Consider the following 211,317-nt stretch of genomic DNA (forward strand, 5'->3'; position numbering starts at 1 on the left):
CTTCGGCAAAGTAAAGCCCTAAACCCATGGCATCCGGGATAGTCAGAATATCGGAAAACAAAATGGCCGCATCCAGTGCATAACGACGCAGGGGCTGCAAAGTGACCTCGCAGGCCAATTGTGGATTTTTACACAAACTTAAAAAATCACCCGCTTGCTGACGAACCTTTCGGTATTCAGGGAGATAACGTCCCGCCTGGCGCATTAACCACACGGGTGTCCGCGGAACAGCCTCACGTTTTAGAGCGCGTAAAAACAGGGATTGGCGGCGATCAGTCATGGTATTCTCAGTGCGATAAAAAAGTCATCTTATCATTTTATCCTTTTTCAGACATAGAATCTGCCAAAAGGAGCAAGCAATGATTTCAAATTTGAGTAAAAAAAGCTGAATTAATCAACCATTAAGATAACAACAGGAATGCCTTCATGGTCAGACTGGAGGGTATGGGCTTTTGCGAAACACGCTAACACGGCCCGTATTTAAGGATATCTTAATTTTTATCAGGTACGCTATAAAAAATTGTAACCCCTGGGGTGATTGATGGAAACCAATGAGCATAAATCCGCAGGGAACCAAATTCGCATACAAACGTTTGGAAATCCCTATCTTCAAGGCAGTAAGAATTTGTCGCCTGATGAAAAGCAAGTCCTTAAAGTGCAGATGATGCGCAAGGTGGATGGCATTCCCATGCCCCTCGATTTGCAATTAAGTGCCGGTGATATTGTGGCTTTGGCCGGTGATTATTACACCAAAGCCGGCTGGGGTTTGCAGTTAAAAATCCCGCAGGGAACTGATAATCGTGAAGTGATTACCGATTCGGTTTCAAATCAGGAATACCAGGCTTTTCGCAGAGCCTATGAGAATTTAGCCTCTCCCGACGTAAAAAAATCGACTGTGGATCGCATTTATGCCATTGAAAACAGCTTTCTTCCCAGTGTTTTGCAACAGGCTGTCTATGCCCTGGTCATACCCGAGTATGGCAACAAATTAGTAAATAACGAAGCGCATTTCTCCCCCTGGTCTCTTAGAGCCTACATCGTCGGCCACCGCTCTGCTTTGCGCATGGCGAAGCTGGCCTACCAATGCCGGCAATTAGCGGAGGGACAGATTACTGAAGAGCAACTTCACAGCAAATTAGCAGAAAATATTCGTAAGATACGCGAAAATAAAAGCAAATACGGGTTTGCAGGAAAATCAGATCATGACATGATTGTGGAGCTGGGTCAGCGTTACCACGCCATGGCCGTGGCGCGCGATCTCTTTGCCATGCATTTTTATTCCGATCACTTTGCCGCAGGTCATTTAAGCCGCATGGGCCGGCTGCGTACGCTGTTACCCGAGCGATTTAAACTATTATCGCTGGGCAGCATCCTGGTCAATAACATGCACAACGAAGACAATGCAGACAGCATTACCGCCACCAACCCGTTTACGCCAGTGATTGAAGGGAAGGATAAAGGGAGCGAGGAACCGTTTGCCATGCTGCACGAAGACAATAAAGTGTATGGCGATGGGACCTATTTTGAGCGCAGTAACGATGCCAACAGTAACATGCTGGTTAATGGCATGGATAACTCCCTGGGTGACATTGCCAGGCTGCTTCACGACGGTACAATGCGGGAGCAGAACAATTATGGCGGCTTAACCTTTTTACCGGAAATTGATTCAAGCAAGCCGCAACCCCAACCGTTATTCATCGCGAAAGGGGATGACATTTATTACCGGAAAAATCCCTGGATCATCAAGCAATTAAACCCCGCTGATTATGAAAAAACAATCAATGATCCCGAATCTCAGGATGATTATGGCAAATTAACTGCCTTCCAAGCCTTCCTTTTGGTTTTAAAGCTTCGCGTGGGCGGGCTAATCTATTCCACCCAAACCATTGCAGCCAAGACAGAAGCCCCGAAACCCGCTATCGATGAGGCACCCCAACACGAGTCCCAGGCAGCGGAAAAAGAAAAACCGAAACCCCCTGCTCGCGCCAATAAAGTATCCTGGCAGAAGCGCGCCGAGGGTGAGCTAAACACTCTGCTTGCTGCCCAGAGCTTTTTTAGATGCAAAGACAAGCAGCAGGACGTGTCGGAAGATGCTCTGGTCTCGACGCTGACCAATTAGTGCAGCATCTTTTTAACCCGTTAATGTTATCTCTTCTTTTGGCTCCTTTTGTGGAGCCGCTCCATAGCCGATGTGCATGGTGATAAAGCGCAAACGCCGCATCAACGACCCTTCTTCATTGAAAAGGGGGTGTTTTCTTGCCTCCGTTTCAAGCGTCATCATGACCTCATGAATACTCTCCCCCTTAACCAGGGCATCAACCGCCTGTTTAACCAGAGGATGGTGATGGCGTTGGGTATGAGCTGTAAAAAACCGTACCAATGCAGGGTAAGTCGAATCCATTTTACTGTAATCAATCAGCATCTTGAGCGCATTTTGTTTGGGCGTTGATTCCTGTAACGGCCAAAGGTGGGTGTAATCGCCTTTAAAGGTCAGTTTAATTTTCGCAACCCCCATCTCAAGCAGGAGTTGCCTTGTTGCGGAAGTAAATCCAAAAAGGCGAGGATTTTGTAAGTACCGGTATAACTTTTGCTCACCCAATCGCAGGTAGTCGGACTCCTGTTTTTCCAAAAAAGCCTGTATTTCGTCGGTTTCAACGCCGGCCATTTTGGCGAGAACCATGTAGATGGCAATAAAAGTATCCGCCGCGTCTCGCGTAAGGAGTGATTTTTTGCCATCGATTACCTCCCGCGTCGAAGGGCAACAGATTTCATCGTACTTGCGACTACCCATTAATTCTTTGTAATTCTTGCACTTTTTAAAGGTGCTCACTTGCTGACCATGCAGGTTTTCAGCACAGGAGGTGATGGGAATAAAATCAGACAGCGATTCCTGGGTAAAACAGGCGGCGAATTTATCAAAATAAGCCTGCTCTTTCGTGGAAAAAGACTCGCGAATGGTACCCAATAAAGTCTTGTTTTTTAATTGTGGGTCGATCTCACGATAAAAGTTCCATTTTTCCTCAAACGATTTGCAAAGCGTCCAAATGGCCTGGTAATCTAATTTTGCCTGAACTAACGAGGCCAAAAAAAGCTTGTATCGATGTTCAGGTGCGGTCAATTCTGTTTGCCGACTCAACGATAACGCAATACCACTAGGGTCTCTCGCATAATTTTGAACATAATCCAGGTGTTGTTGCTGGTAGTCCAGCATGCTTTTTAAGGATCGAGCCGACATGATTCTAACCCAATCCTTGCCCACATAATGAACGATTACAGGATCATCGGGAATTTCAAATGTGTCAACCGCGTCGATCAGGCGGCTGATCCTATCCCTGATTTTTTCAGCCCATTGAGGTTCTGATAAATCAACGGTTTTAAAATAAGTAAGCTTCGTCATGCTGCTCTCCCTGCGTCACAGAATCGGCAATTTTAATCCAAACTGACCCAACAATCCACACTCGCAACACCTTGCTGCCACCTTGCCTGACTGCTATGCTAGTTCATTTAAGGATACGGCATGGACAGTCTGCAAATTAAGGGCTTAAGCATTGCAACCCGCATTGGCATCCATGAGTGGGAACAACGCATCGCTCAGCGTTTACTGATTGATATCCACATTCCTGCTGATTTCAGCGATTGCCAGGACGATATTAATCAAACCATTGACTACGATAAATTATGCCAGCGGGTCACACGTCATGTGGAGTCGCACTCGTTTAAACTCATCGAAACCGTCGCCGACTCCGTGGCTAACCTGCTGAAATCGGAGTTTCCTATCCAACAGGTGACTGTCAGTGTCAGCAAACCCCATGCAGTCAAAAATGCCGCCGATATCCTTGTTAATGTAAGCCGGTAAAGGCAAACTGGTTTTGATTTTCAACGATCGGATCCTGATTTTTTCCCACAGGCAAACGATCGGTATCCAAATCAACGCCCGGATCATTTAAATGAGCTCCGGGTTTAAACGGTAAACTCGATTGACACTGGCGATACGAACAGGGACCAAAATCCCCCTGGTCCATGTCCTTCGGTGCGGCATCCGATTGTTGCAGCTTGAAGCGGTAGGCATTGCCCAGAATCAACAAGGTCTGAAGTATCATCAAGGCAACACCGACAGCCGGGTTGAGGGTAATGCCCAACGCCACTAAAAGACCGCCGGTTAAAACCACTGCCACCATGTTATAGGCCAAGCTGAAACCCAGGTTTTGCTTGATGTTACTGACCGCCTGACGGGCAATCGCCAAACCATGGGCAATGGGAAGCAATGCACCTTTCTGGATGATGGCACCGGCATTCTGAAAGGCCATTTGATGGCCCGAGCGTGACTGCACCGCAAAACCCATGTCACTGCAAGCCAGCGGCAAACCGTCATTCCCGCCATCCCCGACCATAGCGACCTTGTATTTTTTCTTTTTCAGGGATTCAATAAAAGCCGCTTTTTCCTCCCCGCCCACGCAACCGGCTTGAATATTCTGTTCAGGGATACCCAGGCGCTCCGCATAACGACGTGCCGTCTCAAAAGATGCACCGGTATTAATAAAAAGGGTCTTGCCGGCTGCCTTTAAGGTATCGATGGTTAGCTTGGCATCGGAGCGCAGGGGATCGGTAAGTACAAAATACCCCAATACTTTTTTTCTGGTGGCTAAAAACACCAGGCTGTCGCCTGCCTGCAATGGAATCTGCTGCAACAAATCCGGCGCGAATTTAACCCCTTCCTGCTCCATCAATTCCTGATTGCCAATCAGGTATTCGGTGCCATTGATTTCCCCCTTGAGCCCGGCATGGTAAGAATCATCCACCGGTTTATCAAGTTGATGCTTCATCTTTTCACCGTATTTTTCCTGGGCGTCATCAAAGATTGCTCTGGCAAACGCATGGGGGGAGTCCCTTTCCAATGCCGCAGAAAGTGAATACAGGTCAGCCGTGGTGATTTCGTCATCCAGCAGCCCGGTGCGGGTCACCTTTGGCTCTCCCAAAGTCAAGGTGCCATTTAAATCAAGGACTACCGCATCAATTGCTGCGGCTGCCTGCAAGGCTTTTCCGCTTTTAAACTGCACGCCATGATCCGCGGCTTTGCGATTGCCTATCATCAGCGCCAAAGGGACAACCAACCCCAACGTACAGGGGCAAGCCGATACAAGCACAGTCACTGCACATTGAATGGCAAGCGCTGGCGGAAAGAAGCAGGCGATGATTAACCCCGACAAAAGGGCGAGACCAATCACCGCGGGAATAAAATACTGCAAAATGTTGGTCGCCATCTCCTCAATGGGCGCCTTTTCCATATAAGCCTTGGCAATTCGCTCATCCAGACAAGCCAGGTAAGACTGTTTTTTGACGGCTTTCACCTGCAAAACCAAAGGCGACGCATGCAAGGGAAGGCGCATGCCCGATAACAAATGCTCGCCTTTTCTCAGGCGGCGCGGCACGATCGCACCGCTGATGATGTTGTCATCAATCCAGTTGTCATCCGAGAGACAAAGACCATCTAATGGAATGATTTCACCCGGTTGAATCACCAGGATGTCATCCACCGCAACCTGTGCCAAGTCGACGCTCTCTTCCTTGCTTTCTTTTAAAACACGGACGCGTTGGGGTAAATCCGATTGATAGGTGCGATCAAGGCCTAATTTGTCTTTGATGGATTCTTCAATAGCAAGGCCAATGTGACGAAAGCCGAAAATCAGCAATCCGGCTTCAAACATCATGGGCAGCCAGGGTACAAAAAAAGAGGCAATGGATACCCCTATGATGGTTAACGTACTGATAGCAAAGAGAGTATCCATGGTTAAGGTGCGGGCTTTCACCAATTTCATCACGGCCTGATAATAGGAGGATGCGCCAAGAATCAGGGTCAACACCACGGAGGTAACCCCTAAAGCAATCATCACCGCCAGGGGTAGTCCGCCAGTCACCATGCAGGCAATCATTAAGGCGATGCCGCAAACAGTGCCTATGACACCCCATAACCAGTGCCACTTCAGCAGACGTTTGTAGAGGGGTAAGGGAGGCACCACCCCTTCTTCGTCTTCACAAACCGGGTCGGACGGGCCCGGTTTCGACAGAATGTCTTGCGGGTTCTTTTCGATAACGGGGGATTGTGGATCAGGATGATGCTCTACGGTGATGTCGGTGATGTCATAAACCTCGAGCAAGGCAATTAACTCCTTTCGAGTCGTGCTGTCATCCTGCTCCTGCAATACGCTTACAAATCCTCGTTTTTTTCCTAGATCCACTCCCCAGGAAAGTAATTTTAAGCGCGCTTTCTCGCCCTCCAATAATCCCTCTACCGAATTAACACAAGCGCCGCAGGTAATGCCAGGCAACGAAAAATGGTAGGTTACAGTCATGTTAACCCCGGAATGTTGTTATTTTTATTTTTAATCCAGACGTTGGGTGGCCTAGACGTTGAATTTGCGAATGATTCCCTTAATGCGTTCCGTGCGCGCTACATCGGTCTGGGCTTTTTCAGCTTCTGAACGGGAATGAAAAGGACCGATAATCACCCTAAACCAATTGGTTCTATTTTGTACAACAGTGGTAATGGAAACATCAAAGCCTTTCAATACCAATAATGCTTTGAGGCGTTCGGCATCCTGACGTCGATTGAATGCCGCCACCTGCACCAGATAGGATTCATGAGTCTGCGCCATTGGCGCGGCAGGTTTGGCATCCAGTACGGGTTTGCTTTCCACCACAGCCACGGCAGGCTGGCCTGCATGTACCGCGGCCTGACCTACGGATTGACCGGCAGCCGTCTGGGTCGGCGGTGTTCCCGGAGTGGGCATGGGTTTGGGTTGGGCAGAAGCGGTTGTGTTGGAGTGATTAATGACCGGGGCACTGTTGTCCCTGGATAGCAAGGTATAAAATTCAAATTTGGGTTTGGGCCGCTCGTCGTGTTTAACCACTGCTGGCGCTGGGGCAGCCGTCTTTTCCTGTTCTGCAAGGACGTTTTTGTTGATCCAGTTGGATAAACTGGTCACGTCGAACACCGTAGCCGCCAGATAACCGCTTAAAAAAGAGGCAATAATCCACAGGAATTGACGGGGAGCACTGCTTTTGTGTCTCGAATTAGTTCCTTTTCTACCATAATCCCTTGCCATCACATGCTCTCAGGGCTTGAGACACCCAACAAATGTAAACCATTACGCAACACCTGACGGACCGCCTTTAATAAACAAAGCCGTGCAGCGCGTTGCACCTCGTCTTCGCATAATAATTGCACCGCATTGTAATAACTGTGCAGGTTATTGGCAAGTTCACGCAGGTAGTAGGCCACCTGATGCGGCTCACAACTGCCGGCAGCGGCCTTGATGACCTCCGGGTAGCGGCCTATCATTGTCATCAACGCCTGCTCATGGGTTTCTTTCAGGACATTGACATGGCTTAAGCCCATGGCTTCATCCCAGCTTAAACCACGTTCGCGCAACTGCCGTAATACGCTGCTGATGCGGGCGTGCGCGTATTGAATGTAATACACCGGGTTGTCGCTGGATTGCGATTTGGCCAAATCCAGATCAAAATCCATGTGTTGTTCCGGTTTGCGCATGACATAGAAAAAGCGCGCCGCGTCATTGCCGACTTCATCACGCAATTCACGCAGGGTAACAAAGGAACCGCTGCGGGTCGACATCTGCACCCGTTCGCCACCGCGATAAAGGATGGCAAACTGTACCAGCAGGACATTTAAGGCATCTTCATCATGGCCTAAGGCATTCACGGCGGCGCGGACACGGGTCACGTAGCCGTGATGATCCGCACCAAAAATATCAATGACGCGATCGAAACCACGATCGTACTTATTCCAATGGTAAGCGACGTCGGAGGCAAAATAGGTGGTTTGACCATTGGCCCGGATGAGTACCCTGTCCTTTTCATCACCAAAAGCTGTGGCTTTAAACCACAAAGCCCCATCCTGCAGGTAAGTATGACCACCCGCTTTCAGCGCCTCAATGCCCTTATTGATTGCGCCGTCATCGAGCAGGGATTGCTCGGAGAACCAGCAGTCAAAACGCACTCCGAATTCAGCCAGATCACTTTTAATGTCGCACAACACCGAATTCAAGGCCAATTGATGGAAATGCTTAAACCCCTCAACACCGATTAATTCCCGTGCGCGGTCAATGATGGCATCAATGTAACTTTCTTTGTCGCCGCCCTCGGGCTCATCCGGGGGGAGGCCCTGGCTCACCTGAGACCACGCCTGGCGATAGGTCATGCCATAGTCACCGAGCGCCTGCTCGGCAATTTCATTGACATACTCCCCGCGGTAACCATTCGCAGGAAAAACGATGCTTTCGCCGGCAAGACTTAAATAGCGCAACCAGACGCTGACCGCAAGAATATTCATCTGGCGCCCCGCGTCATTAACATAGTATTCGCGGCTGACGTCATATCCGGCGACAGTCAGCAGGTTCGCCAGCGTGGCGCCAAATGCCGCACCACGGCCATGGCCCACATGCAAAGGTCCGGTGGGATTGGCTGACACGAATTCAATCAGCACTTTTTTACCCTGCCCCAAATCGCTGGAACCGTACGCTTCACCCTGCTTGAGAATCTCAGCAATCACCTGCGATAAGGTGTCGCTTTTCAGGAAGAAATTGATAAAGCCCGGGCCTGCAATTTCAACCCGCTCAAGGGCAGGCGCTTTCGGCAGGTGAGCAATAATTAATTCGGCCAGTTGCCGGGGTGATTGGCGGCAAGGTTTCGCCAGCATCATTGCCAGATTGGTCGCAAAATCACCATGATCAGCGTCTTTGGTGCGCTCAATCCTGATTTCCACATTCAACTCAGCTGGAATAACCGCTGCGGTTTTTAATGTTGCGATGGCCGATGCCAGCCAATTTTCCACGGTCTCTTTCATTGCGCTCAATTCTTTCGTCAAAAAGCAGCTATTATGCGCTTTTTCCTAACAGTTGCAAAGCCCAATCAACAGAAACACTGGGGGCACAACTGTACCAAATGTGGTAGGATAGCAAGTCGGAATTTGGAGAAAACAGCATGGTTAAAACCACAAGCCATGAATACCATCACATGGGTATTCCCACCACCCTCCCTCGCCCCGGGGAACGGTACAGCGAGCGTTTCAAAATGTACACAAGCGGCGGTGAAGACAGCGAATACCGTATCCAATACCATCGCTTTGAACCGGGTTGCCCCCTTCATCCTCTCATTCAGACAAAGCCCCATGTGGCGTTTAAAGTCCCTGATTTAAACGAGGCGATTAAAGGACGATGCGTGATTCTTAAACCCTATGAACCCATTCCCGGATTTAAAGTGGCCATGATCGACGAATGCGGCGCTCCCATTGAATTCATTGAAACCACATTAAGCGAAGAGCAAATCTGGTATGGGGATCACAGCCAGGCTTTTATTTATGCCCGCGAAAACACCTAATCTACTGAAATACCACCACCCGGTGGTCTGACTGCCGCGGCTCCTGAAACGGTTTTTCCTGCTCATCGATTGCGATGATGACGCCATCCATTTCAGTAAGCAATGCTTCTTTATTGCGTCGCTTTTCCCCAGTGATTAATTTTTCAGACTCTTCCTGCGCTTTGGCACTGAAGAAACCGATGGCCGCTGCAGCCGCACCCAACTCGACCCCTGCCGCAAGCCCCATGCCCCCGATCATCAGGCCTTCCGCCAGAGTCATGCCGGCAATCGCGGCAGGTATGGCGCCAAATCCGCCGCCCCACCACGTGAGCGCGGCACCCAGAGCAAAGCCTATCACCAGTCCAAGCAGGGCACCAATGCAAGCCGCGATGCACACGCGCAGGCCGATACTCAGGCGCTTAGCCGATAAATCCTCATCCAGCTGACCGGCAAACTGACTGATTTCCTCACGCGACAGTCTTGGTTTTAAATGAAGGCAACGGGCTAAGTCGGTAAAGTGATTGAGCACGATGGGAAAAGCCGTTGCCGCGGGGTTAGCGGGTGGATGGGCAAATAACTCGCCTTCTATCTTCTCATGCAGTGCTAAAAAGCGCTCAATAACCGAAGGGTTCACTTCGCCGTCACGCCTCAATTGCTGAATGGCTTCAGCCAATTGTGATAACTGCCTGTACGGCTCGGGACTGGAATAATGACGCGTAAGCCATTGTTTTTTAAACAGCTCATGGCTCAGTCTTTCCCGCTCCAGCCAGACAACCCGGCGATACAGACTCTGCATGGCCGCAGGGAAATACTCAATCAATTGGGTTATTTCGTCATCGCCGCCATCAGGAAAATAGAAAGACCAATCGGTAGCCATCGCACGCGCGCTTTTGTTATTGCCCTTGGCGTGTTGGCGATAATCCGCTTGAATGGCCGCAAGCTCAGCCGGATAGTCGTCCTTTAATTGCTTAAGACATTCCCTTATCTGCAAAGCGGACAAGCGTTTCGTTCGCAACTCAAGGATAGCCGGGTGAAGGGAAAAATCATTATCGGCCACATGAGGATACTCTATCAACAGGCGTTTGACATCAGGATAGAGGGTTAACACCTCTTCTTCGGAATCCAGTTTGTTATGGATGTCCTCCTGACATCGCTGGATATAGGTAGCCAGACGCTCGCTGTGAAGAATGGCGTGAAGGGATTTTGCTCTTGGCCCGCGGGTTTGTTGTAATGTTTTAAAATCATTGGCCAATTGACGTCTGGCCTTTAAGTGCTCACTCGCGAATGATGCGCGCTCGCTTTGTGCCGCCGTCTGAGCATTCACGTTCAGGTGGTAAATCGCGAGGGCAGATTGCGTCAGTTTTAAAGTGGTCAGCGGGTAGGGCACAAGCATGGGAATTGCTTCTTGAAAGAGTTCGCCATGCCGCTCATTGCCCTTCCCTGCGGTATTTCTGCTCACTGAAAACGGGGTGGGTAGTTTATCGGGGCCTGAAATGACGTAGGTGCCGGGAACAAAACGCGCTTGCAAAGGGACACTGGCTTTCTGGAGCTCAGACCAGAGCTCCAGCACCATACGTTCATAGGTCAGGTTAGTGAACGCTTTATCCTGGTTCGGCAAGCTCAAGACAATTTCCTTACCACGCTGAAGCCCTTCCAGCGTGCGGCCTTGGGGCCCCTCATCATACGGTTCCCGGGGTTTTTCCTCAAACACAAAGAGCTGAGCGTCAACACGGTATTTTTTAGTCATTCGTTTAAGAATGGCCGAAATCACTTCCCGTTTGTCGCAATCACTACCGGGGGTTAACGCCATGGGATCCATCGCGACGTTTAATTGCCAACCTTCCGTTTTTTGGGTCTCATCCATGAGCATACTGAGTGAGATGTAAGGCATGGGTTGTCTTTAAAAAAAAAATGATTTTAGCGTGGCTTTATTAAGGATTTATTAAGAATTGAATTTTTCCTTGCGCGGCAAAATGCGCCCACAAACAAGGATTTCGGAGCACTCGCTCTAGCCCGGGCAATCAACAGTGATTGACATTTTCTCCTGAACATTATCCTATTATTCAATACTTCTGGTGTTTGCCCATCGACGTAAGGAATGCTCATGGCTTTGAAACGAACATTATCACTGACTCTGGTTTCTTTTTATGGTTTGGGAACCATTCTTGGCGCGGGGATTTATGCGCTAATCGGCGAAGTGGCCAAAGAAGCAGGAAATTTTACGCCAGTTTCATTCATTATCGCCTCCATTCTCGCATTGTTCACTGCATTCTCTTACGCGGAGTTAAGCGCCCGTTTTCCCCACAGCGCCGGATCGGCCCTCTATGTGCGGCAGGCGTTTAAGAAAGCCTGGTTATCCGGTTTGGTCGGATGGCTGGTAGTATTAACCGGCGTCACGTCTGCCGCCACCATCGCCCTGGGATTCGCCAGTTATTTTGTTTTGTTGCTGCCGGCTCCTCCCCTCCTCAGTGTCACCGTGCTTGTGCTGCTACTGGGGGCACTGACCCTGTGGGGCATTCGCGAGTCTGCCACGGTGATCATGGTCATGACCCTGATTGAAATCGGCGGCTTGCTATTGATTATTTTTTATGGCCGCCATGCCTTTGCAGCATTGGGAAACAGCCATTGGACATGGCCATCCTCCATGCAGGGCATTCTTATCGGCGCATTCATTGCTTTTTATGCCTACATTGGCTTTGAAGACATGGTCAATACCTCGGAGGAAACCATTAACCCTGAAAAAACTCTGCCCGCCGGTATTTTTATTGCCTTGGGTGGGGCAATGCTTCTCTACCTGCTGGTGGCAACCGTGGTCATTATCACCTTACCCACCCAGCTTCTGACGCAAAGCCACATGCCGCTTATCGACATCATCACCTACCAGGGTCACTCTCCACTGCTTTTTACCCTCATCGCACTCATCGCCATCATGAATGGCATTCTTGTACAAATCATCATGGCATCACGACTTATTTATGGTATGGCCAAACAGGATAATGCACCGGCTGTTTTCGCACAGGTGTATGAAAAAACGCACACGCCCGTGTATGCGACGGTTCTAGTGGTGGCAATGATTCTGTTGTTTGCCTATGCCTTGCCCATTGCGACCCTCGCTAAATTAACCAGCACCATTATCCTGTGCGTCTTCATGCTGGTCCATGCCTCCCTGATTAGAATTAAGCTCGGCAACCGGCAAAAACCGTCTTCTTTTTCCGTGCCCATAGGGATACCCATCGTGGCTATTCTGTTAACCTTGGGTTTTCTTGGCATGCAGCTATGGATAGCCCATTAACCCTGGAAATACCAAGGCTTAAGAAGGTCTGAAAAAAATTAATTATTTTATCAGACTACATTTAATTTTTGCTTAATGTTCAGTCTTTATAATGAACCAAACGAGTAAATTTTGGATGTAAGATGACCAGTTCATTTAAAAGAAAAATTCAAACACTACTTGCCACCGTATTATTCCCTACCACTCACAAGGATTGGTACAAAGAGAAAGGGTATGGTAAAGGCAAGTTGAGTGCGTTTGCGGATTTTCTTGATAGCCAAAGCCTCAATCCCAAGGCCCCTTATCATGACGTATTTCAGGGTTTGGCGGTTCAAAGACAATGGGTTGATTGTGTCGATTACAGAAAAAATCCCTGCAAGCTCGACTCCATTCGCCTTGCACCAGAAAAGCCGAAGGTAAAATCCGGTGAGGGACAGCACATTGTCAATTTTTTCGGCCGCCTGGAATATTACGAGTGTAATTTTAGAGACATGGCCCTGCAGGCTCACGCCACAGGGGCCACCATCCATGCCTTTAATCCCCCCGGAATGAATTCAAGTACAGGCCATGTGCTGGAGTTCAACGATTTGGTTAATGCCGGCATCGCCCAGGTCAATGCTCTTTTAAAAGAAGGGATTCATCCAGACAAGATTATTCTGCAGGGTAACTGCATGGGTGCGGCCGTCGCAGAAGAAGTGAATGCTCATTTCGAAAAACACCTGCACATCCAGTTGCGACGAATTAACAGCAACTCCTTTAAATCGATGAGCGCGCTCGTTACTTACCTTTATCCTCCATTATCCCTGCTTAAGGATACCGTTAAGAAATTACTGGAATACACCGGCTGGCAAACCAAACCGGGTAAATTATTTCTTGCCACCAGTCCCTATAAAGTCTACATGAGCCGCGTGAACGATCAGACCATTCGGCTCAAGGCTAGAATGGGTACCAAGGTTCATAAACTCGCGAAGCAGCAGGAAGAAAGTGCCAATTCTGAGTATGGTGATTATGAACCGCACCGCCAATGGCTTGATAAGCACGCCATCATGGCCCTGGATACCGAAAAATTCGGCAATGATGAGCATGTCAATCCGCATGAACTGGATTTATATAAATTAAAATCAGTCGTAGCATCAGACAATGTGACGGCTTATGATTTTGTTAATCGCTACATTGAATCGTCAAATCACTACATTGAAAGCCATCCGCAAACGGTGGATGACAGCCAGTTAAAAACCGGAGCGCCCTATTTGCACGAAGCGCCTACCGCCGTATTTCCGGAGCATGGGGAACTTCAACAAACAATTATCGACGCTTTAAATGAATTTTTAGCGGTAGCCACGTTGCCTGAATACCGCCAGCTTTCAAGAGAACTGTAAAGAAAGGATTGAAGCCATCACTCAACCGCATTGAGGTTTGGCGACTCCGATTTACTTCCCCCTCTTCAAGGGGGAAGACACCTTAAAATACCATTAGGCCAGTTTCGCGTAGGCTTTCTGGATATATCCATCCTGTGACAGCATGACGGCCAAAGGCCTTGTGGTTTCAAAATGAGCAAAGATAATCATCATCATCACGGTAATGGGCACAGAAAGAAACATGCCCAGGATGCCCCAGATGGCGCCCCAGAGCGCTAAGGCAAAGAGGATAACCAAAGGACTTAAGTTCAGCGATTTACTTAAGAAGCGGGGTTCAACAAGATTACCGATAATGAATTGAATGGTGACTATCCCTGACGTAATGATCACAAACGGCACCCAGCTGTCGAACTGGATGAGGGCTAAGAGCGCGGGAAAGGCCGTCGCAATGATAGCGCCAATATTGGGAATGAAATTAAGGAAAAAAATAAGCAGTGCCCAGAATTCGGCAAAATCAAGCCCTACCAGCTTCATAATAATCCAACTGGCAACCGCGGTGATAATACTGAGCAGGGTTTTTAATCCCAAATACGTTTGGGTGTCTTTGACAATGTGCGAGATAATGTTATTCACCAGTTCGCGATGATTATTCTGCGACAGAATGGCAGCCAGTTTTTGATTGAAATAATGTTGTTCGACAAATAAAAACGCGACATAGAGGGCAATCAGCACCGCTGAACCCATCAGGGTACTGAAAACACCGTAAACATTCACCAAAAAACCCTGCACACTGATCCCTTTAATGAAGGCATCCAGATTGACCATCATTTTGACATTGAACTGCTGATCAATTCGTCTAAAGATATTCTGCAGGTTGTCCTGGTAGCGCGACGAGGCTTCAATCACATCGTTGACATTATTGGTAATGATGTCAACGAGGATCTTACCGAGCAGCAGCACCACCAGAATGGATAAAATCCGGCTTAGCCAGCCCGGGCAACGGCCGCGCCAGAGTCGTGCATTCTGAATAAAATTATTGACGGTGTTAAGCAGGTGCCAGATAAAAATGGCAATCACCAGGGGAATAAGGAGACTGCGCCCGACAATAAGCAGGTAGCCGACAATCCAGACTGAGACAAGTATGGCAGCAAAAGTAATTGCACGGTTCATTGCTTGGGTTCCTCACCGAAAGAGCTACACTCCCCGGGTACATTCCTGTTATGATTTGTCCTTATTATGACGAATCAACCCTTGCTCTCACAATCCTGTCAAACCTTAGCCGGCATAGGACCTGCCCTGGCCGCCAAACTGGCGCGCTGCGGTATTCATACCGTCGCGGATTTGCTTTTCCATCTGCCTTTTCGTTATCAGGACAGAACGCGTATTACGCCAATCCAGGATGTGCGCTTAAATGATTACTGTGTCATAGCCGGGCGAGTTTGTAAAACAGAAATCAAATACGGCAAAAAGATGATGCTGTATTGTTATGTTGAAGACAAGACCGGCCTGTTGCGTCTGCGTTTTTTTCACTTTAATAAACAACAGATAAAAGCCCTGAATGAAAGCCCATGGCTGCGCGCCTTTGGTGAGATCCGCCTGGTTGGCACTCAACATGAAATGATTCACCCGGAGTACCAGTTGCTTAAAAGCGAGGATGACTTTACGGTAGAAGAACATTTAACACCCATTTATCCCGCCACCCAGGGCTTAAGTCAATCGCGTCTGCGTCAATTGGCCGAGACGGCATTGCTGGCCTGTGAGGACGAATTAAAAGCACTGGAATGGATGTCGGATGACGAGTTGGCGCGCTATCAGCTTCCCTCGTTTGATAAGGCCATGCCCTTGCTGCATCGCCCGCCGCCGGATATTTCCATTGAAACCCTGCAGGACGGTTCCCACCCTGCCCTGAAGCGGCTGATTTTTGATGAACTCCTGGCGCAACGCGTCAGCATGCAGTTTGCGAGACTTCATCGCAGTACTCTGACTGCTCCGGTCATTGCCCCGCGAGAAGGCCGAGTGCCACAGTTTCTCAACACCTTACCGTTTACCCTTACTCAGGCGCAATGGCGGGTCGTAGACGACATTCAAAGCGATTTAAGCCAGCCGCGCCCCATGCTTCGTCTGGTTCAGGGTGATGTCGGCTCGGGTAAGACCGTCGTTGCCGCTTTAGCAGCGCTTGCCGCGATTGACGCGGGCTATCAGGTGGCTTTTATGGCACCAACGGAGCTTTTAAGTGAGCAGCATGCCAATACTCTGCGTACCTGGTTTGCCCCCCTGGGTATTGCCTGCGTGCAGTTAACCGGAAGCATGAAAAGCAGCCAGCGCCGTGAGGCCTTAGCCCAATTGGCGCAACATCAATGCGGTGTTGTCATTGGCACTCACGCGCTTTTTCAGGAGGAGGTGGCGTTTGCCCGCCTGGGCCTGGTAATTATTGATGAACAGCATCGCTTCGGGGTGGAACAACGCTTGTTATTGCAGCAAAAAGGACAGCAGCAAAACCTCATCCCGCATCAACTGTTAATGACGGCCACGCCCATCCCAAGAACATTGGCCATGACCCAGTTCGCCCACCTTGATTTATCGGTCATTGATGAACTGCCCCCGGGTCGTACGCCAGTCACAACAGCCGTCATTAGTCAGGATAAACGTGCGGCTGTGATTGCACGGCTGGCGTCGGCGATTGCCGAAGGCCGTCAGGCGTACTGGGTATGCACCCTGATTGAAGAATCGGAAAAATTGCAATGCATGGCCGCCACGGAAACAGCAGCGGTTTTGCAGGCGCAATTACCCGACGTGCGCGTCGGCCTGGTCCATGGCCGCATGAAACCGGTTGAAAAAGAAGCAACCATGGCGGCATTTAAACAGGGCGAGCTTGACTTGCTGGTTGCCACCACCGTCATTGAAGTGGGTGTTGATGTTCCAAATGCCAGTTTGATGATCATAGAAAATGCAGAACGCCTGGGGTTGTCGCAACTGCATCAACTCCGCGGCCGTGTCGGACGCGGCAGTGCCCAATCGCATTGCCTGCTGCTTTATCAATCACCGCTTTCATCAACGGGCTCGGAACGTTTACGGATTATGCGGGCATCGACAGATGGCTTTCTCATCGCGGAAAAAGATCTGGAACTGCGCGGCGGCGGTGAGATATTGGGGGCTCGCCAAGCCGGTTATCAGGTGTTTAAACTGGCTAATCTCAGCCGCGATAAAACGCTGTTGCCCATGATTGCTGAGGCGGCTAAAGAACTCGTTACTCACTCCCCCCAAACAGCACGAACCGTGGCTCGCCGCTGGTTGGGGGAGTTTGAACAGTTTTTGCAGGGTTAAGGTTTCCTCAGGGTGTAAAGCGTCCTACTTCAACTGGCTCTTCCGCAATGTAGGGCGGATGCGTCCTTTTAGGTGTTTTTTCCTTGCCATAAATACGTTTCAAGTTGCGGTTATCGTTTTTCTCACCATCCATACTGACCTTGTAGGCCGGCATTTCATAAATATGCAAGGTACAACTGATGCCTGCTCCCAGTGCTTTTCGGCGTTTCAGTTGATGGACAAAACCATCGTTTAATTGATCGTGATTGGTATGGAAGCGAAAGCGATCACTGCGCCCCGTCAGCGAGGCGGTTTCCTCACCGCTCGGCTGGTAATATTTTTCAGACACCGCCTCGCTGAGTACCGTCACCGTGCCCCGATAAAGGTGATCATGAATGGTGGTTTTCTGGCGCGGAGCAAGCGCAAACAGCCAGATGGAGAAAGGATTATCAGCGTCTGGATGATCGTACAGCATGTACCGGCCAATGCCACGTGCATCCAGCACGTCGGGATTAGCAGGCGTATAAATGGAATGATCAAGGTTCAATTTTCCTTCCTGCAACAGCCGGGGAATGAGTTCAGCAACGGCCTCATAAGTCACCGTATCAAGGGTTTTGATTGCCTCATTAAGGGCATCGACGTTCAGTTGATGAATCAAGTCAATATCCGATTTCATGTCTCTCCTTGGTATTGATTAACAGGCGTTGGCCTGAATGACGAAATCATACCCTAATTCCACCTTGCAAAAAATTTTAAAAAAATGCGAGTCAAGACTGTTTTTTCATTTTTTCTTTGTTTAATATAATTGATGCTATGCCCCACCCAAATACAATCCCTGTGGATAACTCTACTGCCCTTTTTTACAACGTTCCAGGTTACTCGTTGACTATTTCCTCCATGATTCATTCTGGGCAAGGTTTTCTCGCCTTTTCTGACTTAAGGCAGGCTTTGTTTTTATCCACAAAATCTGTGGATAATCCTGTGCACAGGATGTCGAAGACCTTGATAATCAAATACGTTAGGCGACTGCCCAGGATATTATCAGTTGGAATTGCCGTAGGCAGCACAAGGAAAAATGATGCTCAATCATGATCGTTACTGGCAGGCTAAACGGGTAACCTTGATTGGCGCCTTAATCAATGCCCTTCTTGGCATCATCAAATTGATTGGCGGCGCCCTGTTTCACTCGCATGCATTAGTCGCGGACGGCATTCATTCCCTGTCCGATTTAATCACCGACATGATGGTGCTTTTCGCCTCCAAATACGGCAGTCTTGGGGCCGATACGACCCATCCCTATGGTCATCAACGCATTGAGACAGCGGCAACACTCTTATTAGCCCTGCTCCTGGTTCTTGCTGGCGCAGGGATTGCCTGGGACGCGGTCAATGAACTGATGCATCCTGATAAAGCCATCCCTGGAAAAATTGCCTTGATTATTGCGCTGTTCTCCATTTTCGCCAATGAATTACTTTTTCACTACACCCGTCATGTTGGCAAATTGATTGACTCACCGCTAATTATCGCCAATGCCTGGCATCATCGTTCCGATGCAGCCTCCTCCGTTGTCGTCGCACTGGGCTTGGTCGGCAGTCTGGGCGGATTAACCTACCTCGACGCCGTCGCAGCGATTATCGTCGGCCTTATGATCATTAAAATGGGCATGGCCTATGGCTGGAACAGCGTCAAGGAACTGGTGGACACCGCCGTCGATGCGGAAATGCTGGCTAAAATTGAAAAAAACATTCAGCACGTCAACGGAGTTAAAAAAATTCACCAGTTGCGCAGCCGCCTGATGGGGGGTGACATATTCATTGACGTGCATGTCCTGGTTGACCCCTTTATTTCCGTATCCGAAGGCCATTACATCGCCCAACACGTGCATCATGCTCTGATGAAGCAATTGACTCGCGTGAAGGATGTCACTGTACACATTGATCCCGAGGACGATGAAATCTCCTGCCCCTCCCTGCACCTGCGTAATCGCCGGCAATTGGAAAAAGAAATCCTTAACCCCTGGCAACGGGCGTATCCGGGCATTAAAGACTGGACGCTTCATTATCTGGACGGCCGTCTGATTATTGACTTGATGGTGGATAAAACCAACCTCGATCAAGCCACTCTGTCAGACACCCTGCGGGCCGCGTTGGCCAACCATCCTGAAATAAAAGAAATAAGAGTATTGCTCTATCACGAGGTCATTGCCTATGAATCGGCCTGAAATTGTTATTCTTGACGCAAAACCGTTAATGAACGACGGATTAAATTTTGATCAGCTCCTTCCGCTCGGCAATCTGACTGTGTATGACAAAACAGCAGAGGATGAGATTGTTGAACGCGCCCGGGATGCGACGATGATCGTCACCAACAAAGTCAAACTGAATGACTGGCATTTTGAACGCTTGCCACGCCTGCGTTACATCGGTGAAACCGCAACCGGAGTCGACAACATTGATGTGGTGGCCGCCAAAGAACGCGGCATTGTCGTCACCAATGTCCCCGATTACAGCACCGACAGTGTCGCTCAGCATGTTATGGCGTTACTGCTGGCTTACACGAATGGCGTCGAACGCCACGCCCATTCGGTGGCCCAGGGGGAATGGCAACAACACCCGTATTTTGCCTACTGGCTTAAACCGGTTACTGAACTGGCAGGAATGACACTGGGGACGCTCGGTTATGGCAAGGTGGCGCAACGTCTTGCGACCGTGGCACAGGCGTTTGGTATGCGCGTCATTGCCCACAAGCCCACCCCCTTTCAGGATGAGACAGTTCGTTGGGTGGACTTTGACACGCTGCTTCAGCAAAGCGATGTGTTAAGCCTGCATTGTCCCTTGACAGTGAACACACGGCATGTCATTAACCGCGAAACCTTGCTTAAGATGAAAGCAGGCAGCCTGCTTATCAATACCGGCCGCGGCGGCTTAATCGATGAACAGGCTCTGGCGTTTGCCTTAAAGCAGAATCATTTGGCGGCGGCCTGTCTGGATGTGTTAACTCAGGAGCCACCGGAAATGAACAATCCGCTGACGGCACTTCGCAATTGCCTGATTACGCCCCACATCGCCTGGGCGAGTCTTGCGGCAAGAAAACGCTTGCTAAATACTGTCTGTGAAAATATTATTCATTTCCTTAATCAAAAACCCGTCAATACGGTTTAAGTCCAGTAGAGGAATGGTATTACAATGGATGCAGGCACAACGTTAAAGCTGTTTTTTGCTCTGATAATCTTTGTCGTGATTCTGCTGGCCGGCTGGCTTCCTTTCAAACGGAAAAGTCAGGAAGATCACATTGATTTTCCCATTGGCGAAACCCTGGCTACCGGTATTTTCCTGGGAGCCGCGCTAATGCACATGCTGCCGGAAGCCAATTTACTGTTCCATACCATGGGTTTTGATTACCCCTTCGCTTACATCATTGCCGGCCTTGTGTTTCTGTTTTTCCTATGGTTTGAACATTTAGGTAAAGAATTGTATCAACACCATCACAGCAATCACCCCGCGTTTGCCATTCTGGCCTGGGCCATGTTATCCATTCATTCCCTCATGCTGGGTGCTGCCTTAGGATTAAATCACAACAATTCATTTGTGATTATGCTGTTTTTGGCTATCATTACCCATAAATGGGCCGAGAGTTTCGCCATTGCCATGCAATTGAATAAAAGCTCGCTGACATTTAACAAAAGTCTATTGTTCTTTTTAAGTTTCAGCCTGATGACACCGGTGGGTATTTTTTTTGGCTGGTACTTTGGCCATGGGGTTGAAACCAACTCCCTGATTGACCCCATCCTCATTGCCGCCTCGGCCGGCACGTTTCTCTATCTGGGTACCCTGCATGGCCTTGAAAAATGCGTGATGGTGGAGCGATGCTGCAATTTACGCGATTTTAGCTTCGTCATTATTGGGTTTTTACTCATGGCTTCGGTGGCTGCCTATGTCTGAATTTCTGACACAACAACCTTTAATCCTGGCATCGTCTTCAATGTCCCGGCAACAATTGCTTCAATCGCTTGGATTGCAATTTTCTGTTATTCCATCGCATTGCGACGAAGAGCAAATCAAAAAGCTGTCCCCGCAGGCATCCCATAAGGAACTGGCAGCGACGCTTGCCGCCAGCAAAGCCCTCCTGGTGAGCGAAGATCATCCGGAACATTTTGTCATTGGCGCCGATCAGCTTTGCGTCCTCAAGGACAAACCGTTTGACAAGCCGGGGAATCATGAGACGGCTGTCACGCAGTTGCGGCGGTTAAGAGGCAAAACACACCAACAAATTTCCGCCTGTTGCCTTGCCAAAGAAGGGCAAATTCTCTGGGCCGCTCAGGATGTTGCCTTTTTAACCATGCGCAACCTAAGCGATCGTACCATCGAAGCGTACCTGCGTGCAGACCAACCCTATCAAAGCTGCGGAGCCTATCATTACGAAAGTCTGGGTAAATGGTTATTCAGTGAAGTCAGAGGCAGCGACAGCACCATCCTGGGTTTGCCTGTACAGGCTTTGATTGAGGCCTTGCTGAAGCACCACATCATTACTTTCTAGGCTTTACGCGCCAATCGGTACACTTCTTGCAGTCTGAAGCTATACTTCTACAATCACAGACGTTGGGAGCGGCTCAATGGCGCGAAAGCATAGCAAAAAAAATCACTCACCCCATCATAAACGTGCGCTTTGCCTGATTAACCAACCTGAAAAAACCACAGGCAGCAAGCAGACTTATGAACGAATCGCCTGTGTATTTCAGGGCGGCGGCGCATTAGGCGCTTATCAAGTCGGCGCCTTCCGAGCAATTCATGAGCGAGGTTACTGCCCCAATTTCCTTGCCGGTGTTTCCATTGGCGCCATTAACAGTGCCATCATTGCCGGAAATGCCAAAGAACAGCAGGTGGACAAATTAATGGAATTCTGGGAAACCATCGTGCCCCAGTTATGGTTTGACGGTCTGGTCAATTTTCAGGATGTGGAATACATCCACCACATGTACAATCAAATGGGTGCCTGGCATTCCGTTTTCCATGGACTGGAAGGATTTTTTACACCCCGCTTGTTTCCACCCCATTTTCTCTCCAAAGACACCCCCGACTATCTCAGCTACTACGACACGAGCCCGTTGCAGGCCACCCTGGAGAAGATCATTGATTTTGATCGCATCAATGATAAAAAAGTAACCCTCTGTCTTGGCGCGGTCAACATTACGTCGGGTGAAATGGAATTTTTCAACAACCAGAAGATGGAAATCACGCCTGCGCACGTTATGGCCAGCGGCGCCCTGCCGCCGGGTTTTCCTGCCATTAAAATTGGCGAGGATTATTTTTGGGACGGCGGTATTTATGCCAACACCCCGTTAGTGACTGTCCTTGATGCGCTGCCTGAACAGGATACTCTCTGCTTTGTGGTGGATTGTTTCAGTCTCAAGGGGCGTTTGCCGCAAGCCATGGATCAACTGGAAGAACGGCAAAAAGACATTCGTTATGCCAGCCACTCCCGGCGCTTAACCAACGTGTACACCAGCCGGCAGAATTTACAGGCGGCCATTGAATACCTGGGCCGTAAACTGCCCGAATCGGTCAAACAGGATCCCGAAGTGAAAAAAATTTTGGATTTGGGGCACAGCAAACGTTTCAGCGTGGTTCATATCATTTACAGCGGTACCCCTTATTCGCACTCGTTTAAGGATTATAATTTCTCACGCGCGGCCATCGATTTTCGTTTAAAAACCGGTTATCACAATGCCATTGATGTTCTGAATAATCCAGAATGGGAAAATAAATCGAACAAAACCTTGGCCTGTTCGATCTATGGGGTAACAGCCGACTATTTCGATCAGCATTAACCGGATCTGCGTTAGCGATTACAACTGCGCCAGGACTTCCTGCAGGTGTTTCACGGCAATGACTTCCATGGACAGGGGTTGTTTTGGCGCGTTAGCCAATGGAATGATGGCGCGCTTAAACCCATGCTTCGCCGCCTCACGCAGGCGTTCCTGCCCGCTTTGCACCGGCCTAATCTCACCCGCTAACCCCACTTCGCCGAAAACAATGGTTTCCCGGTCAACCGCTTTGTTGCGTAAACTGGAAACCACGGCCGCTAGTAAGGCCAAATCACTGCCGGTTTCGGTGACCTTTACCCCGCCGACGACATTAATAAACACATCCTGATCAAAAGTCGCCACGCCACCATGACGGTGCAGCACCGCCAGCAGAATGGCCAGGCGGTTGTGTTCCAGGCCGGCAGTGATGCGTTTAGCCTGTTGGCCATGTGCCTCATCCACCAGTGCCTGAACCTCCACCAGCATGGGACGCGACCCCTCCCAGGTAACCATGACCGCACTGCCCGGTGTTGTTTCCGGTTGGCGGGATAAGAAAATGGCCGAGGGATTGGCCACTTCTTTTAATCCGCGATCAGTCATGGCAAAAATACCCAGCTCATTGACAGCGCCAAAACGGTTTTTAATGGCGCGGATCACACGGAAACGGCTGTCGCTCTGCCCCTCAAAATAAAGCACAGTATCAACCATGTGCTCCAGAACCCGAGGCCCTGCCAATGCCCCCTCTTTTGTCACATGCCCAACCAGAAAAACAGCGGTATTGGTCATTTTGGCAAAACGCACCAGTTGCGCTGCTGATTCGCGCACCTGACTTACCCCCCCGGGTGCGGAAGTAATGGAATCAGTAAAGATGGTCTGCACGGAATCCACCACCAGAATGCGGGGCATTTCCTTTCTCGCATGATCAATGATGGTTTCCACCTGGGTTTCAGCCAGAAGACGTAAACCGGCCAGAGGCAATTGCAAACGCCGTGCCCGCATGGCGACCTGCTGCAGCGATTCTTCCCCGGTCACATAAAGGACATTGTGTTCCTGTGACAAATTGGCCAGCGTCTGAATAAGCAGAGTGGATTTGCCAATGCCCGGATCGCCGCCGATTAACACCACTGAACCATCCACCAGTCCGCCGCCCAAGACCCGATTCAATTCGGATAAACCGCAATCCATACGCACTTCGGTATGCATCACCACCTCCTCCACGGCCGTGACGGCGGAACGCTGATTAGCATAATGACCCAGTCTGCTGGTGCGTCCCCCTGAGGCGACGCTTTCTTCCGTTACCCCGTTCCAGACACCGCACTGGGTGCATTGCCCAGCCCATTGCGAGAACACCGCCCCACAGTGATTGCATACAAATCGGGTTTTTGTTTTCATTGTTTTTAAAGAAACCTGAACGTGTTAAATTTTTTGTATTCTTTCTCAAGTGGTGTAAATTAGCAAATCAGGTCATCGGGAAAATAACCATGAGTAAGACACATTTTGAATGGGCTGTCGTTGGCGCCGGGCCTGCCGGCATTGCCGCAGTCGGCAAATTGCTGGATCACGGCATTCGACCCGCCAGTATTTTATGGTTGGATCCCCAGTTTAACGTGGGTGATCTTGGTCAACTGTGGTGCAATGTGTCCAGCAATACCAGCGTTAAGCGATTCATTGATTTTTTAAACGATGCCGCCTCTTTTCGCTACAATGATGCACCGGACTTCCGCTTGAATCAATTGCCTCCGGAGTCGACCTGTACCCTGAAACACATTGTTGAACCGCTGCAATGGATTAGCGATCACCTGCGTCGCGATGTACATAGCGTCAAAGCCACTGTTCATGCCATGGCCTTAACCCGACGAACCTGGTCGCTGGACAGCGGCAAGGACACCTTTAAAGCAAACAATGTGATTCTCGCCACGGGCGCTGTACCCTCGAGTCTTAATCATGCGGGCGTCGATGTCATGCCCTTTGAGACAGCCATTGATAAACCCAAGCTCGCCAACACGGTTAACAGAGAACACACTTACGGCGTTTTCGGCTCATCGCACTCAGCCATTATTATCGTGCGCCATCTGGTGGAACTGGGTGTTAAAAAAATCATTAACTTTTACCGCTCCCCCTGCCGTTATGCCGTGGAAATGGGTGACTGGATTCTTTTTGATAACACCGGTCTTAAAGGTGATACAGCGGCCTGGGCCCGAGAAAACATTGACGGCACCCTGCCTGCCAACCTAGTCCGCTACAACACCAGCGAACCCAACATTGCCCGCTACCTGCCCGAATGCAATCAGGTGATTTATGCCGTGGGCTTTTCACGGCGAAAAAATTTAGTTATCGGCGATTACGAGCAAGCGCCCTACAATCCCCATGTTGGCATTATTGGTCCCGGCCTGTTCGGCTTAGGCATCGCCTTTCCTGAGCACAAGGCGGATCCGTACGGCAGCGTGGAATCGCAGGTTGGCTTATGGAAATTCATGGTGTACTTAAACAAGGTGTTGCCAGCCTGGTTTAAGTATCCGGCCTAATCGCAGCGCTTTACAGCTCACGCACCCTGTTATAAAAAAAGTATCTTCTACCTGCTTCAGGAAACGGGGGTTGTGAGTCCGGTGATTCTCACAGAATCCGTTGAAACTTTAAACTAAAAAGCTATACTCCCTCTTTTGCCTAAGAGGTTTGCCATGACCCAACCCGTTCAGTTTGAACAATCAATCAGCGAGCTGGAAACCATCGTCCAGCAGCTTGAGAAAGGCGACTTGTCCCTGGAAGACTCGCTTAAGCAATTTGAAAAAGGCATTGCTTTGGCTCGTCAATGCCAGGAAGTATTGACTCAAGCTGAGCAGAAAATTGAAATGCTGACCAGCCACCATTTAATTTCTGTCGATGATGCCGCTAATGAGCAATAAAATCATAGAACGCCACACCCATCGGCATGATGACTACTTAAAACAGTTACTGGCTGACTATGACATCGCGGCGCCGCGCCTGAAAGAGGCCATGACCTATGCTCTGTTTCCCGGCGGAAAACGTTTACGGCCGGTGTTGGTTTATCTTATTGGTCAATTGCTGAAAATCGACCTCGCCTGCCTGGACATCCTGGCGGCCGCGGTGGAGTTGACGCATGCTTACTCGCTGATACATGATGATTTACCGGCCATGGATGATGATGACATGCGTCGCGGAAAACCAAGTTGCCACAAAGCCTTTGACGAAGCAACCGCGATTCTGGCCGGCGATGGCCTGCAGGGCATGGCGGTTGAAATTCTTTTGAATAAACTGCCGGCTTACCTGCCCGCCACGCAAGTGATTGCCGTAGCGAATGCCCTGACAAAAGCCAGTGGCGTCTCGGGCATGGTCAGCGGCCAATGCCTTGACCTAAGCGAGTTAAGCCAGCCCGGGATCGATGAGCAACGTCTGCGTTTTATCCATTCGCTCAAAACCGGGCAACTGATTCTTGCCTGCGCCACCATGCCGCTTGCCGCTGCAAGGGACGTCAAGCCAGACGCGGCTCAAGCCATTCGTGAGTTCGCAGCCCATCTGGGTCTGGTTTTTCAAATGCAGGATGATTACCTGGATCAGTATGCGGAAAAAACCCATGGCAAGGGGCGGGCTTCCGATTTGGAAAACGAGAAAATGACGTTCGCGGCTCTACACAGCAAAACCGAGTTGCAGTCATTGATTAAACACCATTATTCCTTAGCCTTCGCCTCCCTTGAACCATTTGGTGACAAGGCGTCTGAATTAAGGCAGCTGACCGAATCACTTGAGCAACGCCGGTAACCGGGTTCTATACCCAGACATCCTGATAACAGGTATACTCTTTTCTTTGCTCGAATAAGGAACTTTCATGCTGCATCAACCCGGGGTCACGTTCTCTGCTGCTGACAATGCTCAGCAGGATGGCCGATTGCGGCAGGCACAATTAAAAATGCTCGAGATGCTAAAAGTCGTCGATGCCATTTGCAGGCAGCATGAACTGGATTACTGGCTGGAAGGGGGAACGCTGCTGGGTGCGGTGCGCCATCAGGGCTTTATTCCCTGGGATGACGACATGGACATTTCCATGCCCCGCGCAAGCTATGAAAAATTCCTGCGCCTGGCTCCCAGCCTGCTTCCTGAGCACCTGTGGCTGCAAACCGCACAGACAGACCCGGGTTATTATAATCTTGCCGTTCCGTTAAAGATTCGCGATAAAGACAGCCGTTTCATTGAATGGCATGAACGAGGGAATGAACCCTACCAGCAAGGGATATTCATCGATGTGTTTGTTTATGATCGCATGCCCGCCAATCCGGTTAAACGAAAACTCTACAAATGGCTTGCCAAAAAAACAGTGCGCCTAAGCCGCCATAAATACTGTTCCCTGCCGCTGGGAGGGCATGCACGCCTTTATGAACTGCTCGGTCAGTTTATTCCCAAACACTGGCTTGATTCGCTGCTTCAGGGGATTATCCGCCGCGCCAATGCCAGCAAAAGCCCTTATTCAGGCTATGGCTTTGATTGCGTGAACAGCAATTTGCTGCCGTTAACGGCCATCTACCCCTTAAAACGGGCACGCTTTGAATCTGCCGAATTCAACATTATTAATCAGGCGGAAGCCATACTCACTCAACTCTACGGCGACTACCTGACGCTGCCGCCAATACATGAACAAATAATGAAGCATTGTCGGGAACTGATTCCCTGCCTTCAACGCCAAAAAGACGTAATGGAGTAATAAGAATGAATATTAAACTGGTGATTTTTGATTTGGATGGCGTGCTGGTTGATTCCCGCGAGCATCACTTTGTCGCCTTAAATCGCGCTTTGGCTGAAGTGGATGAGCGTTATGTCATCAGTAAAAAAGATCACCTGCAGTTGTTTGACGGCTTAAGCACGCAGCGCAAACTGGAATTATTGAGCGAGCAACGCGGGCTTGATGTCAGCTTTCATCAATCCATCTGGCATAAAAAACAAGCCCTCACGTTTCAGGTCATTGATGAAATGCTTGCACCTGATCCGCAAATCACGGCCTTGTTCCAACGGCTTAAAGCGGATGGCTTAAAAATTTATGTCTGCTCCAATTCCATTCGTGAAACCATCAAACTGGTCCTGCTGAAAATGGGACTTATGCAATACGTGGATTATTTCATTTCCAATCAGGATGTCTTGTCCGCCAAGCCGCATCCGGAAATGTATTGGCTTGCGATGATGAAGGAAAAAGTACTGCCCAAGGAAACCCTGATTGTTGAAGATTCCTACGTGGGTCGTACTGCCGCGCTGTCATCTGGCGCTAACCTTTGTGCGGTGAAAAGCCCGGCGGAAGTGTGCATCAGCAAAATTTATCAGGACATGCAACGCCGTGTGCAATCGGCCAAATGGCATGATGACAGCCTGAATGTGGTCATCCCCATGTCCGGTGCCGGTAGCCGTTTCGTCAATGCCGGCTTTACTTTTCCAAAGCCGCTTATCAGCATTGGCGATAAACCGATGATCCAGTTGGCAGTCGAAAATCTCAATGTTCAGGCCAATTTTATCTTTATTGTCAGGCGCGATCATTATGAGACTTACCACCTGGAGTCATTGCTTAAAATCATTGCGCCTGGCTGTCGCATCCTTATCACCGACGGCATTACTGAGGGGGCCTGCTGCAGTACCCTGCTGGCTGCCGATTACATTAACAATGACGCGCCATTGTTGATTGCCAATTCGGATCAGTACGTGGAATGGGAAAGCGGCGCCTTCTTCCATGCCATGAACGCACCGCATGTCGATGGTGGTATACTCACGTTTGAAAGCACCCACCCGAAGTGGAGCTATATCCGAGTGGATGAATTGGGCAATGTTACCCAACTGCGGGAAAAGGAAGTCATTTCCAATCAGGCCACGGTCGGCATTTATTATTGGACCCGCGGCAAAGACTATGTTCGCCATGCCCGCCAGATGATCGCAAAGAACATCCGCGTCAATAATGAATTTTATGTGGCGCCGGTATATAACGAAGGCATCGCGGAAGGCATGAAATTTAAAGCCTATGCAGTGGACGCCATGTGGGGATTGGGAACGCCGGAAGATTTACAACACTTCCTGCTTCATCATCCCGGTATCGGCAAGGATGCCCGTTCCATTTCACCATTGCCTGCCCCGGCGGCAATACCTGTTTAGAGAAGAGTATGACGTTTATCCATTCCGCCAAACTAATCAGCCTCGCCTATTCGCTGGGGCTTTTCGTTTTTGGTTATTTCCTGGCAAAAAAGGTGAGCCATTTTGTTGCCATCCCTATTGCTCAACGCTTTTCGCGCCATCATGCGCAACTGGTCCGTCGCGCCACGTTTTACATTATTTTTATCATGTTCTTTGTCACTGGCCTGCAGCATCTTGGCTTCAATCTAAGCGTACTGCTGGGTGCAGCCGGTGTTTTCACGGTGGCCGTGAGTTTTGCATCGCAAACCGCCGCATCCAATTTAATCAGTGGTATTTTTCTACTCTTTGAAAGACCCTTTAAAGTCGGCGATACCATTGAAGTGAAAACCATTCGCGGGACTGTGGAATCCATTGATCTGCTTTCATCCAAATTACGCACCTCTGATAATACACTGGTTCGTATTCCTAACGAATCGATGATGAAATCGGAAATCTTTAACTTAAGTTATTTTTTAACCCGTCGTATCGACGTGCTGTTGGGTGTAAGCTATCAGTGCAACATTGAGCAGGTCAAACAGCTGCTTAAAGGGGTGGCTGAAGAAGCCTGCGATAATGTGCTGAAGGAGCCTGAACCCACCGTCATTATTGACCAGTTTGCCGATTACGCCGTGCAGTTAAAATTGATGGTCTGGGCTAAAAATGGCGATTTGCAAACCATTAAAAACAGCCTGCAGGAAAAAATCAAACGGGTTTTTGATGAGCATGGCATTGAAATGCCTGTGCAACAGGTTACCATCCATCAGGTTGAAGTCGAAAAGGAGTAAGCACATGACGGCAGCCCTGCTAGCTACTGGCGATGAAATTGTCATCGGGGATACGCTCAACACCAATGGCCAGCAAATTGCTCACGCCCTGCATGCCGACGGCTTGGCCCTTGGGCTGCACATGACCTGCGGCGATGATGAAACGCAGATTTATCAATCCTTAAGTTACCTCGCCAGTCAACACGATATTATCTTAATAACGGGCGGCCTAGGCCCCACGTCGGATGATCGTACCCGTTACGCCCTTGCCCGCCTCATGGGAGTCGGTTTGGAAAAATTCCCTGAGGCGCTGGAACACATTCAGACACGGTTGCGCCACAGTGCGTTAAGTTTAAGCCCTGGCAATCAGCAACAGGCTCTTTTTCCTCCAGGGGCTACCTTGCTCCCTAACCCCAATGGCACGGCCATGGGCTGCTATTGTTATTGGCAAAACAAATTACTGGTTCTGCTTCCTGGCCCGCCCCGGGAATGCCTGCCCATGTTCAATCAGCATGTGCTGCCTCTTTTGCAAGCCGCAACGCACACCGATAAAACCCTGTTAAAATGGCGTGTCTTTGGTGTCGCAGAGAGTCAAATCGCCCAACAGATTGATGAGGCTGTGCAGGCACTTGATTGTGAAACCGGCTACCGCCTCGAAACCCCTTATGTGGAGTGCAAAGTCCGATGCCACGAATCACTGGTTGCAAAGGTTAGGGAAATCATAGAACCCATTGTCGCACCGCACACCATTGCCACCACCGAGAAAAAAGCCTCCGAAGCCTTGCGGGATCTTATCATCGCCAAGAACGTATGCCTTTCCATTCAGGATGATGCCACGGGTGGGGTTTTACAACGCGTGTTGCAGCAGCCTGAGAATTACCCGTTGCTGACATTCAACCAGACTCCGCAACCACTGCATTTTCACCTCACCGGTTTAGAGGCATACTGGCACCAGCAGGATACGAGTACCACAGAAGTGAGAATCGCCTACACGTCAGCAAAAAAACAGGGACAGGAATGCCGGGAATTGCCCTATCGCAGCCCGTTAGTCGTCCACATCGCCGCAGAGTGGTTGAGTTTCCGCCTCTTTCATCTCATCAATGAGTTGCATGAGGTCATAACATAGCTGTTTGGTGCCGTCGCCTTTAATGGCTGAGACAGTATACACCTTGCCCTTCCAGTTCAGGCCGTTAACCACGTGGTCGATGGCCTGCTGCCTTGCCTCATCATCAGGCAGTATGTCCATTTTATTTAAAACCAGCCAACGGGGTTTATGCACCAGCTCCGGATCATATTCTTCCAACTCATTGATAATCGCTTTAGCAGAAAGGACTGGATCACTGCCATCCAGCGGTGCAATATCCACCACATGGAGCAAAATGCAAGTGCGTGACAAATGCTTTAGGAAGCGATGGCCAAGACCTGCCCCTTCCGCTGCACCCTCAATCAGACCTGGGATATCCGCCATGACAAAACTTTTGTGGGAAGAAACATCCACTACGCCCAAGCCTGGATGCAGGGTGGTAAACGGATAATCTGCCACCTTGGGCTTGGCACTGGATACAGCGCGAATCAGGGTGGATTTGCCAGCATTGGGCAGCCCCAAAAGGCCTACATCGGCCAGAACGCGTAACTCCAGTCGTAAATGACGCGCTTCACCCGGAGTGCCCTGGGTCGTTTGCCTTGGCGCACGATTCACACTGCTTTTAAAGCGGGTATTCCCCAAGCCATGGAAACCGCCCTGGGCTATCAACAAGCGATCGCCCGTCTGTTTAATATCCCCGATTAATTCCTGCGTATCAATGTCAAAGACCATGGTGCCGACCGGAACCTTAATGATTAAATCATCCCCTTTCTTACCGGTACAGTTACCTCCCATACCCGGTTGACCATTTTGAGCTTTGTAGTGACGTTGATAGCGAAAATCCACCAGGGTATTTAAATCAGAGGTTGCTTCAAGAAACACACTGCCGCCGTCACCGCCGTCACCGCCGTCAGGACCACCTTTGGGAACGAATTTTTCGCGCCTGAAGCTTAAGCAACCATGGCCGCCATTTCCTGCTTCTACTTTAATGATTGCTTCGTCGACAAATTTCATGGTGACATCATCTCTTAAACGAAAAAAGCCCCTTAGAGCGGGGCTTAAAACACGACTTCAGTAGTCAGACCAATCGGTTGGTCTGGAGTACGGAGCTGTGCAGGATTAATTTTCTACCGCAACGATTTTAACAAATTTGCGGTTTTTGGCGCCACGAATAATGAATTCAACACGTCCGCCAACCAGAGCGTACAGGGTATGGTCACGACCACAACCTACGCCTTCACCGGCATGGAAACGGGTACCGCGTTGACGTACCAGGATTTCACCCGCATTGACGAGCTGTCCACCATAACGCTTGACACCAAGGTACTTAGGATTCGAGTCGCGGCCGTTACGTGTACTACCGCCTGCTTTTTTATGAGCCATTAGTTTCCCCTCTTACTTGCTAATCGCAGTAATTTTGACCTGCGTATAATATTGTCGATGACCCATTTGTTTCATGTGGTGCTTACGACGACGAAACTTGATAATCTTTACTTTCTTGTGGCGACCGTGATCGAGCACTTCCGCTTTAACAACGGCCTTTTTCACCAGTGGCGCGCCATAAGTAAACTTATCGCCGTCTGCGAGCATCAACACGTCAGCAAAGCTTATCTCGCTACCTACATCACCAGGCAGCATTTCCAGTTTAAGAATGTCACCCTCTTTGACGCGGTATTGCTTACCGCCGGTCTTGATTACCGCATACATAACTATATCTCCACTGGCCTCTTTGGCTTTCACAAGTTCAACAAAGTTGCATATTCTATGAAATTAACGCGGCGACTTCAAGTTGATTTTAAATTATTGTATACTACGCCGCCCCATCCTGTATTTTCAGGATTTACCCTGGTCGCGGGTTAAACGGGGAATTTACTTTAATTTGGAGTTTTATATGTCATCTATCGTTCTGGAAGCACAAGCAAGAGTCGACATGGGGAAAGGTGCGAGCCGCCGCCTGCGTCGACTGGAAAACAAAGTGCCGGGTATTCTGTATGGCGGCGATAAAAAGCCTCAAGCCATTCATTTATTGCACAATAAAGTCGTCAAAGCCCTGGAAAGCGAAAGCATTTATTCCAGCGTGTTTGATCTGGTTGTCGATGGCAAGGTCGAGCATGTCATTTTAAAAGACCTGCAACGCCACCCCTACAAGCCTGTTATCCTGCACATGGACCTGCAGCGCGTTTCTGCAAAAGACGTACTGGTTAAAAACGTTCCCATCCACTTCATTCATGAAGACACCTGCAAAGGCGTAAAAGCCGGCGGGATCATCAACCACAGCATGACTCAGCTTGAAATCCGCTGCAAAGTGAAAGATCTGCCTGAATTCATCGAAGTGGACATGACCGACGTCGGTCTGGATGATGTTGTGCATCTGGCCGACTTAAAGCTTCCCAAAGGGGTTCAGCTCACGGTTGATTTAAAAGACGGCAGCCATAACCTGCCTGTTGTCAGCGTTCATGCCCCCAGAGGCAGCGCGACTGAAGAAACCTCTGCCACTGAAGGCGAGGAAGGCGCGGAATAATCCGCGCGATGCTTTTTCCGGAGGCCCTTGCCTCCGGAGACTTGAATGACTTTTGCGACACGTTTGACAATCTCAACGCATGGCCGTTGATGCGGTTTGCAGACATGACTGTTTATCACTCTCTTAAAGACTTCCATGACCATAAAATTAATTATTGGTTTGCGTAATCCAGGCTCCGCCTATGAATACACCCGGCACAATGCCGGTGCCTGGTTTGTCGATGCGCTGGCTCATCGCCACAATGCGTCGTTTAAGTCAGAAAAAAAACTTCATTGCGAACTGGCACAGGTGGATATCGGTGAACATCCCTGTAAGCTGGCCTTGCCTTTGACATTTATGAATCACAGCGGTATGCCTGCGCGTGAAATCAGCCAGTTTTACCGCATTGCCCCTCAGGAAATTCTGGTGGTGCATGATGAGTTGGACTTGCCTGCGGGGCGCAGCAAGTTAAAAACCGGCGGAGGGCCAGGAGGCCATAATGGCTTGCGCGACATGATTGCTCAGCTTGGCAGCGGTGATTTTCACCGGTTGCGAATTGGCATCGGGCATCCCGGCCATAAGGACATGGTTCTTAACTACGTACTGGGTAAACCAAGTCCCAAGGACAGGCAATTAATTTTTGATGCCATTGAACAGGCAGTGGCCGTCATTCCTGCTATTATGAAGGGCCATTTTGGCGCCGCCATGAATTTATTACACCGCTAGCAATGCTGTTTTTTTTGAATTTGACAGGTTAGGAGTTGTCCCATGGGATTTAAATGTGGAATTGTTGGTTTACCAAACGTCGGCAAATCAACCTTGTTTAATGCGTTAACCAAAGCGGGCATCGAAGCAGCCAATTACCCCTTCTGCACCATTGAACCGAATGTGGGTATCGTCACCGTTCCTGATCCCCGCCTTGACGCCTTAAGCGACATTGTTAAACCGCAGCAAACACTCCCTGCCACCATGCAGTTTGTTGATATCGCCGGGCTGGTCAAAGGGGCTTCCAGCGGTGAAGGCTTAGGCAACCAGTTTTTAGCCAACATCCGCGAAACCGATGCCATTGCCCATGTCGTACGCTGCTTTGAAAACACGGATGTGGTGCATGTGGAAGGCCGCGTCGACCCTTTAAGCGACATCGAAGTCATTAATACCGAGCTGGCGTTGGCCGACATGGATACCGTCGACAAGGCATTGATTAAAGTGTTGAAGAACAGTAAAAGCGGCAATAAGGAAGCCCTGTTTGAAAAGCAGGTCCTCGAAAAAGCCAAAGCGCAACTGGATGCCGGTTTACCGGTAAGAACCTTGTCGCTGACCGAAGAAGAATGGCCAATCCTGCGCCGGTTTTTCCTGCTCACCGCCAAACCGGTACTCTACATTGCCAACGTCAATGACGACGGCTATGAAAACAATCCCCTGCTGGACAAAGTCAAACAACTGGCTGCCGATGAAAAAGCCAGCGTCGTTGCCCTGTGCGCGGCCACGGAAGCCGAACTGGTGGAGCTGGACGACGCGGATCGTGAGGAATTCATGGCGGATTTGGGCCTAAACGAGCCGGGACTCCATCGCGTCATTCGTGCCGGCTATGATTTACTGGGCCTGCAAACCTACTTCACCGCCGGCGTGAAGGAAGTCCGGGCCTGGACTATTCGTAAAGGCGCCACGGCTCCTCAGGCGGCAGGCGTGATTCACACCGACTTTGAGAAAGGCTTTATCCGTGCGGAAGTCATTGCCTATGACGCCTTCATTGCCCATCGCGGCGAACAGGGCGCGAAAGAGGCAGGGAAACTGCGATTGGAAGGCAAGGATTACATTGTTGCTGACGGCGACGTCATGCATTTTCGTTTTAATGTATAAACCGTAAACCCCTGGTTTCAGGGGTTAATAGCCATAGGATGTCACGTCGCAGTCGTGTTGCAACTCCAGTGTGGTCTTGAGTGACAACCCCTTGTCGATGTACAAAAAAGCATGAGCGAAATCATGCAGCTCCATTTCAAAGGTGCAATGATCCGTGGTGCTGATCTTAAACTCGACAGCACCGGTTTCTGAATTTTCCCATTCCCGGGACGCCCGCCCCCCGGCTGCAACTAATTTAAAAAACCACGAGCGATTTTCAGGGTAGGGATTTCTTAAAATAACAAATTTTCGATGACTTAACTCGCTTTGGCGTAGACCAATAACAGCATAGGTATGCTCGATGATAATTCCGGAAGGCGGATGGGCTGAAGGACTGGCTACTACGGGGCTCTCCTCGTCGAAAGCCTGCTTTAATTCATCATACAGTCTCAACTCATCCTGACTGTAGCCCATTTTACAGGGTAAGATGCACCAGTCCACCAGCCAGTTCTTTACGGCGCTGATGGCTTCGACTGGCGGATTGTCCGATCGTTGTTTTTCTTTTTCAATAAAATCAATCAGCGTTTCGTGATAAAGAATACTCTCTTTTGCAAGCAACTGCCGCCATTTATCCTGATTCCTGGCCACCCACGCCCACCAAGCCTTAAGGAGGGCTTTATCGTGGTGAAAGACCTGCTTGACCACATTGCCGACGCTGGTTTGGGCATCATACGGGCGCAACAGAAACATCAGAGTATAAATGTCGCAGCCAGAGCATCCCTCTATCGAACACTGATACAATTCGGCAAGCGGCTTTCGCGACTGAACGCTGGTCGCTATCGCCATCCCCTTATCGCCAAGAAGCGCTCTAAACACCTGGCGGCTATCCCCCTGGCTTAATACCTTGTAATTCCCGCCGTTAAAGGCCACGTAGGCTTTTTCCCAAAACCTGACCCAGGCTGGCCCACTGCTTAACACCCCCGTAGCCTGGGGTAACGATTTTTCAATCACCACCCATTCCGGTTTTTCATATCGAAAAAAGAGCACATGGATACGCCCATCCCTCTCAACCATTCGCTGCCGTATCCACTCCTCGCCATGAGGCAGCGTCAGAATCGCATTCAAAACCGACAGAAAATAACAATCGCCGGTGCGTCCTCCTTGCGCGACATCAGACAGCTTTAATTTTTCAGGATAGAGCGCGTCCACGTAGGGGGTATGGGAAAGGGAAAAAGTAGATTCGCTAACCGGATTATTAACAGGGCACGCCTGACCGTACAGTGTACTGCCAACAGGCATTGTTTGCTCCGATATTGACCATTCATCCAGTATAAAAGGTTTTCAATCGGTTTTACAACCAATCAAACACACGTTGCTTTCGATAATTCGGGCATGCAACTCGCTAATAACCAGTTCCCCTTCCAGCTGGGCGTTAATCATCTCTGTGGACGTAATGTAGCTCAGTCCAACAGCCAGGCCACGATTATTATTGTTCTTTGCCAGTTGGTTCACAAACAGCTTAATGCGATCGACCAAGATAGTACAGCCTTCGTCATCCGCCATGGGCAGAAAGAAGAGCATCGTCCCTTCAACCCGCGAGGACAGATCGCTTTCGCGAAATATTTTTCTTAAATTGGTGAACAATTCGCCCAACAGCTTTTCAGTATTCACCACCCCCTGTTCCTCGAGCAATTGATCAGCGTTGGTAATCTGCATGGTCATGACGCTGAAATACAAAGACGGGTAACGTTCAGCCAGCTTCGCCTGCCAGGCTACAATGGCCATGAAAGCCGCGTAATCGATGACCTTAAAGAAATGATTGAAATTACGGTAAATGCCCTTCTCAATGCCGCGTATCAGGTACTCTCCGCGCCGGGTGAGGGTGTATTCATGCAGACGGCGGGAAGCCAGTTCACGGCTTGATGAGGTGCGATGGCAAACGAGACACACCAGATTGACCTCCGGTTCGGCAAAATAGTGACCGCAATCATTGCACAATTTGTCTTCAAGCGGTTTGTCGTAATCGACACCCAGGGTGCGCAGACGGGTGTTGCAACGGCTGCAGACTAAGCGCTCCTGCCTTAAAAATTCAGGTACAGGTCCTATTTTTCCGCAGGTATAACAATGCACAAATTTCTGCGGCTTGATATTAATGGAATGACAGCTTGGGCAGGTATGCTTGATATTGAGCAAGCCTGAATCGCAGGCATTGCAGGTCTGAATTTCATCAAGTAATGCACCCGGTGCCAGCAGATCCGGCATCACCAGATCCTGCAAAAAGCGCCAGGCATCAAAATCCGCGCCTTTGTTAAATAACAACGTCAACAGGGGGTAATCAAAGATATGCGTCGATTGATAATTAACATACCCTTTAAGCTTAAAATCCGGGCGAGAAAACAAATACACCAGCAAAATGATCTCCTCGCTTTCCGTGTCAAGATTGGCTTCAGTGATGAGAGACAGACGCTGGTATATGCCTTCCGCCTTCTGAATCACCTGCTCATCAAAGGGGCCATCGAAGAGTTCGCTGATTTCCTGCCCGGGGATGCCATTATAAAAAATGGGTAAAAAGCGATAGGGCGGCATGGCGCGCAGCTGTGCCAGTTCGGGTAAAAAGGGTTGTCCCGCGGATTTGGAAATCACGATGGCATAGACGTCCTGTTTTGGTAGTTCGTGAATGGAATCAACGCGTTTAAAGTCAACCGGAAGAGAGAAATCAGGGATGTTCTGGCCAATGACCCAAATGGTTTTTTGTGGTTTCATTAACGAAATACTCCAAACATCGGAAGGTGTGTCGTTACATCAAGTGTAGACCAATTGGGCAAATTGTGTGATTTATAATCTATACTTGATTAAAATGCCGCAATCATGCGTACGTAAAAAGGAAAGGCATGGGGTTATTCGATCTATTGCATACCTGGTTGAAAAAGGATGTTGATGGACTTATCAATCATCGCAGACAATTCCGCCTAATCCGCACTGTCGAGATAGAACTCATTATCCTGGGGTCGCTGATTATTTACGTTTACGCCGTCTGCGAACTCTGGATGATTGTGATTTTAATCAGCATCATTGATGTCATTGGTTTTCTTAACCTTTGGCTTTTGTACCGTACCCAGAATATTTTGCTTTGCGGACACATTTTGACCGCCAACGTGCTGGTGGCTTCAGCACTGGCCAATTACCTCATTGGCGGCGTGGGGAGCTCCTATCTCATCTGGCTTAATATTGTCCCTATTCTGGCTGCCATTACGTTAAGCTGGTCGGGACTGGTGATTTATTCTACCCTGACGCTTTCGGTGGTGGTCTTCTTTTTCTTTGTCGAGCCCGCCCCTCTTTACCTGGTTCCGGCTAACGAAGTCTTTGTTTTAAATTCAATTAATTACCTTTTTTCCCTGCTTATCGTCATCACCATATTATTCAACATGCTTAAGGAAAATGCCTATTACGAACAACTCCTGTATGAAAAAAACTTCATGTTGCAGGCCGACAAGGAAAAATTCCATTACCTTGCCCGTTATGACACCCTGACTAATCTGCCCAACCGATCCTACTTTCAGTCGACGTTGCAAAATTACATTGAAACCATGCCTACACATCACTATTTAACGGTTTTTTTCATGGATTTGGATGGGTTTAAAGGGGTCAATGATCATAATGGCCATGAGACAGGCGATGCGCTACTGCTTCAAGCCGCCAAACGCCTGCAAACCTGTTTCCGTGAAAACGATTTCATTGCCCGTCTGGGGGGTGACGAATTCATCGCCATCGTCATCCATCACATGGAAGATAAAACGCCAAAAGCCATTGCCCAGAGGATTTTACAGGAGTTTAGCACCCCCTTTCAGATCAACACCCAGGATGTGCGATGCACCATCAGCATTGGTCTTGCAACCTACCCGGTGGATTCCCATAATTCAGATCAATTAGTCGCCCGAGCTGACGCGGCCATGTATGAGGCAAAGAAAGCAGGCGGCAATGCCTTTCGTATCACCCACCCCATAAAAAAATCGGCCTGTAAAGACGCATAAGCCCTGTCCATTCTCCGTTCCGATATTTTTATTAGCAGTGAATGGCCCATTTACCTTGACAATGATCCTGACGCGCCTTAGCATTCTCGCAGCACATGCTTGAGGACACAGAATGACGGTAAACCGTTTACGAGCCCTGGTTAATGACGATTTTAATGCGGTCAATGATCTGATTATTGATAAAATCCAATCCCAGATTGGGTTAATCGATGATTTGTCGACCCATATTGTTCAAAGTGGTGGCAAACGTTTACGTCCTCTGCTGGTATTATTAGCCAGCCATGCCTGCGGTTATGAGGGTCGTGAGCACATCACCCTGGCAGCCATGATTGAATTTTTCCATACGGCAACCCTTTTGCATGACGATGTGGTGGATGAATCGACCCTTCGGCGCGGACGGGAAACAGCCAATGAGATCTGGGGCAGTAAAGCCAGTATACTGGTCGGTGATTATCTGTTTACCCAATCCGTGCAACTCATGGTGAGTGTCAACAGTTGGCCGGTTATCCGGCTTTTAGCCGACACGTCGCACAAAATCAGCTGCGGAGAAGTCAAACAACTGGTTAACCGTCACAATGCCGCCATTTCCATTGAGGATTACCTCGATGTGATTCGCGGCAAAACCGCCCTGCTGTTCGCAGCCGCCGCAGCCATTGGCGCGCTGTTGAGCGGTGCCGGTGATACCATTGAAAAAAGTCTGTACGCCTATGGTCTTCATCTGGGCAATGCCTTCCAGCTCATTGATGACGCGCTGGATTACTGCTCAGACGCCAACACCATTGGCAAGAACATTGGCGATGATTTGGCGGATGGCAAAGCCACCATGCCATTGATTCACGCTTTAAAACAAGGAACGCCAGCGCAAAAGCAGCTCATCGAAAAGAGCCTGCGCGAAGGCAACCTCAGTAATCTCGACGGCATTCTGGAGGCCATTAGAGCCACCAAAGCCATCGAATACACCCAGCAATACGCCGCGCAGGAAATCGATCAGGCACTGAGTGCCCTGCATATTCTGCCCCATTCAATTTATAAAGAGGCTTTAACGGATTTGGCGCTGTTTGCCATTCAACGTCAACATTAATCGGAGTGTAGCTCAGACTGGTAGAGCACTGCCTTCGGGAGGCAGGGGTCGCAGGTTCAATTCCTGTCACTCCGACCATATAAATCAATGGGTTACGAAAATGACCAAGGGGGCGTATTCTGCCTCCAAATGCGACAATCATTATTTTACAGGCATAAAAGCCTTTGCCTTTCCTATAGACATAAATATTCAAACTCCAGGGCTAACTCCATTATGCGCTGTAATACAACAGTATAATGGTATATGAAGCATTACAAAATTATCTAAGGAATGATGCATATATTTGATGTGCTATAGCTATCATTTTACTTTATAAAAGAGAACGGTGTTCCTCCAGGAATAAAACAGTTTTTGTTAACCCTTGGTTAGATAAAATATCTAAATACTCAGTAATGTTTTTTGGAGGATTCTTAAGGCGCATCCTCGTTGTCTTTATGGCTAAACAAAATTTACCAAGATCCAAATTAGTAAGGTGCATTAAAAACCATCTGGATGTTGGGTTTCAATCGCATATTTATCTAATTCTTTCGATGGAAAGTCTTTAATGTTAAAAGTAACAATTACGTCACAGCTAGATACAATTGCAGCAGCTAAAATATGTTTATCATTTGAATCGGGAAGCTGTAGTCCTCCCTCAATGTCCTCATAATTTTCAACAAGACAATCTAAAACTGAACTATCCATTAAATTTTTTATTTTTTCCAATTGCTCTCTGGAGATATCCGAACGATTCTTTAAAACATTTCTAATCCATTCCTCATGAATTCGATTAGACCACTTTGCTCTATATAATCTGGTTGTTGCCAACTGGATTAAAATATCACGCAGAGGGGCAGGATAAAGGACATTTGCATCATACAAAACAGTAAAATGCCCCATTCATCAATATCCCATATTCAATGATTGCGTTTGATCCACCAGTTCTTGAAGGGTTTTTTCACGCTCTCTTGATGATTTATCCATAAATGCCATCACATCACTTGCAAGAACTCGACGACGAGTGCCAACTTTCTCAAAAGGAATTTTGCCTTCTTCTAATAATTTAACAAAGTAAGGACGTGAAACGTTTAACATATCAGCAGCTTCTTGAGTAGTTAAATGGGTATGGGAGGGTATTAAAGTAAGTGAATTTCCCTGTGCCATCTCACTAAGGATTGCAAACACTAATTTAACGGCTGAAGGTGGTAATTCGACCTGTAAACCATTTAAATTTAATATTGCATTTTTTTTGGAAATTCTACTCATATCTTTAATTTGCTGAAAAGATTTTTTAGCTATTCCCCTGTCTTGTCTGCTGGGTGGCTTAATTTCCATTGCGCAATTATTCATTTTCAGTACCCTGTTAATGTCTTACTTTGAGTATAACACTGTATTCGAATTTTGCGAAATTAACGAAAAGAACGAAAAAATTGTGGAATGTAGTCTATCGATAAACTGTTGTGCGCTCTATTTTTAAGCTATTGAATAATAGATTTTTAATAAATTATTTATTGGAGCCCATTAAATATTTTCAGAGGCAGGGGTCGCAGGTTCAATTCCGGTCACTCCGACCATTCAAGAGGGTTTGGGTTATTGATACCCACCCCCTTATTCCTATTCTGTCCTTTTTACTCAAAAGAACTTTTGTATCGTATTGCCGATGAGCAAATCAATCTCACTTTGTTCTTGCTTACCCTCATGAACGGGGCCAACACCAAGACAGCGCAAGGCATCTTTGAACAGCAAGGACGGGTTTTTGATGAGAATCTGCTGCTGCTCTTCTATTTTGTCCAGCGAAGCAAGGATGCTTTTTATGCCCTCCTCCAACGGTTTGAAATGAGTACCAATGGTAGGGTTGGCATTCAGTAACTGGAGAATATTATTGGCAGCCTGCCTCATGTCAGCCGCACTGACATCTGGTCGCAGCAACACCTCGAGATCGTTGTTTAACGGCTCCACCCGTTTTTTATCTGCATCGGCGGTTAGGCCGGCAAGCCATAACCGCTTACCCGCTCTATTTTTATCGAGTTTTTTCTGCTCACTCGCAATAATGGCTTTCACATCCGTTAATTGATGAACAACGCTTAAATCGGCAACGACGGCGCTGTAGTCCTGGAGAAGGGCATTGATGGTGTCAAACCCCTTTTTCTGATAATCGGTCGGGTTAGTTTCATAGAGTTTTTTAAGCAGTTTAATCGTCATTTCTAAAAACTCATCCTGTCGTTTAAGATCCAGAATGGGGTTTCTTTCCACGTCTTCTATTGCCGCCATCAATTGCCCCAGCACGTTTTTTTGCTGCGGGGTATAGGCCCGCGAATACAAATAGGAAGCAAAAAAACCATAAGGTTCGTGCAATTCCCTGGCCAGGTAGTCTTTAAGCGCATTTTTAATGTCATGAAGACGCGTGGAATGAGTCAACTGCGTGCTTTGTGAATGGATGCACATGACATAAATGTGCGTGGTTTTATTCTCAGAATCCACCTCAATATCAACCGGGATCATGGCAATGTCATCGGGCATTCTCGATAAAAATTCCGCCTCATTGGGGTGGGCGGACACATTGGCAATCGCATAAAAGTCAGACAGCTGCTCCGGATTTTGAACATGCAAAACGATGCCCTTATCGGTGGCAAAAACCTTCGCGCTGTTTAACTCCGATGACATGCTTACATTCTTCTTGCAGACAATATCGGCAATATTAATTTCCATCAGCTTATCAGGAGGTAAGGAAGCCAATTCCCCACGGGCATGCAATTCCTTCACTCGTAAAAATTTGGTAATAAAATTTGGCAATCCAAAACTTTGCCCACGGTACAATACGTTCGGTGTTTTATGAACTTCAAATTGTCGTTTCATCAACCCGGCTTTGTGGATAGCCATATTCATTAAAAAGGCTATTTTCTTTTCGTCATCTGTCGTACTTCGTGGATTATTATAACCGGAGACAATGGCATTTAATTTCATGTAGAAGGGGCTTTCAACGGAATACATTCTCAGCAGCACGTCTTCAAAATTGGGCTCCTTACCCTGTTTGGTGAGCTCTTTTTTACACCCCTTGTACAATTCACACAGAGAAATTGTCTCGCCGCCATATTCCATTTCAAAATCGGCCTTGTTAAGGATTTCTTCGATGGCCACGAGAAAATGATCATCCAGCTTCTGAACCACGACGGTCAGATGCCCGCGCCGGGTCATGTTTTCAATTGAATCAATGGGGATGTCGGCGAGAAGCGATTTCTTCCGGGTCGGTTGACTCATGACAAGGACCAGTTTTTCAACGGTTTGCTTAACGGCGAGTTCTTCTGCAGCAAATTGTTGGGGGGGCAAAGTGTATTGGGTGGCAATTAAGGTTTCTAACTCTTGGCGTATAGCATTTTTGGAAGCAGACATCATGGCCCCAGCCACCCAAATGGCAGCAATAAAAAATCAATGTGATCAAATTATAACATAACCGCATCATTGCATTCCCAAATTAACTATTTATTTACTATTCGATTAATTATTTTACGAAGTTAAACGGTCGCCAGTCATGTGCCTGATGGTTCTTCCCTAATGGTTTTTGAATTTCAGTGAGAAACTTTTGTGACAAGATCTACCCGTATAAACCCCCTTTCGCCCTGGTCATCTAATAGACTGTATAAAAAATACCATGAGCATTATAAAAGAGGTTTTACTAAGGGTTAGCCAACAAAATAGAGACTAACAAAGGATTGCGATGGACAAGACCATCCCTAGTCTATAAAGGATGTTCCAGCCGAGCGAACGCACTCTGCCACCCGTAAAAGCGCGGGATGCCACCCATTTTATTGGATAGAACAACCCATGGCAGCGTTTTTCGATGCTTCCTCATTCCATACATGAGACGGCTTAAAGACAGTATTGGCGAGCAGCGGCGATTTAGTGTCTGAAGTGGACGGTTTGGTATTCAGCGGTGAAGGATTGGAAGCATACGATGCGGCAGACGCCATGATACCGCCGTCAATCAAGAAAGGGGCACTCGTCACATAGGATGATTCGTCAGAGGCGAGAAACACCGCCATCTGCGCTACTTCCTCTGCTTTTCCCATTCGCTTCAGGGGGATAGACTGGCTGTATTCGGTTATGCGTTGTTGACGATGCTCGTCATGACCGAATTCCAAATCCCACATGTCCGTTAAAATGGCGGCCGGCACAATTTCATTGCAACGGATTTTGTAGCCCTTTTTTGCACAGTGCAGAGCCAGGGTTTTAGTGAAATTATCGCTGGCCCCTTTGCTGGCGCCATAGGCAATATTGGAAGGAACCCCGACCCGGCCAGAACGTGAGCCAAGATTAATAATCGAGGCATTGTCGCTTTGTTTAAGCAAAGGAAGCATGGCCTTGCACCCTAAAAACAAGCCATCCAGGTTCACCGCAAGCACTGCGTGCCAGTCTTTGAGCGAAATGCTTTCGATGTCTTGCGGGGTTTTACTGCCAGGCGCTGTATCGATGCCGGCATTATTCACCAGAATGTCAAGCGTCTGATAGTGCTTTTCAATGTAAGCATGGGCCTGGTGCCAATCGTCTTCCTGGGTGACGTCAAGGCAGAGGTAGTCTGCAGCGCCAATGGCTTTTGCTTTCTCAAGGCCCTGTTCCCGTGGGAGTCTACCGGTGATAATCACCTGAGCGCCCTCCCTGCAGAACGCTTCTGCGATGGCGAAGCCAATGGATTTGGTCGCGCCGGTCACTAAGGCCGTTTTACCCTGTAATCGTCCCATGATTTATGTGTTTCCTATCCCTGGCACAGCATCAGGCTGCGGCCTTTTGGTTAATTCAGACTAATCAGCGACACATCGCCCATGTAAGGCTTTAAAGCGTCTGGAATGCGGATATTACCGTCTTTGTCCTGGTAATTTTCCATAATGGCAACCAGTGTACGCCCTACGGCAAGACCTGAACCATTGAGTGTATGAACCCATTGAGTTTCCTGAGTCTCAGGATGGCGATAGCGTGCTTTCATGCGGCGCGCCTGAAAAGAGGTCATGTTCGAACAGGATGAAATTTCGCGGTAGGTGTTTTGACTCGGCAACCAGACCTCCAAATCATAAGTTTTGGCGGAACCCGCACCCATATCCCCTGTACACAATGCCATGACGCGATAAGGCAGGCGCAGACGTTGCAGAATGGTTTCGGCATGGCGCGTCAGTGTTTCCAGGGCTTCAAACGAATGCTCCGGCTGGGTTATCCAGACCAGTTCCACTTTCTCAAACTGGTGCTGGCGTATCATCCCCTTGGTGTCCTTGCCATAAGATCCTGCTTCGCTGCGAAAACAGGGCGAGTGGCAAACATGACGCAAAGGCAGGGCTTCATGAGCAATGATGGTATCCCGGACTGTGTTGGTTACCGGAATCTCGGCCGTGGAGGTGAGGTAGTAATTGTCGTCGCCCCTTAATTTAAATAAATCATTTTCAAATTTCGGCAATTGGCCGGTTCCAAGCAAACTGTCGGCATTGACAATATAGGGAACGTAAATTTCTTCGTAGCCATGCTCAAGGGTATGGATATCAAGCATGAACTGAATTAAGGCACGATGCAGTTTGGCAATCTGGTTTTTCATAACAACAAAACGGCTGCCCGTTATTTTAACCGCGAGGGCAAAATCCATTTGCCCCAAAGCTTCACCCAATTCATCATGGGATTTCACGGCAAAATCAAACACGGGGATCTCACCCCAGCGGCGGATTTCCACATTCCCGGTCTCATCCTCACCAACGGGGACGGAGTCGTGCGGCAAGTTAGGCAAGGATAAGGCAATGTGTTCAATCTGCTTGAGAAGGGTTTCCAGTTCCTGTTTTTTTTGTTCCAGTTCCCGGCTTAACTCATTGACTTCGGCACGCATGGCATCAATATTTTCCCCACGTGCGACCGCCGCGCCAATCTCCTTTGAACGCGTGTTGCGCTCGTTCTGCAATGACTGGGTTGCCACCTGCAGGGCTTTGCGCTGCTCTTCCAGTTGCCTGTAAGCCCGGGCATCGAATTTGAAACCGCGTCTCGCCAGTTGTTCAGCCACGGCAAACGCATCGTCACGTAACAGTTGGGGATCTAACATAATTTTTTTCCATTACCTGTTGTCTAGCTCACACCCATTTCCGCAGTCCAGGACAAAATGCGATTGCCTTCCAGCAGCGTGCTGAAATGGTTAAGAATTTCATCGGCTTTTGCCGGCTCTTCCACAAACTCAATCACTATAGGCAGATCGAAATGAATGTCCAGCAATCTTGCTTCACGCATCTTGCCTGAACTGCCAAAACCCTTCACGCCGCGAAACATGGTCGCACCCATGACTTTTTGATCATGAAGGTAATCATAAATCTGCTTAAGATGAGGTGAATCTTCACTTAAATAAAACCGCACGACTTTGACTTGCATCAGACCATCCCTCCTATCCATCGACCGACCAGTATCCCTACAAAGGCCATCCCCAGAGCGCAGACATTATTCAGCGCTATGTTGAGCAAGGCGGCCACGTGTTCCCCCCCTTCGTACAATACCCAGGTTTCCCAGGAATAGCTCGAGAAGGTAGTGAAGCCGCCTAAGAAACCAACCACCAGAAACAAACGCCAGTAATCGGTCACTGCAAAGCGCTCCAGAAGCAGGATCATGATAAATCCAGCCAGAAACGATCCAAGCCAGTTAACGAACCAGGTTCCTACCGGGTAATGGCTGCCAAACAGTTTTGCCATCAGTGCCGCAGAGCCAAAGCGGGAAACAGCGCCCAGGGCCCCGCCGCAAGCCACAGTTCCAATTGCAGCCCACATAATTCTTTCCTTATCTAACAATGCCTCGGGTGGATTGATTCAACGCATCAATCATGGGAATGACTTCCGGGCAATCCAGTTGCATCATTTCCAGTTCGGCGACGGCCTGCTGCACCGTCAGTCCCTTACGAAAAATTATTTTATAGGCACGGCGTAAATGATCAATAGCCGAAGATGAAAAGCCTCGACGCCTTAACCCCACGGTATTGATGCCGCAGGCAGAAGTGGTATGGCCCGCAATCATGACGTAAGGCAACACGTCTTTGGTCACATACGTGGCCCTGGCTATAAAAGCATACGCACCAATCAAACAGAATTGATGAACAGCTGCATAAGGGCCGATAATCGCGTAATCATTAACAATCACGTGCCCTGAAAGCGCCGCATGATTTACCATGATGGTGTGATTGCCTACCATGCAATCATGACCGATGTGCGAATACGCCATCAGAAAATTATGATTGCCGATGCGGGTTACCCCACCGCCTTTTACCGTGCCGCGGCTTATCATGCAGTATTCACGGATAACATTGTTATCGCCAATCTCAAGACGAGTCGCCTCCCCTTGATAAGTGACATCCTGAGGTTCGTCGCCAACTGAAGCGAATTGAAAAATTTTATTGTTCTTTCCTATCCGGGTTGGGCCCTCAATCACGACATAAGGTCCGATCCAGGTTCCTTCACCAATTTCTACGTCAGCACCAATCACGCTGCCAGGCCCTATCGATACCCCTTCTGCGATTTTAGCGGAGGGGTGAATCATTGCGCGTTCATCTATCACTTTTTAATTTCCTTCGATGCACTCATTAAATCGGCGGAGCAGGCCAATGTGTCGCCAACAAAGGCTTCGCCATGCATACGCCAAAAATCACGTTTTTGCCCTACTAATTTCACTTCAAGCCGAAGCTGATCACCTGGTGTTACAACATGCTTGAATTTCGCATTGTCTATTCCGGCGAAATAATACAGAAACTCATGCCCCTCTTTGGGAGTTCTTGACAGGTTGGATAAAATGGCGCTGGCTTGAGCCAAAGCCTCCAGCATCAATACGCCAGGCATGATCGGATTACCAGGAAAATGCCCCGTAAAAAACGGTTCATTAATGGTGACATTCTTTGTCGCAACCAGGTAATCCAGTGTTTTGTAGTCCAGCACCCTGTCCACCAGAATAAATGGATACCGGTGAGGCAAAAGCTCCAGAATTCTTATAATGTCAATTGGTTCATTCATGCATCATCTCACTCAATTCTATTCCTAACGACGAACACTGATTAAGCTTAATCAATGATCGCAGGATTCCTTTTTTATCCAACTCAACTCATGGAGTCGTCCTGCCCCTTTTTTTCCAATTTCGCCAATCGCGCCACGTAGTCGTCCAGGCGTCGAAAACGAGCCGCATTGCGTCGCCAGCGATGATGTTCGCTGACCAAGGTGCCCGAAGAATACACGCCGGCCTTTTGCAGGCTTTTGCTGACGGTGGACATTCCGGTAATTACCACGTCGTTGGCAAGATGAACATTTGCCGCAATACAGCTGGCCCCGCCAATCACACAATGACCGCCTATGCGTACAAAAGCCCCAATAACCGCACAGCCGGCAATGGCTGTGTGAGCGCCAATAGTAACATCATGCGCAATATGTACCAAATTATCGATACACACATTTTCACCAATGCAGGTGTCACTCAAGGAGCCGCGGGCAATGACTGTATTGGCGCCGATCAGAACTCGATCGCCAATGACTGTGCCACCGAGCGCATGGCTTGTGTGCCAATAGCCTTTATCCTTGAGATTATTAAAGGGGCTAGCGCCAATCACCACACCGCTACCGACACTCGTTTGCGCACCGATTACCGTTCCGGCTCCGATGACTGCACCGGGTTCAATGACTGTCTGCGCCCCGATAAACACATCGTTTTCGATTACACAATGGGCACCCACACAAACACCGGGTGCTATCACCACACGCTCGCCGATCACGGCATGCTCACCGATATAAAGATGCTCCGGCAACTCCGCGGTGGGCGAAATAATAGCAGATTGATGGATGCCTTGTCTTGGAATTGTATTAATTTTAAACAGATTGGCAATTAAATGGATAGATTCCCAGGGGTTAGGCACTGAAATGCAACTGAAAGGAAAGTTTCTAACCTGCTGTGGGGCGAGAAGCACTGCCCCCGCTCGGGTTGTTGATAATAAATCCGACTGAGCGGCATTGTCGAAGCAGGCAATTTGATTTTTTTGAGCCCTCAGTAATGAAGAAACCCCTTGAATCAGCAGTGCTGCATCACCGTGCAGATTGCCGCTCAAGAGGTCAGCCAATTCCCTGAGGGTATATGCTGTAGCCACGAAATCAATCGATGTTTTTCATGACACTGGCAGTAATATCCAACTTATTGTCGCTGAAAGGTGCAGCATCTTTCTGAAGAATCAGATCGTATTTTTCAGTTTCAGCCACTTTGGTAATGGCTTTACGGATTTTGCCGTACAACTCTTCCATGGCTTCATTATGAGCTGTGCTCAATTCCTGCTGGTATTGCTGGCCTTGACGTTCGAAATTTTGTTGCGCAGCAACAATCTTTTTCTCAAGCTCTTTCTTTTGAGCCTGGCTCATCACGGTGCTTTCACGCTTGAATTTTTCCATGTCCTTTTTAAGGCTTTCTTCCATGGCCACTAATTTGTCACGGCGAGGTTTGAATTCCTTTTCCAGTTTTTGCTGGATCGCTTTCATTTGAGATGAGGTCTGCATGATTTTCTGCAAATCAACCACACCAATTTTTGACCAATCGGCAAAGGCATTAGCAGCACCCAAGCTGAAAACCAACGCCATTAAAAACCCGCTAACACACTTCATGATTTATCTCCTGGTTGAAAGGCTATGATGCTAGCATAATTCAAAGGCGGTTGCGACAATTGTGCAACGCAAATGGCAAGAATTATCGGGGATTTATCTCCGTCTTGCCATCAACCCCTCAAAGAGGCCAGCATTCGGTTTTTAGAAACCGGAGGACAATGTAAACTGGAAGACCTGTTCATCATCACCCGGTTGTTTATTCAAGGGTTTCGCCACACTGAAGGCCAGAGGGCCAAACGGTGAGCGCCATTCCAGTGAAACACCCGCCGAATAACGCAGAGGACCGGCATCGGAGCCTGCCAGGTTTGCAGGGGTTCCACGGACAAACACGTTACCCGCATCGACAAACACGGAAGTACGCACATTGTCCCGGCTTAACGGGTACGGGAAAATCAAGGCAGCGGTACCGTTGACCAGGAAGTTGGCACCAATGGCATTTCCGGTGTTGTCCTGAGGGCCGAGTGAGTAACTGCTGTAACCTCGCACCTGCCCAGGCTGCGCGATACCCCCGGCATAATAGTTTTCAAAGAAGGGCAAGCCTTGATTATCGAACTGGTTACCGTAGCCCACATTGCCCAGCACTGAGAAAATAAATCCTTTAAACAGCGGCTGGTACAAGTGTGCCATGTAACTGGTTTTATAATAAGACAGTGACGAGGACGTTGCCGGTAAAGCCACCATCGCCGTCGCCTGTTGGTTCATTCCGCTGGTTGGGAATGGCAGCTGATCGTAGCTGTTTCTGTTCCACCCTGCCGATAAACGGATTTCCTGAAAATGACGCCCATGGATGTCGACGAAATTCTGAATCTGCTGGACGAAACCAACGGATTTAATGTTGAGGTCCTGATAACCATAACCAAACTGCAGGCTGCTTTTCTCGCTGAGCAGCACGTTGTAATTAATATCCCCGCCCCAACGATCGGAAGAGTAGGCGCTGACATCGAGTTTTTGCGGATCAACCACCTGATAATACAGATTAAAGCCGCGACCTATACCGGTTTTGGTATAAAAAGGATTGTAATAATTAAGCGAATAATCCTGCCCCCAGTAGCTCGCATTAAAACCAATACCCATGGAGCGGCCAGTCCCCATGAAGTTATGCTGATTAAAGGCTGTATTGAACGTGGGTCCGTTGGTACCATAACCGATTGAGGCTGTGGCTTCGGCTGAAGGGGCTTCCTCAACGTTAACATCCAGATCAACCTGATTATTGGCACCCGGTACAGGGGTCGTCTTGACGTTGATGTCTTTTAAATACCCTAATAAACGCAACTGGCGTTCGGATTCCTTAATGTTATGCAGCGAGAGCAGCGATCCTTCATCCTGACGAATGACATTGCGTAACACATAATCCGCCGTCTTGGTATTGCCATGGAAATTAATGCGGCGCACATACACATGCCGACCGGGTTCGACCACAAAGGTGATGAACACGGTTTTGTTTTCTTCATCCAGACGCGGCTCGGCATTGATGGCCGGGAAGCCGTATCCCACATCCCCTAAAGCAAGACCAATCGCGGAAATGCTTTCAGTCACTTTCTTACGGGAAAATACATCGCCTTTTTTAACCTGAATCAATGAATCGATTTTTTCTTTTGGCAATACGGTTTTACCCATCACCGCATAGCCCGCAAAGCGGTACTGCGGCCCTTCTTCAATGTGGATATTGATGAAGACATCTTTTTTATCCGGCGACAACATCACCTGCGAGGACACCACATTAAATTTCAAATACCCACGATCCAGGTAAAAGGAGCGCAGGGACTCAAGCGAAGCATCCATTGCGGTTTTCGAATACTGATCTTTTTTAGTGAAATAGGTAAAGATACCGCTGGTGGACAGCGACAATTCCGGCATGAGTTCATTGCTTGAAAAATCATGGTTGCCGATGAATTTAATCTCTTTAATTCGCGCCACACGGCCTTCAGAGACATTAATGGTGATAGCCACCCGGTTTTCGGTAAGTGCTGTAACCCTGGTATCAATGCGGGCGTTGTATTTCCCGCGGGCGTTATAGGCCTGCTTCAGCTCCTTTTCAAGGCGCTCAAGGGCAGAACGCTGGAAAACGCGGCCTTTGGCCAGTCCCATTTGTTTCAGTAATTCTTTTAGTTTGTCGGAAGGGATTTCCTTGTTGCCGGTCAGGGTTATGGAGCCAATGGTGGCGCGTTCAATGACGTTGACAACTAACGTGTTTCCCTGGCGCTCAAGCGAAACCGACTGAAAAAAGCCGGTATCATAGAGGGCGCGGATAATTTGTCCGGTGCTTGCAGCGCTGACTTCTTCGCCCACCTGCACAGGTAAATAATTAAGCACTGTTCCCACACTGACGCGCTGAAGGCCGGTGACTTTGATGTCGCGAACGATAAACCCATTCGCGGCGTTAACGGCTGCCGTCCAGGTGAGAAGGGATGAACAGCATACACCCAGGAAAATTTTTTTACTGACTTTATTCATTATTATTTTACGTCCAGCACTACAACTAAAACGAATGCCGGTTTCAAACCGGCGGGAATAATTCAAATTTGCAATCCTTTTATAGGAACTGACAAGCGCTGTCAAGAAAACAATGGATCAAGTTAAATCCTGTTTCTGTTCCTTTCCTGAAACACGAAAAACCCGCTGACGGAAGAGTAAGCCAGAATCAAGGGTTTATCTCCGTTAACTGGTTAATCGCGAAATATCATTGGTTAATGCCAGAACCGTCAACGCGATGAGGAAAGCCAATCCGACATACAATCCCGCGGCTCTTATCCCTTCAGACAATGGGCGGCGGATAATAATTTCGATGAAATAATACAGCAGATGGCCGCCATCCAACATAGGAATCGGTAATAAATTCAGTACACCAAGACTGATGCTGACCAAGGCCAGGAAAGACAAATAATAGGCAATACCGCTACGCGCCGATTCACCCGCGCCCTGGGCAATTCCAACAGGGCCACTGATGGTTTTTAAAGCCAGCTTGCCTGTAGCAAATCGGCCAATCAGGGAAAACGTCGTCGCCGTTAAATCCACCGTCTGACGCAAGGCCGTACCCAGCGCCACAATCGGACCTTCCCGCTGCACGCGTAGCCATTCTTTCGGCCAATCCACTTTCTTCGAACGAACACCGATGTAGCCTTCCTGACTGCCATTGACGTCTTTACTGCCCGTACGAAGTGCCACGGTGGCACTTTTGCCGTCACGAAGAATACCAAGCATCAGTACCCGATCCGGGCTTTTTTTCACAATCTCCACCAGATCAAGCCAATCGGACAGCGGCTTGCCGTCGACGGTTTGGATGGTGTCGTTTAAGGTCAGGCCTGCTTTTTCGGCTGGCGAATCCTCCATCACCTCACCCACAATCGGCGGAATGGTGGGGATAAACGGGGTAATCCCCAGGCTGGCCAGCGGATCCGGCTTTTGTGGATCGAGTTGCCATTCGCTCAAAGGGAGGAATACTGTCTTAAGTTCGCCGCCAGCCATGGGTTTCACGATCATGGACACGGTTTCATCGCTGCCTACCAGAGGCAGGAGCAGGTACTGAAAATCACGCCAGCTTCGCACAGGTTCGTCATTCAACTGAATGATTTCCTGTTGGGCACTGAGTCCCGCCTTGTGGGCGAGGCTACCTGGTTTGACAGCTTCGATCATGGGCGCCAGTGAATAAATACCAATCACCAGAACCAGCCACAGGGCGAGAAAAGCAAAAATCAGATTAAACAGGGGGCCGGCGGCGACAATGGCAATCCTTGCCCAGACTGATTTATTATTAAAGGCGAGGTGACGCTCTTCTGCCGGCACCTCCCCTTCGCCTTCATCCAGCATCTTGACGTAACCGCCCAAAGGCAGCAGAGACCAGGCGTACTCTGTCCCTCGCCTGTCATGCCAGCGAAACAGCACCTTGCCGAAACCAAACGAGAAACGAAGCACCTTAACGCCGCATAAACGGGCCACTATAAAATGCCCGAACTCATGCACTGTCACTAAAAGCAACAGCGCTAAAATAAAAAAAACTAATGTATAAGCCATTTGAGAGTCCCCGAAACCAGGTATTCAAGACCAAAATAAAAGGCAGGAGCCGCAGCGATAAGACTATCCAGACGATCGAGCACCCCGCCATGGCCCGGGATTAAGTGCCCCGTGTCTTTAACATGCTGGCGTCGTTTCAGGATGCTGATAAACAAATCGCCTAAAAGCGCGATAAAAAACACCAGGACATTAATGAGAACCCACATTAATGGCGCATGGGGTTGAAAATACCAATAACCTGAAACAGCAACCACGGAGGCCAACGCAGCGCCCCCGGCCAAGCCCTCCAGGGTTTTTCCGGGACTGACCACCGGAATAAGCTTGTGTTTTCCCCACTGTTTTCCTGCAAGATAGGCGCCGATGTCGGCAGCCCATACAAAAAACAATAGATAAAAAATCAGTTCTTTGCCACCCTCAAGCTCATAAATACTCAGTAGACTTTGACCAAAAAGAGGCAACAAGGCAAAACAGAGGCCGGTAACCACCGGTCGATTTCCCCAGACACGTTGCGATGCAGGAAACAACAGCACAGCAAAAATCATTAAAAACCAAAGGGTTAATCCAGCGATAAGCCAATACCCGATAACCAGGTGAATTAATAAGGCACAAACCAATAGCCCTGCAAGGATGACTAGCCTGACCGGTAGATGCACGACCGGAACAAGGGACAACCACTCCAGACCACAGGCCATGACCAGCAGGAAAACCGCTGCAGCAAACACCCAGAAGTTGGAATAATAAATAGCGGCCAATACGGCGGGAACTAAAATCAGGGTGGTTACTAATCGCTGCTTAAACATACTCTTTCTCGCTTACCTGTTGTGACGTTTTTCCATAACGGCGCTCACGCTGTTTAAAACTGAGCAAGGCCTCTTCAAATTCCACCGCCGTAAAATCAGGCCAAAGGGTGTCAATGAAATACAATTCCGTATAGGCTAACTGCCACAGAAAGAAGTTGCTGATCCGCCGCTCCCCGCTGGTGCGGATAAAAAGATCAGGTTCAGGTAAATCATGGGTACATAACTGCTGATTGAGCGTGGTTTCATTGATTTCATCCAGGCGAAGCTTGCCGGTACTGACCTGTTCAGCCATTCGTTTAGCCGCCTCGGTTATCTCCCATTTGCCGCCGTAATTCAAGACCAGATTTAAAATCAGACCCTGGTTGTCTTTGGTTAAGTGTTCAGCAATCTCCATTTCAGCACAAATCGCCGGCGGCAGGCCTTGCCGGTTGCCGGTAAACCGCAGGCAAATGGCTTTCTGGTGTAACTCCTGGACTTCATGCCGAAGCGTGGTCAGGAAGAGCTGCATTAAAAACGCCACCTCGCTTTCGGGACGCGACCAGTTTTCACTGCTGAAGGCAAACAGACTCAAAACAGGGATTTGATGCTCCAGGCAGGATCGGATGACTGTTTTAACTGTGGCAATTCCTGCCTTATGACCTTCAAAACGAAGCATGCCACGACTTTCAGCCCAACGCCCATTACCGTCCATCACAATGGCGATATGTTGCGGTAATTTACTCTTCAAACCATTTCTTCCTACGACTTCGATTGAGGCAATAGTCTAACCGCTTTGAACAAAAATTTTAAGTACTGTCTGAAGGAAGTCGCATTGACCCGCCACTGCGCCATGAACTAAGGTAAAGCATTATTCCAACACATAACGGAAACCATGACTCCATTGCATTGCGACACCGCCATCATTGGCGCCGGTGCAGCCGGTTTAAGTCTTGCCGCAGGCTTAAGCCAGTTGGGCCTGAATGTTATTCTCATTGAAAAAGGCCTCATGGGTGGCGATTGCCTGAATTATGGCTGCGTCCCCTCCAAAGCCTTAATCGCCTGCGCCAAAAATTACTGGCAGGCGCGCCATAGCCAATCGCTGGGGCTTCTTCATTTTTCAAGTCCGCGTGAACAACTGGACTTTCACCAGGTGATGCAGCATGTCCGTGATACCATTGACACCTTGGCCGTGCATGATTCCGTGGAACGTTTTGAATCCCTGGGCGTTAAAGTCATTCAGGCTCAGGCCCGCTTTATTGATAAAAAAACAATTCAGGCGGGAGATTACGTGATTAAAGCGAGACACATCGTCATTGCCACCGGCTCCTCCCCTGCCATACCGCCCATACCCGGCCTTGATGAGGTCCCTTATTTAACCAACGAAACCCTGTTTAAGCTGACAGACCTTCCCAGGCATTTGCTGGTCATTGGCGGCGGCCCCATTGGCTGCGAACTGGCGCAGGCTTTTGCCATGCTGGGCAGCCGCGTCTCTCTGCTGGAAAGTCAAGTCATTTTAAACCGCGATGACGCCGAATGTGCAGCCATTGTCCGTCAGTCCATGGAGAAGACCGGTGTGCACCTGTATGAGGGCGTTGCGATTCACCGAATTACCCATGATGCTGCCGGCATCCGCATCATCGCACAACATCATCAGAAAAGCCTGGCGCTTGACGGCAGTCATCTTCTGGTTGCAGCCGGCAGAATAACGCCGGTGGATGAATTGAATCTTGACACGGCGGGGATTCGCTGCGATGGCCGGCACATTGCTGTTAATAACAGGCTTCGAACCACTAACCGGCGTGTTTTTGCCATCGGCGATGCCGCTGGTCGACTGCAGTTTACCCATGTCGCCAATGATCATGCGGGGTTGGTACTCAAGCAAATTGCTTTTAAATTGCCTGTCCGCCTGCAGGAAAAAGCCATCCCCTGGGCCACCTACACCTACCCTGAACTTGCCCATGTCGGCTTAAGCGAACAGGACGCCCTGCAACGCCCCGACCATTACCGCATCCTTAAACTGGATTTTAAAGCCAATGATCGCGCCAACACCGACGCTAAAAGCCAGGGCCTTCTTAAAGTCATTGTTACAAAAAAGGGAACGGTATCGGGAGTCAGTCTGTGCGCAGAGGACGCCGGTGAACTGATTTTTCCCTGGATTCTGGCTGTACGGGAACAACGTTCCCTGCGCCTGTTTACCGACACGATCATCCCTTATCCCACCCGCAATGAGCTCAGCAAGCGTCTGGCGGGTCAATTTTATGCGCCCAAACTTTTCTCACCCTGGGTTAAAAAAATGGTCCGATTGCTGTCCTGGTTTTAGTGGGTGATTCTTTTCACAGCGCCGGGAGAGGGGCGAATTCTTTCTTAAGGTAACAGTCTCGTCAATCGGCCGGGTAAATGTAATAATAGCGCTTGCAGTCTAAATCCAAACACTTGCTTTACGGAGCCATAATGCAACCTAGGAAACCACTCGTCCTGATGATTCTTGACGGCTGGGGCTATCAGAAAAACAATGCCCACAATGCTATCGCTGCAGCCAATACGCCGCAATGGGACGAATGGTGGCATACCCGTCCGCATGTTTTGCTTGAGGCTTCCGGGCATGAGGTCGGACTTCCTGGCCAGCAAATGGGCAATTCCGAAGTAGGGCATATGCACATTGGCGCTGGACGGGTCATTTATCAGGATTTCACCCGCATCAACGAAGCCATTGCCAGCGGGGAATTTGCCAGCAACCCCCTTTTTATTGACGTCATTAACGACATGAAAGCACAAAACAAAGCGCTGCATGTCATGGGATTGTTATCGCCCGGCGGTGTGCACAGCCATGAGCAGCATCTGTTTGCCTTCCTGCGCCTCTGTCAGGAGCACCAGTTCAATCAGGTTTACCTGCATCTGTTTTTAGATGGCCGCGACACGCCCCCGCAAAGCGCGCTGCAAAGCCTGGCTGCCTTAAATGCTGCGCTTGAGCAGGCACCGGTCGCCACCATCGCCTCTCTCTGCGGCCGTTATTTTGCCATGGACAGGGACAAACGCTGGGAACGCGTAGCCCCCGTGTACCGCATGCTTACAGAAGCGAAAAGCAGTTACCGTTTCGCCACCGCTGAAAAAGCCATCCAGAACTTTTATGATGAAAACAAAACCGACGAATTCATACCGCCCACCGTCATTGGTGAAGGCTCTGCCATCAAATCGGGCGACTCCATTTTCTTTTTTAATTTTCGGGCTGACCGGGCCCGGCAATTGACGCAAGCGTTTATTGATGAGGACTTTGAGGGTTTTATTCGTCAGGAACAGCCGGTTTTAACTCATTTTGTCACCATGACCCGTTACGCCAAGCATTTTTTAACGGAGACGGCCTTCCCTCCCCTCAGTTTGCGTAACACCCTTGGGGAAGTGTTATCCCGTCAGGGTTTGACTCAGCTTCGCATTGCCGAAACAGAAAAATACGCCCATGTGACGTTCTTTTTTAATGGCGGTAATGAGCAGATCTTCGCCAACGAGGATCGCATTCTCATTCCCTCCCCGCCTGTCGCCACGTACGATTTGGTGCCGGAGATGAGCGCACCGGAATTAACACGCACTCTCATCGATGCCATTAAAAGCGAGGCCTACGATGTCATCATCTGTAATTATGCCAATGCCGACATGGTCGGTCATACCGGCGACTTCCAGGCCACCGTCCGCGCCATTGAATGCCTGGATCAATGCATGCAGAATGTGTGGCAGATTCTTGCCGAAGTGGGCGGCGCCCTGTTAATCACTGCCGATCATGGCAACGCGGAATGCATGTTTGACAAGACAACCAACCAGGCTCACACGGCGCATACCAGCGAGCCCGTGCCCTTTTTATACGTGGGCGCGGATTGGCATTTTAAACAAAACAAAGGCAGTCTGATTGATGTGGCGCCCACAGTTCTGGCCCTGCTGGGCATTGACAAACCGGCCGACATGACAGGCTCAGCACTTTTGGTGGAAGACGATGTCAATTCGCATTAATTCAACAGGTGGTCGCCTTGCCATTGCCTTACTGGCGTTATTGCCTGTTTTCTCAAGCACGGCGGAAAACGCGCGCGTGACTCAAACCAAATCCCGGCTCAAGCAGCTGGATAATCAAATCAATAAGCTTAAACAAACCTTAGCCACCGCCCACGACAAACGCGGCACATTAACCCGGGAACTGGAAGGCACCGAAAAACAAATCGGCGAAAACGTCAGGCACCTTCGCAGCATTCAGAATAACATGGCCAGTAAACAACAGCGCATCCATGCCTTGCAGACGCATGTGAATGAATTGAATAAACAGTTGGCCGTCCAACAGCAACTTCTGGCTCAACATGTTCGCACACGATACAAAATGGGAGAATATCAGCCCCTTAAATGGCTTTTAAATCAGGATGACCCCTATACCGTCAGCCGCTTGCTGACCTTTTATCAGTACCTGGTCCATTCGCGCCAGGCCATGATTGATGAAATCGCTTCCACCAAGAAAAACCTGACCATCAATCAGGATAATTTAAAAACCGAACTGGCTGAACAGGAATCACTTCAACATAAACTGCATGCGCATCAGCAACAACTTGAGCAGAACAAACGCTATCATACGGAAGTAATCCGCACCATCAACCACGACATTCAAAGCAAACAACACACACTCACCGAATACCAGCGCAACAAGGACAATCTCTCACGCCTATTGAAAACCCTCGCCACGGAAAGCATTGCCCGCCCCAAACAACCCTTTACTGTTATGCGGCATAAATTGCCGAGGCCAGTACAGGTTGCCCGCAATGCGGTGCAACGTCTCAATCAGGGGGTGACATTTTTTGCCGGCGAAGGGACCCCGGTTCATGCCGTTTATCCCGGCAAAATTGTTTTCAGCGACTGGCTGAACGGCTATGGCCTGCTCATGATCATTGACCATGGCCAGGGCTTTATGACCCTTTACGCGCATAACCAATCCCTGTTTAAACACAAGGGTACATACGTCATGCAGGGAGAGACCATTGCTGCCGTTGGCCACAGCGGCGGACTAAAGCAAAACGGACTATACTTCGAGGTAAGGCAACGTGGTAAAGCTGTTCCTCCGCTTGATTGGCTCTCATAACTTGCCCTCTGGCATCTATATTGCTTGCTTCATACAAAGCGGGAAGAGGTGGGCGCCCGCCGCGCCTCACAACTGTCCAAGGAGAATACAATGCGTGGCAACCTGTTATCTGGTGCATTACTTACATTAGTCACAACAGCTTTTCTGCCTTTACCCGGATTCGCCGCAACGGAGGAGGAACCGAACAAGCGAATTCCACTGGAAGATGTGCAACGTTTTTCCAACGCCATTGGCCAAATCAAAAAATATTATGTGAAGCCGGTGGATGACAAGGAATTATTTGATAATGCCATCCGCGGAATGTTAAGCGGGCTTGATCCCCATTCCACCTACCTGGATGAAGACTCCTTCAAAGAATTACAGACATCAACCAGCGGCGAATTTGGCGGTCTTGGAATTGAAGTCACCATGGAAGACGGCATTGTCAAAGTGGTTACACCCCTGGTGGACACCCCGGCATTTAAAGCCGGCATCAAGGCAGGGGATTACATCATTAAACTGGGCGCCAAATCCGTGCAGGGTATCACCCTTCAGGATGCAGTGAACATGATGCGCGGTAAGGAAGGAACAACCATTGATTTGACCATTCTGCGTAAAGGTGTGAACAAACCGCTTACTTTCTCGTTGATTCGCGAAAAAATTCTCATCAAGAGTGTTAAAAGTAAATTGCTGGATGACAGCTATGGCTATGTGCGCTTAACCCAATTCCAGGCCATGACCGCTCAGGACATGGAAAAAGCCATTGCCCAGTTAAAGCAGCAATCCGGCGGTAAACTCAAAGGCTTGATTCTTGACCTGCGCAACAACCCCGGTGGTTTACTGGATTCAGCGATCCAGGTCTCCGATGCCTTCATTGATAATGACAAGAAAGGCAGCGAAGAAATGATCGTCTACACGCAAGGCAGACTGCCCGGCTCCAAGTTCACGGCCCTCGCCAATCCCGGCGATATTTTGCAGAATGCACCGCTGATCGTGCTCATCAATAATGGCTCGGCCTCTGCTTCAGAAATTGTGGCCGGTGCGTTGAAGGATAACAAGCGCGCGATCATTGTCGGCACACGAAGCTTTGGTAAGGGATCGGTGCAAACAGTGTTGCCTCTGGACGAAAAACGGGCCATTAAATTAACCACCGCCCTTTATTACACACCATCCGGGGTGTCTATCCAGGCGAAAGGCATTACGCCCGACATTATTATTGAAGAAATTGCTGTGCCCAAATCCGGTAAAACCAAGGATTTAACCAGCTTCAGCGAAGCGGAACTGAACGGGCATCTGCTGAATCAAAATAATAATTCCAGTGAAAAAGTTGATAATTCCCACAAGGATGATCAAACCCTGTTGTATGAAGATTATCAACTGTACGCGGCTTTAACGATTCTTAAAGGGTTGGCTGTCGCTAAAAATTAATTCTTAAAACGGGTCCACTCGTCGAACTGCGGCAGCTCTTATCAAGAGCATGCACCGCGGGACGATGAGGAAACCGGATCACATCAAAGCTCCACCTTCAGGTTTTGTTGTTCTTCTTCCTTGAAATCAGCCTGACATTGCGTATCAACATGCCGACAAACAATCAAATCAATACGTCTTGACAGTGACCCTTTGGGGTTAACCAGTTCAATGCTCTTTAACCTATCAATTAACGAATCCATGTCCTTAATCGCTCCCTTGTCAATGTCTTCAACAACCTGATTGATTTCAGCCGTATGATGCCGCGCCCAATGAAAAGTAAACGCTCGACCAAGCCCTGAATTGCTCTTGGTGTAATCGTTGAGCAGATTTCTGGCGGCAACCAAAGTATCGTCCTTATCCAGTTCATAATAAGAGGTTGGATAGCTTTGAGGAATTAACTGATTAAGATGCTGGTGTTCCTGTGCAATCGTCTGTTTTTCCTGGGCCAGGAATGCGTAGCGTTGATAAAGGCGATGAAAAGCTTTCGGATTAAGGTCAAACTGTTTTTCCAGCTCTTCCCGGGTTACCTTTGAAGAAGATGGCAACACCTTGCACATCTCATCAACAGCCTGCTTTTTTTCATCAGCAATCGCTGATATTAAGGAGGTTAAAACCGATCTTGCCTGAGCAGGCTGACGCTTCAACATTTCCCCGGCGTTTGTAAAAATGGACTGTCCTGGCGTTCCTATAGCGGCAAAAGGCTCATGGAAAAGGGAGGCATTGTCTGGATCTCTCATTAATTTGATAAGGCCTTCAATCTCCGCCACAAGATCATCATCATCCTTAATCACCATTAGTCTTTTCAAGTCAGTGACTACCGACACATAGGTTTTATCCTCTTTAAAAGGGGCATTCAAATCCTTATCGGCCTCGACCAATCCTTCTGCATAATGTTGTCGTTGATAGCACAGACGTTTTGCGCTGCATCCGGCTTTTAATGGGGTAATGTCCTGTTTCTTTAAATCCTTGGCACTAAAGCTCACCCCTTCCAATGGATCAAGAAATTCGTTGGGATTGTAGGTATTTGAATTTAAAAGTCCATGCCGGCCTTTGTAAGGTTTAAAGCTACTGTAAGAGAATGGGGTTAATGTGCCATCCTCGACCAGGATCTCTTTTTCTCCTGGGCCAGGAGAGACATAAGCCAACTCCACACCTGCTTTATCCAATGCCTGCCAGATGTCCAGCATCAGTTTTTTTAAATAATCCTGATTGGGATACCCACTGTCAGAGTAATATTGAGGTCGCTTTGCAACCTTTGAATACTCCATATAAACGCAGATTTCTTTACCCCGTTGATCCCGGTCGCCTCCTCGGATGGTTGGGTCCCATGTTTCAAGTCTGCTATTGTCATCAGGAATGAATATTTTGCATTCTGGATGGTAATTCGTGTTAAACTGCTGAAGTGCACCCAACGCCTGAGCGGCCTTGATTGCATTCTCACGGCCAGGCTTGATGGCCACACGAAACTGCCAAAAAGGCTGAGCGCCTTTATCGTCATCATAATCATCGGCTACATTCCCTGGTACATCAAACCAATTATTACGCGTGTTGTTAATTTGCTGTGCTGATTCTTTTGGAAAAGGCATGATAAAAACCCTGGCTACCTAGACAACAAAATTATAACATAAAGATCTATTTTTTATCAATTAAGCCCCTGATTCTCTCCCCCTCCTGCCCTCACGTACGAACTGTTGTAAACTACCCTTAACATCACGCCACAGGAAAACCATGGGCAATTTCATTCAGGGCATGCTGTATTTCATTGCGGGCTTCAGACGGCTATCGACCCCGGGTTTGCGGCGCTTTGTTATCCTGCCGATTCTGTTTAACATCCTCTTGTTTGCCGGCTTGTTTTATCTTCTTTATCATTATCTTCTTCCCTATGCCGACTACTACCTGGACAAACTGCCTTCCTGGTTGAGCTTTTTAAGCACTGTGTTTTTTATTCTGGTGGTGGTGAGCTTTTTTTTGCTGTTTTTGATGCTGTTTACCGCCCTTTGCAACCTGATTGCAGCCCCTTTTAATGGCTTATTAGCCGAAAAAGCACAGACGCATTTTCTCCAAAGCGAACTCCCTTCTCAGCCTTTTATGGTTATGGCCTGGCGCAGCATCAAACGGCAGGGGCAGTTTCTACGTTATTTCCTGCCCCGCTTTCTGTTAACCGTGGCGCTTTTCTTCGTGCCTTTTATCCAGCCTGTTTATCCGTTCATCTGGTTTACCTTCAATGCGTGGATGCTCAGCATGCAGTATCAGGATTTTGTCATGGATAATAATCTGTTCACCTTTAATGCCATGAGGCAGCGTTTACAGCACAATCGCATGAAATCACTGGGCTTTGGTTTGATGATCAATGTCTTTAATTTCATTCCCTTGTTAAATGTAGTGACCATGCCCTCGGCAGTGATAGGCGGAGTGTTACTGTATGGTGAAGAACAGGCGGATATGCACAAACGCATCAATAAAAAACCCGCCTGAAGCGGGTTTTAGAGGGTTATTTACTCTTTGGTTTCGAATCGTGCTCCTCCGATTCCTCCGTCAGGGAAGGAGAACCTGATCGCCCCCTGTCAGCAAAGAAAGGCGGAGTTGATTTTGAACGATAAAGCCCCTTGGGATTCTCAGACGATTCCATCGTACCCGGCTCTGACCCCACGGATACTAAAGGCGCGCCATCGGCCCAGGCACCGGTGGTAATTCTTGACTCCTGAGATTCCGAGGATTGCAGGGCCACCGATTCAGTCTCCTCTTCCTCCAGTTTACTCAGGTTTACAACGGCATAATTTAAAAACACTTCGTCGTTTTGAGCATTTTGGTAACCCAGTGACTCCTTGCCCACCAGACGAGTGAATTGGCATTGATTTTCATCGAGACCCAAGGCGGCGGCGATTAAAGAACGGGCACGTGCCTCAAGCCCTTCCTTATTTTGAATGGTTGCCTCGATAGTGCCTTCCTTTCCTTCAAGCGCAAATCGCACGATTAATTTCATTTAAGCCTCGTTGACGGGTAAATTCTGCAATTATACCATTAGATTAAATTTTATTCAATAAGACTATTTTTAGAAACAAAGCATACCCCTTTTCAAATCACGATGTTAATAAATTACACAATAAAACGGCTGAGTTAATATTTAAGTAAGGTTTTTATGCTATTTTGTAACTAGATCATATTAAATCAGTTGGTCAAACCATGTTTTTTAATACGCCTGATACGGAAACCCGCACCAAACTTTTATTGTCACGCATCGTGCAATTACAACAAGCGATTGCTCAAGGTAAAATATCGCCCGAGGAACTGGCAAAAATCGCCCGGCTATCCCCAGCGGAACTGGAAGAAAAAACACGCGATTTAAAAAATCTGGATTTATCCAACCCCCTCGATAGTGCCATTAAAAAATTATTTGATATTTTAAAGAAAGCCAAGCCGGGCGACGTAAACGCTGACCCCAAGCTGATTGAGGGTTTAAAACGCTTTGACGCCGAACATGCCGATTATTTACCCTTAACCCCCCTGGCTGTCGATAATGATCAAACACTCGCCACTCATCTGTCGGATTTCGCTATTTTTTATGACGTGTTTATCCAATACACGCAAAGCAACAAAATACCCGGCGACCTGGGGGACACGTACAACCTGACCCTGGATACGCTGGCAGCGAGAACAGGGTGGCTTCAATGGAAAAGCGAACGCCCGTTCCGCATGAACTTCAACCCCGAACGCGCCGGTTACCCCGGTCTTTTTGAAAAATTCCTTTCCGGCAATATAAGAGCGGATGAATGGTTGACGGATGTTGACATTCAGCGTCAGTTAAAGATTTTAGGTATTCTCAATTGCCACATCATCCCGTTCACCGAAGATGACCTCGGTTTGGCATTTCATTTTGCCAGGGAACAACATCAACATGATGAGCCACCAGCACCTTACACCATTCCTTTAATTGTTAATCTGGCAGAAGATGGTCACGCCCGAATTAGTTCGCGCGGAAACCATTGGGTCCGTATCCTTGTTGAGGTCGATCCAACCGACAAGCCTGTAAAAATCAAGGTGAAATACACGGATGAACTGCAACTGCATGAGGCGTCCAAGAAAAAAATTGCCGCGACTTTGAAAAATGCTTTGAAATACCATAACCAGATTGGCAGCTACACCAGCAAAGACGCGATTAAATTTTATACCGCCTTCCCTGAATGCACAGACCCTGAAATTACCGTGACCGGCACCGAGGAGCAACGTGACGGATTTACCTGTGGTTACCGCGCATTACGAGGAATCATTCAGGATCTCATCGATGCAGGCGTCATTAAAAACGAGGGCATCTATCAGCAATTCACCGAGTGCAAGGATGCCTCAAGCCTCCGTGACCTCGTCTACCGCTCCTTATTGGGTGAGCAGGTCATCAGCCAGGAAATGAGAACCGCGCTTAAGTCAATGGTTCCGGAAAGTGATTTTGAGGCACAGGATACGGATAAATTCAGGGTTAAACCGATCATCGTGGAAGGCCAGTTGCTGAAGTTTGCCCAGAATCGGGGCAGACATCCAGGCCCCAAAACAAAATTTGACAGCAAACAGCTTGAAGCCTTGGTGGCCTTGAATGCAGAGAAAGCCAAACTCAAGGATTTGCCCGCCATAAAAGCCATTACCGACGCCAAGGGTAGCCTGACACTGAATTTGGAAGAGATCCTGACTGATCAGGAGAATGAGGCGCTAGTCCTTGAGGTTCTTTTTGAAACCATTGGCCATAACTCAGCGCTTAAACAAGTGACATTGACCGGTTCTGCGAAGCTTAATCAGCAGTTTATAAGGGACAATATCGATAACTTAACGCTTGGCATCGAACTCGTTGCCGTGGAGCCCGTTTTAAGGGATTACTTAACGCTGGTGAACACTCGCAATGCTTTATTGGCGCATTTTAACGTAAAGCCTGACGCACAAAAACTCCCCTGGGATGCCTTGTTTGAAGCGATGTTATTTCAAACGCCTGATAAACCAACCCAGGGGCGATATGAATGGTTTGTGGGCTCGCTGTCTTCAGCGGATAAAAACGCCCTTCAACTCGGAACACCCGGCTTTGTGAAATTGCTGGACTACATCGCCAATAACCAAAGCCGTTTTGAAGACGGGGCTTTCGATTACCACACATTCAGCATGCGCGATGCCCAGGCCCTAGGCTATGTGATTACCGATCTGGGCATGCTCACGGCGTTACGCGATCATTTGCAATCCCCCACGCCGTTTCTCCCGTTCAGGCAATTCAGTTTCGCCATCACCGATCTAAGCCATATTGACCAGAACGCGTTGGTTAATGTCCTGAACGATATCCTCAGGCACATGCCGCCTGAAGGCATTCAACGACTGGAAATCGTCAGCTCCTCACTCGCGCCATTGAAACCAGAAACGGTTCAAGCCCTAATTGATTTAATCAGCGCAGGCCCTTATGCGACCGTTATTAGCTTTTCTGCACCGGACAAAGCATCATCAAAAATCGCAGACCAACTGGCAATCCTTGAAAATACCGGCTTGAAGAATCAGAAAAGGGGGGCCTCTTCCCGGGAGCATGAAAAACCAGCTGCTCGAGCAAGCGCACCCACCGTCACCTTAGGCAAAATCGGCAAGGCCATTTTTCAGGCTGATTTAGGCTCACTGTCAACTGAAATTCAGGTGCAACAACAGCAGCAACAACAGGTGCAACAACAGGTGCAAACGTCCCTGGATGACAACAATCTGCCAGAAGAAGACGAGTTGGAGGACGAATTATTCACTCTCTATACCGGGACTGACGAATTACTGACCCGTGGCTCCATTGGCAAGCTGGGGGAGTTCATTAAAGCCCGCCATCCCCATCTTAGTCCCGAACAGTGTTGGGACATGATTACCGGCGAAGAAGCAGCACTGTTTAAATACGGCATCAAAAAAATCAGTGTTTCTGCCGCCAAAATGCTGATTGATCATTTACAGGATGTGCAGTACGGCCTACACCCTGATAATCTGCCGCGCGGATTTGAACTGCAAAGCGACGCAGACGGCAACGTTGTGCTCGCCTATTCCGCCTTTGATGCCGCAATCAATCCCAATGAATCGCCATTAACCATTCAGTTTTCAAAGCCGCTTTTGTCGGTTGACTGGGCGGGGAATGCCTTGCAATTCATCAACCAGGAACAGGCCAAAAATTTATACGATGCGGTCATTGCCAAACTGAAAGCGCCGCGTCCGTCGCTTGAAAACTGCATCAGCCACTTTTTCTATCTTAAAGAGGACACGGTTAAGCTGTCACCCCAACAGCGTATGAGCATTTTGCAGGCTTTCATTGCCGCAGAGGACCCTGAGGCCTCCGGTAAGATGCACGCGCTCATGCAAGGCGTGTTTGGCAACACGCTGACTGAAAAAAACATCAAAGCACTCAGTGAAGTCTTTTTTGACAAGGGCGCTCCCGGCCTTCTTCAGTTACTGAGCACCCTTCAGGATCTCAAAGCCATCAAGGGCGATGCCTTTTTTGCCAGTTTCAAAGCCTGCTTTATTGATTCATCGCAAAATCTCAATGAGTTGCTTCAGGAAAACAATTTAGCCGCCATCCAGAAATTAATGGCCTTTTCCACAGCCCAGGCCACCTGGTGGCTGGCGTTAACGGAGCAGCATACCAGCAACATTGGTTATTCTCCCGACCCTAAACAGGCAGAAGAAGACGGGTTTACCCATGTGAAACAGGAACGCCATCCCGGCACCCGCTGGGCCAATCTGGCGGAACTGGCTGAGGGATTTTCCTACTTCTGCGGCCAGCTGGAAGAGGTGAGCCCCGGCCTGCATTTAACTGAATACTGCCCGTTCATGACCGGCGTAGCCGACATGCGCGTCGCACTGGATCGGTTGCTGTCAGTGATTCTCACCAATGCCCACGATATCAATGAGCAGTTTTATGACGCATTACCCGGTTTATCCCTGAGTGGCCTCGGTCCTTTTTATGCCTCACGCTACGAAGGATATAAACTGGTCACTCCGTCCATGGCGCTGAACCTGGGCAGTTTCACCGGGGAAGCGAAACTGGATGTCCGGTTTTCAGAAAAAGGCTTTGTTTATCGCTGTGATAAAGTCAACATTGGCGCCAATTTGGCCGATGGGGCCGTGGCGGATGACAGCGCTAAACAACTGGCCATTTTTTTGCGTTACATCGCAACGTTTAACCATCGTGCAGGGGTTAGACGGTATCGCGAAGCCTTTGAGCTGATTGATGATAATATTCAAAACAATAATTATTTCACCGGCAAAGAATCGCTCTTATTGCTCATCGCCGTGTTTGGAACCGGTAAACGCGGCAAACATTTTCAAAAAGGCGATATCGAGGCCCTGGTGAACTGGATAAACCAGTACAAAGACACCTCCAAAGATGAAAACCAACTCCAGTTGATGAACATTCGCGTGATGGTCAATGCCTGGCGTGGGATGCGCATGTCTCCGATACGGCCCACCCTGGCGGAGATCGTGACCATTTCCAAACAAGCCCAAAAGATGAAGCAACCGGCCCAGGTCATCAGCATGATCCAGGAATTGGTTGCAGCGTATGATGAGGATGCGCAGGATTACATTGAAACACTGACCCTTCTCTGCCAAAACCCGCACGCGATAGAACTCTCGATTTTTCAAGAGGTCATGCGCGAACTGGAAGGCCTTAACAACAAGGAGTTGAAAAAAATTGCCGATGCGAAGGCTCAGGTTCTCACCGATCACCGCAGGCTGCGCGTAAGCGCAACCCGACTGATCGCTGTCTGTACCAATGAAGGCCTTGATGAAAAAAACGCCGAGAAAAAAATCAGGGATCTTTATGAGGCGGTTACTCAATGCCTGAACACACACGGCGAGCAGACAACCCATGACCTGTTGGAACTGCTGGGTCATATTGATGTGAAATCAAAGGCGCTGCCGAGCCTCGATCAACTCATTGCCATTGTCAGGGATGTCGCGGCGAAAGAAAAACCGGAATACAGCACGCTTGAACAAACCGTCAAGGCGGCTTTGCCCAAAGACTGCACCATACAATTGGAGCAAGTCCTCGCCGCACCCGTGGAAAGCGGCGGCAATTTACAAACAATCATCGCCAAATACATGAGTGAGATCATCAAGGAACTGGCAAGTTTTAAGGGACCTATCGAGAATGAACTGGGTGACGATTTCTTTAAAATACTGGCCTCTCCGGAAGGCCCTCACGCTTTAATCAAAGGCCTTAAAAAAATTGGTCAATTTTCAGGTTTTCTAGGCGATGTCGTCAAAGGAAAAATCACCGGCGTGATGACCAATGTCTACAATACCGTCATCGATGACGGCATAGCCAATGTTGGTATTAGAGACGAGGCCACACGCGCGCGCCTCGCTAAAATCGTCAATAACAAAATGAGTCATCCCATTAGAAAAGCGGAATTTCACGCCTTTGTCGGGCTTTACGCCGACGAATTGGATAGCTTAGATAACCTGCTCGGCGATTTTAAGCGCATTCAGACCACATGGCCTTCCGACTTAACAGCCGTCATTGCCGCCTTCGATGACAGCCCGTCGCTGAAAGGATACCCGCTTACTTCTCTTGCCAAAATGACGCGTGCGCTGGTAGAGGGTTTTAACCCCAATAATCCCTTCCCAACCCGCTTACTTCGTGAATTCCTTGCGTTTAATGATCCCTCCGAGGAGACATTAAACGCCATAACTACCCTCATTGACACGGTATTCGATCCTGACAAGCACCAGACATGGAGTGATGAGGAGAAACGGGCCCTCTGTGAGCTGGGGCTTGCCTATTGCCATCGACAACCAGGTAACATCCTCAATGATTTGAAGACAATCCTTGAACTTCGCGGCAGCAACAGTGAGTTATTTGTCCAGAAGCTGCATCTTTTCATGGCTAACCAGGATAAAGTCCAACAGGACATCATCAAAAACATTAAACTGGTTGAAGGTTTGAACAATCCGGATTTGACACAAACCGTTTTCTCCTTTTTTACCGGCAACCGTGCCGCTGACTTCTCCGCCTTTATCGGGGCCTTTGAAGAGAAAGCCAAGGAGGAAGCCAAAGAGGAAGCCAAAGAGGAAGCCAAAAAGGTGCCCGATCAGGCTAAAATAGCCCTGATCATGACCATTGCCTTGCGGGCTGCCCAAAAAGAGCAGGGCGAACTGGATTCGAAGTATGATCAGAAACTGCTTGTGGATACGGTAAACCAACTGAAAAAGGCCAATCCGGAAACCCTGAAACAGCTGGGCGCTCTTTACAGCACACCCACGTACCCGAGGCTCTCGGAATTGGCCCAGATTACCTTATCTGCATCGCCGGATATGAACGAGCTTAAGAGAAAATATGACCTGGATCCGTTTGGTAAGCGCGACGATAAAAAAACGCTGGATGAGCACTTTGATGCCAGTGAACTAATCAATTACCTCAACAATCTCAAGGACATGAACTATAGCCGTACAATGCTGCTTAGCCAGCGTCAACAGCTGCAGAAGTGGTTTTTGTACATCAACGGCATTGGCAAAGACTTCGGTATCCCAATCATTGAAAACGGCAAACCCTCCGATACGCTTAAAGCCGTCAAGGACATGTCTCATCAAGAGATCCATGACCTTCTGGATTATTATAAACATCGGTTAAGCGAAGGCAGCGGGGCAACAGAGGAACAGCGCCTTAAGGCCAGACTGGAAGTCATCGCCTTGCTGCGTGAGGTGATGTATCGCGCCACAGGCAACATGCCAAGACCAACCCAAATCATGTATCTGCTGCTTTCCATGCAGACCGATGGCAATCTGGTGGGGGAAATTAAAACCGGTGAAGGGAAGTCAATGACTGCCGCCTTATCGGCTGCGCTTGCGAACCTTGAAGGCAAAACCGTTGACATCTGTACAGCGAATAGCTTCCTGGCTTCTGAAGGATTGGAAGAAAACCACGCATTCTTTGACTACCTGGGCATGCCAGTAAAACTCATCACCGCAAAATCCGGTTTTGATGATTACCAACCCAATGCCATCCATTACTCCAGCATGTCGGATGTGGCGCTCTACCGCTCCAAAATGCAACTGGAAGGTAAAACGTTCCCCGACAACTGTGCGTTGATTGCCGATGAAGTGGATTTTTCAACCCTGGATGACAGCACCCGTTATCGTTATGCGACAACGCTTGATGCCAGCACTGATCCGTATAAAAGCCCCTACACCTGGATTTATGAAGCATTAATAAATTTCACCGACGCACAGACCATACCCAGAAGCGATGCCGATCTTCAAGCACTGGCCAAAGCCTGGCTCAGAAATTCGGCGAAATCCAAAGAAGAAAAGCAGCAGCTGAAAAAACTCGAAGAACAACCTGAACTTTACCAGAAACGCTTGGAAGGCTGGTTGATTGCCGCTGGAAAAACCAGACACTTAATCGATCAGGAAGAAACCAAATTCAGAGTCGTGACCCTGGCGCATCCGAAGTTTGGTCAGGTCTCCAAAGCCTGTATTCTGACCGGCGGACGGCCTAATATTGATGCCGAATTCAGTAATGGCATCCAGCAGTTTTTGCATGTTCGCCTGCGCCAAAAATACCGTGACGCCATAGACGATGGCACCAAGCCCGGTTTTCTGGTTGAGCCTGAAAAAACCTACGTGACCTCGTTAAACAGCCGATTGTTAATGAGTACCTATCAACGAATCCTCGGCATGACAGGAACGGCGGGGTCGAAGAACGAAATCATCGAACAATACGCCAAATACGGCTTTCGCTTTGCCGGGATTCCGAAATTTACCACATCCAACCTGCGGTATTTAAATCCACTGCTCACCCAGGCTAAATACCTTGATGATCCAGAGGCGGAAGAACGGGAGCACATTCAACTCATCGTCAAAGACGTTTTGAGGTATATTCGCAGCCAGCCCGATGGGTTATGCGGTCCTGTATTAATACAGTGTCCTGATAAAACCCAGGGCGAAAAAATTTATCAGGCGCTGCATGCCGCCATTGAAGCCACTCCTGAAAAATACAAACATAAACTAAACCCTGATTTCCTGCAGCGTTTTTACAGCAGTGAAAAGCCCACGCCCAAGGAACGGAACGACGAAGAAAAGCAATTTAAAGATAAAGCAGGGCTGGATGGCGTCATTACCATTTCGTCGGTTTTTGATCGCGGCACAGACATTAAACCGACTCACGCCAATGGCCTTTATGCCATTCAAACCAGTGCCGATACCGCTCCTCATTCCAGCGAAGATTTAGAGCGGGCTTTACAGCAAAAATCCGGCCGGCCAGCGCGTAAAGGGCAACCGGGGTTTACGCGCATGATTCTTCGCCGCAGCGAATTTAAGGAAGCGTATGCCGATGCGCCCAAAAAACTTCGCAACCTTAAGGCAACAATCCAGGAAGTGGAAAAGGCCATTGCTCTGTTAAACAATATACGCAATAAACCGCGTTCAGAGGACCGTGATTTGCGGGAATCGTTTGATGGCATTAAGGATCTCATCTATCAGGAGTTTTTTCAGTTCATCACTCAGATTCATGCCACCGATGCCTCGAAAGCCAGCAAAAAGGCGATTATCAACCAATTGCTGGGGCAGTGGAATCTACTCCTTGGCAACATTGATAACTATTGGGAAGAATTGGAGCATAACCCGGCTCTGCAAGGGAAAAATACCGCGAAAATTACCCGTCTTGCTGAATTTGCTGCAAGAGAATGGAATGAGTATGCGCAACAAGACGGCATGCTGAGAGCCCATTTGCTCAAATGGGCAACACACAACAAAATTACCATTGACCTCCCCGAAGAAAGGACGCTGGATGACATCGGCTTGATCGATCAGATTACCGTCCGACATGCGCCTCTGGGTACGCATTACGTGAAGCGAACCCAGCTTCACGGTCAATTGTTCCCTGTTGCACCCGCAGCGGTTTACGCCGATATGATGGACATAGAGGCCGACTCGACAACAGAATTGAAGACTGTGGCTGAGGACGCCAGAAGTCAGGCAATCACTGCCGTGATTCGGCGACAATTGGAATGGCTCAGTACCCCGGCCTATCAACAGCAGTTAGCCGGCAAATTCACGCTCGACGCGGCTGCTCCGTTAAAGGATCAAGTTCAAACAATCATGGCGGCCATGCTTTATCTCCGTTATAAAGCTTATCGTTCAGGTAACTCGGTGGGCTATGCCAGATTCAGCAACGCCTGCGAAGACTTTATCAATCAAATGATCTGGAGCAGGTCAGACCAGTATATTGAAGCCGTGGCCAAGGCTCAGCAGGAACATTTTGTCATTTTGACCGCCCATCGCGGCGAGCATGAAAAGCAGAAAACATTGTATCTGCCCGTGATAATGGCAGAAAACCTCCGGCTCCTACCCGAATCCACGGGCAAATGGAAAAAAGACTCCTTCGCGCACTGGTGGGCCAAGTCTCCTTCCAATATGCGTGGTCAAGCCATTGAATGGCTGACCTCTTACCGTGATCATTGGTGGAAACGCAGCTGGGTTAGCGGCGATCGCAAAGACATTGTCACAAAGCTTCTGCTCGATTTAAATAACGACACGTTAAGCGCTGCCGAGATTTTACAGGCTATTCACCAAGCAAAATCACAATTGCTCAGCGATGACATAAAGCAGAAACGCCATTTAGGCAGCGGTTCAAACGGGCGTTTGTATAACTATTTAAATGAGCTTGAAGTCAGGATTCACGCCGCCATGCCGCCTGAAGAGATTGACGCCAATAGAAAAACCGAGTTTGATGCCGTAGCGGATGTGCTGGCAGCGTATGTTGATAATGAGCGACTCCCTGCCCAAAGCAAAGAAAAGGTTAAAAAATTATCAGAATTTTTAACCGCTTACCGCGCAGTGAATCCGTCCAATAAAAAGAACAGTCTCATCATTTATAAACAGCTTCTTGATTTATTTGAGTACATTGCGTCTCTCCCTGGGGAGGATAAGGATTTACAGGCCTTGCAGGAGTATTGCCGCTATGCAAGAAATCGACTGGTTTATTATTTTTACCAGGGAGAAGAATCCAGCACATTGAACAGGCCGCGTTCAATTGAGGTATACCAGGCGTTAACATACGCCGGAACCGCCTTTTTCCATAATCAGACGGGCAATGAGAAACCGCCGGTACTTCAGCTGCCTCCAAAGCAATTTAAGTACACGAATCAGACGATTGAGTTTGTTTCAAAGGATCCCCAGGTGATCAATCAAGGGATGCATTACCCGTTTTTCACCCAGGTAAACCAGGCGTCAACTTACAGGGAATTAATGGCCTACCTTGAACGATTTATCGTGGAAAAATCATTGCAGGACACCCGCATTCAATTTAAAAAAATAGAGCTTGGTGATTGCGCGCTTTTTAATCCTGGATTTACACTGACAGTTCATGCGCTGATTGATGACAAGCCAGTCGAGGTCGAATTTAATCTGGATATGAAATCGGGCGCCATGTACGCCCCCATGGAGTCACTTTATGAACTGGATGAATCCCTGGATCACGATAAGGAATTAAAGGAACTGACTGAACAAACAGAAGCCATCAAGTCTCGTTGGGCGCAACAGAAGTCGGAAGGGGTGGTGCTGCTTACTGAAATCAGAGAAGCGCTGGATAAGCTTAATCCCTCCGTGAAAGAGCAGGTCGAAGAAGACTACAAAGTGGCTCGCGCTGAAGCGAATTTGCAGAGTGAAGAGCGACCCGACCCGAATACATATTTTGGCGAGCGATTAAAGGAAATTAAAAAACAAGAGCACTTTTCACCGAATAAATTACCACACAAGTCTTGATTATTGTACAATTTTTAAATTTTGGAGTCCTACATGGAAAATGGAATAATTACAAAAAAACGGCTGACGCTGGAGACGTTCATGAAAAATGTGGATGTCACACGCGAACAGGCGATTGATCAATCCATTCTCATCAGGAAGGCAATTGCCCATTCAGAAAAACAAAAAAAAGAATACCCTGGCAAAAAGGAAGCGATTGAAAACCAATTGAAAAAATATGATGAGCTGCTTAAACAGCTGTTGACTGTCATCGACGAAATCAATGCGCACTCTCCTGACTATCAACACTCCATGATACTCCTTGAAGAAGCTGAACGTGGGAATCCTCAAGCGCCTACGGTACGATGACTGTGATCAGCCTGTGAAATCAGGCCGGTTGGTTGAATTATTTACTGATGATTTTTTTAATCGAAGCCGGGATTATGTCAACAAAATAAGTAAAATCACGTTGCCGCCAGGGAAGGCAGCCTCTCCAACCGCATTTCTATAAAACTGCCATCTGGTGATGAGTACTACAGACAGGCGCATAGCCATTCTGTCCTCCATATGAGATAATTACCTTTTGACCCTTTTTAGCCTTGCCTATGTTGTCTTTACGCCATGCCCTATTGTCTTTTCTGGTTTATCAATCATCCTGCTTCGCTCATGTCAATCAGTATGTTGATGCAATCAAGCACGATCCCAATTCGCTTTATGCCTTTTTCAAAGCAATGCCCAAAGGCGGCGAACTGCATTACCACCTCGCTGGCGGCGCTTATCCTGAAGCGATGTTGGCTGTGGCTGCTAAACACGACTATTGTCTTGATACCGCGACCTTTGCCATCAGCAAAACTACGGAGGCCTGCCGCGGTATTCCTGCCAGGGAATTAAGCCAGCATCCGGAAATCTATGCCAACACAGTACGCGCCTGGTCGATGAAAGATTTTATTCCAGGTGCTGAGTCCGGCCATGATCATTTTTTTGCCTCCTTCATGAAATTTATCCCACTGGTGGCCAATCACGATGCCGAGTTATTGAGTGAAGTAATGTTGCGGGCTGCCGATCAGCATGAACACTACATGGAAATAATGATTCTACCCGACAATGGGGCATCCATCGCGTTCGCCGATCCGTCGTTTACCTTAACCGAGATGGCAGCGATGAAAACGAAGCTTCTCGCTAACCCGGGATTTAGGGGCACCATCACTAAAACAGTCAACAAATCCGATCATCTGCTTAACGAGGCGCAATCCTTCCTTAACTGCGGGCAGAAGCCTGAACAGCCGGTTTGCGGTTTAACCGTCCGGTTTCAATATTATGTGTTAAGAGAACAAAGCCTGGATAAAGTATTTGCCCAGGCGCTGCATGGGTTTGAGGCCGCATCGCGTTCCAAATCACTGGTTGCTGTTAATCTGGTGCAACCGGAAGACGGTTATTTGTCGTTAAGGAATTACCGTGGACAAATGAAAATTTTTGAATTTCTGCACAAGAACTACCCCGAAGTACCCATTGCCCTCCATGCCGGTGAATTGTCGCCACAAGACGTTGTCCCGGCCGATACCCGTTTTCACATTCGTGACGCCATGTTAGTCGGCAATGCCAGGCGCATCGGCCATGGAGTCGACATCGCCCATGAAGAAAATCCTGACGAAATCATGCGCCTTTTAAAGGAAAGGAACATGGCCGTGGAAATTAATTTAATCAGTAATAAAGCCATTCTTGCGATTGAAGGTAAACAACACCCGCTTAATTACTACTTAAAGCACCAGGTGCCTGTCGTCCTTTCCACTGACGATGAAGGCATTTTACGCACGGATTTAACCGCCCAGTACGTTGAAGCCGTATTACACCATCAACTGGATTATGCAACGCTTAAACAGATTAACCGCAATGCCCTGACCTTCAGTTTCCTACCCGGAGAAAGTTTATGGAATCCGAGTCAGCCCGGAGTCAGCGTGCCGCAATGCAAGGATTTAAACAGCGCGACGTGCCTGAACTTCATTCAAGGCAGTCAGAAGGCCCAATTGCAGCGTCAACTGGAATTGCAACTGGCGGCATTTGAAAAGCGGTATGATCAGTAGGAATCAGTAGAAAATGGGGATTGGGCAATCCAAAGGAAGCCCAATCCTTAGCCTGTCAGGCCGAAAAAGGATCTTCAAAAACAATCGTGGAATCACGCTCCGGCCCAGTCGACAACATGGCAACGGGGATACCCAGTAATAATTCAATGCGTCTCATGTAAGCAATGGCATTGGCTGGTAATTGCTCAATGGAGGTGGCGTCCGCAGTCGATTCCTGCCAGCCTGGAAATTCTTCATAGACGGGCTCTAAGCCTGCAAAATCATCCGCGGACTGCGGAGGACGGGTCAACAGTTTGCCTTCACAATCACGATAAGCTACCGCAATTTTTAAGACATCAAGGCCATCAAGCACATCCAGTTTGGTTAGGCATAACCCGGAGATACTGTTCAGTTCGATGGAACGGCGCAGCAAAACCGCATCGAACCAACCGCAGCGGCGAGGACGGCCGGTGACCGCACCAAACTCATTGCCGCGCGAAGCCAACTGTTTGCCCACCTCATCATGCAGTTCCGTCGGGAATGGGCCGCCCCCGACACGGGTGGTGTAGGCTTTGGTGATCCCCAGAACATAATCCAGGTAACGGGGGCCAAAACCAGCGCCGTTTACCACGCTGCCTACGCAGGTATTGGACGAGGTCACGAAAGGATAGGTACCGTGATCAATATCCAGATAAACCCCTTGCGCGCCCTCAAACAAAATAGAGTCACCCTGCTCACGGTGTTCATGCAGGCGGGTGGTGACGTCACAGACCATGTCTTTTAATTCGCGAGCCCAACGCGCCGCCTCATCCAGCAACGGCTGCAGCGCGACTTCCGGTTGGTTATAATAATTTTTCAACACAAAATTATGGTATTGCAGCAATTCCTTCAATTTGGCTTCAAACCGTTGCGGATGAAACAAATCACTGACTTTAATGGCACGGCGGGCTATCTTGTCTTCATAGGCCGGACCAATACCGCGGCCTGTCGTACCGATGGCGGTGCTCCCCTTGTGCGTTTCACGCGCTTTATCCAGAGCAATATGACAAGGCAGGATGAGGGGGCAGGCCTGACTGATGTGCAGACGTGTTCTGACATCAATGCCCTTGCCTTCCAGCTCTTTAATCTCGGTTAGCAACGCGTCGGGGGCTAACACGACGCCATTAGCAATGTAACATTGCACATGGGGACGCAGCATGCCTGAGGGAATGAGACGCAAGACCGTTTTTTCACCTTTAATTTTTAGGGTATGACCCGCATTGTGGCCGCCCTGGTAGCGGACGACAACATTCACATCATGAGTCAACAGGTCAACGATCTTCCCTTTTCCTTCATCACCCCATTGCGTTCCTACTACTACAACATTCTTACCCATAATAGACTCTTACTCTGCAAATTGATGAACAACAGTGAGAAGCGTGACTCCCACCAACATGCTAATAAACCCGGCAATACGCAACACGACATCCTCTTTCTCGACAATTTTGCATAATAACTGCTTCCACCGCCCCGGTGAGGCAAACGGCATTATACCTTCAAGTACAAACATCAAGGCCAATGCGGAGAGAAAACTGACGATCACAACCACCGACTCCAATAAAAAAGGGTTAAGCATGCTTAACCCGATTTCAGCAAAATTTAATATTATATCAGTTTTTCTTAAATTCTCCATTCCCTTTTAGCATAGGATGTTTAAAGTAAGTAAAAAAGGAACTGCTTTGATCAAGAATAAGCAGATCGCGTTTGGTATTGAAACTGTTCTCATACGCTTTCAAGCTGCGGTAAAAGGCAAAAAAATCGCTGTTTTGCTGGAACGCTTTCGCGTAGATGCCGGCTGCCTCTGCCTGACCCTTCGCCCGGATTTCCTGGCCCTCACTTTGGGCTGTAGCCAGTAATACGGTGACTTGCGCATCCGCGTTGGCTTTAATGGCCTCGGCTGCCGCATTACCATCCGCACGGTGACGATTGGCTATTTTCTGCATGTCGGCCCGCATGGACTGATACACCGAATTGCTGGTGGTGGGTGGCAGTTCGATGCCTTTAATTCTCACGTCAACCACGACGACCCCTAACTGGGAAGCCTGTTGCTGTGCTTTGGTGCGCAATACCTCCATGACATCATCCCGGCTGCCCGAAACAACATCGGCAATAAAGCGCTTGCCAAATTCCGCACGGATAAAGGTATTGAGCTGCTGCTCAAGCAGGGTTTCGGCCTTGAATTCATTGCCGCCGGTGGCCTTGTAATAGCGCGCCAGATTGTCAATGCGCCATTTGACAAAATAATCGACAATAACGTCTTTCTTTTCCTTTGTCACAATCCGGGACGATTTAATATCGAGCGTCTGCAAACGGGTATCAAAAATCCGCACACTTTCAATGAAAGGTGTTTTCACATGCAAGCCCGGTCCCAATACTTTGACCTGACCGCTTTTCCCTTCTTCAACCAACCGCCCCAACCGCAGCAACAGGCCGTGCTCGCCCTGAGTAATGGTAAATACGCTGGTGAGAAACAGGATGAGTACAAAAAAGCCTAAAATTCCTAATATCGTTTTCATTGCATTCATTATTCGTTTCTCCCCTGGCGATAAAGCTGGCGTTTGGTCTGACGGCCGGCAACCAGGCTGTCTTCCTCATTATCGCCTGCATTGGCAGCCATGGATTTGCCTTTTACGGGGATAGACTGAGGCACTATACTGGTGGCCAGTTTATCCAACGGCAGATACAACAGATTGCCTGCCTTGCTATCCACAATCACTTTGGTGCTGCGACTTAAAACACGCTGCATGGTTTCGAAGTACATGCGCTCCGACGTCACAATCGGTGCCTGGGTATATTGCGGCAGCAGCGCTAAAAACTCAGCGACGTCACCCTTGGCTCGCAATACCGCCTGCTCTGCGTCTGCCTTTGCCTCCGCAAGAATCCGCTTGGCATTTCCTTCTGCAATGGGTACCACACGTGCCTGATAGGCTAAGGCCTGTCCCTGGAAGCGTTTCTCATCTTCCCTGGCCTTAATCGCATCATCAAACGCATCCTGCACGCTTTCCGGCGCACGGGCAGGCTGAGGCGATACGTTGACAATCACAATCCCCGTGTTGTATTTCTTCAGGGTTTTAACCAGCACGTCCTGCACATCCGTACCCCAGGCCTCTCGTCCTTCGGTAATGATCTGATTCAAGGTTGTCTTACCCACCACCTGACGCAGGGCGCTTGACGTGGTTTGCTGCAGGCTTTCCTCAGGGTCAGCCACATTAAACAGGTAATCTTCCAGATCGCCAATACGGTATTGCACGACCAGTGAGACCGACACCAGGTTTTCATCCTTAGTCAGCATCTGGGCGGAATAGGAATAGTGTGCGATCCTTTCCACGTTATGGACAATTTTGGTGGAGATAATGCGCGGTATCCAGTGCGGTCCCGGCCCCACGGTTTCGACGTATTTACCGAAGCGAAGAATAACGGCCTGTTCTGCGGGATCGACAATAAAAATGCCTGACAAAGCCCAGAGAATAAACAGAATAAGCGCCACCATGCCAGCCAGAAGACCACCATTGCCCTGTTTCGGCGCCGCCCCGCCCCCTTCCTGGCCAGAGCCGCCAAACAATGCTTTTTTAAGGCGCTCCTGAAAACGCTTCAATGCCTCATCCAGGTCAGGGGGCTGGTCTTTTCCACCCCATGGATCCTTGCCTTTTTCCGGCTCATTCCACCCCATTGGTTACTCTCCGCCTTGCATAAAAATAGAATTCTAGGGTTTATAGACTATGAAGGCAAGCAATGTAATGGGAATGCAAAGATTAAGTTGCTTTATGGAATCAATCACCCGGCGATAAGCGGTCGTTTCTGAAGGGGTCGTTTTGATTACAATGATTGCGCCATGCCGCGGATCTTCGCGGCATGGCATGCAGGGTTTTCTGACTAAACAGTCAACGCATCATGTTGTAAATGAACCGTGTTGACCTCACTGTCCATCTGTTTAATGATGAGGGCGGTACGGCTATTGGGATTGGCGTACGCGTAGTCGCACAATTGCTGCCAGGACGTCACCTCACCTTGGGAAATTTTGGTCAACATGCCACTCCAGCGATTAAAAAAAGTCGCGTTTTTAATGTTTTTTAAATAGAGCTGGACGAACTCGGCAAATCGCTTCTCGTCTGCCTGCAATTGAATTTCCGCATTTACAGGAATATCCTGAGCCAGGCTTTCGACCTGTCCTGCCAAATCATCATAGCCGCCCGTTAAATTTTTAACCGAACGTCCCAGGGAATGGGTATCGTAAATAACGCGATGCAAGGCATGATTCTTGTTATGAATGGTGCGCAAAATCGAAGGCTTCAATTCCGGATTTTTTCCAGCATAATCTAAAATGTCATTCAGTAATTGGCGTCGGTGTGTATGCAACAACTGGCAGTATGTTTCCGTGCGCGGCATGTCGGCCCCGCGGCACAACAACATGGCAATACCACGAATCGCCTCATGTGTTTTTTTATTTTTTGCCAGAGAATCGCATAATAAATCGATTGGCCTTAATCTCATTGTGTCTTCGTAATTCAGTTGTAAAGGCTTATTGGCGACCTCCAGAGCCGCTTCCAGAGCACTGACGTTGACTTCCCGGGCAGCGATGGAAAGAACCGGTCTTTTGCGACTGCCAAAGGGATTGTCCACGTTGGCGCCGGCACGAAGCAATTCCTTGACGCCTTCGCCAAAATCCCGAAAAGCCGCGAGATGAAGCGGCTGCATCTCGCGCGCCGTCGCTTCATCCAACTGAATGTTATCTGCCTGGTCAATTAAGGGTTTGTAGGTCAGAACCCTGCGTATGCAGTCAATCGAGCCTGTTTCAATGGCCCTTGACAGAATGGTTCGCCCGTCTCTGTCTCTGCCATTAATAAAATGCGAATGCGAATCAGGTTGCTGCTCCTCATTGTCAACCCATATCTCCATTTCTTTTTCGTTGTGCGGCGCTTTAAGGTTTTTTTGCAGTTTGCCCTGCGCTTCGAGGAGCACAGGCAGCAAATCCAGTTTTTTTTCTTTAAGAACCAGGTGGACCGGTTGGTTTAACAGGGTATTCGCTCCGTGTTCCAGGAGAAATTGCACGTGCCCCGTTAAATCATTGCTTTCATGATCATGCTGCTGGATGACATAACTCAGAAAATCAACCATTTTCCCATGATGCCAGAATGTCTTCTGTAAAAGAGCCTCGTCTTCGCCCAGTTGCTCTTCAATGTATCGAGTGAATGCACTGAAACCCTGTGCCAGCGCATTGTCCAAAGCTGAAAAATCCATACCACATCCTTATAAAAGTCCAAAGGGATGGGCCTCATCCACGGATGGAAGATTAAATCCCTTTAGAATCTTGTCACATGACGTTGCTACTAACCTTGACCGTCAAAAGCAACTCCGCGGGCAGAAAGTATAACTTCCTGCCATAGTGTTAACCATTTTTAATTTGCTTGGCAATATCCTGATTAAAATTTTCAACCAGCAAGGTTAAAAGACGCACAGCCTGATGGTAATCGCGCTTGTCAAACACACCGGCATGCTGATGAGCATAGCGGACAGGTATACCAATATTAATCGCCGGAACCCCTTTTCCGGACATCTGTAATTTTGAACCGTCCTCCCCATAACCCATTTCCACTTCCAATTGCACTGGAATATGGTTTTTTGCAGCAATGTCCCTCACCCAGTTGACCAGCGCCTGATTGGGAATCATCGAGCGATCATAGACAAAAACCGAGGGACCCTTGCCAAGAAAAATGGTGTTTTTTCTTTCAGCGATTAATGAGGGGTAATCATCTGCAATGCCGACCTCCACATTAATCACGACATCCGGTTTGGCTGCCTGATAGACGGTTGAGGCACCGCGCATGCCCACCTCTTCCTGCACAGTGGCGGCAGCAAACAATTGGTATGCCGGCTTGCTGTTTTTGACGGTTTGCAGCACTTCACTGATGGCTGCAAGGCCGATGCGATCATCCAGGGCCTTGGCCAGAAAGCGGGTGTCACTCAGCGCTGTGAATTCACTGACGGGAGTAACTGCCAGGCCGGGACGGATACCCAGGCGTTTCACTGCATCCTCTTTATTTTCAGCCCCTACATCCAGAAACAGGAATGAAATGTCCGGCGAACCGAGCATTTTTTTGTCCCCGAGCAGATGCGGGGAATCCATACCGGAATAACCGGTAATGGGGTGCCTGTCGCCTGCAATATGCCAGCGCTGAGCATAAATGACGGCAGTCGCAATGCCGCCTACCGGGACTATTTTTACAAAACCATCGTCCGTGATCGACTCGACCATGAAGCCGGTTTCATCCATGTGCGCCATTAACAACAACCGGGGGGCCGATGGGCTGGTCGTATGGCCAATGAGATTGCCCATGCCGTCGATTTCGAGCTGAGGCAAGGCCGTGCTCCATTGCGTCTTCAGCAGTTCGCGGATGGGCTTTTCATAGCCGGAGACGGCGGGGGTATTGGTTAGTTTGGCCAGTAAAGGCAGCGGTGTAGCGGCATGAAGCGCCATACCTGACACCAGCAACAGACCTGACAGGCCGGATTTTAACAGTCCCTTGTTCACGGGTATTCTCCTTATTTTTTTAGATAAATTAAGTCCCAGACACCATGGCCGAGCCGTTGTCCGCGTTGTTCAAACTTGGTTAGCGGGCGTGTCTCAGGTCGAGGCGAGAAGCCCCCCTCTGCCTGTTGATTTACCAGTTTCGGTTCGTTATCAAGAACCGCCAGCATGTGATCAGCATAATCCTGCCAGTCGGTGGCGCAATGCAAAAAGCCGCCTTTTTTCAGCTTGGCGGCTAACAGACTAACGAACGCCGGCTGAATCAAACGGCGTTTTTGATGCCTTTTTTTAGGCCACGGATCAGGAAAAAAGATCTGGATTCCGGACAGGGAGGCCTCCGCAATCCGTGTTTTAAAGATTTCGACGGCATCCAGAGCCACAAGGCGAACGTTGGATACCCCCTGCTCATGCAAATCTGCCGCAAGGCTGCCGAGACCGGCACGATGCACTTCAATGCCTACAAAATTAATTTCCGGATGGCGAAGCGCCATGGTCAACAAGGAAGCCCCCATGCCGAAACCAATTTCAACCACCGTCTCAGCCTCGCGGTTGAAAAGAGTCTGCCAATCCCACATGTCACCGTCAAGGGGTAATTCGTAGGCAGGCAGCCATTGCTCAAGCCCCTGTTGTTGACGGTTACTGGTGCGTCCTGCCCGAAGAACGAAACTTTTGATGGTTCTTTTCATTTATATAGCCGCATCAATGACAATGGCGGCGATTATACCTCTAACTTGCCAATTTGCGATCTCTCCTTAAAATGTCCGTTTAATTTTGGCTGAAATTAATAGAAATCTTGCAAGAAGCTTCATTTTTTGGTATAAAACCGCTCTTGTATTTCGCACACGGTAATTTTAAATGAATGCCAGGAATTAATGGCTTACCCTGTTAATTCTGCTGCACCGAATTTTGGAGTAACAACATGTCTAGAGTATGTCAGGTCACTGGCAAGCGGCCGACCACGGGCAACAATGTGTCGCATGCTAACAATAAAACCAAAAGACGCTTTCTGCCCAACATTCAGGAACACCGCTTCTGGGTTGAAGGCGAAAACCGCTTCGTAACATTAAAGGTAAGCACCAAAGGTATCCGTATCATTGACAAACTGGGTATCCGTGCGGTTCTGGACAAATTACGCGCCCAAGGCGAGAAAGTGTAAGAGGATTAAATCATGGCCGCTGTGACCATCAAAATTAAATTAAAATCGACTGAGAGCAGTCATTACTACACCACAACCAAAAATCCCCGTAACCACCCTGAAAAGCTGGAGTTACGAAAATACGATCCCCTATTGCGCAAGTACGCCCTCTATAAAGAAACCAAAGTCAAATAAGTCAGTGGCCTCTATGAGGCCTTTTTTTTGCGCTGTAAAGGACCAGACGATTTGCAATGGAGCATGCCTTACCCGCATCCGATTCGACCTCTGCCCGCTGAATCGATGGGTTACCCGATGCCCGTTCAGATTAATGACTTAAGTCTTAAGCCGAGTGGATACCCGACGCTGAAACATTACTGCGACTTACCCCTTAAATCAATGTCCCACACGTCCACAACGCGACCATTGTCGACAAGGTAAAATTGATCAAACAGATTAATGGTTGGATCGCAATGCGGTATAACCAGTTCAAGCATTTCACCATTAGCAGGTAAGGGTGTGTTGCCGAGTGCGGTAATTTTTCCGTGTTCATCGCCAAACCCTCCCCAATCGTATTCCAATCCTTCATGGCTTATTATTTTAGGCTTGTGGTGAGCATTCGCATAAATGGCTTTGGTGCCTGCATCGACTGTTACGTGCTCCATGCGGTTGCAGCTGATCACCGTCGTCAACAGAGTCATTGCCGGTTGAAAAACAGGGGTAGGTGCATTACCCTGCGACTCAATCAGGCTGTATTCGACATCCATCACCGCATAAGAACCCGGCTGAATTTCAGTAATTTCGGTGGCCTCCACATCGATATCGTAAGTTCCTGTGCCTGAACCCGTTAAAATGCGGCAGGGTAAATCCTGGCTTCTGAATGCCTTTCGAATGTCACTGGCCTTTTGCATCACCTGCAGGGATTTGCTTTTACGCTCCTCGTAGGATGAAATGTGCTGCAAATGCCCGGCGTAACATTGAATGCCCACCAGATTTAGCCAGGGGTATTTGCTGAGTTTCAATGCAAAATTAACAGCGTAATCCGGCCTTACACCCGTTCTGCCTAGCCCTGAATCGACATCAACCAGCACATTGATGGGAGTGTTAATCCCCTCGCCTGCTGCGTTTAAATCAGCCAAATTCTGCTCATTATCGACCACCACCAGAATATCCGGGTCTTTTTGCAGGCAAGCCACCAGGCGTGCAATTTTAGCCGCGGTAACAACAGGCGAGGTGATTAAAATATTCTTAAGTCCATGATTAATCAACATTTCCGCCTCAGACACTTTCGCCACGCTCAAACCAATGGCACCATACTCGACCTGCAATTCAGCCAGGCGGGAACACTTATGCGTTTTAACATGAGGGCGTACCTGGATGGCGTGGCGTAGCGCATGTTGCTTCATTTCCTCAAGATTTTGAAGCAGCGTGCTTTTTTCAATAACGAGACATGGGGTGTCCAATTCCTGTTTTAACATGAGTGCTTGTCCTGAATAACAAATCAAAAAGAATAACAGGAATACAGCCGAGGTGCATGCCCTCGCAGTAAACTGAATTATAAGTCCGGCTCTTGAATACGATGCCTGGAAGGCTCCGTGTCGGGAGAATGCCAGGGATCCCTTTCAGGGAGCGTATCGGGATGGGGTTGTTGCGGTTTTTTTGGTTTTTTATCGTTTGGTCTCTGAGCGGGGTATTCTTCCGAGGCCGGTGGATCTTCGATTTCAGGCTTTATCACATCCGGACTCATGGGAGATAATTCATGGACGTGGTTTTTTGAATGGTTTGACATGGTAACCTCCTTGTGTCCCTAGCGAATAAAAACATAAATAAGAATAAAAAAAGCGGGATTTTTTGCCTAAAATCCCGCGCAATACAATCTATTTTTCATCATTTCCTCGGGAATTTTTACCTCCTTTTCTCCCGGCTTCGCTTAGGCTTTCATGGCCTCTTGTTTCAGCTGCTTTTTTATGATCGGCGGCTTGACCGCCTTTACGACCTGCTTCACTTAGGCTGTCGTGACCTCTTGTTTCAGCTGCCTTTTTTCCGCCTTCACTTGTTCCAGTCATAGCAATCTCCTTTTTATAGTTAGAATTGAATGTAAATTTCAATTAAAAATTAAATAAACACTCCTATTTATTTTTAAGAAAATAAATTAAAAATGTCAAAGCAAAAACTATATTATTTTTTATTAAAAATTACACTATTAATTTGAAAAATTTTCTATTATGAATTAGAATAAAAAAAACAAGGGACGCGCAATTTAAGATCACCTGCTTTAAAAAAGGACATTAATCAATGCCTTGCGCCAAACCAGCCTCAATTTACTCTGCTCCCCTACTGGATAATCCTTCTGAATCAGTTAAACTTATACTAAAAGCGATGTTACAAAGAGGATTTGCATGAAACCATCGTTGCAGCTCAGTATTTCGCAACAGTTAACCCTTACGCCCCAGCTTCAACAGGCAATCCGTTTGCTTCAATTGTCTACGGTTGACTTGCAGCAGGAAATCCAGCAAATCGTAGAATCAAACCCCATGCTTGAAGCCACGCCACATGAGGAAAAGGACGAACCGAATCCTGAACAAAACAAACCTCAGGATGAATTCATGGATTTCCAATGGTCGCAGCTTTATTCAAACACCAATAAACGGGCAAGCTTCGACGAGCCTGATTTCAATTATGACAATTTGTACTGCACAACAACCAATCTGCAGGATCACCTGCGCTGGCAGCTTGACTTAACCCCCATGAGCGACGTGGACAGGGTTATTGCCACAGCCATTATCGACGCAGTCGATGATGACGGTTTCCTCACTGTTCCGGTTGATGAGCTTCATGCCAGCCTCAACAGTGAGCATTGCCCTATCGAAATTGAGGAAATAATTGCAGTCAAACACCGCATACAACAATTTGATCCTGTCGGCTGCGCTGCCAATAGCCTCGCTGAGACACTGCTGGTTCAGCTTCAGCAATTGGAAGAAGAGGAAGAGGTGGCCTTGGCCAAACGCATCCTGCGCAATGACATTGAATTATTGGGCCAACATAATTATCGGCAATTGATGAAGAATTACCAGGTGAACGAATCAACCCTGGATAAGGTTCTTCAGATTATCCAAAGCTTAAACCCCAAACCCGGCAGCCTCATTAATCAGGCCACAACCGAATACATTATTCCAGACATCACCGTCAAAAAAATCGACGGCGTCTGGCAGGCCTTTTTAAATAACAACACACTGCCCCGCTTAAGCATCAATAACCATTATGCTGCCTTAATTCAGCGTGCTGACAACAGCGCTGACAACCAGTTTTTGAAAAACAATCTCCAGGAAGCCCGCTGGTTCTTAAAAAGCGTCCAAAGCCGTCAGGAAACGCTGCTGAAAGTAGCCAGTTGCATCGTCAAATACCAGCAGGATTTTCTCGAGCTCGGCGATGAAGCGATGAAACCGCTTATTTTAAATGACGTGGCTCAGGCCCTGGACATGCACGAATCAACGATTTCAAGGGTCACTACCCAAAAATTCATGCACACCCCCCGCGGGGTTTTTGAATTAAAATATTTCTTTTCAAGCCATGTAGCCACGGCCAATGGCGGTGAATGCTCGTCCACTGCCATCCGCGCAGTCATTAAAAAACTCATTGCCGCGGAAAACCGGAAAAAACCATTGAGCGACAGTAAAATTGCCCAATTAATAGGCGAGCAAGGCATTCACGTGGCACGCCGTACTGTGGCAAAATACCGGGAGGCTATGGGTATTGCTCCCTCAAACGAGCGCAAAACCATCCGTAGTTAAGTGTTAATCAATTGAAGGAGAATGTTATGCAAATCAACTTCACAGGCCACCATGTTGAAGTGACGCCTGCCTTGAGGGCTTTTACGCAGGATAAATTTGATAAACTGGAGCGTCATTTTGATAAAATCACCGCCATTAATGTGATTTTTGATGTAGAAAAACTCCGTCAAATTGCTGAGGCCTCCGTCCTGATTGCCAAAGGCAAGCTGCATGCCCGGGCAGAATCCGAAGACATGTATACTGCCATCGATGAATTGGTCGATAAACTCGACAGGCAATTAATTGATCACAAGGAGAGAATTCGCGATCATCGCGAGTAATCCAGCCTGCAAGCCATGCCAGGCGCATGGCTTGTTCCTGTCCTCACGTTCTTCCTGCTTCCCATTATTTAACCGGTATAATTCACCGGTTGCATTGTCAACCATGGCCCAAAAGAGGTAAAATAGTGCAACTTTTACCCATAACCAGCATTTATGCAGCTTTTTCAATTGCTTAATGAACACCGTATCCTGATCGATGGTTGTTCACACAGTAAAACAGCAGTACTGACTAAAATCAGTCAGTTATTCAGTGACGACTTTCCTCAATTGAATGCCAATGATTTATTTGAAGCTTACTGGCATCGCGAGAGTCTGGGCAGCACCACCCTCGGCCATGGTCTTTTGATTCCCCATGTTCGATTCTCCGCCATCGATGCTCCAGCCGCCTGCTTTATCCGCCTGCAACGCCCGGTGGATTTCGGGGCCGAAGACAAACAGCCAGTGGATCTGGTAATTGGCCTGCTCGGGCCTGAACATCACCCGGAAAAGCATTTAAAAGTGCTTTCAGCGATCGTGAAGCAGGTCAGTTGCGAGGCATTTCGCGACCAATGCCGCAGTGCCTCTTCATGGGACGAACTGGTCCAGGTACTGAAACAATTACCTGCCAGAAGTTAATTTTAGAGATTATGCGCCGGGACATTGAGACAAACCCGTGTGCATGTTACATTGATGGCGCTATGATTAAAACAACCGTGACTATCATCAATAAGTTGGGCCTTCACGCCAGAGCCTCTGCAAAATTCGTGTCTACGGCATCGAAATTTCAGAGCCACATTGACGTAACCAAAGGTTCTCAAACCATCAACGGCAAAAGCATTATGGGTGTCATGATGCTTGCCGCCAGTAAAGGCACAGAGCTTACCCTGCAAATGGAAGGCCCCGACGAAGAGCAGATGCAACAGGCTCTGGTGGAATTGATTAATAACCGTTTTGGCGAGCCTGAATAATTCTAATCCCCGCGCTGACGAATGCGGTAAAGAGTGACTACGGTTTTTAGCGGTCCTGACAAGGCATACAGAACAAACCCGGTAAATAAAACCACTGACGGATTGGCCGCAATCGCCACAAATAAAATGATCATTAATAAAAGGTAAAGAAAAGGAACCTTGCCTTTAAAATCCACCTCTTTAAAACTGTAATAACGAATATTACTGACCATCAGCACCGCGGTGGACACGGCAATCAATGCGGTGACAATGGCAATGAACAGATTGTGTAGCTGATTCTGGTAGCAAAACCAGGTCAACGACGAGACGATGGCTGCGGCTGGCGGGCAGGCTAACCCCTGGAAATAACGCTTGTCTGCAACCCCAACCTGGGTATTAAAACGGGCTAAGCGCAAGGCCACAGCGGCAGTGTAAAGAAACGCCACCAGCCAGCCTATTTTGCCGAGGGCATGCAGACTGAAACTGTAAAGAAGCAGCGAAGGGGCTACGCCAAACGTAACCATGTCCGACAAACTGTCGTATTGCGCGCCAAATTCGCTTTGCGTATTGGTCAGTCGGGCAATGCGGCCATCAAGGCCATCGGCCAGCATCCCGATAAAAATAGCAATAACAGCAGGCTCATAGTGTGCCTTTAAGGACGCAACGATGGAATAAAAGGCGGCAAACAGACTTGCGGTAGTAAACAAATTGGGCAACAAATAAATGCCAGAATGACTTTCTTTCTGCTTCACAACGCGAACTCTCACCAAGTAAAAACCCTACCATGCTAGCATAACACAAGGCCTCAGAGCTATGGCTTCGTTGTTTGTTATTGATGATGCTATACTAGGCATACTGTTCTTTAATTGCCTGAGACATGACTGACAAATCCACCGATAAAAAAATCGTTATCGAAGGAATAACCGACCAGGGGAAGCCTTTCAGACCCAGCGACTGGGCAGAACGTATGAGCGGTGCGATGGCCAGCTTCAAAAACAGCCGCATCCAGTATTCCCCACTGCTGCAACCCAGCGTCAATACCGACGGCTATAAATGCGTGCTTCTTGATCCCAAGCTCAAAGACAGCAGTCCCCAGATCTACCATGCGATTTTGGAATTTGCCCGCGAGAATAACCTTAAAATCTGTAATGAAGAAGAAACCGACCGCTAATAGCCCTGCGATGCTTTAAAGCTCAAGGTGACATTAATCATTTTCTCAAGCAATGTGTTGGCTGTGGCCAGCGTCATCTGGAAATTCATCGCCAGAATACCCGCAAACAGGAAAGCCAGCCCCTTGGGCCCATGCTGTACACCCGGTTCACTGGCACTGACTAACAGGGTACAGCCGCGAATGAACCAGATAAGCCCTGCCGTCTGGATAACCAGCGTCATGGAACTGGTGATGTCATACGGATTGTATTTGGCATAACTGAAGCTGCCGCCCATACCAAACGTGGTGTTGGATAAGGTTTGAACCGCAGACGGCAAAAACAGTAACGCCGCACCGCCTAAAAAATACGCGAGAGGAATAAACATCTTTTCATGGCTGCCGCCACTGGCGCGCGCATCACCAATGCGGCGAAGTTTGGCAATGGCCACGAAAAAAAAAGAGATGCCGATAAGATACGCCAACCCGGATATTAAATGCTGGACTGGAAAAAGTGAGCGGCTGACATTGCCGATCATTACGATTAAATCATTCTGATCCATAGGTTAATTATATACCTAAATAATTAAGGGACACTTGCAATGCGTAATTTTTCCCCTATATTAGTGTCTTTCTTATTGAACGATTGAACACCATGCAAGTGAATACCTTTCCGGTTACATTGGAAGAAGCGTTTATGATTTCCCCCAATGTAAAGCATTTTATTTTCCGCGCCAATCTGTCCCCCGCATTTAATTATCTAGCTGGACAATTTATAACCATACACTTTGAGCATGAAGGAAAAATGCTGAAGCGAAGCTACAGTATCGCCAATGTTCCCACGCAAAACAACCGTATCGAATTTGCCGCCGGTTATGTCGAGGGCGGTCCAGGCACCCAGCTTCTCTTTAACTTAGCCCCCGGCGATACGATTAATATCAACGGCCCCTTTGGCCGCCTCATCCTGAAAGAGGATACCCCCAAACGCCTCATTTTGGCAGCCACCAGTACCGGGATTACCCCTTACCGGGCCATGATTGATGAGTTGAAACACCGCCTGCGCAAACAGCCTGAATTAAAAATTGTCATTCTGCAAGGGGTCCAGCGGCGAGAGGATCTGTTGTATACCGATGAGTTCCTCATGCTGGCTCAGGAATTTCCCCAGGTGACATTCAGGGCTCATTTAAGCCGGGAAAGCCAGGAAAACCTCCTGCCTCATGAATATAAAGGGTATATACAGCGTGCTTTCCCTGAGTTAAATCTCAACCCCGAGAACGATGTGGTGTACCTGTGCGGAAATCCTGGCATGATCGACGATGCCTTCAATGACCTCAAGGAAAGAGGGTTCGCCATGCAACAAATTATTCGTGAGAAATACATTTCCCGCTAAAATCACGATCAAAGTAATCCATGCTGCTCGCATAAAAGCAGCAATGACAATAAAATAAAACCGTTTTAATGACGAGGAGAGAGGCTACAATGTTTTACGATGAATTATCCGCCATCATGGACCATCTTCTTCAGGATGGAAAAGGTATTTTAGCCGCTGACGAAAGCAATGGCACCATAGGCAAACGCTTTGAAAGCATCGGCGTTGAAAACACGGAAGACAACCGCCGTGATTACCGTCTGTTACTGGCCAATACCGCAGGCCTTGAGCAGTACATCAATGGCGTTATCCTTTTTGAGGAAACCTTCCAGCATAAAGACCAGCATGGTACCCCCATCGCCCAACTGTTTGCCAACAACGGCATTATACCCGGCATTAAGGTGGATAAAGGCCTGGTTGATTTAGCCAATACCGACAATGAAAAAATTACCCAGGGTTTAGACGGCCTGAAAGACCGCCTGGTTTATTACAAAGAACTGGGTGCAAAATTCGCCAAATGGCGCAATGTGTACTCCATCAGCGAATACACGCCCAGCCTAACGGCCATTAAAGCTGGCGCAGAAGTATTGGCTCGTTATGCCGCCGTTTGCCAGTCTGTCGGCATTGTGCCAATTGTTGAACCGGAATTGTTGATGGATGGCAACCACGACATTGACCACTGTGCGGAAGCTTATGAAATGGTGCTGCATGAGCTGTTCCATTCCCTGTTCGTTCATCAGGTGGATCTGGAGCAGATCGTATTAAAGCCCAGCATGGTCACCTCTGGGAAAGAAGCAGTCCCCTTCAGTTCGCCGGAAGAAGTCGCGGATTACACCATCAATGTGTTTCGCAGTAACGTTCCCGCGGCTGTTCCCACCATCAATTTCCTTTCTGGCGGCCAGACACCGCAACAGGCCACGGTTAACTTAAATGCCATTAACAGTACCGGTTACCAACCCTGGACCTTGAGTTTCTCTTATGGCCGTGCGCTGCAGGAAGATTGCCTTAAAATCTGGGGTGGCAGGGCAGAGAATGTCGAAGCGGCCCAGGCAGCACTGCTGAAACGCGCTCGTTTAAACAGCGCAGCCTGTTTCGGTGAATACCGCCCTGACATGGAATAAGAAAACGTGTCGGGCCTTTGGGCCCGACTTCCTGACAACTTCGCTTAAATAATCTCAAACCGAGCAAACAAGGGCACATGATCCGAGAGCATGCGCCAGGGCTTTCCCTGCAAACACTGCACCTCTCTCACTTCCATACCGCGAAAATAAATTCTGTCGATACACAACGCCGGCTTTATCGCCGGAAATGAACGGGCATGCCGCCCTTCCGTACGATAAAAGGCTTCATGAATACCTAATTCTTCGGCCAACGGTTTGGATAAATGCCGGCGCCAGTCATTAAAATCACCCGCCATCAGCAAAGGTTCATTTTCCGGAATCACATCAGCAATCCGTTGCATTAAGGCTTCGCATTGTGACGCCCGCTCGGCTTTAAATAAGCCAAGGTGTACACAGAGCAAATGCACCGTTTTAAACGGTACGCCCTCAAGCTGGATTTGCCCATGTAGAATGCTGCGTGAGGCGCGGTTCATCGTGGACAAATTGATGTTTTCAAAAGCAGTAAAGGGGTATTTGCTGATAATGGCATTGCCATGATGGCCGGACTGATAAACCGCATTTTTGGCATAGAGGTAGTGCGGCCAGATTTTCTCGGCCATGTATTCAAACTGGGGTGCCTCCGGCCATTCATTAATGCGCTTTTCGCGGCGCCGATGCAGGCCCTGAACTTCCTGAAGAAAAACAAAATCCGGATTAAGCTCCGCTAAAGCGTCACGCATTTCGGGTAACAAAAAGCGCAGACGGCCCACACCAAATCCTTTATGGATATTGTAGGTTATAATGGACAGAGTCGATTTTGTCTCCTGCATCGAAATACCTCCAGAGCATCTACTTAGAGCATATCACCAAAAAAACACCTTGTATGCCCAAATAACACTCACTCTTTCTGATTTGCCTTAGCGTGTTGATTTGTTTAATTTTAATATAAATCTTGCGGTTACACGAATAACCATGATGAACTAGGGGTTTGAACCTTGCTACCCTGACGCCTATGAAAGCAACCCATGGCAAAATCAAGATTCCGGGCTTCACCCTTGCCTACAAACAATGGGGAAACCCCGACAGTCCAGCCATTCTGGCACTGCACGGCTGGCTGGATAATGCCGGCAGTTTTAATCTGCTGGCTCCAATCCTGGCCCGCGATTTTCGTTTAATCGCCGTTGATTTACCCGGTCATGGCTTGTCGTCGCATTTACCCCCGGGGTGCCATTATCATTTTTTTGATGGCATTTTTACTCTGGTCAATCTAATCCATGCCCTTCATCTCGATACCGTTCATTTGCTCGGTCACTCCATGGGCGCTTGCCTTGCAAGCCTTGTGGCCGGAGTAATACCCGAGCGGATTCTATCCATGGCCCTGATTGAAGCGATTGGCCCTTTTTCCAGTCCAGAAGCCCGTTGCTGTGAGCAATTGGCCCATTACGCCCATCACTTAGGCAGCAGTAACAAACAGGAACGGCCCTATCCTTCATTAGAAGCTGCCGCTCATGCACGGGCAAAACGCGGCTATTTATCCCTGGAACATGCGGCCATTCTTTGTGAACGCGGTGTGCGCAAACAGAACAATTCTTATTATTGGCGGCATGATCGGCGCCTGATTGCACCCACTCCCCTGCGTCTGACCGAAGGGCAGATTCTTTCCTGTCTTAAAAAAATAACGGCCAGGAGCTGTCTTATTTTGGCTGAACAAGGATTTAATTTTGACGAGAAGGATATTGAGGGACGTGTTAAAGCGGTCACTGCACTTGAAGTCATCCGTATGGGTGGAGGGCATCATTTGCACATGGAAAAACCAGATACTGTCGGACAGTATCTGGTTGAGTTTTTCACAACAGCTTAACCCTTAGGATGGGTGTTCAGCAAGCAGGAGTCGGTATGGATAGCGACATCAGCCAATGATTTCTTGACATCATCGATGGAATAGCCAAGATCGATGGCTGCATTCAATACACCGCAACCGCCTTCTTCAAAATTGACATACGGTGTCCAGTAATCCATGTTAGCTTTCACCATAACATCAAAGGCTTTACGGGCATCCCAGCCAGGCATGTTGGCCAGCAGGTAATACAGGTGGTTGTATACACCGCTGGAGTAATGCACGTCCAGACCGCTGCGGTATTCATCCGCTGTGTCGATGGACATTCCGTCACGGCTTGGCTTGTCCATGTAACGAAGAGCATCCCAACCGCTGTCTTCTTTCATGATTTCAGGACCAATCTGCCAGCTGTTGTGGCCGGTGGAATAGTATTCTGCTGCCTGGGCTGCCATGTCGGAGAAGGCTTCGTTCATACCACCGGATTGACCGTAGTATTCCAGATCAGAATGTTGTTCGGTGAAACCGTGGCTGATTTCATGACCGCCAACGCCTAAGGAGACCAAAGGATACATCATGGACTCGCCGTCACCGAAGGTCATTTGCTTGCCATCCCAGTAAGCGTTTTCGTAGCCCGTTCCGTAGTGGACTCGCATGACAAGCTGCATGGGGGTGCCGTCTTTTTTCACCAAGGCTTCAACACCATACCAATCATGGTACATGTGCTTAATGACATAACCGGCGTAAAGCGCATCGTTGGTGGGGGAGTAAGCGCCATTGTCGCGATCGTAGCCATCGGCCTTGTAACCGGTCCAGAACGTATCCTGAGCGCCATCGCCTGTACAGCTGAAACGCATGGGCTTGTTATTGGAATAATACTGATGGTCCATGTCCACGACTTTGACATCGGTGTTTTCCATGTAACACATTTCAACATCCGCATCACGGGTCAGCTCAAGGTAAGGGTAGCTGCCTGCGCCAAATTCGTACTCACCGATTTTATGGTTGCCGCCGAAACCCCTTCCTTTGGCCGCAGTACGGATAGTCTTGACGTCGTTCCACTGAACAAACGGTTTGAAGGTTTTGGCATCCACGATGGCCGTTGGACGCTCGGGGATTTTGTCGTCATGTCGAACGAAAACGCTGACTTTGTAGGCCCAGTGCGCGTTGTGTTGATCGTCAATATACACCATGGGGATGACTTGCTGTTCGCTGACGTCTTTACCCTGGTAGGCTTCAACAAAGTGCTGCAGCGCCGTTTGCCCGCCACTGACGAAATCAGCCGCCGGTTGGCCCAACTCGCTTTGCAGGTTAGTGTAAACCACACCATTCATGTTGACATCCGCCTGGCTGGCGAGCAAGCCTTTGGCCGTTTTGCCGCTGTGCAGGATGGCATAACCACCATGCACCATGAACCCGGCGTAGTGCTGTTGCATTCGGATATGAGAAACATGATTTCTGTCAGTGTGCTCTTTTAAGAATTGCAGGGAATCCTTAGAAACCGCTGAAGCTTGTTTTGCGCCGGGCAGAGCCAGGTGAAATTGTTGTTGCAAGCTTTTCAGTGAGGTTTGATTAAGATTGACAGCTTGAGAAGCCTGGACTGAGGCACTCATAATGAGCGCAGCCGCAAGCGGTGTTAAGTATAATTTATGCATTAATCATAACTCCTTTAAGATTAATAAATATGAGGCAATCGTGTTGCAGCATGCGCCCATGTCGATCATCCCGCCGCACAACGAACATCCCCTGTTGTCCGGCATGGTCCTTTTAAAATTTAATATTCGCTTTTCGAGCAGCCTGTTTTTTTGCATTCGAGTATTACTAAAAATTCGACATTAAACCTTAATTGGTATCGGTCAAGCTAACATAAATTTTTTATTTTTAAAATCTTCAATTTTTAATCACGTATTTCCTACTTACTCCCGTCTGAACGCTCGACCACACCACAACACGGCACTTTTTTATGCTAACAGTAAACACTTTTTTCATGTTTTTTTGTAGTCACGGCCTGGATTGTGCTACCATGCCGCCACCAGAGAGGAAACTGGACTGAGGCCAAAATTGAGAAATGAGCACGATTACACACGATATTGAGTCAGCCGTTACACGTCTTCGTCAGGGCGACATTGTGGCGATTCCAACCGAAACCGTTTACGGGCTGGCAGGCAGTGCTGAAAATGAACAGGCCATACGCCGCATATTTGCCTTGAAAAACCGCCCGCTCAATCATCCGCTGATCATGCATGTGGCAGAGCATTGGGACTTGTCAACCTGGGTTACCTCTCTGCCTGACTATGCCAAAAAACTGATTGACCATTTCTGGCCCGGCCCCTTGACACTGGTGCTGCCCAGTCATCCGGACAATGTTCACCCGCTGGTCAATGGCGGCCAAACCACGCTCGCCATCCGCTGCCCCAGACACCCGGTTATTCAGGAGGTATTAACACGGCTCGGTGAACCCTTAGTCGCCCCCTCCGCCAACCCATTCGGCAAAATAAGCCCCACAACCGCAGGGCATGTGCAGCAAAGTTTCCCCCATGCCCCATTACTCATTTTAGACGGCGGCCGCTGCGCGGTCGGGATTGAATCCACCATCGTGGCAGCCACTGATCCGCAAGGTTACCAGATTTTACGCCACGGCATGGTGGATGAAGCCATGCTGGCGGCCCTGCTGCCCGGACAGGAATTGAAAGAACAGAGCACGCTGCGTGCTCCGGGACGGCTTGAACACCATTATCAACCGCAGAAACCATTGTATTGCTTTGAGGATTCGAACGCCCTGGAAACATTCCTGAAAGGGTATAAGGGTCAGGTGTATGTCCTTTCATTTCAGAAAAACACCCGCTTTGCAGGGGAAATCGGTTATCAGCTGCCTGCCGATCCGGCGGTTCTGGCCTATGAACTGTATTTCCAGTTGCGTCAAGCCGATGAAGCGCGCGAACCCCTTCTCGCCATGGAACTTCCACCGCACACGCCGGCCTGGCAGGGGGTGCGCGAACGGGCTCTCAAAGCGGGAAGAAAGCACGCCCTTTAAGGGTGTTGTTGAAGCTCCATTAAGGTATCCGCCGGCGTGACCCTGTCACCTTTGGCACACCACACCGCCGCCACCGTGCCGGCAAACGGCGCCTGAATTTCGGTTTCCATTTTCATGGCTTCCAGCACAAACAAGGCTTGACCGGCTTTTACCCTGTCGCCTACAGCCACCTGAATACTGACAATCGTGCCTGGCATCGCCACTTTGATGTCACCAGGCCCGTTTGACTTTTTAATGGTGGCCGGCTCCCTTTTTTCCTTGTCGTCGTGTTGAATGATCACTTCTTCCGGTACGCCGTCGACCCAGAGAAAGCAGGATTGCTGCCCGCGTGTCGGAGTACCGTAACCGGCCACTTTCACATGGTAGTTTTCGCCATGGAGAATGAGGTCAAATTCAGACAATTCATTGCTTTGAGAGGCATCAGAACCAAGCAGGGGTTCCGGCGTCAATGCATTCTCCTGCCTCTCCATAAGGAATTGGCGGCCAATTTCCGGAAACATGGCAAAAGATAAAACATCTTCTTCACACAGGGCCAACTCGCCAATTTCCCTGCGCAATCGGGCTAATTCATTGGGGATTAAATCCGCCGGGCGCACATCAATGATTTCTGTTTGGCCAATGGCCTTTTTTAATACGCGGGGATTAATTTTACCGGGGGCAGCCCCGTACTTGCCCTGGCAATACAACTTCACTTCATTGGTGATGGTCTTGTACCGTTCACCGGTCAACACATTCATGACCGCCTGGGTGCCAACGATCTGGGAGGTCGGCGTCACCAGCGGCGGGTAACCCAGATCTTTTCGCACCCGTGGGATTTCCTGATGGACTTCGGCCACCTTGTCCAATGCCTGTTGTTCTTTCAACTGGCTGTAAAGGTTGGAAATCATTCCACCCGGCACCTGATAAAGCTGGACCCGGGGATCAATATCACGCGCTTCACTTTCAAATTGCTGGTATTTTTTGCGAACATCGTGGAAATAGTCGCCAATTTCCAATAATAAATTTAAATCAAGGCCAGTATCAAATTCTGTTCCAGCCAAAGCGGCGACCAGAGGTTCTGCGGCAGGATGCGAGGCTCCCCCGGAAAATGAAGAAATTGCCGTATCAATGTGCTGACAACCGGCTAAAACGGCCTGATAATGACAGATCGCGGCTAATCCGGAGGTGGCGTGAGTGTGCAGGTGCACAGGCAGCCCGGTCGCCTCAGCCAGGGCGGTGAATAATTCGACGGTGGCGCCCGGCGTTAATAACCCGGCCATGTCCTTGATGGCCAGGCTATCACAGCCCAAATCGGCCAGCGCCTTGCCCATGTCCACAAAATTGGCCAGGGTATGCACCGGACTCGTGGTATAACAAATGGCCCCCTGCGCATGCCTTTTATGTCTTTTGACACAGGCGATGGGGACACGGAGATTGCGGACATCATTCAAGGCATCGAAAACACGGAAAACGTCCACGCCATTATTGGCTGCAAGGCCAATAAAAGCCTCTACCACGTCATCGGCATAATGGCGATAGCCCAACAGATTCTGGCCTCGCAGCAGCATGGACAGACGGGTATTGGGTAAGGCCTCGCGCAGCAGGCGCAGACGCTGCCAGGGATCTTCTTTTAAAAACCGCAGACAGGCATCAAACGTCGCGCCGCCCCAGACTTCCATCGCCCAAAAGCCGACCTCATCCATTTTTCTGCAAACAGGCAGCATGTCGTCGGTACGCAGGCGCGTGGCAATTAAACACTGATGAGCGTCACGTAATGTCACATCGGTAATATGGGTGGTGGCCATACAACAGTCCCTCGTTAATTACATCACTTTATCAACCATAGCATAGAGAAAACCGGGACAGAAGTTTGGCCAGGAAATTCACCGCGTTATCTGTTCATGCACTAAAAAAATGGAAGAGAACATGCCGACATCGTGCCGATATCATCTTAAATATAGACATTATTGCAAAGATCAGGCAGAATCGCTGATCTTTTTATCCATCCGGGTGTGTATGAAAAAAATTCTTGTGCTGCACGGACCCAATTTGAATCGTCTCGGTTCACGCGAGCCCTCCATCTATGGCGTGGCTACCTTGTCTGAACTGGATGAGTCATTGGAAAACCAGGCGCAGGCAGCCAATATTCATTTAACCTGCAGGCAAACCAATGCGGAAGGTCAGTTTATCGACCTCATTCACAAAGCCGCCGAAGATGGAATTGATTACCTGATTGTCAATGCGGCAGCCTTTACCCACACAAGCATTGCCATTCGCGATGCCTTGAGTTCCGTGCCTATCCCATTCATAGAAGTGCACATCAGCAATATCTATGCGAGGGAATCGTTCCGACACCATTCCTATCTGTCGGACATTGCCCGGGGTGTCATCAGCGGGCTGGGGACAAAGGGGTATAATCTGGCGCTTGAAGCAATCATTGAAGAATGGTCTTAATTAATTAGAGAGTTATCCATGGATATCCGTAAAATCAAAAAATTAATTGAATTACTCGACGAAACCGGTATTTCAGAAATTGAGATTAAAGAAGGCGAAGAATCCGTTCGCTTAAGCCGCCACAGCCATGTGGTCGAAGCCGCTCAACCGGTGCGTTACGCACCGCAGTCAGCCCCTGTGCAGGCTCCTGCCGCGACGGCAGCGCCACAGGCTCAGGCACCAGCGGAATCGGAATCTGCCACAGTGAACGGCCACAAGGTTCGTTCGCCCATGGTCGGTACCCTGTACACCTCCCCTTCACCCGATGCCCAGCCTTTTGTCAAAGTGGGCCAAAAAGTCAAAGCCGGTGATACCCTGTGCATCATTGAAGCCATGAAAATGTTTAATGAAATTGAAGCGGACAAGGCGGGTACCATTGCAGCGATTCTCGCCGGCAACGGCGACCCGATTGAATACGATCAACCCCTGTTTGTTATTGAATAAGGGGTGAGTCATGCTCAGTAAAATTGTAATCGCCAACCGCGGCGAAATTGCGCTTCGTATTCTGCGGGCCTGTAAGGAATTGGGGATTCAGACTGTGGCCGTGCATTCCGATGTCGACAAGGATTTACTGCACGTGCGCCTGGCCGACGAGACCGTTTGCATCGGTCCTGCCAGTTCGCAGAAAAGCTATCTGAATATTCCAGCCATTATTTCCGCAGCGGAAATCACCGATGCCGTCGCCATTCATCCCGGCTATGGTTTTCTTTCTGAAAATGCCGATTTTGCCGACATTGTTGAGCAAAGCGGCTTTCGCTTCATCGGCCCGCGCGGCGATACCATCCGCTTGATGGGCGATAAAGTATCCGCCATTGCCGCCATGAAAAAAGCCGGGGTTCCCTGCGTTCCCGGTTCTGATGGCCCGCTGGGGGATAATGATGACTATAATCTGGAGTTGGGTCGTAAAATTGGCTATCCGGTTATCATTAAAGCGGCCGGAGGGGGAGGCGGCCGGGGCATGCGTGTGGTTCACAGCGAATCCAATCTGTTGAACGCCATTGCCTTAACTCGCAGTGAAGCGAAGGCGGCCTTTAATAACCCCGTGGTTTACATGGAAAAATTCCTTGAAAACCCACGCCATGTTGAATTTCAGGTGCTGGGCGACGGCAAAGGCAACGCCGTTTATCTGGGTGAACGCGACTGCTCCATGCAACGACGCCACCAAAAAGTCGTGGAAGAAGCGCCAGCGCCCGGCATTACGCCGGAATTACGCCACGAAATCGGCGAATGCGTGGTCAAGGCCTGCCGTGATCTGGAATACCGCGGCGCGGGCACCTTTGAATTTTTATACCAGGACGGTTGTTTCTATTTCATCGAAATGAACACCCGTATTCAGGTTGAACATCCGGTAACGGAAATGATCACCGGCATTGATTTGATTAAAGAACAGATCAAAATAGCCAGCGATCTGCCTTTTACGCTGAAGCAGGAAGACATCCAGTTGCGCGGCCATGCCGTGGAATGCCGTATTAATGCAGAAGATCCTAAAAACTTCATGCCCAGTCCCGGCACCATCCGCCTGCTGCATCAACCCGGAGGCCCAGGCATTCGCTTTGACTCGCATCTTTACAGCAGTTACACCGTGCCGCCCAATTACGACTCCATGATTGGTAAATTAATCAGTTACGGTGAAACGCGGGAAGTGGCCTTTGCCAGAATGCGCAATGCTCTGGATGAAATCATCATCGAAGGCATCAAGACCAACATTGAGTTGCACCAGCGTATCATGCGCGACAAAGCCTTTATCGAAGGCGGTACCAATATCCATTATCTTGAAAAAATGCTGAAGGAATAAGGCCTTGTGGTATCAATTGCACATTGAAATTTGTCGGCCAGACGAAGCCGAAGCCCTAAGCGATGCGCTGGAGGGCTTGGGCGCTGTATCCGTTACCTTGACTGACAGGCACGACAGCCCGGTCCTTGAACCCGAACCGGGCACCACACCGCTCTGGCCGGACATTGTTATTCAGGCTTTGTACACGGAGGAAGAGGCGGCTGCCCAGGCGATTAAAACCCTCTCGCCCAACTACCCGCACCTGCGCTTTAACCTTGACACCCTGCCTGAAAAAGACTGGGAGCGGGTGTGGATGGATGATTTCAAGCCGCAGCGGTTTGGCGAGCGTCTGTGGATTTGCCCGTCATGGCTTGAACCGCCGCAACCGGATGCCGTTAATCTGATTCTGGATCCCGGCCTTGCCTTTGGCACCGGCACCCATCCCACCACCTCGCTTTGTTTAGGTTGGCTCGATGCAGCCGATTTAACCCGGAAATCAGTGATTGATTACGGCTGCGGCTCAGGCATTTTAGCCTTGGCAGCCCTTAAACTGGGTGCCGCGTCTGTTCAGGCCGTTGACATTGATGAACAGGCACTCCTTGCAACGCGAAATAATGCCGACACCAATCAAATGGCCTCCATGCCTCTGTTTATCGGTTTTCCCGATTCCTTAAAACCCGGGGCGGATCTGCTCATTGCCAATATTCTGCTTGCGCCGTTGCTGACCTTGAAAGACCGTTTTAAAGCGTTGCTTACGCCGGGAGGGCAATTGGTCGTTTCCGGTCTTCTTTTAGAGCAGACATCGCAATTACTGCAACACTATGACGATGACTTTATCCACGAAGGCAGTCATACGCTGGATGGATGGTCTTTATTGATTTTTAAACGCCGTTGATTTTCTGGAGGATGCGTGACTGAATTGCCTTTTACTCCCCGTCGGGCGTTGTTAAGCGTGTCTGACAAACGCGGTCTCGTTGAACTGGGGCGGTGCTTAATCCAGCATGGCATCGAAATCATCGCGACCGGTAATACCGCTGCCTCCTTAAGGACAGCGGGCATTGCTGTCACGGAGGTCAGTGAACGCACCGGTTTCCCGGAAATCATGGACGGCCGTGTCAAAACCCTGCACCCCGCCATTCACGCCGCTATACTGGCGCGAGGCGGACAGGATCGCGCCGTTCTGGAGGCGCAGGGCATTACCCCCATTGATCTGGTGATCGTTAATCTGTACCCCTTTGAACAGACCGTCAGTCAAGCGTATTGCACTTTTGATGATGCCATCGCCAACATCGACATTGGCGGCCCAACCATGATTCGTGCCGCGGCCAAAAATCATGAACATGTCGCCGTTATCGTGTCGCCTGAAGAGTATCCCGCGCTTGAACAGTATCTCCGCCTTAAAAAAATGCCTGCCGAGTGGCGCCTGACACTGGCTAAAAAGGCCTTTGCCCATACTGCCGCCTATGACGCAGCCATCAGTAATTATCTGAACAGTCTGGATGATGCGAAAAAAACAGCGCCCTTCCCTGCGGTTTTCAGTACCCAGTTTCAGCGATGTTATGATTTGCGCTACGGCGAAAACCCCCATCAGCAGGCCGCGTTTTATGCCAGCAGGCAATCTGCCGGCGATTCGTTGGCAAACGCGAAGCTCCTGCAGGGCAAACCCCTGTCTTACAACAACCTTCTTGATGCGGATGCCGCTTTGGAGTGCGTTAAAGCCCTGGATAAAAATACCCCCGCCTGCGTGATTGTCAAGCACGGGAACCCCTGTGGCATCGCGGCCAGAGACACGTTAATCATGGCTTATCAGCGCGCGTTTGAAACCGATCCGACGTCAAGCTTTGGTGGCATTTTGGCCTTTAATTACCCGGTGGATGAAGAAACAGCACACCGCATTATTGACAATCAATTTGCCGAAGTTCTCATTGCGCCGGCATTCAGTGAACAGGCACAGAATGTTCTGCTGACCAAACCCAATGTCAGGGTGCTCGCGACCGGCCAATTCAGTGATCATCCTCAACCTGAATTCAGCCTGCGTTCGATCAGCGGGGGCCTGCTCATGCAAGACAGTGATCACCGTTTTACCAGCCCGGACGAATTGAAAACAGTGAGCAATCGACAACCGACACCAGAAGAGTTGAAGGATCTACTGTTTGCCTGGCAGGCAGTGAAATACGTGAAATCCAACGCCATTGTTTTTGCCAAAGAGCAGGCCACCGTCGGCATTGGCGCCGGTCAAACCAGTCGGGTGATGAGTACGCGCATCGCTGCCTGGCAAGCGGAACAAGCGGGTTTTTCCCTTCAGGGAGCGGTTATGGCTTCCGATGCCTTCATTCCTTTTGCCGACTCCATTGCGATTGCCGCCAAAGCCGGTATTTCTGCTATCATCCAGCCCGGTGGTTCGCTGCGTGATCAACAGGTGATCGATGCCGCCAACGCGGCCAATCTGACGATGATTTTCACCGGAATCCGCCATTTCAGGCATTAATTCATCGCTTCAATCCATCAACCCATCGGCAGTAACAAAAAAGTTGCTGCGTCCTCCTTTTTTTTTTGTTATTAATGGAGAGGACAAACCCTAATTAAATGGAGATTAAGATGGGCTTTACATTACCAAAACACCTGAAAGACTTACTGAAGCAACTCAATAGCCTGGCTGACGATTACAAAGAAAACCGCAAACGAAAAGACGAAGAACGCTACTTTAGCCTGTTTCGGGCGTCCACCAAAAACCCGGAAAGAGAGCAGGATGCGGTCTTTATTGAAAATCTGGCCAGCTGGGTAGAAGCCAATAAACTGTCTTATGACACACTCGATCTTCGCTATGAGAATGCGGATTATGCTCAATTTGTTGTTCCTTTCTTAAAAAGAGCCTTGTCCGGTATGCTGATGATTGAATTGATTAAAATTTATGGCCCTCATGGTGAAAAATCAACAAACAGCGCATTGGGTGAACTTTTATTGGAGCAATTCGGTATCAAAAAATTCAAAGAAGCCCCCCAGGACAAAATCATCGAGTGCATTGAAGAATTAGAGAGGCTTATTGATGTGATTAATGAAACGACAACAGCCGATTGGATTAACACCAATTACCGCGACGTCAAACTGGCCATTGCTACAGCACTTAAGGGTTATGAAGCCGAACGAAAGCTTGAGCTCAGCTAAATAACCCCTTTCGCTCTCGTCGTTGATCACGAGGAGAGCACCCTTTTGCTCTAATTATTGCTTAATTGCTTTATTTTTTACTATTGCTATACTTTGCTGCCTTTATTGGGAGCAATTTGCATGGTAAATAAAGAATTTGAGCAATTAATTTCGCAATTCAGCACATTTTGGAACGAGAACATCGTCACGGCTTACATTCAAATCAAAACCCGCCTACTGCAGGGTATGCTGGGTGATACGTCCAATCGTTTATTCAATTGCATTCATCATTATTCCAACCTGATTACCCTGTTTGTCGAGGAATTGGAAGCCACGTTTGCAAAACACACACTGACCAATCGACAGAGAATCGAACTTCAGCAGTACATTGAAGAGTGCTACCAAACGCGCACGGCAGACAACCTGGAGCTTAAACGAATTGAATCGGCTCTGCGAAAAGGGCAACTGCTACCCCTTCCTACGTTTGAAGAGCAAAGCCTCAGCGGACAGATTTTTCCTGATAAGTCCATTTATCTCGAGGTGAATTTCGACGAAAGCGACGACAAAACCGCCAGCTTTTCAACTTAAGCAACCCTTGCTCAGGGATGAGTGTCTGTGTTTTTGTTCATAACGCACTCTGCTCAAGCAATGTAAAATATTTTGACAATTTCATTGCGGTTTAGTCATTCATCAACTACAAATTAACATAAGTGCATCAAGAGCAGATCAATGGATAACATTAAGTTCAGCCTCGAAAACAATGCTCGTCTGTTGAAAAGCAAAGTTAGCGGGTACGCCATTCTGGGGCTTTGTATTTCTGTTATTGCCATTTTATCCGCCACTCTCGCCGTTTCGTATCAGATGACAGGGGCGATTTCCCTCGAAGGCATTATTCTCGCACAAAAAAGTAACATTGCTTTAATTATCCTTGACTTAACGCCGCTGGTGTTTATGTTCTGGGGGCAATCCTTAAGTTCGGTGATGTCCTATACTGCCGGGGCGATGGTAGTGGACCAGACCAACGAACTGCGCATGCAGACCTCTGAACTCGCCTTACGGGCACAGCACGAATCAAGCCACGACTCCCTGACTGATTTGCCAAACCGTGTGCTCTTTGTCGACAGACTGAATCAGGCCTTAAGCGCCATGCGCGGCCGCGAAGGCAAGCTGGCTGTTATTCTGATTAACATTAATAATTTTAAAGAATTAAATGCCGGCTTTGGCAGTTACAATGCCGACAGGCTGCTTAAACAATTTTCTCAACGCCTTAAATGCACCACGGATGAACCAATGACCTTAGCCCGTCTGGGCGGGGATGAATTTGCCATACTCCATCCTCACCTGGAAACTGAAAAGCACATTTATGCCGTGGTTAAAAAGTTGCAGAAAGCCTTGGCGATTAACTTTGTCCTAGACAGTGTGGCCATTGATGTCACCGCCACGGTTGGCGTGACATTTTATCCTGATCATGGCAAGGACGAAGACACCCTGATGCAGCGGGCCAATATCGCCATTTATCACGCCAAGCAGAACAACAAGGAATTTGTGGTCTATGAATCGTTTATGGAGCGGGAATGCCCGAACAAGCTGATTTTGATGAGCGAGTTGAAAAAAGCCATCGAGAGTGAACAATTATTAATCTATTTCCAACCCAAGGTCGAACTCGCCACCGGCAAAATTAAAGGCTGTGAAGCCCTGCTGCGTTGGCTGCACCCCACGTTTGGGATGATGAATGCCGAAAAATTTATTCCGGTAGCAGAACGCACCGGCTTGATTAAATCCTTAAGCCACTATGTTTTAAAGCAAGCCATCGACAGCGCCAGCAAATGGCGAAAAAATGGCGTGGACATTGAGTTATCGATTAATCTGTCCGCCATTGACGTCATCGACATCGAACTGCCTTACACACTGGAGAGTCTGCTCAGTATTTATGAATTTCCCGCCAATCTCCTGAAAGTGGAGTTGATTGAAAGTTTTTATTTAACCGACAGAACCCGTGCCATCGAAGTCATTAACCGCCTGGCATCCCTGGGTATTAAAATTTCCATTGATGATTTCGGTACTGGATACTCGTCCTTCATTTACCTGACGGAACTGCCCATCAATGAAGTGAAAATCGATAAATCGTTCATTTTAAGCCTCAATGAAGACAGTAAAAAACGCAGTATCGTCGATGCCATGATTAAGCTTGCCGGTGCCTTGAACCTCAACGTGGTCGCGGAAGGCATTGAAACGCTGCAGCACTATACCATTCTTAAAACCATGGGTTGCAAGTACGGCCAGGGGTTTTACTTCAGTGAGGCTGTGGATGCCGACACGCTGCAATCCATTATCAAATCAGAAGCATTCCTGCCGCAGAAACCGGGAGACGTGTTAAGTGCGGCTAAAATCCACGCGCTTTCCAATTAAACCTCCCGTTTACCCTGATTGCTTTCATCCATTGATACCCGCTAAAATTCAGGCACGTTTTAATCCAGGGATGCCTATGAACCGCCTGATTCGTTTTATCACGCTTTTTTTGATTCTGCTGAACCCCTTTGCCGCATTGGCCACTGCGGATGCGCTGTCTGAAAAAATCCAATTTTCCATTTTAAAAAAGGAAGCAGAGGGTAATCATCAAACGGTCTTTTTTAAGCTCGTCAGCGAACAAACGGGAAAACCCGTGTTATTAAGCGACTTAAAAACGGTGCACACACGCCGAATCCATTTACTTATCATTGACCAGGACCTTGACGATTACAGTCATGTGCACAGCCGCCCGACAAAGGAGCCTGGCATTTATCAGTTTCGTTGGCACCCTCAAAACATCAGGGGAAACTACAATGTCTGGGCGGACATTACCCTAAAGCAAGGCAATCAGCATGCCTACCTGCTCGCTCCTCTGATGAGAAACAGCGAGAAACCGCCAGTCATTAATCGAAAACCCGTTGCAGAATCCACGGTGGAGGGATTCCACTTCGCCCTCTCGTTTGATCCGCCACAGGTGCATGCGGGTCAGGCTGCCATGGGAAAAATTGTGGTCACCGACAACCAGGGCAAACCCGTGACGTCGCTTGAACCAGTGATGGGCGCGTTTGCCCATTTGGTGGGCTTTGATGATGATTTCAAGACTGTAATTCATATTCACCCCATGGGCAAAGAACCCACCAATCCTGGCGATCGGGGTGGACCTGAGCTTGCGTTTCATCTTGAAGCGGGGAAAGCGGGGTTTATTAAATTGTTTGCCCAGGTGAAAATTAACGGGCGCGAATTGTATGTGCCTTTTGGCATCAAGGTAGAATAAGGCAGGGCTGCTTAGCCCTGCCGCGGATGAGCAGCGATTAATCCAGTAATCCCAACTCGATGACTGCATCACGCTCCTGACGCAACTCGTCGAGTGTGGCATTGAATTTACCCTGGCTGAATTCATTCATCGGCAAGCCTTCGATGACTTCCAGACGGCCATGGGTACGGCGGCAGGGATAGGAGAAAATCAAGCCTTTATCGACACCGTATTCGCCATTGGAGCTTAAGCACATGGAGAATGATTCATTGGCCGGTGTGTCATTCAACAGGTTGTTCACTCCATGAATGACGGCATTGGCAGCCGAGGCAGCAGACGACAGGCCGCGGGCTTTTAAAATGGCGGCGCCGCGTTGCTGAACCGTACTCACAAAGGTTTCTTTTAACCAGGTTTCGTCATTGATGACGCTGGCAGCCGACTTGCCATTGATTTTGGCATTGTAAAAATCAGGGTACTGGGTGGAGGAATGATTGCCCCAGATCGTCATTTCAGTGACTGCGGTAATGTCAACACCTGCCTTTTTAGCCAATTGAGTGCGGGCGCGCAACTCATCCAGGGTGGTCATGGCAAAGAACCTGTCAGCCGGAATGTCTTTCGCGCTGTTTTTGGCAATCAGGCAATTGGTGTTACAGGGATTACCTACAACAAACACACGGACATCATCAGCCGCATTGTTATTAATCGCCTGCCCCTGCTGAGTAAAAATACCGCCGTTAATTTTTAATAAATCAGAACGTTCCATGCCTTGTTTGCGCGGGACAGAACCCACTAAAAGCGCCCAGTTCACCCCACTCATGGCTTTATTCAGATCCGAGGTGCAGACAATGCCGTCCAGCAGGGGGAACGCACAGTCGTCCAATTCCATGGCGACGCCTTCCAACGCAGGTAACGCCTGTTCCAACTCCAGTAATTGCAGTTTGACTTTGGTATTGGGGCCAAACATTTGGCCGGAAGCAATGCGAAACAGCAAGGCATAACCAATCTGACCGGCGGCGCCTGTGACAGCAACGGTAACTTTATTCATTATTTTTTTCCTCATTTAACCATTTTTTAACCAATAAAAGCGCGGCAATGCTCCGAGCTTCAGAAAAATCGGGCCTCAATAACAGGTCGTCGCTGGCGCTTAGCGGCCACTCGATGACATCCAGCGGTTCCGGCTCGTCCCCTTTCAATCGGGAAGGATACAAGCCCCTGGCCAAAACCAAATCCATGCGGGCGCCAAAATAGCCGGGTGCCAGCGTCATTGATCGGATCCAGTCCACTTGCCGGGCTGCAAAGCCTGCCTCTTCCTGCAGTTCGCGGTTTGCAGCGTCAGTTACTGATTCGCCCTGCTCAATCAATCCCTTGGGGAAAGCCAGTTCGTAGCCATCGATCCCGGCGGCGTATTCACGAACGAGAAGTATAGACTCACTGGCCGTCAATGCAACCACCAGCACAGCCCCATGCCCGTGACTGCGGATACGCTCATAGACGCGTTGGGCGCCATTGGAAAAATGCAAATGCAATTGCTCAACCGTGAACAGATTGGATTTCGCAATGACCGTTTTTTTCTTACAAACCGGTTTTTCCCGCATGTCATCAACCTTAAGACCGTTCGCAACGCATCACGTTTTGTGACAAAACCGTAATCATGATACTATTGCCCATTCCAACAAGCCAGCCTGATTTCGTTTCATGTTACCCACGTCGCTGTACATTCACGTTCCCTGGTGTATCCGAAAATGCCCATATTGTGATTTTAATTCGCATAAAAGCCCGGACAGCCTGCCTGAAGACGACTACGTTCGCGCCTTAATCAACGATTTAAAGGTGGACATCGCAAACCATCAGCGAACCCCTCTGCAAAGCATTTTCATCGGCGGTGGTACCCCAAGCCTGTTGTCTGGCCAGGCCTACGATCGCCTGCTTACGGAAGTAAACCAATTGCTCGACTTCAGCCCGGACATCGAAATTACCCTGGAAGCCAACCCCGGCACGGTGGAGCAGCAGCGCTTCAAGGCGTATCGACAGGCCGGGATTAACCGGCTGTCGCTCGGCATTCAAAGTTTCAACCCCACCGACCTTAAACGATTAGGACGTATTCACGATGACGCTCAGGCTCACCGTGCCATTGACAGCGCAAGGGCAGCGGGTTTTGACAACATGAATCTGGATATCATGCACAGCCTGCCTGAGCAAACCCTTGAGGAAGGGCTAAATGATTTACGCACGGCCATAAGCCATCAGCCGCAGCACATTTCCTGGTATCAACTCACCCTGGAACCCAACACTGTCTTTTACAAGCAACAGCCCCCCCTCCCCAGCGATGAAACCACGGCCGATCTGGAAGATGAGGGCTTTGCGATGTTAGCTGAAAACGGGTTTAAGCGTTATGAAATTTCCGCATTCAGCCAACCTGGGAAAGCATCGCACCATAATTTGAATTACTGGCTTTTCGGCGACTATTTTGGCATCGGCGCCGGCGCACATGGCAAGCTCACCACCGTGGATTATCAGGTGTTTCGCACCCGAAAATACCGTCAGCCCAAAGACTACCTGAATCCAGAGCATGCCTTTTTGGCCGCTAGCGAACGGATTGATGAGGCCTCGTTGCTGTTTGAATTCATGCTCAATGCCACCCGCCTTGAGCAAAAAATACCGCGAACGTTATTTTCGGAGAGAACCGGTCTCTCTGACGACGGCCTGACGGCCAGGCTAAAGCAGGCTGCAGCAAAGGGATTAATCGAGCTGCAGACGAACGATTGGCAGGTGACTGAACGGGGACGGCGTTATACCAATAATCTGCAGGCCTTGTTTCTTCCTGAAGACTAAGCCACTGTTTTTTCAACCCTTCACAATTGCCTGGCTTTCGCTGATAATGAGTCTTTCCTCAGCCAGGAGGTTACATGCTCAGTTTCTTTTTATTCCTGTTTGTCGTTATTGTTGCCTATTTGTGCGGCTCACTCTGCTCGGCAGTGATTGTCAGCCGCCTGTTTTCGCTGCCTGATCCACGCATGGAAGGCTCCAAAAACCCAGGCGCCACCAATGTGTTGCGATTATCAGGTAAAAAATACGCCATCATCGTGTTAATTGGCGACATGTTAAAAGGCGTACTCCCCGTGCTGCTCGCCCGTCTGCTGGATGCAGGCCCCGTGACCATGGGATTTGCCGCCTTTGCTGCGGTCATGGGCCACATGTACCCTGTTTTTTTCCAGTTTCGCGGCGGCAAGGGCGTAGCGACTGCCTTAGGCGCCCTGCTGAGCTTAAACCTCATTCTTGGGGCATTGGTGATTGTAACCTGGCTGGCCATCGCCCATTACACCCGCTACTCCTCATTAGCGTCCATCGTTTCCATCATCTTGGCCCCTTTGTATGCCGCCATGACCATGGGCAACATTGAAATCATCCCGCCGCTTTTCTTTATTACCATTTTTGTTCTTTACCAGCATCGCGATAACATCACCCGCCTCATTGACGGTGAAGAACCCAAAATACGTTTTAAAGACAAGGAGCACCCGACCGTCACTGAAGAAATTTTATCGCCGCCCCCGGGCCGCGTGATTACGGAAGACGACATTGAAGGGGAAGTCACTGCAGCGGAACTGATCGCGGAGCAGGAGAAGCCGGCATCGGACCTCCAGCCACAAGCGGCAGAGAAACGCGCCGCCAGCCCGAAAAAACAGACCCGCGTCAGTAGGGCGAAAAAACCGGCCAAAGCGGCAACGACGACTAAGACGGCAACCCAAAATCCTAAACCACGCCGCAACAGCCCAGCCAAAGACAGCAAAAAATCCTAAATTGACTCGCTTGTCAGCGGCCAGCGTGCTTTGACTTCAATCGCCTGGCTGCTGTCGTACTGATTGTTCTTTGCATGCAGGTAACCGGCAAAAGCGACCATCGCCCCGTTATCGGTACAATAGTCAGGCCGCGGAAAATAAACAGCCCCCTGCACTCCCTGCATCAACCCCCCAAGGGCAGAACGAAGCGCCTGGTTCGCGCCGACACCACCTGCCACCACCAGCCGGCGGGCCGCCGTTTTTTCCACCGCCCGCCGGCACTTGATGACCAGCGTGTCAACCACCGCCTGTTGAAAGGCATAGGCAATCCCGCGCCGGGCCGCATCGTCTTTGGCGCTGTTCTGCCAGCAGGTCAGGGCATGGGTTTTAAGGCCGCTGAAACTGAAATCAAGCCCAGGTCGGTCCGTCATCGGTCGGGGAAACGGTGCGAAAAGCGTGTGTTCGGGGGCCGAGGCCTTATCAGCCAGACCGGCCAATTGTGCCCCACCGGGATAAGGCAGGCCCATGAGTTTGGCGGTTTTGTCAAAGGCTTCACCGACGGCATCATCCAGCGTATCGCCCAAAAGGCAATAGTCTCCCAATGCCCGCGCCTCAATTAACTGGGTATGGCCGCCTGAAACCAGCAGGGCTAAAAAAGGAAACTGCAAGTCAGGGCTGTCAAGCATGGCCGCTAACAGATGGGCCTCGAGATGATGGATGGCCAAGGCCGGACGATTTAAACTGAAGGCTAAGCTCTTGGCAAAACAGGCACCGGTTAACAGGGCGCCAATTAAACCGGGGCCGGCCGTGTAGGCCACGACATCAATGGCTGCCGCCTCGATCTGCCCCTGACGCAACACGCTTTCCGTCAAGGGGATTAAATGATTCACATGATCGCGGGAAGCCAGTTCCGGCACGACCCCTCCGTATTGCTGATGAAGCGCAATCTGCGAGTGCAGGGCCTGGGCAATCAGTCCGCGCTTGCCGTCATACAGGGCTACGCCTGTTTCATCACAGGATGATTCTATTCCCAGAACTAGCATGGACACCTCAACAATCGACCAATAAGACGGGGAGTATAGCCAAAAGCCTTACTGCCTGCCAAAAACGGCTATTATACCCAAACTTTGACAAAATAAGTTCAATAAACTTGACGAACACCACAACTGGCACTAGAATTGCCAACCTATTGTTTTTAATTATACCAGAGGACTAATTAATGCCTACCGTTCGTGTGAAAGAAGGCGAAAATCCTGAATACGCACTGCGTCGTTTCAAGCGCTCCTGTGAAAAAGCAGGAATTTTAACCGAGTTACGCCGTCGTGAATTTTACGAAAAGCCCACCGCTGAGCGTAAACGCAAACAAGCAGCTGCTGTCAAACGTCACCTGAAAAAAATTTCTCGTGATACCAGTTCTCGTCGTAGTCTCAAACACAGACGTAAGTAATGATGAGCATTAAAGACCGCATAAGTAATGATTTAAAAGACGCGATGCGTGCCAGGGATAAAATGAAACTCGATGCGCTTCGCCTGATTACTGCTGCTGTCAAGCAAGTGGAAGTTGACGAACGCATTACCGTAGACGATGAGCGCATGCTGGTTATTCTTGACAAAATGGCCAAGCAGCGCAAAGAATCCATCGCCCAGTTCAACACCGCCGGACGTCATGATTTGGTCGCCCAGGAACAGTTCGAACTTGATCTCATCAGTCAGTATTTACCAGAGCCCCTCTCTGAAGATGAAGTCAATCAGCTGATTTCACAGGCCATTGTCGAAGTGAACGCTGAAAAGATGAGTGACATGGGTAAGGTAATGGCACATTTGAAGCCTCAATTGCAGGGCCGTGCCGACATGAGTAAAGTCAGCGCCTTAATCAAGACCAAATTAAGCTAACCCTTTGACATGACTGGCTTAATCCCACAGCCATTCATTGATGAACTGCTAAGCCGCACTGATCTGGTCGAGCTTATTGACGGCTATGTGCCTCTGAAAAAGCGAGGCAATAGCTACCTTGCCTGTTGCCCGTTTCATAACGAAAAAACCCCTTCCTTCAATGTCGTCGCCAAAAAGCAGTTTTATCATTGCTTTGGTTGCGGGGCCAGCGGCAATTCCATCAGTTTCGTCATGAATTACTTAAGCCAGAATTTCATTGAAGCGGTTGAAACCCTGGCGGCACGGGTCGGCATGCAGGTTCCGCGTGATAATCACGGCGAAAAAACAAAGCAATCGCTGAGCCTTTACCAATTGTTGGCCAAAGTGAGTCAGCATTATCAGCATCATCTTAAAAACACCCCGGAAGCGATCAATTACCTGCGTCAACGGGGGCTGACGGGTGAAATTGCCAAAAAATACCAGCTTGGGTTTGCACAGGCTGGCTGGCATGCGCTGGAACAACAATTCAAAGCCCAGCGCAGCGATCTGATCACCACCGGGATGTTAATCCAAAAAGACGACGGCAGTACCTATGATCGCTACCGCCAGCGCATCATGTTTCCGATCCACGATCGCCACGGCCGCATCATCGGTTTTGGCGGCCGAGCGATTGAGGCCGCACAGAAGCCAAAATACTTAAATTCACCCGAAACCATTATTTTTCAAAAAAACCGTGAGCTGTATGGGTTGCATCAGGTTCTGCAAAACAATCCCCCCCCTGACACCATTCTCATCGTCGAAGGGTACATGGATGTGATTGTTCTGGCCCAGCATGGCATTGACAATGCCGTCGCTGCCTTAGGTACCGCCACCAGCACTTACCATATTCAACTGTTAAGCAAGCATGCCCGTCAGCTCGTTTTCTGTTTTGATGGCGATGAAGCCGGCCGGCAAGCCGCCTGGCGAGCCCTGGAAAATACGCTGTCGCAACTCAATTCTGGCCTTGACGCCAGCTTTATCTTTCTCCCCGAGGGCCATGATCCGGACAGCCTGGTGCGCGAGGAAGGCAGCGACCACTTTAAGGCACGACTTCAGCAGGCCTTGCCCTTAAGCCAGTTTTTCTTTGATACGTTAATGAAAGGCATAGATTTACGACGCAGCGCAGGCAAAAGCCAATTGATTCAGAAAGTAAAGCCGTATCTGCAAACCATGACCGATGGGCCTTACAAGCAAATCCTCATTGATGAATTGGCCCGTTTGACTCACATTGAAAATCATCGCTTAATGCACATGCTTGAAGACAAGAAGGAGCAGGCGCCGCTCAGTCAAAAAACCATTACCCGCTCCCCTATTCGCTTAGCCATTGCCCTCTTGGTGCAAAATCCCGAGATTTATCAACAGGTCAAAGCGCACCTGCCCTCGGTGGTGCTGGATGGGGAAGGACAGGGCATTCTGCAGCAGTTGCTGAACCAGGTGGCCGCGTCGCCGTCGATGAATACCGCCTCATTGATTGAGCTTTGGCGGGGAACTGATTTTTTTGATTCGCTAAACCGGCTGGCGGGATGGGATCATCAGGTGCCGCAGGAAGCCCTCTCACGCGAATTTATTGATATACTACAATTTTTACATAAGCAAAATTTCGAAAATAAAATTGCCCAATACATTGCAAAATCACGAAAAGAGGGCTTAACTGTTTCTGAAAAGCTAGTGTTGCAAACCATGTTAAAAGAACGCCATCAGCCAGTGCGTGATAAAAAATAACACATGATTGACTAGCCTAATTATGATGGCGGGTTTATAATCTTAAACCTTTTTTGCAGATCTTAAATCAAGCATAAGTAGACCTATGAACGATCAAGAACAACAGCGCTCGCAAATTACCAGAGTGATCAGCTTGGGTAAGGAGCAGAATTACCTGACCTATGCCCAGATTAACGACTTGTTACCCAACATTGTCGATACCGAACACTTTGATGTCATCATCAGCATGCTGGAAGGGATGAATATTAAGGTCTTTGAACTGCCTCCCAGCGAAGACGAGCTGGCGCTGCTGGGTAATACCGAAGAAGCACCGGAAGACGTGGAAGAAGCCGCTGCCGTTCTTGCCTCGGTCGATCAGGAAACGGGACGCACAACAGACCCTGTCCGCATGTACATGCGCGAAATGGGAACGGTCGAACTGTTGACCCGCGAGGGTGAAATCCGCATTGCCAAACGCATTGAAGAAGGCATTTATCAGGTTCTTAAATCCCTGGCTCATTACCCTGAAACCGTGCAACTGGTTCTTGAAGACTATGATCGTGTCCAGGTTGAAGAAATGCGCTTAAGTGAAATCATCAGTGGTTTCGCCGATCTGGAAGAAGAGGCCCCCGCCTCCAGCATTGGCTCGATGCTCGATGAATCCCAACAGGATGCCATGCTTGAAGAAGCCGTGGATGTGGACCTGGATGAAGAAAGCGAAGACGGCGAAGGCGGTCTTGGCGAAGGCGATGACGGCCCCAATCCGGAACAGGCAAAGCTCTATTTTGACGACTTACGCAACTGTTATGATACCGCCATGGACAGCCTGCGGGCCAAGGGCCGAACCAATGCCAAAACCCTTGAGCACCTGGAAGCCATGTCCGAGTCTTTTCTGAAGCTGAAATTGACATCGCGTCAGGTCGACAAATTAACCCGCCATTTCCGTCAATTGCGCAATCACATCCGTGAATTTGAGCGCACGATCATGCGCCTTTGCATCGAGAAAGCACGCATTCCCCGCAAACTGTTCATTGATACCTTCCCCGGTCAGGAAACGGACATGAACTGGCTGGATGATTTAATCAGCAAACAAGGCAAAAAACTCGATATGACCCGTATTGAAGAAAATGCGGAAGAAATTAAACGCCTGCAAGCCAAACTGGCTTCGTTTGAAGAAGAGTACGGTCTTAGTATCAGTGAAATCAAGGACATTAACAAAAAGATGTCCATTGGCGAAGCCAAAGCCCGCCGCGCCAAGAAGGAAATGGTTGAAGCCAACCTGCGTCTGGTGATTTCCATTGCCAAGAAGTACACCAACCGCGGTTTGCAATTCCTGGATTTAATTCAGGAAGGGAACATCGGTTTGATGAAAGCCGTGGATAAATTTGAATACCGCCGCGGTTACAAGTTCTCAACCTACGCCACCTGGTGGATTCGTCAGGCCATTACCCGCTCGATTGCCGACCAGGCACGCACCATCCGTATTCCGGTGCACATGATTGAGACCATCAACAAGTTAAACCGCATTTCCCGCCAGATTTTGCAGGAAACCGGCCGCGAAGCCACGCCTGAGGAATTGGCGGTCAAAATGGACTTGAGCGAAGACAAGGTGAGAAAGGTTCTAAAAATTGCCAAAGAACCCATCTCCATGGAAACGCCGGTGGGTGACGATGAAGATTCGCATTTGGGCGATTTCATCGAAGACAACAACATTGTCTCCCCGCTCGAAAAAGCCACCGCCGACGGCTTACGTGAAGCGACACTGGAAATTTTAGAAACCTTAACCCCGCGTGAAGCCAAGGTTCTGCGCATGCGTTTCGGTATCGAAATGAACACCGACCACACCCTGGAAGAAGTCGGTAAACAATTCGACGTCACCCGCGAGCGTATCCGCCAAATCGAAGCCAAAGCCCTACGCAAGCTCCGCCACCCTTCCCGCTCGGAAAAACTCCGCAGCTTCCTGGAAGGCGACGACGCCTAAGCCTTACGCCCCCGCCCAAAGCGCGGGGGCAACCGCGTTAAAGTGAAATTGTTCTAGCGTATTTCCCACGAAGCGTTTACAATTTCCACTCCCCCGCGGGCCCATAGCTCAGTTGGTTAGAGCAGCGGACTCATAATCCGTTGGTCCTAGGTTCAAGTCCTAGTGGGCCCACCAATTAAAGTCATATAAATCAACAAGTTACACTTGATACCTTAAACTCCTAGAAACCCGCTTCGGGACTTCTTCGGGAGCTGTGTGCAAAATCTAAAGTGAAATTGCACTTACACCACCATTTGCTACCTTCCTGGTTTTAAAATTTGTGTTCCGCAAAGTCAAAACCACCCCACTCTTTTGCTTCTCACAAACTCTATTGGCTGCCTCAAATAGGTTCTGTAACTCAGCCGATGAATAGCGCGTAGTGATTCGTCCAGAACGATGTCCTAACAAATCCTGCCTGTCTTCAAAACTTACCCCAGCAGCACGTAACCGACGGCCAAAGATATGCTTTAAATCATGCACCCGCACATGTGGTAATTCTGCTTTAACTCTGGCATTTCGCCAACCCGTTGATAAAATCCGGGCTAAAGGTCTGCCTTTAAAGCTAAACACATGCGTTGGATGCTTCCCACGCTCACTATTCACAACTGATCTGGCTGTATCATTACAAACAACCAGTCGTTCTTCACCATTTTTAACCAACTCAGCTGGTATTATTATGAAGGATTCGGGGGTCTTTCCCAATTACGGGGGCACTCAATCATCAGCATAGTACTCTAACCCTTGTTCTATAATTTTCAAAGTTTTTAAAACCATAAGCACGACGTTGAATCAGTTTCATCTTCCGATGAAAGCCTTCAGTGATACCATTTGATTTACTAAATCGCCACATACAAACAACTTCTTCTTTCCAGTTATCGAGCGTTTTACCTAGAGCTGCTAGAGGTTTAAAGGGGCTTTGCTTCAGTTCGTCGAGCATTTCCAAAAAGCGAGGGATTAACTGACGTGCTCGGTTCTTGGTAAGCATTTTTTTCATGAGTATATTGTGTAACTGTTGTTGGAATTGATAGACGGCTTCAATAGCTGGATTGTCTGCCAGGAAAGCATCGCGCTTGGCTTTTTTTAAGGGTGTTAATCGTTCAGGCTTGGTTCTTAAGAGCGCCATGATGCCGCGATTGCTTTTGACGTTGCTTGCAAGTTCCCTATAAGTCATCATGCATTGGTGTTGCATTAAGCGAATGACATGGAATCGGTCAGCGACTATTTTGGCGTTGGGGAAATGCTTTTTAACGATGGAACGATAGGTAGTGCTTAAATCGATGCAGACGACTCTAACCCGCTCTTTACCCGGTAAAGCAGCGAGGTAAGCGGCCAGGTCGGTTTCACTTCGCCCTTTGACGATATCAAATACTTTATTCTTTCTTAAGTTACAGAGTGTTGTAACGAATCCTTGTTTTCGGTTAAAGAAATGTTCATCAATTCCTAAAACGGATGGGCAGTATGCATTGGTCCGCTCCTTATCTTGTTCTTTATAGTGGCGTTGATACCATCGTTCAATGGTTGCCTTACCCTTCTTAAATAGACTGGCTAACTCGCTTTGAGAAATCCCCGAGGTATGTTTATGAAAAACAGCGGCTTGTAGACGCCAAGTGGAACGTTGATACTTATTAATACCAGGAAATTGCTGGTTGCCATAACGATGACAACGATTGCAATAAAGCTTATAGGCTTTGAATTGTAAGAGACTGCGTCTGTGACCTACTAGTTCGTGATGAACAGTACGAATGTAGGAATCTTTCTTGCGCACTTCTTTACTTTGACAATGGCCACATCTTGGTAATCGGTTGTAAGAAAGTTCCAATATCAAAGGTTGATAACCCCGTACTTTTTTTATGGAAAAGCCAGGTAAATTTAAGATAAGATCATGTTTCGGCACTTTAATCTCCATTTCGATCGCTAAATCAATGGGTTAGTTTAAACTAACTTGATTAAAGTGCCCCCTTAAATGAGAAAGAGCCGGATTCGGCAGCATCAAAATTCATGAGTATGAGTCAATAAGTAACATTGTAGAATATGCTTCATTTATTCAAGAACACGGAGAATTAGGATTAGCCCTACTCTGTGATTACTAGGTAGATGATGCACAAATCATGTTGGAGGATCAATACCAAGGTTGTTATGATTCAGAAGTTGATTTTGCCAGGCAGTTATTTAATGACTGCTATACCCATCAAATGCCGGATAGTTTGACCTGCTATTTTGATTTTGAGGCTTTTGCTCGGGATCTTTTTATAAATGATTACTGTTTGGTCAAATCTGAAAATTCAATGCATATTTTTTCAACCTTTTAGCCCCATAATATGGGGCACCTATCTAAAGACCACTAAAATAAAAAAGATTTCCAGTTAAATAATTGTATCCATTGGCGTTGAAAAAACAAACTTTGACTATACATTGTAAAGATCACAGCAGATTAATAATCTCTCTCATCAAGGAGGTGGTGATCCTCTCCCAAAAACAGAGCCGTCAAAAACTAGAAAAAATTGACATCCGAGATTTTCTGCCTAAACTGATTTGGGGTCAAATTGTTCAGGGAGGAATGGGGCCGAAAATCGTTGTAATCTTGACGCCATTCCTCAATTTTTCTTTTAGCATCTTCCAGAGAAAGAAACCAGTGGCTGTTCAGGCATTCATCCCTAAAACTGCCATTAAATGACTCAATAAACGCGTTATCTGTTGGTTTTCCGGGCCTTGAGAAATCCAAAGTTACATTATTCTGATAAGCCCATTTGTCTAATATCTTTGAAATAAACTCAGGGCCATTATCAATCCGGATGCTTTTTGGTAGCCTGTTATCAAGGACTCTGAGCTCCTCAAGAACATTCACAACTTCCTCACCCCGAATAGTCGGCCCTACATGAATAGCCATGCATTCCCGACTAAAATTATCGACTATAGTTAAAGCCCGTATTCTCCTCCCATTAAACAGATTGTCAGAAACAAAGTCCATGCTCCAGCATTCGTTTAAAGTGGACGCCATTAATCGTTCTTCTCTGTGCGCACCAGCAACATGACGGCGCGGACGCTTTCTGCGAAGATTAAGACCTTCCTCACAATAAATGCGGTGAACTTTTTTGTGATTAATAACCCATCCTTCCCGCCTTAATAAAACATGAATGCGTTGATAACCATAACGTACCCGTGTGTGGGCTATCTCACGTATACGGTGTCTTACTGCTGTATCTTCGCCACGACATGAACGGTACTGATATACACTACGGCTTAACATTAGAACGTCACAACTTCTGCGGATGCTTATCCGGTAACTGTCCTGAAGGGCTAATGCCAACGCTCGCTTTTTCCGTGGCTTTAAAGCTTTTTTGACAGAACATCCTGCAACATCTGCTTATCAAGACTTAGGTCAGCAACCAACTGCTTAAGACGCTTGTTTTCATCTTCCAGCTGACGAAGTTTCCTGAGTTCCGATGCACCAAGCCCACCATATTTTTTCTTCCATATGTAAAATGTCGCCTCGCTTATTCCCAGCTTTCGGCATACCTCTGAAACACTCGTTCCCAGTTCCGCCTGCTTCAACCCAAACAGAATTTGTTCTTCTGTAAATTTGCTTCTTTTCATGATGGCTTATACCTTTTTTGCTTGTTGATATTTTGCCAGATTTCTCCAGTTTAGGGTGGATCTATTTTCAGGGAGGAGATCAGAGCGATGGATAGAATATCATAACCTGGATCTAGCCTGGGGGTAGGGCGCAGGCCGTATCCCAGGCTACCTGCTATAAACTACTTCCATTTTACGGTGCAGGAATAATTTTTCCAGCATAATTCAGCGGTCGTGCCTGCTGTTATTGAAGTCACTCCACCAGGGGTACCCGTATAAATGACATCACCTGCTTTCAAGGGAAAAAATTGGCTGATATAAACCAGTAAATCGTGCGGATGCATCATCATGTCTGTCCCTTTGGCGCATTGCCTGAGGGTTCCATCCAGGCGTAATTGGAATTCAGCACTCAGATAGTCATTAAAGTGTTGATAAGGAATCCAGGGACCAACAATAGCCGCATCCTTGAACACTTTGGATGTAGTCCATGGATGCCCTTGTCTCTTAAGCTGCGTTTGGCGAGATCTTAACGTCATGTCAAGACCAAGAGTGACATCCGCAATAGCGTTCCTTGCTTCTTCAACTGTCATTTGATAGCCATCCTGAGCGAGACGAAGTACAATTTCGCACTCTGGCTGCACCTCCGTGTCTTCATGAGGGAAATCAACCTCGACTTGCTCCCCCCAACCAGGAATTTGTCTAAGAACACTCGGCGGTTTTAAAAAAATTACCGGCTTTTCTGGTACTTCATCTCCCAGCTCTTTGGCATGGGCAAGATAATTTTTTCCTACACAGATTATTTTATCAAAAGACATCATTTATCCTTTACCATGAAAATTGAATAAGCCATTTTTAGCTGTGGCTCCCTTTGGAGGCTTGATTTACTTTAGTGATGCAATTAAGTAAATTAATCAGGTCATGATTTAATTCCACACGACTATACCAGGGAGGGTATATGAAATTAAAGGCGGCTGTATCCATCGCTTTGTTTTTGGCTTGTCATTTGGCCTCTGCTCAACTAATCCGAATTGAGGACACGCTGAATTCATCCCCCAATGCCTGGGAAATCACATTGGAAAAAGGGGAGCTGCTATTGGTTAACGGTACAAAAAGCAATCTCCTGATTCACGTTCAAATTAACCAGGGCGTGATTGGTCTCATCAGTAAAAACAATGCCCTTTCAAACTGCCTGGTTGATCTCGATGCTGAATCGCACGCTGAAATCGGTTTATGTGAACTTGAGCCGAATGCGGCGTTGGAATTTGATTTGGATTTTGTCTGGGCAAGCTCGCATTATCCCAAGCCGGCAACGGGTTTTTACACCGTGCAGCGAAGTTAGCCAATAGCACCAGTCAGCCTAGGTGTGGAGGCTGCCCTCCTCCACACCAGGCTAACTTAAGTGAATGCATTTTCCCATCTTCCAGCGATTTATAATTTAATGCCTCGTAATCGCAGCGCATTACCAATCACGGAGACAGAAGAAAGGGCCATGGCTGCTGCGGCAACCATTGGACTTAAAAGCAAACCGGTTAAGGGATAGAGGATACCGGCTGCCAATGGCACACCTAACAGGTTATAAATAAAAGCAAAGAACAAATTTTGCCGAATATTACGCATCGTCGCTTCGGATAAACGACGCGCCTTCGCAATACCCCGCAAATCACCTCGTAATAAGGTTATGCCCGCACTCTCGATGGCCACATCAGTACCGGTTCCCATGGCGATACCGATGTCGGCTTTTGCAAGCGCTGGAGCATCATTGACCCCATCCCCTGCCATGGCAACCACGAGGCCTCGGGCTTTCAACTCACCGACGATGCGGCTCTTCTCGTCAGGCATAATTTCCGCCACCACTTTCTTTATACCCAGTTTAGCGGCTACTGCCTCGGCCGTTTTGTTGCTGTCCCCGGTGAGCATGACAATGTCGATGCCGCGTTGTTGAAGATCATGAATAGCCTCAGGCGTAGTCGACTTGATGGGATCTTCCACCACTAAAAGCGCTACCGTGTTATTGTCCACTGCCATGAACATCACCGAAGCGCCCTGGGCACGCAGCTCATCCGCTTTTTCAAACAAGGAAGCATTGTCACTCCCGTGCTCCTGCATTAATTTAACATTTCCTATGGCTACACGGTGATTGCCCACCTGACCAGTAACGCCTTTGCCAGCAGGTGCATCAAAGCCTGCCACCGTTGCAAGAGGCAACCGCTTTTCTCTGGCGGCCTTCACAATGGCATTGGCCAATGGATGTTCACTTTGCTGTTCAAGAGCGGCTGCCAATGCTAATATCTTATCCTCTTCAAATCCGCCATCGGTGACCATGCGCGCTAGTTCCGGGCGTCCTTCGGTCAGCGTCCCTGTTTTATCAAGTACCAGTGTATTGACCTTTTCCATACGTTCGAGGCTTTCGGCATTTTTGATTAATACGCCGCTTTGCGCCCCTTTGCCAACCCCCACCATGATGGACATCGGCGTTGCCAAGCCTAAAGCACAGGGACAGGCGATGATCAGTACTGAGACAGCGGCAATTAACCCATAACCAAGCGAGGGTTGCGGCCCAACCAAAGCCCACACAATAAAAGACAGTGCTGCAATCAGCATCACGGCAGGAACAAACCACACTGAAACCGTATCGGCCAATCGTTGAATCGGTGCGCGGCTTCGCTGCGCCTCACTCACCATCTGCACGATGCGCGCCAGCAGGGTATCGCTGCCCACGTGCAGTGCTTTCATGACAAAACTGCCGGTCTGATTGATTGTCGCACCAATGACTTTTGATCCAGCCTCCTTAACAACAGGAATGGGTTCGCCGGTGACCATGGATTCATCCACAAGGCTTCGTCCATTAAACACCTCCCCATCCACGGGTATTTTTTCTCCCGGACGGACACGAAGCCTGTCACCGATTTTCACCTGATCGAGTGATACCTCTTCTTCACCGCCTTCATCGTCCAACCGGTGTGCGCTTTCAGGGGCCAGTTTCAATAAGGCCCGGATAGCACTCCCCGTTCGCTCCCGTGCTTTTAGTTCCAGAACCTGCCCCAACAGTACAAGCGTAGTAATGACGGCGGCGGCTTCAAAATAGACTGCGACCACCCCGCCATGACCTCGAAACGCAGGGGGAAATAATTGAGGCCAGACAGTGGCCACCACGCTATAAACCCAGGCCACCCCAATGCCCATGCTGATGAGAGTAAACATGTTCAATTGCCGTGTTCGCAAAGAGGACCAACCCCGTTCAAAAAAAGGCCACCCTCCCCACAAGACCACGGGTGTAGCCAACAGCAATTGAATCCAGTTGGACGCTGCGGCAGGAATAAACGGTTTAAACCCATGGCCAACCATCGCCAACAACACCACAGGCAAAGTCAAAATGGCCGCTATCCAAAAGCGACGCGTCATGTCCAGGTACTCAGGATTTACTTCGTTGACACTGACCGTTTCCGGCTCTAATGCCATGCCACAAACAGGGCAAACTCCAGGACTGGACTGACGAATTTCCGGATGCATGGGGCAGGTGTAGATGACTGCGTACCCCGGTTGGGTGCCAGCGTCATGCAGCCTGGTTGCTTTTTGTTCGTGGTGACAACACGTGTGCGCTTTGCCCTCAGCATCGTGTCCCTGGTGGTGATGCTCCTGCGTCATTGCCCGTCCTCCGTTTACTTTTTCAATGCCCTGACTAATTTGTTTTTTACCAAGGCATCCACAATTAAATCACTGACATCAATCCCATTCGTTGCATGGCTAATCGTATTACAGGTGACCATTTGAACATTCTTCATTTCTGTTGACAGGGAATACGCATTTTCTGCAAAAAGGGCATGCACACCGATGCATGTCACTGACTTCACACCAGCATCTCGTAAATACTTAACGGCCTTCATCATGGTTGCTGCCGTAGAGATAATGTCATCGACGACTATGGGACTAACGGATTCAAGCCTCGGGGTAGTTGGCCCTGTAATAGCCACGTCGTTGTCACCACGTCTGCTTTTTTCCAATATCAGGTAAGGGAAATGCCCTTTCTCTGCGATGTCAGCAGCCCATTGCTGACTTTCCATGTCCGGGCCGATTATCATTGGCTTATCGACATGCTTTTTTATCCATGCGGCTACAGGCGCTGCGGCATGGAGCGTAAAGGTTGGTATGTCATAGAGTTCATCTAGCGAGGAGTAACGATGCAAATGGGGGTCGATGGTCATGATCCAGTCAAATGATTCGGATAACCATTCAGCAAAATAACGCGAGGTCACTCCCTCCCCCTCCTGAAAACGCTTGTCTTGACGCAAATAGGGAAGGTAGGGCGCAACCAATCCGATTTTTTTTGCCCCTAATTCCTTAGCCGTTTTGGCAAAAAACAATAGCGGCAGTATTTTTTCATCCGGTTGGTTTAAGCTGTCGACCACAATCAGTTCCCGGTTGTTAATCCTTGAATTAATTTTCACGTACCATTCGCTATCAGGGAAACGATGTAACATGACATCACCTACCTCGATTTGGAGGGCGTCCGTTAATCGCTTATTGATGGCTGACGCATTAAATAAGGAAAACAATATAGGTTTCAAAGCGTCTCTCCAGGTCAGAATGCCAGGCTCCCTTTACTGACCGAATTTACGATTATCTTTGCAAGGCGAGCCAGGGTCACATGAAATCCGGGCGCCTGTTAAAGGACTGTTGTGTTTAACTGTCCGGTAAATCAATTTTAATTTTAAAGCCAACCGCCAGGCGTAAGGCATTGACAATCGCAAGAATATCAATGCACTCTTGAAGTATGGCACCCATGACCGGGCTTATAAAGCCCGCTGCTGCAAATCCCATCCCAACGAGACTTAAAAGCATCCCCCCCACAGCACTCTGCGCGGCGATAGTCCTCGTGCTGATACTCAAATGGAGCAGTTCATCCACTTTGCTTAATGTGTTTTCCATAATAACCGCCCCGGCGGCTTCAGCCGTGACTTGACTATGCTGTCCAAAAGCAATACCCACGGTGGCTGCGGTTAAAGCAGGGGCATCATTGATACCATCCCCCATGAACACAGTCGGCGCTTTTTTCCTTTCACGACGCACAATGGCTAATTTTTGTTCTGGACTTTGCGAGGCATAAACCTCGGTGAAAGGAACTAACCCCGCGAGGTAATTAACCTCCGATTCCCGATCCCCGGAAACAAGCATAATTTTTTTAAATTGGTGCGCCGGCGTCAGATGACTGATAAATGATTTGCTTTCAGGCCGCGGTGCATCATGAAAATGCAATGTGGCTGCATAGTGATTATCTAACAAAATAATGCACTCCAACCCTGGGGCAACAGGGGGTAGTAAGGATTGACACTCAGGCATTCTTTCTACTAATTTTTTTCGGCTCGTGACCTCCACGCGTCGATGATTAACGATGCCATTCAAACCCTGTCCCGGCTTTTCCGATACGTTGGTCGATTCGATCAACTCAATATGCCGCTCCTGTGTTGCTTTAATAACAGCACTGGCAAGCGGATGCCTGGAATAACGTTCGAGACTACCAACGTATTGCAAGAGTTGATCGTCTGTGTAATCGGAGACGGTATACACTGCGGTTAACGTGGGTTTTCCATAGGTCAGTGTACCTGTCTTGTCAAAAATAGCGGTTGTACAGGTGGGTAATTGTTCGAGGACAACAGGATTTTTGATAATGATGGCCTGTTTCGCCGCTCGCGAAATAGCACTGATGATTGTAATGGGAATTGCAATTAATAAGGGGCAAGGTGTTGCAATAACCAGCACCGAAAGAAAACGAATGGCATCCTCTGTAAAATACCAGGTAGCCGCTGCGAACACGAGCGCCAGCGGTGCAAAGACAGCTCCAATCTGATCACCTAATCGACGGATGGATGGACGTTTTTGTTCTGCCTCTTCTAATACTTTTACAATAACTGCATACCTTGAATCCACGGGCCGCTTAGTCGCTTTAATGGTGAGCGCTGATTCTCCGTTAATAGCGCCCGATAAAACCGTGGCGCCAGGGGCCTTGGAAATTTGATACGGTTCACCGGTAAGGTAAGATTCATCCATGGAGCCATTGCCCTCAATCACAAGGCCATCCACTGGACAGGTTTCATGCGGATAAATAACCAGTTCATCATCGATGGTTATGCCAACCACTGGAATATCCTCAATTCCATTATTCATTTTGCGGTGAGCAAGGGAAGGCATGCGTTTGACCAATGCCAATAAAACAGCCGATGCTTTATGCCGCGCATAGCGCTCCAGGGTCTGGCCACTGGCTAACATTAAAATAATAAACGATGCGGCTAAGTATTGTTGAAGGGTAATGCCTGTGATCAAGGCAATGGCAGCCAGGGAATCAGCCCCCCAATTTCCTTTGAGCAATTTCAAAAAAATTTGCAAAAATAACGGTATTCCGCCAACAACAATTAACAATAACAAGGGAACAGCAGTGAATCTGGTATTAAAAAAACTCAGGGTGAAATGGACACCGATAGCCAGGAGAGAAAGGACTGCAATAATGACTTGCCAGCGAGAGTGTAGAACGCTCGATAGAATGCCAGTGCAATGTTCGCTCTTCATTGACCAGCCACTGCCTTATTAATGAGGATCACTGCCGATCCAGTGAATCGTCCCTGTCGCAGATCATCCAGGGCTTCATTAACCCTGGTGAGAGGGTAAGTATGAATTTCCGTTTTAACCGGTATGGTAGGCGCTAATGATAAAAATTCCTCTCCGTCTTTTCGAGTTAAATTAGCCACTGAACAGAGCGTACGTTCTCCCCAAAGCAGTTCATACGGAAAAGCAGGAATATCACTCATGTGAATTCCGGCACAGACTACCGTTCCACCTTTCCTCGTCTGTTGCAATGCCAATGGAACCAGGGAACCCACCGGTGCAAAAATAATTGCCGCATCCAACCGGTGTGGCGGCGATTGATTCGCATCCCCTGCCCAGGTAGCGCCTAATTGACGGGCAAATTCCTGGGCTTGGGTATCACCGGAACGTGTGAAAGCATACACTTTACGTCCTTGTTTACATGCCACCTGGGTCAGAATGTGTGCCGCTGATCCAAACCCATATAACCCCAGGTGTTTGGCTTCCATGGTTTTTAATAAGGCGCGATAGCCAATAAGCCCTGCGCAAAACAAGGGGGCCGCCTGCACATCCGAATAGCCATTCGGAAGGGGAAAACAAAAGCGATGATTTGCAACACAATACTCTGCAAAGCCACCATCAATCTGATATCCTGTAAATTTTGCCTCATCGCAGAGATTCTCCCGGCCGGTCAAACAAAATTGACAAACACCGCAACTACCCCCTAGCCATGGAACCCCAATGCGCTGCCCCACAGTAAACGAGCGAACCTTTTCACCCATGGCTTCGATAACGCCCACAATTTGATGACCAGGGACTAAGGGGCGTTTGGGATGCTTCAATTCGCCATCCACCACATGCAGATCGGTTCTGCATACACCACAGGCGGTGATTTTAATTAGAATTTGCTCCGCATTCGGGGTCGGTTTTTCGATTTGGGTATCAATCAATTTCTGATGATTGTTTTCCATCACCATGGCACGCATTTTCATTACCTGTCCTCGCATAACGTTGCAGAATCCAGATAGGAAGGGATTTCACATTTCCAGTGAAACCGTTGCTCTATTTGAGATTTTAGTGCTTGAGACGCTTCTTTTTCGCCATGGGTGATGAATAGTTTACGCGGCGCTTTTTTTAGATGGGCCAACCAATTGAGCATTTCAATGGAATCGGCATGGGCAGAGATATTGTCCATCTGTACTACTTCAGCTCGTATTGGAATCATTTGCCCAAACATCTTGATTTCTCTCTCCCCGCGAATCATCCTGTCGCCACGCGTTCCACCGACCTGAAAGCCACTGAATAAAATGGTGTGTTTAGGGTCAGGTGCAAAACGGCGTAGGTGATGAAGAATGCGACCGCCTGTCGCCATCCCACTCGCTGAAATCACAACTGCCGGGAATTGTTGGTGATCCAAAGCAATGGACTCATCGACGGAGTTAATGTAATGAGCCATGGCGCAGACCGCGTTGTTTTGCTCTTTGGTTAATCGATTTTGTTCAGCATAACGAGAAAAAATTTTGGTGGCATTGGTTGCCATCGGGCTATCAACAAACACGGGAATATCAGGAATTTCCTTTTTAGATTTTAATTCATAAAGATAATAAAGTAATGACTGCGTTCTTCCAACGGCAAACGAAGGGATAATAATAGAGCCCCCCCGTTTTACAGTACGATTAATGATTTCTTTCAACTGAATCAAAGGGTCCATCTTGTCATGGATGCGATTGCCATAAGTGGATTCAATAACAAGAAAGTCCGACGTCAACGGCTCTTTGGGTGCAAACATCAACGGATCGGCCTCCCGGCCCAGATCGCCTGAAAATAAAATGGACGTATCACCCTGCTCTAAACGAATAAACGAGGCGCCTAGAATGTGACCACCATAATAAAAGGTAGCCTGCAGGTTGTTAGCGATTGAAATGCGCTCTTCAAAAGAAATAACCTGAAAATAATTTAAGGAATCTTCTGCTTCCTGCCGGGTATACAGCGGCAAGGCAGGATGATGTTTGGAGTAGCCCTTGCGATTGGCATAACGTGCATCTTCTTCCTGAAGATGACCGCTGTCTGGCAATAAAATACGGCATAAATCCTTTGTTGCCGCCGTGCACAAAATTTTTCCGCGAAAACCATTTTTTATTAACAAGGGAATATAGCCGCTATGGTCAATATGAGCATGAGTCAATAACACATAATCAATTTTTTGAGGGTTAATTGGAAGATTGGCCCAATTTCGTAACCGCAACTCCTTATATCCCTGGAAAAGGCCACAATCAACCAATAGATTGATTTGATTGGTTTGAATAAGGTATTTCGACCCCGTGACTGTTTGTACCGCACCTAAAAATTGAATTTTCATCGAGTCTCTGAATAATGGAATGGTTAATAGTATTAAATTAATCCGTTGATCGAGCCATGCCTGCGGCAAGTAACATTTAAATTAAAGCAATAATTCATCATATAACGCCAGATGCCGTTGTGCGATAGACAACGAGGAATAACCCTGAGCGACCTTCAGCGCTTTTGTGCGCAGGTTTTGATACTCCTTGTCAGGGATTTTTAATAGTTCCATCATGCCCTCTGCTAATTGTTGAGCAGAGTCACTGTTTATAATTTTCCCTACTGCAAAATACTCAGGGCCTCCGCTGCGAGTGACAATCATGGGTAAACCACAACCCATGGCTTCCAGACAGGAAATGCCAAACCCCTCACTGCGAGAAGGCATCACACCCAAATAAGCAATATGATGAATATCAGCCACGCGCTCTGGAGGCTGATGGCCAACTAAATGAACGTTTTTTAAACTATACGACGCTGCATCCAGGGTTTTAAGAATCGGGTCTATCTCGCCTGCCCCCATCACAATAATATGAATACCCAGACTGGCATCGAGTAATTTATTGGCCTGCAACAAGAGATCAATGCCTTTGGTCAGGGATAATTTACCCGCAAAGCTGACAATCGGGGCATGGCGAGGAATACGAATGCCTAATTGTTGAAGAACGTCTTCCCTATTGACTCTTTTTGGTTTAAAAACCGTTTCATCATAACCATTTGCAAGCACCACCACCTTGTCTTCGGGGACCTTATAAAGTTCCAGCACCTCTTTTTTAACAGACTCTGAAATAGCAATAATTTTTTTAGCGCCATTCGCGGCTTCAATTGCTTTTTTTTGAACTGTTGGATCGTAGCGAAAACCTAATTGATCACTGTGATGCGCGGTGACGATGTAATTTAGCCCCAGCTTGTGGATTACCCAACAGGGATACCAGATGTGATGGCATTCAATAATGTCGGGTTTAAATGCGTTGATCAGCGAGGACAGCTGACGATGCAATTCATGCTGATAGGTAGCAAACTGCCTGCTGGATAATGCTTTAAACGTCATGGCATCCGGATTTCTTGGATGAGGATCACTTATCATCAGAGGAAACGTGTGCAGTGTGGATGAACCGGTTTTAATTGGAAAATTCCAAATCGAATACAGTTCTGGGTGACTGTAATAGTCCTCTTTATCTGACGAGTCCATGTTTGAATCAGGGAAAAAAATTTTTACGTTATGCCCTAACCTGATAAGCTCTTTCGACAGGCATTGGCTTAAAGTAAAACTACCCGTTCCCCATGGGCCGGTATTAATAAATAATATATTCATCCAAATGACTCCCTTTTATACCCTTGAGCTCCAGTAAGTGGATAGAAGGGGGCTGTGTTTGAAAAGAGCACTCGGCAAAAAATACGGCACACAAAGACAGGGCGAATGAGTCAACTATTCATTAAAGAGAATCCATCAGTCGAAATCCTTTTCCCAGCACTTCTAATTCAGGACTAACAACCAGGACTCAAATCCCCAGTCCTCTGTTTTTTATAGCATTAGTCTTTGCATCATGCCAATCTGATTTTGAAATACCGTGTTGCATGTGGACAAAAATTATTCTAACTTATAGGTATATTCGGCGTATGATTTGAGGGTAGGCTTGACCAACAAGCACAAGCTTTCACTGAAATATTTAGGCATCAACACCCATAAAGAACCCATTGTCTATATGCGTGCAGATTGCCTTATCTGTAAATCAGAAGGATTTAATGCTCAAGCCAGAGTCATGGTAACGCTCAATAAGTGTTCAATTATTGCCACCCTCAATATCATTGAAACCGATCTTCTGAAGCATAATGAAGCCAGTCTGTCTAATTATGCCTGGAAGCTGCTGTCAGCTAAACAGGGCGATGAAATCACGGTCGCTCACCCGAAAACACTCGAGTCAATTAATTTTATTCGATCCAAAATTTATGGGAATGAATTAAGTAAGCTGCAACTCGGTTCGATTATCAAGGATGTTGTCTCAGGACACTTGTCCGACATTCACATTGCGATGTTTATTGCTGCAAGCGGTGGCAACCGATTAACCAGGCAAGAAATTCTTTTTTTAACCCAGGCAATGATTGATACCGGTCAGAGAATCCACTGGTCAGCGCCGTTGATTGTCGATAAACATTGTGTTGGTGGCTTATCGGGAAATAGAACCACCCCTATTGTGGTCGCTATTGTTGCAGCCTATGGCCTTTTAATTCCTAAAACCTCCTCTCGGGCCATCACCTCCCCGGCAGGCACTGCCGATACGATGGAAGTCTTTACCAATGTCACTCACGATATCCCTGCAATGAAAAAAATCATTGAAAAGGAACAAGGCTGCATTACCTGGGGTGGCGCCATAGGCTTAAGCCCTGCCGATGATTTACTCATCCGACTGGCACGCACCATAAACCTGGATAGCATGGGTCAAATGGTTGCGTCGATTGTCTCCAAAAAAATTGCTGCGGGCTCAAACCATATTGTTATTGATGTCCCCATTGGCACCACGGCCAAAATCAGAACCCTGGAGCAAGCAGAGCAGCTTAAGGTTCTATTGCATTTTATTGCGAAGCAATTTGATATAAAACTAAAAGTCCTGTTTACGGATGGCTCACAACCTGTCGGACGCGGCATAGGCCCCGCGCTTGAAGCCCGCGACATTTTATCGGTGCTTCAAAATGAAAAACACGCGCCAGCTGATCTTCGCGAACATGCCCTGCTTTTAGCAGGCCACTTGATTGATTTTTGCCCTAAAGGGAATACCTCCAATGGATTTACCGTGGCTAAAACCATTCTTGAGCGTGGCGAAGCACTGAAAAAATTTGAAGCCATCTGCGAAGCACAGGGTGGTATGAAAGCAATTCCCACTGCACCCTTCGTTTATACCGTGGAATCAAAGTACTCTGGTTTAATTCGAAACATAGATAACCGACACATTGCAACCATCGCTAAATTGGCAGGAGCTCCTAATGCAAAATCAGCCGGGATTGAACTTCTGGCGAGATTGAATTCCAATGTGGAGAAATCTCAGGCCCTTTTTAAAATACATGCAGAAACGAAAGGGCAGCTTCATTATGCATTGAATTTTTTTAATGAAGGGCATGATATTTTTCAAATTGAAGAAAATATATAATCGTTTTATTCATCGCGAGTGTCTCAGCAACCGACTGATAACATGCCAAATCAATCCGCCGATGATGAGACCCAGTCCCGTTATCCAAATGGTTAACGGAATCCAGAATGCCAAAAATAAGCAGGCCAGTAATCCGCCTACTGCAAAGACAGGATGATAAAGTCGCTCCTCTTTTGGTAAGCGTAAAGCGGCAAGGTTGGTAATGGAATAATAAATTAATACAGTCAATGCGCTGAATGCCCATGTTGTTTCAACGTTACCCACGAAAACCAGACCAGTAATCAGCATGCCCACCCCTATCACCGACGCCCTTGGAACGCCTGCAGCAGATACGCGGGCAAAAACAACAGGCAAATCCCCCTGTCTTCCCATGGCCAAAGCGACACGCGAGAGGCCAAGGATTAAATTTAATAAAACACCCAACATGGACGTGCATGCCCCCAGGGCGATGAGCGTTCCAAGTCCGGGTATTTCCATCGTACGCGCAACCCTTTCGAGGGGTGTTGCACTGCCATGAGTCCATTGGGCAAGATGAATTGCTCCCACCGTTCCTACAGCCACCAAACTGACAGCAGTATAAAGGATGGCGCTGACCGTGAGGGTGGCAATGATGGCGCGCGGGATGATGGTTTTCGGATTTTTAACTTCCTCGCCCAGTGTCGCGACACGGCCGTAACCCGTATAGGCCACGAACATCAATGCCGTGGCATAAAAGAAATCGCCCAGTCCCTTTTCTGAAGGAAAAAAGGGTTGCAGATTATTCAGGCCTTTGCCAGACAGGGTCGTTAGTCCAAAGCAGACAAACAAGAGCAGTGTGATCAATGTCACTGAAACAATCACCATGTTTGTCCAATTGGTTTGTCTAAGGCCGCCCAACACCAGAATCATGAGTAAAACAGACGTTATCACGGCAATCGGAATAAGCGGAATAAGCGGAAGAGAATCCATAGCAAGCAAGTTGACCAAATAACCCGCAAAGCCCAATGCCGCAGTGGCCGCTGAAGCAGTCTTTGCGCATAAAAACATCCATCCGGCAGTAAAACCAAGGCTGGGATGCAAATAGCGGTACCCATATTCATACGTCCCCCCACTTACCGGGTGACTCGCCGCCAACTGCGCGCTGGAAAACGCATTACAGACCGCAACAAGTGCAGACAGCCCAATAGCCAGGATGACCGATGGCCCTGCTCTCCCTGCCGCGACGCCCACACTGACAAAAATACCTGTGCCTATAATGGAGCCTAAACCCATCATGGTTGCGCCGAACAGGCCTAATTCACGCTGGAGTCGCGGCTTTTGCGCGTCTGTTGTCATTTTCTCTGTTTCTTCCCTACCCGGTTCACAGGAGCGGCGATGCGATGAAGGGTTTTGATAATCACTTTGCGACAGACGGGGGACCCACGTCAAGAGACATTGAAAATGAGGATGCAGGGGAACCCAATGCTAATACTTGAGTGATCGGGTAAAAACACTCCATTGCGCTTACTCCAGGCTGTGATTCACCCGAGCATGTCGTTATGGTTAACACGCTCCACTGATTTGCTTAATGCCATTGAGACACTATGATTTAATAAAGGCATAATGAAAATAAAAGGCCTGCCTGTCAGTGGCACGGTAAGCGTCAGGTTTGCCTGATCATTTACCCTGAATGATGGAGAACTCATGGATGATTTGGGCAAGGTAGCCTACTTTGGTAATACACCGGCGTGGCCTCTTGCATTAAAAGCCTTTTTACCCCCTGCTTTTTTATCACTGATATGCATTATTATTGGGCATTATGCCGGTTTCCTTGCATTCCATACCTTAGCCGAACTCATTACGATTAACATCAGTCTTATTGCAATGACGGTAGCAATCACCTCGACGCGCTTTACCAAAAATCAATTTGTGGTGATTATTTCGCTGACATGCGGCTGGTGCGCCTGCCTTGATATAGTCCACGTTTTAGTTTACCAGGGCATGTCGATTATACCGGCTACAGGGGGAAATGAGAGCACGCAACTTTGGATCGCAGCGCGTTTTATTCAGGCATTGTCATTTTTAGGCGCGACTTATTTTTTTCGTCACACCTTGCGTGTCTGGATCTTTAATTTAATCCTTTTTATCTTGATATCCCTGGTTTTTAGTGCGGTTTTTTCAGGGTATTTTCCTCAGACTTTCATTAATGGCTATGGGGTAACACCGTTTAAAACTTACAGTGAATGGGTGATTATTCTGGTGCTGTGCATCGCCTGGCTGTTACTTTGGAAAAACAGGAATTTGTTGACCAAAACCTCACTGTTTTATCTGTCCATGAGTATCCTGACGATGATCATTACCGAGATCGCACTTTCACAATACACGAGTTTATTTGGTATCGAAAACAGCATCGGCCATACCTTAAGAATTTTTTCCTATTGGTTTATCTATGTCGCCTTGGTCATTCAAACATTAACCAACCCGTTCAGCCTGCTGGGCCAGGCGGCCAATACCTATGATCATATTCCCGATGCCACATTGATTGTTCAACCGGATGGCAGTATTCGTCAGGCAAATCGCGCGGCCGGTTTAATGAGAGCGATGACCGCTGAAACATTGGTCGGCAAGGCATCCCATGGGCTGTTTCATAACAAAGAAATACCCCAAGCCCACTGCCCGGTCTGCTCACAATTACCCCATACTCAAAACCCCTTTGCTGCGGCAATCGAGACGAGTGAGGGCTTTTGGGTGGAATGCAGTTTATCACCCATTCATTCCGAGTTTTTTCCGGATGCCTGGGTACAAGTGATACGAGACATTACATCGCGTAAACGGCTGGAAATGGAACAAAGCCGCCTGACTCAGGCGCTTGGGGAGCGTATTAAAGAACTGCAAGGCCTCTACCGTATATCAGAGTACAGTGGGCGTAAGTCGCTTAATATCGAGGCGTTTTTTGCCGAAACCGCACGGCAGTTGCCCTTAGCCTTTCAGTTTCCGGAACTGATGGTTGCCAACATCGAATCAATCTGGGGTAAATTCAGCTCAACTCAGGACCCCGTATTCGTTTCAGAACCACTCATTAAAGAATTTTCAATTGACTCAAAATCCAGCGTGCGGATCGAGGTGGGTTATCATCGCCTCCCCTCTCCTTCCCCTGACGCCCTGTTTTTACCCGAAGAAGCGGCATTGCTTGATTCCGTCGCAACCATACTCGCCAATACCGTGGAACGGATACTCTATGTTCAACAAATCACCATGTCACGCGCCAGTGAAAAGTATTTTCAAGCCTTTATTGAAAAAGCAGGCATTGGTGTGTATGTTCGGAATAAAGAAAAATTTCTTTATGTCAACCCGCGATTTTGTGAAATAGTAGGCCAAAGTAAAGAGTCACTGTTAAACACTGGCCTTATGGATTTAGTTAAAGATCAACCCGCGAGAGCGTTCATTCTCAAACATTGGGCATTACTTGATCAAGGACAGACCAATCTCACCTACACTTTGCCCTACCGGAGACCCGATGGCGTGACAGTCACACTTCGCATTGATGTGACAGCTATCTCCTGGTTAGGTAATTTTCAATACTTATCATTGGTTCAGGATATTTCAGAGATCCAGCTTGCGCGTCAGAAAATAGAAGACTATGTCGCCCGGTTAGAGAAAGCGATCAAAGGAACATTCAGGGCGGTATCGAATATGGTTGAATTTCGCGATCCTTACACCGCCGGTCACGAGTATCGCGTGGGATTAATTGCCAAAGCCATTGGCCAGGAATTGGGTTGGCCGCCAGCGCGTTGTGCCTCACTTGAGCTTATGGGATTGGTCCATGACATCGGCAAAATTGCCATACCGGCTGAAATTCTGGTGAAACCCAGCAAACTCACGGCCATTGAGATGGAGCTAATAAAGAACCATTCTCAAACAGGGTATGACATCCTGAAAGATGTTCACCTCGATGCGCCAGTGGCCGAGGTTATTTTACAACATCACGAGCGATTGGATGGCAGCGGTTATCCCCGCGGTCTAAAAAGGAGCGACATTTTGCCGGAAACGCGGGTGATTTCCGTTGCCGATGTCCTTGAAGCCATGTCCTCTCACCGTCCCTACAGACCGGCTTTAGGTATTGATGCTGCAGTAGCGGAAATTCAACGCGGCAGAGGCTTACAATACGATGCCGAGGTGGTGGATGCTGTGTTAAAATTAATCCATGAAAACAGGCTGCCCCTGCATGAAACGCGGCCAACATTGACCGACTAAATCAAGCGTGACCGCAAAATCTACCGCAACATGTCTTTAAGCCTTATGTACAGCCTTAATTCACACTATAATGGATAAATAAGTACTGATTTTTCGTCTGTTCAGGAGTTCTAATGGCTAAAGTGGTGTATCACTCGCTTGATTTTGACGGCTGTTTTAGTAATGAAGCATCGGCCCATGCGTTAGGTAAACAGTGGACTGCGTCAAAAACAAATCAGCAAACCAACGAGGCTTATCTGGCTGCAAATGCTGACATTTTAACAACGTTTGCAAAAGGCGATGAAACCATTCTTCTGATTGGCTCCAACCGCCAAAACCCTCATATCGATTTAAAAAACGGCACGGGAGCAGAATACCCCCCAGGCTCGGTATTTCCCAGAATGGAAGCCTTTGCTGATCAAGTGGGCGGAACATTCAATCCTTTTCTGCTTACCGATTTGGAGGCATCCAAACCGGATATCGGTTCAACCTATCGACGATTCAAAGAAAAGGATTATTTACGCGAAAATGGCAGTTACAAGGACGAGGTGAGTCCCAATCAACTGAACAATGACGGCTTTCTTCTGCAGAAGGATGATGAAAGTAAAGTGTCGCTGCTGTACGCTCAGATGCAGCTTGCAGCGATGGATCATCCAAACGACGACATTGAATTTAATTTTTACGATGACAGAAAAGACATTGCCGAGCCTCTTTTTGCTTTTTTCCAAAAAAATCCGGAGCTTATCCCTAAAAATGTGAGGCTAAACGTTATCGGTTATTCGGGGCCTGCATTAACTCAGGAACAGGTCCAGGAAAATCTCACGCATTTTATCATGCATACCACATCCGATCCGGACAGTACGAAAACGCTGGATGCCCTTAAAGATGCCGAAAAAAACAATTTCCCCGTACTGATTAAAATCCCGGGCGAGAAAGACACGTTCAAACTGTATCGTCGTAATCAAGAAGGCGAATGGGGTTTTGAAGCGTTTGATGGCGTCATCGAGGGATTAAACGCCTCAACCTTGAACGGAAAATTCCCCAAAGAAGGCGAAAGGAGCTATCCCAACACTGCGAAAGAACCCGAAATTTTTTCTTACTTAAAAAATCATCACTTTGTCCCTATCTCTTCAACCAGAAAAAGTTCAAAACCAGTCTTTGATTATGGCGAGCCCAAACGCTTTACCCCCGTGCAAGGCGAAGGCAGCATTCCAGCGGAGGTGGCGGATTGGCTTCCCGCCTATGATTCCCTGCGTGAAACAGCCAAGGTTTCGGAAATGGATGATTATAAAATTTCGGTTGCTGAAGGCTTTGACCTGACAGCATTCGTTGCCAGATTACCCTCTTCAAAAACGGGTATCCTGTCTGATAAAAACCGCGAATACATCGATCAGATGATCGAGAAAAGGCTTTCCCAATTAAAGGGGGAATTAACGCTTGAAGAACGCAATGCGTTAGAGTCTTCCTTGATTGAACTGTACAAAGTCAGGATTAGTTCAGACAACAAACAACTTTTGTCGCAATCCATCGGCATCGTTGAAGTAAGGGATGCACGCAATGAACTGTGCGCTGCGGTTACTGACGCGCTGGAATCACCTGACTTAACAATGGAAGATTGCCAGGCTATGGATAACATTCTCCATCATTCAACCAAAGCCATCGATCCCGCGCAAACACCGGAGGCTCAATTGAACTCCCTTTGCGAATTGGGTGACCTGTCTGATAAGGTTGGCAGTAAAACCTCCGCAACATTAAGTTCGGTATCAGCCGCTTGCGGTTTCTTCGCTGTAGTAGCCGCCATTGCGGCAATAGCGCTGGCCCCCACGGGTATCGGTCTTGTCATTGGCTTTGCTGTTGCCGGGGCATTGGCCGCTGCAAGCATTGGAACAGGCCTTGGCGCACAGGTTACAGAAACCAACCTGGCGGATAAGACTCGAAATTTCAAGGAAGCATTGCAAGACATAAGAGAGCCTTCTGGAGAAGAACCGTCAATGGATCAGGGTTATATTCGGGTTTAGAACGGTATCGGCTTCATGAGCCGATACCACCTAAACCACAGTGCCCGCCAAAGCCTGTTAGCCAGGACCTGGGTTAGGTCTTATCATTAAATTTGGGCTGTGCCTTTTCTCTGCCCAGTCTGATTTCTGCCTAGAGATTTTTCCCCACCGCAATATCCTGAGGATCACCTTCATACCCCTCAGGATCATCAAACGGCCTATCGACATACCCGTGTTTTCGATAAAACCTGAGCGCCTGCGGTGACGATTCGAGATGAAGACTTTGATAGCCCTGGTGTCTAAGCCATTTTTCACATAAAGCCAATAATTGACTTCCGTTGTGGCAATTTCGTTTTTCCTCATCGATAACAATAATTCGCAAGGCCGCGCGCGCCTCTGGCCATAACTGCAAATGGGCATAACCAATGATGTCGCTTCCTTGAAGCAACACAAAATGCACATGCCCTGGATGGTCAAAAGTCCAGGTATAGGGATCAACAAGACCGGCTTTGCTGAAAAAATAAAATTGCCTGAAATGACGCACGGCCTGCCATTCTCGCGGCGTCAGGGCTTTGACCATTCTTAACCCGTTAAAACCGGCTTTTTTGTCAATGGCGGCAATAAAAGGCTCTTTACCCAGACAATACGCCATGATGTCATCGGGATACTGGCGCGCCAGGTCTTGTTTTAATCGGGCGTAAGCGTCTCTGTCTTCAGCATGAGACCTCAACCAATCCCTGAATTTCAAATGACGTTCAATGTCCACATGACCTGCTTCAAACACATGGATATGGTGCGTGCGTTGACTGCCTCCTTTGTGGAAATAACGGCGAAAAGGAATGCCGTATTCGCCATTGGCCTCATAACCCAGCGCCTGCATCCTCGCATTCGCACCATCGACGTCGCGAATATCCGCCACGACTGGAATCATATCAATCACGGGTTTGGCGGCTAAACCAGGCACCGAGGTGGAGCCGATATGATGCACATCAAGGCAATTTTCACCCAAAGCGGTTTTAATCTGCTCAGCTTCAAGTAAAAATTGCTGAGGCCAATTCGCATCATAAGAAACGACTTTAACGACTTGATAATCGGATTGTACCGGCATTACTGATTCTCCTCTTCTTCGTTTTTTTCCGGCAGAAAGCCGCCCACCTGCGCATCCCACAGGATTTTATACAGCCCGCCCAGACGCAGTAATTCCGCATGCGTACCGTCTTCGACAATATGCCCTTTATCAAAGACTAACAGGCGATCCATGTGCAGCAATGTGGATAAGCGGTGCGCAATCACCAGGGTTGTTTTCCCCTGCATTAACCCCCAGAGACTCTGCTGAATAGTAGATTCGGTAATGGAGTCCAACTGCGAAGTGGCTTCATCCAGGATTAAAATGGGCGCGTTTTTTAACATCGCACGAGCAATGGCAATGCGCTGGCGCTGCCCGCCTGAAAGCTTAACGCCCCGTTCCCCAACCAGGGCATCATACCCCTCTGGTAAACGCTGAATGAATTCGTGTGCATGGGCTTTTTTAGAGGCGGCAATCACGTCATCCCTGTCAGCATCGAGAAGGCCATACCGGATGTTATCCAGTAAGCTGCGATGAAAAAGGCTGGGGTCCTGCGGAATCATGGCAATGGCCTGGCGCAAACTGTCTTGCCTCACCTGAGCAATGTCCTGACCATCGATTAAAATACGGCCGTCAACGATGTCGTAGAGTCTTAAAATCAGGTTCACAAAAGTTGACTTGCCACTCCCGGAATACCCGACCAAGCCCACTTTTTGACCTGCTTCAATGGTTACTGACTTATTTTGAAAAAGAGAATACCCGTCACGATAATGAAATTTAACGTTGGCAAATTCAATTCGTCCTTGTTTGACAATCAATGAGGGTGCCTCGCTTTTATCCCTGATGTCATGAGGAATGGCTAACGCATTCAGGCTTTGCCGGGCTTTACCCAACGCCTGATTAAACTCATCCACCTGGTACATGGTGTACCACATCATGTGCCCTAACTCCATGGAAATACCAAGAATCAAGGCAAAATCACCAATGCTGACCAAACCCTGGCCATACAAATGGATTAAAGTAAACGCCGCCAGCCCCATCATCACAGCAATCATGCCCCCTTGCACACAACAAAGCAGGACAATAAACAATTCTTTTCTCTGGAATGCCTGCAGGACTCGGGTAAAAAACGCCTCCATGCGTTTTATTTCATACGGCGTTTGAGAAAAAAGACGGATGTTGGATTGGTTAGCCAGTCCGTCCACCATTTGGCCGGAAAGCTGCGATTCAGCACTGGCCTGATCATCCGATAAATGAACCAAGCGCACGGAGAGACTGATACTCACGACTGCAAAAGCAATGAACCACAGTAACAAAATATAAAAAAACAGGACATTTACTGCGTAAGCGGTAATAAAGGAAATAACGAGCAGGGAGGCGCCACGAAGGAAATCCACCGACACCCGATGGAGAATAATTTCAATGTTATCCGCCAACGTGGTGATTTGATCGGCAATGCGCCCCGACAGATTATCCTGAAAAAACCGGGTGCTGGCGCCAAGCACATAGGCATAGGTCTGACTGATAAGTTCGTTTTTAATACGGGCCTGATATTTGTAGTTTAAAAAGCCGATGGTTCGCCAGGTGACATTATCAAAAACAATGAAATTCACCACCAGCAATCCAGCTATCCAATACAAACCAGGAAGGTCAATGGTGTTGCTGGCAGTCAGCGTATTAATAAACGACTTGATCAACAGGCTGTTGAATGGCCCCCAAAATCCAGCCAATAAGGCAAGCAGGACAAACAAAGCCACGATTGAACGATACGGCTTTAAGAAGTGCCCAATAAAGGAACCCAAATGATGGGGTATGACAGGGTGGTTTGGAGATGAAGCAGGGTTATGGTTCATGAGTTACTCTTAAGTGTGTCGATTAGGACAATTAAAAAAAACCAAAGCCGAAACGACTTTGTTTGTTTTTTTGCCCTGGCGAGGGCTTACTTAAGTGTAATTTTCATGACTGCGTTAAACCGGATTCAGGTAATAAAATTAATAACTTTTAATGATAAGTAAAAACCAATGATGTTGTCAATATTTTAATGGCCATGAAATCTTCAATAGCCAGCCCGCCGTTCATGCCTTGTATACCGCCAGCACTTCAAGTAAGTTAGTCAAAACACGTCCTGTTGAGAAAACCATGACTGACTCCATGCACCTTGTCTGCCCCCACTGTCAGACCATCAATCGTTTACCCACAAGCCGTTTGACGGCACACCCCAAATGTGGGAAATGCGATAAAGCGATTTTCGATGCAAAACCGGCGTCTCTGGATCAAATGGCCTTCGAGCGTCATCTGAAACGCAGCGATATCCCGCTGTTGGTTGATTTCTGGGCACAATGGTGCGGTCCCTGTAAAATAATGGCACCTCACTTCGAATCGGCCGCCGGTTTCCTTGAACCGGACGTGCGTTTGGTAAAAATCAATACAGAGACTCAACCCGCTCTGGCTGCGCGCTACTCAATTCAAAGCATTCCTACCCTGATGCTGTTCAATCATGGCCAGGAAATTGCCAGGTCTGCCGGGGTGATGGGAGCGCAGGATATTGTTCGCTGGGTAAACCAACACCTCCCTTTGCGCCATTGACCCTTAATGAAATTTCGACTAGATTCCCCACCTCCTGATGGGGAAGGTGCGGTGTGAAACGAATCATCCTTGATATTACCAGTTTATCCAATCTCTTGCGCAAAAGGCGATTGCCTCATGGCGTGCCCCGCGTTGCCCTGGCTTATTTAAAGCATTACTTCCATGACATGCACATCCTCTTCAGAGTTCGCGGCAGGAGTATTATTTTATCCAGACACCATTCAGAAAAAGTAGGCCGGTTGTTGCTGGCCTGGGAATTCGGATCGTTTTTAAAATTAATTCGACTCATCCTGCGCGGTGCGCTTTCCCCTTCGGGGCTTGATCCAAAATGCCATTATTTTGTCATTAAACTCGATTACAAAGGGTTTAAATACCCGCGCTACCTGGCCACCATCACCCGCAATCATTTCAACATGCTTGCGGTGCTTCATGATTTAATCCCTCTGCTTAACCCGGAATTCTGCACACCGGCAAGCAGCCTGCAATTTAAAAACCATCTGTCTCGCATGCTGGCGCATGCACAGGGAATAGTGACCATTTCCGATGCCACGTATCACCAGTTACAACGTCACGTCCAGAAAGAAGGCGCTTTGTGCCCACCCGTTGTAAGTGCTCCCTTAGCCCCAGGTCTTGCGAATACCACGTCACCGCGTGAGCCCCTCATTAGTAGCCCTTATTTCATCATCTTAAGTACCATTGGACCGCGTAAAAATCATTTATTACTGCTGCGTGTCTTCCAGAGATTGCTTGAACGGCATGGCCGCCATACTCCCAAACTTGTCATTATTGGCAAACGCAGTACCCCATGCTCCTCTACCCTGGCGTTGCTGGATAAGCAGGGGCCCTTAAAGGACGTTATCCTGGAGGCGCAGGCGAGCGATACCGAACTGGCCAATTATCTCCATTACGCCAGGGCTTTGTTATTCCCAACCTTTGCCGAAGGCTACGGATTACCGCTGGTTGAAGCCTTCAGTTTCGGGGTGCCGGTGATTGCGAGCGATTTGCCGGTTTTTCGCGACATCGCGGGCAATATACCCGATTACCTCGATCCACTGGATGGCCTGGGATGGATGCAGGCCATAGAAGACTACACGCTTGAGCACAGCGTGAGGCGTCAGGCCCAACTTGAACGGCTGGCGTCTTTCCGTGTGCCCGCATGGCAGGACCATTTCACCAAAGTGGACGCCTTTATGGATGAATTAGTAGCAACACACAAGCAGAGGTCTGTCGAAAAAACGGCTTCGATTGATTAATTTTTGACCAACTCCAAAAAATAAAATATACTTTGGATGCAGCGATTCAGCCTGCGCTAAGCCATCGCTCGATGGTTTGTCTGTTTATCCACGTGCCGGTCTGTGTTTACGACACTCTTTTTTCATTTTTAAAAGGAACTTAAAAATGCCTAATACTATCAAATCAGATCCAAAAGGAACATTAGGAGTGGCTTATGGTATGGTGGGGAATACTCTGGTTATTTCCGCTTCCCATAGCCGGCGTGAACTGATGCCCTTACAGTTCATTAAACCGAATGGCGAATGGACCAAACTTCAAGCTTCTGACATGGACACTTTGCCTTTCTCAACCGCCATCAATACCTTTGTTAATCGCAAGGAAGGTATTCAGGAAGTCTTATTTACAGGGGATGTGAATTTGGGATATTCAGATCAAAAGGTGGTTTCGCCACTGGTTGATGATTTGCTAAAAGGCTTTGAAACAACCACTATCCCGGTGACGAAAGTGCTCTATTCCGGGGAGCCCAAGATTGTGCGGGATTGCAATATGCAAATAAAAAAAGACCCTGACCTTATTGCCCATGCCGACAATACGTACGTGGTGGACATGGCAGCCCTTGCGGTCGCTAATCTGGTGAATGGCCGCCCCGTCAATGAGACCCCGGTATATGGCACCGGTCCTTCACAGCGTCAGCCTGCGAGCAGCATGGCAAAAGAGAACGCCAGTGAAGAGCAGGACATGTGGACGAGAACCGTCGCAACCGAGGAAGACGAGGACATGAACGCTCGGGAGGATTTCCATCATAAAGCGCATCCTGAGCAACTGACCCAAGCCGGGTTAACCCACAATCAGACTTTAAAACAAAAATTGGGTGATGAGCTTGGAAAAAATGCACCGGACAACAGCAATACACGTCAATACAATCCTTCATGAGCTTTCCTGGTGGGGAGAGATTGGATATCTCTCCTCACGTGCTTTGACAGCCAGTGAAAAAAAAAGTGAGTCCGGTGGTCTTTTTTTGCTATAGTCTTTGCCTGTTTGTCTATAATGCTGAGCTTCAATGAAAAAAGTCATCCTCACCGGCGATCGCCCCACCGGCCCCTTGCATCTTGGGCATTACATCGGCTCGTTAGTCAATCGCGTTAAGCTGCAGGAGTCGTATGAGCAGTTCGTTATGATAGCCGATGTGCAGGCCTTAACGGATAATTTCGAAAACCCGACCAAAATTATCGAAAACCTGCATGAAGTGGCTTTAGATTACCTGGCAGTGGGTATCGAGCCGCAAAAAAGCACGATTTTCATCCAATCGCAAATCCCTGAACTGCCCGAACTGACTCAGTATTTTTTAAATCTGGTCACACTGGGCCGTCTGGAAAGAAACCCCACGGTTAAAACCGAAATTCAGCAAAAAGGCTTTGATTCATCCATACCCGCCGGCTTTTTCTGTTATCCCGTCAGCCAGGCCGCCGACATTGCCGCATTCAAGGCTGAAGCCGTACCTGTCGGCGATGATCAGGTTCCCATGATAGAGCAAACCAATGAAATTATCAGAAAATTCAATCGCATATATCAAACCGATTGCCTCAAGGAAACCACCGCCGTTTTAAGCAAAACCTCACGCTTGGTCGGCATAGACGGCCAGGCCAAAGCCAGCAAATCCTTAGGCAACACCATTTTTCTTTCCGACTCGCCAGAGGAAATCAAGCGCAAGGTCTTTTTAATGTTTACTGATCCGAATCATTTAAAAATCAGCGATCCTGGTCAAGTGGAAGGCAATGTGGTCTTTGCCTACCTCGACGCGTTTCACCCGGATGCCGAGGAAGTGTCAGCACTTAAAGCGCATTATCAAAGAGGCGGGTTAGGCGACGCCACGATTAAGAGCCTGTTAAACACCACCCTGCAAACCCTGCTCGAACCCATTCGCGAAAGACGAAGCCGTTTTAATAAAAGTGAGGTGATGGACATGCTAATCACGGGTACAGCGGCGGCAAGAAAAGTGGCTCAACAGACGATGGAAGAGGTCCGTCACGCCCTTGGCCTTAACTATTTCACCCGATAGCGTGAGTTGGGCCTAGAGCACGCTCGACAGGATAATGACCGGCAATGGATGCCCCGATGACAGATTGACAGGATAAAATGACGTGAGCTTTGGTTTAATCCCGCTTTATTATTCACTATACTTTTCAAAACAAGAATACCAAGGACTGCAATGAAAGCACTCGTTTACCAGGGCCCAGGGAAAAAAGAAGTGGTTGAGAGACCAAAACCGACTATCACCCATCCAGGCGATGCCATCGTTAAAATCACCAAAACCACCATTTGTGGAACCGATCTTCACATCCTGAAAGGCGATGTACCGACCTGCACGCCCGGGCGCATTATTGGCCATGAAGGCGTAGGCGTTGTTGACGAAATCGGAACTGCGGTAACCCATTTGCGCAAGGGGGATGCGGTGCTTATCTCCTGTATTTCCTCCTGCGGCACCTGCCGAAATTGCCGAAAGGGCATGTATTCGCATTGCCTGACCGGCGGCTGGGTACTGGGTCATACCCTTGATGGCACCCAGGCGGACTATGTGCGCATCCCCCATGCAGACACCAGTCTTTATAAGATCCCCGCCAATTTGGCAGAAGAAGCGCTGGTGATGTTGAGTGATATTTTTCCAACGGGCTTCGAGTGCGGCGTAATCAATGGCAAAATACAGCCAGGACAGACCGTTGCTATCGTCGGTGCCGGCCCCATTGGTCTTGCCACACTGTTGACCGCCAAACTTTATTCTCCGTCCGAAATCATTTTAATCGACATGGATGAGCATCGTCTTGACGTGGCTAAACAATTAGGCGCCACCCATACCCTTAACAGTCAAAGCGATAACATCATTGAAAAAGTGATGGAACTGACGGAAGGGATCGGCGTTGACACCGCGATTGAAGCGGTAGGGATTCCTCAGACCTTTGAGCTTTGCGAAGCGCTGGTCGCCCCCGGCGGAATTATTGCGAATATCGGCGTCCATGGTGTCAAGGCCGATCTGCATCTCGAAACGCTGTGGTCGCATAATATCACCATCACCACCCGTCTGGTGGACACGGTTTCCACGCCCATGCTGTTAAAAGCAGTTCAATCTCAGAAAATTGACCCCTCTCCCCTCATCAGCCACCGATTTAAATTTTCAGACATAATGAAGGCTTACGACGTATTTGGACAGGCAGCGAAGACTGGCGCACTCAAGGTCATTATTGAAATGTAATCCTATTCCGAGCGTCTACCAAGCTCGGAATTTAGGCTATAACTTGAACTAGCCCAGCGTAAATCAAGTATGCTGCTGCGGTCCTTTTCCATAACGATTTAAAGCATACTGCCCCATGCTGCTGGCAATCTCGCCTTCGGCAAAAAACACCTTTCCGAGCACGTCATTCTGCAACAGCAAGGCTTCCTCTTCATCATGGCTGCGAACCACAATTTCGATATCCGGATTGAGTGCGCGCGCGCAGGCAATCATTTTTCTCACATGCACGGTATCGGACACCACAATCATCAACATGCTGGCTCGGGCAATATGGCCCTGAATAAGCACCGAGGGCTCCGAGGCATCACCGTAAACCGCCGCGATACCCGTTTCGCGAAGGTGAGTGATGATCTCGCGGTTTTCATCCACGACCACAAACGGAATGCTATGTTCAGTCAACAAATTGGCAATTCGTTTGCCAACCCGCCCATAGCCGACCAGCACCACTTGCCCGGCGAGATACGCCTCCTGCGTCGTCTGCGGCAGTTCTGCCAAGGGATCATTCCCCCGCTCAAACAGCGCCAGAAGCGTTGGATGCGATTTCACCCAGTCATGCACGGGATTAATCAGCCTGAAAATCAACGGGTTCAGCGCAATTGAGATGATAGCGCCCGCGAGAATAAAATGCCGCCCTTCTTCCGGAAGCATGCCGAACCGTATTCCCAACTCAGCCAGAATAAAAGAAAACTCCCCAATTTGCGCAAGACTCGCTGAAACAATCAAAGCCGACCGCAGGGGATAACGAAAAGCAAGAACCAAAATGAATGCAGCGATGGATTTACCGACCACAATGATAGTCACCACCGACAAGACCTGCAGTGGCTGCTCAAATAACACCATTGGATTAAACAGCATCCCCACAGACACAAAAAACAGCACCGCAAACGCATCGCGTAACGGCAGTGATTCTTCGGCCGCCCGATGACTGTAGGAAGACTCCCTGAGAATCATGCCTGCAAAAAAAGCGCCGAGTGCAAAGGAGACGCCAAACAGCTGGGCCGCCCCATAGGCAATGCTTACCGCTGCAGTAATGACGCATAACGTAAACAGTTCACGTGAGCCAGTCCGAGCCACATGCCAGAGCAGTTTGGGCAACAACCGCCGTCCTACCACAAACATCAGGATAATAAAACTGAACACTTTAAGCAGTGTCAAGCTCAGGGCAATCCATAACGGCTGCTGTTGTATATCCGCTGCCACCTTATCCCCCAAACTGTGAGACAGGGAGGGCAACAGCACCAACACAATCACCATGGCCAAATCTTCAACCAAAAGCCAGCCGACGGCAATGTGACCATTAATCGTGTCCAGAGCGTCCCGTTCTTCCAGGGCGCGCAGTAAAACCACGGTACTCGCCACCGAGAGGGATAGGCCAAAAATCAGGGCGCTGCCATAATCCCAGCCCCAAAAGAGGGCAAGCCCGCCGCCAAGCAGAGTAGCCGCAATCATCTGCACAACCGCCCCGGGAATGGCAATGGTGCGGACCCGTTTTAAATCGTCCAGGGAAAAATGCAGGCCAACACCGAACATCAGCAACATGATGCCGATTTCAGCAAGTTCCTGAGCAATTTTCACATCCGCGAACAACCCGGGCGTAAACGGACCGATGATGACCCCGGCTAGCAAATACCCCACAAGCGCCGGGATTTTAAAACGCACCGCAATAAATCCCATGATGAGTGCCAGGGCAAACCCCAGAGCCACGGTAGTAATCAAGGGAAGCGAATGGTGCATTTTGACTTTCCTTATTATGAAGGGAATAGTGCCAGAGGCGTCTTTATTTAATGGTAGCCAACAGAACAAGAGAGGGGAAGTCCGCGCACTAAATAGTTATTTTTAAATCAATTTGTTTTACTATTGTCTATTAACGTTTATAATCTAAACCTGGGGCAACGATCGTGGAGATCAAAAACTACCTCACGGAATGCCAGGGAAGAGCCAACCTCGTCATTCAAAGCTACTTACCCTCCATCACATCCTACCCCCCGCATTGCATGAAGCGATGGCTTATTCTGTATTAAATGGGGGAAAGCGCATACGTGCCGCGTTTGTGTATTCCATCGGTAAACTGTTTCATGCCGAGGAGACCTTACTGGATGGATTGGCCGCTGTCATTGAAATGATTCATGCCTTTTTGCTCATCCATGATGATCTGCCCGCACTGGACAATGATAATTTGCGCCGCGGAAAACCCACCTGTCACAAAGTGTATGGTGAGGCGGTCGCCATTTTGACGGGGGATGCCCTGCATACCCTCGTTTAACATCCTCGCCAATCTGGCATTTAAATACAAACTAAGACCTGAGAACGGGCTGAAAATGATTGATGTTCTTACCCGAGCCATTGGTTCCACAGGCATGGTGGGCGGCGAAGTCCTGGATTTGCAGTCAGCGCATACTCACGTGTCAGTCAATGATCTTGAAACCATTTACCGCATGAAAACAGGGTGCTTAATCAGCACCGCTGTCGTTTTTGGCGCTTTAGCCAGCACGGATTATCGGGAAATTTTTAATTTACTGCAGGAGTTCGGGTTATTAATCGGAATCGCCTTTCAGATTCATGACGACATCATTGGCATTGAATCCAGTACGGCAATTATCGGAAAATGCCAGAGAAACGATTTGGAACGAAGCAAGCTAATTTATCCTGTGTTAACGAGCATTGACGAGGCTAAACAAGCAGAAAAAGCCTTTTATTCCAAGGCATTGTCTTACTTGGCTCTCGTCCCTGGTCAGAGTGACAAAATCAAAGGCATTGCTGATTTTATACTGCAGCGCAATTATTAAGGGTGTTATCAGGGTGAGAACCAATACCCTGATCGATTTTATTACTCCCGCTGCCGTGCACTCCACTTGCAACGCAATGCCCATCCACAGTCTATACTTTATCCAGGTCTTAGCAAATGAGGTTCGTTATGAAACAGCACAAAACCCCAAAGAAAAAAACCAAGCCATTGTCCAAAGAGGACTTAAACCAGGTCTCTGGCGGTAACCGTGACCCCAGTTTCGGCACCCAGGTCAGAGAGGGCTTCGAGAGAATGACTCCCGATATTGACAGAATCATTGAGCATTTTAACAACAAACGCAACCGATAAGCATAGATTGGACTGAAGCCGCAGGGAAAACCCATCCCTGCGACCATTTTCTTTTGTTATGGAAATTGACAAGAGCGCCTGGTTTTCGCTAGCATCAGGGTTCCCGTAGAGGCTGGTGATTACAACTAATCTCGATCCTTCCCGAGTTGTAACGACAATCCTTCCTTAGGGCGAGGGGTACTTTAAATGGATTTCTTAAGGTATCTCTATGTTTAAAGCCGCTTCAACCACCCCGTTGTCAATCAATCTTGATGAATATCCCGGAGGCGTAGCCGCCTGGGGAGCCTTACCGGCTGTCTTTAATAGTCACGATCAGGGCTTCGACCGTGGTGTTCACCTGCATGCCCGCCGAACCGATCCCGGCAAAAAACAAATCGATCAATCCTTTGCCGAAGTGGAAGTCTGCTGGCAGGATAAGCGATTGCTCCTGACGGAAGAAAGTGCGGTCCATTTTACCTTAAGTTCAGTATTTGATTTTCCGATTCTTAGCCTTGATTGCAGTCACTGCGGCCGGGAATTACTGGACACGGGGATGTCGGCAGTGATTCCATCCTTCGATCACTATTGCAGTTACTGCGGCCAGCTTACCCAGAGTGAGCAACGCTGCGCCGTCAATCCCATTTTGCGGTTTAAGCACCATCTGGGTGATGGCCTGGTCAAACGTCCGGTGATTATTCCATCGCGTCAAATTATCCTTGATGCCGAGCGGTATCCCGGCGGCTTCCAGATTTGGGGTTCCAATCCCTCCATTCTCTGGACAGCAAAACGACAGGAAGAAAGTGCCATCCATGTGCATGCTTATGACAATCAGGGTAAGCGTATAGTCGACAACACCTATGGCAGCGTGTGGGTGATGGGGCAATTGCTGGACATTGAGATGGTGCGGATTCTGCAGATTCAGCAGGCCCTGCCCTCTTTACAAGGCTATTTGAAAAGCTATCATTGCCCTCGGTGCAATCATCCGCATTTCGATCAGTCGCTTTTGGCCGTTATACCGCATCAGCAGCATACCTGTGACCAATGCCATACCGTCTTTAGCACCCAAAGAGCCATCAGTAATCCTGCGCTGGCGCTGTTAAAACAACTTGCCTCGGCCACTCAGGAGCTCTGCCATGAATAAGGTATTACAACCCACGATAATAAAAGCCGGCGCCTTGATTCTCGATGCCAATCACCGCGTCCTTGCTGTCCACAAGCGCGGCAAGCCGCCCCTGGAATTGATTGTCCCCGGGGGGAAAATTGAAGCAGGAGAGACCGATGAGCAGGCTTTGCGACGCGAATTGCAGGAAGAACTACAGGTTGAACTGCGCTCTGCCACTCCGTTTGGTCATTTTAAAGCCAAAGCCATTTATGAAGACGCCTTACTGGTGATGCGTGTCTATCGGGTCAGCATTCAGGGCATGCCCTCACCCGGACAGGAAATCGATGAATTGGTCTGGCTTGATGCCAATTATCCAAGCAGTGGCTATCAGTTTGCTTCTATTTTAGGGAAACAGATTTTACCACGACTTTTCCCTCAAACGGCGAATCTCTGAGTTAGCATATGACCTGTAATTAAGCCTTGTGGTTTTTTCTCTGAAATGGCTTATGAACAGCAATCGCTTCAGCAATAAAACTTTACTTTAAGTCGAGAAAAATCAAGGTATAATGGGTTCTTCCATTGTCCTGTTTTGCATGAAAAACAGCAATAACAGGCTGTTAACAGGCCATTCAACCTTGATTCGGCATTCATCTTTAACCAGCAAATCGGCATGACCTTACCGGAACAAATCAAACACCTCCTTATTCACAATAAATCCCGGGAAACCATTGCACTGATTAATCACCTCAGTCAGCAGGAACTTGAAACCCGCGCCCAGGGCAATGACGATTATTTATTTGATTTTGCCGCTCGCCACAGCCGCAATCCCCAGGTACTCCATGCCTTCATTGCCCGCTATGCCACCCTGGTCGGTAACAGACGTTTAAAGCCATTAACCCTCGATTGCCACCCTTCGTTTTCCAACCACCTTGATGAAGCATTCATTATGGGTAAGCTGCCCATCCTGCGGCACGGATCATTAACGCAATACAAAAGCCTGATGAATCTGCAAAAAACCATTTATTGCCACCGACTAATGAACGAGATAAAAAAACTGGCGCTTTATGGCGCCAAACTGCTCCTTGACGTGCTGAAGCCTGCGCAAAAGCAGGTGATTGCAAAGGCCATTATTGAGTATGAAACAATGCTTATCGATTACAAGGATTTCAACGCCAGACTCCGTGTCCACGAACCCCTGGACAAGGCCACCGACACCTTTAAAAAAGCAGCGGTTATTCAAAAAATGGCGTTTGAATTATTGAGCCTCACCTTGCAGTTTCTGGGCAACGATCACCGTTCGTTAATCAGCTATCAACTCGCAGCCAAAGACATACTCAATTCCCATCCATCCATTACACGAACCTGTCGAGGCCTTGGAAAAATAATAATGGACATTGGCAACACCATTGCCTGTTACACAGGCCTTGGTCTGCTGGTTTCCTTTTCCCAGGGAAAAGTTCAGGAATTTAAAACGGGCCGCTGGACCTTGTTTGCCGTCAAATCAAAAACCCAGCAGCAACAGGAAATGATCCTTGACCTGCTTGAAAGCGTGCCTCCGCTCCCATGAACATTGGTTTTTAAGATAAACATTTTGTCAATTTATTTGCTTTTATGATAATTTAGAAAAAAACTCAGGGAGAGCCCAGAAATGAAATGCTATGCAATCATCACTCGTTTTGAAGGTGAAAAAGCCACGCTCCACATTCCAACGAACCGGATCATGCTTTCCCTGATGGCAACCCAGATCAAAAAACAGGTGGCGAAGCTTGAGGAAATAGGCGAAGCCTTAGAGCCGGGGAAATATTACTCCCACACCTTGGGCGAGATGAAAATCTACGGATTTAAGCTGGGTGAGAATTATTGGGCCATCGCCTGCGACAGTGAAATCACTCTGGAACAACAACGCACCCTGACCATTAATTTGCTCTTCCATAAATGCGCCCTTCAGGATGTTGCCCAGGATCCCGATCAATTCATCGACAAAGCGCACGATCCCAAAATTAAAAAAGTCCAGAAAGAACTGGATGAAACCCGCACCGTCTTGCTGGAAGCATTCCAAAAAATGGAACTCCGCGGGGAAAAATTAAGTGATTTAGTGGATAAAACAGAGGGGTTGAGTCAGTTATCGTTCGCCTTTAAGGAAGAAAGTGAACGCTTAAACCGCTGCTGGCCATCCTGCACGCTCATTTAGGGCCATGCCTCATGAAAGAAATCATCTTAGCCACCAGCAACCCAGGCAAAATTGCGGAATTATCAGCCATTCTTGCCCCAACGATCTGTATTCCCCAATCCTCATTAGCCATCAGTGATGCGGACGAAACCGGACAAAGTTTTGTTGAAAACGCCCTGATCAAAGCCCGCCATGCCAGCCGCGAAAGCGGAAAACCAGCGCTGGCGGATGATTCAGGCCTTGTCGTTCCGGCTCTCGACGGCCAGCCTGGTATTTATTCCTCACGCTTCGCTGGACCTTCGGCAACGGACAAAGACAACATTGACCTGCTGCTGCACCGGTTAAAAGACGTTGCCGAGGCTGAACGGCAGGCTTTTTTTTACTGTGCCATCGTGATGGTGCGCCATGCCGACGATCCCATGCCCCTCATTGCCTGCGGTCAACTTAAAGGGCAAATCAGCCGCACCGTAAGCGGTAACGAGGGATTTGGTTATGATCCGGTGTTTTATTTGCCTGAACGGCAATGCACAATGGCACAATTGCCTGCTAAAATTAAAAACACCATCAGTCATCGCGCCGAGGCGCTGCAACGGCTGCAACAACAACTTAACCTGTCATGATTACAACAAGCATTCAACCCTTTAAAGCATTAGCCACTGAGGAAATTTACGACATTCTCGCCCTGCGTAATCAGGTATTCATCGTTGAGCAGCAGTGTGTTTACCTTGATGCCGATTATCAGGATCAAACCGCCCTGCATATGCAGCTGCGGGATAATAAAACCTTAGCCGGTTATGCCCGTCTGCTCCGCTACGATAAAAACACCATGAGCTTTGGCCGGGTGATTGTGGCGCCTGCTTACCGTGGTCAGGGCCTTGCCAGGCATATGATGACCTTGATTTTAAACCACTTGCAGGAACACTATCCTGGCCATGACATTGCCATCACCGCCCAGCATTATCTGCAGCCCTTTTATGAGCAGTATGGTTTTGTCGCCAGGGACATCCCCTTTGATCTGGATGGCATCCTGCACGTTTTCATGGTCAAAACCCCATGACCGCCATTGACGAATTATTTGCCGAAGCGCAACGGCTACAGGATCAAGAAAAGCTGCCGCAAGCCATGACGCTTTACGAGCAAATCCTGACGCAGAATCCAAATCATGAACCCAGTCTATGCAGTCTGGCTTTCGTTTGCATACAGCTTGGCGACAACAACACCGCCATTCACTACCTGCAGCGGGCATTGGCTCTGGACGACGATGATCCAGGCCTGCACAACAATCTGGCCAATGCCTACCGTAAAAACCATCAACTGGATTTAGCCATTCATCATTATCAGCAGGCTATCGCGCTAAAACCGGACTATGCTCAGGCTTACAGTAACCTCGCTGCGGTATTTGCCATGAACAATGATTACCGAAACGCGCTGCAATACTACCGCCGTGCGATTCATGCCCAACCGGATTTCACCGCGGCACATTATAATCTCGGCCTGTTTCTTCTCAAAAATAATCAATTGGATGCTGCTCGCATTCAATTCAATAACGTACTGGCCTTAAACCCTGACCATCTCGAAGCGCACTTTTACCTCGGCGTGTTGAGCCTTGAAGCCAATCAACTGAATGAGGCCGAAAAGGCGTTTCAGCATGTGGTCATGCACGACAATACTCACGTACAGGCTTTAACCAACCTGGGGGTCATTGCCTTAAAACGGGATCGCGGTCAATTGGCGGTTGATTTTTTTACCAAAGCCCTGACGCTGGACAACAATCACCTGGATGCGCGCAATAATCTAGCCGCGACGTTCATGCACCATGACCGGTTTGAAAACGCATTGATGCATTATGACGTCCTGCTGAAGCAAATGCCTGATCACATTGAATACCTGTACAATTCCGGTGTGGCGCAGATGGCATTGGGGCACTTGAATGAGGCCATTCATCACTTCGAACACCTGCTATCACTTGAGCCTCAGCACTTTGCCGCACTGAATAACCTGGCGGCTGTGTTTATTCGCCTCGAGGACAAGCCCAAAGCGATTGAACTCCTCCGTCGCGCACTGGCTGCCAATCCAGAGGATGCAGCCAGCCGGCACATGCTGAGCGCCCTGCAGGGAGACACAGCCACCGCCGGTACCTGTACCCCTTATGCAGCCAATCTTTTTAATAACTACGCGCTGTATTATGACAAGCACATGCGCGAGCAATTAAAATACACCCTCCCCCTGCACATCGAATCCCTGTGCCGGGAATACGATCTTGATCATTTCACCAACGCGCTGGATTTAGGCTGTGGTACTGGCCTCACCGGCGAAATCGTGCGACCTCTCGCCCGGCGCCTGACCGGCGTTGATATCGCGGCCAAAATGGTCGCCATTGCTCGAGAAAAAGGGATTTATGATGAACTCATCGACTCAGACATCCGCGTTTTTCTAAGCGGCACCAGTCAACACTACGACCTGATAACCGCGGCGGATGTCCTTCCCTATTTCGGCGATCTGACATCCCTTTTTACCGCGGTGCGCGAGCATTTAATGCCAGCAGGGTACTTTATTTTCAGTATCGAAATCAGCGACAGCCTTCCCTGGCAATTGCAGGAAAGCGCCCGTTTCTGTCATCATGCGGATTACATTGAAAGCCTTTGCCGGGAACTGGCGCTTAAATGCATGGGTAGCCAACGCGTCATCGCTCGCCAACAGAACAATGCCGGTTTGCCTGTGTTATTATTTCTGACTCAGGCCGATTAAGCTTACATTCAGGGAGCTTCTGTTTTGCACGCATCCGTCGATTTAAATTACAATAAAAACACGCTGGCTTATTATCAATCCGCCAAAGAATTGCTGCTTCCTGCCGAACTGGTCGAAGACATCGAGGGCGTGGCCATTCAGTTAGGCAAAAGAACCTATTATTTTCGCGGCGGAGAAACCCCATTTAACAGCAGCTGCAGTGCCAACATTGCCAGCAATAAGTATTGTGCCAATAAAATTCTTGAACGGGCCGGCATCCCGGTTCCCAAAGCCACGGCTATTCATGTCGACGATTTTTATAATGGCTTTCTTGAACAGGTCATTGCCGATTTAAAATTCCCTTTGGTGGTTAAACCCTCGAAAGAAGGCCGTCTTGGACGGGACGTGGTGTGCAATATCCAGAACATTGAACAATTAAAATCCTTTATGGGCGATATTTTTCCAGCCTATGAATTTTTAAGCATTGAAGAATTTCATGGTAATTTAAATTCCTACCGTGTGTTGATGTTCAGGCAACGCATACTGGGGGTGGTACGCCGCTATGCCGCCCATGTCATCGGTGACGGCGAGCACACCATCAGGGAATTGGTTGAACTCGCCAATGCCGAGCGCGCGCGCGTAAGCGACACCTTAAAACCTATCCAGATTGACGGTGAATGCCTGATAAGGCTCAAGGAACTGGGCCTTACCATCAATGACATCCCACAACGCAACGAGCGTGTGGATTTATGTTACACCTGCAATGCCACCCGCGGCGGCACGTATGAAACCATTAAAACCCGCGTGTGCCGGGAAAACCGCCGTTTATTAAAAAAAGCGGCGGCCACCTTAAACCTGGCTGTCGTTGGACTTGACATTGAATGCGTGGATTTAACCATTCCCATTGAGGGGTCTGGCGGCGTCATTATTGAAGCCAATCCTGCGCCCAGTGTTCGTATTCATGAGACACCGCAAAAGGGCAAAGCCCGTCAGGTCACCAAAATCATTACCCGATCCTTGATCTACCGTCACCCCTTTTCTTACCTGCATGTGCTATATAAACATAATCGAACAGCGTTTTATGTAAGAAGTTTAATATTACTCCCCATTTTGTATTTTCTTTATCGGCAACTGATTTAACTTGGTGGGGAGCAGGATGGCATATCATGATGAACCAATTAAAACTTTTAGACGTCTCGTTACGGGACGGGGGACACAGAACCAATTTTCATTTTTCTTCAGATGATTTAAAAGCCATCCTGACTCCTCTGGATCATTCCGGCATTGAATACATCGAGGTGGGTTATCGCAATGGGTCGCTGCATCCGATTCCCGACATTGGCGAGGCCGGATTATGCCCAAAATCTTACCTTCAGTTATGCCGCAACTGCATTCAACATGCCGACATGGCGGTCATGGTTCACCCCGAGAATGTCGCCCGCGATGATTTCATCGAAATGAAAGCCTTGGGCGTTAAACTGATTCGGATCTGCGTTATTCGGGGTGGCATCAAAGCGGCCTGTAAAACGCTGGATCTGATCAGGGAAATCGGACTTCGCGTCTCGGTTAATTTTATTCATACCTCGCAATACAGTGAGAGCGACCTGGATGAGGTCGTGGCTGAAGCGGCAACCCGCCATCCCGACATGATTTATTTCGCAGACTCCAACGGCAGCCTGATGCCTTCCCGGGTCAGTCGAATTTATGAACGATATATCCCGCGTTACCCTGTCGCTTTTGGCTATCATGCCCATGACAATCTCGGCCTGGCGCAGGCAAATACCTTGGCCGCCATCGATGCCGGCGTTGAATACGTGGATGCTTCGCTTGCCGGTATGGGGAAAGGCATAGGTAATCTCAAAACCGAATTTTTTGCTGCTTACCTTCACGCCAACCACATTAAAAAATACAACCTCGATGATCTGCTCACTGCGGCCAATTATACCCGGCGGGCCTTACACATTGGTCAGGAAGCCATTGAAATGGATGAATTTATTCGCGGAATTTCCGATCTTTCTACCGCACAGGTCAAGCAACATTCCGTTAAGTAAGCTTATCTTATATACTGCGCGACAACGCATTTAATCGGGGTGGACCCATGACTAAAAAACGCCTTTTCATTCTGGCACCCGTCATGCCGCAATCCGCCGATATCACCGGCATGGCGGAATCGCTCTCCTTTTTGTCGCCCTATTACCAGCTGGACTGGTGTGATCCTTTGGCCGAAATTGACATCACCCTGCCCAATGACACCTATTATCACCATTGGCAGGAAAAACTGCCTGGCCTGCTGCCGCACTATGCGGGTTTTATCGGTTTTTCATTTGGCGGGGTTATTCTGCAGCAATGCCTCCCTCTGCTGCTCAAAAAAAAGCTCATACTCTTCTCCACGCCCACATTTGCCGATACCACGCTGACTGAAAAGTTGTCCCGGGTTATTCATTTGTGCCAGCAGCACCAGCTTGTGGCGGCGCTTGAAAGTTTGTACCGTGAGGTTTATTTCCCCAATCCGTTGCCAGTGACTAAAAGGGACATCGGGGACACAGCACAGGCAGAACATCGCCTGATAACGGGTTTAACCAAAGTACTGACCACAGATTCAACTAAACTAATAACAACGAGCAAGGCAAATTACCTGCATTTCATTGGTGAACAATCGCATTTGGTCAACCACCGGAATGTGTTGGCTCCTCCCCACGGGCAATTGCTTATTGTTCCGGGTGCAAGCATGCGAGTGTTGCAGGATAATCTTCCTTTTTGCAAAAAAATAATCCTGGAGAAACTGGATTATGACGCTAAATGATGTCATTAAAATTGCCGTATTGCCGGGCGATGGCATAGGAGACGAGGTCACCGAAGCAGCTCTGCCGATCTTTAAGGCATTGAATTTACCGGTGGCTATCCACCGCGGCGACATCGGCTGGGCGTGCTGGCAGGAGCAGGGCAACCCTCTTCCAGAAAAAACCTGGCAATTGATTCGCCATTGCGACGCCACCTTGATTGGCGCCATTACCAGCAAACCGGTACGTGAAGCCTTACGCGAGCTGTCGCCTAAACTTCAAAAGAATCCTGTTGAGTACGTCTCTCCCTTGATTCAATTAAGGCAAAAACTGGATTTATTCGCCAATGTACGGCCCTGTTTTAATTTGCTCGACAGTGAGCGACCATTTCGTTTCTGCATCATTCGGGAAAATACCGAAGGCCTTTATGCAGGCTTTGATTTTCACCCACCGCCAGAACCCATCAGTCAGCTGATACGCCAGCAAAAGCGCTGGCAGCATATGTCGACTCAGGATTTGAGCGTCAGTCTCCGCCTGCAAAGCCGGCAGGGATTGCAGCGCCTGTTTGAATTTGCCTTCCAATATGCAAAAGAGAATCAATTCACCCGCGTAACCTTTGCTGACAAGCCGAATGTTCTCCGCCAAAGCAGCGCGTTTGCGCGGGATATTTTTGAAGCCGTGGCGGCAGGCTATCCCGCCATCACGGCCGACATCGCCAACATTGATGCCACAGCGCTCTGGCTGGTCAGACGGCCTGAAGAATTTGGTGTCATTGTCGCTGAAAACATGTTTGGCGATATTCTTTCTGACGTAGGGGCCGCGGTCATGGGCGGGCTTGGTTTTGCTCCCAGCGCCAACATGGGACATAAGGGCTGTTATTTTGAACCGGTGCACGGCAGCGGCCCGCGCATCACAAGCCATCGTGCCAACCCCAGCGCCATGTTCCTGACCATTGGTTTATTGTTAACGCATTTTGGTTACAGCAATGAAGCGAAACGCATCACCCAGGCCATCGCCGCGGTCATTAAGGATGGGCGTTACCTGACCTATGATTTAGGCGGCAAAAGCACCACCGAAGAAATGGCGCAGGTGATTATTGAACAGGTCATCCACCCTGACTTGCCAACACCGCTTTTTTTAAAACAGGGGATTGACGCCAACCACTTGACGCTGGATTTGCCACTTCAACAACTCAAGCAGTTCAGCACCGCTGAAATTGCCGATGCTCTGGATGCCTGCGGTGTGGACGGAGCGCTGCTGCACATGAAGCCCTTAGCCAGCGGCATCAAACTGGCTGGTCCGGCTTACACGGTTCAATACAGTCCCTATCAACGCGTCGGTCAAACGTTTAAGCAAGCCGCGAATTACATTGATAACGTCCCGGCCAACGCGGTCATTGTCATTGATAATCAGGCCCGCATTGATTGCACCGTCTGGGGCGACATTCTCACCCAGGCCGCATTGGTCAAAGGCATAGCAGGGACCGTCGTCAATGGGGCGGTGCGGGATGTGACCAAAATTCTTAACAGCAATTACCCGTTGTTCGCTGTCGAGCGTTTCATGCGCTCAGGCAAAAACCGGGTGCAGAAATCGGGCGAACAATGCCCTGTCAGCATCAACGGTGTAACGATTCATCCCGGTGATATTCTTTTTGGTGATGATGATGGTGTGTTAGTGATCCCGGCTGCTTTATTGGGCGAGGTTCTGGTCAAAGCCCAGGCCATAGCTGAAACTGAAAATAAAATCATCGATGCGGTCAAAAAGGGGCGGCGTCTTGATGAGGCCCGGGAGGACTATCGTTATGATCAGCCCTGGTTAAATCCGGCGGACAAAGGATAAGCCAATGATTGCTTCTGAACTGGATTTCATTGATATTCATTACCATGCCAATCCCGATCTGTATGAACGGAAAATGGACGCTTTAAGCGCAGGCCGCATTTATCAATCCCTGCGGGGCGCCGTTGTTTTAACCAGCCATCTGGGCGCCACCAGTGTGGAAGCAACCCTTGCTCAAAAGCAAGGCTTGCCTGTTTTGCCATCCCTTATCCTCAATCACATCAGCGGCGGTATTCATTACCGGGCCGTGTTGCAGGCCCTGGCTCAGTATCAGCCGACCTTCCCCGGCAAGATGATTGTCCATTTTCCTACCATTACCGGGCGTCATTACCGTTCTCGCCTGGCAAGGCAGTTAAGTAAACCTCGGTTTCATGCGGAGACCCTGCAAGGAGAGACTCTTTTCAACGACGCCCTGCAGTTGCGTCCTGAGGTGATCGACATTCTCAAAATGGCGAAGGATTATCCGATTGTTTTATCCACGGGCCATGCGTCAAAAGACGAGGTCTATGCGTTAATCGATGCCTGTGTGCACCACGATGTGCCGGCGCTGCTGCTTAATCAACCGGCCAACCCCTTAACGCGTCTGCAGGCACCAGAGCTGGCCAGCTTATCCGAACTGCAATGGCTCTGGATAGAGCAAACCTTGTTAACCTACTTGTTGTATTATCAGGATAAGGAAGATTTTGCCGATGTCGTGCAAACGCTGCCACGGGTCATTTACAGTTCCGATCTGGGTCAAAGCAGTCAAATCGATATCCACACCTGGCATGAATACACCAACACCCTGTTTCAAGAGCTGGCCCTCCCTGCGTCCCGCCAGACGGAATTACGCAAAACAAACCCTTTGTATTTATTGGGCATTGTTTAAATTTTTCCTTAACGTTGAAAAATCTCCTCAAGGAATAAGGCGGTCGTTTGCCAGGAACGCCGGTCAGCCGATGCGTTGTACATCAACCCGGATTCTTTTTCATGTGCGTCCGGATTACTGAAGGAATGCGCGGTCAGACCGTACATGTGCACTTGCCAATCCACCCCTTTGCGCGTCATTTCATCCGCAAATTGCCTGACCTGTTCGGGCGGGACCAGGGGATCATCATAACCATGCAGAACCAGCACTTTGGCGGTTATTGCCGCCTCACTGCCGGGGGGTTCTGAAAGCAAACCATGAAAGCTGACTACCCCGCGAAGTTCTACGCCGGTTCTTGCCAAATCGAGCACGCAAAGCCCGCCAAAGCAATAACCGATGGCGGCAATGCGGCTGGCATCCGCCTGGGGTAGATTGCAGACGGTGGTATACGCGGCGAGAATACGCTGTGCCAACTGTTCACGATGTTGCACCAAGGGCGTCATTAAGGCACGCCGTTGGTCATTATCAAGACCCAGACGAGCCTCTCCGTACATGTCCAGGGCAAAACCCACATAACCCATCCTTGCCAGTTGCCTTGCCTTTTCACAGGGGGCCTCCCCTCGCCCCCGCCAGTCCGGCGCAATCATCACCACGGGCCGAATCTCAGTGGTACGATCATCATAAGCAAAATACCCTTGGCACAAGGTTTCTTCATGCTGGTAGTCTATCTCACTGCATTGAATCATTGGTTCCCTGAATTAATTACCTATTAACGAATTACTAACATAAAGCAGAGTAAAAGCACATTCAAGGTTGTTATGATCATTAAATCTTGTTATTGTTTTTCGTTTCTCCACGATAATGTCTTTATGACTCTATCCAAATCACTGTTTGCCAGTCTTGGTACAGGAGCTGGGGTAGCCTGGCCCTTGTTTGGTATTGTCAGTTCTGCTTTAAGTCTTGCTATAGGCGGCCTTAGTGTTGTCGGTTTTGGAGCAGCCTGCTCTTTGCTGTTTTTAATAATTGGTTTACCTGTATTTTATATTTCCTATCAACAGGAAAAACAGCAGCAAGAACAATTGGAAGCTAAATTCGTTAAGGCGATTCAGGAACTGGTCGACAATCTTTATGCTGCTTTTCTTCTAAATGGTCATAGCGATTATGTAAAATTTGTTCAGGGATGGCTGAGAAAAAGAACGGACTTCCCAAAACGATTAGAACCTCTATTGTTAATAATGTTATCAAAAATGAACAAGTCAGGCACCAAGATACCGGATCAACAAATGATTCGGTTTGCCGCAAAACATTACTTTGCCGCAATAGAAATGACGTTACCAGCCCCTCCTGCAAAAAAACTTGCGCAAACTGCTTTTTTATCTTTTGTCGGTACATTTGGCTCTATAGCTGGATGCAGTGCCGGCATGATGGGGGTTATTTCTTCTCTAGGCATTATGGCAGGTTTTGGCACTGTGCCCCTGCTTGCGGCTGTCATTTTGAGCACCTCGATAATTTGCGGAATTTATGTGGCAACTCATGCCATCGCAAGCGAAACTGCGGGTTGGAAAAAATCACAAGTACGGCAACTATTAAAGTCGTTTAATCGGACTTTTTCTATGGACATCATCGTGGAAAGCCGATTAAAGAAAGAGCAACCCGAACGCGTTTCCCGCAAACTTTTTTATCCAGAACCTGAAAATACCCTGTCCGGCTCAGAACAGCTTGTGCTCCCCTCAGTTGGCAGTCAAAAATCAGCGACATCTCATTTTTTACAAAATTGATTATTTATTTACCTTTTTGAAAAATCAGCAAAGTACCTTGCTGCTATATTTAAAATAGAAACATACTATTCGTTTATTCAGGCAAAGGAAAACGTCATGTCAGCGAATTATGCCGTTAGCCGTATGACTCGAGAGGAAATGCCCCTGGCCATTCAATGGGCAACCAATGAAGGCTGGAACCCGGGTTTACACGACGCCGACTGTTTTTTTGAAGCCGACCCTCATGGTTTTTTTGTGGGGAAACTGGATGGCAAAATCATTGCCATGGGATCGGCAGTGGTTTATGACGATCAGTTCGCCTTCTGCGGTTTTTACATGGTGGCTCCGGAATACCGCGGCAAAGGCTATGGGCTGGAATTAACCCGCCACCGCCTCGATTACGTTGGCAATCGCAATGCCGGAATTGACGGCGTGCTCAGCATGCTCAATAAATACGAACGCCTGGGGTATCAAATAGCCCATCATAATGCCCGTTACCAGGGGCATGGATTACCCATCCTCAAGGAATTCAACCATGCCATTGTGTCGCTTGGATCAGAACACTATGGGGCCTTGTATGCCTATGATCGAAGGCATTTTCCCGCTGCGCGTGACCACTTTTTACAACACTGGATTAAACAACCGGAAGGGGCCGCCCTCGCCTGGATTATTGATGGCCAGATAAAGGGTTATGGTGTGCTTCGCGCCTGTCAGCAGGGATTTAAAATCGGTCCCTTGTTCGCCGACAATTCCCACATTGCCTTTGGCCTGTTTGATAGCCTGGTCAGTCATGCCAAGGGGGAAACCGTTTACATTGACATTCCTGAAAATAACCCACACGCCTTGGCGTTAGTCAATCGCCACGCCATGCAAAAATGCTTTGCCACGGCAAGAATGTACTTAAAAGGCGAACCGAAACTGCCCACTGAGCATATTTATGGCATTACCACGTTTGAATTGGGTTAATGATGGCCAGAAATTTAATCGGTTATGCGGCTCACTCTCCCCTACCCTCCTGGCCACAGGGCGCGCGAGTAGCCATTAATTTTGTCATTAACTACGAAGAAGGGGCTGAATTAACCCCGGTTAACGGCGATACGCAGGCGGAAACCTATGGCGGCGAATTTGCGGTGGCACCCCGTCCCCAAGGCCTGCGCCACCTGAGCATGGAATCCCTGTTTGAGTACGGCAGCCGTGCCGGTATCTGGCGCCTGCTTCGGCTGTTTGAACAAAAGGCCATGCCTTTGACTGTCTTTGCCACAGGCTTGGCACTGCAATTAAACCCCGAACTCTGCCGCTATTTACGGTTCAGCGATTATGACATTGCCGGCCACGGCTGGCGATGGATCGATTACGCGCACATGCCGAAAGAAGAGGAAAAAAAGCACATTGAACGCTGTGTAGAAACCATCGAGCAATTAACCGGCCAACGGCCGCAAGGGTGGTATACTGGGCGGCGCAGTGAACATACCCGGCCATTGCTGCGGGAGATTGGCGGCTTTCTCTATGATTCTGACAGCTATGCCGATGATCTGCCCTTTGTTGAAGACGATCATTTGATTATACCCTATACCTTGGTCTGCAATGACTTCCGTTACACCACCAATCCAGGTTTCTCGACCGCTGACGACTTCTACCTGCAGCTTAAAAACACGCTGGATTACCTCTATGAAGACAATCGCCTGGCGTTGATGACCATTGGTCTGCACCCCCGAATCAGCGGTCATCCCGGACGGTGTCTGGCCGTCAGACGCTTTATGGATTACCTTAGACGGTTTCCCGATGTATGGATTACCCGACGTGTGGATATTGCCCATTATTGGCTGAATGAAATCAGCGCCTCGTTAAAAGGCAATCACCCGACACGCCGCAAAAAGACATGACTTAAAAATCAATGAACAGACGGTGGTCTATTTTTTTAAGTTGCGATTTAAACAAATCCTTAATTGCTTCCAGCCGCTCTGCATTATTGGCCTCAAACCGTGCCACCAGACAAGGCGTGGTATTGGAGGCGCGTAACAACCCCCAGCCATCGGCAAATTCCACCCGCATGCCGTCAATGTCAATGATTTCTGCCGCCGGAAAATGCGCTTCCCGACTGAAACGCTCCATGAAAAGGAATTTTTCTTCTTCCGCAATGGGAATTTTAATTTCCGGCGTATTAATGCTATTGGGAACTGTCGCAAATTGTTCGCTCGCCGGAAACGGTGACGCGCTGATGATTTCCAGTAACCGGCAGGCGCTGTAAAGCGCATCATCAAACCCATACCAGCGATGTTTGAAAAACAGGTGGCCACTCATCTCACCGGCCAGGGCAGCCTGTTCCTGTTTCATCACCGATTTAACAATGGAATGCCCGGTGGGACACATTTTCGGCGTCCCTCCAGCCGCTTCAATCACCTTCGCGAGATGACTGGAGCATTTGACATCAAATACAATGGTTGCCCCTTTGACCTGTTGCAACAGATCGCGGGCATAAAACATCATTAAGCGGTCGGGCCAGATGATTTCACCCGTATTGGTCACCACGCCTAAACGATCGGCATCGCCGTCAAACGCAAGCCCGATATCGGCCTGATGCAGTGCTACAGCCTGGCGCAGGTCGTGTAAATTGTCTTCAATGGTCGGATCGGGGTGATGATTGGGAAAACGCCCATCCACCTCACAATACAAAGGAATAACCTCGCACCCCAGTTTTTCAAACACCGAGGGAATCACCGGGCCAGCAATGCCGTTACCGCAATCCACGACAACCTTCAATGGTTTTGCCAACATCACGTCAGAGACAATGCGGGCAATGTAATCTGAAAGCACATCCTGATTAATCAACGTCCCTTTGCCGGATTGAAACTGCCCCAGGCAGACCCGCTCGTACAGGGCATCAATGTCCGTCTGGACCAGTGTTTTACCGGCAAGAATGATTTTGATGCCATTGTAATCGGCCGGATTATGGCTGCCGGTGACCATCAAACCGCAATCCAGATCATAGGCACAGGTGGCGTAATACATCACGGGGGTAGCGACTGCGCCCAGGTCAACGACATCAATGCCGCTATCCAGCAGGCCCTGTTTTAACGCAGTACACAAACTGTCGCTGGTTAAACGACCATCGCGGGCCACGAAAATGGTGCAGCGTGCAAGCGCCTGCAACTCCAGGCTGATGGCTTTGCCGATGGTATAAAAGGCATCTTCATCCAGAGAGGTGCCGATAACGCCACGGATGTCGTAAGCCCGAAAAACCGCACGGTCGATTGGCCGTGGATGATAAGTCATCATTGTCTCCCGGAACTGCCAAAACCCCCTTCGCCGCGGCTTGACTCAGTAAAGGCGTCAACCACGGTAAAACCCACGCGGGTCACCGGCAGGAAAACCAATTGAGCAATACGATCCCCCGGCTCAACTGTAAAATGATCCTGGCTGCGGTTCCAGCAGGAAATTTTCAATTCACCCTGATAATCGGAATCAATCAGGCCGACCAGATTGCCAAGCACAATTCCATGCTTATGACCTAATCCTGAACGGGGAAGAATCACCGCGGCCAGATTGGGATCCGCAATGTAGATTGCAAGTCCAGTGGGTAACAGGACGGTTTCATTGGGGGCAATTTGCAACGGCTCATTAATGCATACCCGCAAATCAAGGCCAGCCGAACCCGGGGTGGCATAAGAGGGCAATTCAATGGTTTGCCCAAGGCGCGGGTCAAGAATTTTAAGTTGAATGGCGTTAAGCATATCAATTCCTTGCTTTTGTAAGGGAGCCATTTTGAAGAGTTGCCGCAAGAATTGCAATAATTTCTCCCGCAATCCGCGTTTTGTGCTGAAAGGCCAGTGCTCTTTCTTCCTGTGATGTAATCACGGTGACCTCATTGCCATCCTGTTCAAATCCTTTATTTCCCCCGACCTGATTGGCAATGATCATATCGAGTTTTTTAGCTTTGAGTTTTTGCCGGGCATGCTCGACAACCCTGGTTGTTTCCGCTGCAAAACCAACCACATAGGCGGCTTTACCACTGGAGGCGACTTCAGAAAGGATGTCGGGGTTTTTAGTCAGGGTCAATGACAGGGATTCGGCCTGCTGCTTTTTTATTTTTTCTGGCGCGGGCTGGTCGATACCATAATCCGCCACCGCTGCACAGCCAATAAAAATCATGCCCGGTTTCAGCGCCTCCATCACAGCCTTGCGCATGTCGTGCGCGGATTCTACCGAACAGGCGATCACGCCCGGGGGGACAGGCAGGGTTGAAGGTCCGCTGATTAAACGCACCTCAGCACCTGCCATTTGGGCGGCGGCAGCCAGAGCATACCCCATTTTGCCGGAACTGCGGTTAGTGATCATTCTGACCGGATCAATCGCCTCCCAGGTAGGGCCTGCCGTAATCATCACCGTTCTGCCAGCCAAAAGGCCGCTGACAGCATGAAGCCTTAAACCGGTAAGAATGGCTTCCACGTCACTTAAACGGCCTGGACCTTGTTCACCGCAGGCCTGAAGCCCTTCATCAGGCCCCACAAAAATCACCCCACGGTTGCGCAGGATCTGGCAATTGTCGCAGGTAGCCGGGTGCTGCCACATGCTGCGGTTCATTGCCGGGCAGACGATTACGGGATTTTCAGCGACAAGGCAGAGGGTAGATAACAAATCATCCGCCAACCCATGGGCCATTTTGGCCAGAAAATTAGCTGACGCCGGGGCAATCAGCAGGTAATCGGCCCAGCGGGCCAATTCAATATGCCCCATGGCGCGCTCTGCCTGTGAATCAAACAGTTCCGTTCTGACCTCGTGGCCGCTTAAAGCCTGCAGGGTCAACGGAGTGATGAATTGCTGCGCGGATTGCGTCATCACAACCCGCACATCGGCGCCCAGGCGGGTCAATTCGCGAATCAGATAGGCCGATTTGTAAGCCGCGATACCGCCACAAATGCCCAAAACAATGTTCTTGCCGGCAAAATCCTGCATGCGTTTCTCATTCAATGGTGACTACCTGCGATCAAAACATAATCCCTGACATAAAGGAATATCAAGCCTGAACCATAAAAACCGTTGCTTGTTGACAATTACCGTGATTCATCGGACGGCGGTACTGTACAGTGGGCACGCAGGCTTTCCACCCACTCCCGATTTTTACCAAAATCGTAATAACCCATGGTCGCGCTGGATGTCACCTGGCCGTCATTTCCAATGATTAACCAATCGGTAAAGTTAAATACCGGGCTCTGTCGATAGGCTATCAGCGATGACGCGTCCAGTTTGACCAGCGTAGTTTTCGGCGATTGCCTGAGCACACAGTCCCTGATTGCCGACAAATCAGTGACAGTCAGCGGCGCCACGTAATGACTATCGCTCTCAGGCACCCGGCTACTCACCCAGTTAGGCTTGGACACGTTAAGCGTTCCCTGAATTAACCCTTGAGGCATAGCCCGGAAATTGATTGCAGGTATAAAATGCATAAGCAACGGTGCAACAATTAAAATCACAAAAAGGGCCGTGAATACAATTGCAAGCGTGGACATGGTTTTTTCTTTCATTGAGGTAAAATTCTATCTTAGCGATTTCTTGGTTAACCCGACAGCGAAAGCGAACTTATCTCGTCAATATCACCGACAATGACATCCTCCGCAGCAGGCTCCGTCTGTGGCGCAGAGAGCAGACCTGTCCGCTTCGACTCTTTTATCACTAACTCAGCCTGATTCCGCCTGTCGATGTAAAACGCTGTAAAACTGAAATGCCGTGCTATTTGACACGCCTCGAGGTAATTTTTTTCATCATCGTCATAAAACTCAACCTCGATCGCTTCCGCCAGAGGAATTTTCTGCGTGGTTTCAAGGTACTGAAGCACCTGGCCAATCTGGACATTTTTACCGGTGACTTTAAGACGCGCCACTCGAGTATTAAAGTCATCGCCTTTCACGGTTGAAATGATGAGCGGCACCGGCATGGATGGAATGGTATAAACAGACAGAACATTGTCCTCGTAAGTGTCAATGCGCTCCCTTAACGTGAGTGGGGTATTGAGAATCACTTCGATGTAACGTTTGATGTAATCCGGGTCATTGTGATAGCTGGCAATCGCGGCAATGTGCGTTTTATCATGAATAAAAAGGCTGCTGATGCCCGCCTTAATGTTCGTCTCAGGCGCGTGCAAATGGGTTCTGTTGAACGTGTGTTGGCAAGTAATTGTCCAATCAAAATCAAAGATCCGTATTTTCATGGCAGAGAAGAAAAAGAAAGGATGTCAAAAGTATAAAACAAACTTTTAAAAAAGAATGCCTTTTTTAGCTGTTTGTTCACGCCACTTCTCATTTTAGCTCATTTTTTTACCAATAAGCTATAATTTAGAGGGAGTGTTGATGGGAGTCTATCAATGGCGAATATATCACGTAAGGAAATCATGGACTTATCTCACGAAAGCACGGTGGGTTTGATTTATTCCCGGAGTGATTTGCATCAATATTTAGTCGAACTGATCCATAATGACAAGACAGACTATATTCATGAGGGAATTGGCGTGGCAGTATTTCCTACCATGGAAGAGGCATTAAGAAGCGCGCAGCGGCGCGGAGCCAAGTGCTTTTTTCTATGCCTTGACAATACCTATGACGAATGCGGGCCCGAGCCTGCAACGCCTCATTACAATTACCTGCCCATACGTCCCAGCCGAAATCATTAACATTTTCCTGATATTCACACTAGAATGAAAGCATGCCGGCATGAGGCCGCCATTCATTGTAAGCTGGAGTGAATTGATGGAAAGAACAACGGATGTGTTAGTGGTTGGTGCCGGGCCTGTGGGTTTATTTTGTGCCCACGAACTGCTTCGTCACGGCTTGAGCGTCAGGATTATTGATAAAAAGGACGGTTTAAGCGACAAATCCAAAGCCTTGGGCCTGCACATTCGCACCCTCGATGTCCTGGAGGATTGCGATCTCCTCAACGAGGTACTCAGTCAGGGGCAGCGTGTTGAAGGTGCTATTTTTAATTCAAAAGGCAAATCGCTTTTTGAAGTCAATTTCAACGGCATTGGATCCACTCGCAATTACCTGATTGATTTACCCCAAAATCAAACCGAGGCCATTTTCTACCAGAGTCTGCTTAATCAGCAACAGCCTGTGGAATGGCAAACGGAACTGGTGTCCTTTTCCCAATCCAGCCAGGGCGTTAAGGCGGTGCTCACTCATCAAAACGGCAGCACGGAGGACGTTAGGGCGGATTGGCTGATGGCCTGTGACGGCTCCCACAGTACCCTCAGGCACCTGGTCAATGAACAGTTCGCCGGGGCGGCCTATGAACAAGTCTGGTGGCTGGCCGATGTCCACATTGACTGGGCAAAGCCTCAGAATAAAATGCTGATTTATGCCAGCGACAGAGGGCCTTTAGCCTGTTTTCCCATGGGTGAAACCCGTTACCGCGTCGTCATGACTGCACCGCCTGATTTCAGCGGCGAGCTGACACTGGATGACATTGCTGCCGAATTCAGGACACGAAGCCTTGAGACATTTAACCTGTCTAATCCTGTGTGGCTTAGTCAATTTACCATTCACCATCGTCAGATTCAAAATTACCGTCATGAGCGTGTCTTTTTTGCCGGAGATGCCGCGCACATTCACAGCCCCATGGGCGGTCAGGGATTAAATACCGGCATTCAGGATGTATACAACCTGGTGTGGAAACTGGCCATGGTGCAGAAAGGGTTGGCTAACGAGGCATTACTGGATAGTTATCAGGCCGAGCGCCATCCCATCGGTGAGCAGGTATTGAAAAAAACGGACTTCATGACACGGATGATTCTTTTGCACAACCCGCTGTTAGTCAGTCTGCGTAATGCTTTTGCCCGTCTGATGGTTTCCTTTAAACCGGTGCGCAAAGCCTTGGCCAGGGATTTGGCCGAGTTAACCATCTCTTATGCCAAAAGCCCAATAGTCCGTGTGCAGGGTGCCACAGGGCGACTTAAAATCGGCGAATACCTGGGTGATTTCAGCCTGCTGAATCCAAGCCACGGCAGTCAACAAACCCTGTCACTTCTCACCCGCGGCACGCGGCATCATCTGTTGGTTTTTTGCGGACAAAAAACCGGTGACCTGCAGGCGTTTTCTGACTTGTTGCAGCGATTGGCTTTGCGTTTGCAATCCATTGCGGTAGTTCACGCCGTAATCGGCGACAGCATCACCCTACCGGGTTCCTTTGCTTCCGTTTACATTGATCCTGACTATTTACTGCACAAGCACTTTGGCCTTCACCAGGAAACCGCGGTGCTGGTGCGGCCGGACAAGTACATCGGTTTAATTCATTCGCCCGTTCATGAAGCCAATTTACTGGCAGCAATCAGGAGTATGGGGATGGTGTGTTGAACAACAGTTGCAAATACCCTGCGGTCAATTATCATTAGGGCATGTACGCATTCAGATCATGAGACCAACCATGCGCTTTTTTCTTTTTTGTACCGCCGCAGCCGTTGCCGCCGGCGTTCATGCCGACACCATTGACCATTACATGAACATTGCCAATAACATTCCGCAAATGGAGATGAAAGCTGATCCGCAAGCGCAAGCCTGGGCGCGCTCAGCCCGGAATGTGTTGACCATTACCAGCGAAACCGTGGCAGAAACCCTGATGCAGGCCAATGAACTGGCTAAAACCCAGGGACGCCCCCTCTTTTGCCTGCCCACTGGCGTTTCACTCAATGCCGTCACGCTCAATGGCATTATCATGCAAACTTACAATGAGATATCAAGCCAACAGAGCGACAAGGACAAAATGACAGTTTCACAAGTCGCCTGGCTTGGCGTGGCTAAAGCGTACCCCTGCAAGGGGCAATCGAATCTGCCTCAGGCAATACAGCATGTGGGTGCCCTGGGTCAATAACCAGCAAGGCCGGCTAAACTAAGCCGGCCTTTTACCTATTGACTGAACTCTTCAAAGGCTTCCAGCGCTTCGGCGGCATACATCAAGGAAGGTCCGCCACCCATGTACACAGCCATTCCCAGTGTTTCAATCAATTCGTCACGCGAAGTTCCCAGTTTAACCAGGGCCTGGGAGTGAAAACCAATGCAACCTGGGCAATGATTGGCAACGGCCAAGGCCATGGCAATGAGCTCTTTGGTTTTTTTATTGAGCGCGCCGTCTTTGGTGGCAGCCTGCGACAACGCTGAAAAACCCGCCATCACATCCGGCATTTCTTTGCGTAATTTTGCTAATTGGGTACTGATCCCTTTGGTAATGTCACCAAATTTCTGGGTCATTGGCATTCTCCTGTGTTGGCCTAAAGCATTTCATTAACAGCCGTTTATATCATGCGGCCCCCAGCGCCTACAAGTTTGTTTATTTATGAATCAAACAGGGCATCGCATGCCTTGCTGCAGGGTTTGCAAATCGGCCCATAAGCGTTCGACAATGGGGGTATGAGCCGGCTTTTGCAGACGAATGGCCCCCATGGTTAACAGCCGCTCATCAAAATGCGGCCCGCCAAGCCGCTGTAATCGTCCATCCGCCAGTTCAGGAGCCACCTGGTGTAGGGGCAAACGCCCCCAACCCAGGCCGGCCGTAATAATGTCTTTTTTGGAATGGACATCGCTGACTGTCCAGCGCCGCCCGTGTTCAAGAACACCAAAAGTAAAATCCGACTGCGATGAATCGCGCAAAATGACCTGCATGCAACCGGATAAGTCATCCAGGTCATGGAGCTTGTCGGCATGCTGCTCGATAAACAGCGGCGACGCAACCGCCACCATGGGTTCCGAACGCAGGACAATCATCTCCACTGCCCGATCGGAAATCAGGTTTTCACTGATCACCAAATCCGCCTGATGCCGTACCAAGCGTTCACAGGCACCGCCTAGGGATTCCGATAAAAAATGGAATTGAGTCAAGGGGTAAGTACTTATCCAGTGCCGCAATAACGCTTTTAATGCGCTTAACGGGTAAAACACATCGATGGCAATGGTAATGTCGCTTTCCATCCCCGCCCCCAATTGCTGGGAAAACTGGTTTAAATGCCGCCAATGACCGACCAGCGACCTGGCCCGTTTATAGAATTTATCACCCTGCGGTGTGAGCTCAGGACGATAATGGCTGCGATCAAACAGACAAAGGTTTAAGCGGTCTTCCAGTTTTTTCACCGCCAGAGTAATGGCTGGCTGTGTTTTAAACAAGGCCTTGGCTGCCGCATTGAAGCCACCCGCTTCAACCACGGTGACAAAGGTATGCAACGCATCGAAATCAATTTCCATTAATTTTTTTAATTAAATAGATAAAAACTTAATATTATCAAGTTATAGATTTTTCTTCTAACCTGCAATCGAACCCAATCACAGCAGGACCTACGATGAATACTATGAATGATGACGAGGTGGTTAATGAGTTAACCTTCCTCCTGATGCGCCATCTCCGTTCCAGCGAGGAAAAGCACAGTGCCTGTCGCAAAGCGCTCTGCCGTCGTTGCCAGTATTATCCCAGGCAATACCTGGCCGTCGCGGTGCAAAGGCAATGGCCACTGGTGATGATTCTTCCGGCTTTTCCTGCCAAATCAGCCAATCGCCAAAAAACCCTGTCTCCTTATCCCGATCGGGGCGAGATCATGGGGTTAAGCCACTTAAATGCCCTTTGCGCCGCCATGCAGCAAATCTACCGCCAGGGCGTCAGCCTCATTATCTGCTCTGATGGCCGGGTGTTTAACGATCTGGTGTTGGTGAGCGATGAGGACGTGGACATTTATCAACACGGTGTTAAGCAAATCATCAAGGATTATCAGCTGACTCATCTTTCCACCTTTTCGCTGGATGATGTCTATCATTTAAACGCTTACGACCACATGCGCGAGCAGTTGATGACTGAGTACGCAGAACCTCTTCCAGAGCTTCTGGCACGCCTGCAGCAGGATGATGCCTTGCTATACCAGTTTAACGGCATTCATCGTTTCATCATTGAAGACCAACTGGCACTGCACCCCACTTTGTCAAAAAATCAGATCAGGAAGCAGGCGAAACCGGTGGCTTACGAAGTGATACGCCGCTCCAACGCCTGGTCGCGATTGCTGGCTGAGTATTTTCCACAAAGCCTGCGTTTGTCCATTCATCCCCAGCCCTGCGGTGCGGATAAATTGGGCATTCAGTTCCTGCCCGCTAACAACCAATGGGCCACTCCCTGGCATAACGTCCTGTTAAAAAAGCCGGAAGGGTGGCAACTGGTTAAACGGCAGGAGGCGGAACGCCTGGGTGCCCGTTTAAATCATGATCATTATGTTCTGGAGGCTTGCTAATGTTAACCCTATCCGATTCGTTTACCCCGCACCTCATCACGGCAGAGCAGGATGATCTCGCCGCGATACCGCTTAAAGGTATTCTGAGAAAAGTGACAGAACATCAGCTCGTCCTGTTGCGCGGCTTTAAACCACTGGACAAGGACAGGCTGGTCAATTATTTGCAGAGTCAGGCCTCGCTTCTGCAATGGGATTCTGGTCCGGTGATGGAAATGCAGGTGGACAAACGCAAACCCAATTACCTGTTTACCGAAGGCGATGTGCCTCTGCATTGGGATGGGGCATTTCATCAGGAACCGCGCTTTCTTTTTTTTCACTGCTTAAAAGCGCCTCTGCCACAATGCGGCGGCGAAACCCTTTTTGTAAATACCCAACGGGTCTGGGACACGGCCAATGCCGAGCAACAGGCGGCATGGAGTGACTATGCCTTCTCGTTTAAAACCGAGAAACGCGTTCATTATGGCGGAGCCATTATCCGGCGCATGGTTTCTCACCATCCGGAAACCGGTAAAACGATTCTTCGCTTTGCTGAACCCGTGGGCGAGGATTATTTAAACCCCGTCGACGTGCAGGTACTTGGCAAAGAAAAGCCCGACTCCGATGCCATTCTCGCCTCGCTCAGTCAGATCATGCGGGCCCCTTTGCATCGCCATGAGCACCGCTGGCAAGAAGGGGATTACCTCATTGCTGACAATTTTGCCCTGTTGCATGGCCGCAATGCCTTTAGTCAACACAGTCCCCGTCATTTAAGAAGGATACAGATTCTATGAAACCTTATACCCTGATGCAGTTAAAACAGAGCACCACCCCGGGTGAATTCAGTCGCCATTTACGCGAAATGGGCGAACTCTTCTGGTGGGAGCCAGGCCAGTTTTTTGTGATTACCTCGTATGCGTTAGCCAAAGCGGTGCTGACCAGTGAAGATTACACCTGCGATCGTACTCCCTTTTTTATTTCGCGCATGCCGGACATGAATTTAACCTTAATCAGCGATTTTTTTAAGGTCGTAAGCCGCATGATGGTCATGAGCGATGCCCCGGAGCACACCGACAGGCGACGCATTTGTTACCATGGCTTTGGCCAGCAGACCCTCAATCAATTAACCCCCCTGATTGATGCCACCATCGAGCGTTGCCTGCTGGCGTTCAAGCCGGGTAAATCCTTTGACTTTGTGCATCAATTGGCGCAAACCCTCCCCTCGACCACCCTGGCTGAATTGTTTGCCATTCCTGAGCGTGAGCGGCTTGATTTTTATGAGTGGTCCAACAACATGACGCAGTTTTTTGGCGGCTCCACCACGTATCAGGATGCCGACGGCATCCGGGTCAACCACAGTGCCAAACGATTGTATGACTATTTCGCCAATCTCATTGAGGCACGCCGCCGTCAGCCCGGACAGGATTTTTTAAGCACCCTGCTGCTTCATCAGGCGCACTTTGGCCTCACGGATGACGAGATCATTTCCCAAGCCATCATGATGCTGGTCGCAGGCCAGGTTACAACCACGGATCAGCTCTGCAATAATGTGTACACCTTACTGACTGAACCGGGGCTGTGGAACAGGGTTCAGCAGGATAGTCACCGTCTTGATGCTTACCTTGAGGAATGCAACCGTCTTGATCCGGCCGTCACCTTCATTTTCCGGGTCACCCGAAATAATACAACATTGGGAGGGCAGTTGATTGAGCAAGGCAAGGTGATTTTCATTGCAACCCATGCCATTAATCGTGATCCGGTTTATTTTAGCAGCCCCGAGCAGGTGGTTGTGGACGGCAGAACAGTGCCTCATTACAGTTACGGTTATGGCAGCCATTTCTGCCTGGGTGCTAAATTAGCCAGACTGGAAATGCACCGCCTGATTGCGGTGCTGCTTAAGCGCTACCCCAAATTACAGCTAGATCCTGCGCATACACCGCAGCGAAAGCATCACAGTCTATCCTTTTCGGGATTTGAGCATCTTTTTCTCAGCACCGGCGATTAAGCAAAATTTCCCTGAGGAAATTTTCCATGGCCTGAAGGGCGCGGCGTTCGGCAACCGGATTGTAGATGGTGCCAAGCTGCGTATCATGGGCCAGGGGGTTGGCAAAGGCATGTTGAGTATGACCATACAGGTGCACCTGCCAATCAACTTTGGCATCGGTCATTTCCTGACAAAACTCGTTAACCTGTTCAGGACGAACCATGGGATCATCATACCCGTGCAGCACCAGAATTTTGGCACTGATGGACTGGGCGTGCAGCTCTTTCGGCTTGTTGAGCAACCCATGAAAACTCACCACGCCGTTTAAGGGCACCCCGCTTCGTGCCAAATCAAGCACACACAGGCCGCCAAAGCAAAAGCCGATGGCTGCCACGCGGCTGTTATCCACTTCCGGCATGGCAATCACTGCGTCAAACGCGGCATTGATGCGATCACGCAATAACAGCCGGTCATTGGCGAGAGGCTGCATAAGGCCCATTTTCTCATCGGTGGTTTCACCCAGGCGTCCCTGACCATACATGTCCAGGGCAAAACCCAAGTAACCCATGCCAGCCAGCATTTCCGCTTTTTTGCAGGCGAAATCGTTACGTCCGCTCCAATCATGGGCCACAAGCACGGCAGGCCGCGGCCGATCATGTGAGTCGTCATAGGCTAAAAAGCCGTGCAGTTCCTGTTCGCCGTGATGATAAATGTAATTTGATGTGTGCATGAGCTTTCCTTTTTTTCCTGGCTAATCAGTACGGGGCGATTGCGCAAATATCCAACAAAAATACCATTAAATCAACCCGTTGTGTGGGTTATTTTTCCCATTCGGCGATTTTTTTCATTAAAAAGCCGGCGCCGTACAACACCACACCGGTGAGCAACAGGCATAAGATTCTAACCAGAGTGGGTGTGGACGCCGCATCGTAAAGCAGCGCCTTACCGGCCGCAAAACCTAACACCACAAGGGCTGATTTCGCCATGGTTTTATCGCGGCGCTGATAGGCAAACGCCATGACGGCAATGGCGTAAAACAACCAGCAGGCCGATACTGCGAGCGAGCCGTAAGGATCCGCAAGGCGGTAAAATCCGGCAATGGCCAATGCATGGGCCGCGCCCAGCAAAACCGAGCCCTTCTCGTCATTGTGAGCTAAATCGTCGCGGCGATAAATAAGGACTAGCCATGTGCTGATCAAAGCAGCAAAAGCGACCGTGAGCCAGGATGCCGGACCGTCACTTCCGAGCATGCTTGAACGCTGCAGAAGATGGTTAATAATATTGATGTACTCAATGGCAAGAACAATAAAGCCAATCAACGCTGGAACATACCACGTGCCCCTGTCTTTCATCGAGGAAGGATTAAAGGGCAAAAAGGCGATTGCCAGCATCATCACCACATACAGCCAGGGTTTGATGTCAGCCGGCAACAGTTCAATATAAAACGAATGAAACAAAACAATGGCTACAAAAGCAAAAATCACCGACTGACTTTTAATCCGGCCGTCAGGAAACCAGCGTTTAGCCGAGGCATACAGCGCAAGCAGCAAGCCAGCAAACACCAGGGACAGCCAGGGCGCCAGCCCTGGATAACTCCGATCGATATAAAAGTACTCCATGGCATAAAACAGCATGAGGACAGGGAAAAAACCCCAGGCTTCCTTTTCTGTCAATTCCTGCTGATTCACGCGGGTAAATAAATAGGTGCCCAGGGCAAAAATGAGAAAATGCAAGGCCAGTACGATGGCAATCGTCACATCATCCTTTAAATCAAGGCCAATAAGCGACGTGATGAGTATGGCGAGATAGGCCGCAATGATGGTCATTATCCGTGACCGCAGCCAGATGGAAAGGGTTGCAAAGGTCAGGGAGCAGCATACGAAATAATAGACGGTAAAAAGCGCCTGGGTGTGGAAACCAAGAATAACCGGAGAAAGGTAAGCCCCTACTGCGGCACAAAGGGCATAGACATCGTGCTTTATTTTCAAATACAAGCCAATGCACAGCAACGACACCAGCGACATCAGAATCAATGCCGCATCAACCGAGACCAGCGCGTAAAGGCGGTGAGCGGCAAAAACGGAAAGATAGAGAATTATCACCCCCGCCGCCGGCAACAGGCTTGCATAGCCCCGGTAAGTAGAAAGCATTGCCAGGCCGGAGCCGATTAAGCTCATCCCGAACACCGCCGCAATGACAATTTGGCGCGCAGGCGTTAACCAACCGCTGTCAATGGATAATTTAATAATGAAACCGGCCGCCAGTACAAAACACACCACCGCAATCGTGCCCAGCCAATTCCCGGAGTTGGATGAGGTTTCCAATGCCTTTAAATCAACCTCCCTGACAGGGGATACAGGGGCTTTCGGCTCATGCCAACCGGATTGCGTCGGCGGCGCGGGAAGAGACAGCTTTTTTTCAATCACAGCAAGGCGCGCTTCGATGGCGTGTAAGCGTTGTTCAAATTGGGTCAAATCCATTGAGTGCCCCGACGTTTCCATTTGATTGATCTAATGGTAATCCTATCTGCGGCAAATGGGTATCTTAGCGGGCAAATTCAATATTGAATTTTTCCTGAGGAATGAATTGGCCTTTATTAAACACATATTTGTCTACCCCACAAGTCAATCCTTCCTGATTGATCACATAAAAACTGTTGAATTTATCGCGGGTACGTACGCAGGATAACGAGCCGGCGTGGAGGATCATGGCATTATCCTGGTTGTTTTTTTCAATGAGAGTGATATTGGCAAAATGCAAATGACCGGTACAGACAATGTGGATTGGGCTTTGCTTCAAGTAGTCAATGAACTCCTGCGTGTTAATTAATGGATTGTGCATGCCTTCGAAATAGTGGAAGTTATGATGAAAAAACAGAATGTTCAGATGCTGCCCGGATTCCTGAAAAAAAGCCTTCATTTTCGCCAGTGACTCCTGCGACAGCCGCCCGTCCTTGAGTGCATAGGGATGCACCGAATTAAGGCCCAGGATCCGGCACTCCGCATTGCTGAAACTGACTTCCAGTTCGGAGGACACATGGCGCTTGTACTGTTTAAAAGGCCACAACAGGCGGGCAAGCGTATTGAAAAAAGGGATATCATGATTACCGGGTATGACGAGATAGGGCGCATGCAGCCTTGCTAAAAATTCAGCCAGCGCCTTGAATTGCCAGCTTCGCGCACGTTGTGTCAAATCACCGGAAATGATCAGTAAATTCGGTTGAATCAACGCACAGGCCTCGTGAAATGCGTCCGGTATGGTTTCGATGTGGTGGCCAAAATGCAAATCGGAAATATGAATAATTTTTATCATTCCGTCCCTTGCCCCTTTCGTTTTTCTTAGTCAGTGAGGGTAGTCAAGCCTTAACCAGAGTATAGCGTGGCATTCAACGGGCTGCATTTTATCCCATGCCAATTGAGAGACTCATCATGCGGGATAGCAATCCCCAATCATTGATAAAAGTCGCTTATCCTATACTTATATTAATGTTCACAATACAAGCGGGTGAAATCAAAAGACGATAACCAAGGAGGGTTCTATGAAAGCATTATGTTGGCATGGAAGCAATGACATTCGGCTGGATTCAGTCCCTGAGCCTTCACTCATCAATGAGCACGATGCCATTGTAAGAATCACAGCGACCGCCATCTGCGGTTCCGATCTTCATCTCTACCATGGATTGATGCCAACCATGGAAAAAGGCGACATTTTAGGCCATGAATTCATGGGCGAAATCGTCGATGTAGGCGCTGCCTGCGGTAAAAAATTAAAAATCGGCGATAAAGTCGTCGTACCGGCGATCATTGCCTGCGGTGCATGTCATTATTGCCGGGCTGAACTGTTTTCCCTCTGTGAGACCTCTAATCCGAATGAAAAACTGGCCAAAGCCCAATTGGGGCAAGCGCCAGCCGCGGTTTTTGGATTTTCTCATCTCCTCGGCGGGTATGCCGGAGGGCAGGCAGAATACGTCAGAGTCCCCTATGCCGATGTGGGTCCGATTAAAATCCCTGAGGGTCTGCCCGATGAACAGGTTTTGTTTCTTTCTGACATTTTCCCCACCGGCTACATGGCCGCCCTGAATGGCGACATCCAGCCCGGGGATACCGTCGCGGTGTGGGGATGTGGCCCTGTTGGCCAGTTCACCCTGCGTTCAGCCTGGATGCTTGGCGCGGGCCGGGTGATTGCCATTGATTGCCTGCCCGAGCGTCTGCGACTGGCGAGGCAATTTGGCCAGGCTGAAACCATAAACTTTAAGGAAGAAGATGTGTTTGATGCCTTAATGGCAATGACAAACGGCAAAGGGCCCCGTGTTTGTATTGATGCGGTGGGTTGCGAAGCGCATACCGGCTTTACCTTTGATGCCATTTCCGATCAGATAAAAGAAACTGTTTACTTAAACTCCAACCGGGCTCATGCTCTGCGTGAAGCCATTCAATGCTGTGCAAAGGGAGGACATGTCTCTGTGCCTGGGGTATATATTGGCTATGTTGATAATTTTCCTTTTGGAATGCTAATGAACAAGGCATTAACGGTCAAAACCGGCAATACCCACATGCAGCGATTTTTACAACCTTTACTTGAAAAAATACTGGAAGGCGACATTGATCCTTCGCAAATCATCAGTCACCGCCTAAGGCTTGATGAAGCAGTCAAAGGCTATGAATTATTTGCTTCCAAACAGGATGGTTGCACTAAAGTTGTGCTTGTGCCCTGAGCAATGGGCTCATGAAGGTTTGTCGATGGTGATAAGGCGCAGGCCTTGCGGAATGATTTTATAGCGCAAAGGGGATTCCATGCGCCGGACGTCGCCATCCAGCGACACGTTGAGTTCAGCAAAGTCCTGACAATGAATTTCAATGGGCGATTGCGACGCTCTGAATTCAAAATTGCTTCTGCGATTAAGCAGGGTACGAAGGATTTTGAGTAACCGCAAGCGGCCATGCCTGAAAAAATAAAGCCCCAGCCGCCCACTGGTAAACGCTTCGCGTTTGAAGGTGGCAGGAAATTCATAGGTGTAGAGATTATTGCTTACCATCAAAAAAGACGTACGCAAGGACAAGACGAATTCCTCGTTTTTGACGCTTAACGACAGGGTTGGATGCTTGCGCAGGCTGTCAATAAGGCTTGGGATGTAGCTTAACCATTTATAATATTTTCGGCTGTATAAATCGCGCCGGCGGGCAAATTTGGGGTAAAAGCCAATCGAGGAATTATTGACAAACACCTGGCCATTGACTTCCGCCAGATCAATCACAGTGGTGGTGCGCTGTTTTAAAGCCTCCACCAGGTCCTCAACCGTTAACGGCAACACCAATTCCCTGGCGAAATGATTCAGGGTGCCCAGGGGAAGCACCCCCATTACGGTGCTGGTGTTCGCGCAATAATGAGCGGCGGAACGCACCGTACCGTCGCCGCCGCCGACTAACAGGGTGTCGTACTTCGGCTGGCAATCTTCGAGGGTTGCATCAAGATCCTCGGCATCGACTTCATACAGATCATAATCCATACCCGCCGCTCCCAATCCCTGAAGGAAGGGTGCTGCCGACTGGGCATTCTTAGCCTGTTGATTGATGATAACCGCGAGTGCGGTCATACCTCCCCCTTTTTTATGGTTATACAACAAGCGTAGTTGGCCAATAGCCGCTTCACAAGCCTTGCGCTTGCAGTGAAATGAACCCTTATGGGGGGGTTAGTGCTGTTTTTGGCAAAAAAACATAAAAAAGTCCAAAAAGTCACTCATTTTAAACTATGCTCTAAATAGAACAAAAAAAAGGGAAAAGATGATGTTAGTCAATACCTTAAAAGACATGAGGGATTTTTTGCATGCCCAACTGTGTTATCAATTGTTCATTACGCCCATTCCCATGCCTGTTGAAAAGCAGTATCGGGCCTTTGCCGAGCGCGCCTGTGAATACATTGCCAGCAAGCGGTCAACGCTGATTGAGCGGCATTCACCGCGTCATCATGTGTTTCATCATTTTGACCAGCCTGACAATCCTGCCGCTAAAAAAATATTGATTACCCATGGCTGGATGTCGCGGGCCGCCTACATGGTAAAACTTATCCGCCATCTCCATCAGCAGGGGTATGAGGTTTATGCGCTGGATTTTCCGGCTCATGGCGAAGCCAAAGGGCTGCAATTGACCTGGACCGATGCCGTGACCATCCTCCGTGACACCATCAACCATTTTGGCCCCTTCCATGCGGCCATAGGTCATTCCTTTGGCGGCGCCATGCTGCTTAATACCCTGAATCTGGCCAATCAGTTTGACGAATGGCAACTTAAGTCTTCGCCTGAGCGCATGGTTCTCATCGCCTCTCCCACGCTCATGCGCACGCCAGTAAGCCGCTTGGCGAGGCAACTGCGCCTGAGTGGTCAGGGTTATCGCGAATTACGCAATATCTTTCGGCAGAATGCATCAACAGAAATTGAGAAACTTCATTTTCGCCATTTGGTTAATCGCAGCCAGGTTCCCATTCTTTGTATCCATGGCAGTGAAGACAGCACGATTCATCCTGTCGAATCCATTCGTTTTTGCCAACAATACCCCCATGCCGCGTTAAAAATTATTCCGGGCATTGACCACGTTGAAGTGCTGATTGATTCCCGTGTGGAACAGGAAGTCAGCCATTTTCTGGCCTAATCCAGCGTGCGGCGGTAGCGTTTATAACCAATGGCCATCATCACCACGGCAAACAGCATGATGGGGATGGTTTCCTGCCAGACGTCCCAAAAGCCGTTTCCTTTCAGTAGAATTCCTCGCACAATGATGAGGAAATGAGTCAGGGGCAGAATCGATCCTACCCATTGCGCCCACTCCGGCATGCCCTGAAAGGGGAACATGAAACCGGATAACAAAATAGAGGGCAAAAAGAAAAACATCGCACTTTGGGCCGCCTGCAACTGCGTTGACGCCATGGTAGAGAAGGTTAATCCCATGACCAGATTAGCGAAGATAAAAGGCAGACAACAGATCATCAGCAGCAGGATGCTGCCTTCCATGGGCACACCGAATAACAATTTGGCCAGTATCAAAATAATCAGAGCCTGCAGGTAACCCACGATTATATACGGCAGCAGCTTGCCGATCATCACTTCCAAAGGACTCACCGGGGTGGCCAGCAGATTCTCCATGGTACCCAGTTCGTATTCACGGGTGATGACCAGTGCGGTCACCACCACCAGCGTCATCGTCATCACTACCCCGAGCAAGCCGGGAACAATGTTGTAGGAGGTAATCGCCAAAGGATTATAAATGGTATGAACCTGAGGCTGATAAGGCGGGATTTTCGGGCTTAGGCTTGCCAGCGGACCGGTTAATTCTTTCTTTAACACCAGCGAGGCCAATTCAACAAAGACATTCACAGCCCGACTGGTTGCCGCCGGATCCGTGGCATCGGCTTCGAGTAACAACACCGGCCTTAGCCCCTTGGCCAAATCACGGGAGAAATTTGGCGGAAAATTAATCACAAACTGCACTTTGCCGCGTTTGAGCAAACGATAGGCCTCTTCTTCAGTCAGGGCAGGCGCTACGAATTTAAAGTAAGTGGAATTTTCCATGCCGCTTAAAATGCGGCGGGTCAACGGACTGGGATCATTATTGACGATGGCGGTAGGCAAATGGCGGGGGTTGTTGTTGATGGCAAAGCCAAACAGGATGAGTTGCAGCAGGGGAATAAAAAGAATCATGCCGAACGTGGCCTTATCACGCCGCATTTCAATGAATTCTTTGACCATGATGCCAATGAGTCCGGAGGCAAACGGGGTTTTCATTGCGTTTTTCCTTCCGATTGTTTGACTAAGCTGATGAAAGCGTCCTCCAGAGTGGGTTCAATTGCCTCCCAACGTATGGAGTAGCGTGCGGCCAGTTGACTCAGTTCGTTTTCCACGCGCTTTTTGTCATAGCCGCACACATGGATGCGGCTACCGAATAAAGCGGATTGCACAATACCTTGCAATTGTTTGGTTTCCTGCAATAAGCGGGTGGTCACTTCGCCTGAAATCTCCCAGGTACCGAGTTGGGTCGTGGCGATCACTTCATCTACCGTGCCCGTCACCAGTAAATCGCCATAGGCCAGATAAGCGAGACGGGTACAGCGCTCTGCTTCATCCATGTAATGGGTAGACACCAGCGTGGTAATGCCCTGTTCGCTCAAACTGTGAATTTTATCCCAGAATTCCCGTCTTGCGATGGGGTCTACCCCCGCTGTCGGTTCATCCAGCAACAGCAAATCAGGATCATGCAACAGGCAGGCAGCCAGCGCCACACGCTGTTTCCAGCCCCCCGATAATTGCCGGGTTAATTGATTGCGGCGGGGGGTTAATTCCAACTCCTCCATCGCCTGCTCAACCCGTTCTTTGCGTTTATCGACGCCATACACCCGAGCGACAAAATTCAAATTCTCCTCGATGGTCAAATCCAGGTAGTAACTGAATTTTTGAGTCATGTAGCCGACGTGTTGCTTTATTTTTTTGGATTCCGTAAGAATGTCATAGCCTAAGCATTGACCCTCCCCCTTGTCCGGAGTTAATAACCCGCACAACATCCGGATGGTGGTGGTTTTACCGCTGCCATTGGGTCCAAGAAAACCAAAGACTTCGCCGCGTTTAACCAGCATGTCAATGCCGTTGACGGCGATTTTGCCAGCAAAGGATTTTGTTAAATTGTGGACATCAATAATGGCATCCCTTGTCATCGTAACAACACCGTCACGGGCTGACCCGGTTTAAAGGCATGGAAATTGTCAAACCGGGCCTGCACGCGAAAAACCAGTTTGTCGTAATTCTCGCGGCTATAGATGAGGGGCGGCGCGTATTCCGCTTCCGGTGCGATATAGCTGATTAGCGCCGTGTTGTCAGGCTGACAACTACTGCAGGTAAAATTAATTTTTTTACCGATGCTCATACGCGCCAATTCCTCTACTGGCACGTAAAATTCAATGTGAACATTTTCAGGCGTGAGCAAGGATACCACCGCCTGCTGCGCACCAACAAACTCCCCCGGGCGGTAATAGGTATCAAAAATCACCCCGGCTGCAGGCGCATGCACTGTTTTTTGCGCCAATTGCCACTTGGCTTCATTGAGCTTTGCCGCGATCGCCTGAATCTGCGCTTCCTGCGCCTTGATCTGGTCGCTGCGGCTGCCCATCTTTGCCAGCGTTAAATTGGCCTCATACTGATCCCTTAACTTTTTCTGCTGATCATAGGTGGCAAGAATCTCATCAAGACGATCTTTTTCAATGGCATTTTTCTGATAAAGGCTCTGGTAGCGCTTCACCCGGATTTCCGTCAGTTTTATCTGGGCGTTCACTTGTTCAATCTGCGCCTCAATGGCCTCTACCTCTGGGGCACGGCGCGGATTTTTTAAATCCTTAAGCAGACTTTTGGCCTGTTCCAGATCACTGGCGTATTGCTTAATCACCTGTGCCTGCGGCTCGGGATCGAGTTGAAAAAGCCGTTGACCTTTAGTCACCGCCTGGCCGCGTTTAACCAGCAATTGTTGCAGAATGCCTGAATTGGGTGAGGCCAGGTAAATATTATCGCCTTCGACATAACCCTGGTAATGCCGCTCGCCGGAATGGCCGCAGCTTAGCAGGAGAAGGGTCAGGACAATAATCGCGTAATGGTTGATTTTCATAGCGTTTCAAGTTTAAAGCCTCGTTTGAGTATAATGAATTGCCACTGAACTTGCAGCTATTCCTGCTAAATCCTGTGCTTGGCAGGTTGCCCTTCTGCCCATTTCTGCCTACCATTTAATTTTCCTGTAGCGTTATGGCTTGTCTCTTTGGCCTGCTAAAATGGATTTTCCGGTATTGCTAATCAGCGATTGGTCTTTCAAAGGATAATGACATGAAATTCGATTTGATTGTTCTTGGCGGCGGTAGTGGCGGCATGGCCAGTGCCGTACGGGCGGCGAAACACGGTGCTAACGTGGCCGTGGTTGAACAGCAGTATCTCGGTGGCACCTGCGTTAACTTGGGCTGCGTACCTAAAAAAATGATGTACAACAGCGCCAACATTGTAGAAACTTTACGTAAATCGATTGATTACGGTTTTGCACCGACCAATATCCGCTTAAATTGGCAAACCCTGGTGCAAAAGCGCAATGCCTATGTCGCCAGTCTGCGGGAAATTTATGGCAAGCGCTTCAGTCAATACAAAATGACGCTTCTAAGCGGCACAGGGTTTTTTGTTGATGCCCATACCATTGAGGTGGCAGGCGAGCACTATAGCGCTCCGCACATCATCATCGCCACCGGCGGTGAGCCCAGCATGCCGACTGATTTGCCAGGAATTGAGCATGCCATCAATTCCGATGGTTTTTTTGATTTAGCCGACAAACCCCAAAAGGCTGCCGTCATCGGCAGCGGCTACATTGGTGTGGAATTAGCAGGCATTCTTCAAAGCTTAGGCACAGAAACCCACTTGTTAATCCGCGGAGAAACCCCGTTGAGCCGTTTTGATGCCCTGCTAGGCGACACCTTGATGCAGATTATGCGGCAACAGGGCCTGCATGTGCATGTCAATCATCACGCCAAGGAAATCAAAACCGATAGTCAGGGTAAAAAAATCATCGTCTGCAAAAGCGGCTCGGTCATTGACACGCTGGATACCGTCATTGCCGCCGTTGGGCGCTCCCCCCGTACAGCCCATTTAAACCTCGACACCATCGGTGTGACAATGGATGCTCGCGGTTTAATCACGGTCGACAAATACCAGAATACATCCGTGGAAGGGATCTACGCCATCGGTGATGTGATTAACGCCCCGGCCCTGACCCCTGTCGCCATTGCAGCCGGCCGCCGCCTCTGCGACAGGCTGTTTGGCGGTGAAAAAGAAGCCCACTTAAATTACGACAACATCCCGTCCGTGGTCTTTAGCCACCCTCCCATTGGCAGTGTGGGACTCAGCGAGGCAGACGCTGTCAGCAAGTTCGGTAAAGACACCATCAAAGTCTACAGTACCCGTTTTAATCCTATGTTTGATGCATTCAGCAGTGAAAAAACACCCACGGCGATGAAACTCGTCACTTACGGTAAAGAGGAACGCATCGTCGGCCTGCACGTCATTGGTTATGGAGCGGATGAAATGCTGCAGGGATTCGCGGTTGCTGTTAAAATGGGCGCCTGCAAACGCGATTTTGACAACACGGTCGCCATCCATCCGACCAGTGCCGAAGAATTAGTAACCATGGTGTAAAAATGAATCCTGCTGTACGCCCCTATCTTGATCATGTCCCGGTACTTGGCCAGGACGTTTATGTCGACCCCACCGCCGCCGTGATTGGCCGGGTGCAGTTGGGCAACCATGTCTCCGTCTGGCCCATGGCGGTGATTCGCGGCGATGTGAATACAATCACCGTGGGTGATGATTGCAACATTCAGGATGCCGCGATATTACACGTCACCCATGACGGTCCGTTCACGCCCGGCGGACAACCGCTCGTGCTTGGCAAAGGCATCACGGTAGGGCATCGAGCGGTGCTTCATGCCTGCCAGATTGACGATTACTGTCTTATTGGCATGGGCGTGCTCATTCTTGATGGCGTTCACATTGAACACCATGTGCTCATTGGCGCCGGCAGTGTCGTACCCCCCGGCAAACGCCTGGAGAGCGGCTTTCTTTATCTTGGCAATCCCGTGAAGGCCATTCGCCCGCTGTCAGAGGAGGAATTGCGCCATCTGGATTACTCCGCTGCGCATTATGTGCGGCTGAAAAACAATTATTTAACCCCTTAAGCCATCAACAGGTAAGGAAACTGCTGGTGCAGCAATTCACAGACTTTTTGCTGGTGCGCTTTGCTTTTCAGAATCAGCAAGACCGTATCATCTCCGGCGATGGTTCCAAGAATACCCGAGTCGGAAGGCTCCTGTGCGCTGAATGACACGTATTTGCGATCCAGATAATAGGCAAGACTGCTGGCATTGCCGGGATGGGTTTGCAACACAATGAGACCAAAATCGGAAACCTGACAATTCAATACCAGCGGCAGCCCCGGCTGATGGTAATCAATGACCTTGTAAAATCCGGCCACTTTGGCAATTTTCATTTTTTTCAAACGCCGCGACAAGGTCGCCTGGGGAATATCATAGCCTCTTTTTTTCAAACTCTGCTGCAAATCACTCTGCTCGGCAATCACTTCGGTTTGCACAATGTTCACGATTAAATCATCAATAATCTCGTCATGGGACAAGCGCTTCTCCTTGCATATGTATCAAATAAAAATGGAATTATATTCAATTTTAATTGACAGTACAAATGCCGGTCTGTATATTCAAAAAATGATTAAATTTTGGATATAAATTCGATGAAGTGGTATTTTTATTTTATTTTAATGCTTGCGTTTGCTTTTGTTTCTGGCTGCGAACAGCATGAAGCAAGCGATGAACTGCATTTTTCAACCTCCGCAGAATATCCACCCTTTGAATACGTGGATCATGGCGAACTCAAAGGCTTTGACATGGATTTAGCCAGACTTATCGCCCAAGAAATGGGAAAGACGGCGGTTTTCGACAACATGCAATTCAGCACGGTGCTGCCGGCGGTCACCTCCGGTCAGGATGATGCCGCCATTGCTACCATAACCATCACCGATGATCGCCAGAAAAACGTTGACTTTTCGACACCCTATTATTTCGAGGGTATGGCGGCGGTTTACCCTGACAGCCAGCCGGTCACCCAAGCATCCCAGTTGGCTGGCAAAAAAATCGCGGTGCAGCTGGGTTCAGTCATGGAAATTTGGGTAAGGCAGGCCTTTCCTCAAGCCCGGATAACAGCCCTGGATAACAACAATCAGGCGGTTGAAGCCTTGATTGCCGGTCATGTCGACGTGGTGCTCATGGATGGTGTGCAGGGGCGAGTGTTCAGCCAAAAGAACCCAGGCTTATCCTACCGCCTCGTCGGCCAGGCAAAACAGGGTTATGGCATTGCGGTAAAAAAAGGCTCCCCCTTGACGGCGCAAATCAATCAGGCGCTTAAACGCTTAGCGGAAAAAGGCGAGATTCAAAAACTGAAAGCACACTGGTTTAAGGAGACGCTATGAACGAATTGAGCCAGAATGTATGGTTTGTGGGCCAGGGCATTACCCTCACCCTGCAACTGCTCGCTGGAGGAATTACTCTCGGCCTGGTGCTGGGAAGTGTGTGGGCTATCTGCCGCTATTACCACTTCGCCAGTTGGAGCATTAACCGGCTGATTTCGATTCTGCGCGGCACACCGCTGATTTTACAGTTAAGTCTGATTTATTTCTCAGCGCCAGCCCTAACCGGAGTAAGACCCGGCATTTTGGCCGCAGGCATTCTTGCTTTCGGGCTTAACAGTTCTGCCTATTTTGCCGAAATCCTGCGCGCCGGTATTGAGAATTTACCAAAAGGACAATTTGAAGCCGCAGCCACACTTAAAATTCCCACGTTTTACCTTTGGAAAGACATTATTTTACCCCAGGTGACCCGGGCGATTTTTCCAGCGATCATTAATGAAATCATTGCGCTGCTGAAAGAAACCGCCTTGATCTCAACCATCGGCGGCATGGATTTAATGCGTAACGCCCAATCGCTGGCAGCCCAGCAATTTACTTATTTCATGCCCTTGTGCATTGCCGGTTGCTACTACTACAGCCTGGTCCTGTTCATTGAATGGCTTGGCAAAACGATTGAAAAACGAGGTGTCTATGATACAAATCACTAATGCCTGCAAACAATTCGGCAAAACCACCGTTTTGAATCAAATCAATTTAACCATAGCCGCCAACAGCGTTGTCGGCCTTGCCGGTCCTTCCGGCAGCGGTAAATCGACCTTGTTGCGTTGTATACAGCAACTTGAAAAACTCGACCGCGGCGGCATTGAATTAGCGGGTAAAAGCGGATTTATGTTTCAGGATTTTCAACTGTTTCCGCACATGACGGTTCTTGATAATCTGGTTTATGCACCAAGCCTTCATGAAAAAGGCATCAATCACGAAGGCCGCGCATTGGAACTACTGGCGGTATTAGGGCTTGAATCAAAAGCCCATGCTTTTCCGCAGCAATTGTCCGGCGGACAAAAGCAGCGTGTGGCTCTGGCGAGAAGCCTGATGATGAAACCGGATTTACTGCTTTGCGACGAGCCAACATCCGGTTTGGACAGAGGCAGCATGAATGATGTCGCCGCCTTGCTGAATCAGGTGAAAGGAATGAACGTCACCATGGTGATTGCCTCCCATGATTTACCTTTCTTAACCGGCATCGCTGAACGCGTGGTGGTCATTAACCAGGGCAATCTGATTGCGGATTTAATGACCGCTGACTTAATCGACCCGATAGCCGCCCTGCAAACGTATTACTAGGAGATAACATGAAAAAAACAATCAATAAAATTGCCCTCGCCTATTCAGGGGGGCTCGATACGTCCGTCATGATTCCCTGGCTTAAGGACCATGTGCGCGGTGCTGAGGTCATTGCGGTGATTTGCGATCTCGGCCAACAGGAAAATCTGACTGCCATTAAGGAAAAGGCGCTCAAAAGCGGGGCCTCTCAAGCGTTCGTTGTCAACGTGCAGAATGAATTCGTCACGGATTACCTTTGGCCATTGGTCAAATCCGGCGCCCTTTACGAAGAACAATACATACTGGGGACCATTTCCAGGCCGCTCATTGCTCAGAAACTGGTGGAAATTGCCTTGGCCCAAAACGCCGATGCCATTGCTCATGGCGCTACCGGCAAGGGCAATGATCAGGTGCGCTTTGAATACACGGTCAAAGCTTTGGCTCCGCAACTGGAAATCATTGCACCCTGGCGGCACTGGGAAATCAAATCGCGCCAGCAAGCCATTGAGTACGCCAAAGCCCATGGCATCGAGGTGCCGGTAACGCCCAAGGCCCCTTATTCTCGCGATCACAACATTTGGTATATCTCGCACGAAGGCGGAGTGATTGAAGATCCGGCAGCGGCCATGCCTGACGATGTCCTGCTCATGACCTCCCCCCTTGAGCAAACCCCGAATGAGGCCGCGACGGTCACGCTCGACTTTGAGCAGGGAGTGCCCACAGCAATCAATGGTAAAAAAGCACCCCCTGTTCATCTCCTGCAGCAACTTAATGAATTGGCGGGGCAACACGGCATCGGCGTTGCCGACATCGTTGAAAATCGCCTGGTGGGCATGAAAATCCGCGGTATTTATGAAGCACCTGCCGCAGCGGTGATCTACAAAGCGCACAAAATGCTTGAAAGCCTGTGCCTGGATCGGCATACCCTGCACCTTAAACAATCCCTGCAGCAGCAGTATGCCAATTTAGTGTATGAAGGACGCTGGTTCTCCCCCAGTAAAAAAGCCCTGGATGCCTTTATTGCCGTCACCCAGCAGCATGTCAGCGGCAGCGTGAAATTAAAACTGTTCAAAGGCAATATCATTCCCTGCGGCATGCAATCGCCATTCAGCCTGCATAATCCCGCGTTGGCCACTTTTGAAGAGGACAGCATCTACAATCAGAAAGACGCCGAAGGCTTTATCAATTTGTTCTCGCTGTCAGCCAAAGTGTATGGCCTCGTGCATCAAGGAGGACAAGATGACCAATAAAACCTGGGGTGGACGGTTTACACAGGCACTGGATGCGCGCGTCAATGCCTTTAATGCCTCCCTGCCCTTTGATCAGGCACTTTTTAAACAGGACATCGCAGGCAGCCGTGCTCATGCCGCCATGTTGACCCGACAGGGCCTGCTGACCGCCGAAGAAGGCGCCGCCATCGACAAAGCCCTTGAGGAAATAGCTGAACAGCTTGAACAGGAGCTGCCTGTCCTTGACAATGGCAGTGAAGACATCCACATGTTCATTGAGCAACGGCTGATTGGAAAGCTGGGCGATGCCGGCAAAAAATTGCATACCGGACGCAGCCGCAATGATCAGATCGCTCTGGATCTGCGATTGTACTGCCGCGATGCCGGCCAGCAACTGACGCGTGAACTTGACGTGCTGATTACCTGCTTAAGCGAGATGGCTAAGCAGTACCAGGACAACTGGATGCCCGGGTATACGCATCTGCAACAGGCCCAACCCGTTCGTTTAGGCACTTATTTTGGTGCTTATCAGAGCATGTTTGAGCGCGATAAAAGCCGTCTTGACGATTGGTTCAAACGCATGAATTATTCGCCCCTGGGTGCCGGCGCCCTGGCAGGCAGCAGTCTGCCGCTTGATCGCGAATGGGTAGCATCCCGGCTTGGATTTGACGGCGTGGTGACCAACACCCTGGATGCGGTCAGCGATCGTGATTTTGTCATTGAACTGGTCAGTGTGGCGACGCTTGCCATGATGCATCTGTCGAGGCTCTGTGAGGATTTGATTCTATGGGCAACCAGCGAGTTTCATTTCATAACACTGAGTGATGCCTTTGCCACCGGCTCGTCGTTAATGCCCAATAAAAAGAACCCCGATGTGCTTGAACTCATTCGCGGCAAAAGCGGGCGGGTTTACGGCCATTTAATGGGACTTCTCACCATGATGAAAGGCTTGCCGCTGGCGTATAACAAGGACATGCAGGAGGATAAGGAAGCGCTGTTTGACACGGTGAATACGCTCAATGCCTGCTTAACCATCATGCCCCTCTTTCTCAAAAGCCTCACCTTCAATACCGCCTTGATGAAAGAAAAAGCAGAAAGCGGTTACCTCGATGCCACCCGGGTGCTTGAATCCCTGGTGCTTGGCGGCATGCCGTTTCGTGACGCGCACCATCAAGTCGGACTCTGGGTTGCCGAGGCAGAAGCGAAACAGTGCTCTCTAAGCGACTTATTAAAGGAGAATAAACATGTCCCTTCCTAAACCCGTTTCCGACACCCTGGTGAGCGCGCAGGCGGACGCTTCGCCCATTACCGAAGTCACCCCCAATACGTTTGTCATTAATCTGCAACAAGCCATATTCGGATTGGAAGCCGGTGTCAGCGGGGGGACTGCGTCGCTTTGGCAGCATGAGAAAAACAGCCGGCCCCTGTCGCCTGGCAAGCATTTGCTCACCGGGATGGAGTTCAATCGTGATGACGTCCAGCTGATTCTCAATCAGGCGCAAGCAATTAAACAGACGCCAGCCTTTTATCGCCAGGCATTAGCCAATAAAAGCCTGGCGATGATTTTTGAGAAACCCTCATTCCGCACCCGTTTAAGCTTCAGCATGGCGATCCAAAGCTTGGGCGGTATGGCTATTGAAAGCATCAGCACGACACGCAAGCAGGAAACCCCCGCCGACATGGCGCGTGTATTAAATGGCTATGCTGATTTTATCATGGTTCGTACCCATGACGATGACACGCTGGCCGACATGGCGAAGCACGCCGCAGTTCCTGTCATTAACGGCCTTTCAGCCCTGCATCACCCCTGCCAGATTTTTGCCGATTTACTGACCCTTAAGGAGCACTTTCATGCGCTTGAAGGATTAACGCTCGCCTATGTGGGCGACGGCAATAATATCCTTCACAGCCTGATGCTGCTGGCGCCGCAGCTGGGCATCACCATTCATTATTGCTGCCCTCCGCGCCGACAACCGGATGCCAGCCTGTCCGCACTCGCCCAAAGCCGTTACCCTGAGCAGATTAAAGCCTTCCGTCATCCCAGTGACGCGGTACGCCAGGTTCAGGCCGTTTATACTGATGTCTGGACCAGCATGGGATTTGAAGCGGGGGATGAGGACGAATTTGCAGGTTTTCAGGTGAACGAGACGCTGATGGAAATGGCCGATGCGGCGGCTGTGTTTATGCATTGCATGCCCATGGAGCGAGGAAAGGAGGTATCCAACACCTTGCCGGACAGCCCCTCCTCCGTTATTTTCAGACAGAGTGAAAACCGTCTGCATGTGCAGAAAGCCTTGCTCCTCTACCTGGCATCTCCGGACTAGCGGTGTCTGCCGAATGAGCTATAGTTAAATGAGTTTATAAAGCAAGGGAACCGACATGATGATACGGACATTGTCTCTGGGCCTTTTAGCCGCGTTAACCTGGCCAGGTTATGCCAATCCACCAACGTCTATACAAACGGCCGATGCGGCACCGGCTACCCGGACCATTGAAGTCATACGTGGCCGCACCATCTCGGCGAGTGATTTGTCACAAATTGCCGATGTGGCCTCCGCCCGCAACCAGAAAGGCGGTTCAGTGTCTCTGGATGCTAACGAATATGAAATTGGTTCATTCACCAATACCACCATCACAGTGGTGCCGCCAGGCGGCGGCCCGGCTGACGTGATTACTCTCGATCTGAAACCCAAACAGCTGAATTAGCTGTTCGGGTCCATTTCTTTCTGAATGGTTTTAGCCATGTGTAAATGATGGTTAACCACTTTGCGTGTCAGTTCAAGGTGATTTTTTAACTGCGGATTAGTCACTTGTTTTAAATAGTGATTATCAATGATAAGCAGTGCTTTGGTGTGATCCTTGACCATCGCGTCAATGTAGGCTTTTTGAAAGGCTTCATTGCTTAACGCGCTGAGCGAGTCCAGTTCTTTTTTACCCTCCTGTTTTAAAGAGACGACCAAGGCGGTCTGAGCGGGACGCAGGTTATGTTCTGATACAATGCGCAGCGTATCAGCTAAATTGTTGGAATGATCTTTCTGCATGGACTTGGCATAATGCGCCACGCTTTGATTTAAATTTTTTTCGAAGGCCTTTTTCGCTGCAGCCAACTCATTGTTATTTAAAACAATTAAAAACGCGATGATTTCAGTGTCCCGGTTTTGAGCCTGATTGGCCACGTGTGCGGCGCTGGAGGTGGTGTCTTGATTACTGGAATCATTTAAAGCGAGTGCGGGTAATGAAAACATTAAACACAAAGAAAGGATCAGCTTGTTCATTGTAAAATCCTTATTAAGTCTTAAAAAAATTCCAGGCCAGATGGCCTGGAATGAATCCCGTTATGGTTATTATTTATTGTCTTTTGCGCTGGCACCACGACCGCCTTGTTGACCGGTGCCCTGTTTGTCATCCTGTTGCTTTTCGCCTCGCTCACTGCGTTCGGATTGATTCCTCTTCCCTTCCTGAGCGTGGCGACCTTTCTGGCTGTTCATTTGTTCAACCTGGCTCATCACACGCTCACTGCTCTCACGAACATTGGATGACAGCGACATCATGTTTTTTTCAACAATTTGAAAAGCTTCCTGCATAAAGTCTAATGATTTGTGGGCGTTTGCGATGAAACACTCCATGTTCTTCTCAAACCATTCCTGAGGTCTTATGCGTGAAAGTTCTTCAGGTTTTAAGTAAGCGAAATCGTTCAAAGTCCGCATTTGCAATTCGGTCAACTCAATGAATGGTCTTTGAAAATGAGCAAAAAAATTGGCAGGTATCTCTCTGATTACATCCCTGTTCATTTGACTCTCCTTAATTCGGTTGGTTGCTGGTGACTATTGATTCCACTTCGACAGCCTGCAGACCGCGTTGGCCGTTCACCGGTTTAAATAACACCTTCTCGCCTTCAGCCAGGGATTTAAATCCCTCTCGCTGGATGGCGCTGAAATGTACAAAATAGTCTTCGCCATTGTAATAAATAAAGCCAAAGCCCTTTCCTTTGTTAAACCACTTTACAACACCCTGCATTTTATCCATTGTTGATTCTCCAAACGTCATTTTTCCTTGTTATAAAAATCCCATGCGGGAAATAAGTGGTATCCCTAAATGGAAGGGTTTTTTTGACCTGAATGATTATTCAATCGCTCGTCATCCTCAACATCATCGAACTCATTTTCGAGAGGGTAACGATAGTATTTCACTTCTTTCTGGCGAGGAGATCCAGATTCATCATTGATATCATTCACGTCATCAGCATCGTTGCCTTGACCTGGATTTTCCCGATTTGATTCATCAGGATTAACTCTATTTTCCATAACAAAACTCCCTTAATAGCAAATTCCTTTTAAATTAAAAATCAATAAAACATTGGGTAAATATTAAATTTTTATCCATCAATTTAACAATAATGTTTCAATAAAAATTTGTCAAATTATATTGTTATTTTATTGCGATATTTTTTATAAAAATTAAATTTTTTTTATTATAAAAATATTGAAAATTCCACTGAAAAGACAATCGGCTCAGCCGATGAAATGCCCCATGATGACAGCTGGATAGCCCAGATGTTTCACGAGAACAGAAAACACCTTGAATCGATGCTTCACCCCGACAACCAAGCGCCCACTCACGGCCAGGCTTACTGATACAGCCAGGTGATCCTGGCCTTGACATAGAATCAAAGCGAAATCCATCAGAGGCTTAAGCTTTGGACTAAACCCCAAAATCCCTGATTAACAGTTTCTGCTTCAGGTAATGCATTTTTTCTTTCAAGGCACAGGCCTCTCCCTCAGTCAACCGGTCTTTGCCTTCATCAAACAGGGTATTTTCCTCTTCTTTCACATGATGCTCGACCAACTCCTGCAGAGCCTTGACCTCTTCCTGCCATTTCGCCGTCACTTTGGTGGGGCTCATGACGGCGTGTATTTTATCCTCGATGTCATTATGCTCCTTGCGCGCATGCTGGATGTCTTCTTTTGCCGCGGCATGCTTTTCCAGTGCTTTATAAAAGGTTTCCTGTTCCGATTTGGCGTGTACCAATAACTCCCTGGCAATCATGGCGACAATTTCAATCTGTCTTTGATCGGATTCCACATTGGAAAATTGCTTAAACAGCTGATTCACCTTCTGATGATCCATTTTAATGTAGTCATAAATATCCATAAAACCTCCTTGTCACGGGGTCATGACGACCTTGATGCAACCACTCTCTTTCTCATTAAAGAGCTGATAGGCATCCGGCGCCTGTGATAGCCTGATGCGATGGGAAATAATGCGGGAAGGGTCGATTTTGTCATTGACTATCGCTTTAAGAAGCGGTTTTAAGTAACGCTGCACATGGGTTTGTCCCATTTTAAACGTCAGTCCTTTATTCATCCCCGACCCCAAAGGAATGTTATCAAGCGCCCCAATATACACCCCGGGAACTGAAACATGCCCGCCCTTGCGGCAACATTCAATGGCTTCACGCAAGACATGCGCTCTATCCGTAGCCAACGCCGTGACCTGTTTTACCCGATCCAGAATCGAATCAAATGTAGGTCCGACATGGGCCTCACAACCCACCGCGTCAATGCAGGCATCTGGCCCACGGCCGCGAGTCATGACCATCAAGGCGTCATAAACGTCCTCTTCTTCAAAATTAATCACTTCGGCTTTACCGTAGTCAGCCGCCAGATTCAAACGTGCTGGAACACAGTCAATGGCAATGACCCGGTCAGCCCCCAGCATCCAGGCGCTTTGAATGGCAAATTGGCCCACCGGTCCACAGCCCCACACAGCAATGGTATCGCCAGGTTGGATGTCGCAATTTTCAGCCGCCATGTACCCCGTCGGCAAAATATCGCTTAAAAACAATACTTTTTCGTCAGGGATGCCATCCGGGATTTTAAGGGGGCCAACATTGGAAAAAGGCACTCTAACGTACTGGGCCTGACCACCGGCAAAACCGCCCAATAAGTGAGAATAGCCAAAGATACCCGCCGGCGATTGCCCCATTTGCTGTTTTGCCATCTCCGCATTGGGATTGGAACACTCACAAAGCGAGAACAATTGACGCTTGCAAAAAAAACATTTGCCGCAGGAGATAGTAAAAGGCACAACCACTTTATCCCCCACTTTCAATTTTCGGTTTTGACTGCCGATTTCCACCACTTCACCCATGAATTCATGGCCGAGTATATCCCCGGATTCCATCGTTGGCATCATGCCATTAAACAGATGCAAATCCGATCCGCAGATTGCTGTTGACGTTACACGGATAATGGCGTCATGCTCATTGATTATTTTAGGTTCAGGAACGCTGTCAACCCGAACATCCTTTTTTCCATGCCAGCATAGCGCTTTCATAAGGCCTCCTTGCCATAATGACCCCTGCATTCAATGCACTGAATAAATTATAGCAAAACCAAAAAAATAACAGATAAAAATTCGTTTTTTTATTTAATAAAAAAACAAAAATCAAACTGACATTTTTTAAAATTTATGAGGCTTTATCCATGGTATTTTTTACCAGACTACAATAATTTTTATGCCTTTTTTTGATCAGAAATGCCACAAAAAAACCAACATTGCTCCTTCTTGCATCAATGGCTCTTAACATCCAATTAGCCAATCTGTAAAACAGCTTTCTTATCCCGATCTGAAGGAGGTACTTTATTTTTTTAATTGGTGGAATCGTCGCGGTATACCGGCAATAGTCGCTCAACCAGGTACTGAAGAAAATGGCAGAACGGGACAATATCGGCTCAAACAGCAATTGAAAATTAAGGTATTTTAAGGACACCATGAAAAATTGGGTTTGATCAAGCACCAGAAAATTATTGGCCAGGACCCGTGCTGAAACGGCCATGTTGTTATTGGACGTGTCGACGGTATGCTCAAGGTGGATTGCCATGTGTTTTTTTAAAAACGAATGCGTCACGTATTGCTCAGGCGGCATTTTCCACAGCCGGTGAGGCTCAATATCAAAAAAAGGTTTGCATCGGGTTAAAAACCACTGTGAAAAGTGAGGTTCTTCTGTTAATGGGATATCGTACAGATCAAGTAGGTCCTCTTTATAACCAAAATAGGCCCAATCACTGATGTGAAATGGCCTCTGCATGGTAAACAGGCAGGTTTTATGCCCCTTAATGCTGTAAATACTAAACGCCAGGATGCGATTTTTGACAAATTTATAGCGTTTATCAAACAAGGGATATTGATAAAAATAATTCAGAAATTTGGGTGAAATAAGCAATAAATCTGAACGGACCTTAAGCACATAGGGACGTGTCGCTGCCTCAATTCCAGCAAAGGTCGAAACAATCAAACGATTGCAGTTATTGAGCAATTCGTGATTACCGTAATTAAACCAGGTGGCTCCTGGATCGTCATTTAAAATAAGACGATCATGGGGGATCCCCTCCACATTTTCGCCCATCCAGGTTGATAAAATTAATTCACTGCGCGGAAACAGTTTCTTAAGGCGCTGACACACAAGGCGTGTGGTATGTTCCGTAATATCAAACGCAGAACGATAAATAATAGGCCCCTGTACAACAATGGAAATGTCTTTATCGCTTATCATGATAAAACCCGGCTGTTTAGAAGCATGTTGTTCAGCGAATCCACCAGATCCTGCGGTGTCCCAAAACACATCATTGTTTTTGTCCAAAGCGGGATGATGTGCCGCCCACGCTTTAACATGTCCTTGTAAACGGTTGAGAGGTAATATTCATTGTTTTCCCTGACGTCATTGGCAATTAGCTGTCGAATGGTCGCGAGAAGCGCTGCCGTGTCTTTGAAAAAATAGGTGCCAGTGGACGCATTCGTAGAAATGACCTTCTTTTCTTCGATTTCAATCACCTTCCTTTGGGTTTCATCCAGACTGACATAACTCCAACGACACTCCTGCGATTTAAACAGGACGATGGCGCCATCCACGTCTTTGGCCAAGAGTGAAGTCCAGGTAAAATTTTCTTTAAAATACGTGTCGCAATTATGAATCAGCGTCGGTTCATTGAGATCCAGATGGCCCTCGCTGGCTAAAAAAGTTTCCGCTTGACCGGCTGTACCCTGTTCCAGAACAACAATCGAGCAATTCAGTAAAAACCCATAATGGGCTTCGATGTCATGGCTTAATTGATTGGCAAATTCATTGTCTCGAAGAATGAAAATGAGTTTGCTCGCCAGATGCAGCGGCAGGCAATCGACCGCGTGACGATACATCGGCTTTTGTGCGACCTTGATAAGGGGTTTGGGCAGCGTAAAGCCGCAATGACTAAAACGCGAGCCTAAGCCCGCCATGGGGATTACGATATTCACTGTTGTTCCTTGTGCTTAAGTTAGAGATAACTGTTTATCAGATGGTCCTCAATGTGTTGCCAGGAACCCTTGAATTGCAATGCCCGGTCGTCAATGTAAACCTGGGCGTAGGGTTTACCAAACCATATTTCGTCATAAACAAAACCATGTTTTTTTAACCATTCCAACAATGTTAACCCTTCTTTGGCTACAACACGGCCCACATTGGATTCACAGGTTTTCATATGACGCGCCGTGCATAAAATGATGTAAAAACCTCTGTCTTTCAGTGCCTTAATTCGTTCAGCCGCACCCGTTAGGGGTTTAACATCCTGATACGTTTCATGAGCCTGCCGTAATGTGCAGATCGTGCCATCGATATCAATACATATGCGCATAATTTCCCTCAATTACATTGTTTAAAATAACAAGACCAGCTAAATACAAAACTTTTTGACGATATGGGTTTTCGTAATGGAGACTCACCATGCTTAAAAAAAGTGACGCTTCGATGAGATAGACAAATTCAATCATCACATTTCTTTCGATGAGCAAGTTGATATAGAACTCGTACATGTCGTTAAAGCAGTCGTAGAGAGGCACATCAATGTAAAAAATGGTGTTACTGATTTGGTTTAAAATAAACTTGTCATTGGCGAGGTAATCATAGCGTCCATGCAGGCAGTGCAGGAGCTTGGCAAAATCATAATACGAATGACCATAAATACCGGAACTCCCAAACGAGCCTCTGGGATCAATTAATTTGATTAAATGACTGTGGGACGAATACAGGATATTGCTGAAACAAAAATCACCATGGATTGCGGTTATTTTTGAGTGTTGCGCCGATAATTTATCCACTTTATTAATGAATTCATTCTTCAGCAGTGGAAAATTTCGGTATTGCCGCTCATTAATGGTTAAAATGGGCTCTTTAAACAGTTTGCAGAAAAAATCGTTGTTTTCCAATTGCTTGATTCGCTCCAGCGTTTTTTCAACATAAAAATGATAAACCCTGTCCTTGTTGCCGGAGTATGGCAGTTCTATCGCATGGAACTTATCTAAAATAAAGAGCAGTTGCTCAATGATTTTATTGCCCGCTTCTGGCAAGACGGTATTATTTAAAAAAAATTCTGACAAATTAGGGTGAGGGATGTATTCCAGTTTGTAATTGGAATAATCTTTTTTGTAATCAAGTAATTCAGGGAAAAGAGGCGATAAACTTTCTGGCAAATTGAGGTAGTAATTAATTTCATCATGAAGTTTCTTAGTATTAATTGAAGACTTGGTAAAGACACCCTTGCTTTAATCTATTGAAATAGAATTAAATACTCTAGCCTGCATATAAGTCCTTTTATTCTGCATTCAACATAAAAATCAGTGTAATATATTTTTTAAAAATGTATACAAGTTTATTTAAATAAAAAATTATTTCCCCATTTAAATACATAAAAATTTTAGTTTGATTTATTCATATTTTTAACATAAATTTAAATGATTATTTTTTTAAACAAAAAGGAGAAAATCATGGATAGAGATATCGTATCGTCAGATGACGTAACTGGGGTCAACGTTGAGAATAGAGAGGGCGAGAATTTAGGTGAAATTGAAGCATTAATGCTTAACAAGTACCACGGTAACGTGGAATACGTTGTGCTTTCATTTGGTGGTTTTTTAAACATCGGCAATAAATTATTTGCCATGCCATGGAAACTTTTTAACTATGATCCCGACAGAGAGTGTTTTGTTATACCGGTCGACAAGGAAAAATTGAAACATTCCCCAGGCTTTGACCGCGACAATTGGCCCAACATGTCGGATGAGCATTGGGCAAGAGGCATTAACGATTATTATGACACGTCGAACACCTCAATCAATCGCTAAGGAGAGCGGCATGCTAAATGCGATTACAAAAGGGCTATTTTACACTGCCTTTGGCACAATGCTAGTGGGATGTCATTATCAAAAGCCGGCGTATTATGCACCAAATAACTCGGCAAATTCAGCGACACACATGACGCATGGACAGGCCAACATGTCGGATGAAATGATTACCAACAAGGTAAAAAAAATTGATCGGTAATCGCACCTATTTTGGTCAAAACAATGGCGGCAATTCTCCCATTCATGTCATGACAAAAAATGGGATTGTTTATTTGCTAGGGAGCGTAAAATCTGCGCAAGAGAGAAGCAGAATTATCCAATTTGCCTCCAGTGTTCCAGGTGTTAAGTCCGTCAAATAAAGCCTAAAAATAAACGCTTAAAAGGCCATTTGGTGAATCATTTATCTTGTGATTCACCGGCCATTTTTCTTGATTTTTTCTTAAATGGACTATAATAAATAGTAGATTTTATAGAGCAATAATGCTCGGTTTAATAAAGAAAGGAAGCGATATTATGAGTATTTTAGGATTAATAATTTTAATATTATTGCTAGCCGCTGTATTGCCCGCGTGGCCTTATAGCGCGGGATGGGGATATCGCCCGTCCGGTATTGTTGGTCTTTTATTAGTTGTGTTCATTGTTGTACTTCTAATGAGAGGAACACCGTTGTAGATTTCATAGAAATAAAAATAACAGGATTAAGCCTGCGTCAGCAGGCTTAATTTTAATTCTGTGACGAGGTTCCGGCTTTTTTAAGTTGCTTTAAATGCTGTTTCCATTCCCTGTCTTTTGAAAAAACAAATTGCGCGGCTTCTTCAACAAAATAACCGATGTCATCAATTTTGGCCCACGCGCAATAACATTCTATTGCCTTCAATGTATCCAACTTGAGCTCAATTTTTACTTTCTCTTTTTTCCCCGCTAAATTACCCTTCAAAATGGCCATATCGCCCTCACATTATACAAACTCTACAGGCTTTGCATGATTGATGAATTCCTGCATGGAGTAATTTTATTTAAGGTAATAATCCGGATTTTGTCAATATTATGAAGAAGTTCGAGTCGAAACTCCCTTTCCATAAACAATTTTTCATAGGCACACGCGCACCAGGGCTTCGACCCTTGGTGCTGCGCCGAAGTGCAGCACCTGACCGGTTAATCAATGCGTTAGCCATTGTTTTTATTGTTATTTTTGCTGGTATGAATGAATGATTGAAAAAATGATTACACAGCCTGGGAATTGAGTGAATCGTTTTTCATTAATGAAACAAGTTTATAATGATGTTTTTTCCACTCTGTGTCGTTTTCAAAAACGCATTCACTGGCTTCCTCAATAAACTCAGCAAGGGTTATGTTCGCCCATTGACAATATTCTTCAATGGATGCGAGTGTTTCGGGGCTTACGTTTAATTCTACTGATTGTGTGTTTGTCCTTTGATTGCCGGGGATACTCATAAATCTTCTCCTTAATATACAATTGAGTATTGAGCGCAAATTGCAACGATATGTTCATTTTCCACAACAGGAACAGATTGCTATCGCACAAGTTGCCATCTTTAACATTGTGAATGGATTTGAAAATAATTCCTATTAAGGTTGTCCTTGATTCGTATTAAGGGTAAAACATAGGCTGATAAGGAAAATACTACTGCCAATTGGATGAAGAAACGATTAATATTGACTAAAATGGCGATAATGCATTTTACAACGATGTAGGATGTTGTATGAGTAGAGACGACACTTTAAAAAATAACCATTGTAAATGTGATAACCTAAACCGCTTTAAGCATGAGTTGGCTCAATCATTAATGATAATCAATACTTACATTAATGGGTGCCAACAACGAATTAAATTCAATACGCTTACCCATGAGCAACTTCTTGTTATTTTTGATAAAATTAAAATGCAAACCGAGATAGTAAGTACCCTGAGCGAACGTTTGCTGGCAAAAAACGCACGACCGATTGATTAATATGGCTATGTTAGACATGACTCAAACCGTCTTTATAATTGATGATGAGCCTGAAGTCAGTGAAGCGTTGCAGTGGCTTTTTGAATCCGTAGGCATTCAGGTGAAAGCTTACACGAATGCCAATGAGTTTCTTGATCAATACCATGCCAATATGCGTGGCTGCCTGATTAGTGATGTCCGCATGCCAGGTATGAGCGGTTTGGAACTGATTGAGAAATTGAAGGAACAGAACAATTTACTGCCTGTTATTATTATCACAGGCTATGGCGATGTACCGATGGCCATCCGAGCCATGAAGGCAGGAGCGATTGACTTTATCTTAAAGCCAGTCAATGACCAGAATCTTTTGGAAATTGTTCAACAACGCCTGAATCAATCCACAACACAAAACACCTGGGTAACCGAAGTCAGTGAGCGAATTCAAACCTTAACCGAACGTGAAATCCAGGTCATTGAATTAATTGTTGAGGGCAAGTTGAATAAAGAGATTTGTTATGAACTTTCTATTTCGCGGTCAACTGTAGAAGCCCATCGTGCCAGCATTATGAAAAAAATGAAAGCAAAAAATTTAGCTCAACTCATAAAAATGTATGTTCGATTTCAAATGAATGAAGAATTCAGGATACCTTGATTTGCCATTTCTTGCCCTTTATTTTTCAACAATCCGCCTATTGCCTACCACAGGATTAAAACTCCTTTGCCTTTTCAATAAGGATTAATCTATGCATTCGCCTGCCATCTATATCATTGATGATAACGAAGCTGTATCAAGAAGCCTGCAATTTCTGTTCGAATCTTTTTATGACATTGAAAGCATAATTTATGATAGTCCGCTAGCCTTTTTAAATGATTTCTCAACAGAGTGGCAGGGATGCCTGATCACTGATTTACTCATGCCCAACATGAGCGGCATCCAATTGATTGAGGAATTGGAAAAATACCCGTGTAACCTTCCCGTCATTATTATGAGCGGCCACGCCGATGAAGAGACCGCGTCTCGAGCCCTCAAAAAAGGGGCGCATGCCTTTATAAATAAGCCATTTAAAATTGATATTTTATTAGAGATTATTGATTCGATTTTCAAAGAGTTTGTTAAGAAATAAAAAGAAAGGCTATGCTTTTTTTAAAAAGCATAGCCTTGTTATTTAAGATTTAATTTCGCAATTAATTTCAGTGCAATCACGGCAGTTTTTAGCGGCAAAATCAAACGCATCGGCAGCTGATTTTGCGGTGTTTGCCATTTCGTTATCAGCCGTTTTGTCCGCTGCAGCATCACTGCTACTTGCATTAGTGCTGCATACCCAATTTGAATCCAGGCTGGTTTTACCATTGGTATTGGCGAACCCCAATGTCGATACCAGAATCAAACTTCCAGCCATTAAGTAGTGAATAATTCCTTTCATAATTTTCTCCATTTTTTTGATTAAACCTACCAAATTTAGAATAGGAATATAACTGAAAAGTGTCAAGAGAATATCGGAAATTAGACATGAATTTAAGTGTTAATTTAACAAGAAAAATTTTAAATACTGATTATTTTGCTTTATAACATCCTGTTACCTAGACTTAATATGTATGGGAGAGAGTTATGATTAAACCTAAAGTCCACCCCAATGAAGCGGAACGATTGAAAGCCTTGCATGCCACAGGATTAATTAATACTCCGATGGAGCAGGGATTTGAACAAATAACCACACTGACTAAAAAAATATTTGATGTACCCATTGTGGCGATCAGTCTTATTGATAAAGATAAACAGTGGTTTAAATCCATCATAGGCTCTAATTTATCGGAAACACCCCGCGAAATTTCGTTTTGCGGACACACGATCTTGAAAGAAGAAGCCCTGATCGTCACGGATGCGCAATCCGACGCTCGCTTTAAAAACAATCCTCTGGTTACTGGCGAGCAAGGCTCTATTCGTTTTTATGCCGGTTATCCCATTCATGCCAGCAGTGATCATCATCCCATTGGCGCGCTGTGCATCATTGATAACAAACCACGCCACATTTCACCGACTGAAAAATCGATACTCCATGATCTTGCCGCGCTGGTGGATTCAGAGATCAGCAATTTTCACTCCCTTGAAGCTTACAAGAGGCGCACCGTCGAGCTCGAATGCACCGATCGAATGACCTTGCTTAACGGTGTTACCAAAACCTGGAACGCAAACGGCATTACACAATTATTGCAACAACAAATGAATCTAAGTAAGGAAGAAAAAGAAACATTTGGCTTATTCAATGTTTCCATTGACAGCTTTAAATCGTTCACCGATGAATACGGCGAAGACACGGGTAATGAACTGTTACATGCCATTGCACGCAACTTGGTGGTTCACTGCCACAATGAAGCCTCAGTCGGGTATCTGGGCGGAAAGGAATTTATGATTATTCTACCCCTTAATGATAAAAGGGAAATATTAAAATCCGCAGAGCGGCTCCGACAGATTATTGAACATGAACCCATGACGACACAGGCAGGTGAAATGAAAACCACGGTAACCATCGGCATCGTGTTTTATGATCCCCACGTGCATCAGGATACTTCAAGCCTTATGGCTGAGGCTCATAGCGCGCTGGATGAAGGTCGACACGCCGGCGGGAACCGGATTGTGCTTCATTAGTAACGTGTGAAAGCGCTATAGCCTCGTAAAGCGAGCACCTGACATACCCTAAAGCAGCAAGTCTTGAATTAACTGGATGGATGATTTCGCGCCTTCGCGGGCAGGGCCGCATTGGGTGCCATGTTGGCTTGCCAATCCGCGCTCTTATCCTGTTCTGTCCTGCCTGCGCAGGCGGGCAAGCAATTGAAAGCCGGCTGGTCGTGTCTTAAGGCCAGGCCTAAGGGTTACCTGAGGGTACCAAGACGCGGCAGAAACACTGGGGTAAACCAAGCGCAGGTCTGTAATGATTTCAGCAAATTTTACGCAAAAAAAAACGGCTCAGTATCCACTGAGCCGCTTCACAATAAAGCCCTGGCGATGACCTACTTTCACATGAGGAAGCCTCACACTATCATCGGCGCGAGTCTGTTTCACTTCTGAGTTCGAGATGGATTCAGGTGGTTCCAAACTGCTATGGTCGCCAGGAAAACGATTTAAGCGTCATGGTTGTCTCTGTGTTAACGGAGATGGCCATGAGGCCGGTAAAAAATAGAGTCACATTCATGTTATCCACATAACCTGAAGCGCATCAGGTTATATGGTCAAGACAATCAGCCAATTAGTACGAGTTAGCTTCACGCATTACTGCGCTTCCACACCTCGCCTATCAACGTCGTAGTCTTCAACGGGCTTCATGGGAAAACTCATCTTGAGGGAGGCTTCCCGCTTAGATGCTTTCAGCGGTTATCCCGTCCGAACTTAGCTACCCGGCAATGCCACTGGCGTGACAACCGGTACACCAGAGGTTCGTCCACTCCGGTCCTCTCGTACTAGGAGCAGCTCCTCTCAATTTTCCTACGCCCACGGCAGATAGGGACCGAACTGTCTCACGACGTTCTAAACCCAGCTCGCGTACCACTTTAAATGGCGAACAGCCATACCCTTGGGACCTGCTTCAGCCCCAGGATGTGATGAGCCGACATCGAGGTGCCAAACACCGCCGTCGATATGAACTCTTGGGCGGTATCAGCCTGTTATCCCCGGAGTACCTTTTATCCGTTGAGCGATGGCCCTTCCATACAGAACCACCGGATCACTAAGACCTACTTTCGTACCTGCTCGAGCCGTCACTCTCGCAGTCAAGCACCCTTTTGCCTTTACACTCTTGGTACGATGTCCGACCGTACCGAGGGTACCTTTGTGCTCCTCCGTTACTCTTTGGGAGGAGACCGCCCCAGTCAAACTACCCATCATACACTGTCCTCATCCAGGATTACTGGACCAAGTTAGAACCTCAATAATAACAGGGTGGTATTTCAAGGTCGGCTCCATGCGAACTGGCGTCCGCACTTCTTAGCCTCCCACCTATCCTACACAGTTATCATCAAAATCCAGTGCAAAACTATAGTAAAGGTTCACGGGGTCTTTCCGTCTAGCCGCGGGTACACTGCATCTTCACAGCGATTTCAATTTCACTGAGTCTCGGGTGGAGACAGTGTGGCCATCGTTACGCCATTCGTGCAGGTCGGAACTTACCCGACAAGGAATTTCGCTACCTTAGGACCGTTATAGTTACGGCCGCCGTTTACCGGGGCTTCGATCAAGAGCTTCTCCGAAGATAACCCCATCAATTAACCTTCCGGCACCGGGCAGGCGTCACACCCTATACGTCTTCTTACGAATTTGCAGAGTGCTGTGTTTTTAATAAACAGTCGCAGCCACCTGGTCTCTGCGGCCCTCAACAGCTTTGTTGCGCAGGCAACTAACCATCAAGGGCGTACCTTCTCCCGAAGTTACGGTACCATTTTGCCTAGTTCCTTCACCCGAGTTCTCTCAAGCGCCTTAGTATTCTCTACCTGTCCACCTGTGTCGGTTTGCGGTACGGTTTCCTATAAGTTATGGCTAGCAGCTTTTCCTGGAAGCCTGGCATCAATGACTTCTCTGTACCCCGAAGGGTCAGAACCACTTCGCACCTCCGTGTTAACAAGAGACCGGATTTGCCAAGTCTCTCCACCTACGTGCAAGTACCGGGACAACCAACGCCCGGCTCACCTAGCCTTCTTCGTCCCCACATCACCACTTATAGAAAGTCCAGGAATATTAACCTGGTTCCCATCGACTACGCCTTTCAGCCTCGCCTTAGGGGCCGACTCACCCTGCTCCGATTAACGTCGTGCAGGAAACCTGGGACTTCCGGCGTGAGGGTTTTTCACCCTCATTATCGTTACTCATGTCAGCATTCGCACTTCTGATACCTCCAGCCCACTTCTCAATGAACCTTCATCAGCTTACAGAACGCTCCCCTACCACGTGCACTAAGTGCACATCCGCAGCTTCGGTGTATGATTTTAGCCCCGTTACATCTTCCGCGCAGGCCGACTCGACCAGTGAGCTATTACGCTTTCTTTAAAGGGTGGCTGCTTCTAAGCCAACCTCCTGGCTGTCTATGCCTTCCCACATCGTTTCCCACTTAATCATAACTTGGGGACCTTAGCTGGCGGTCTGGGTTGTTTCCCTCTTCACGACGGACGTTAGCACCCGCCGTGTGTCTCCCGTGATTCAATTAGCCGGTATTCGGAGTTTGCATCGGTTTGGTAAGCCATGACAGCCCCCTAGCCGAAACAGTGCTCTACCCCCAGCAATCATTCACGAGGCGCTACCTAAATAGCTTTCGGGGAGAACCAGCTATCTCCGGGCTTGATTAGCCTTTCACTCCTAGCCACACGTCATCCGATAATTTTTCAACATTACCCGGTTCGGACCTCCAGTTGGTGTTACCCAACCTTCATCCTGCACATGGCTAGATCGCCCGGTTTCGGGTCTACTCCCAGCGACTCTCGCCCTATTCAGACTCGATTTCTCTACGGCTTCCTTATTCAGTTAACCTCGCCACTGAAAGTAACTCGCTGACCCATTATACAAAAGGTACGCAGTCACACAGCCTAAGCCATGCTCCCACTGCTTGTACGC

General features: G+C 48.4%; 201 protein-coding genes, 2 tRNA genes, 2 rRNA genes and 2 pseudogenes (2 of these 207 cut by a window edge). 113 read left to right on the forward strand and 94 right to left on the reverse strand.

Annotated features, from left to right (window positions below; translation table 11 throughout):
- On the reverse strand, positions 1–280 hold the start of the coding sequence (gene hemE / locus GH742_RS11930; protein ID WP_203455152.1) for a uroporphyrinogen decarboxylase. 788 nt of this gene lie to the left of the window's left edge; 280 of the gene's 1,068 nt are visible here — the first part of the coding sequence; its start codon is at positions 278–280; the stop codon falls past the left edge of the window.
- 261 nt (positions 281–541) lie between these two features.
- Between hemE and GH742_RS11935 the strand changes: the two genes are divergently transcribed.
- Positions 542–2,119 carry a hypothetical protein gene (locus GH742_RS11935; protein WP_203455153.1) on the forward strand — a complete coding sequence of 526 codons (1,578 nt, stop codon included), beginning with the start codon at positions 542–544 and terminating at the stop codon, positions 2,117–2,119.
- Positions 2,120–2,131: 12 nt separating this feature from the next.
- On the opposite strand, the gene GH742_RS11940 is transcribed toward GH742_RS11935, so the two are convergent.
- Complete coding sequence (locus GH742_RS11940) at positions 2,132–3,397, reverse strand: DUF5617 domain-containing protein (RefSeq protein ID WP_203455154.1); 1,266 nt, start codon at positions 3,395–3,397, stop codon at positions 2,132–2,134.
- A 120-nt stretch (positions 3,398–3,517) separates the two neighbouring features.
- Here GH742_RS11940 and folB point away from each other — a divergent pair, with 120 nt between their 5' ends.
- Positions 3,518–3,856, forward strand: coding sequence for a dihydroneopterin aldolase (gene folB / locus GH742_RS11945; protein ID WP_203455155.1), 339 nt, complete (start codon positions 3,518–3,520; stop codon positions 3,854–3,856).
- Here folB and GH742_RS11950 read toward each other — a convergent pair.
- From GH742_RS11950 to argS, 3 genes are read right to left on the reverse strand one after another with little or no spacing between them, the layout of a single operon-like run.
- A complete protein-coding gene (locus GH742_RS11950; protein WP_203455156.1) occupies positions 3,840–6,350 on the reverse strand; it encodes a cation-translocating P-type ATPase in 2,511 nt (836 codons plus the stop codon). The two genes, folB and GH742_RS11950, sit on opposite strands and share 17 nt — an antisense overlap.
- A 51-nt stretch (positions 6,351–6,401) precedes the next feature.
- Positions 6,402–7,103, reverse strand: a complete 702-nt coding sequence (locus GH742_RS11955) for an SPOR domain-containing protein (RefSeq protein WP_203455157.1) — start codon at positions 7,101–7,103, stop codon at positions 6,402–6,404.
- Entirely contained in the window at positions 7,103–8,863 is a 1,761-nt protein-coding gene (gene argS / locus GH742_RS11960; protein WP_203455158.1) for an arginine--tRNA ligase, read from the reverse strand. The genes GH742_RS11955 and argS overlap by 1 nt, the downstream gene beginning before the upstream one ends.
- A gap of 137 nt (positions 8,864–9,000) precedes the next feature.
- Between argS and GH742_RS11965 the strand changes: the two genes are divergently transcribed.
- On the forward strand, positions 9,001–9,396 hold the full coding sequence (locus GH742_RS11965) for a hypothetical protein (protein WP_203455159.1): 396 nt from the start codon (positions 9,001–9,003) through the stop codon (positions 9,394–9,396).
- A gap of 1 nt (position 9,397) precedes the next feature.
- On the opposite strand, the gene GH742_RS11970 is transcribed toward GH742_RS11965, so the two are convergent.
- A complete protein-coding gene (locus GH742_RS11970) occupies positions 9,398–11,266 on the reverse strand; it encodes a hypothetical protein (RefSeq protein WP_203455160.1) in 1,869 nt (622 codons plus the stop codon).
- Between the two features lie 213 nt (positions 11,267–11,479).
- On the opposite strand from GH742_RS11970, the gene GH742_RS11975 reads away from it, so the two are divergent.
- Both GH742_RS11975 and sdbB read left to right on the forward strand, forming a co-directional pair.
- Entirely contained in the window at positions 11,480–12,667 is a 1,188-nt protein-coding gene (locus GH742_RS11975) for an APC family permease (protein ID WP_203455161.1), read from the forward strand.
- 122 nt (positions 12,668–12,789) lie between these two features.
- On the forward strand, positions 12,790–14,025 hold the full coding sequence (sdbB, locus tag GH742_RS11980; RefSeq protein ID WP_203455162.1) for a Dot/Icm T4SS effector alpha/beta hydrolase: 1,236 nt from the start codon (positions 12,790–12,792) through the stop codon (positions 14,023–14,025).
- Between the two features lie 93 nt (positions 14,026–14,118).
- On the opposite strand, the gene GH742_RS11985 is transcribed toward sdbB, so the two are convergent.
- On the reverse strand, positions 14,119–15,174 hold the full coding sequence (locus tag GH742_RS11985) for an AI-2E family transporter (RefSeq protein ID WP_203455163.1): 1,056 nt from the start codon (positions 15,172–15,174) through the stop codon (positions 14,119–14,121).
- Positions 15,175–15,255: 81 nt separating this feature from the next.
- On the opposite strand from GH742_RS11985, the gene recG reads away from it, so the two are divergent.
- Complete coding sequence (gene recG / locus GH742_RS11990) at positions 15,256–17,328, forward strand: ATP-dependent DNA helicase RecG (protein ID WP_203456935.1); 2,073 nt, start codon at positions 15,256–15,258, stop codon at positions 17,326–17,328.
- 7 nt (positions 17,329–17,335) lie between these two features.
- Here the strand turns inward: recG and GH742_RS11995 are convergent, their stop codons facing one another.
- Entirely contained in the window at positions 17,336–17,983 is a 648-nt protein-coding gene (locus tag GH742_RS11995) for a cysteine dioxygenase (RefSeq protein ID WP_203455164.1), read from the reverse strand.
- Positions 17,984–18,385: 402 nt separating this feature from the next.
- Here GH742_RS11995 and GH742_RS12000 point away from each other — a divergent pair, with 402 nt between their 5' ends.
- From GH742_RS12000 to GH742_RS12020, 5 genes are all read left to right on the forward strand, one after another.
- Positions 18,386–19,528, forward strand: coding sequence for a cation diffusion facilitator family transporter (locus GH742_RS12000; RefSeq protein ID WP_203456936.1), 1,143 nt, complete (start codon positions 18,386–18,388; stop codon positions 19,526–19,528).
- A gap of 28 nt (positions 19,529–19,556) precedes the next feature.
- Positions 19,557–20,468, forward strand: a complete 912-nt coding sequence (locus GH742_RS12005) for a D-2-hydroxyacid dehydrogenase (protein ID WP_203455165.1) — start codon at positions 19,557–19,559, stop codon at positions 20,466–20,468.
- Positions 20,469–20,492: 24 nt separating this feature from the next.
- The gene (locus tag GH742_RS12010) at positions 20,493–21,248 is read left to right on the forward strand and encodes a ZIP family metal transporter (protein WP_203455166.1); all 756 of its coding nucleotides are present in this window, start codon (positions 20,493–20,495) and stop codon (positions 21,246–21,248) included.
- Complete coding sequence (locus GH742_RS12015) at positions 21,241–21,843, forward strand: nucleoside triphosphate pyrophosphatase (protein ID WP_203455167.1); 603 nt, start codon at positions 21,241–21,243, stop codon at positions 21,841–21,843. The genes GH742_RS12010 and GH742_RS12015 overlap by 8 nt, the downstream gene beginning before the upstream one ends.
- A 76-nt stretch (positions 21,844–21,919) precedes the next feature.
- Complete coding sequence (locus tag GH742_RS12020) at positions 21,920–23,134, forward strand: patatin-like phospholipase family protein (RefSeq protein WP_203455168.1); 1,215 nt, start codon at positions 21,920–21,922, stop codon at positions 23,132–23,134.
- Positions 23,135–23,152: 18 nt separating this feature from the next.
- Here the strand turns inward: GH742_RS12020 and radA are convergent, their stop codons facing one another.
- The gene (radA, locus tag GH742_RS12025) at positions 23,153–24,502 is read right to left on the reverse strand and encodes a DNA repair protein RadA (RefSeq protein WP_203455169.1); all 1,350 of its coding nucleotides are present in this window, start codon (positions 24,500–24,502) and stop codon (positions 23,153–23,155) included.
- 89 nt (positions 24,503–24,591) lie between these two features.
- On the opposite strand from radA, the gene GH742_RS12030 reads away from it, so the two are divergent.
- The 7 genes from GH742_RS12030 (at position 24,592) to GH742_RS12060 (ending at position 31,159) form a co-directional block, all read left to right on the forward strand.
- A complete protein-coding gene (locus GH742_RS12030) occupies positions 24,592–25,635 on the forward strand; it encodes an FAD-dependent oxidoreductase (RefSeq protein WP_203455170.1) in 1,044 nt (347 codons plus the stop codon).
- Positions 25,636–25,788: 153 nt separating this feature from the next.
- Positions 25,789–26,013, forward strand: a complete 225-nt coding sequence (locus tag GH742_RS12035; RefSeq protein WP_203455171.1) for an exodeoxyribonuclease VII small subunit — start codon at positions 25,789–25,791, stop codon at positions 26,011–26,013.
- Positions 26,003–26,887 (forward strand): polyprenyl synthetase family protein, encoded by an 885-nt coding sequence (locus tag GH742_RS12040; protein WP_203455172.1) that lies wholly within the window; start codon positions 26,003–26,005, stop codon positions 26,885–26,887. The genes GH742_RS12035 and GH742_RS12040 overlap by 11 nt, the downstream gene beginning before the upstream one ends.
- A gap of 67 nt (positions 26,888–26,954) precedes the next feature.
- Positions 26,955–27,824 (forward strand): phosphorylcholine transferase LicD, encoded by an 870-nt coding sequence (locus GH742_RS12045; protein WP_203455173.1) that lies wholly within the window; start codon positions 26,955–26,957, stop codon positions 27,822–27,824.
- Between the two features lie 5 nt (positions 27,825–27,829).
- The gene (locus GH742_RS12050) at positions 27,830–29,251 is read left to right on the forward strand and encodes an HAD-IA family hydrolase (RefSeq protein ID WP_203455174.1); all 1,422 of its coding nucleotides are present in this window, start codon (positions 27,830–27,832) and stop codon (positions 29,249–29,251) included.
- 8 nt (positions 29,252–29,259) lie between these two features.
- A complete protein-coding gene (locus tag GH742_RS12055; RefSeq protein WP_203455175.1) occupies positions 29,260–30,054 on the forward strand; it encodes a mechanosensitive ion channel family protein in 795 nt (264 codons plus the stop codon).
- 4 nt (positions 30,055–30,058) lie between these two features.
- On the forward strand, positions 30,059–31,159 hold the full coding sequence (locus GH742_RS12060; RefSeq protein ID WP_203455176.1) for a molybdopterin-binding protein: 1,101 nt from the start codon (positions 30,059–30,061) through the stop codon (positions 31,157–31,159).
- On the opposite strand, the gene cgtA is transcribed toward GH742_RS12060, so the two are convergent.
- The 3 genes from cgtA to rplU form a co-directional block, all read right to left on the reverse strand.
- A complete protein-coding gene (gene cgtA / locus GH742_RS12065) occupies positions 31,079–32,131 on the reverse strand; it encodes an Obg family GTPase CgtA (protein WP_203455177.1) in 1,053 nt (350 codons plus the stop codon). The genes GH742_RS12060 and cgtA overlap by 81 nt on opposite strands.
- Before the next feature lie 105 nt (positions 32,132–32,236).
- On the reverse strand, positions 32,237–32,500 hold the full coding sequence (gene rpmA / locus GH742_RS12070; protein ID WP_058526810.1) for a 50S ribosomal protein L27: 264 nt from the start codon (positions 32,498–32,500) through the stop codon (positions 32,237–32,239).
- A gap of 12 nt (positions 32,501–32,512) precedes the next feature.
- On the reverse strand, positions 32,513–32,824 hold the full coding sequence (gene rplU, locus GH742_RS12075) for a 50S ribosomal protein L21 (protein WP_058526811.1): 312 nt from the start codon (positions 32,822–32,824) through the stop codon (positions 32,513–32,515).
- Positions 32,825–33,008: 184 nt separating this feature from the next.
- On the opposite strand from rplU, the gene GH742_RS12080 reads away from it, so the two are divergent.
- From GH742_RS12080 to ychF, 3 genes are all read left to right on the forward strand, one after another.
- On the forward strand, positions 33,009–33,638 hold the full coding sequence (locus GH742_RS12080; RefSeq protein ID WP_203455178.1) for a 50S ribosomal protein L25/general stress protein Ctc: 630 nt from the start codon (positions 33,009–33,011) through the stop codon (positions 33,636–33,638).
- 135 nt (positions 33,639–33,773) lie between these two features.
- Positions 33,774–34,343: an aminoacyl-tRNA hydrolase gene (pth, locus tag GH742_RS12085; RefSeq protein WP_203455179.1), complete on the forward strand. Its 570-nt coding sequence runs from the start codon at positions 33,774–33,776 to the stop codon at positions 34,341–34,343.
- 42 nt (positions 34,344–34,385) lie between these two features.
- Positions 34,386–35,477: a redox-regulated ATPase YchF gene (gene ychF, locus GH742_RS12090; protein WP_203455180.1), complete on the forward strand. Its 1,092-nt coding sequence runs from the start codon at positions 34,386–34,388 to the stop codon at positions 35,475–35,477.
- Positions 35,478–35,501: 24 nt separating this feature from the next.
- On the opposite strand, the gene GH742_RS12095 is transcribed toward ychF, so the two are convergent.
- Both GH742_RS12095 and GH742_RS12100 read right to left on the reverse strand, forming a co-directional pair.
- Positions 35,502–36,755: a C2 family cysteine protease gene (locus GH742_RS12095; protein WP_203455181.1), complete on the reverse strand. Its 1,254-nt coding sequence runs from the start codon at positions 36,753–36,755 to the stop codon at positions 35,502–35,504.
- Positions 36,756–36,797: 42 nt separating this feature from the next.
- Positions 36,798–38,219, reverse strand: a complete 1,422-nt coding sequence (locus tag GH742_RS12100) for a hypothetical protein (RefSeq protein WP_203455182.1) — start codon at positions 38,217–38,219, stop codon at positions 36,798–36,800.
- A 128-nt stretch (positions 38,220–38,347) separates the two neighbouring features.
- Here GH742_RS12100 and GH742_RS15630 point away from each other — a divergent pair, with 128 nt between their 5' ends.
- The 3 genes from GH742_RS15630 (at position 38,348) to GH742_RS12115 (ending at position 40,646) form a co-directional block, all read left to right on the forward strand.
- Positions 38,348–39,487: a GGDEF domain-containing protein gene (locus GH742_RS15630; RefSeq protein WP_239005209.1), complete on the forward strand. Its 1,140-nt coding sequence runs from the start codon at positions 38,348–38,350 to the stop codon at positions 39,485–39,487.
- A gap of 112 nt (positions 39,488–39,599) precedes the next feature.
- Positions 39,600–40,568 (forward strand): polyprenyl synthetase family protein, encoded by a 969-nt coding sequence (locus tag GH742_RS12110; RefSeq protein ID WP_203455183.1) that lies wholly within the window; start codon positions 39,600–39,602, stop codon positions 40,566–40,568.
- Between the two features lies 1 nt (position 40,569).
- Positions 40,570–40,646 (forward strand) — tRNA-Pro (locus tag GH742_RS12115).
- Positions 40,647–41,045: 399 nt separating this feature from the next.
- Here GH742_RS12115 and GH742_RS12120 read toward each other — a convergent pair.
- The 15 genes from GH742_RS12120 to GH742_RS12190 form a co-directional block, all read right to left on the reverse strand.
- Positions 41,046–41,447 carry a PIN domain-containing protein gene (locus GH742_RS12120; protein ID WP_239005210.1) on the reverse strand — a complete coding sequence of 134 codons (402 nt, stop codon included), beginning with the start codon at positions 41,445–41,447 and terminating at the stop codon, positions 41,046–41,048.
- A gap of 3 nt (positions 41,448–41,450) precedes the next feature.
- Complete coding sequence (locus GH742_RS12125) at positions 41,451–41,897, reverse strand: helix-turn-helix domain-containing protein (RefSeq protein ID WP_203455184.1); 447 nt, start codon at positions 41,895–41,897, stop codon at positions 41,451–41,453.
- Positions 41,898–42,179: 282 nt separating this feature from the next.
- The gene (locus tag GH742_RS12130) at positions 42,180–43,940 is read right to left on the reverse strand and encodes a hypothetical protein (protein ID WP_203455185.1); all 1,761 of its coding nucleotides are present in this window, start codon (positions 43,938–43,940) and stop codon (positions 42,180–42,182) included.
- 410 nt (positions 43,941–44,350) lie between these two features.
- Positions 44,351–45,283 (reverse strand): SDR family NAD(P)-dependent oxidoreductase, encoded by a 933-nt coding sequence (locus GH742_RS12135; protein WP_203455186.1) that lies wholly within the window; start codon positions 45,281–45,283, stop codon positions 44,351–44,353.
- A gap of 50 nt (positions 45,284–45,333) precedes the next feature.
- A complete protein-coding gene (gene serS, locus GH742_RS12140; protein ID WP_203455187.1) occupies positions 45,334–46,614 on the reverse strand; it encodes a serine--tRNA ligase in 1,281 nt (426 codons plus the stop codon).
- 23 nt (positions 46,615–46,637) lie between these two features.
- Positions 46,638–46,934: a DUF190 domain-containing protein gene (locus GH742_RS12145; protein WP_160160731.1), complete on the reverse strand. Its 297-nt coding sequence runs from the start codon at positions 46,932–46,934 to the stop codon at positions 46,638–46,640.
- Complete coding sequence (gene crcB / locus GH742_RS12150; RefSeq protein ID WP_239005211.1) at positions 46,934–47,323, reverse strand: fluoride efflux transporter CrcB; 390 nt, start codon at positions 47,321–47,323, stop codon at positions 46,934–46,936. Before crcB ends, GH742_RS12145 begins: the two co-directional genes overlap by 1 nt.
- 10 nt (positions 47,324–47,333) lie before the next feature.
- Complete coding sequence (gene lpxA / locus GH742_RS12155; protein WP_203455188.1) at positions 47,334–48,104, reverse strand: acyl-ACP--UDP-N-acetylglucosamine O-acyltransferase; 771 nt, start codon at positions 48,102–48,104, stop codon at positions 47,334–47,336.
- Positions 48,101–48,553 (reverse strand): 3-hydroxyacyl-ACP dehydratase FabZ, encoded by a 453-nt coding sequence (gene fabZ / locus GH742_RS12160; protein ID WP_203455189.1) that lies wholly within the window; start codon positions 48,551–48,553, stop codon positions 48,101–48,103. Before fabZ ends, lpxA begins: the two co-directional genes overlap by 4 nt.
- Positions 48,554–48,636: 83 nt before the next feature.
- The gene (gene lpxD / locus GH742_RS12165) at positions 48,637–49,671 is read right to left on the reverse strand and encodes a UDP-3-O-(3-hydroxymyristoyl)glucosamine N-acyltransferase (protein ID WP_203455190.1); all 1,035 of its coding nucleotides are present in this window, start codon (positions 49,669–49,671) and stop codon (positions 48,637–48,639) included.
- A 4-nt stretch (positions 49,672–49,675) separates the two neighbouring features.
- Positions 49,676–50,176 (reverse strand): OmpH family outer membrane protein, encoded by a 501-nt coding sequence (locus tag GH742_RS12170; protein ID WP_058530983.1) that lies wholly within the window; start codon positions 50,174–50,176, stop codon positions 49,676–49,678.
- A 141-nt stretch (positions 50,177–50,317) separates the two neighbouring features.
- Positions 50,318–52,630, reverse strand: coding sequence for an outer membrane protein assembly factor BamA (gene bamA / locus GH742_RS12175; RefSeq protein WP_203456939.1), 2,313 nt, complete (start codon positions 52,628–52,630; stop codon positions 50,318–50,320).
- Positions 52,631–52,834: 204 nt separating this feature from the next.
- The gene (gene rseP / locus GH742_RS12180) at positions 52,835–54,187 is read right to left on the reverse strand and encodes an RIP metalloprotease RseP (RefSeq protein WP_203455191.1); all 1,353 of its coding nucleotides are present in this window, start codon (positions 54,185–54,187) and stop codon (positions 52,835–52,837) included.
- Positions 54,172–54,987 carry a phosphatidate cytidylyltransferase gene (locus tag GH742_RS12185; protein ID WP_203455192.1) on the reverse strand — a complete coding sequence of 272 codons (816 nt, stop codon included), beginning with the start codon at positions 54,985–54,987 and terminating at the stop codon, positions 54,172–54,174. Before GH742_RS12185 ends, rseP begins: the two co-directional genes overlap by 16 nt.
- Positions 54,980–55,714, reverse strand: a complete 735-nt coding sequence (locus tag GH742_RS12190; RefSeq protein WP_203455193.1) for an isoprenyl transferase — start codon at positions 55,712–55,714, stop codon at positions 54,980–54,982. The genes GH742_RS12185 and GH742_RS12190 overlap by 8 nt, the downstream gene beginning before the upstream one ends.
- Before the next feature lie 144 nt (positions 55,715–55,858).
- Here GH742_RS12190 and GH742_RS12195 point away from each other — a divergent pair, with 144 nt between their 5' ends.
- The 4 genes from GH742_RS12195 to GH742_RS12210 all read left to right on the forward strand — a co-directional run bounded on the left by GH742_RS12195 (position 55,859) and on the right by GH742_RS12210 (position 61,480).
- Positions 55,859–57,286: an NAD(P)/FAD-dependent oxidoreductase gene (locus tag GH742_RS12195; protein WP_203455194.1), complete on the forward strand. Its 1,428-nt coding sequence runs from the start codon at positions 55,859–55,861 to the stop codon at positions 57,284–57,286.
- A 131-nt stretch (positions 57,287–57,417) separates the two neighbouring features.
- Entirely contained in the window at positions 57,418–58,965 is a 1,548-nt protein-coding gene (gene gpmI, locus GH742_RS12200; RefSeq protein WP_203455195.1) for a 2,3-bisphosphoglycerate-independent phosphoglycerate mutase, read from the forward strand.
- Positions 58,949–60,073: a murein hydrolase activator EnvC gene (locus GH742_RS12205; protein ID WP_203455196.1), complete on the forward strand. Its 1,125-nt coding sequence runs from the start codon at positions 58,949–58,951 to the stop codon at positions 60,071–60,073. Before gpmI ends, GH742_RS12205 begins: the two co-directional genes overlap by 17 nt.
- 90 nt (positions 60,074–60,163) lie before the next feature.
- Positions 60,164–61,480 (forward strand): S41 family peptidase, encoded by a 1,317-nt coding sequence (locus tag GH742_RS12210; protein WP_203455197.1) that lies wholly within the window; start codon positions 60,164–60,166, stop codon positions 61,478–61,480.
- Positions 61,481–61,563: 83 nt separating this feature from the next.
- On the opposite strand, the gene GH742_RS12215 is transcribed toward GH742_RS12210, so the two are convergent.
- On the reverse strand, positions 61,564–63,108 hold the full coding sequence (locus GH742_RS12215; protein ID WP_203455198.1) for a DUF5617 domain-containing protein: 1,545 nt from the start codon (positions 63,106–63,108) through the stop codon (positions 61,564–61,566).
- A 142-nt stretch (positions 63,109–63,250) separates the two neighbouring features.
- On the opposite strand from GH742_RS12215, the gene cysZ reads away from it, so the two are divergent.
- Positions 63,251–63,997 carry a sulfate transporter CysZ gene (gene cysZ, locus GH742_RS12220; RefSeq protein ID WP_203455199.1) on the forward strand — a complete coding sequence of 249 codons (747 nt, stop codon included), beginning with the start codon at positions 63,251–63,253 and terminating at the stop codon, positions 63,995–63,997.
- Between the two features lie 16 nt (positions 63,998–64,013).
- Here cysZ and GH742_RS12225 read toward each other — a convergent pair whose 3' ends face one another.
- The gene (locus GH742_RS12225) at positions 64,014–64,505 is read right to left on the reverse strand and encodes a hypothetical protein (RefSeq protein ID WP_203455200.1); all 492 of its coding nucleotides are present in this window, start codon (positions 64,503–64,505) and stop codon (positions 64,014–64,016) included.
- Between the two features lie 200 nt (positions 64,506–64,705).
- Between GH742_RS12225 and GH742_RS12230 the strand changes: the two genes are divergently transcribed.
- The 3 genes from GH742_RS12230 (at position 64,706) to GH742_RS12240 (ending at position 77,334) form a co-directional block, all read left to right on the forward strand.
- Entirely contained in the window at positions 64,706–75,274 is a 10,569-nt protein-coding gene (locus GH742_RS12230) for a hypothetical protein (protein ID WP_203455201.1), read from the forward strand.
- Positions 75,275–75,307: 33 nt separating this feature from the next.
- Positions 75,308–75,622, forward strand: a complete 315-nt coding sequence (locus tag GH742_RS12235) for a hypothetical protein (protein ID WP_108293011.1) — start codon at positions 75,308–75,310, stop codon at positions 75,620–75,622.
- Between the two features lie 236 nt (positions 75,623–75,858).
- Positions 75,859–77,334: an adenosine deaminase gene (locus GH742_RS12240; protein ID WP_203455202.1), complete on the forward strand. Its 1,476-nt coding sequence runs from the start codon at positions 75,859–75,861 to the stop codon at positions 77,332–77,334.
- A gap of 55 nt (positions 77,335–77,389) precedes the next feature.
- On the opposite strand, the gene GH742_RS12245 is transcribed toward GH742_RS12240, so the two are convergent.
- The 7 genes from GH742_RS12245 to trmB all read right to left on the reverse strand — a co-directional run bounded on the left by GH742_RS12245 (position 77,390) and on the right by trmB (position 84,564).
- A complete protein-coding gene (locus tag GH742_RS12245; protein ID WP_203455203.1) occupies positions 77,390–78,688 on the reverse strand; it encodes an adenylosuccinate synthase in 1,299 nt (432 codons plus the stop codon).
- Between the two features lie 9 nt (positions 78,689–78,697).
- A complete protein-coding gene (locus GH742_RS12250; protein ID WP_239005213.1) occupies positions 78,698–78,928 on the reverse strand; it encodes a DUF2065 domain-containing protein in 231 nt (76 codons plus the stop codon).
- 34 nt (positions 78,929–78,962) lie between these two features.
- Entirely contained in the window at positions 78,963–79,877 is a 915-nt protein-coding gene (gene hflC / locus GH742_RS12255; RefSeq protein WP_203455204.1) for a protease modulator HflC, read from the reverse strand.
- Positions 79,877–81,022 (reverse strand): FtsH protease activity modulator HflK, encoded by a 1,146-nt coding sequence (gene hflK, locus GH742_RS12260; RefSeq protein WP_203455205.1) that lies wholly within the window; start codon positions 81,020–81,022, stop codon positions 79,877–79,879. Before hflK ends, hflC begins: the two co-directional genes overlap by 1 nt.
- Positions 81,023–81,225: 203 nt before the next feature.
- Entirely contained in the window at positions 81,226–82,590 is a 1,365-nt protein-coding gene (locus tag GH742_RS12265; protein WP_203455206.1) for an ankyrin repeat domain-containing protein, read from the reverse strand.
- Between the two features lie 148 nt (positions 82,591–82,738).
- The gene (locus tag GH742_RS12270) at positions 82,739–83,827 is read right to left on the reverse strand and encodes a M42 family metallopeptidase (RefSeq protein ID WP_203456941.1); all 1,089 of its coding nucleotides are present in this window, start codon (positions 83,825–83,827) and stop codon (positions 82,739–82,741) included.
- A gap of 65 nt (positions 83,828–83,892) precedes the next feature.
- Complete coding sequence (gene trmB / locus GH742_RS12275; protein ID WP_203455207.1) at positions 83,893–84,564, reverse strand: tRNA (guanosine(46)-N7)-methyltransferase TrmB; 672 nt, start codon at positions 84,562–84,564, stop codon at positions 83,893–83,895.
- A gap of 233 nt (positions 84,565–84,797) precedes the next feature.
- Between trmB and rpmB the strand changes: the two genes are divergently transcribed.
- Positions 84,798–85,034 (forward strand): 50S ribosomal protein L28, encoded by a 237-nt coding sequence (rpmB, locus tag GH742_RS12280; protein ID WP_108292997.1) that lies wholly within the window; start codon positions 84,798–84,800, stop codon positions 85,032–85,034.
- A 12-nt stretch (positions 85,035–85,046) separates the two neighbouring features.
- Entirely contained in the window at positions 85,047–85,208 is a 162-nt protein-coding gene (gene rpmG / locus GH742_RS12285; RefSeq protein ID WP_203455208.1) for a 50S ribosomal protein L33, read from the forward strand.
- Between the two features lie 176 nt (positions 85,209–85,384).
- Here the strand turns inward: rpmG and GH742_RS12290 are convergent, their stop codons facing one another.
- From GH742_RS12290 to GH742_RS12300, 3 genes are all read right to left on the reverse strand, one after another.
- Positions 85,385–86,488, reverse strand: coding sequence for a DSD1 family PLP-dependent enzyme (locus tag GH742_RS12290; protein WP_203455209.1), 1,104 nt, complete (start codon positions 86,486–86,488; stop codon positions 85,385–85,387).
- A 77-nt stretch (positions 86,489–86,565) separates the two neighbouring features.
- Positions 86,566–86,799 carry a hypothetical protein gene (locus tag GH742_RS12295; RefSeq protein ID WP_203455210.1) on the reverse strand — a complete coding sequence of 78 codons (234 nt, stop codon included), beginning with the start codon at positions 86,797–86,799 and terminating at the stop codon, positions 86,566–86,568.
- Between the two features lie 88 nt (positions 86,800–86,887).
- On the reverse strand, positions 86,888–87,076 hold the full coding sequence (locus GH742_RS12300; protein WP_203455211.1) for a hypothetical protein: 189 nt from the start codon (positions 87,074–87,076) through the stop codon (positions 86,888–86,890).
- A 333-nt stretch (positions 87,077–87,409) separates the two neighbouring features.
- Here GH742_RS12300 and GH742_RS12305 point away from each other — a divergent pair, with 333 nt between their 5' ends.
- From GH742_RS12305 to GH742_RS12320, 4 genes are all read left to right on the forward strand, one after another.
- Positions 87,410–88,801: an RNA polymerase factor sigma-54 gene (locus GH742_RS12305; protein WP_203455212.1), complete on the forward strand. Its 1,392-nt coding sequence runs from the start codon at positions 87,410–87,412 to the stop codon at positions 88,799–88,801.
- Positions 88,802–88,827: 26 nt separating this feature from the next.
- On the forward strand, positions 88,828–89,121 hold the full coding sequence (hpf, locus tag GH742_RS12310; protein ID WP_058530957.1) for a ribosome hibernation-promoting factor, HPF/YfiA family: 294 nt from the start codon (positions 88,828–88,830) through the stop codon (positions 89,119–89,121).
- A 153-nt stretch (positions 89,122–89,274) separates the two neighbouring features.
- Positions 89,275–89,736, forward strand: coding sequence for a PTS sugar transporter subunit IIA (locus tag GH742_RS12315; protein ID WP_203455213.1), 462 nt, complete (start codon positions 89,275–89,277; stop codon positions 89,734–89,736).
- 62 nt (positions 89,737–89,798) lie between these two features.
- Positions 89,799–90,068 (forward strand): HPr family phosphocarrier protein, encoded by a 270-nt coding sequence (locus GH742_RS12320; RefSeq protein ID WP_203455214.1) that lies wholly within the window; start codon positions 89,799–89,801, stop codon positions 90,066–90,068.
- 2 nt (positions 90,069–90,070) lie between these two features.
- On the opposite strand, the gene pssA is transcribed toward GH742_RS12320, so the two are convergent.
- A complete protein-coding gene (gene pssA, locus GH742_RS12325; protein WP_203455215.1) occupies positions 90,071–90,799 on the reverse strand; it encodes a CDP-diacylglycerol--serine O-phosphatidyltransferase in 729 nt (242 codons plus the stop codon).
- 125 nt (positions 90,800–90,924) lie between these two features.
- On the opposite strand from pssA, the gene GH742_RS12330 reads away from it, so the two are divergent.
- On the forward strand, positions 90,925–91,218 hold the full coding sequence (locus GH742_RS12330) for a DUF3579 domain-containing protein (protein WP_203455216.1): 294 nt from the start codon (positions 90,925–90,927) through the stop codon (positions 91,216–91,218).
- Here the strand turns inward: GH742_RS12330 and GH742_RS12335 are convergent.
- A complete protein-coding gene (locus GH742_RS12335) occupies positions 91,215–91,757 on the reverse strand; it encodes a type IV secretion protein IcmC (RefSeq protein ID WP_203455217.1) in 543 nt (180 codons plus the stop codon). The two genes, GH742_RS12330 and GH742_RS12335, sit on opposite strands and share 4 nt — an antisense overlap.
- A 92-nt stretch (positions 91,758–91,849) precedes the next feature.
- Here GH742_RS12335 and GH742_RS12340 point away from each other — a divergent pair, with 92 nt between their 5' ends.
- Positions 91,850–92,584: a ferredoxin--NADP reductase gene (locus GH742_RS12340; protein WP_203455218.1), complete on the forward strand. Its 735-nt coding sequence runs from the start codon at positions 91,850–91,852 to the stop codon at positions 92,582–92,584.
- 89 nt (positions 92,585–92,673) lie between these two features.
- Positions 92,674–93,684, forward strand: a complete 1,011-nt coding sequence (locus GH742_RS12345; RefSeq protein ID WP_203455219.1) for a class I fructose-bisphosphate aldolase — start codon at positions 92,674–92,676, stop codon at positions 93,682–93,684.
- Positions 93,685–93,728: 44 nt separating this feature from the next.
- Here GH742_RS12345 and GH742_RS12350 read toward each other — a convergent pair whose 3' ends face one another.
- Positions 93,729–94,493, reverse strand: a complete 765-nt coding sequence (locus GH742_RS12350; protein WP_203455220.1) for an endonuclease/exonuclease/phosphatase family protein — start codon at positions 94,491–94,493, stop codon at positions 93,729–93,731.
- A 182-nt stretch (positions 94,494–94,675) separates the two neighbouring features.
- Here GH742_RS12350 and GH742_RS12355 point away from each other — a divergent pair, with 182 nt between their 5' ends.
- Complete coding sequence (locus GH742_RS12355) at positions 94,676–95,524, forward strand: alpha/beta fold hydrolase (protein ID WP_203455221.1); 849 nt, start codon at positions 94,676–94,678, stop codon at positions 95,522–95,524.
- Here the strand turns inward: GH742_RS12355 and proA are convergent.
- A complete protein-coding gene (gene proA / locus GH742_RS12360) occupies positions 95,521–97,152 on the reverse strand; it encodes a zinc metalloprotease ProA (RefSeq protein WP_203455222.1) in 1,632 nt (543 codons plus the stop codon). The two genes, GH742_RS12355 and proA, sit on opposite strands and share 4 nt — an antisense overlap.
- Positions 97,153–97,565: 413 nt before the next feature.
- On the opposite strand from proA, the gene GH742_RS12365 reads away from it, so the two are divergent.
- Entirely contained in the window at positions 97,566–98,531 is a 966-nt protein-coding gene (locus GH742_RS12365) for an L-threonylcarbamoyladenylate synthase (protein ID WP_203455223.1), read from the forward strand.
- Here the strand turns inward: GH742_RS12365 and oadA are convergent.
- Complete coding sequence (gene oadA / locus GH742_RS12370) at positions 98,528–100,315, reverse strand: sodium-extruding oxaloacetate decarboxylase subunit alpha (RefSeq protein WP_203455224.1); 1,788 nt, start codon at positions 100,313–100,315, stop codon at positions 98,528–98,530. The two genes, GH742_RS12365 and oadA, sit on opposite strands and share 4 nt — an antisense overlap.
- 211 nt (positions 100,316–100,526) lie before the next feature.
- Between oadA and aroQ the strand changes: the two genes are divergently transcribed.
- The 9 genes from aroQ to GH742_RS12415 all read left to right on the forward strand — a co-directional run bounded on the left by aroQ (position 100,527) and on the right by GH742_RS12415 (position 109,204).
- On the forward strand, positions 100,527–100,964 hold the full coding sequence (aroQ, locus tag GH742_RS12375) for a type II 3-dehydroquinate dehydratase (protein WP_058530945.1): 438 nt from the start codon (positions 100,527–100,529) through the stop codon (positions 100,962–100,964).
- Between the two features lie 18 nt (positions 100,965–100,982).
- Positions 100,983–101,447, forward strand: a complete 465-nt coding sequence (gene accB / locus GH742_RS12380; protein ID WP_203455225.1) for an acetyl-CoA carboxylase biotin carboxyl carrier protein — start codon at positions 100,983–100,985, stop codon at positions 101,445–101,447.
- A 10-nt stretch (positions 101,448–101,457) separates the two neighbouring features.
- Positions 101,458–102,798, forward strand: coding sequence for an acetyl-CoA carboxylase biotin carboxylase subunit (accC, locus tag GH742_RS12385; protein ID WP_203455226.1), 1,341 nt, complete (start codon positions 101,458–101,460; stop codon positions 102,796–102,798).
- A 4-nt stretch (positions 102,799–102,802) separates the two neighbouring features.
- Positions 102,803–103,672 carry a 50S ribosomal protein L11 methyltransferase gene (gene prmA, locus GH742_RS12390; RefSeq protein ID WP_203455227.1) on the forward strand — a complete coding sequence of 290 codons (870 nt, stop codon included), beginning with the start codon at positions 102,803–102,805 and terminating at the stop codon, positions 103,670–103,672.
- Between the two features lie 15 nt (positions 103,673–103,687).
- A complete protein-coding gene (purH, locus tag GH742_RS12395) occupies positions 103,688–105,265 on the forward strand; it encodes a bifunctional phosphoribosylaminoimidazolecarboxamide formyltransferase/IMP cyclohydrolase (protein ID WP_203455228.1) in 1,578 nt (525 codons plus the stop codon).
- A gap of 110 nt (positions 105,266–105,375) precedes the next feature.
- On the forward strand, positions 105,376–105,942 hold the full coding sequence (locus GH742_RS12400) for a hypothetical protein (protein WP_203455229.1): 567 nt from the start codon (positions 105,376–105,378) through the stop codon (positions 105,940–105,942).
- Positions 105,943–106,062: 120 nt separating this feature from the next.
- On the forward strand, positions 106,063–106,509 hold the full coding sequence (locus GH742_RS12405; protein WP_203455230.1) for a hypothetical protein: 447 nt from the start codon (positions 106,063–106,065) through the stop codon (positions 106,507–106,509).
- 141 nt (positions 106,510–106,650) lie between these two features.
- Positions 106,651–108,330 carry a bifunctional diguanylate cyclase/phosphodiesterase gene (locus tag GH742_RS12410; protein WP_203455231.1) on the forward strand — a complete coding sequence of 560 codons (1,680 nt, stop codon included), beginning with the start codon at positions 106,651–106,653 and terminating at the stop codon, positions 108,328–108,330.
- A 76-nt stretch (positions 108,331–108,406) separates the two neighbouring features.
- Positions 108,407–109,204 (forward strand): hypothetical protein, encoded by a 798-nt coding sequence (locus GH742_RS12415; RefSeq protein WP_239005214.1) that lies wholly within the window; start codon positions 108,407–108,409, stop codon positions 109,202–109,204.
- 37 nt (positions 109,205–109,241) lie between these two features.
- Here the strand turns inward: GH742_RS12415 and GH742_RS12420 are convergent, their stop codons facing one another.
- Complete coding sequence (locus tag GH742_RS12420; protein ID WP_203456943.1) at positions 109,242–110,231, reverse strand: malate dehydrogenase; 990 nt, start codon at positions 110,229–110,231, stop codon at positions 109,242–109,244.
- Positions 110,221–110,778, reverse strand: coding sequence for an ADP compounds hydrolase NudE (gene nudE / locus GH742_RS12425; RefSeq protein WP_203455232.1), 558 nt, complete (start codon positions 110,776–110,778; stop codon positions 110,221–110,223). Before nudE ends, GH742_RS12420 begins: the two co-directional genes overlap by 11 nt.
- A gap of 100 nt (positions 110,779–110,878) precedes the next feature.
- On the opposite strand from nudE, the gene hemW reads away from it, so the two are divergent.
- Both hemW and plsY read left to right on the forward strand, forming a co-directional pair.
- A complete protein-coding gene (gene hemW, locus GH742_RS12430) occupies positions 110,879–112,015 on the forward strand; it encodes a radical SAM family heme chaperone HemW (RefSeq protein ID WP_203455233.1) in 1,137 nt (378 codons plus the stop codon).
- A gap of 74 nt (positions 112,016–112,089) precedes the next feature.
- Positions 112,090–112,980 carry a glycerol-3-phosphate 1-O-acyltransferase PlsY gene (gene plsY / locus GH742_RS12435; protein WP_203455234.1) on the forward strand — a complete coding sequence of 297 codons (891 nt, stop codon included), beginning with the start codon at positions 112,090–112,092 and terminating at the stop codon, positions 112,978–112,980.
- Here the strand turns inward: plsY and tsaD are convergent.
- On the reverse strand, positions 112,977–114,002 hold the full coding sequence (gene tsaD / locus GH742_RS12440) for a tRNA (adenosine(37)-N6)-threonylcarbamoyltransferase complex transferase subunit TsaD (protein ID WP_203455235.1): 1,026 nt from the start codon (positions 114,000–114,002) through the stop codon (positions 112,977–112,979). The two genes, plsY and tsaD, sit on opposite strands and share 4 nt — an antisense overlap.
- A gap of 176 nt (positions 114,003–114,178) precedes the next feature.
- Here tsaD and rpsU point away from each other — a divergent pair, with 176 nt between their 5' ends.
- The 5 genes from rpsU to GH742_RS12465 all read left to right on the forward strand — a co-directional run bounded on the left by rpsU (position 114,179) and on the right by GH742_RS12465 (position 118,726).
- Positions 114,179–114,406: a 30S ribosomal protein S21 gene (gene rpsU, locus GH742_RS12445; RefSeq protein WP_058496738.1), complete on the forward strand. Its 228-nt coding sequence runs from the start codon at positions 114,179–114,181 to the stop codon at positions 114,404–114,406.
- Positions 114,407–114,408: 2 nt separating this feature from the next.
- Positions 114,409–114,852 (forward strand): GatB/YqeY domain-containing protein, encoded by a 444-nt coding sequence (locus tag GH742_RS12450; RefSeq protein WP_058531540.1) that lies wholly within the window; start codon positions 114,409–114,411, stop codon positions 114,850–114,852.
- 9 nt (positions 114,853–114,861) lie between these two features.
- Positions 114,862–116,592, forward strand: a complete 1,731-nt coding sequence (dnaG, locus tag GH742_RS12455) for a DNA primase (protein WP_203455236.1) — start codon at positions 114,862–114,864, stop codon at positions 116,590–116,592.
- Positions 116,593–116,677: 85 nt separating this feature from the next.
- On the forward strand, positions 116,678–118,552 hold the full coding sequence (gene rpoD, locus GH742_RS12460; RefSeq protein ID WP_203455237.1) for an RNA polymerase sigma factor RpoD: 1,875 nt from the start codon (positions 116,678–116,680) through the stop codon (positions 118,550–118,552).
- Positions 118,553–118,649: 97 nt separating this feature from the next.
- Positions 118,650–118,726: transfer RNA gene (locus tag GH742_RS12465), tRNA-Ile, on the forward strand.
- 90 nt (positions 118,727–118,816) lie between these two features.
- Here GH742_RS12465 and GH742_RS12470 read toward each other — a convergent pair.
- Positions 118,817–119,266, reverse strand: a pseudogene (locus tag GH742_RS12470) (tyrosine-type recombinase/integrase); the annotation flags it as partial.
- 46 nt (positions 119,267–119,312) lie between these two features.
- A complete protein-coding gene (locus tag GH742_RS12475) occupies positions 119,313–120,485 on the reverse strand; it encodes an ISL3 family transposase (protein WP_203456831.1) in 1,173 nt (390 codons plus the stop codon).
- 82 nt (positions 120,486–120,567) lie between these two features.
- On the opposite strand from GH742_RS12475, the pseudogene GH742_RS12480 reads away from it, so the two are divergent.
- Positions 120,568–120,900 (forward strand): annotated as a pseudogene (locus tag GH742_RS12480) (antirestriction protein ArdA); the annotation flags it as partial.
- A 182-nt stretch (positions 120,901–121,082) separates the two neighbouring features.
- Here the strand turns inward: GH742_RS12480 and GH742_RS12485 are convergent.
- Both GH742_RS12485 and GH742_RS12490 read right to left on the reverse strand, forming a co-directional pair.
- A protein-coding gene (locus tag GH742_RS12485) for an IS3 family transposase (RefSeq protein ID WP_203454544.1) occupies positions 121,083–122,185 on the reverse strand; the annotation gives its coding sequence in 2 pieces (ribosomal slippage) (positions 121,083–121,933 and positions 121,933–122,185; 1,104 coding nt in all).
- A gap of 161 nt (positions 122,186–122,346) precedes the next feature.
- Positions 122,347–122,982 carry a fumarylacetoacetate hydrolase family protein gene (locus GH742_RS12490; RefSeq protein ID WP_203455238.1) on the reverse strand — a complete coding sequence of 212 codons (636 nt, stop codon included), beginning with the start codon at positions 122,980–122,982 and terminating at the stop codon, positions 122,347–122,349.
- A gap of 137 nt (positions 122,983–123,119) precedes the next feature.
- Between GH742_RS12490 and GH742_RS12495 the strand changes: the two genes are divergently transcribed.
- Positions 123,120–123,503 carry a hypothetical protein gene (locus tag GH742_RS12495; protein ID WP_203455239.1) on the forward strand — a complete coding sequence of 128 codons (384 nt, stop codon included), beginning with the start codon at positions 123,120–123,122 and terminating at the stop codon, positions 123,501–123,503.
- A gap of 89 nt (positions 123,504–123,592) precedes the next feature.
- On the opposite strand, the gene GH742_RS12500 is transcribed toward GH742_RS12495, so the two are convergent.
- The 6 genes from GH742_RS12500 to GH742_RS12525 form a co-directional block, all read right to left on the reverse strand.
- On the reverse strand, positions 123,593–125,809 hold the full coding sequence (locus tag GH742_RS12500; protein WP_203455240.1) for a copper-translocating P-type ATPase: 2,217 nt from the start codon (positions 125,807–125,809) through the stop codon (positions 123,593–123,595).
- A gap of 14 nt (positions 125,810–125,823) precedes the next feature.
- Positions 125,824–126,729 (reverse strand): ribose-phosphate pyrophosphokinase, encoded by a 906-nt coding sequence (locus tag GH742_RS12505; RefSeq protein ID WP_203455241.1) that lies wholly within the window; start codon positions 126,727–126,729, stop codon positions 125,824–125,826.
- A gap of 115 nt (positions 126,730–126,844) precedes the next feature.
- On the reverse strand, positions 126,845–128,533 hold the full coding sequence (locus tag GH742_RS12510) for a heavy metal translocating P-type ATPase (protein WP_370569486.1): 1,689 nt from the start codon (positions 128,531–128,533) through the stop codon (positions 126,845–126,847).
- A gap of 188 nt (positions 128,534–128,721) precedes the next feature.
- Positions 128,722–129,726: a zinc-dependent alcohol dehydrogenase family protein gene (locus GH742_RS12515; RefSeq protein WP_203456944.1), complete on the reverse strand. Its 1,005-nt coding sequence runs from the start codon at positions 129,724–129,726 to the stop codon at positions 128,722–128,724.
- A 5-nt stretch (positions 129,727–129,731) separates the two neighbouring features.
- Positions 129,732–131,099, reverse strand: coding sequence for an MBL fold metallo-hydrolase RNA specificity domain-containing protein (locus GH742_RS12520; protein WP_203455243.1), 1,368 nt, complete (start codon positions 131,097–131,099; stop codon positions 129,732–129,734).
- 81 nt (positions 131,100–131,180) lie between these two features.
- A complete protein-coding gene (locus tag GH742_RS12525) occupies positions 131,181–132,392 on the reverse strand; it encodes a glycosyltransferase family 4 protein (protein ID WP_203455244.1) in 1,212 nt (403 codons plus the stop codon).
- A gap of 322 nt (positions 132,393–132,714) precedes the next feature.
- Between GH742_RS12525 and GH742_RS12530 the strand changes: the two genes are divergently transcribed.
- Entirely contained in the window at positions 132,715–134,223 is a 1,509-nt protein-coding gene (locus tag GH742_RS12530; protein WP_203455245.1) for a thymidine phosphorylase family protein, read from the forward strand.
- Between the two features lie 9 nt (positions 134,224–134,232).
- On the opposite strand, the gene GH742_RS12535 is transcribed toward GH742_RS12530, so the two are convergent.
- Positions 134,233–135,537 carry an APC family permease gene (locus GH742_RS12535; RefSeq protein ID WP_203456945.1) on the reverse strand — a complete coding sequence of 435 codons (1,305 nt, stop codon included), beginning with the start codon at positions 135,535–135,537 and terminating at the stop codon, positions 134,233–134,235.
- Between the two features lie 348 nt (positions 135,538–135,885).
- Between GH742_RS12535 and GH742_RS12540 the strand changes: the two genes are divergently transcribed.
- Positions 135,886–138,435, forward strand: coding sequence for an MASE3 domain-containing protein (locus GH742_RS12540; RefSeq protein WP_203455246.1), 2,550 nt, complete (start codon positions 135,886–135,888; stop codon positions 138,433–138,435).
- A 113-nt stretch (positions 138,436–138,548) separates the two neighbouring features.
- On the forward strand, positions 138,549–140,432 hold the full coding sequence (locus GH742_RS12545; RefSeq protein ID WP_203455247.1) for a hypothetical protein: 1,884 nt from the start codon (positions 138,549–138,551) through the stop codon (positions 140,430–140,432).
- 130 nt (positions 140,433–140,562) lie between these two features.
- Here GH742_RS12545 and GH742_RS12550 read toward each other — a convergent pair whose 3' ends face one another.
- Entirely contained in the window at positions 140,563–141,519 is a 957-nt protein-coding gene (locus GH742_RS12550) for a bifunctional GrpB family protein/GNAT family N-acetyltransferase (RefSeq protein ID WP_203455248.1), read from the reverse strand.
- Entirely contained in the window at positions 141,519–143,330 is a 1,812-nt protein-coding gene (locus tag GH742_RS12555; protein WP_203455249.1) for an ABC transporter ATP-binding protein, read from the reverse strand. The genes GH742_RS12550 and GH742_RS12555 overlap by 1 nt, the downstream gene beginning before the upstream one ends.
- 286 nt (positions 143,331–143,616) lie before the next feature.
- Here GH742_RS12555 and trxC point away from each other — a divergent pair, with 286 nt between their 5' ends.
- The 5 genes from trxC (at position 143,617) to GH742_RS12580 (ending at position 148,543) form a co-directional block, all read left to right on the forward strand.
- Positions 143,617–144,063 carry a thioredoxin TrxC gene (gene trxC / locus GH742_RS12560; RefSeq protein ID WP_203455250.1) on the forward strand — a complete coding sequence of 149 codons (447 nt, stop codon included), beginning with the start codon at positions 143,617–143,619 and terminating at the stop codon, positions 144,061–144,063.
- Positions 144,064–144,116: 53 nt separating this feature from the next.
- Positions 144,117–145,316, forward strand: a complete 1,200-nt coding sequence (locus tag GH742_RS12565) for a glycosyltransferase family 1 protein (protein ID WP_203455251.1) — start codon at positions 144,117–144,119, stop codon at positions 145,314–145,316.
- Positions 145,317–145,461: 145 nt separating this feature from the next.
- On the forward strand, positions 145,462–146,229 hold the full coding sequence (locus tag GH742_RS12570; protein ID WP_203455252.1) for a hypothetical protein: 768 nt from the start codon (positions 145,462–145,464) through the stop codon (positions 146,227–146,229).
- 127 nt (positions 146,230–146,356) lie between these two features.
- Positions 146,357–147,355 carry a tryptophan--tRNA ligase gene (gene trpS, locus GH742_RS12575; protein ID WP_203455253.1) on the forward strand — a complete coding sequence of 333 codons (999 nt, stop codon included), beginning with the start codon at positions 146,357–146,359 and terminating at the stop codon, positions 147,353–147,355.
- Positions 147,356–147,505: 150 nt separating this feature from the next.
- On the forward strand, positions 147,506–148,543 hold the full coding sequence (locus tag GH742_RS12580; RefSeq protein WP_203455254.1) for a zinc-dependent alcohol dehydrogenase family protein: 1,038 nt from the start codon (positions 147,506–147,508) through the stop codon (positions 148,541–148,543).
- A gap of 63 nt (positions 148,544–148,606) precedes the next feature.
- Here the strand turns inward: GH742_RS12580 and ybaL are convergent, their stop codons facing one another.
- Positions 148,607–150,316 carry a YbaL family putative K(+) efflux transporter gene (gene ybaL / locus GH742_RS12585; protein WP_203455255.1) on the reverse strand — a complete coding sequence of 570 codons (1,710 nt, stop codon included), beginning with the start codon at positions 150,314–150,316 and terminating at the stop codon, positions 148,607–148,609.
- Positions 150,317–150,584: 268 nt separating this feature from the next.
- Here ybaL and GH742_RS15750 point away from each other — a divergent pair, with 268 nt between their 5' ends.
- From GH742_RS15750 to GH742_RS12660, 15 genes are all read left to right on the forward strand, one after another.
- Positions 150,585–150,845: a polyprenyl synthetase family protein gene (locus tag GH742_RS15750; protein WP_203455256.1), complete on the forward strand. Its 261-nt coding sequence runs from the start codon at positions 150,585–150,587 to the stop codon at positions 150,843–150,845.
- A gap of 55 nt (positions 150,846–150,900) precedes the next feature.
- Positions 150,901–151,368 (forward strand): polyprenyl synthetase family protein, encoded by a 468-nt coding sequence (locus GH742_RS15755; protein WP_255536054.1) that lies wholly within the window; start codon positions 150,901–150,903, stop codon positions 151,366–151,368.
- Positions 151,369–151,496: 128 nt separating this feature from the next.
- The gene (locus tag GH742_RS12600; protein ID WP_203455258.1) at positions 151,497–151,676 is read left to right on the forward strand and encodes a bacteriocin; all 180 of its coding nucleotides are present in this window, start codon (positions 151,497–151,499) and stop codon (positions 151,674–151,676) included.
- Positions 151,677–151,884: 208 nt separating this feature from the next.
- On the forward strand, positions 151,885–152,796 hold the full coding sequence (locus tag GH742_RS12605) for a hypothetical protein (RefSeq protein ID WP_203455259.1): 912 nt from the start codon (positions 151,885–151,887) through the stop codon (positions 152,794–152,796).
- Positions 152,789–153,211 carry an NUDIX domain-containing protein gene (locus GH742_RS12610; RefSeq protein WP_203455260.1) on the forward strand — a complete coding sequence of 141 codons (423 nt, stop codon included), beginning with the start codon at positions 152,789–152,791 and terminating at the stop codon, positions 153,209–153,211. The genes GH742_RS12605 and GH742_RS12610 overlap by 8 nt, the downstream gene beginning before the upstream one ends.
- A 216-nt stretch (positions 153,212–153,427) precedes the next feature.
- Positions 153,428–154,324, forward strand: coding sequence for a hypothetical protein (locus tag GH742_RS12615; protein WP_203455261.1), 897 nt, complete (start codon positions 153,428–153,430; stop codon positions 154,322–154,324).
- A gap of 81 nt (positions 154,325–154,405) precedes the next feature.
- Positions 154,406–154,948 carry a synaptobrevin family protein gene (locus GH742_RS12620; RefSeq protein ID WP_203455262.1) on the forward strand — a complete coding sequence of 181 codons (543 nt, stop codon included), beginning with the start codon at positions 154,406–154,408 and terminating at the stop codon, positions 154,946–154,948.
- Between the two features lie 11 nt (positions 154,949–154,959).
- Positions 154,960–155,547, forward strand: a complete 588-nt coding sequence (rdgB, locus tag GH742_RS12625) for an RdgB/HAM1 family non-canonical purine NTP pyrophosphatase (RefSeq protein WP_203455263.1) — start codon at positions 154,960–154,962, stop codon at positions 155,545–155,547.
- Positions 155,544–155,984 (forward strand): GNAT family N-acetyltransferase, encoded by a 441-nt coding sequence (locus GH742_RS12630; protein ID WP_203455264.1) that lies wholly within the window; start codon positions 155,544–155,546, stop codon positions 155,982–155,984. The genes rdgB and GH742_RS12630 overlap by 4 nt, the downstream gene beginning before the upstream one ends.
- Positions 155,981–157,675, forward strand: coding sequence for a tetratricopeptide repeat protein (locus GH742_RS12635; protein WP_203455265.1), 1,695 nt, complete (start codon positions 155,981–155,983; stop codon positions 157,673–157,675). The genes GH742_RS12630 and GH742_RS12635 overlap by 4 nt, the downstream gene beginning before the upstream one ends.
- 24 nt (positions 157,676–157,699) lie before the next feature.
- Positions 157,700–158,794 carry a UDP-N-acetylmuramyl peptide synthase gene (locus GH742_RS12640; protein ID WP_239005215.1) on the forward strand — a complete coding sequence of 365 codons (1,095 nt, stop codon included), beginning with the start codon at positions 157,700–157,702 and terminating at the stop codon, positions 158,792–158,794.
- A 29-nt stretch (positions 158,795–158,823) separates the two neighbouring features.
- Positions 158,824–159,705 (forward strand): 4-hydroxy-2-oxovalerate aldolase, encoded by an 882-nt coding sequence (locus GH742_RS12645; RefSeq protein WP_203456947.1) that lies wholly within the window; start codon positions 158,824–158,826, stop codon positions 159,703–159,705.
- 47 nt (positions 159,706–159,752) lie between these two features.
- Positions 159,753–160,457, forward strand: coding sequence for a hypothetical protein (locus tag GH742_RS12650; RefSeq protein ID WP_203455266.1), 705 nt, complete (start codon positions 159,753–159,755; stop codon positions 160,455–160,457).
- The gene (locus tag GH742_RS12655) at positions 160,444–162,273 is read left to right on the forward strand and encodes an isocitrate/isopropylmalate family dehydrogenase (RefSeq protein WP_203455267.1); all 1,830 of its coding nucleotides are present in this window, start codon (positions 160,444–160,446) and stop codon (positions 162,271–162,273) included. The genes GH742_RS12650 and GH742_RS12655 overlap by 14 nt, the downstream gene beginning before the upstream one ends.
- A 4-nt stretch (positions 162,274–162,277) precedes the next feature.
- A complete protein-coding gene (locus GH742_RS12660; protein WP_203455268.1) occupies positions 162,278–163,138 on the forward strand; it encodes a DUF6282 family protein in 861 nt (286 codons plus the stop codon).
- Between the two features lie 8 nt (positions 163,139–163,146).
- Here GH742_RS12660 and GH742_RS12665 read toward each other — a convergent pair whose 3' ends face one another.
- Positions 163,147–163,863, reverse strand: a complete 717-nt coding sequence (locus GH742_RS12665; RefSeq protein WP_203455269.1) for a dienelactone hydrolase family protein — start codon at positions 163,861–163,863, stop codon at positions 163,147–163,149.
- 72 nt (positions 163,864–163,935) lie between these two features.
- On the opposite strand from GH742_RS12665, the gene GH742_RS12670 reads away from it, so the two are divergent.
- The 3 genes from GH742_RS12670 to GH742_RS12680 all read left to right on the forward strand — a co-directional run bounded on the left by GH742_RS12670 (position 163,936) and on the right by GH742_RS12680 (position 166,757).
- Positions 163,936–164,895 (forward strand): hypothetical protein, encoded by a 960-nt coding sequence (locus tag GH742_RS12670; protein ID WP_203455270.1) that lies wholly within the window; start codon positions 163,936–163,938, stop codon positions 164,893–164,895.
- Positions 164,896–164,991: 96 nt separating this feature from the next.
- Positions 164,992–165,840, forward strand: coding sequence for a GNAT family N-acetyltransferase (locus tag GH742_RS12675; RefSeq protein WP_203455271.1), 849 nt, complete (start codon positions 164,992–164,994; stop codon positions 165,838–165,840).
- A 2-nt stretch (positions 165,841–165,842) separates the two neighbouring features.
- On the forward strand, positions 165,843–166,757 hold the full coding sequence (locus GH742_RS12680; protein WP_203456948.1) for a polysaccharide deacetylase family protein: 915 nt from the start codon (positions 165,843–165,845) through the stop codon (positions 166,755–166,757).
- A gap of 1 nt (position 166,758) precedes the next feature.
- On the opposite strand, the gene GH742_RS12685 is transcribed toward GH742_RS12680, so the two are convergent.
- The 5 genes from GH742_RS12685 to GH742_RS12705 all read right to left on the reverse strand — a co-directional run bounded on the left by GH742_RS12685 (position 166,759) and on the right by GH742_RS12705 (position 171,079).
- A complete protein-coding gene (locus tag GH742_RS12685; RefSeq protein WP_203456949.1) occupies positions 166,759–168,147 on the reverse strand; it encodes a phosphomannomutase/phosphoglucomutase in 1,389 nt (462 codons plus the stop codon).
- The gene (dut, locus tag GH742_RS12690; protein ID WP_108294241.1) at positions 168,147–168,605 is read right to left on the reverse strand and encodes a dUTP diphosphatase; all 459 of its coding nucleotides are present in this window, start codon (positions 168,603–168,605) and stop codon (positions 168,147–168,149) included. The genes GH742_RS12685 and dut overlap by 1 nt, the downstream gene beginning before the upstream one ends.
- A gap of 1 nt (position 168,606) precedes the next feature.
- Positions 168,607–169,827, reverse strand: a complete 1,221-nt coding sequence (coaBC, locus tag GH742_RS12695) for a bifunctional phosphopantothenoylcysteine decarboxylase/phosphopantothenate--cysteine ligase CoaBC (protein WP_203456950.1) — start codon at positions 169,825–169,827, stop codon at positions 168,607–168,609.
- Positions 169,828–169,925: 98 nt separating this feature from the next.
- Positions 169,926–170,381 (reverse strand): DUF1499 domain-containing protein, encoded by a 456-nt coding sequence (locus GH742_RS12700; RefSeq protein WP_203455272.1) that lies wholly within the window; start codon positions 170,379–170,381, stop codon positions 169,926–169,928.
- A 47-nt stretch (positions 170,382–170,428) separates the two neighbouring features.
- Complete coding sequence (locus GH742_RS12705) at positions 170,429–171,079, reverse strand: hypothetical protein (protein WP_203455273.1); 651 nt, start codon at positions 171,077–171,079, stop codon at positions 170,429–170,431.
- A 153-nt stretch (positions 171,080–171,232) separates the two neighbouring features.
- Between GH742_RS12705 and GH742_RS12710 the strand changes: the two genes are divergently transcribed.
- The 3 genes from GH742_RS12710 to GH742_RS12720 all read left to right on the forward strand — a co-directional run bounded on the left by GH742_RS12710 (position 171,233) and on the right by GH742_RS12720 (position 173,730).
- On the forward strand, positions 171,233–171,538 hold the full coding sequence (locus GH742_RS12710) for a hypothetical protein (RefSeq protein ID WP_203455274.1): 306 nt from the start codon (positions 171,233–171,235) through the stop codon (positions 171,536–171,538).
- 76 nt (positions 171,539–171,614) lie between these two features.
- Positions 171,615–173,216, forward strand: a complete 1,602-nt coding sequence (locus GH742_RS12715) for an FAD-dependent oxidoreductase (protein ID WP_239005217.1) — start codon at positions 171,615–171,617, stop codon at positions 173,214–173,216.
- Positions 173,217–173,286: 70 nt separating this feature from the next.
- Positions 173,287–173,730 (forward strand): phosphatase, encoded by a 444-nt coding sequence (locus tag GH742_RS12720; protein WP_203456951.1) that lies wholly within the window; start codon positions 173,287–173,289, stop codon positions 173,728–173,730.
- Between the two features lie 35 nt (positions 173,731–173,765).
- Here GH742_RS12720 and GH742_RS12725 read toward each other — a convergent pair whose 3' ends face one another.
- Together GH742_RS12725 and GH742_RS12730 are read right to left on the reverse strand one after the other, a co-directional pair.
- Positions 173,766–174,107, reverse strand: a complete 342-nt coding sequence (locus GH742_RS12725) for a carboxymuconolactone decarboxylase family protein (RefSeq protein ID WP_203455276.1) — start codon at positions 174,105–174,107, stop codon at positions 173,766–173,768.
- 90 nt (positions 174,108–174,197) lie between these two features.
- Positions 174,198–175,094, reverse strand: coding sequence for a LysR family transcriptional regulator (locus GH742_RS12730; protein ID WP_203455277.1), 897 nt, complete (start codon positions 175,092–175,094; stop codon positions 174,198–174,200).
- Between the two features lie 95 nt (positions 175,095–175,189).
- Here GH742_RS12730 and GH742_RS12735 point away from each other — a divergent pair, with 95 nt between their 5' ends.
- The 3 genes from GH742_RS12735 to GH742_RS12745 are packed head-to-tail and all read left to right on the forward strand — an operon-like array spanning position 175,190 to position 178,103.
- Positions 175,190–176,122 carry an isocyanide synthase family protein gene (locus tag GH742_RS12735; RefSeq protein ID WP_239005218.1) on the forward strand — a complete coding sequence of 311 codons (933 nt, stop codon included), beginning with the start codon at positions 175,190–175,192 and terminating at the stop codon, positions 176,120–176,122.
- Positions 176,122–176,892 (forward strand): TauD/TfdA family dioxygenase, encoded by a 771-nt coding sequence (locus GH742_RS12740; protein WP_203455278.1) that lies wholly within the window; start codon positions 176,122–176,124, stop codon positions 176,890–176,892. The genes GH742_RS12735 and GH742_RS12740 overlap by 1 nt, the downstream gene beginning before the upstream one ends.
- The gene (locus GH742_RS12745) at positions 176,889–178,103 is read left to right on the forward strand and encodes a cytochrome P450 (RefSeq protein WP_203455279.1); all 1,215 of its coding nucleotides are present in this window, start codon (positions 176,889–176,891) and stop codon (positions 178,101–178,103) included. Before GH742_RS12740 ends, GH742_RS12745 begins: the two co-directional genes overlap by 4 nt.
- On the opposite strand, the gene GH742_RS12750 is transcribed toward GH742_RS12745, so the two are convergent.
- From GH742_RS12750 to GH742_RS12760, 3 genes are all read right to left on the reverse strand, one after another.
- The gene (locus tag GH742_RS12750) at positions 178,087–178,812 is read right to left on the reverse strand and encodes a dienelactone hydrolase family protein (RefSeq protein ID WP_203455280.1); all 726 of its coding nucleotides are present in this window, start codon (positions 178,810–178,812) and stop codon (positions 178,087–178,089) included. The genes GH742_RS12745 and GH742_RS12750 overlap by 17 nt on opposite strands.
- 88 nt (positions 178,813–178,900) lie before the next feature.
- The gene (locus GH742_RS12755) at positions 178,901–180,562 is read right to left on the reverse strand and encodes a DUF2339 domain-containing protein (RefSeq protein ID WP_203455281.1); all 1,662 of its coding nucleotides are present in this window, start codon (positions 180,560–180,562) and stop codon (positions 178,901–178,903) included.
- Between the two features lie 64 nt (positions 180,563–180,626).
- Positions 180,627–181,394: a metallophosphoesterase gene (locus tag GH742_RS12760; RefSeq protein WP_239005219.1), complete on the reverse strand. Its 768-nt coding sequence runs from the start codon at positions 181,392–181,394 to the stop codon at positions 180,627–180,629.
- 226 nt (positions 181,395–181,620) lie between these two features.
- On the opposite strand from GH742_RS12760, the gene GH742_RS12765 reads away from it, so the two are divergent.
- Positions 181,621–182,796 carry a zinc-dependent alcohol dehydrogenase gene (locus GH742_RS12765; protein WP_203455282.1) on the forward strand — a complete coding sequence of 392 codons (1,176 nt, stop codon included), beginning with the start codon at positions 181,621–181,623 and terminating at the stop codon, positions 182,794–182,796.
- A 9-nt stretch (positions 182,797–182,805) separates the two neighbouring features.
- Here GH742_RS12765 and GH742_RS12770 read toward each other — a convergent pair whose 3' ends face one another.
- Complete coding sequence (locus GH742_RS12770) at positions 182,806–183,675, reverse strand: diacylglycerol kinase family protein (protein ID WP_203455283.1); 870 nt, start codon at positions 183,673–183,675, stop codon at positions 182,806–182,808.
- Between the two features lie 190 nt (positions 183,676–183,865).
- Here GH742_RS12770 and GH742_RS12775 point away from each other — a divergent pair, with 190 nt between their 5' ends.
- Positions 183,866–184,726: an alpha/beta hydrolase gene (locus tag GH742_RS12775; RefSeq protein WP_203456954.1), complete on the forward strand. Its 861-nt coding sequence runs from the start codon at positions 183,866–183,868 to the stop codon at positions 184,724–184,726.
- On the opposite strand, the gene GH742_RS12780 is transcribed toward GH742_RS12775, so the two are convergent.
- The 3 genes from GH742_RS12780 to GH742_RS12790 are packed head-to-tail and all read right to left on the reverse strand — an operon-like array spanning position 184,723 to position 187,720.
- Entirely contained in the window at positions 184,723–185,856 is a 1,134-nt protein-coding gene (locus tag GH742_RS12780; RefSeq protein WP_203455284.1) for an ABC transporter permease, read from the reverse strand. The two genes, GH742_RS12775 and GH742_RS12780, sit on opposite strands and share 4 nt — an antisense overlap.
- Positions 185,853–186,779 (reverse strand): ABC transporter ATP-binding protein, encoded by a 927-nt coding sequence (locus GH742_RS12785; protein WP_203455285.1) that lies wholly within the window; start codon positions 186,777–186,779, stop codon positions 185,853–185,855. The genes GH742_RS12780 and GH742_RS12785 overlap by 4 nt, the downstream gene beginning before the upstream one ends.
- Positions 186,776–187,720: an HlyD family secretion protein gene (locus tag GH742_RS12790; RefSeq protein ID WP_203455286.1), complete on the reverse strand. Its 945-nt coding sequence runs from the start codon at positions 187,718–187,720 to the stop codon at positions 186,776–186,778. The genes GH742_RS12785 and GH742_RS12790 overlap by 4 nt, the downstream gene beginning before the upstream one ends.
- Before the next feature lie 212 nt (positions 187,721–187,932).
- On the opposite strand from GH742_RS12790, the gene gorA reads away from it, so the two are divergent.
- Together gorA and GH742_RS12800 are read left to right on the forward strand one after the other, a co-directional pair.
- Complete coding sequence (gene gorA, locus GH742_RS12795; protein WP_203455287.1) at positions 187,933–189,282, forward strand: glutathione-disulfide reductase; 1,350 nt, start codon at positions 187,933–187,935, stop codon at positions 189,280–189,282.
- A gap of 2 nt (positions 189,283–189,284) precedes the next feature.
- Positions 189,285–189,821 carry a gamma carbonic anhydrase family protein gene (locus GH742_RS12800; protein ID WP_203455288.1) on the forward strand — a complete coding sequence of 179 codons (537 nt, stop codon included), beginning with the start codon at positions 189,285–189,287 and terminating at the stop codon, positions 189,819–189,821.
- Here the strand turns inward: GH742_RS12800 and GH742_RS12805 are convergent.
- Complete coding sequence (locus GH742_RS12805) at positions 189,818–190,276, reverse strand: ArgR family transcriptional regulator (RefSeq protein ID WP_203455289.1); 459 nt, start codon at positions 190,274–190,276, stop codon at positions 189,818–189,820. The two genes, GH742_RS12800 and GH742_RS12805, sit on opposite strands and share 4 nt — an antisense overlap.
- Before the next feature lie 141 nt (positions 190,277–190,417).
- Here GH742_RS12805 and GH742_RS12810 point away from each other — a divergent pair, with 141 nt between their 5' ends.
- The 7 genes from GH742_RS12810 to GH742_RS12840 are packed head-to-tail and all read left to right on the forward strand — an operon-like array spanning position 190,418 to position 196,320.
- Entirely contained in the window at positions 190,418–191,125 is a 708-nt protein-coding gene (locus tag GH742_RS12810) for a substrate-binding periplasmic protein (RefSeq protein WP_370569561.1), read from the forward strand.
- The gene (locus GH742_RS12815; protein ID WP_203455291.1) at positions 191,122–191,769 is read left to right on the forward strand and encodes an amino acid ABC transporter permease; all 648 of its coding nucleotides are present in this window, start codon (positions 191,122–191,124) and stop codon (positions 191,767–191,769) included. Before GH742_RS12810 ends, GH742_RS12815 begins: the two co-directional genes overlap by 4 nt.
- Positions 191,753–192,406, forward strand: a complete 654-nt coding sequence (locus GH742_RS12820; protein ID WP_203455292.1) for an amino acid ABC transporter ATP-binding protein — start codon at positions 191,753–191,755, stop codon at positions 192,404–192,406. The genes GH742_RS12815 and GH742_RS12820 overlap by 17 nt, the downstream gene beginning before the upstream one ends.
- Before the next feature lie 8 nt (positions 192,407–192,414).
- Entirely contained in the window at positions 192,415–193,635 is a 1,221-nt protein-coding gene (locus tag GH742_RS12825; protein WP_203455293.1) for an argininosuccinate synthase, read from the forward strand.
- Positions 193,625–194,872: an argininosuccinate lyase gene (gene argH / locus GH742_RS12830; RefSeq protein WP_203455294.1), complete on the forward strand. Its 1,248-nt coding sequence runs from the start codon at positions 193,625–193,627 to the stop codon at positions 194,870–194,872. The genes GH742_RS12825 and argH overlap by 11 nt, the downstream gene beginning before the upstream one ends.
- The gene (gene argF / locus GH742_RS12835; protein ID WP_203455295.1) at positions 194,859–195,938 is read left to right on the forward strand and encodes an ornithine carbamoyltransferase; all 1,080 of its coding nucleotides are present in this window, start codon (positions 194,859–194,861) and stop codon (positions 195,936–195,938) included. The genes argH and argF overlap by 14 nt, the downstream gene beginning before the upstream one ends.
- Positions 195,939–195,993: 55 nt before the next feature.
- Complete coding sequence (locus GH742_RS12840) at positions 195,994–196,320, forward strand: hypothetical protein (protein ID WP_203455296.1); 327 nt, start codon at positions 195,994–195,996, stop codon at positions 196,318–196,320.
- On the opposite strand, the gene GH742_RS12845 is transcribed toward GH742_RS12840, so the two are convergent.
- The 10 genes from GH742_RS12845 to GH742_RS12890 all read right to left on the reverse strand — a co-directional run bounded on the left by GH742_RS12845 (position 196,317) and on the right by GH742_RS12890 (position 203,118).
- Positions 196,317–196,889, reverse strand: a complete 573-nt coding sequence (locus GH742_RS12845) for a DUF4142 domain-containing protein (protein ID WP_203455297.1) — start codon at positions 196,887–196,889, stop codon at positions 196,317–196,319. The two genes, GH742_RS12840 and GH742_RS12845, sit on opposite strands and share 4 nt — an antisense overlap.
- A gap of 69 nt (positions 196,890–196,958) precedes the next feature.
- Positions 196,959–197,405, reverse strand: a complete 447-nt coding sequence (locus GH742_RS12850; protein ID WP_203455298.1) for a hypothetical protein — start codon at positions 197,403–197,405, stop codon at positions 196,959–196,961.
- A 10-nt stretch (positions 197,406–197,415) separates the two neighbouring features.
- Entirely contained in the window at positions 197,416–197,640 is a 225-nt protein-coding gene (locus tag GH742_RS12855) for a cold-shock protein (RefSeq protein WP_304607601.1), read from the reverse strand.
- 65 nt (positions 197,641–197,705) lie between these two features.
- Positions 197,706–197,918 carry a hypothetical protein gene (locus GH742_RS12860; RefSeq protein WP_203455299.1) on the reverse strand — a complete coding sequence of 71 codons (213 nt, stop codon included), beginning with the start codon at positions 197,916–197,918 and terminating at the stop codon, positions 197,706–197,708.
- Positions 197,919–198,315: 397 nt separating this feature from the next.
- Positions 198,316–198,765, reverse strand: coding sequence for a hemerythrin domain-containing protein (locus tag GH742_RS12865; protein WP_203455300.1), 450 nt, complete (start codon positions 198,763–198,765; stop codon positions 198,316–198,318).
- 12 nt (positions 198,766–198,777) lie between these two features.
- A complete protein-coding gene (locus GH742_RS12870) occupies positions 198,778–199,950 on the reverse strand; it encodes a zinc-dependent alcohol dehydrogenase (protein ID WP_203455301.1) in 1,173 nt (390 codons plus the stop codon).
- A 133-nt stretch (positions 199,951–200,083) separates the two neighbouring features.
- The gene (locus GH742_RS12875) at positions 200,084–201,169 is read right to left on the reverse strand and encodes a WavE lipopolysaccharide synthesis family protein (RefSeq protein ID WP_203455302.1); all 1,086 of its coding nucleotides are present in this window, start codon (positions 201,167–201,169) and stop codon (positions 200,084–200,086) included.
- Positions 201,166–201,906, reverse strand: a complete 741-nt coding sequence (locus tag GH742_RS12880; protein ID WP_203455303.1) for a sugar phosphate nucleotidyltransferase — start codon at positions 201,904–201,906, stop codon at positions 201,166–201,168. Before GH742_RS12880 ends, GH742_RS12875 begins: the two co-directional genes overlap by 4 nt.
- Positions 201,907–201,926: 20 nt before the next feature.
- Entirely contained in the window at positions 201,927–202,283 is a 357-nt protein-coding gene (locus GH742_RS12885) for an HAD hydrolase family protein (protein WP_203455304.1), read from the reverse strand.
- Complete coding sequence (locus tag GH742_RS12890; RefSeq protein ID WP_203455305.1) at positions 202,267–203,118, reverse strand: hypothetical protein; 852 nt, start codon at positions 203,116–203,118, stop codon at positions 202,267–202,269. The genes GH742_RS12885 and GH742_RS12890 overlap by 17 nt, the downstream gene beginning before the upstream one ends.
- 294 nt (positions 203,119–203,412) lie before the next feature.
- On the opposite strand from GH742_RS12890, the gene GH742_RS12895 reads away from it, so the two are divergent.
- The 4 genes from GH742_RS12895 (at position 203,413) to GH742_RS12910 (ending at position 204,441) form a co-directional block, all read left to right on the forward strand.
- Entirely contained in the window at positions 203,413–203,769 is a 357-nt protein-coding gene (locus tag GH742_RS12895; protein WP_370569489.1) for a PRC-barrel domain-containing protein, read from the forward strand.
- Between the two features lie 10 nt (positions 203,770–203,779).
- Positions 203,780–203,968: a hypothetical protein gene (locus GH742_RS12900; protein ID WP_203455306.1), complete on the forward strand. Its 189-nt coding sequence runs from the start codon at positions 203,780–203,782 to the stop codon at positions 203,966–203,968.
- Between the two features lie 49 nt (positions 203,969–204,017).
- Positions 204,018–204,128 (forward strand): BON domain-containing protein, encoded by a 111-nt coding sequence (locus GH742_RS15885; RefSeq protein ID WP_370569563.1) that lies wholly within the window; start codon positions 204,018–204,020, stop codon positions 204,126–204,128.
- Between the two features lie 154 nt (positions 204,129–204,282).
- Positions 204,283–204,441, forward strand: coding sequence for a DUF3309 family protein (locus tag GH742_RS12910; protein WP_203455308.1), 159 nt, complete (start codon positions 204,283–204,285; stop codon positions 204,439–204,441).
- A gap of 52 nt (positions 204,442–204,493) precedes the next feature.
- On the opposite strand, the gene GH742_RS12915 is transcribed toward GH742_RS12910, so the two are convergent.
- On the reverse strand, positions 204,494–204,715 hold the full coding sequence (locus tag GH742_RS12915) for a hypothetical protein (protein WP_203455309.1): 222 nt from the start codon (positions 204,713–204,715) through the stop codon (positions 204,494–204,496).
- 101 nt (positions 204,716–204,816) lie between these two features.
- On the opposite strand from GH742_RS12915, the gene GH742_RS12920 reads away from it, so the two are divergent.
- Entirely contained in the window at positions 204,817–204,981 is a 165-nt protein-coding gene (locus GH742_RS12920) for a hypothetical protein (protein WP_203455310.1), read from the forward strand.
- A 12-nt stretch (positions 204,982–204,993) separates the two neighbouring features.
- Here the strand turns inward: GH742_RS12920 and GH742_RS12925 are convergent, their stop codons facing one another.
- Positions 204,994–205,224 carry a hypothetical protein gene (locus tag GH742_RS12925; RefSeq protein WP_203455311.1) on the reverse strand — a complete coding sequence of 77 codons (231 nt, stop codon included), beginning with the start codon at positions 205,222–205,224 and terminating at the stop codon, positions 204,994–204,996.
- Positions 205,225–205,493: 269 nt separating this feature from the next.
- On the opposite strand from GH742_RS12925, the gene GH742_RS12930 reads away from it, so the two are divergent.
- The 3 genes from GH742_RS12930 to GH742_RS12940 all read left to right on the forward strand — a co-directional run bounded on the left by GH742_RS12930 (position 205,494) and on the right by GH742_RS12940 (position 206,845).
- A complete protein-coding gene (locus tag GH742_RS12930) occupies positions 205,494–205,742 on the forward strand; it encodes a hypothetical protein (RefSeq protein WP_203455312.1) in 249 nt (82 codons plus the stop codon).
- Position 205,743: 1 nt separating this feature from the next.
- Positions 205,744–206,373, forward strand: a complete 630-nt coding sequence (locus tag GH742_RS12935) for a response regulator transcription factor (protein ID WP_370569490.1) — start codon at positions 205,744–205,746, stop codon at positions 206,371–206,373.
- Between the two features lie 91 nt (positions 206,374–206,464).
- Positions 206,465–206,845 (forward strand): response regulator transcription factor, encoded by a 381-nt coding sequence (locus GH742_RS12940; RefSeq protein ID WP_203455313.1) that lies wholly within the window; start codon positions 206,465–206,467, stop codon positions 206,843–206,845.
- 42 nt (positions 206,846–206,887) lie between these two features.
- On the opposite strand, the gene GH742_RS12945 is transcribed toward GH742_RS12940, so the two are convergent.
- Positions 206,888–207,145, reverse strand: coding sequence for a hypothetical protein (locus GH742_RS12945; protein WP_239005220.1), 258 nt, complete (start codon positions 207,143–207,145; stop codon positions 206,888–206,890).
- Between the two features lie 185 nt (positions 207,146–207,330).
- Between GH742_RS12945 and GH742_RS12950 the strand changes: the two genes are divergently transcribed.
- Positions 207,331–208,368: a sensor domain-containing diguanylate cyclase gene (locus GH742_RS12950; protein ID WP_203455315.1), complete on the forward strand. Its 1,038-nt coding sequence runs from the start codon at positions 207,331–207,333 to the stop codon at positions 208,366–208,368.
- A gap of 349 nt (positions 208,369–208,717) precedes the next feature.
- On the opposite strand, the gene rrf is transcribed toward GH742_RS12950, so the two are convergent.
- Both rrf and GH742_RS12960 read right to left on the reverse strand, forming a co-directional pair.
- A 5S ribosomal RNA gene (gene rrf / locus GH742_RS12955) occupies positions 208,718–208,833 on the reverse strand.
- 112 nt (positions 208,834–208,945) lie between these two features.
- Positions 208,946–211,317: ribosomal RNA gene (locus tag GH742_RS12960) — 23S ribosomal RNA — on the reverse strand (it continues 523 nt past the right edge of the window).

This window comes from Legionella sp. MW5194 (assembly GCF_016864235.1).
Taxonomy (GTDB): Bacteria; Pseudomonadota; Gammaproteobacteria; order Legionellales; family Legionellaceae; genus Legionella_C.

Bases quoted from the DNA above. Each gene is read 5' to 3' on its own strand.
- GH742_RS11970 (WP_203455160.1), bottom strand. From the start codon at position 11,266: ATGCCTTACATCTCACTCAGTATGCTCATGGATGAGACCCAAAAAACG.
- GH742_RS12145 (WP_160160731.1), bottom strand. From the start codon at position 46,934: ATGCAAGTCAAAGTCGTGCGGTTTTATTTAAGTGAAGATTCACCTCAT.
- cysZ (WP_203455199.1), top strand. From the start codon at position 63,251: ATGGGCAATTTCATTCAGGGCATGCTGTATTTCATTGCGGGCTTCAGA.
- GH742_RS12540 (WP_203455246.1), top strand. From the start codon at position 135,886: ATGGATGATTTGGGCAAGGTAGCCTACTTTGGTAATACACCGGCGTGG.
- ybaL (WP_203455255.1), bottom strand. From the start codon at position 150,316: ATGCACCATTCGCTTCCCTTGATTACTACCGTGGCTCTGGGGTTTGCC.
- hflC (WP_203455204.1), bottom strand. From the start codon at position 79,877: ATGAATGCAATGAAAACGATATTAGGAATTTTAGGCTTTTTTGTACTC.
- GH742_RS12815 (WP_203455291.1), top strand. From the start codon at position 191,122: ATGAACGAATTGAGCCAGAATGTATGGTTTGTGGGCCAGGGCATTACC.
- GH742_RS12825 (WP_203455293.1), top strand. From the start codon at position 192,415: ATGAAAAAAACAATCAATAAAATTGCCCTCGCCTATTCAGGGGGGCTC.
- GH742_RS12635 (WP_203455265.1), top strand. From the start codon at position 155,981: ATGACCGCCATTGACGAATTATTTGCCGAAGCGCAACGGCTACAGGAT.
- GH742_RS12050 (WP_203455174.1), top strand. From the start codon at position 27,830: ATGAATATTAAACTGGTGATTTTTGATTTGGATGGCGTGCTGGTTGAT.
- GH742_RS12715 (WP_239005217.1), top strand. From the start codon at position 171,615: ATGGAAAGAACAACGGATGTGTTAGTGGTTGGTGCCGGGCCTGTGGGT.
- GH742_RS12735 (WP_239005218.1), top strand. From the start codon at position 175,190: ATGAATACTATGAATGATGACGAGGTGGTTAATGAGTTAACCTTCCTC.
- GH742_RS12270 (WP_203456941.1), bottom strand. From the start codon at position 83,827: ATGGCGCTTCATGCCGCTACACCGCTGCCTTTACTGGCCAAACTAACC.
- GH742_RS12015 (WP_203455167.1), top strand. From the start codon at position 21,241: ATGTCTGAATTTCTGACACAACAACCTTTAATCCTGGCATCGTCTTCA.
- GH742_RS12580 (WP_203455254.1), top strand. From the start codon at position 147,506: ATGAAAGCACTCGTTTACCAGGGCCCAGGGAAAAAAGAAGTGGTTGAG.
- GH742_RS12340 (WP_203455218.1), top strand. From the start codon at position 91,850: ATGCAAGTGAATACCTTTCCGGTTACATTGGAAGAAGCGTTTATGATT.
- GH742_RS12810 (WP_370569561.1), top strand. From the start codon at position 190,418: ATGCTTGCGTTTGCTTTTGTTTCTGGCTGCGAACAGCATGAAGCAAGC.
- GH742_RS12195 (WP_203455194.1), top strand. From the start codon at position 55,859: ATGACTCCATTGCATTGCGACACCGCCATCATTGGCGCCGGTGCAGCC.
- GH742_RS12250 (WP_239005213.1), bottom strand. From the start codon at position 78,928: ATGCTTAACCCTTTTTTATTGGAGTCGGTGGTTGTGATCGTCAGTTTT.
- GH742_RS12080 (WP_203455178.1), top strand. From the start codon at position 33,009: ATGTCATCTATCGTTCTGGAAGCACAAGCAAGAGTCGACATGGGGAAA.
- GH742_RS12605 (WP_203455259.1), top strand. From the start codon at position 151,885: ATGTTTAAAGCCGCTTCAACCACCCCGTTGTCAATCAATCTTGATGAA.
- GH742_RS12265 (WP_203455206.1), bottom strand. From the start codon at position 82,590: ATGGATTTTTCAGCTTTGGACAATGCGCTGGCACAGGGTTTCAGTGCA.
- GH742_RS12845 (WP_203455297.1), bottom strand. From the start codon at position 196,889: ATGAACAAGCTGATCCTTTCTTTGTGTTTAATGTTTTCATTACCCGCA.
- GH742_RS12730 (WP_203455277.1), bottom strand. From the start codon at position 175,094: ATGGAAATTGATTTCGATGCGTTGCATACCTTTGTCACCGTGGTTGAA.
- GH742_RS12000 (WP_203456936.1), top strand. From the start codon at position 18,386: ATGCTCAATCATGATCGTTACTGGCAGGCTAAACGGGTAACCTTGATT.
- GH742_RS12245 (WP_203455203.1), bottom strand. From the start codon at position 78,688: ATGGGTAAGAATGTTGTAGTAGTAGGAACGCAATGGGGTGATGAAGGA.
- GH742_RS12210 (WP_203455197.1), top strand. From the start codon at position 60,164: ATGCGTGGCAACCTGTTATCTGGTGCATTACTTACATTAGTCACAACA.
- GH742_RS12920 (WP_203455310.1), top strand. From the start codon at position 204,817: ATGAAGAAGTTCGAGTCGAAACTCCCTTTCCATAAACAATTTTTCATA.
- tsaD (WP_203455235.1), bottom strand. From the start codon at position 114,002: ATGCTAGTTCTGGGAATAGAATCATCCTGTGATGAAACAGGCGTAGCC.
- GH742_RS12765 (WP_203455282.1), top strand. From the start codon at position 181,621: ATGAAAGCATTATGTTGGCATGGAAGCAATGACATTCGGCTGGATTCA.
- GH742_RS15630 (WP_239005209.1), top strand. From the start codon at position 38,348: ATGGGGTTATTCGATCTATTGCATACCTGGTTGAAAAAGGATGTTGAT.
- GH742_RS12205 (WP_203455196.1), top strand. From the start codon at position 58,949: ATGTCAATTCGCATTAATTCAACAGGTGGTCGCCTTGCCATTGCCTTA.
- GH742_RS12035 (WP_203455171.1), top strand. From the start codon at position 25,789: ATGACCCAACCCGTTCAGTTTGAACAATCAATCAGCGAGCTGGAAACC.
- GH742_RS11965 (WP_203455159.1), top strand. From the start codon at position 9,001: ATGGTTAAAACCACAAGCCATGAATACCATCACATGGGTATTCCCACC.
- radA (WP_203455169.1), bottom strand. From the start codon at position 24,502: ATGAAAACAAAAACCCGATTTGTATGCAATCACTGTGGGGCGGTGTTC.
- gorA (WP_203455287.1), top strand. From the start codon at position 187,933: ATGAAATTCGATTTGATTGTTCTTGGCGGCGGTAGTGGCGGCATGGCC.
- GH742_RS12330 (WP_203455216.1), top strand. From the start codon at position 90,925: ATGACTGACAAATCCACCGATAAAAAAATCGTTATCGAAGGAATAACC.
- GH742_RS12125 (WP_203455184.1), bottom strand. From the start codon at position 41,897: ATGAATAATTGCGCAATGGAAATTAAGCCACCCAGCAGACAAGACAGG.
- GH742_RS12060 (WP_203455176.1), top strand. From the start codon at position 30,059: ATGACGGCAGCCCTGCTAGCTACTGGCGATGAAATTGTCATCGGGGAT.
- rseP (WP_203455191.1), bottom strand. From the start codon at position 54,187: ATGGCTTATACATTAGTTTTTTTTATTTTAGCGCTGTTGCTTTTAGTG.
- crcB (WP_239005211.1), bottom strand. From the start codon at position 47,323: ATGTGGGCTGCAATTGGAACTGTGGCTTGCGGCGGGGCCCTGGGCGCT.
- GH742_RS12570 (WP_203455252.1), top strand. From the start codon at position 145,462: ATGCCTAATACTATCAAATCAGATCCAAAAGGAACATTAGGAGTGGCT.
- GH742_RS12775 (WP_203456954.1), top strand. From the start codon at position 183,866: ATGTTAGTCAATACCTTAAAAGACATGAGGGATTTTTTGCATGCCCAA.
- rpsU (WP_058496738.1), top strand. From the start codon at position 114,179: ATGCCTACCGTTCGTGTGAAAGAAGGCGAAAATCCTGAATACGCACTG.
- GH742_RS11985 (WP_203455163.1), bottom strand. From the start codon at position 15,174: ATGAACCGTGCAATTACTTTTGCTGCCATACTTGTCTCAGTCTGGATT.
- GH742_RS12720 (WP_203456951.1), top strand. From the start codon at position 173,287: ATGCGCTTTTTTCTTTTTTGTACCGCCGCAGCCGTTGCCGCCGGCGTT.
- GH742_RS12660 (WP_203455268.1), top strand. From the start codon at position 162,278: ATGATTGCTTCTGAACTGGATTTCATTGATATTCATTACCATGCCAAT.
- GH742_RS12185 (WP_203455192.1), bottom strand. From the start codon at position 54,987: ATGTTTAAGCAGCGATTAGTAACCACCCTGATTTTAGTTCCCGCCGTA.
- GH742_RS11995 (WP_203455164.1), bottom strand. From the start codon at position 17,983: ATGAAATCGGATATTGACTTGATTCATCAACTGAACGTCGATGCCCTT.
- GH742_RS12665 (WP_203455269.1), bottom strand. From the start codon at position 163,863: ATGATTCAATGCAGTGAGATAGACTACCAGCATGAAGAAACCTTGTGC.
- GH742_RS12010 (WP_203455166.1), top strand. From the start codon at position 20,493: ATGGATGCAGGCACAACGTTAAAGCTGTTTTTTGCTCTGATAATCTTT.
- GH742_RS12355 (WP_203455221.1), top strand. From the start codon at position 94,676: ATGAAAGCAACCCATGGCAAAATCAAGATTCCGGGCTTCACCCTTGCC.
- GH742_RS12685 (WP_203456949.1), bottom strand. From the start codon at position 168,147: ATGACTTATCATCCACGGCCAATCGACCGTGCGGTTTTTCGGGCTTAC.
- GH742_RS12555 (WP_203455249.1), bottom strand. From the start codon at position 143,330: ATGAACCATAACCCTGCTTCATCTCCAAACCACCCTGTCATACCCCAT.
- GH742_RS12910 (WP_203455308.1), top strand. From the start codon at position 204,283: ATGAGTATTTTAGGATTAATAATTTTAATATTATTGCTAGCCGCTGTA.
- GH742_RS12550 (WP_203455248.1), bottom strand. From the start codon at position 141,519: ATGCCGGTACAATCCGATTATCAAGTCGTTAAAGTCGTTTCTTATGAT.
- trxC (WP_203455250.1), top strand. From the start codon at position 143,617: ATGACTGACTCCATGCACCTTGTCTGCCCCCACTGTCAGACCATCAAT.
- trpS (WP_203455253.1), top strand. From the start codon at position 146,357: ATGAAAAAAGTCATCCTCACCGGCGATCGCCCCACCGGCCCCTTGCAT.
- GH742_RS11935 (WP_203455153.1), top strand. From the start codon at position 542: ATGGAAACCAATGAGCATAAATCCGCAGGGAACCAAATTCGCATACAA.
- GH742_RS12615 (WP_203455261.1), top strand. From the start codon at position 153,428: ATGACCTTACCGGAACAAATCAAACACCTCCTTATTCACAATAAATCC.
- argH (WP_203455294.1), top strand. From the start codon at position 193,625: ATGACCAATAAAACCTGGGGTGGACGGTTTACACAGGCACTGGATGCG.
- GH742_RS12895 (WP_370569489.1), top strand. From the start codon at position 203,413: ATGGATAGAGATATCGTATCGTCAGATGACGTAACTGGGGTCAACGTT.
- rpmB (WP_108292997.1), top strand. From the start codon at position 84,798: ATGTCTAGAGTATGTCAGGTCACTGGCAAGCGGCCGACCACGGGCAAC.
- argF (WP_203455295.1), top strand. From the start codon at position 194,859: ATGTCCCTTCCTAAACCCGTTTCCGACACCCTGGTGAGCGCGCAGGCG.
- GH742_RS12225 (WP_203455200.1), bottom strand. From the start codon at position 64,505: ATGAAATTAATCGTGCGATTTGCGCTTGAAGGAAAGGAAGGCACTATC.
- GH742_RS12490 (WP_203455238.1), bottom strand. From the start codon at position 122,982: ATGATGTCTTTTGATAAAATAATCTGTGTAGGAAAAAATTATCTTGCC.
- accB (WP_203455225.1), top strand. From the start codon at position 100,983: ATGGATATCCGTAAAATCAAAAAATTAATTGAATTACTCGACGAAACC.
- GH742_RS12855 (WP_304607601.1), bottom strand. From the start codon at position 197,640: ATGGATAAAATGCAGGGTGTTGTAAAGTGGTTTAACAAAGGAAAGGGC.
- GH742_RS12005 (WP_203455165.1), top strand. From the start codon at position 19,557: ATGAACGACGGATTAAATTTTGATCAGCTCCTTCCGCTCGGCAATCTG.
- GH742_RS12750 (WP_203455280.1), bottom strand. From the start codon at position 178,812: ATGCACACATCAAATTACATTTATCATCACGGCGAACAGGAACTGCAC.
- GH742_RS12130 (WP_203455185.1), bottom strand. From the start codon at position 43,940: ATGATGTCTGCTTCCAAAAATGCTATACGCCAAGAGTTAGAAACCTTA.
- GH742_RS12740 (WP_203455278.1), top strand. From the start codon at position 176,122: ATGTTAACCCTATCCGATTCGTTTACCCCGCACCTCATCACGGCAGAG.
- GH742_RS12780 (WP_203455284.1), bottom strand. From the start codon at position 185,856: ATGAAAACCCCGTTTGCCTCCGGACTCATTGGCATCATGGTCAAAGAA.
- GH742_RS12100 (WP_203455182.1), bottom strand. From the start codon at position 38,219: ATGAAACCACAAAAAACCATTTGGGTCATTGGCCAGAACATCCCTGAT.
- GH742_RS12670 (WP_203455270.1), top strand. From the start codon at position 163,936: ATGATCATTAAATCTTGTTATTGTTTTTCGTTTCTCCACGATAATGTC.
- GH742_RS12525 (WP_203455244.1), bottom strand. From the start codon at position 132,392: ATGAATATATTATTTATTAATACCGGCCCATGGGGAACGGGTAGTTTT.
- GH742_RS11940 (WP_203455154.1), bottom strand. From the start codon at position 3,397: ATGACGAAGCTTACTTATTTTAAAACCGTTGATTTATCAGAACCTCAA.
- GH742_RS15755 (WP_255536054.1), top strand. From the start codon at position 150,901: ATGATTGATGTTCTTACCCGAGCCATTGGTTCCACAGGCATGGTGGGC.
- oadA (WP_203455224.1), bottom strand. From the start codon at position 100,315: ATGGCCACCACCCATATTACCGATGTGACATTACGTGACGCTCATCAG.
- GH742_RS12945 (WP_239005220.1), bottom strand. From the start codon at position 207,145: ATGAAAGGAATTATTCACTACTTAATGGCTGGAAGTTTGATTCTGGTA.
- aroQ (WP_058530945.1), top strand. From the start codon at position 100,527: ATGAAAAAAATTCTTGTGCTGCACGGACCCAATTTGAATCGTCTCGGT.
- GH742_RS12620 (WP_203455262.1), top strand. From the start codon at position 154,406: ATGAAATGCTATGCAATCATCACTCGTTTTGAAGGTGAAAAAGCCACG.
- accC (WP_203455226.1), top strand. From the start codon at position 101,458: ATGCTCAGTAAAATTGTAATCGCCAACCGCGGCGAAATTGCGCTTCGT.
- GH742_RS12120 (WP_239005210.1), bottom strand. From the start codon at position 41,447: ATGGGGCATTTTACTGTTTTGTATGATGCAAATGTCCTTTATCCTGCC.
- GH742_RS12820 (WP_203455292.1), top strand. From the start codon at position 191,753: ATGATACAAATCACTAATGCCTGCAAACAATTCGGCAAAACCACCGTT.
- serS (WP_203455187.1), bottom strand. From the start codon at position 46,614: ATGTTAGATCCCCAACTGTTACGTGACGATGCGTTTGCCGTGGCTGAA.
- GH742_RS12705 (WP_203455273.1), bottom strand. From the start codon at position 171,079: ATGAAAATACGGATCTTTGATTTTGATTGGACAATTACTTGCCAACAC.
- GH742_RS12860 (WP_203455299.1), bottom strand. From the start codon at position 197,918: ATGGAAAATAGAGTTAATCCTGATGAATCAAATCGGGAAAATCCAGGT.
- GH742_RS12405 (WP_203455230.1), top strand. From the start codon at position 106,063: ATGGTAAATAAAGAATTTGAGCAATTAATTTCGCAATTCAGCACATTT.
- GH742_RS12925 (WP_203455311.1), bottom strand. From the start codon at position 205,224: ATGAGTATCCCCGGCAATCAAAGGACAAACACACAATCAGTAGAATTA.
- pth (WP_203455179.1), top strand. From the start codon at position 33,774: ATGACCATAAAATTAATTATTGGTTTGCGTAATCCAGGCTCCGCCTAT.
- GH742_RS12095 (WP_203455181.1), bottom strand. From the start codon at position 36,755: ATGCCTGTTGGCAGTACACTGTACGGTCAGGCGTGCCCTGTTAATAAT.
- GH742_RS12545 (WP_203455247.1), top strand. From the start codon at position 138,549: ATGGCTAAAGTGGTGTATCACTCGCTTGATTTTGACGGCTGTTTTAGT.
- rpoD (WP_203455237.1), top strand. From the start codon at position 116,678: ATGAACGATCAAGAACAACAGCGCTCGCAAATTACCAGAGTGATCAGC.
- hflK (WP_203455205.1), bottom strand. From the start codon at position 81,022: ATGGGGTGGAATGAGCCGGAAAAAGGCAAGGATCCATGGGGTGGAAAA.
- hemW (WP_203455233.1), top strand. From the start codon at position 110,879: ATGTTACCCACGTCGCTGTACATTCACGTTCCCTGGTGTATCCGAAAA.
- GH742_RS12290 (WP_203455209.1), bottom strand. From the start codon at position 86,488: ATGTTAAAACAGGAATTGGACACCCCATGTCTCGTTATTGAAAAAAGC.
- GH742_RS12865 (WP_203455300.1), bottom strand. From the start codon at position 198,765: ATGGATATTTATGACTACATTAAAATGGATCATCAGAAGGTGAATCAG.
- nudE (WP_203455232.1), bottom strand. From the start codon at position 110,778: ATGCGGGAAAAACCGGTTTGTAAGAAAAAAACGGTCATTGCGAAATCC.
- GH742_RS12055 (WP_203455175.1), top strand. From the start codon at position 29,260: ATGACGTTTATCCATTCCGCCAAACTAATCAGCCTCGCCTATTCGCTG.
- GH742_RS11955 (WP_203455157.1), bottom strand. From the start codon at position 7,103: ATGGCAAGGGATTATGGTAGAAAAGGAACTAATTCGAGACACAAAAGC.
- GH742_RS12345 (WP_203455219.1), top strand. From the start codon at position 92,674: ATGTTTTACGATGAATTATCCGCCATCATGGACCATCTTCTTCAGGAT.
- GH742_RS12610 (WP_203455260.1), top strand. From the start codon at position 152,789: ATGAATAAGGTATTACAACCCACGATAATAAAAGCCGGCGCCTTGATT.
- GH742_RS12790 (WP_203455286.1), bottom strand. From the start codon at position 187,720: ATGAAAATCAACCATTACGCGATTATTGTCCTGACCCTTCTCCTGCTA.
- GH742_RS12840 (WP_203455296.1), top strand. From the start codon at position 195,994: ATGATGATACGGACATTGTCTCTGGGCCTTTTAGCCGCGTTAACCTGG.
- GH742_RS12915 (WP_203455309.1), bottom strand. From the start codon at position 204,715: ATGGCCATTTTGAAGGGTAATTTAGCGGGGAAAAAAGAGAAAGTAAAA.
- GH742_RS12450 (WP_058531540.1), top strand. From the start codon at position 114,409: ATGAGCATTAAAGACCGCATAAGTAATGATTTAAAAGACGCGATGCGT.
- GH742_RS12900 (WP_203455306.1), top strand. From the start codon at position 203,780: ATGCTAAATGCGATTACAAAAGGGCTATTTTACACTGCCTTTGGCACA.
- GH742_RS12515 (WP_203456944.1), bottom strand. From the start codon at position 129,726: ATGCGTGCCATGGTGATGGAAAACAATCATCAGAAATTGATTGATACC.
- GH742_RS12770 (WP_203455283.1), bottom strand. From the start codon at position 183,675: ATGACCGCACTCGCGGTTATCATCAATCAACAGGCTAAGAATGCCCAG.
- GH742_RS12675 (WP_203455271.1), top strand. From the start codon at position 164,992: ATGTCAGCGAATTATGCCGTTAGCCGTATGACTCGAGAGGAAATGCCC.
- GH742_RS12655 (WP_203455267.1), top strand. From the start codon at position 160,444: ATGACGCTAAATGATGTCATTAAAATTGCCGTATTGCCGGGCGATGGC.
- GH742_RS12755 (WP_203455281.1), bottom strand. From the start codon at position 180,562: ATGGATTTGACCCAATTTGAACAACGCTTACACGCCATCGAAGCGCGC.
- GH742_RS12030 (WP_203455170.1), top strand. From the start codon at position 24,592: ATGAGTAAGACACATTTTGAATGGGCTGTCGTTGGCGCCGGGCCTGCC.
- GH742_RS12110 (WP_203455183.1), top strand. From the start codon at position 39,600: ATGACGGTAAACCGTTTACGAGCCCTGGTTAATGACGATTTTAATGCG.
- GH742_RS12135 (WP_203455186.1), bottom strand. From the start codon at position 45,283: ATGGGACGATTACAGGGTAAAACGGCCTTAGTGACCGGCGCGACCAAA.
- GH742_RS12600 (WP_203455258.1), top strand. From the start codon at position 151,497: ATGAAACAGCACAAAACCCCAAAGAAAAAAACCAAGCCATTGTCCAAA.
- GH742_RS12870 (WP_203455301.1), bottom strand. From the start codon at position 199,950: ATGAAAGCGCTATGCTGGCATGGAAAAAAGGATGTTCGGGTTGACAGC.
- GH742_RS12930 (WP_203455312.1), top strand. From the start codon at position 205,494: ATGAGTAGAGACGACACTTTAAAAAATAACCATTGTAAATGTGATAAC.
- GH742_RS12785 (WP_203455285.1), bottom strand. From the start codon at position 186,779: ATGACAAGGGATGCCATTATTGATGTCCACAATTTAACAAAATCCTTT.
- GH742_RS12700 (WP_203455272.1), bottom strand. From the start codon at position 170,381: ATGTCCACGCTTGCAATTGTATTCACGGCCCTTTTTGTGATTTTAATT.
- GH742_RS12400 (WP_203455229.1), top strand. From the start codon at position 105,376: ATGGGCTTTACATTACCAAAACACCTGAAAGACTTACTGAAGCAACTC.
- GH742_RS12240 (WP_203455202.1), top strand. From the start codon at position 75,859: ATGTTGTCTTTACGCCATGCCCTATTGTCTTTTCTGGTTTATCAATCA.
- GH742_RS12235 (WP_108293011.1), top strand. From the start codon at position 75,308: ATGGAAAATGGAATAATTACAAAAAAACGGCTGACGCTGGAGACGTTC.
- GH742_RS12415 (WP_239005214.1), top strand. From the start codon at position 108,407: ATGAACCGCCTGATTCGTTTTATCACGCTTTTTTTGATTCTGCTGAAC.
- GH742_RS12950 (WP_203455315.1), top strand. From the start codon at position 207,331: ATGATTAAACCTAAAGTCCACCCCAATGAAGCGGAACGATTGAAAGCC.
- GH742_RS15885 (WP_370569563.1), top strand. From the start codon at position 204,018: ATGACAAAAAATGGGATTGTTTATTTGCTAGGGAGCGTAAAATCTGCG.
- GH742_RS12875 (WP_203455302.1), bottom strand. From the start codon at position 201,169: ATGATAAGCGATAAAGACATTTCCATTGTTGTACAGGGGCCTATTATT.
- GH742_RS12335 (WP_203455217.1), bottom strand. From the start codon at position 91,757: ATGGATCAGAATGATTTAATCGTAATGATCGGCAATGTCAGCCGCTCA.
- GH742_RS12850 (WP_203455298.1), bottom strand. From the start codon at position 197,405: ATGAACAGGGATGTAATCAGAGAGATACCTGCCAATTTTTTTGCTCAT.
- GH742_RS12725 (WP_203455276.1), bottom strand. From the start codon at position 174,107: ATGACCCAGAAATTTGGTGACATTACCAAAGGGATCAGTACCCAATTA.
- folB (WP_203455155.1), top strand. From the start codon at position 3,518: ATGGACAGTCTGCAAATTAAGGGCTTAAGCATTGCAACCCGCATTGGC.
- GH742_RS12630 (WP_203455264.1), top strand. From the start codon at position 155,544: ATGATTACAACAAGCATTCAACCCTTTAAAGCATTAGCCACTGAGGAA.
- GH742_RS12495 (WP_203455239.1), top strand. From the start codon at position 123,120: ATGAAATTAAAGGCGGCTGTATCCATCGCTTTGTTTTTGGCTTGTCAT.
- GH742_RS12410 (WP_203455231.1), top strand. From the start codon at position 106,651: ATGGATAACATTAAGTTCAGCCTCGAAAACAATGCTCGTCTGTTGAAA.
- argS (WP_203455158.1), bottom strand. From the start codon at position 8,863: ATGAAAGAGACCGTGGAAAATTGGCTGGCATCGGCCATCGCAACATTA.
- GH742_RS11950 (WP_203455156.1), bottom strand. From the start codon at position 6,350: ATGACTGTAACCTACCATTTTTCGTTGCCTGGCATTACCTGCGGCGCT.
- GH742_RS12940 (WP_203455313.1), top strand. From the start codon at position 206,465: ATGCATTCGCCTGCCATCTATATCATTGATGATAACGAAGCTGTATCA.
- GH742_RS12040 (WP_203455172.1), top strand. From the start codon at position 26,003: ATGAGCAATAAAATCATAGAACGCCACACCCATCGGCATGATGACTAC.
- GH742_RS12500 (WP_203455240.1), bottom strand. From the start codon at position 125,809: ATGACGCAGGAGCATCACCACCAGGGACACGATGCTGAGGGCAAAGCG.
- coaBC (WP_203456950.1), bottom strand. From the start codon at position 169,827: ATGCAGGATTTTGCCGGCAAGAACATTGTTTTGGGCATTTGTGGCGGT.
- GH742_RS12320 (WP_203455214.1), top strand. From the start codon at position 89,799: ATGATTAAAACAACCGTGACTATCATCAATAAGTTGGGCCTTCACGCC.
- GH742_RS12305 (WP_203455212.1), top strand. From the start codon at position 87,410: ATGAAACCATCGTTGCAGCTCAGTATTTCGCAACAGTTAACCCTTACG.
- fabZ (WP_203455189.1), bottom strand. From the start codon at position 48,553: ATGAATGAACCAATTGACATTATAAGAATTCTGGAGCTTTTGCCTCAC.
- rdgB (WP_203455263.1), top strand. From the start codon at position 154,960: ATGAAAGAAATCATCTTAGCCACCAGCAACCCAGGCAAAATTGCGGAA.
- GH742_RS12800 (WP_203455288.1), top strand. From the start codon at position 189,285: ATGAATCCTGCTGTACGCCCCTATCTTGATCATGTCCCGGTACTTGGC.
- plsY (WP_203455234.1), top strand. From the start codon at position 112,090: ATGCTCAGTTTCTTTTTATTCCTGTTTGTCGTTATTGTTGCCTATTTG.
- rpmA (WP_058526810.1), bottom strand. From the start codon at position 32,500: ATGGCTCATAAAAAAGCAGGCGGTAGTACACGTAACGGCCGCGACTCG.
- GH742_RS12315 (WP_203455213.1), top strand. From the start codon at position 89,275: ATGCAGCTTTTTCAATTGCTTAATGAACACCGTATCCTGATCGATGGT.
- GH742_RS12520 (WP_203455243.1), bottom strand. From the start codon at position 131,099: ATGAAAATTCAATTTTTAGGTGCGGTACAAACAGTCACGGGGTCGAAA.
- sdbB (WP_203455162.1), top strand. From the start codon at position 12,790: ATGACCAGTTCATTTAAAAGAAAAATTCAAACACTACTTGCCACCGTA.
- GH742_RS12535 (WP_203456945.1), bottom strand. From the start codon at position 135,537: ATGACAACAGACGCGCAAAAGCCGCGACTCCAGCGTGAATTAGGCCTG.
- GH742_RS12650 (WP_203455266.1), top strand. From the start codon at position 159,753: ATGACTAAAAAACGCCTTTTCATTCTGGCACCCGTCATGCCGCAATCC.
- GH742_RS15750 (WP_203455256.1), top strand. From the start codon at position 150,585: ATGGCTTATTCTGTATTAAATGGGGGAAAGCGCATACGTGCCGCGTTT.
- GH742_RS12745 (WP_203455279.1), top strand. From the start codon at position 176,889: ATGAAACCTTATACCCTGATGCAGTTAAAACAGAGCACCACCCCGGGT.
- GH742_RS12295 (WP_203455210.1), bottom strand. From the start codon at position 86,799: ATGTCAAACCATTCAAAAAACCACGTCCATGAATTATCTCCCATGAGT.
- GH742_RS12885 (WP_203455304.1), bottom strand. From the start codon at position 202,283: ATGCGCATATGTATTGATATCGATGGCACGATCTGCACATTACGGCAG.
- GH742_RS12350 (WP_203455220.1), bottom strand. From the start codon at position 94,493: ATGCAGGAGACAAAATCGACTCTGTCCATTATAACCTACAATATCCAT.
- GH742_RS12300 (WP_203455211.1), bottom strand. From the start codon at position 87,076: ATGACTGGAACAAGTGAAGGCGGAAAAAAGGCAGCTGAAACAAGAGGT.
- bamA (WP_203456939.1), bottom strand. From the start codon at position 52,630: ATGAATAAAGTCAGTAAAAAAATTTTCCTGGGTGTATGCTGTTCATCC.
- GH742_RS12045 (WP_203455173.1), top strand. From the start codon at position 26,955: ATGCTGCATCAACCCGGGGTCACGTTCTCTGCTGCTGACAATGCTCAG.
- GH742_RS12230 (WP_203455201.1), top strand. From the start codon at position 64,706: ATGTTTTTTAATACGCCTGATACGGAAACCCGCACCAAACTTTTATTG.
- GH742_RS12935 (WP_370569490.1), top strand. From the start codon at position 205,744: ATGGCTATGTTAGACATGACTCAAACCGTCTTTATAATTGATGATGAG.
- proA (WP_203455222.1), bottom strand. From the start codon at position 97,152: ATGCATAAATTATACTTAACACCGCTTGCGGCTGCGCTCATTATGAGT.
- GH742_RS11975 (WP_203455161.1), top strand. From the start codon at position 11,480: ATGGCTTTGAAACGAACATTATCACTGACTCTGGTTTCTTTTTATGGT.
- rpmG (WP_203455208.1), top strand. From the start codon at position 85,047: ATGGCCGCTGTGACCATCAAAATTAAATTAAAATCGACTGAGAGCAGT.
- GH742_RS12710 (WP_203455274.1), top strand. From the start codon at position 171,233: ATGGCGAATATATCACGTAAGGAAATCATGGACTTATCTCACGAAAGC.
- dut (WP_108294241.1), bottom strand. From the start codon at position 168,605: ATGCTTAACGCCATTCAACTTAAAATTCTTGACCCGCGCCTTGGGCAA.
- GH742_RS12680 (WP_203456948.1), top strand. From the start codon at position 165,843: ATGGCCAGAAATTTAATCGGTTATGCGGCTCACTCTCCCCTACCCTCC.
- GH742_RS12020 (WP_203455168.1), top strand. From the start codon at position 21,920: ATGGCGCGAAAGCATAGCAAAAAAAATCACTCACCCCATCATAAACGT.
- ychF (WP_203455180.1), top strand. From the start codon at position 34,386: ATGGGATTTAAATGTGGAATTGTTGGTTTACCAAACGTCGGCAAATCA.
- dnaG (WP_203455236.1), top strand. From the start codon at position 114,862: ATGACTGGCTTAATCCCACAGCCATTCATTGATGAACTGCTAAGCCGC.
- GH742_RS12170 (WP_058530983.1), bottom strand. From the start codon at position 50,176: ATGAAGTGTGTTAGCGGGTTTTTAATGGCGTTGGTTTTCAGCTTGGGT.
- trmB (WP_203455207.1), bottom strand. From the start codon at position 84,564: ATGAAAAGAACCATCAAAAGTTTCGTTCTTCGGGCAGGACGCACCAGT.
- cgtA (WP_203455177.1), bottom strand. From the start codon at position 32,131: ATGAAATTTGTCGACGAAGCAATCATTAAAGTAGAAGCAGGAAATGGC.
- rplU (WP_058526811.1), bottom strand. From the start codon at position 32,824: ATGTATGCGGTAATCAAGACCGGCGGTAAGCAATACCGCGTCAAAGAG.
- GH742_RS12365 (WP_203455223.1), top strand. From the start codon at position 97,566: ATGAGCACGATTACACACGATATTGAGTCAGCCGTTACACGTCTTCGT.
- GH742_RS12645 (WP_203456947.1), top strand. From the start codon at position 158,824: ATGAACCAATTAAAACTTTTAGACGTCTCGTTACGGGACGGGGGACAC.
- gpmI (WP_203455195.1), top strand. From the start codon at position 57,418: ATGCAACCTAGGAAACCACTCGTCCTGATGATTCTTGACGGCTGGGGC.
- hpf (WP_058530957.1), top strand. From the start codon at position 88,828: ATGCAAATCAACTTCACAGGCCACCATGTTGAAGTGACGCCTGCCTTG.
- GH742_RS12215 (WP_203455198.1), bottom strand. From the start codon at position 63,108: ATGCCTTTTCCAAAAGAATCAGCACAGCAAATTAACAACACGCGTAAT.
- GH742_RS12760 (WP_239005219.1), bottom strand. From the start codon at position 181,394: ATGATAAAAATTATTCATATTTCCGATTTGCATTTTGGCCACCACATC.